General features: G+C 55.6%; 223 protein-coding genes, 1 tRNA gene, 1 pseudogene and 1 other annotated feature (2 of these 226 only partly in view). Of the genes and pseudogenes, 101 read left to right on the plus strand and 124 right to left on the minus strand.

The genetic code is table 11. From position 1 onward, the window contains the following. The 8 genes in view from yiaK to araD are tightly spaced (at most 50 nt apart) and all read left to right on the plus strand, a layout consistent with a single transcriptional unit that may run on beyond the window. Positions 1–98, plus strand: partial view of a 3-dehydro-L-gulonate 2-dehydrogenase gene (gene yiaK, locus PGR23_RS12505; protein ID WP_047078827.1) — the 3' portion only. It extends 901 nt beyond the left edge of the window; 98 of the gene's 999 nt are visible here — the last part of the coding sequence; its start codon lies beyond the left edge, outside the window; it ends in the stop codon at positions 96–98. Between the two features lie 11 nt (positions 99–109). Then, positions 110–574, plus strand: coding sequence for a YhcH/YjgK/YiaL family protein (locus tag PGR23_RS12510; protein ID WP_047047716.1), 465 nt, complete (start codon positions 110–112; stop codon positions 572–574). A 38-nt stretch (positions 575–612) separates the two neighbouring features. Then, a complete protein-coding gene (locus PGR23_RS12515; RefSeq protein ID WP_396279317.1) occupies positions 613–1536 on the plus strand; it encodes a DUF4862 family protein in 924 nt (307 codons plus the stop codon). 50 nt (positions 1537–1586) lie between these two features. Then, positions 1587–2906 carry an MFS transporter gene (locus PGR23_RS12520; protein WP_047047711.1) on the plus strand — a complete coding sequence of 440 codons (1320 nt, stop codon included), beginning with the start codon at positions 1587–1589 and terminating at the stop codon, positions 2904–2906. A 48-nt stretch (positions 2907–2954) separates the two neighbouring features. Next, positions 2955–4460 carry an FGGY-family carbohydrate kinase gene (locus PGR23_RS12525; RefSeq protein WP_045390687.1) on the plus strand — a complete coding sequence of 502 codons (1506 nt, stop codon included), beginning with the start codon at positions 2955–2957 and terminating at the stop codon, positions 4458–4460. Continuing rightward, positions 4457–5119: a 3-keto-L-gulonate-6-phosphate decarboxylase UlaD gene (gene ulaD / locus PGR23_RS12530; RefSeq protein ID WP_047078826.1), complete on the plus strand. Its 663-nt coding sequence runs from the start codon at positions 4457–4459 to the stop codon at positions 5117–5119. Before PGR23_RS12525 ends, ulaD begins: the two co-directional genes overlap by 4 nt. After that, positions 5112–5972, plus strand: a complete 861-nt coding sequence (locus PGR23_RS12535; RefSeq protein ID WP_380377762.1) for an L-ribulose-5-phosphate 3-epimerase — start codon at positions 5112–5114, stop codon at positions 5970–5972. Before ulaD ends, PGR23_RS12535 begins: the two co-directional genes overlap by 8 nt. Next, positions 5966–6682, plus strand: a complete 717-nt coding sequence (gene araD, locus PGR23_RS12540; protein WP_047047702.1) for an L-ribulose-5-phosphate 4-epimerase — start codon at positions 5966–5968, stop codon at positions 6680–6682. The genes PGR23_RS12535 and araD overlap by 7 nt, the downstream gene beginning before the upstream one ends. On the opposite strand, the gene PGR23_RS12545 is transcribed toward araD, so the two are convergent. Further along, a complete protein-coding gene (locus PGR23_RS12545; protein ID WP_396279316.1) occupies positions 6669–7484 on the minus strand; it encodes an AraC family transcriptional regulator in 816 nt (271 codons plus the stop codon). The two genes, araD and PGR23_RS12545, sit on opposite strands and share 14 nt — an antisense overlap. A 252-nt stretch (positions 7485–7736) precedes the next feature. Between PGR23_RS12545 and PGR23_RS12550 the strand changes: the two genes are divergently transcribed. After that, complete coding sequence (locus PGR23_RS12550; protein ID WP_047047697.1) at positions 7737–9137, plus strand: MFS transporter; 1401 nt, start codon at positions 7737–7739, stop codon at positions 9135–9137. 12 nt (positions 9138–9149) lie between these two features. Next, on the plus strand, positions 9150–11108 hold the full coding sequence (locus PGR23_RS12555; RefSeq protein ID WP_396279315.1) for a glycoside hydrolase family 127 protein: 1959 nt from the start codon (positions 9150–9152) through the stop codon (positions 11106–11108). A gap of 49 nt (positions 11109–11157) precedes the next feature. Here the strand turns inward: PGR23_RS12555 and yiaY are convergent, their stop codons facing one another. The 6 genes from yiaY to PGR23_RS12585 all read right to left on the minus strand — a co-directional run bounded on the left by yiaY (position 11158) and on the right by PGR23_RS12585 (position 18030). Then, positions 11158–12309, minus strand: a complete 1152-nt coding sequence (gene yiaY, locus PGR23_RS12560; RefSeq protein WP_316422792.1) for an L-threonine dehydrogenase — start codon at positions 12307–12309, stop codon at positions 11158–11160. A gap of 169 nt (positions 12310–12478) precedes the next feature. Beyond that, positions 12479–14335 (minus strand): selenocysteine-specific translation elongation factor, encoded by a 1857-nt coding sequence (gene selB / locus PGR23_RS12565; RefSeq protein WP_045390675.1) that lies wholly within the window; start codon positions 14333–14335, stop codon positions 12479–12481. Continuing rightward, positions 14332–15720 carry an L-seryl-tRNA(Sec) selenium transferase gene (selA, locus tag PGR23_RS12570; protein WP_396279314.1) on the minus strand — a complete coding sequence of 463 codons (1389 nt, stop codon included), beginning with the start codon at positions 15718–15720 and terminating at the stop codon, positions 14332–14334. The genes selB and selA overlap by 4 nt, the downstream gene beginning before the upstream one ends. Before the next feature lie 105 nt (positions 15721–15825). Next, on the minus strand, positions 15826–16434 hold the full coding sequence (locus PGR23_RS12575) for a glutathione S-transferase (protein WP_047078823.1): 609 nt from the start codon (positions 16432–16434) through the stop codon (positions 15826–15828). Between the two features lie 91 nt (positions 16435–16525). Then, on the minus strand, positions 16526–17662 hold the full coding sequence (locus PGR23_RS12580; protein WP_042893612.1) for an HlyD family secretion protein: 1137 nt from the start codon (positions 17660–17662) through the stop codon (positions 16526–16528). A gap of 2 nt (positions 17663–17664) precedes the next feature. After that, a complete protein-coding gene (locus PGR23_RS12585; RefSeq protein WP_045390667.1) occupies positions 17665–18030 on the minus strand; it encodes a DUF3302 domain-containing protein in 366 nt (121 codons plus the stop codon). Positions 18031–18568: 538 nt separating this feature from the next. Here PGR23_RS12585 and mtlA point away from each other — a divergent pair. From mtlA to mtlR, 3 genes are all read left to right on the plus strand, one after another. Further along, entirely contained in the window at positions 18569–20479 is a 1911-nt protein-coding gene (gene mtlA / locus PGR23_RS12590) for a PTS mannitol transporter subunit IICBA (protein WP_047047680.1), read from the plus strand. Between the two features lie 101 nt (positions 20480–20580). Next, on the plus strand, positions 20581–21729 hold the full coding sequence (gene mtlD, locus PGR23_RS12595; protein WP_047047677.1) for a mannitol-1-phosphate 5-dehydrogenase: 1149 nt from the start codon (positions 20581–20583) through the stop codon (positions 21727–21729). Next, complete coding sequence (gene mtlR / locus PGR23_RS12600; protein ID WP_045390658.1) at positions 21729–22325, plus strand: mannitol operon repressor MtlR; 597 nt, start codon at positions 21729–21731, stop codon at positions 22323–22325. Before mtlD ends, mtlR begins: the two co-directional genes overlap by 1 nt. Here the strand turns inward: mtlR and PGR23_RS12605 are convergent. Continuing rightward, on the minus strand, positions 22314–22538 hold the full coding sequence (locus tag PGR23_RS12605) for a hypothetical protein (RefSeq protein ID WP_045390655.1): 225 nt from the start codon (positions 22536–22538) through the stop codon (positions 22314–22316). The genes mtlR and PGR23_RS12605 overlap by 12 nt on opposite strands. A 275-nt stretch (positions 22539–22813) precedes the next feature. Here PGR23_RS12605 and PGR23_RS12610 point away from each other — a divergent pair, with 275 nt between their 5' ends. The 5 genes from PGR23_RS12610 to trmL all read left to right on the plus strand — a co-directional run bounded on the left by PGR23_RS12610 (position 22814) and on the right by trmL (position 27699). After that, positions 22814–23176 (plus strand): YibL family ribosome-associated protein, encoded by a 363-nt coding sequence (locus PGR23_RS12610; RefSeq protein ID WP_015369186.1) that lies wholly within the window; start codon positions 22814–22816, stop codon positions 23174–23176. A gap of 300 nt (positions 23177–23476) precedes the next feature. Next, complete coding sequence (gene lldP / locus PGR23_RS12615; protein WP_042893619.1) at positions 23477–25132, plus strand: L-lactate permease; 1656 nt, start codon at positions 23477–23479, stop codon at positions 25130–25132. Continuing rightward, a complete protein-coding gene (lldR, locus tag PGR23_RS12620; RefSeq protein ID WP_015369184.1) occupies positions 25129–25902 on the plus strand; it encodes a transcriptional regulator LldR in 774 nt (257 codons plus the stop codon). Before lldP ends, lldR begins: the two co-directional genes overlap by 4 nt. After that, positions 25902–27086: an FMN-dependent L-lactate dehydrogenase LldD gene (lldD, locus tag PGR23_RS12625; RefSeq protein WP_015369183.1), complete on the plus strand. Its 1185-nt coding sequence runs from the start codon at positions 25902–25904 to the stop codon at positions 27084–27086. Before lldR ends, lldD begins: the two co-directional genes overlap by 1 nt. Positions 27087–27225: 139 nt before the next feature. Further along, positions 27226–27699: a tRNA (uridine(34)/cytosine(34)/5-carboxymethylaminomethyluridine(34)-2'-O)-methyltransferase TrmL gene (gene trmL / locus PGR23_RS12630; protein WP_045359275.1), complete on the plus strand. Its 474-nt coding sequence runs from the start codon at positions 27226–27228 to the stop codon at positions 27697–27699. A gap of 81 nt (positions 27700–27780) precedes the next feature. Here trmL and cysE read toward each other — a convergent pair whose 3' ends face one another. From cysE to PGR23_RS12655, 5 genes are all read right to left on the minus strand, one after another. Continuing rightward, positions 27781–28602 carry a serine O-acetyltransferase gene (gene cysE, locus PGR23_RS12635; protein WP_004106845.1) on the minus strand — a complete coding sequence of 274 codons (822 nt, stop codon included), beginning with the start codon at positions 28600–28602 and terminating at the stop codon, positions 27781–27783. An 80-nt stretch (positions 28603–28682) separates the two neighbouring features. Continuing rightward, a complete protein-coding gene (gpsA, locus tag PGR23_RS12640) occupies positions 28683–29702 on the minus strand; it encodes an NAD(P)H-dependent glycerol-3-phosphate dehydrogenase (RefSeq protein ID WP_015369181.1) in 1020 nt (339 codons plus the stop codon). Next, entirely contained in the window at positions 29702–30169 is a 468-nt protein-coding gene (gene secB / locus PGR23_RS12645) for a protein-export chaperone SecB (RefSeq protein WP_015369180.1), read from the minus strand. Before secB ends, gpsA begins: the two co-directional genes overlap by 1 nt. Positions 30170–30229: 60 nt before the next feature. Further along, positions 30230–30481, minus strand: a complete 252-nt coding sequence (grxC, locus tag PGR23_RS12650) for a glutaredoxin 3 (protein WP_015369179.1) — start codon at positions 30479–30481, stop codon at positions 30230–30232. Between the two features lie 104 nt (positions 30482–30585). Further along, positions 30586–31017 carry a rhodanese-like domain-containing protein gene (locus tag PGR23_RS12655; RefSeq protein ID WP_015369178.1) on the minus strand — a complete coding sequence of 144 codons (432 nt, stop codon included), beginning with the start codon at positions 31015–31017 and terminating at the stop codon, positions 30586–30588. A 246-nt stretch (positions 31018–31263) separates the two neighbouring features. On the opposite strand from PGR23_RS12655, the gene gpmM reads away from it, so the two are divergent. From gpmM to PGR23_RS12670, 3 genes are read left to right on the plus strand one after another with little or no spacing between them, the layout of a single operon-like run. After that, complete coding sequence (gpmM, locus tag PGR23_RS12660; protein ID WP_396279313.1) at positions 31264–32808, plus strand: 2,3-bisphosphoglycerate-independent phosphoglycerate mutase; 1545 nt, start codon at positions 31264–31266, stop codon at positions 32806–32808. Between the two features lie 9 nt (positions 32809–32817). Beyond that, positions 32818–34089 (plus strand): murein hydrolase activator EnvC, encoded by a 1272-nt coding sequence (envC, locus tag PGR23_RS12665; RefSeq protein WP_045390637.1) that lies wholly within the window; start codon positions 32818–32820, stop codon positions 34087–34089. Positions 34090–34092: 3 nt separating this feature from the next. Further along, a complete protein-coding gene (locus PGR23_RS12670) occupies positions 34093–35040 on the plus strand; it encodes a divergent polysaccharide deacetylase family protein (protein ID WP_348876604.1) in 948 nt (315 codons plus the stop codon). A 6-nt stretch (positions 35041–35046) separates the two neighbouring features. On the opposite strand, the gene PGR23_RS12675 is transcribed toward PGR23_RS12670, so the two are convergent. From PGR23_RS12675 to kbl, 4 genes are all read right to left on the minus strand, one after another. Next, positions 35047–35838: a glycosyltransferase family 2 protein gene (locus PGR23_RS12675; protein WP_063447245.1), complete on the minus strand. Its 792-nt coding sequence runs from the start codon at positions 35836–35838 to the stop codon at positions 35047–35049. A 166-nt stretch (positions 35839–36004) separates the two neighbouring features. After that, positions 36005–36733, minus strand: coding sequence for a hypothetical protein (locus PGR23_RS12680; protein ID WP_213797566.1), 729 nt, complete (start codon positions 36731–36733; stop codon positions 36005–36007). 175 nt (positions 36734–36908) lie between these two features. After that, positions 36909–37934 (minus strand): L-threonine 3-dehydrogenase, encoded by a 1026-nt coding sequence (gene tdh / locus PGR23_RS12685; protein WP_015369171.1) that lies wholly within the window; start codon positions 37932–37934, stop codon positions 36909–36911. A 12-nt stretch (positions 37935–37946) separates the two neighbouring features. Next, positions 37947–39140, minus strand: coding sequence for a glycine C-acetyltransferase (gene kbl / locus PGR23_RS12690; RefSeq protein WP_015703795.1), 1194 nt, complete (start codon positions 39138–39140; stop codon positions 37947–37949). 212 nt (positions 39141–39352) lie between these two features. Here kbl and rfaD point away from each other — a divergent pair, with 212 nt between their 5' ends. From rfaD to PGR23_RS12710, 4 genes are read left to right on the plus strand one after another with little or no spacing between them, the layout of a single operon-like run. Next, positions 39353–40285, plus strand: a complete 933-nt coding sequence (gene rfaD / locus PGR23_RS12695) for an ADP-glyceromanno-heptose 6-epimerase (RefSeq protein WP_045390625.1) — start codon at positions 39353–39355, stop codon at positions 40283–40285. Positions 40286–40294: 9 nt separating this feature from the next. Further along, positions 40295–41353: an ADP-heptose--LPS heptosyltransferase RfaF gene (rfaF, locus tag PGR23_RS12700; protein ID WP_047078185.1), complete on the plus strand. Its 1059-nt coding sequence runs from the start codon at positions 40295–40297 to the stop codon at positions 41351–41353. A gap of 3 nt (positions 41354–41356) precedes the next feature. Further along, the gene (gene rfaC / locus PGR23_RS12705) at positions 41357–42328 is read left to right on the plus strand and encodes a lipopolysaccharide heptosyltransferase RfaC (RefSeq protein ID WP_396279312.1); all 972 of its coding nucleotides are present in this window, start codon (positions 41357–41359) and stop codon (positions 42326–42328) included. After that, complete coding sequence (locus PGR23_RS12710; protein WP_396279311.1) at positions 42328–43242, plus strand: sugar glycosyltransferase; 915 nt, start codon at positions 42328–42330, stop codon at positions 43240–43242. Before rfaC ends, PGR23_RS12710 begins: the two co-directional genes overlap by 1 nt. Positions 43243–43262: 20 nt before the next feature. Here PGR23_RS12710 and PGR23_RS12715 read toward each other — a convergent pair whose 3' ends face one another. The 3 genes from PGR23_RS12715 to PGR23_RS12725 all read right to left on the minus strand — a co-directional run bounded on the left by PGR23_RS12715 (position 43263) and on the right by PGR23_RS12725 (position 46199). Further along, positions 43263–44492 carry an O-antigen ligase family protein gene (locus PGR23_RS12715; protein ID WP_396279310.1) on the minus strand — a complete coding sequence of 410 codons (1230 nt, stop codon included), beginning with the start codon at positions 44490–44492 and terminating at the stop codon, positions 43263–43265. A gap of 6 nt (positions 44493–44498) precedes the next feature. After that, positions 44499–45140, minus strand: coding sequence for a hypothetical protein (locus PGR23_RS12720; protein WP_045386549.1), 642 nt, complete (start codon positions 45138–45140; stop codon positions 44499–44501). 96 nt (positions 45141–45236) lie between these two features. Further along, the gene (locus PGR23_RS12725) at positions 45237–46199 is read right to left on the minus strand and encodes a polysaccharide deacetylase family protein (protein WP_045390617.1); all 963 of its coding nucleotides are present in this window, start codon (positions 46197–46199) and stop codon (positions 45237–45239) included. A 111-nt stretch (positions 46200–46310) separates the two neighbouring features. Between PGR23_RS12725 and rfaQ the strand changes: the two genes are divergently transcribed. From rfaQ to coaD, 7 genes are all read left to right on the plus strand, one after another. Then, positions 46311–47387, plus strand: a complete 1077-nt coding sequence (gene rfaQ / locus PGR23_RS12730) for a putative lipopolysaccharide heptosyltransferase III (RefSeq protein WP_396279309.1) — start codon at positions 46311–46313, stop codon at positions 47385–47387. Beyond that, positions 47384–48511, plus strand: a complete 1128-nt coding sequence (locus PGR23_RS12735; protein WP_047066654.1) for a glycosyltransferase family 4 protein — start codon at positions 47384–47386, stop codon at positions 48509–48511. Before rfaQ ends, PGR23_RS12735 begins: the two co-directional genes overlap by 4 nt. A gap of 2 nt (positions 48512–48513) precedes the next feature. Beyond that, positions 48514–49608: a glycosyltransferase gene (locus PGR23_RS12740; RefSeq protein ID WP_396279308.1), complete on the plus strand. Its 1095-nt coding sequence runs from the start codon at positions 48514–48516 to the stop codon at positions 49606–49608. Positions 49609–49638: 30 nt separating this feature from the next. Further along, positions 49639–50628: a glycosyltransferase gene (locus PGR23_RS12745; RefSeq protein WP_047047651.1), complete on the plus strand. Its 990-nt coding sequence runs from the start codon at positions 49639–49641 to the stop codon at positions 50626–50628. A 92-nt stretch (positions 50629–50720) separates the two neighbouring features. Beyond that, positions 50721–51995 (plus strand): lipid IV(A) 3-deoxy-D-manno-octulosonic acid transferase, encoded by a 1275-nt coding sequence (gene waaA / locus PGR23_RS12750; protein WP_015369159.1) that lies wholly within the window; start codon positions 50721–50723, stop codon positions 51993–51995. Then, entirely contained in the window at positions 51995–52765 is a 771-nt protein-coding gene (locus PGR23_RS12755) for a glycosyltransferase family 2 protein (protein ID WP_396279307.1), read from the plus strand. The genes waaA and PGR23_RS12755 overlap by 1 nt, the downstream gene beginning before the upstream one ends. A gap of 2 nt (positions 52766–52767) precedes the next feature. Next, positions 52768–53247 carry a pantetheine-phosphate adenylyltransferase gene (gene coaD, locus PGR23_RS12760; protein WP_015703808.1) on the plus strand — a complete coding sequence of 160 codons (480 nt, stop codon included), beginning with the start codon at positions 52768–52770 and terminating at the stop codon, positions 53245–53247. A 78-nt stretch (positions 53248–53325) separates the two neighbouring features. Here the strand turns inward: coaD and mutM are convergent, their stop codons facing one another. The 4 genes from mutM to radC form a co-directional block, all read right to left on the minus strand. Next, positions 53326–54135 carry a bifunctional DNA-formamidopyrimidine glycosylase/DNA-(apurinic or apyrimidinic site) lyase gene (gene mutM / locus PGR23_RS12765; RefSeq protein ID WP_015369156.1) on the minus strand — a complete coding sequence of 270 codons (810 nt, stop codon included), beginning with the start codon at positions 54133–54135 and terminating at the stop codon, positions 53326–53328. Between the two features lie 179 nt (positions 54136–54314). Further along, on the minus strand, positions 54315–54482 hold the full coding sequence (gene rpmG, locus PGR23_RS12770) for a 50S ribosomal protein L33 (protein WP_002922510.1): 168 nt from the start codon (positions 54480–54482) through the stop codon (positions 54315–54317). Positions 54483–54502: 20 nt separating this feature from the next. Further along, on the minus strand, positions 54503–54739 hold the full coding sequence (gene rpmB / locus PGR23_RS12775) for a 50S ribosomal protein L28 (protein ID WP_002436699.1): 237 nt from the start codon (positions 54737–54739) through the stop codon (positions 54503–54505). 217 nt (positions 54740–54956) lie between these two features. Further along, positions 54957–55622: a RadC family protein gene (gene radC / locus PGR23_RS12780; RefSeq protein WP_045390599.1), complete on the minus strand. Its 666-nt coding sequence runs from the start codon at positions 55620–55622 to the stop codon at positions 54957–54959. Positions 55623–55799: 177 nt separating this feature from the next. Here radC and coaBC point away from each other — a divergent pair, with 177 nt between their 5' ends. The 4 genes from coaBC to PGR23_RS12800 all read left to right on the plus strand — a co-directional run bounded on the left by coaBC (position 55800) and on the right by PGR23_RS12800 (position 59361). Then, entirely contained in the window at positions 55800–57011 is a 1212-nt protein-coding gene (gene coaBC, locus PGR23_RS12785; RefSeq protein ID WP_047048048.1) for a bifunctional phosphopantothenoylcysteine decarboxylase/phosphopantothenate--cysteine ligase CoaBC, read from the plus strand. Beyond that, a complete protein-coding gene (gene dut, locus PGR23_RS12790; protein WP_020077682.1) occupies positions 56989–57447 on the plus strand; it encodes a dUTP diphosphatase in 459 nt (152 codons plus the stop codon). Before coaBC ends, dut begins: the two co-directional genes overlap by 23 nt. 124 nt (positions 57448–57571) lie before the next feature. Then, positions 57572–58168: a nucleoid occlusion factor SlmA gene (gene slmA / locus PGR23_RS12795; RefSeq protein ID WP_015369151.1), complete on the plus strand. Its 597-nt coding sequence runs from the start codon at positions 57572–57574 to the stop codon at positions 58166–58168. A 176-nt stretch (positions 58169–58344) separates the two neighbouring features. Then, the gene (locus PGR23_RS12800; protein WP_221695099.1) at positions 58345–59361 is read left to right on the plus strand and encodes an SMP-30/gluconolactonase/LRE family protein; all 1017 of its coding nucleotides are present in this window, start codon (positions 58345–58347) and stop codon (positions 59359–59361) included. A gap of 34 nt (positions 59362–59395) precedes the next feature. Here PGR23_RS12800 and pyrE read toward each other — a convergent pair whose 3' ends face one another. Then, positions 59396–60037: an orotate phosphoribosyltransferase gene (gene pyrE, locus PGR23_RS12805; protein ID WP_015703811.1), complete on the minus strand. Its 642-nt coding sequence runs from the start codon at positions 60035–60037 to the stop codon at positions 59396–59398. 112 nt (positions 60038–60149) lie between these two features. Continuing rightward, positions 60150–60866, minus strand: coding sequence for a ribonuclease PH (gene rph / locus PGR23_RS12810; RefSeq protein ID WP_045390593.1), 717 nt, complete (start codon positions 60864–60866; stop codon positions 60150–60152). A 170-nt stretch (positions 60867–61036) separates the two neighbouring features. On the opposite strand from rph, the gene PGR23_RS12815 reads away from it, so the two are divergent. Beyond that, a complete protein-coding gene (locus tag PGR23_RS12815) occupies positions 61037–61900 on the plus strand; it encodes a YicC/YloC family endoribonuclease (protein WP_045390591.1) in 864 nt (287 codons plus the stop codon). Positions 61901–62106: 206 nt separating this feature from the next. Next, entirely contained in the window at positions 62107–62724 is a 618-nt protein-coding gene (locus PGR23_RS12820) for a trimeric intracellular cation channel family protein (RefSeq protein WP_015703812.1), read from the plus strand. A gap of 4 nt (positions 62725–62728) precedes the next feature. Here PGR23_RS12820 and ligB read toward each other — a convergent pair whose 3' ends face one another. After that, on the minus strand, positions 62729–64402 hold the full coding sequence (gene ligB / locus PGR23_RS12825) for an NAD-dependent DNA ligase LigB (RefSeq protein WP_396279306.1): 1674 nt from the start codon (positions 64400–64402) through the stop codon (positions 62729–62731). Between the two features lie 258 nt (positions 64403–64660). Here ligB and gmk point away from each other — a divergent pair, with 258 nt between their 5' ends. From gmk to fpr, 7 genes are all read left to right on the plus strand, one after another. Next, entirely contained in the window at positions 64661–65284 is a 624-nt protein-coding gene (gene gmk, locus PGR23_RS12830) for a guanylate kinase (RefSeq protein WP_015369144.1), read from the plus strand. 54 nt (positions 65285–65338) lie between these two features. Next, complete coding sequence (gene rpoZ, locus PGR23_RS12835) at positions 65339–65614, plus strand: DNA-directed RNA polymerase subunit omega (RefSeq protein WP_000135058.1); 276 nt, start codon at positions 65339–65341, stop codon at positions 65612–65614. An 18-nt stretch (positions 65615–65632) separates the two neighbouring features. Next, on the plus strand, positions 65633–67753 hold the full coding sequence (spoT, locus tag PGR23_RS12840) for a bifunctional GTP diphosphokinase/guanosine-3',5'-bis pyrophosphate 3'-pyrophosphohydrolase (protein WP_015369143.1): 2121 nt from the start codon (positions 65633–65635) through the stop codon (positions 67751–67753). Between the two features lie 96 nt (positions 67754–67849). After that, positions 67850–68539 (plus strand): tRNA (guanosine(18)-2'-O)-methyltransferase TrmH, encoded by a 690-nt coding sequence (gene trmH / locus PGR23_RS12845; protein ID WP_047047644.1) that lies wholly within the window; start codon positions 67850–67852, stop codon positions 68537–68539. Positions 68540–68544: 5 nt separating this feature from the next. Next, positions 68545–70626, plus strand: coding sequence for an ATP-dependent DNA helicase RecG (recG, locus tag PGR23_RS12850; RefSeq protein WP_015703814.1), 2082 nt, complete (start codon positions 68545–68547; stop codon positions 70624–70626). Positions 70627–70677: 51 nt separating this feature from the next. Beyond that, positions 70678–71688: a class II fructose-bisphosphatase gene (glpX, locus tag PGR23_RS12855; RefSeq protein ID WP_015703815.1), complete on the plus strand. Its 1011-nt coding sequence runs from the start codon at positions 70678–70680 to the stop codon at positions 71686–71688. 95 nt (positions 71689–71783) lie between these two features. Beyond that, entirely contained in the window at positions 71784–72530 is a 747-nt protein-coding gene (gene fpr / locus PGR23_RS12860) for a ferredoxin--NADP(+) reductase (RefSeq protein ID WP_032709404.1), read from the plus strand. Here fpr and PGR23_RS12865 read toward each other — a convergent pair whose 3' ends face one another. Further along, the gene (locus tag PGR23_RS12865) at positions 72531–72959 is read right to left on the minus strand and encodes a DUF805 domain-containing protein (protein WP_045390577.1); all 429 of its coding nucleotides are present in this window, start codon (positions 72957–72959) and stop codon (positions 72531–72533) included. Positions 72960–73071: 112 nt separating this feature from the next. On the opposite strand from PGR23_RS12865, the gene PGR23_RS12870 reads away from it, so the two are divergent. Beyond that, positions 73072–73671, plus strand: coding sequence for a DUF1454 family protein (locus PGR23_RS12870; RefSeq protein WP_015369137.1), 600 nt, complete (start codon positions 73072–73074; stop codon positions 73669–73671). A gap of 108 nt (positions 73672–73779) precedes the next feature. Beyond that, a complete protein-coding gene (tpiA, locus tag PGR23_RS12875; RefSeq protein ID WP_002922909.1) occupies positions 73780–74547 on the plus strand; it encodes a triose-phosphate isomerase in 768 nt (255 codons plus the stop codon). Between the two features lie 97 nt (positions 74548–74644). Here the strand turns inward: tpiA and PGR23_RS12880 are convergent, their stop codons facing one another. From PGR23_RS12880 to zapB, 4 genes are all read right to left on the minus strand, one after another. Beyond that, positions 74645–75949: an SLC13 family permease gene (locus PGR23_RS12880; protein WP_047078197.1), complete on the minus strand. Its 1305-nt coding sequence runs from the start codon at positions 75947–75949 to the stop codon at positions 74645–74647. Positions 75950–76013: 64 nt separating this feature from the next. Continuing rightward, a complete protein-coding gene (locus tag PGR23_RS12885; RefSeq protein WP_045390571.1) occupies positions 76014–76778 on the minus strand; it encodes a CDP-diacylglycerol diphosphatase in 765 nt (254 codons plus the stop codon). A 496-nt stretch (positions 76779–77274) separates the two neighbouring features. After that, positions 77275–78264 (minus strand): sulfate ABC transporter substrate-binding protein, encoded by a 990-nt coding sequence (locus tag PGR23_RS12890; protein ID WP_015369134.1) that lies wholly within the window; start codon positions 78262–78264, stop codon positions 77275–77277. Between the two features lie 151 nt (positions 78265–78415). Next, the gene (zapB, locus tag PGR23_RS12895) at positions 78416–78661 is read right to left on the minus strand and encodes a septal ring assembly protein ZapB (RefSeq protein WP_020077673.1); all 246 of its coding nucleotides are present in this window, start codon (positions 78659–78661) and stop codon (positions 78416–78418) included. Positions 78662–79099: 438 nt separating this feature from the next. Here zapB and PGR23_RS12900 point away from each other — a divergent pair, with 438 nt between their 5' ends. After that, positions 79100–79948, plus strand: a complete 849-nt coding sequence (locus PGR23_RS12900) for an MIP/aquaporin family protein (RefSeq protein ID WP_015369132.1) — start codon at positions 79100–79102, stop codon at positions 79946–79948. A 21-nt stretch (positions 79949–79969) separates the two neighbouring features. Beyond that, positions 79970–81481, plus strand: coding sequence for a glycerol kinase GlpK (gene glpK, locus PGR23_RS12905; RefSeq protein ID WP_047047635.1), 1512 nt, complete (start codon positions 79970–79972; stop codon positions 81479–81481). Between the two features lie 114 nt (positions 81482–81595). Here the strand turns inward: glpK and gltS are convergent, their stop codons facing one another. Next, positions 81596–82798, minus strand: coding sequence for a sodium/glutamate symporter (gene gltS, locus PGR23_RS12910; RefSeq protein WP_015703819.1), 1203 nt, complete (start codon positions 82796–82798; stop codon positions 81596–81598). Positions 82799–83085: 287 nt separating this feature from the next. Here gltS and PGR23_RS12915 point away from each other — a divergent pair, with 287 nt between their 5' ends. The 4 genes from PGR23_RS12915 to PGR23_RS12930 all read left to right on the plus strand — a co-directional run bounded on the left by PGR23_RS12915 (position 83086) and on the right by PGR23_RS12930 (position 89505). Next, positions 83086–84477, plus strand: coding sequence for a nucleobase:cation symporter-2 family protein (locus PGR23_RS12915; protein WP_015369129.1), 1392 nt, complete (start codon positions 83086–83088; stop codon positions 84475–84477). A gap of 161 nt (positions 84478–84638) precedes the next feature. After that, on the plus strand, positions 84639–86336 hold the full coding sequence (locus tag PGR23_RS12920; protein WP_396279305.1) for an AsmA family protein: 1698 nt from the start codon (positions 84639–84641) through the stop codon (positions 86334–86336). A 216-nt stretch (positions 86337–86552) separates the two neighbouring features. Then, a complete protein-coding gene (locus PGR23_RS12925; RefSeq protein ID WP_015369127.1) occupies positions 86553–88112 on the plus strand; it encodes a PTS transporter subunit EIIC in 1560 nt (519 codons plus the stop codon). 13 nt (positions 88113–88125) lie between these two features. Then, positions 88126–89505, plus strand: a complete 1380-nt coding sequence (locus PGR23_RS12930; RefSeq protein ID WP_045390560.1) for a glycoside hydrolase — start codon at positions 88126–88128, stop codon at positions 89503–89505. A 484-nt stretch (positions 89506–89989) separates the two neighbouring features. Here the strand turns inward: PGR23_RS12930 and PGR23_RS12935 are convergent, their stop codons facing one another. The 11 genes from PGR23_RS12935 to PGR23_RS12985 all read right to left on the minus strand — a co-directional run bounded on the left by PGR23_RS12935 (position 89990) and on the right by PGR23_RS12985 (position 101722). Continuing rightward, entirely contained in the window at positions 89990–90712 is a 723-nt protein-coding gene (locus PGR23_RS12935) for a MurR/RpiR family transcriptional regulator (protein ID WP_015369125.1), read from the minus strand. 71 nt (positions 90713–90783) lie between these two features. Then, on the minus strand, positions 90784–91458 hold the full coding sequence (locus PGR23_RS12940; protein ID WP_047078202.1) for a D-lyxose/D-mannose family sugar isomerase: 675 nt from the start codon (positions 91456–91458) through the stop codon (positions 90784–90786). Then, positions 91455–92372, minus strand: coding sequence for an ROK family protein (locus tag PGR23_RS12945; protein ID WP_396279304.1), 918 nt, complete (start codon positions 92370–92372; stop codon positions 91455–91457). Before PGR23_RS12945 ends, PGR23_RS12940 begins: the two co-directional genes overlap by 4 nt. Positions 92373–92421: 49 nt before the next feature. Beyond that, the gene (locus PGR23_RS12950; RefSeq protein WP_045386571.1) at positions 92422–93282 is read right to left on the minus strand and encodes a ketose-bisphosphate aldolase; all 861 of its coding nucleotides are present in this window, start codon (positions 93280–93282) and stop codon (positions 92422–92424) included. A gap of 80 nt (positions 93283–93362) precedes the next feature. Beyond that, on the minus strand, positions 93363–94214 hold the full coding sequence (locus PGR23_RS12955; RefSeq protein WP_047078204.1) for a class II fructose-bisphosphate aldolase: 852 nt from the start codon (positions 94212–94214) through the stop codon (positions 93363–93365). A gap of 11 nt (positions 94215–94225) precedes the next feature. Continuing rightward, the gene (locus PGR23_RS12960; protein WP_015369120.1) at positions 94226–95317 is read right to left on the minus strand and encodes a PTS fructose transporter subunit IIC; all 1092 of its coding nucleotides are present in this window, start codon (positions 95315–95317) and stop codon (positions 94226–94228) included. Positions 95318–95340: 23 nt separating this feature from the next. Continuing rightward, positions 95341–95655: a PTS fructose transporter subunit IIB gene (locus PGR23_RS12965; protein ID WP_015369119.1), complete on the minus strand. Its 315-nt coding sequence runs from the start codon at positions 95653–95655 to the stop codon at positions 95341–95343. 21 nt (positions 95656–95676) lie between these two features. Beyond that, positions 95677–96147 (minus strand): PTS sugar transporter subunit IIA, encoded by a 471-nt coding sequence (locus PGR23_RS12970; RefSeq protein WP_213293131.1) that lies wholly within the window; start codon positions 96145–96147, stop codon positions 95677–95679. A 10-nt stretch (positions 96148–96157) separates the two neighbouring features. Beyond that, positions 96158–97729, minus strand: coding sequence for a BglG family transcription antiterminator (locus PGR23_RS12975; RefSeq protein ID WP_047078207.1), 1572 nt, complete (start codon positions 97727–97729; stop codon positions 96158–96160). A gap of 267 nt (positions 97730–97996) precedes the next feature. Next, positions 97997–100315, minus strand: a complete 2319-nt coding sequence (yicI, locus tag PGR23_RS12980) for an alpha-xylosidase (protein WP_396279303.1) — start codon at positions 100313–100315, stop codon at positions 97997–97999. A 12-nt stretch (positions 100316–100327) separates the two neighbouring features. After that, positions 100328–101722 (minus strand): glycoside-pentoside-hexuronide family transporter, encoded by a 1395-nt coding sequence (locus tag PGR23_RS12985; protein WP_047066665.1) that lies wholly within the window; start codon positions 101720–101722, stop codon positions 100328–100330. Between the two features lie 292 nt (positions 101723–102014). On the opposite strand from PGR23_RS12985, the gene PGR23_RS12990 reads away from it, so the two are divergent. Beyond that, positions 102015–102109 (plus strand) — tRNA-Sec (locus tag PGR23_RS12990). Positions 102110–102222: 113 nt separating this feature from the next. After that, on the plus strand, positions 102223–102789 hold the full coding sequence (locus tag PGR23_RS12995) for a DUF6680 family protein (protein WP_289577798.1): 567 nt from the start codon (positions 102223–102225) through the stop codon (positions 102787–102789). A gap of 15 nt (positions 102790–102804) precedes the next feature. Here PGR23_RS12995 and PGR23_RS13000 read toward each other — a convergent pair whose 3' ends face one another. Next, positions 102805–102999: a toxin-antitoxin system HicB family antitoxin gene (locus tag PGR23_RS13000; protein WP_015703844.1), complete on the minus strand. Its 195-nt coding sequence runs from the start codon at positions 102997–102999 to the stop codon at positions 102805–102807. 136 nt (positions 103000–103135) lie between these two features. Between PGR23_RS13000 and PGR23_RS13005 the strand changes: the two genes are divergently transcribed. Then, positions 103136–103423 carry a SymE family type I addiction module toxin gene (locus PGR23_RS13005; protein ID WP_396279302.1) on the plus strand — a complete coding sequence of 96 codons (288 nt, stop codon included), beginning with the start codon at positions 103136–103138 and terminating at the stop codon, positions 103421–103423. A gap of 104 nt (positions 103424–103527) precedes the next feature. Here the strand turns inward: PGR23_RS13005 and PGR23_RS13010 are convergent, their stop codons facing one another. Then, positions 103528–104724, minus strand: coding sequence for a hypothetical protein (locus PGR23_RS13010; protein WP_015703847.1), 1197 nt, complete (start codon positions 104722–104724; stop codon positions 103528–103530). A 498-nt stretch (positions 104725–105222) separates the two neighbouring features. On the opposite strand from PGR23_RS13010, the gene PGR23_RS13015 reads away from it, so the two are divergent. The 3 genes from PGR23_RS13015 (at position 105223) to PGR23_RS13025 (ending at position 107739) form a co-directional block, all read left to right on the plus strand. After that, positions 105223–106230, plus strand: coding sequence for a zinc-binding alcohol dehydrogenase family protein (locus tag PGR23_RS13015; RefSeq protein ID WP_047078221.1), 1008 nt, complete (start codon positions 105223–105225; stop codon positions 106228–106230). Next, the gene (locus tag PGR23_RS13020; protein ID WP_047047615.1) at positions 106231–106533 is read left to right on the plus strand and encodes a putative quinol monooxygenase; all 303 of its coding nucleotides are present in this window, start codon (positions 106231–106233) and stop codon (positions 106531–106533) included. A 156-nt stretch (positions 106534–106689) separates the two neighbouring features. Next, positions 106690–107739 (plus strand): NAD(P)-dependent alcohol dehydrogenase, encoded by a 1050-nt coding sequence (locus tag PGR23_RS13025; RefSeq protein ID WP_396279301.1) that lies wholly within the window; start codon positions 106690–106692, stop codon positions 107737–107739. Here the strand turns inward: PGR23_RS13025 and PGR23_RS13030 are convergent. Then, positions 107736–108689, minus strand: a complete 954-nt coding sequence (locus tag PGR23_RS13030; protein WP_396280081.1) for a GlxA family transcriptional regulator — start codon at positions 108687–108689, stop codon at positions 107736–107738. The two genes, PGR23_RS13025 and PGR23_RS13030, sit on opposite strands and share 4 nt — an antisense overlap. A gap of 21 nt (positions 108690–108710) precedes the next feature. Next, positions 108711–109490, minus strand: coding sequence for an MBL fold metallo-hydrolase (locus PGR23_RS13035; protein WP_316422763.1), 780 nt, complete (start codon positions 109488–109490; stop codon positions 108711–108713). Between the two features lie 167 nt (positions 109491–109657). On the opposite strand from PGR23_RS13035, the gene PGR23_RS13040 reads away from it, so the two are divergent. Beyond that, a complete protein-coding gene (locus PGR23_RS13040; RefSeq protein ID WP_047047607.1) occupies positions 109658–110200 on the plus strand; it encodes an NUDIX domain-containing protein in 543 nt (180 codons plus the stop codon). Here the strand turns inward: PGR23_RS13040 and nlpA are convergent, their stop codons facing one another. From nlpA to eefA, 6 genes are all read right to left on the minus strand, one after another. After that, complete coding sequence (gene nlpA, locus PGR23_RS13045) at positions 110201–111010, minus strand: lipoprotein NlpA (RefSeq protein WP_047047605.1); 810 nt, start codon at positions 111008–111010, stop codon at positions 110201–110203. Positions 111011–111550: 540 nt separating this feature from the next. Next, positions 111551–112984, minus strand: a complete 1434-nt coding sequence (gene murP / locus PGR23_RS13050) for a PTS N-acetylmuramic acid transporter subunit IIBC (protein ID WP_063416180.1) — start codon at positions 112982–112984, stop codon at positions 111551–111553. 24 nt (positions 112985–113008) lie between these two features. After that, entirely contained in the window at positions 113009–113911 is a 903-nt protein-coding gene (gene murQ, locus PGR23_RS13055; RefSeq protein WP_320483227.1) for an N-acetylmuramic acid 6-phosphate etherase, read from the minus strand. Between the two features lie 216 nt (positions 113912–114127). Further along, positions 114128–115492: a multidrug efflux RND transporter outer membrane subunit EefC gene (gene eefC, locus PGR23_RS13060; RefSeq protein ID WP_396279300.1), complete on the minus strand. Its 1365-nt coding sequence runs from the start codon at positions 115490–115492 to the stop codon at positions 114128–114130. A 3-nt stretch (positions 115493–115495) separates the two neighbouring features. Next, a complete protein-coding gene (gene eefB / locus PGR23_RS13065) occupies positions 115496–118603 on the minus strand; it encodes a multidrug efflux RND transporter permease subunit EefB (protein ID WP_396279299.1) in 3108 nt (1035 codons plus the stop codon). Then, entirely contained in the window at positions 118603–119727 is a 1125-nt protein-coding gene (gene eefA / locus PGR23_RS13070; RefSeq protein ID WP_396279298.1) for a multidrug efflux RND transporter periplasmic adaptor subunit EefA, read from the minus strand. The genes eefB and eefA overlap by 1 nt, the downstream gene beginning before the upstream one ends. 288 nt (positions 119728–120015) lie before the next feature. On the opposite strand from eefA, the gene PGR23_RS13075 reads away from it, so the two are divergent. Then, positions 120016–120432, plus strand: a complete 417-nt coding sequence (locus tag PGR23_RS13075; RefSeq protein WP_396279297.1) for a GNAT family N-acetyltransferase — start codon at positions 120016–120018, stop codon at positions 120430–120432. Positions 120433–120598: 166 nt separating this feature from the next. On the opposite strand, the gene PGR23_RS13080 is transcribed toward PGR23_RS13075, so the two are convergent. After that, complete coding sequence (locus tag PGR23_RS13080; RefSeq protein WP_032709455.1) at positions 120599–121246, minus strand: TetR/AcrR family transcriptional regulator; 648 nt, start codon at positions 121244–121246, stop codon at positions 120599–120601. Between the two features lie 80 nt (positions 121247–121326). On the opposite strand from PGR23_RS13080, the gene PGR23_RS13085 reads away from it, so the two are divergent. Beyond that, positions 121327–122820 carry an MDR family MFS transporter gene (locus PGR23_RS13085; RefSeq protein WP_396279296.1) on the plus strand — a complete coding sequence of 498 codons (1494 nt, stop codon included), beginning with the start codon at positions 121327–121329 and terminating at the stop codon, positions 122818–122820. Here the strand turns inward: PGR23_RS13085 and PGR23_RS13090 are convergent. Continuing rightward, positions 122817–123788, minus strand: a complete 972-nt coding sequence (locus PGR23_RS13090) for a LysR substrate-binding domain-containing protein (protein ID WP_162183996.1) — start codon at positions 123786–123788, stop codon at positions 122817–122819. The genes PGR23_RS13085 and PGR23_RS13090 overlap by 4 nt on opposite strands. Positions 123789–123827: 39 nt before the next feature. Between PGR23_RS13090 and PGR23_RS13095 the strand changes: the two genes are divergently transcribed. Both PGR23_RS13095 and PGR23_RS13100 read left to right on the plus strand, forming a co-directional pair. Further along, a complete protein-coding gene (locus tag PGR23_RS13095) occupies positions 123828–124457 on the plus strand; it encodes a pyridoxamine 5'-phosphate oxidase family protein (protein WP_045390516.1) in 630 nt (209 codons plus the stop codon). Continuing rightward, positions 124457–124927, plus strand: a complete 471-nt coding sequence (locus PGR23_RS13100) for a DUF1348 family protein (RefSeq protein WP_063416190.1) — start codon at positions 124457–124459, stop codon at positions 124925–124927. Before PGR23_RS13095 ends, PGR23_RS13100 begins: the two co-directional genes overlap by 1 nt. 19 nt (positions 124928–124946) lie before the next feature. Here PGR23_RS13100 and PGR23_RS13105 read toward each other — a convergent pair whose 3' ends face one another. After that, positions 124947–125483, minus strand: coding sequence for a carboxymuconolactone decarboxylase family protein (locus PGR23_RS13105; RefSeq protein WP_396279295.1), 537 nt, complete (start codon positions 125481–125483; stop codon positions 124947–124949). Between the two features lie 115 nt (positions 125484–125598). On the opposite strand from PGR23_RS13105, the gene PGR23_RS13110 reads away from it, so the two are divergent. After that, entirely contained in the window at positions 125599–126504 is a 906-nt protein-coding gene (locus PGR23_RS13110; protein ID WP_396279294.1) for an AraC family transcriptional regulator, read from the plus strand. A 13-nt stretch (positions 126505–126517) separates the two neighbouring features. Here PGR23_RS13110 and PGR23_RS13115 read toward each other — a convergent pair whose 3' ends face one another. Next, positions 126518–127609, minus strand: coding sequence for an RNA-guided endonuclease InsQ/TnpB family protein (locus tag PGR23_RS13115; protein WP_063416196.1), 1092 nt, complete (start codon positions 127607–127609; stop codon positions 126518–126520). 46 nt (positions 127610–127655) lie between these two features. Between PGR23_RS13115 and tnpA the strand changes: the two genes are divergently transcribed. The 6 genes from tnpA to PGR23_RS13145 all read left to right on the plus strand — a co-directional run bounded on the left by tnpA (position 127656) and on the right by PGR23_RS13145 (position 131499). After that, on the plus strand, positions 127656–128066 hold the full coding sequence (tnpA, locus tag PGR23_RS13120; RefSeq protein WP_063416198.1) for an IS200/IS605 family transposase: 411 nt from the start codon (positions 127656–127658) through the stop codon (positions 128064–128066). Positions 128067–128199: 133 nt separating this feature from the next. Continuing rightward, positions 128200–129102: an EamA family transporter gene (locus PGR23_RS13125; protein ID WP_015369087.1), complete on the plus strand. Its 903-nt coding sequence runs from the start codon at positions 128200–128202 to the stop codon at positions 129100–129102. A 101-nt stretch (positions 129103–129203) separates the two neighbouring features. Beyond that, positions 129204–129494 (plus strand): YicS family protein, encoded by a 291-nt coding sequence (locus PGR23_RS13130; RefSeq protein WP_045390509.1) that lies wholly within the window; start codon positions 129204–129206, stop codon positions 129492–129494. A 167-nt stretch (positions 129495–129661) separates the two neighbouring features. Continuing rightward, positions 129662–129847 carry a type II toxin-antitoxin system CcdA family antitoxin gene (locus PGR23_RS13135; RefSeq protein ID WP_213797545.1) on the plus strand — a complete coding sequence of 62 codons (186 nt, stop codon included), beginning with the start codon at positions 129662–129664 and terminating at the stop codon, positions 129845–129847. A 101-nt stretch (positions 129848–129948) separates the two neighbouring features. Next, positions 129949–130914 carry a hypothetical protein gene (locus PGR23_RS13140; RefSeq protein WP_213797544.1) on the plus strand — a complete coding sequence of 322 codons (966 nt, stop codon included), beginning with the start codon at positions 129949–129951 and terminating at the stop codon, positions 130912–130914. A 15-nt stretch (positions 130915–130929) separates the two neighbouring features. Next, on the plus strand, positions 130930–131499 hold the full coding sequence (locus tag PGR23_RS13145; RefSeq protein WP_015369083.1) for a hypothetical protein: 570 nt from the start codon (positions 130930–130932) through the stop codon (positions 131497–131499). 27 nt (positions 131500–131526) lie between these two features. Here PGR23_RS13145 and PGR23_RS13150 read toward each other — a convergent pair whose 3' ends face one another. Continuing rightward, positions 131527–132462: a LacI family DNA-binding transcriptional regulator gene (locus PGR23_RS13150; protein ID WP_047047582.1), complete on the minus strand. Its 936-nt coding sequence runs from the start codon at positions 132460–132462 to the stop codon at positions 131527–131529. A gap of 293 nt (positions 132463–132755) precedes the next feature. Here PGR23_RS13150 and PGR23_RS13155 point away from each other — a divergent pair, with 293 nt between their 5' ends. From PGR23_RS13155 to PGR23_RS13165, 3 genes are all read left to right on the plus strand, one after another. Beyond that, complete coding sequence (locus PGR23_RS13155) at positions 132756–133070, plus strand: PTS sugar transporter subunit IIB (RefSeq protein ID WP_015369080.1); 315 nt, start codon at positions 132756–132758, stop codon at positions 133068–133070. A gap of 11 nt (positions 133071–133081) precedes the next feature. Next, positions 133082–134407, plus strand: a complete 1326-nt coding sequence (locus PGR23_RS13160) for a PTS sugar transporter subunit IIC (RefSeq protein ID WP_045390501.1) — start codon at positions 133082–133084, stop codon at positions 134405–134407. Positions 134408–134685: 278 nt separating this feature from the next. Then, entirely contained in the window at positions 134686–136065 is a 1380-nt protein-coding gene (locus PGR23_RS13165; protein WP_165430615.1) for a carbohydrate porin, read from the plus strand. A 226-nt stretch (positions 136066–136291) separates the two neighbouring features. Here PGR23_RS13165 and phnV read toward each other — a convergent pair whose 3' ends face one another. The 5 genes from phnV to phnR form a co-directional block, all read right to left on the minus strand. Beyond that, positions 136292–137089, minus strand: coding sequence for a 2-aminoethylphosphonate ABC transport system, membrane component PhnV (gene phnV, locus PGR23_RS13170; RefSeq protein WP_047044682.1), 798 nt, complete (start codon positions 137087–137089; stop codon positions 136292–136294). A 2-nt stretch (positions 137090–137091) separates the two neighbouring features. Then, on the minus strand, positions 137092–137952 hold the full coding sequence (gene phnU, locus PGR23_RS13175; protein WP_430915627.1) for a 2-aminoethylphosphonate ABC transporter permease subunit: 861 nt from the start codon (positions 137950–137952) through the stop codon (positions 137092–137094). Next, positions 137952–139064, minus strand: coding sequence for a 2-aminoethylphosphonate ABC transport system ATP-binding subunit PhnT (gene phnT / locus PGR23_RS13180; RefSeq protein ID WP_396279291.1), 1113 nt, complete (start codon positions 139062–139064; stop codon positions 137952–137954). Before phnT ends, phnU begins: the two co-directional genes overlap by 1 nt. 5 nt (positions 139065–139069) lie before the next feature. Beyond that, positions 139070–140083, minus strand: coding sequence for a 2-aminoethylphosphonate ABC transporter substrate-binding protein (phnS, locus tag PGR23_RS13185; RefSeq protein WP_050886032.1), 1014 nt, complete (start codon positions 140081–140083; stop codon positions 139070–139072). A 178-nt stretch (positions 140084–140261) separates the two neighbouring features. Continuing rightward, the gene (gene phnR, locus PGR23_RS13190; RefSeq protein WP_015369072.1) at positions 140262–140981 is read right to left on the minus strand and encodes a phosphonate utilization transcriptional regulator PhnR; all 720 of its coding nucleotides are present in this window, start codon (positions 140979–140981) and stop codon (positions 140262–140264) included. Between the two features lie 141 nt (positions 140982–141122). On the opposite strand from phnR, the gene phnW reads away from it, so the two are divergent. Both phnW and phnX read left to right on the plus strand, forming a co-directional pair. Beyond that, on the plus strand, positions 141123–142226 hold the full coding sequence (gene phnW / locus PGR23_RS13195) for a 2-aminoethylphosphonate--pyruvate transaminase (RefSeq protein WP_396279290.1): 1104 nt from the start codon (positions 141123–141125) through the stop codon (positions 142224–142226). Between the two features lie 9 nt (positions 142227–142235). Next, complete coding sequence (gene phnX, locus PGR23_RS13200) at positions 142236–143045, plus strand: phosphonoacetaldehyde hydrolase (RefSeq protein WP_348877046.1); 810 nt, start codon at positions 142236–142238, stop codon at positions 143043–143045. A gap of 5 nt (positions 143046–143050) precedes the next feature. On the opposite strand, the gene nepI is transcribed toward phnX, so the two are convergent. Beyond that, positions 143051–144235, minus strand: coding sequence for a purine ribonucleoside efflux pump NepI (gene nepI, locus PGR23_RS13205; protein ID WP_320482996.1), 1185 nt, complete (start codon positions 144233–144235; stop codon positions 143051–143053). A 261-nt stretch (positions 144236–144496) separates the two neighbouring features. Then, a complete protein-coding gene (locus tag PGR23_RS13210; RefSeq protein ID WP_047078176.1) occupies positions 144497–144949 on the minus strand; it encodes a DUF1198 domain-containing protein in 453 nt (150 codons plus the stop codon). A 270-nt stretch (positions 144950–145219) separates the two neighbouring features. Between PGR23_RS13210 and PGR23_RS13215 the strand changes: the two genes are divergently transcribed. Both PGR23_RS13215 and PGR23_RS13220 read left to right on the plus strand, forming a co-directional pair. Further along, positions 145220–146080 carry a DUF6708 domain-containing protein gene (locus tag PGR23_RS13215; RefSeq protein WP_396279289.1) on the plus strand — a complete coding sequence of 287 codons (861 nt, stop codon included), beginning with the start codon at positions 145220–145222 and terminating at the stop codon, positions 146078–146080. 21 nt (positions 146081–146101) lie between these two features. Beyond that, complete coding sequence (locus PGR23_RS13220) at positions 146102–146968, plus strand: DUF6708 domain-containing protein (RefSeq protein ID WP_396279288.1); 867 nt, start codon at positions 146102–146104, stop codon at positions 146966–146968. A gap of 80 nt (positions 146969–147048) precedes the next feature. Here PGR23_RS13220 and uhpT read toward each other — a convergent pair whose 3' ends face one another. From uhpT to ivbL, 7 genes are all read right to left on the minus strand, one after another. Beyond that, positions 147049–148440, minus strand: coding sequence for a hexose-6-phosphate:phosphate antiporter (gene uhpT, locus PGR23_RS13225; protein ID WP_015369067.1), 1392 nt, complete (start codon positions 148438–148440; stop codon positions 147049–147051). Between the two features lie 145 nt (positions 148441–148585). Further along, positions 148586–149914 (minus strand): MFS transporter, encoded by a 1329-nt coding sequence (locus PGR23_RS13230; RefSeq protein WP_045397811.1) that lies wholly within the window; start codon positions 149912–149914, stop codon positions 148586–148588. Positions 149915–149925: 11 nt separating this feature from the next. Further along, the gene (gene uhpB / locus PGR23_RS13235; protein WP_161801903.1) at positions 149926–151407 is read right to left on the minus strand and encodes a signal transduction histidine-protein kinase/phosphatase UhpB; all 1482 of its coding nucleotides are present in this window, start codon (positions 151405–151407) and stop codon (positions 149926–149928) included. Between the two features lie 17 nt (positions 151408–151424). Next, on the minus strand, positions 151425–152018 hold the full coding sequence (gene uhpA, locus PGR23_RS13240) for a transcriptional regulator UhpA (protein WP_430915628.1): 594 nt from the start codon (positions 152016–152018) through the stop codon (positions 151425–151427). Between the two features lie 150 nt (positions 152019–152168). Further along, on the minus strand, positions 152169–152456 hold the full coding sequence (gene ilvN, locus PGR23_RS13245; protein WP_016162014.1) for an acetolactate synthase small subunit: 288 nt from the start codon (positions 152454–152456) through the stop codon (positions 152169–152171). A gap of 3 nt (positions 152457–152459) precedes the next feature. Further along, entirely contained in the window at positions 152460–154148 is a 1689-nt protein-coding gene (ilvB, locus tag PGR23_RS13250; protein WP_101827597.1) for an acetolactate synthase large subunit, read from the minus strand. A gap of 104 nt (positions 154149–154252) precedes the next feature. Then, positions 154253–154348, minus strand: coding sequence for an ilvB operon leader peptide IvbL (gene ivbL / locus PGR23_RS13255; protein ID WP_016162016.1), 96 nt, complete (start codon positions 154346–154348; stop codon positions 154253–154255). Between the two features lie 12 nt (positions 154349–154360). Between ivbL and PGR23_RS13260 the strand changes: the two are divergent. The 5 genes and pseudogenes from PGR23_RS13260 (at position 154361) to emrD (ending at position 157816) form a co-directional block, all read left to right on the plus strand. Beyond that, positions 154361–154529 (plus strand): annotated as a pseudogene (locus PGR23_RS13260) (hypothetical protein). 370 nt (positions 154530–154899) lie between these two features. Beyond that, a complete protein-coding gene (gene tisB / locus PGR23_RS13265) occupies positions 154900–155019 on the plus strand; it encodes a type I toxin-antitoxin system toxin TisB (RefSeq protein ID WP_004145059.1) in 120 nt (39 codons plus the stop codon). A gap of 89 nt (positions 155020–155108) precedes the next feature. Continuing rightward, positions 155109–155555 (plus strand): GNAT family N-acetyltransferase, encoded by a 447-nt coding sequence (locus tag PGR23_RS13270; protein WP_045397801.1) that lies wholly within the window; start codon positions 155109–155111, stop codon positions 155553–155555. Positions 155556–155622: 67 nt separating this feature from the next. Continuing rightward, positions 155623–156456 carry a DMT family transporter gene (locus tag PGR23_RS13275; RefSeq protein WP_063416238.1) on the plus strand — a complete coding sequence of 278 codons (834 nt, stop codon included), beginning with the start codon at positions 155623–155625 and terminating at the stop codon, positions 156454–156456. A 175-nt stretch (positions 156457–156631) separates the two neighbouring features. Next, positions 156632–157816 carry a multidrug efflux MFS transporter EmrD gene (gene emrD, locus PGR23_RS13280; RefSeq protein ID WP_047044642.1) on the plus strand — a complete coding sequence of 395 codons (1185 nt, stop codon included), beginning with the start codon at positions 156632–156634 and terminating at the stop codon, positions 157814–157816. Positions 157817–157960: 144 nt separating this feature from the next. On the opposite strand, the gene dsdC is transcribed toward emrD, so the two are convergent. Then, on the minus strand, positions 157961–158884 hold the full coding sequence (gene dsdC / locus PGR23_RS13285) for a DNA-binding transcriptional regulator DsdC (protein ID WP_045395944.1): 924 nt from the start codon (positions 158882–158884) through the stop codon (positions 157961–157963). A 223-nt stretch (positions 158885–159107) separates the two neighbouring features. On the opposite strand from dsdC, the gene dsdX reads away from it, so the two are divergent. Continuing rightward, complete coding sequence (gene dsdX, locus PGR23_RS13290) at positions 159108–160445, plus strand: D-serine transporter DsdX (RefSeq protein ID WP_315711955.1); 1338 nt, start codon at positions 159108–159110, stop codon at positions 160443–160445. 16 nt (positions 160446–160461) lie between these two features. Continuing rightward, positions 160462–161790 carry a D-serine ammonia-lyase gene (gene dsdA / locus PGR23_RS13295; protein WP_396279286.1) on the plus strand — a complete coding sequence of 443 codons (1329 nt, stop codon included), beginning with the start codon at positions 160462–160464 and terminating at the stop codon, positions 161788–161790. Here dsdA and PGR23_RS13300 read toward each other — a convergent pair. The 5 genes from PGR23_RS13300 to PGR23_RS13320 all read right to left on the minus strand — a co-directional run bounded on the left by PGR23_RS13300 (position 161787) and on the right by PGR23_RS13320 (position 166011). After that, on the minus strand, positions 161787–162275 hold the full coding sequence (locus PGR23_RS13300; protein WP_063414951.1) for a hypothetical protein: 489 nt from the start codon (positions 162273–162275) through the stop codon (positions 161787–161789). The genes dsdA and PGR23_RS13300 overlap by 4 nt on opposite strands. Next, a complete protein-coding gene (locus tag PGR23_RS13305) occupies positions 162272–162634 on the minus strand; it encodes a DUF202 domain-containing protein (protein ID WP_015369054.1) in 363 nt (120 codons plus the stop codon). Before PGR23_RS13305 ends, PGR23_RS13300 begins: the two co-directional genes overlap by 4 nt. Continuing rightward, on the minus strand, positions 162624–162971 hold the full coding sequence (locus PGR23_RS13310; protein WP_015369053.1) for a YidH family protein: 348 nt from the start codon (positions 162969–162971) through the stop codon (positions 162624–162626). The genes PGR23_RS13305 and PGR23_RS13310 overlap by 11 nt, the downstream gene beginning before the upstream one ends. Positions 162972–163069: 98 nt before the next feature. Next, the gene (locus PGR23_RS13315) at positions 163070–164392 is read right to left on the minus strand and encodes a 6-phospho-alpha-glucosidase (protein ID WP_020077628.1); all 1323 of its coding nucleotides are present in this window, start codon (positions 164390–164392) and stop codon (positions 163070–163072) included. After that, the gene (locus tag PGR23_RS13320; RefSeq protein WP_047044625.1) at positions 164389–166011 is read right to left on the minus strand and encodes an alpha-glucoside-specific PTS transporter subunit IIBC; all 1623 of its coding nucleotides are present in this window, start codon (positions 166009–166011) and stop codon (positions 164389–164391) included. Before PGR23_RS13320 ends, PGR23_RS13315 begins: the two co-directional genes overlap by 4 nt. 297 nt (positions 166012–166308) lie before the next feature. On the opposite strand from PGR23_RS13320, the gene PGR23_RS13325 reads away from it, so the two are divergent. Then, a complete protein-coding gene (locus PGR23_RS13325) occupies positions 166309–167055 on the plus strand; it encodes a GntR family transcriptional regulator (RefSeq protein ID WP_015369049.1) in 747 nt (248 codons plus the stop codon). Here the strand turns inward: PGR23_RS13325 and PGR23_RS13330 are convergent. The 3 genes from PGR23_RS13330 to ibpA all read right to left on the minus strand — a co-directional run bounded on the left by PGR23_RS13330 (position 167023) and on the right by ibpA (position 169766). Next, positions 167023–168684: a putative transporter gene (locus PGR23_RS13330; protein ID WP_047078169.1), complete on the minus strand. Its 1662-nt coding sequence runs from the start codon at positions 168682–168684 to the stop codon at positions 167023–167025. The genes PGR23_RS13325 and PGR23_RS13330 overlap by 33 nt on opposite strands. A gap of 123 nt (positions 168685–168807) precedes the next feature. Then, the gene (ibpB, locus tag PGR23_RS13335; RefSeq protein ID WP_015369047.1) at positions 168808–169236 is read right to left on the minus strand and encodes a small heat shock chaperone IbpB; all 429 of its coding nucleotides are present in this window, start codon (positions 169234–169236) and stop codon (positions 168808–168810) included. A 116-nt stretch (positions 169237–169352) separates the two neighbouring features. Further along, positions 169353–169766, minus strand: a complete 414-nt coding sequence (ibpA, locus tag PGR23_RS13340) for a small heat shock chaperone IbpA (RefSeq protein WP_015703892.1) — start codon at positions 169764–169766, stop codon at positions 169353–169355. Continuing rightward, positions 169760–169834 (minus strand) — a sequence feature (ROSE (Repression Of Heat Shock gene Expression) occurs in the 5'-region of heat shock genes and acts as an RNA thermometer to modulate expression.). Its footprint overlaps the gene before it by 7 nt. Positions 169835–170067: 233 nt before the next feature. On the opposite strand from ibpA, the gene PGR23_RS13345 reads away from it, so the two are divergent. After that, positions 170068–170397, plus strand: coding sequence for a YceK/YidQ family lipoprotein (locus PGR23_RS13345; protein WP_020077625.1), 330 nt, complete (start codon positions 170068–170070; stop codon positions 170395–170397). Between the two features lies 1 nt (position 170398). Here the strand turns inward: PGR23_RS13345 and PGR23_RS13350 are convergent, their stop codons facing one another. The 13 genes from PGR23_RS13350 to dnaA all read right to left on the minus strand — a co-directional run bounded on the left by PGR23_RS13350 (position 170399) and on the right by dnaA (position 186444). Beyond that, positions 170399–171625 (minus strand): DUF3748 domain-containing protein, encoded by a 1227-nt coding sequence (locus PGR23_RS13350; protein ID WP_396279285.1) that lies wholly within the window; start codon positions 171623–171625, stop codon positions 170399–170401. 51 nt (positions 171626–171676) lie between these two features. Next, positions 171677–173014 carry an MFS transporter gene (locus tag PGR23_RS13355; protein WP_032706561.1) on the minus strand — a complete coding sequence of 446 codons (1338 nt, stop codon included), beginning with the start codon at positions 173012–173014 and terminating at the stop codon, positions 171677–171679. Positions 173015–173190: 176 nt separating this feature from the next. Further along, complete coding sequence (gene dgoD / locus PGR23_RS13360) at positions 173191–174339, minus strand: galactonate dehydratase (RefSeq protein WP_016946147.1); 1149 nt, start codon at positions 174337–174339, stop codon at positions 173191–173193. Next, on the minus strand, positions 174336–174953 hold the full coding sequence (locus PGR23_RS13365) for a 2-dehydro-3-deoxy-6-phosphogalactonate aldolase (RefSeq protein WP_004181595.1): 618 nt from the start codon (positions 174951–174953) through the stop codon (positions 174336–174338). Before PGR23_RS13365 ends, dgoD begins: the two co-directional genes overlap by 4 nt. After that, positions 174937–175815, minus strand: a complete 879-nt coding sequence (locus tag PGR23_RS13370) for a 2-dehydro-3-deoxygalactonokinase (RefSeq protein WP_045395962.1) — start codon at positions 175813–175815, stop codon at positions 174937–174939. The genes PGR23_RS13365 and PGR23_RS13370 overlap by 17 nt, the downstream gene beginning before the upstream one ends. Beyond that, the gene (gene dgoR / locus PGR23_RS13375; protein ID WP_015369039.1) at positions 175812–176501 is read right to left on the minus strand and encodes a D-galactonate utilization transcriptional regulator DgoR; all 690 of its coding nucleotides are present in this window, start codon (positions 176499–176501) and stop codon (positions 175812–175814) included. Before dgoR ends, PGR23_RS13370 begins: the two co-directional genes overlap by 4 nt. 233 nt (positions 176502–176734) lie before the next feature. Further along, positions 176735–177874, minus strand: a complete 1140-nt coding sequence (locus PGR23_RS13380; RefSeq protein WP_047044608.1) for a BamA/TamA family outer membrane protein — start codon at positions 177872–177874, stop codon at positions 176735–176737. Further along, complete coding sequence (locus PGR23_RS13385; protein ID WP_072251479.1) at positions 177871–178884, minus strand: hypothetical protein; 1014 nt, start codon at positions 178882–178884, stop codon at positions 177871–177873. The genes PGR23_RS13380 and PGR23_RS13385 overlap by 4 nt, the downstream gene beginning before the upstream one ends. Before the next feature lie 315 nt (positions 178885–179199). Then, positions 179200–180012 (minus strand): sugar-phosphatase, encoded by an 813-nt coding sequence (gene yidA, locus PGR23_RS13390; protein ID WP_396279284.1) that lies wholly within the window; start codon positions 180010–180012, stop codon positions 179200–179202. Positions 180013–180214: 202 nt separating this feature from the next. Next, positions 180215–182629: a DNA topoisomerase (ATP-hydrolyzing) subunit B gene (gyrB, locus tag PGR23_RS13395; RefSeq protein ID WP_032706564.1), complete on the minus strand. Its 2415-nt coding sequence runs from the start codon at positions 182627–182629 to the stop codon at positions 180215–180217. Positions 182630–182657: 28 nt separating this feature from the next. After that, positions 182658–183731, minus strand: coding sequence for a DNA replication/repair protein RecF (recF, locus tag PGR23_RS13400; protein ID WP_045378107.1), 1074 nt, complete (start codon positions 183729–183731; stop codon positions 182658–182660). A gap of 207 nt (positions 183732–183938) precedes the next feature. Further along, entirely contained in the window at positions 183939–185039 is a 1101-nt protein-coding gene (dnaN, locus tag PGR23_RS13405; RefSeq protein WP_045378110.1) for a DNA polymerase III subunit beta, read from the minus strand. A gap of 4 nt (positions 185040–185043) precedes the next feature. Continuing rightward, entirely contained in the window at positions 185044–186444 is a 1401-nt protein-coding gene (gene dnaA / locus PGR23_RS13410) for a chromosomal replication initiator protein DnaA (RefSeq protein WP_015703901.1), read from the minus strand. Between the two features lie 321 nt (positions 186445–186765). Between dnaA and PGR23_RS13415 the strand changes: the two genes are divergently transcribed. The 10 genes from PGR23_RS13415 to PGR23_RS13460 all read left to right on the plus strand — a co-directional run bounded on the left by PGR23_RS13415 (position 186766) and on the right by PGR23_RS13460 (position 194761). After that, positions 186766–186846 (plus strand): hypothetical protein, encoded by an 81-nt coding sequence (locus PGR23_RS13415; RefSeq protein WP_419773121.1) that lies wholly within the window; start codon positions 186766–186768, stop codon positions 186844–186846. A gap of 217 nt (positions 186847–187063) precedes the next feature. Next, the gene (gene rpmH / locus PGR23_RS13420) at positions 187064–187204 is read left to right on the plus strand and encodes a 50S ribosomal protein L34 (RefSeq protein ID WP_015369029.1); all 141 of its coding nucleotides are present in this window, start codon (positions 187064–187066) and stop codon (positions 187202–187204) included. Between the two features lie 15 nt (positions 187205–187219). Then, complete coding sequence (gene rnpA, locus PGR23_RS13425) at positions 187220–187579, plus strand: ribonuclease P protein component (RefSeq protein ID WP_015703902.1); 360 nt, start codon at positions 187220–187222, stop codon at positions 187577–187579. After that, positions 187543–187800 (plus strand): membrane protein insertion efficiency factor YidD, encoded by a 258-nt coding sequence (yidD, locus tag PGR23_RS13430; RefSeq protein ID WP_015703903.1) that lies wholly within the window; start codon positions 187543–187545, stop codon positions 187798–187800. Before rnpA ends, yidD begins: the two co-directional genes overlap by 37 nt. A 2-nt stretch (positions 187801–187802) precedes the next feature. Then, entirely contained in the window at positions 187803–189449 is a 1647-nt protein-coding gene (gene yidC / locus PGR23_RS13435; protein ID WP_047064050.1) for a membrane protein insertase YidC, read from the plus strand. A 140-nt stretch (positions 189450–189589) separates the two neighbouring features. Continuing rightward, positions 189590–190954 (plus strand): tRNA uridine-5-carboxymethylaminomethyl(34) synthesis GTPase MnmE, encoded by a 1365-nt coding sequence (gene mnmE / locus PGR23_RS13440; RefSeq protein WP_047078181.1) that lies wholly within the window; start codon positions 189590–189592, stop codon positions 190952–190954. Positions 190955–191150: 196 nt separating this feature from the next. Continuing rightward, positions 191151–192335 (plus strand): MFS transporter, encoded by a 1185-nt coding sequence (locus PGR23_RS13445; protein WP_047078163.1) that lies wholly within the window; start codon positions 191151–191153, stop codon positions 192333–192335. Continuing rightward, on the plus strand, positions 192304–193263 hold the full coding sequence (gene yidZ, locus PGR23_RS13450) for an HTH-type transcriptional regulator YidZ (protein WP_271032425.1): 960 nt from the start codon (positions 192304–192306) through the stop codon (positions 193261–193263). The genes PGR23_RS13445 and yidZ overlap by 32 nt, the downstream gene beginning before the upstream one ends. Before the next feature lie 309 nt (positions 193264–193572). Beyond that, positions 193573–194157 (plus strand): 4'-phosphopantetheinyl transferase family protein, encoded by a 585-nt coding sequence (locus tag PGR23_RS13455; RefSeq protein WP_161798780.1) that lies wholly within the window; start codon positions 193573–193575, stop codon positions 194155–194157. Between the two features lie 37 nt (positions 194158–194194). Next, entirely contained in the window at positions 194195–194761 is a 567-nt protein-coding gene (locus PGR23_RS13460) for an NADPH-dependent FMN reductase (RefSeq protein ID WP_045378124.1), read from the plus strand. Positions 194762–194806: 45 nt separating this feature from the next. On the opposite strand, the gene PGR23_RS13465 is transcribed toward PGR23_RS13460, so the two are convergent. Then, positions 194807–196144, minus strand: a complete 1338-nt coding sequence (locus PGR23_RS13465) for an NCS2 family permease (protein ID WP_072206473.1) — start codon at positions 196142–196144, stop codon at positions 194807–194809. Between the two features lie 171 nt (positions 196145–196315). Between PGR23_RS13465 and yieH the strand changes: the two genes are divergently transcribed. After that, on the plus strand, positions 196316–196981 hold the full coding sequence (gene yieH / locus PGR23_RS13470; RefSeq protein WP_047078162.1) for a 6-phosphogluconate phosphatase: 666 nt from the start codon (positions 196316–196318) through the stop codon (positions 196979–196981). Positions 196982–197050: 69 nt separating this feature from the next. Here the strand turns inward: yieH and PGR23_RS13475 are convergent, their stop codons facing one another. The 13 genes from PGR23_RS13475 to glmU all read right to left on the minus strand — a co-directional run bounded on the left by PGR23_RS13475 (position 197051) and on the right by glmU (position 211134). Then, complete coding sequence (locus tag PGR23_RS13475) at positions 197051–197770, minus strand: glucosamine-6-phosphate deaminase (protein ID WP_315711979.1); 720 nt, start codon at positions 197768–197770, stop codon at positions 197051–197053. A gap of 49 nt (positions 197771–197819) precedes the next feature. Then, a complete protein-coding gene (locus PGR23_RS13480) occupies positions 197820–198986 on the minus strand; it encodes an alpha/beta hydrolase-fold protein (RefSeq protein WP_315711981.1) in 1167 nt (388 codons plus the stop codon). Positions 198987–199028: 42 nt separating this feature from the next. Further along, entirely contained in the window at positions 199029–200663 is a 1635-nt protein-coding gene (locus PGR23_RS13485) for a carbohydrate porin (RefSeq protein ID WP_320483003.1), read from the minus strand. A gap of 104 nt (positions 200664–200767) precedes the next feature. Beyond that, on the minus strand, positions 200768–200965 hold the full coding sequence (locus PGR23_RS13490; protein ID WP_047044587.1) for a hypothetical protein: 198 nt from the start codon (positions 200963–200965) through the stop codon (positions 200768–200770). A 174-nt stretch (positions 200966–201139) separates the two neighbouring features. Then, positions 201140–201865, minus strand: coding sequence for a phosphate signaling complex protein PhoU (gene phoU / locus PGR23_RS13495; RefSeq protein WP_004145007.1), 726 nt, complete (start codon positions 201863–201865; stop codon positions 201140–201142). Positions 201866–201914: 49 nt separating this feature from the next. Next, positions 201915–202688: a phosphate ABC transporter ATP-binding protein PstB gene (gene pstB / locus PGR23_RS13500; protein ID WP_015369015.1), complete on the minus strand. Its 774-nt coding sequence runs from the start codon at positions 202686–202688 to the stop codon at positions 201915–201917. A gap of 46 nt (positions 202689–202734) precedes the next feature. Continuing rightward, the gene (pstA, locus tag PGR23_RS13505) at positions 202735–203625 is read right to left on the minus strand and encodes a phosphate ABC transporter permease PstA (protein WP_045395998.1); all 891 of its coding nucleotides are present in this window, start codon (positions 203623–203625) and stop codon (positions 202735–202737) included. Continuing rightward, on the minus strand, positions 203625–204584 hold the full coding sequence (gene pstC / locus PGR23_RS13510) for a phosphate ABC transporter permease PstC (protein ID WP_045396000.1): 960 nt from the start codon (positions 204582–204584) through the stop codon (positions 203625–203627). The genes pstA and pstC overlap by 1 nt, the downstream gene beginning before the upstream one ends. A 125-nt stretch (positions 204585–204709) precedes the next feature. Then, the gene (pstS, locus tag PGR23_RS13515) at positions 204710–205750 is read right to left on the minus strand and encodes a phosphate ABC transporter substrate-binding protein PstS (RefSeq protein ID WP_015369012.1); all 1041 of its coding nucleotides are present in this window, start codon (positions 205748–205750) and stop codon (positions 204710–204712) included. 226 nt (positions 205751–205976) lie between these two features. Next, entirely contained in the window at positions 205977–206555 is a 579-nt protein-coding gene (locus tag PGR23_RS13520; RefSeq protein ID WP_045396002.1) for a hypothetical protein, read from the minus strand. Beyond that, complete coding sequence (locus PGR23_RS13525) at positions 206552–207517, minus strand: hypothetical protein (protein ID WP_047044582.1); 966 nt, start codon at positions 207515–207517, stop codon at positions 206552–206554. The genes PGR23_RS13520 and PGR23_RS13525 overlap by 4 nt, the downstream gene beginning before the upstream one ends. A gap of 231 nt (positions 207518–207748) precedes the next feature. Beyond that, positions 207749–209578, minus strand: a complete 1830-nt coding sequence (gene glmS / locus PGR23_RS13530; protein ID WP_015703916.1) for a glutamine--fructose-6-phosphate transaminase (isomerizing) — start codon at positions 209576–209578, stop codon at positions 207749–207751. A 185-nt stretch (positions 209579–209763) separates the two neighbouring features. Beyond that, complete coding sequence (glmU, locus tag PGR23_RS13535) at positions 209764–211134, minus strand: bifunctional UDP-N-acetylglucosamine diphosphorylase/glucosamine-1-phosphate N-acetyltransferase GlmU (protein WP_045396006.1); 1371 nt, start codon at positions 211132–211134, stop codon at positions 209764–209766. 444 nt (positions 211135–211578) lie between these two features. Between glmU and PGR23_RS13540 the strand changes: the two genes are divergently transcribed. Further along, positions 211579–212946, plus strand: a complete 1368-nt coding sequence (locus PGR23_RS13540) for a DKNYY domain-containing protein (protein ID WP_080961786.1) — start codon at positions 211579–211581, stop codon at positions 212944–212946. Positions 212947–213528: 582 nt separating this feature from the next. Then, entirely contained in the window at positions 213529–214776 is a 1248-nt protein-coding gene (locus PGR23_RS13545; RefSeq protein WP_396280078.1) for a TerD family protein, read from the plus strand. Positions 214777–214854: 78 nt separating this feature from the next. Here PGR23_RS13545 and PGR23_RS13550 read toward each other — a convergent pair whose 3' ends face one another. From PGR23_RS13550 to asnC, 13 genes are all read right to left on the minus strand, one after another. Next, positions 214855–215274 (minus strand): F0F1 ATP synthase subunit epsilon, encoded by a 420-nt coding sequence (locus tag PGR23_RS13550; protein ID WP_015703917.1) that lies wholly within the window; start codon positions 215272–215274, stop codon positions 214855–214857. Between the two features lie 20 nt (positions 215275–215294). Then, the gene (atpD, locus tag PGR23_RS13555; protein ID WP_015369008.1) at positions 215295–216677 is read right to left on the minus strand and encodes a F0F1 ATP synthase subunit beta; all 1383 of its coding nucleotides are present in this window, start codon (positions 216675–216677) and stop codon (positions 215295–215297) included. A gap of 26 nt (positions 216678–216703) precedes the next feature. After that, a complete protein-coding gene (gene atpG, locus PGR23_RS13560) occupies positions 216704–217567 on the minus strand; it encodes a F0F1 ATP synthase subunit gamma (protein WP_015369007.1) in 864 nt (287 codons plus the stop codon). A 50-nt stretch (positions 217568–217617) separates the two neighbouring features. Further along, entirely contained in the window at positions 217618–219159 is a 1542-nt protein-coding gene (atpA, locus tag PGR23_RS13565; RefSeq protein ID WP_015369006.1) for a F0F1 ATP synthase subunit alpha, read from the minus strand. 12 nt (positions 219160–219171) lie between these two features. Next, the gene (atpH, locus tag PGR23_RS13570; protein ID WP_015369005.1) at positions 219172–219705 is read right to left on the minus strand and encodes a F0F1 ATP synthase subunit delta; all 534 of its coding nucleotides are present in this window, start codon (positions 219703–219705) and stop codon (positions 219172–219174) included. Positions 219706–219719: 14 nt separating this feature from the next. After that, on the minus strand, positions 219720–220190 hold the full coding sequence (gene atpF, locus PGR23_RS13575) for a F0F1 ATP synthase subunit B (protein WP_004107293.1): 471 nt from the start codon (positions 220188–220190) through the stop codon (positions 219720–219722). A gap of 54 nt (positions 220191–220244) precedes the next feature. Beyond that, positions 220245–220484 (minus strand): F0F1 ATP synthase subunit C, encoded by a 240-nt coding sequence (gene atpE, locus PGR23_RS13580; RefSeq protein ID WP_000429386.1) that lies wholly within the window; start codon positions 220482–220484, stop codon positions 220245–220247. Between the two features lie 48 nt (positions 220485–220532). Beyond that, complete coding sequence (atpB, locus tag PGR23_RS13585) at positions 220533–221348, minus strand: F0F1 ATP synthase subunit A (RefSeq protein WP_015369004.1); 816 nt, start codon at positions 221346–221348, stop codon at positions 220533–220535. Positions 221349–221356: 8 nt separating this feature from the next. After that, the gene (gene atpI, locus PGR23_RS13590; RefSeq protein WP_015703918.1) at positions 221357–221737 is read right to left on the minus strand and encodes a F0F1 ATP synthase subunit I; all 381 of its coding nucleotides are present in this window, start codon (positions 221735–221737) and stop codon (positions 221357–221359) included. A gap of 616 nt (positions 221738–222353) precedes the next feature. Continuing rightward, positions 222354–222977 carry a 16S rRNA (guanine(527)-N(7))-methyltransferase RsmG gene (gene rsmG, locus PGR23_RS13595; RefSeq protein ID WP_047044571.1) on the minus strand — a complete coding sequence of 208 codons (624 nt, stop codon included), beginning with the start codon at positions 222975–222977 and terminating at the stop codon, positions 222354–222356. A gap of 113 nt (positions 222978–223090) precedes the next feature. Next, positions 223091–224980 (minus strand): tRNA uridine-5-carboxymethylaminomethyl(34) synthesis enzyme MnmG, encoded by a 1890-nt coding sequence (mnmG, locus tag PGR23_RS13600; protein ID WP_015369000.1) that lies wholly within the window; start codon positions 224978–224980, stop codon positions 223091–223093. A 383-nt stretch (positions 224981–225363) separates the two neighbouring features. Next, entirely contained in the window at positions 225364–225804 is a 441-nt protein-coding gene (gene mioC / locus PGR23_RS13605) for an FMN-binding protein MioC (RefSeq protein ID WP_047044568.1), read from the minus strand. A 98-nt stretch (positions 225805–225902) separates the two neighbouring features. Further along, complete coding sequence (asnC, locus tag PGR23_RS13610) at positions 225903–226361, minus strand: transcriptional regulator AsnC (protein ID WP_015368998.1); 459 nt, start codon at positions 226359–226361, stop codon at positions 225903–225905. 152 nt (positions 226362–226513) lie between these two features. On the opposite strand from asnC, the gene asnA reads away from it, so the two are divergent. Then, entirely contained in the window at positions 226514–227506 is a 993-nt protein-coding gene (gene asnA, locus PGR23_RS13615) for an aspartate--ammonia ligase (protein ID WP_047044566.1), read from the plus strand. A gap of 3 nt (positions 227507–227509) precedes the next feature. On the opposite strand, the gene viaA is transcribed toward asnA, so the two are convergent. Together viaA and ravA are read right to left on the minus strand one after the other, a co-directional pair. Next, complete coding sequence (gene viaA / locus PGR23_RS13620; protein WP_015368996.1) at positions 227510–228958, minus strand: ATPase RavA stimulator ViaA; 1449 nt, start codon at positions 228956–228958, stop codon at positions 227510–227512. Then, positions 228955–229605: the 3' end of an ATPase RavA gene (ravA, locus tag PGR23_RS13625; protein ID WP_063447802.1), read on the minus strand. 849 nt of this gene lie beyond the right edge of the window; 651 of the gene's 1500 nt are visible here — the last part of the coding sequence; its start codon lies off the right edge, out of view; its stop codon occupies positions 228955–228957. The genes viaA and ravA overlap by 4 nt, the downstream gene beginning before the upstream one ends.

Below are 229605 nucleotides of genomic sequence, written 5' to 3' on the forward strand. Positions count from 1 at the left end.
GCCTACCGGGCCACGAGTTTACGCGATTGCTGGAAGAAAACCGCCGTAATGGGATCACCGTCGACGACAGCGTATGGGCCAAAATTCAGGCTCTATAGGGGAAACCACTATGATCTTCGGCCATATTTCACAACCGAATCCGTGCCGTCTACCGGCAGCGATTGAAAAGGCGCTCGATTTTCTTCGGACTACCGATTTTCGCCACCAGCCGCCCGGCGTCGTCGAAATTGATGGTAAGAATATTTTTGCGCAGATCATCGATCTGACCACCCGCGCGGCGACAGAAAACCGTCCGGAGGTACATCGGCGTTATTTAGATATTCAGTTTCTCGCTTCCGGTGAAGAAAAAATAGGTATCGCCATCGATAGCGGAAATAACCAGATCAGCGAATCGTTATTAGAACAGCGCGATATTATTTTTTATCACGATAGTCAACATGAATCGTTTATTGAAATGATACCCGGTAGCTATGCCATATTCTTTCCACAAGATGTGCATCGCCCTGGATGCATTAAAATGACTGCCACCCCTATTAGAAAAATAGTCGTCAAGGTAGCTATCGATATTCTGTAAAAGAACTAATTATCTCATTAAATTTACAGGAGCACATAATGAACATTACTACCGGTTATATTATCGGTGCGTATCCCTGTGCCCCCTCATTTCACCAAAAGAGTGAAGAGGAAGAGAAGGAATTCTGGCGACAACTTGCCGATACTCCAGATATTCGTGGCATAGAACAGCCTTGTCTTGAGCATATCCATCCTTTAGGCGATGAGTGGCTGCTGCGCCATACGCCGGATAACTGGCAAATTGTGATTACCGCCATTATGGAAACCATGCGCCGCCGCGGAGAAAACGCGGGCTTCGGTCTGGCCTCCAGCGATGAACAACAGCGTGTAGCCTGCGTTGAATACTACCGCCACCTTCATCGCAAAATTAATAAAATCAACGGTATTCAACCCGGTAAAGTCACCGCGCTTGAGTTACAGGCCGCGCCGCTGGCGGGAGATCAAAACATCGCCCAGGCAACGGACGCCTTTTCCCGCTCGCTCAAAGAAATCGCCAGTTGGGACTGGCGCTGCGACCTGGTGCTGGAACACTGTGACGCGATGAATGGCCCGGTGCCGCGTAAAGGCTTCCTGCCGCTGGATAATGTACTGGAAGTTATTGCCGACTATGAGATAAGCGTGTGCATTAACTGGGCGCGCTCGGCCATTGAAGGCCGCGATACCGCGCTGCCGTTGGCCCATACCCGGCAGGTTAAACAGGCCGGTAAACTGGGCGCGCTGATGTTTTCCGGCACCACCCAAACAGGCGAATATGGCGAATGGCAGGATTTACACGCGCCGTTTGCCCCCTTCTGCCCGCAAAGCCTGATGACCGCGCAGCATGCCCGCGATATTTTCGCCTGCGCCGCCGGCGCATCGTTGCAGTTCGCCGGTATTAAATTACTGGAAATAGACGCGAATGCCGATGTTAACCACCGCATAGCCATTTTGCGTGACGGTATCACCCTATTAAAAAACGCATAAGAACAACTACGTTTTCATTGTCATAATATTTACTCTACGAGAATATTAATATGAACATGACCTCTCGCCCTACAGCAAAAGATATTCCACGCCAGCGTTGGCTGAGAATTATCCCACCGATTCTTATTGCCTGTATTATTTCCTATATGGACCGCGTTAATATCGCATTTGCGATGCCGGGCGGTATGGATGCCGAACTGGGTATTTCCGCCACCATGGCGGGGCTCGCTGGCGGTATTTTCTTTATTGGTTATTTATTCTTACAAGTCCCTGGCGGAAAAATTGCCGTACACGGCAGCGGCAAGAAATTTATCGGCTGGTCGCTGGTCGCCTGGGCCATTATTTCCGTACTGACCGGTTTAATCACCAATCAATATCAACTGCTGATCCTGCGCTTCTTATTAGGGGTAGCGGAAGGCGGCATGCTGCCGGTGGTGCTAACGATGATCAGCAACTGGTTCCCGGACGCTGAACGCGGCCGCGCCAACGCCATTGTGATTATGTTTGTGCCGATTGCCGGGATTATTACCGCCCCGCTGTCAGGCTGGATCATCACCGTTCTCGACTGGCGCTGGCTATTTATTATCGAAGGCTTGCTCTCGGTGGTCGTGCTGGCGCTGTGGGCATACACCGTTTATGACCGTCCGCAGGAAGCGCGCTGGATATCCGCAGCGGAAAAAACCTACCTGGTCGAAACGCTGGCGGCGGAACAAAAGGCGATTGCCGGAACTGAAGTCAAAAATGCCTCGCTCGGCGCGGTGCTCTCTGACAAAACCATGTGGCAGCTCATCGCCCTTAACTTCTTCTACCAAACCGGGATTTACGGTTACACCCTGTGGCTGCCGACCATTCTGAAAGAGCTGACCCATAGCAGCATGGGACAAGTCGGCGTGCTCGCCATCCTGCCCTACGTTGGCGCGATTGCCGGTATGTTCCTTTTCTCTTCGCTCTCCGATCGTACCGGCAAACGCAAGCTATTTGTCTGCCTGCCGCTGATCGGCTTCGCACTGTGCATGTTCCTCTCCGTGGCGTTGAAAAATCACATCTGGCTGGCCTATGCCGCGCTGGTTGGCTGCGGATTCTTCCTGCAATCCGCCGCAGGCGTGTTCTGGACCATACCGGCACGCCTGTTCAGCGCCGAAATGGCCGGCGGCGCCCGCGGGGTGATCAACGCTCTCGGTAACCTCGGCGGCTTCTGCGGCCCTTACGCCGTGGGCGTACTGATCACCCTCTACAGCAAAGATGCCGGCGTCTATTGCCTGGCTATCTCACTGGCGCTGGCGGCCCTGATGGCGCTGCTGCTGCCGGCAAAATGCGATGCCGGCGCAGCACCCGCAAAGACGATGACTCCGCGTAACCACGCAGCTTAAAACTGTCCCGGACGGCCAGGCGTCGTCCGGAAAAACTGGAAGACTAAGATGAGTGAAAAAGAGACCTTCTGGCTGGGTATCGATTGTGGCGGTACTTATCTAAAAGCCGGTTTATATAACAGCCAGGGCGTAGAGCGGCGTATCGAGCGCTGCCCTTTACGCACCCTCAGCGCGCAGCCGGGATACGCCGAGCGGGAAATGGATCTGCTCTGGCAACGCTGCCATGAAACCATCGCCAGGCTGCTCAGCGCCGCTAACGTCAATGGTAAGCAAATCAAGGGCATCGCTATCTCCGCGCAGGGCAAAGGGCTATTTCTACTTGATAAACAGGATCGCCCGTTAGGTAACGCGATGCTCTCCTCCGATCGTCGGGCGTTGGAAATCGTTCAACGCTGGCAGCAGGATGGCATCCCTGAGCGACTGTATCCCCTTACCCGCCAGACGCTGTGGACCGGCCATCCCGCTTCATTGCTGCGGTGGCTGAAAGAAAATGAACCGCAGCGCTATGGGCAAATCGGCTGCGTCATGATGGCCCATGATTATCTTCGCTGGCGTTTAACCGGGATGAAGGGCTGCGAAGAGAGCAACATTTCTGAGTCCAATCTCTACAACATGAACAGCGGGCAATACGACCCACGCCTGACCCAGTGGTTAGGCATAAGTGAAATTGACGAGGCGCTACCGCCGATCGTCGGCTCTGCGGAAATATGCGGGGAAATCACCGCTCAGGCGGCCGCCGTTACCGGTCTGGCGGCGGGAACGCCCGTCGTCGGCGGTCTGTTTGATGTGGTTTCTACCGCGCTCTGCGCGGGCCTCAATGATGAATCAGTGCTCAATGCGGTGATGGGGACCTGGGCGGTTACCAGCGGGATCACCCACGGGCTGCGTGAGCATGAAGCTCATCCTTACGTCTATGGCCGTTTCGTCAATGACGGTGAATACATCGTCCACGAAGCGAGCCCCACCTCTTCCGGCAATCTTGAATGGTTTACCGCGCAGTGGGGCGGGCTCTCATTTACCGAGATTAATGAGGCCGTCGCCAGCCTGCCAAAAGCGGGAAGCGAGCTCTTCTTTCTGCCGTTCCTTTACGGTAGTAACGCCGGCCTGGAGATGACCGGCGGTTTTTACGGCATGCAGGCCATGCACACCCGCGCGCATTTACTACAGGCGGTGTATGAAGGGGTGGTCTTCAGCCATATGACGCATCTCAACCGCATGCGCGAGCGCTTTACCCAAGTCCAGGCTCTGCGCGTCACCGGCGGTCCGGCGCATTCCGAGGTATGGATGCAAATGCTGGCGGACGTCAGCGGTCTGCGCATCGAACTGCCGCAGGTTGAAGAGACCGGTTGTTTTGGCGCCGCGCTTGCCGCCCGCGTCGGTACCGGCGTCTATCGCCACTTCCGCGAGGCCCTGAGCAGCCTGCAGCATCCGGTACGAACCCTGCTGCCTGACATGACCGCACACCGTCTTTATCAGCGTAAATACCGCCAATACCAGCAATTGATTAGCGCACTACAGGGCTATCACGCCCGCATTAAGGAGCACACATTATGAGCCGACCATTACTACAACTGGCGCTCGACCATACCAGCCTGGAAGCCGCCCAGCGCGATGTCGCCGTACTGCGCCATCACGTTGATATCGTGGAAGCGGGCACAATTCTGTGTCTGACGGAAGGACTCAACGCGGTAAAAGCCCTGCGCGCCCAGTGTCCGGATAAAATTATCGTCGCCGACTGGAAAGTCGCCGACGCTGGCGAAACGCTGGCCCAACAGGCCTTTGCCGCAGGCGCCAACTGGATGACCATTATCTGCGCCGCGCCGCTGGCGACCGTTGAGAAAGGCCATGCCGTCGCCCAGTCCTGCGGCGGCGATATTCAGATTGAACTCTTCGGTAACTGGACGCTGGATGACGCGCGCGACTGGTACCGCATCGGCGTCCGCCAGGCGATTTATCACCGCGGCCGCGATGCACAGGCCAGCGGCCAGCAGTGGGGCGACGCCGATCTGGCGCGTATGAAAGCGCTGTCGGATATCGGCCTGCAACTGTCTATTACCGGCGGCATCACGCCGGCCGACTTACCCCTGTTTAGCGATATTGACGTCAAAGCGTTTATTGCCGGACGCGCGCTGGCGGGCGCGGCGCAGCCCGCGCAGGTGGCAGATGATTTCCACGCCCAAATCAACGCCATCTGGGGAGAACAGCATGCGTAATCATCCCTTAGGCATCTATGAGAAAGCGCTGGCGAAAAATCTTAGCTGGCCAGAACGGCTGGTGCTGGCGAAAAGCTGCGGTTTTGATTTTGTCGAAATGTCGGTCGATGAAACCGACGAACGTCTGGCGCGCCTGGAGTGGAGCGCCACCCAGCGCGCCTCTCTGGTCGCGGCGATGCTGGAGACCGGGGTAGCCATTCCGTCAATGTGCCTGTCTGCCCATCGCCGCTTCCCGTTTGGCAGCCGCGATGAGCCAACCCGCCTGCGGGCGCGCGAGATCATGACCAAAGCCATTCAGCTGGCTCGCGATTTAGGGATTCGCACCATCCAACTGGCAGGCTATGACGTCTACTACGAAGAACACGATGACGGCACGCAGCAACGCTTTGCCGAAGGGCTGGCGTGGGCGGTCGAACAGGCGGCCGCGGCGCAGGTCATGCTGGCGGTCGAAATCATGGACACCGCGTTTATGAACTCCATCAGCAAATGGAAAAAGTGGGACGAGATGCTCGCCTCGCCGTGGTTCAGCGTCTATCCGGACGTCGGCAATCTGAGCGCCTGGGGCAACGACGTCAGCGCCGAGCTTAAACTGGGCATCGACCGCATCGCCGCTATCCATCTTAAAGACACGCTACCCGTAACCGCACAATCGCCGGGGCAGTTTCGCGACGTCCCCTTCGGCGAGGGTTGTGTCGATTTTGTCGGCCTCTTCAAAACGCTGCATGAGCTGAACTATCGCGGTTCATTCTTAATTGAGATGTGGACGGAAAAAGCTAAAGAGCCGGTACTGGAAATTATACAGGCGCGCCGCTGGATAGAAGCGCGGATGCAAGAAGGAGGTTTCACATGTTAGAACAATTGAAGTCTGAAGTATTAGCCGCCAACCTGGCGCTACCTGCGCATCAGCTGGTGACGTTCACCTGGGGCAACGTGAGCGCCGTCGATGAAACGGGCAAGCTGATGGTTATCAAGCCATCCGGGGTGGAGTACGACGTCATGCGCGCTGACGACATGGTGGTCGTCGATATCGCCAGCGGCCATGTGGTTGAAGGCGCTAAAAAGCCCTCCTCCGATACGCCAACCCACCTTGCCTTGTACCGCCGCTACCCGCAAATCGGCGGTATCGTTCACACCCACTCGCGCCACGCGACGATCTGGTCGCAGGCAGGGTTGGATTTACCGGCCTGGGGCACCACGCACGCGGATTATTTTTATGGCGCGATCCCCTGTACCCGCCTGATGACTGCCGATGAAATTAATGGTGAATATGAGTATCAGACCGGCGAGGTGATCGTTAAAACCTTTGAAGCGCGCGATCTCGATCCCATGCAGGTCCCGGCAGTGCTAGTGCATTCACACGGTCCGTTTGCGTGGGGTAAAAACGCCGCCGACGCCGTGCATAATGCCGTCGTCCTCGAAGAGTGCGCTTATATGGGGCTTTTTTCCCGTCAGCTCACGCCACAGCTGGCCGATATGCAGCAAGAACTGCTCGACAAACATTATCTGCGTAAGCACGGCGCGAATGCCTATTACGGACAGGACACGCCTTCTATGCCGAATTAATGTGCTCTTTGCAGTAGCATCGCTTCCAGGCCGCGGGAGTCAGGCTGGTATGTTTGCGAAAGATTTTGCGGAAATAGCCCACATCGTTAAAGCCGCACTGCCGCGCCACCTCGCTAAGCGATAATGAATCGCTGATTAACAGCTTCTCCGCCGCCCTTACCCGTTGGCGGTGTAATGCGTCGGTCAGCGTTAAATGAAACGCATGGCGATAAACCCGCCCGAGATAGTCCGCGTTGCAGTGCAGTTCTTTGGCGAGGGTCGCCGCGGAAAGCGGCAGATGATACTGGGTAAGGATTATCTGCTGTGCTTTCCACGCCAACGCATTACCAGGAGTATCGACCGGCAACTCTTCTGCAGCGGCGGAAAGTTGCTGCAAAATCAGCAGCAATATTAATTCCAGCGCGACGCTGCGATGAATATTTTCCTGCTCACGCAAGAATTGGCGGAATAGCGAAATAATATATTGAGGTTCAGCTACGCGGGTATGCTGCGGCAGCGCAATTTTTGGCTGACATGATGAAACCAACGCCTCCGGGATCATTTCAAAATGGAGCCAGTAGAATTTAAGGTCTGCCGGAAATTGTTCCACACCTACATGTAACCGCTCCGGCCAAAGCAGCAAACTTTCTCCGGCACGAACGCAGAATGTCTCCTCATCTTCGCGAATCGTTAATGTCCCCTTTTCAACAAAAATGATCTCCCAGGACTGTAACTTCCTCGCCGGGTGGCTGCCGACGCCGCGAGAAATAAACAGGCCACCATTTTGGACTTTAATTGGCAGCGGCATGGATAAATTAAGCATATATATTCAATATTCTATTATCACGGCAATAATTAAGTGGATTACGCTTTGATTATTCATCATAAAATAGCGCTCTGCCGGATCGAAATCACATTTTCGCGATGAAGTCGGAATCGTCATCTTTTTATACTTTTTCCTTCCCTTGTTGCCGTTAATATTCCGTGCAAAATAATTAACGTACTTTGCTAATGACAAAACCAAAGCCCGCCATACAGCGGAATATTTTCCGAATATCCTTCCCGGGAGTTATTTATGACTTCGGCTCCGATTACCACAAGTGAAATAGCGCAACGCGCGCAGGACGACACGTTATCCCTCCGTGAAAAAATAGGTTACGGCCTGGGAGATGCCGGCGGGACCGTGATTACCTGCCTGATCATGAATTTTCTGACCTTTTTTTATACCGATGTCTTTGGTCTCACCCCAGCGCTGGTCGGCACGATGTTTCTTGCGCTGCGCGTTTTCGATGCCATTTCCGACCCGGTCATGGGCGTGCTGGCCGACCGCACGCAGAGCCGCTGGGGGCGCTTTCGCCCGTGGCAGCTATGGATTGCGGTGCCCATCGGCATTATCGGCGTCCTGACCTTCACGGTGCCGGATGCCGGCATGGGGGTAAAAATCGCCTGGGCGTTTGGCACTTATCTGCTGCTTTCCGTCAGCTACACCGCCATCAACGTTCCCTACTGCGCGTTAATCAACACCATGACCAGCCGCCACAACGAGGTGATCTCCTGCCAGGCGTGGAGATTCGTCCTGTGCGGTGTGGCCGGTTTTCTGGTCTCCGTCGGTCTGCCGTGGCTGGTGAAAGCGCTCGGCCAGGGCAATATCGCACAGGGCTATCAGTACGGCGTCGGCGTACTGTGCGCCATTGCCGTGGTGATGTTCCTGTGCTGCTTTTTCTGGGTGCGCGAGCGCGTGTCGCTGGATGTGATGGGCAAATTTACCCTCCGCGAACATGTTGCCGGGCTGCGTAAAAACGATCAGCTGCTGCTGATGCTGGTGATGTCTTTCCTGCTGATCAACGTGTTTAACATCCGTGGCGGCGGCTACATGTATTTCATCACCTACGTGCTGGGCGGCTCGACCGGCTACACCTCACTCTTTTTCACCATGGTGACTTTCGCTTCGATTTTCGGCTCCGTCATTATTAACCTGCTGTCACGCCGCTTCGATACGGTTAAGCTTTACTATTACACCAACCTGCTGCTTGCCGCGCTGGCGGTAGCGATGTGGTTCCTGCCGACCGGGCCCGCCTGGCAAACCTTGTGGCTGGCGGTCATCCTCGGCAACGGCATTATTCTCGGCTTCACCCTGCCGCTGCATTTCTCGCTGATGGCCTTCTCCGATGACTATGGCGAATGGAAAACCGGCGTGCGCTCCTCGGGGATGAACTTCGCCTTCAACCTGTTCTTTATCAAGCTCGCCTGGGCCTCAAGCGCCGGCATTATCAGCCTGGTCTTTATTTTCGTCGCCTATCAGCCAGGCGCCGATAACCAAACGGCCTCTTCACTGGCCGGGATCGCCGCGATGGAAACCCTACTGCCCGCGCTCTTTCACCTGTTGCTGGCGTTCGCCATCCGCGCCTGCAAGCTCAATAACCCTATGATGTCGCGCATCGCCACCGACCTGCGCGCGCGTCACGTTCAGTCTTAAGGAGTCTCCGTCATGTCCGTAATGGAAGTCGATCTGCACAAGCTTAAAATTAATGATCCGTTCCTCGGTCAGTATCAGCAACTGGTGCGCGATGTCGTGATCCCCTACCAGTGGGACGCGCTCAATGACCGGATCGCCGAGGCCGATCCAAGCCACGCGATAGAAAACTTCCGCATCGCCGCCGGGCTACAGGAAGGGGAATTTTATGGCATGGTTTTTCAGGATAGCGATGTGGCGAAATGGCTGGAGGCCGTCGCCTGGTCGCTATGCCAACAGCCGGATGCCGAGCTGGAAAAAACCGCCGATGAGGTGATCGAACTGGTGGCTGCCGCACAGTGCGCCGATGGCTATCTCAACACCTATTTCACGGTAAAGGAGCCGAACGCCCGCTGGACCAACCTTGCCGAATGCCACGAGCTATACTGCGCCGGGCATATGATTGAAGCGGGCGTCGCTTTCTTTCAGGCCACCGGCAAACGCCGCCTGCTGGAGGTGGTTTGCCGCCTGGCGGACCACATTGATAGCGTCTTCGGCCCCGCCGACCACCAGCTGCACGGCTATCCGGGCCACCCGGAGATTGAACTGGCGCTGATGCGCCTGTATGACGTCACTCAGCAGCCGCGCTATCTGGCGCTGGTCAATTACTTCGTCGAACAGCGTGGAACACAGCCACACTTTTACGATATCGAATACGAGAAACGCGGCAAGACGTCCTACTGGAACACCTACGGCCCGGCATGGATGGTAATGGACAAACCCTACAGCCAGGCGCATCTGCCGATTGCCGAACAGCCCACTGCCATTGGTCACGCGGTACGTTTTGTCTACCTGATGACCGGCGTCGCGCATCTGGCGCGGCTGAGCAAGGACGAAGGCAAGCGCCAGGATTGCCTGCGGCTGTGGAACAATATGGTCCAGCGCCAGTTGTATATTACCGGCGGCATCGGCTCACAAAGCAGCGGTGAGGCGTTTAGTAGCGATTACGATCTGCCAAATGATACGGTATACGCGGAAAGCTGCGCCTCTATTGGGCTGATGATGTTTGCCCGCCGGATGCTCGAGCTAGAAGCGGACAGCCAGTATGCCGACGTCATGGAGCGCGCGCTTTACAACACCGTGCTGGGCGGCATGGCGCTCGACGGTAAGCACTTCTTCTACGTCAACCCGCTGGAAGTACAACCAAAAGCGCTGAAATTCAACCATATCTACGACCATGTGAAGCCCGTCCGCCAGCGCTGGTTTGGCTGCGCCTGCTGCCCGCCGAATATCGCCCGCGTGCTGACCTCGCTCGGCCACTATATCTACACGCCGCGCGATGAGGCGCTGTATATCAACTTGTATGTCGGCAATCAGGTAGAAGTTGCGGTCGGCGAGGAGACATTGCGCCTGCGCATCAGCGGCAACTATCCGTGGCAGGAACAGGTCAAAATCGCCATCGATTCGCCTGTCGCGATCGCTCATACTCTGGCGTTACGCCTGCCGGACTGGTGCGACCATCCGCAGGTGACGCTGAACGGCCTTCCGGTCGCCGAGGATATCCGCAAAGGCTACCTGCACATCAATCGCCGCTGGCAGGAAGGCGATACCCTGGTACTGACGCTGCCGATGCCGGTGCGTCGTCTGTATGGCAATCCGCTGGTGCGCCATCAGGCAGGCCAGGTCGCCCTGCAGCGCGGCCCGCTGGTCTACTGCCTGGAACAGGCGGATAACGGCGAGGCGCTGCATAATCTGCAGCTGCCACGCGATGCGCAGTTCACCACCTTTGAAGGAAAAGGGATTTTCGCTCATAAAATGCTGATTCAGGCGCCGGGCTACAAGCTGACGGCAGAACAGGCGGAGCAGCAGACGCTCTGGCGATACGACAGCCCCGCCGCTACCCGCGAGGCGCAGACGCTCACGTTCATTCCGTGGTTTAGCTGGGCTAACCGCGGCGAAGGTGAAATGCGGGTGTGGGTACAGGAAAGCGCATAAGCAAAAGGCAAGAAAAACGCCCGGCAGCAAAGGCCGGGCGCTTTTTGTTTTACATCGCGGCGCGGAAAATCGCCATGATTTCTTCGTGGGTCGCCTGAATCGGATTGGTTAAACCGCAGGCATCTTTCAGCGCGTTGCTGGCCAGCAGCGGAATATCCTCTTCTTTAACGTTCAGATCGCGCAGACCGGCCGGAATGCCGACTTTACGCGCCAGCTCGCGGATAGCCGCGATGCAGGCTTCCGCCCCCTGTTTATCGTTTAGCCCGGCAACGTTCACGCCCATCGCCTGCGCGCAGTCACGCAGACGCACGGCGGCGACGCTGCAGTTATACTCCTGCACGAATGGCAGCAGGACGGCGTTGCAGACGCCGTGCGGCAGATCGTAGAAGCCGCCCAGCTGGTGCGCCATCGCGTGGACATAGCCCAGCGACGCGTTGTTGAAGGCCATCCCGGCGAGGAACTGCGCATAGGCCATTGCTTCACGCGCCTGTTCATTACCGCCATCTTCCACTGCGTGAGTTAAATTCTGTGAAATCATGGTCATCGCTTTCAACGCGCAGGCATCGGTGATCGGCGTCGCCGCGATAGAAACATAGGCTTCGATAGCGTGAGTCAGCGCGTCCATACCGGTAGCGGCGGTCAGTGATTTCGGCATCCCCATCATCAGCGAAGAGTCGTTAACCGACAGAACCGGCGTCACGTGCTTATCGACAATCGCCATTTTGATGTGGCGATCGACATCGGTGATGATGCAGAAGCGGGTCATTTCAGAAGCCGTACCGGCGGTGGTATTGATAGCGATCATCGGCAGTTGCGGTTTTGCCGAACGGTCCACCCCTTCATAGTCACGGATGTTGCCGCCGTTTGCCGCGACCAGCGCGATCCCTTTCGCGCAATCGTGCGGCGAACCGCCGCCCAGAGAAATCACGCAGTCGCAGTTATTCTCTTTCAGCAGCGCCAGGCCGTTTTCGACGTTCAGAGTCGTCGGGTTCGGGTGCACGCCGTCATACACCACGCTGAAGATATCCCGTTCCTGCAACGCCTTTTGTACTTCACCCGCCATACCTAATTTATTCAGCATCGCGTCGGTGACGATTAATGCCCGACGATATCCGTATTGCTGGATAGTATTCATCGCTTCAGTAACAGAACCAGCGCCAATAACGTTTACTGGCGGAATATAAAAAGTCGATGCAGCCATGATGATTCCTTCATTTAGGTGAATATCATGGAAGGGTACGAGGATGTCGCAATAAAAAACATGACCTGAACGCCATTTTTGGCAAGAAATTGGATGAAAAACAGTACGTTAATATTTTCATTTTTAACGTACTGTTAAACATTACCGGCTTAATTTTTCATTTGCGTTATTATTCGCCGTTTTTATTTTCAGGGAATAACAGCGCGTCGCGGAGAAGATGATCGTTACCACGACGGCGGGTAAAGCCAATGCGGTCGAAATATTCAAGAATTTGAATCGCCAGTTTACGGCCAATATTTAGCGTATCGCGAAAATCCGCTGCGCAGGTGGAACCGCGCTGCAGATCCAGGCGGCGGATCAACTGCGCAAATTCAACGATGCGATCGTTGCGATAATAACGATCTTTTACGATCGCCGTAATCATCCCCTGCTGCGCCGCCTGCCGCAGCACCGCGCGCATCAACGACTCTTCGACGTTCAGATCGCGCGCCAGGTCGCGTACCCACCATGGCTCATCGGCGAAGAGCGGTTCCACGCGCTGCCAGATGGCCTGCTGCTCATCGGTAAATCCGGCTTTATGCTCCGGCAGGTGCAGCCAGCCGTGATGGCTTTGAATGACGCCGCTGCTGCGCATCTGTTCAATCAACAGCAGCACCAGCGCTTCATCTTCCATCGGCAGCGCAATTCGCCGCAGGCGTTCACGACCGGGCCCCGGCTCATCGCGATGCTGGTCGTGATAACGGGCCAGCGCGTCGAGCAGCTTTTTCTGCCAGCGGGCGGCCAGCGGCGCGCTAAGCAAACTGTTACCGGCCTGCAGATAATCCGGACGGTTAATTAATGCCGTCAGGCCGTCGGCGCTCAGCTGCCGCGCCCAGGCAAACTCGTCAAGACGCACCGCATCACGCTGCAGATGAATATCCAACGCCTGCGCGTCGTCTCGCGCGGCGGCGAGCAAAGAGAGCCACTGCAGATATTCCGGTTTGCGTTTACCGCGGCGCGGCGGATTCAGCGTCACCACCCGCGCGCCAGCCAGCGTCAAACGGGCGGAGATATCGCGCAACACCAGGCGATCGTTATCCGCCAGCCACAGCGGAGTATCCAGCACCAGCTCGGCCAAATTGCCTTCCAGTAGCGAAACGCGGCCGGTGATATGGCTGGCGGCATGGTGGATATGCAGCGACTGCCACTGGCTGAGGGGCGCGTGGCAGGTGAGCTCGACAATCGCCCGCTCGCAAGGTTCTGCAGGTTGCGCCGAGAGCAGCCAGTCGCCGCGGCTGAGATCCTCTTTTTGCGCGTCGCCGACGATGTTCAGCGCGATACGCTGCCCGGCCCGCGCCTGTTCAACCGGCTGATTCTGCGCATGCAGCCCGCGGACGCGCATGGGTTTATTGGCGCCGGTCAGCCAGAGGGTATCGCCGATTTTTACCTCGCCGGATAACGCCGTCCCGGTAACCACCAGCCCCGCGCCCTTGACGGTAAAGGCGCGATCCAGCGCCAGACGAAAACGCTGCTGTCGCGGATGCTCGCGCTCAGCCAGCTGAAGCAAATGGCTGCGCAGTTCGGCAATGCCGAGATTTTCCGTCGCCGCGGTGGCGAAAAAAGCAGCGGCATCGAACCCCAGCTCGCTCAGCGTGGATTCTACCTGCGCCCGAACTTCGGCAACGCGGGCCGCTTCCACGCGGTCCGTTTTGGTCAACGCGACGGTTAACGTCGGTTTTCCCGTTAACTGCAGAATCGCCAGATGCTCGCGGGTTTGCGCCATCACGCCGTCATCACAGGCCACCACCAACAGCGCGTGATCGATCCCGCCCACGCCGGCCAGCATGTTGGACAAAAACTTTTCATGCCCCGGAACATCGATAAAACCCAACACCCGGCCATCGGGCTGCGGCCAATAGGCGTAGCCGAGATCGATAGTCATCCCGCGTGATTTCTCTTCCGGCAGGCGATCGGCGTTGACGCCGGTAATCGCCTGCAGCAGCGTGGTTTTGCCGTGGTCCACATGACCGGCGGTGGCAATAATCATCTCAATAACATCTCCATAAACCGGGGTTCATCTTCAAGACAGCGCAGATCCAGCCACAGACGGCCATCATAGATTCTGCCGATCGTCGGTATCGGTAAGGCGCGCCAGCGGGCGGCCAGCGCTTCCAGCTGGCTGCCGCGACCATCGCGCGGCGTAAAGGTTAACGCGGCGCTGGGCAGTCGGTCGACCGGCAACGACCCGCTGCCAATCTGCGACAAACACGCTTCAACGCGCACCTCAAAATCGCTATAGTGCGCCGCCAGCCCAGGCTGTATGCGCTCGCCCTGCTGGCGAATATCCTCGGCGCGGCGAGTTAGCAAGCGTAGCGTCGGCAGCTCGTCGGCCAGCGCTTCCGGATGCAAATACAGGCGCAGAGTCGCCTCCAGCGCCGCCAGGGTCATTTTATCCGCCCGCAGCGCGCGCTTAAGCGGATGACTCTGTAACTTCGCGATCAGCGACCTGTCGCCGACGATAATCCCCGCCTGCGGCCCGCCGAGCAGCTTATCGCCGGAAAAGCTCACCAGGTTCACGCCCGCGGCAATCAATTCCTGCGGCATCGGCTCTTTCGGTAAACCGTACTGGCTCAAATCCACCAGCGAGCCGCTGCCGAGATCGGCCACCACCGGTACGCCATATTCGCGGCCAATTTCCGCCAGTTCCGCTTCATCAATCGCTTTGGTAAAACCTTCAATGCTGTAGTTGCTGGTATGCACTTTCATCAGCAGGGCGGTCTGCTCATTGATAGCCTGACGATAATCTTTGCCGTGGGTGCGGTTAGTGGTGCCCACTTCATGCAGCAGACAGCCGGCCTGGCGCATGACGTCGGGGATGCGAAATGCGCCGCCGATCTCGACCAGTTCGCCGCGCGAGACCACCACTTCTTTCCCGCTGGCCGTCGCCGCCAGCATCAGCAGCACCGCCGCCGCGTTGTTATTGACGATACAGGCATCTTCCGCGCCGGTAATGCGGCACAGCAGATCGGCCAATGCCCGGTCGCGATGACCGCGTCCGGCATCGTCGAGATCGTATTCCAGCGTGACCGGCGCGCGCATCGCCTGCGCTACCGCCTGTACCGCGGCTTCCGCCTGGATTGCGCGCCCCAGATTGGTGTGCAGCACGGTGCCCGTGAGGTTGAATACCGGACGCAGCGCGCTCTGCTGGTTAAGATTCAGCCGGCTGGCGGTCTCTTGCGGCCAGTCGTCGCACCACTCTGGCAATGCCTGCGCCTGGCGGATATGCTCCCGCGCCTCATCCAACATCTGGCGCAGCAGCGCCACGATTTGCGAATGGCCATGACGATCGAGCAGTAAAGCAAAAGCGGGATCGCGAAGTAAACGATCAATGGCCGGAAGCCGGGTATAAAGCGCGCGAGTATCGGTAGACATGAGTGAACCTGACGATAAGTTATTTTCCCCCCTCCCGACGGGAGAGGGAGTCAACAATGAGTGGCGATTGTAACGCCTGCGCGAGGAAACTGTTACCTGCCTGGGTCAACTCCCTGGCGGTTCGGTACGCGCAAAACTGGTGCGCTGAAATAAGGTCTCGACCAGTTTGACCAGTTTTGGCCGCGTCGCGCACCATCCGGGAGCCACGCGACGGAAATTCAGATAAGCAATGGCGCAGGCGGCAGTAATGGTCGCCAGATTCAGTTCACCATTACGCAAGGTACCGTCGGCGGCATACCCTTCCAACATATCAAGACCGCGGGCGATTTTTTCCCGCTGGCGGAGCAGCTCGGTTTCTGACTGCTGGGCCGCCGGACGCGCTTTTTCCCGCACCAGCGCGATCGCCGCCTCCATGATGCCGTCAGATAAGGCTTCCAGCTGGCGTATCTTCAGCGCCGCCAGAGGTTCCGCGGGCAGCATCGCCGGCGCGACGTTAAGCAGTTCCAGATATTGCGCAATAATGGGCGAATCAAACCAGCACGCGCCGTCATCGGTCAGCAGCGCCGGGACTTTACCCAGCGGGTTGTACTGCGCCACGCCGTTGACGTCGTTATAGGGGAGTTCGTTCACAAACTCGAAGGGAATCGCCTTTTCCAGCAAGATGACGGAAATTTTACGTACAAAAGGACTGGTATAGCTGCCGATAAGTTTCATTGCCTGCTCCTTTCGCCAACGAAAAGATCAGTATGGTTCAGGCGCAGGCAAATGGCAGGCGCGACGTTGTCTCAACCTGCCGCCGATCGCATTAATGATCGAGATAGAGGTAGTGCATCCAGCTGGTCATGCGCAGCAGCACTTTTCTCATCACCGACACGTGGGTGAAATGGTCGGAATAGACCGCTACCTGGGCGTAGATGCCGTCGGGCAGCGCATCGACTTGCGCATCGGGATCCAGTTCAATCGTCGCCAGCACGCCATCGGTACCCGGCGTGACGCTCAGCGACTGCAGCGATCCCTGCGCCTGATAAGTCCCCCCCGGCACCACCGGCAATACGTTTACCAGTTTACCGTGGAATACCTGCCCTGGCAGTGCGTTAAACACCGCTTCGGCATCATCGCCGGCTTCCAGCCTGAGCAACGAATTCTGGCGGAACTGGGCGACAATCAGCCGTTTTTGTTGCGGAATAAAGACCATCACCGGGCGCAGCGGCAGCGACGCGGCGTAGGTTCCCGGGCGAATCAGTACCTGGGTAATGTAGCCATCGCTCGGCGCCCGGACGGTGGTCTGATCGAGATTATATTTCGCTTCCGCCAACTGCGCGCGCAGGCTCACCACCTGCGACTGTTCACCATTCAGCGTGCTATCCAGTTGGCTCTGAATCTGCGCCTGCTCGGCGACGGAGGCTTTCACCAATGCATCCTGGGCAAGGTAGTTTTGCCGGGCATTATCGATATCGCTTTCCGAAAACGGGTTGACCCGCGCCTGGCTGCCTTTCAAATAGCGCTGATAATCTTTATACAGCCGGTCGCGCTCGGCGGAAACGCGCACGGTGTTCGCCTGCGCTTCCTGCAGTTGGGCTTTCAGGGTGTTGATACTGTGCAATGCGGTGACCAGATCGGCCTGCAGTCGGTCGACACGCGCCTGGTAGCGCGCCGGGTCGATAGTAAATAATACCTCGCCCTTTTTCACCCGCTGGTTGGCTTTATCGGTCACGCTGCTGACAATGCCGGTAACCTGCGGCGTAATAGGAATGGAAATAACCGCTTTCTGCGCCGTAAAAGTATAAGGGTGGTTATAGTTCATCAATAAAATAAGCGCGCTAACAATAAATACGCCGCCCAGGGCCGCGGTCGGGACCGTCCATTTATTTACCGGAATACGGAATATTTTAAATACCGACCACGCAATGGCCACGTACGTCAAAATGATCAACAGGTCCATGATTATTTCTCCGTCGAGGATGGCGGCGCTGTCGGCTGCAGATGCGCGATTTTATGTTCGAGTTCAGCGATACGCTGATTGAGCTGCGCCAGCTCGCTGTCGGCATCATCAGACCCTGCTTCATTCGGCTTATGCTGCATTCCCCAGCCGCGCTCCGGCTGATAGAGGGTGGCCCAGATCCATAAAAATGGCCATATTACGTGCAGCGTAAACAGGCTGACCCACCCCGCGACGTGAATTGCGTCAGAGTGCGGATGATTACGCTTCTTCGCAATCAGGTACGGAATATCGTGCAAAATAATAATCCCGTAAAAAATAACCAGAAAAACGAAGATCAGAACGCCCAGCGCAAAATAATTGAGAAACATAATTTCCTCGATTCACGCTAATAGATTATTGGAATTGTGAGCGACCGCGAAGCGGCGCCTGGCTGACAATTTGAGCATAATTCACCGTATTCATTTCCGCCATCAGCGGCAAAAAATGTTCTTCATGCAGGCGAGTTGCAAAGTTACATCGTTGGCCGTTGGGGAAGACAGAACCTGCCGCAGATCACACATGACGGAATTGAGCGCAAAATATTTTGTGACGCATATCACAAACAAATAACAAAACAGCAAAGTTATAATGTGACAAACATCACATAAATATGCGATTTATGGCCTCCCATTACGTGTTGTTGTTTTTTTACACATCATTTTTGTGATTACGATCACTACATATAAGTACCAGCCCCCTATATTCATGTGATGCACATCACATAAAAAGTCACTTGCTGGACAGCTTAACGATTCAGTGCCAGATTTCGCACTATCAATCAGGGTCCGGCTACCTCTGCCGCCACATTAACAACAAACCTCGGGCGTTCAGCCTGCGCGATAAGCAAAACAGAAGAAGGGGTGTTTTATGTCATCCGATATCAAGATCAAAGTGCAAAGCTTTGGTCGTTTCCTCAGCAATATGGTGATGCCGAATATCGGCGCGTTTATCGCGTGGGGGATTATCACCGCGTTATTTATTCCAACAGGGTGGTTGCCGAACGAGACGCTGGCGAAGCTGGTCGGCCCGATGATCACCTATCTGCTGCCGCTGCTGATCGGTTATACCGGCGGTAAGCTGGTGGGCGGCGAACGCGGCGGCGTCGTCGGCGCTATCACCACCATGGGCGTTATCGTCGGCGCGGATATGCCGATGTTCCTCGGTTCGATGATCGCCGGTCCGCTCGGCGGCTACTGCATCAAGAAATTTGACGCCTGGGTAGACGGTAAGATCAAATCCGGTTTCGAAATGCTGGTGAATAACTTCTCCGCCGGTATCATCGGGATGATCCTTGCCATTCTGGCGTTCCTCGGCATTGGCCCGGCGGTTGAAGTGCTGTCAAAACTGCTGGCGGCCGGCGTTAACTTCATGGTGGCGCACGACATGCTGCCGCTGGCGTCTATCTTTGTTGAACCGGCGAAAATCCTGTTCCTCAATAACGCGATTAACCACGGTATCTTCTCGCCGCTGGGTATTCAGCAGTCCCATGAGCTTGGCAAATCCATCTTCTTCCTGATTGAAGCTAACCCGGGTCCGGGGATGGGCGTCCTGCTGGCGTATATGTTCTTTGGCCGCGGCAGCGCGAAGCAGTCTGCGGGCGGTGCGGCAATCATTCACTTCCTGGGCGGTATTCACGAAATTTACTTCCCGTACGTGCTGATGAACCCGCGTCTGATTCTGGCCGTTATCCTCGGCGGTATGACCGGCGTCTTCACCCTGACTATCCTCAACGGCGGCCTGGTTTCTCCGGCTTCCCCAGGTTCCATTCTGGCGGTACTGGCGATGACGCCAAAAGGCGCCTACTTCGCTAACATCGCGGCCATTATTGCGGCGATGGCGGTCTCCTTTATTGTCTCTGCTATCCTGCTGAAAACCAGCAAAGTGAAAGAAGAAGACGATATCGAAGCCGCAACCCGTCGCATGCACGACATGAAAGCCGAGTCCAAAGGCGCGGCGACGCCGCTGGCCGCGGGCGACGTGGCTAACGACCTGAGCCACGTGCGTAAAATCATCGTTGCCTGCGACGCCGGTATGGGTTCCAGCGCCATGGGCGCCGGGGTACTGCGTAAGAAGGTGCAGGATGCCGGACTGAGCAACATTTCGGTCACCAACAGCGCGATTAACAATCTGCCGCCGGATGTCGATCTGGTGATCACCCACCGCGACCTGACCGAGCGCGCCATGCGCCAGGTACCGCAGGCGCAGCATATTTCGCTGACCAACTTCCTCGACAGCGGCCTGTACACCAGCCTGACCGAGCGTCTGGTTGCGGCGCAGCGCCACATCGACAACGAAGTAAAGGTCACCGATAGCCTGAAAGATAGCTTTGATAATGACGACAAAAACCTGTTCCAGCTGGGCGCGGATAACATCTTCCTGGGGCGTAAAGCGGCCACCAAAGAAGAGGCGATTCGCTTCGCCGGTGAACAACTGGTGAAAGGCGGATACGTTGAGCCGGAATACGTGCAGGCGATGCTTGACCGCGAGAAGCTGACCTCGACCTATCTTGGCGAATCCATCGCCGTACCGCACGGTACCATCGAAGCGAAAGACCGGGTGCTGAAAACCGGCGTCGTCTTCTGCCAGTATCCGGAAGGCGTGCGCTTCGGCGAAGAAGAAGATGAAGTCGCGCGTCTGGTCATCGGTATCGCCGCTCGCAACAACGAACACATTCACGTTATCACTAGCCTTACCAACGCGCTGGATGATGAAACCGTGATTGAGCGGCTGGCGAAAACCACCAGCGTCGAAGAAGTCCTGTCGTTGCTGAATAAATAACCACAACGCTCCACGCCCTCTCCCTTTGGGAGAGGGTTGGGGTGAGGGAAAAGCCTCACCCCAGCCCTCTCAGGTAAAAACATTAATTGAAGGTTAATACTATGAAAGCATTACATTTTGGCGCAGGTAATATCGGACGTGGCTTCATTGGCAAACTGCTGGCTGACGCCGGTATCACCCTCACGTTCGCCGATGTCAATCAGGTGGTCCTTGACGCCCTGAATGCCCGTCATAGCTATCAGGTTCACGTAGTGGGCGAAAACGAACAGGTTGACACCGTCTCCGGCGTGAATGCCGTCAGCAGCATTGGCGATGAAGTGGTGGATCTGATCGCCGATGTCGACCTGGTGACCACCGCCGTCGGTCCCGTCGTTCTGGAGCGTATCGCTCCGGCCATCGCCAAAGGCCTGTTGAAACGCAAAGCGCAGGGTATTGAACGCCCGCTGAATATCATCGCCTGCGAAAACATGGTACGCGGCACCACCCAGCTGAAAGGCCATGTGTTTAACGCGCTGGCGGAAGAAGATAAATCGTGGGTTGAAACGCATATCGGCTTCGTCGATTCCGCCGTAGACCGTATCGTGCCGCCGTCGGCTTCCGCCACCAACGATCCGCTGGAAGTCACCGTTGAAACCTTCAGCGAATGGATTGTGGATAAAACCCAGTTTAAGGGCGAGTTGCCGAACATCCCAGGAATGGAATTAACCGATAACCTGATGGCATTTGTCGAACGTAAGCTATTCACCTTAAACACCGGGCATGCTATAACCGCCTACCTCGGGAAACTGGCGGGCCATCAAACGATTCGCGACGCGATTCTTGATGAGAACATTCGCGCCGTCGTAAAAGGCGCAATGGAAGAGAGCGGCGCGGTGCTGATCAAACGCTACAGCTTTGATGCGCAGAAACACGCGGCTTATATCCAGAAGATCCTTGGTCGCTTTGAGAACCCGTATCTGAAAGATGATGTGGAGCGCGTCGGCCGCCAGCCGCTGCGTAAACTGAGCGCGGGCGATCGTTTGATCAAGCCGCTGCTTGGCACGCTGGAATACGGACTGCCGCACCGGAACCTGGTAAAAGGGATTGCCGCGGCGATGCATTTCCGCAGCGAAGACGATCCGCAGGCGCAGGAGCTGGCGGCGCTGATTAGCGAAAAAGGCCCACAGGCCGCGCTGGCGCAGATTTCCGGCCTGGATGCGGCAAGCGCGGTAGTGGCGGAAGCCGTTAACGACTACAACGCGGTAAAATGATGTACAACCTGGCGCGGCCGATGCCGCGCCCAATACCACTCCTGTCCGATATGCAGGCAATAATGGAAGAAACACAGGCATTTGAAAACCGCGTACTTGAGCGTTTAAATGCTGGTAAGACCGTAAGAAGTTTCCTGATAGCCGCCGTCGAACTCCTGACGGAGGCGGTCAATATTCTGGTACTTCAGGTATTCCGCAAAGACGATTACGCGGTGAAATACGCAGTGGAGCCATTGCTGGATGGCAGTGGGCCGCTGGGCGACCTTTCCGTACGCCTGAAGCTTATCTACGGCCTTGGGGTGATAAGCCGCGCCGAATACGAAGATGCCGAGCTATTGATGGCGCTGCGTGAAGAGCTCAATCATGACGGTAATGAGTACACTTTCACCGATGATGAAATTCTCGGGCCGTTAGGCGAACTGCACTGCGTCGCCGCGCTTCCGCCGACGCCGCTGTTTGATGAGAGCGATAGGGAACTGCTGGCAATGCAGAAACTGCGCTACCAGCAGATGGTACGTTCAACGATGGTGTTGTCTCTGACTGAGCTGATTTCTCGAATCAGCTTAAAAAAAGCCTTCCAGAAATCAACGCTCTGACTCCGTTTCTTGCTGGTCGCACGTCGGCCGGTACAGCTGCCGGTAATACTCCAGACGACTCAGGAATAGCTCCTTTTTATCCTCAGGAATATCGCGCGGTATCCGCTGTAAACGCGGGCATTTTTTCAGATATTCCATAAACGCCTGGCTCGAGGCCATGAAATCTACCGTTTTATCGATGATACGTGGTACGCCGTCGCCGATTTTCGCCATCACGCTCTCCTCTGTTCAGGGGGATCTTATTAAGGATTGGCGAAAAAAAGGGAGCAAGTTGAGGAAAACGTGCGGAATGGCCGTCAGGCTTCACAAAAATGACAAACAGCTTAATTAAAACGACAATATCATTATTTTTCAAATAATTATAATCTATCTGGTCTCATGCTTATGGCCGTATAGCCGCGAGTATTTCGATAAAAAACTATCAACAAAGGCCCGCCCGGCCCATACTATGTAACGTCGAAGCCCTTTTATTCACAGATAAAATTACCATGAAAGAAGTCGAAAAGAATGAAATCAAGCGTTTGAGCGACCGTCTCGACGCCATCCGCCACCAGCAGGCCGACCTGTCGCTGGTCGAAGCCGCCGATAAATACGCGGAGCTGGAAAAAGAAAAAGCGACCCTGGAAACGGAAATCGAACGTCTGCGTTCCGTCCAGTCGCAGAAGCTGAGCAAAGAAGCGCAGAAGCTGATGAGCATGCCGCACCGTCGCGCTATTACCAAGAAAGAGCAGGCCGATATGGGCAAGCTGAAGAAAAGCGTGCGCGGACTGGTTGTCGTCCACCCGATGACCGCGCTGGGCCGCGAAATGGGCCTCAAAGAGATGACCGGCTTCGCGAAGAGCGAGTTTTAATCTTTTGCCCGCTGTGAGTTCGTCGTCTATTACCCGGTAGCCCTACCGGGCCGTGAACTCACAGCCAATTTCTCCTTCCCCACCAAATTGGCCCAACCAATTATTTCTTAAACCGTCAATCGGTTCACATATCCATCACTTTGCATCACAAACGCGTTGCCACATCATAACATTTGGTTAACCATCAATTGTCGTTAACCCTACAATCGCAATTTGGCTGGGCCAATTTTACAAACAGTGTGATCGGCAATGGGCGCAGACCCAACCTGACGCACTGGATGTGGCCCGATGGAGACCTGCATGAACCTCTGGCAACAAAATTACGATCCGGCTGGTAATATCTGGCTATCGAGCCTTATCGCCTCACTGCCGATTCTGTTTTTCTTTTTCGCCCTGATTAAGCTCAAGCTTAAAGGCTATATCGCCGCCACCTGGACCGTAGCCATCGCGCTGCTTGTCGCCCTGCTGTTCTACAAAATGCCGGTCGATCGCGCCTTATCGTCGGTGGTATACGGCTTCTTCTACGGCCTGTGGCCTATCGCGTGGATTATTATCGCCGCGGTCTTCGTCTATAAAATCTCGGTGAAGACCGGGCAGTTCGACATTATCCGCTCGTCGATTCTTTCGATTACGCCGGATCAGCGCCTGCAGATGCTGATTGTCGGCTTCTCCTTTGGCGCCTTCCTCGAAGGGGCCGCTGGTTTCGGCGCGCCGGTGGCGATTACCGCCGCGCTGCTGGTCGGGCTCGGCTTCAATCCGCTGTACGCCGCCGGGCTGTGCCTGATTGTTAACACCGCGCCGGTGGCTTTCGGCGCCATGGGGATCCCGATTCTGGTCGCCGGCCAGGTCACCGGCATCGATAGCTTCGCCATCGGCCAGATGGTTGGCCGTCAGCTGCCGTTCCTGACCATTATCGTGCTGTTCTGGATCATGGCGATTATGGACGGCTGGCGCGGGGTGAAAGAGACGTGGCCGGCGGTGATGGTCGCGGGTGGTTCGTTCGCCATCGCGCAGTACCTCAGCTCCAACTTCCTCGGCCCGGAACTGCCGGACATCATCTCTTCGTTGGTGTCGCTGGTATGCCTGACGCTGTTCCTCAAACGCTGGCAGCCGGTACGTATCTTCCGCTTTGGCGATATGGGCGCCGCGCAGGTTGATCAAACCCTGGCGCGCACGCATTACACCGCCGGTCAGGTCATTCGCGCCTGGTCACCGTTCCTGTTCCTCACCGCTACCGTCACCCTGTGGAGCGTGCCGCCGTTTAAAGCGCTGTTTGCGCCGGGCGGGGCGATGTATGACTTCGTGGTTAATATTTCGGTACCGTTCCTCGACAAAATGGTCGCCCGTATGCCGCCGGTGGTGAGCGCCGCGACGCCATACGCCGCGGTGTATAAATTCGACTGGCTGTCGGCGACCGGCACCGCCATTCTGTTCGCCGCTATACTGTCTATCGTCTGGCTGCGTATGAAGCCGAAGGATGCGCTGACCACCTTCGCCGGGACGCTGAAAGAGCTGGCGCTGCCGATTTACTCCATCGGCATGGTGCTGGCGTTCGCCTTTATCTCGAACTACTCCGGGCTGTCATCGACGCTGGCGTTGGCGCTGGCGCATACCGGCCACGCGTTTACCTTCTTCTCGCCGTTCCTCGGCTGGCTGGGGGTTTTCCTGACCGGTTCGGATACCTCGTCTAACGCGCTATTCGCCGCGCTGCAGGCGACGGCAGCCCAGCAAATCGGCGTCTCCGATATTCTGCTGGTCGCCGCGAATACCACCGGTGGGGTGACGGGCAAGATGATTTCGCCACAGTCGATCGCCATTGCCTGCGCCGCGGTAGGCCTGGTGGGTAAAGAGTCGGACCTGTTCCGCTTTACCGTCAAGCACAGTCTGATATTCACCTGCATGGTGGGCCTGATTACCACGCTACAGGCGTATGTCTTAACCTGGATGATTCCGTGAAAGTGATGCCAAAACGCCTGGCTGACGACGTCGCAAATCGCGTCCGGGCGCTGATAGAAGAACAACAGCTGGAGGCGGGCATGCGTTTGCCCGCCGAGCGCCAGCTTGCCGTCCAGCTCGGTGTTTCACGCAATTCGCTGCGTGAAGCGCTGGCGATGCTGGTCAACGAAGGGGTGCTGCTTAGCCGTCGCGGCGGCGGCACCTTCGTGCGCTGGCAGCATGAGCCCTGGTCGGAGCAAAACATCGTCCAGCCGCTGAAAACGCTGCTCGCCGACGACCCCGACTACAGTTTTGATATTCTCGAAGCCCGCCACGCTATTGAAGCCAGCACCGCCTGGCATGCGGCGATGCGAGCCACCGACGCCGAAAAAGAAAAAATCCGCCTCTGTTTTGAAGCCACCCTCAGCGATGACCCGGATCTCGCCTCACAGGCGGATGTTCGCTTCCACCTGGCGATCGCTGAAGCCTCGCATAACGTGGTGCTGCTGCAAACCATGCGCGGTTTCTTCGAGCTTCTGCAATCCTCGGTGAAGCAGAGCCGCCAGCGCATGTATCTGGTGCCGCCGGTGTTCGCGCGTCTGACCGAACAACATCAGGCGGTGATGGAAGCGATCTTCGCCGGCGACGCGGAAGGCGCGCGCCAGGCGATGATGGCCCACCTCGGTTTTGTCCACGCCACCATTAAACGTTTTGATGAAGACCAGGCCCGCCAGGCGCGCATTACCCGCCTGCCCGGTGACCACAATGAAAATTCCAGGGAGAACTCGTGATGATTATTTCCGCCGCCAGCGACTATCGCGCCGCCGCACAGCGTATCCTGCCGCCGTTTCTGTTCCACTATATCGACGGCGGCGCCTACGCCGAACACACCCTGCGCCGTAACGTTGAAGACCTCTCCGACGTGGCGCTCCGCCAGCGCATTCTGCGCAATATGTCGGATTTGAGCCTGGAGACCACGTTATTCAACGAGAAGCTGGCAATGCCGACGGCGCTGGCGCCGGTCGGGCTATGTGGCATGTACGCGCGCCGCGGCGAAGTGCAGGCGGCGGGCGCGGCGGACGACAAAGGCATCCCGTTTACCCTCTCTACCGTTTCCGTTTGCCCGATTGAAGAGGTCGCCCCGACCATCAAACGCCCGATGTGGTTCCAGCTGTACGTCCTGCGCGATCGCGGATTTATGCGCAATGCGCTGGAGCGCGCTAAAGCCGCAGGCTGCTCCACGCTGGTCTTTACCGTGGATATGCCGACCCCCGGCGCACGCTATCGCGACGCCCATTCTGGCATGAGCGGCCCGAATGCCGCCATGCGCCGCTACTGGCAGGCCGTCACTCATCCACAGTGGGCATGGGACGTCGGCCTCAACGGACGCCCGCACGATCTGGGTAATATCTCCGCCTATCTCGGCAAACCGACCGGGCTTGAGGATTACATCGGCTGGCTGGCGAATAATTTCGATCCGTCAATTTCATGGAAAGACCTGGAGTGGATCCGCGATTTCTGGGACGGCCCGATGGTGATCAAAGGGATCCTCGACCCGGAGGACGCCCGCGACGCGGTGCGCTTCGGCGCTGACGGCATTGTCGTCTCCAACCACGGCGGCCGCCAGCTTGACGGCGTGCTCTCTTCCGCCCGCGCCCTGCCCGCCATTGCCGATGCGGTTAAAGGCGACATCACTATTCTCGCCGACAGCGGCATCCGCAACGGTCTCGACGTGGTGCGGATGATCGCCCTTGGCGCCGACAGCGTGCTGCTGGGCCGCGCGTATCTGTACGCGCTGGCGACCCACGGCAAGCAGGGGGTGGCGAATCTGCTCAATCTTATCGAGAAAGAGATGAAAGTGGCGATGACGCTGACCGGGGCGAAATCCATCAGTGAAATCAGCCGCGATTCGCTGGTGCAGAATGCCGAAGCGCTGCAGACCTTTGATGCGCTCAAGCAGGGCAACGCCGCGTAAGTCCCTCACTCTCCCCCTCTCCCAAAGGGAGAGTGGATCATCCGGCTGGCATCGGTTTCTCCCTCTCCCTCTGGGAGAGGGTCGGGGTGAGGGTTCGGCAAATATCTGCTATTCTGCCCCCCGCAATTAAGGGGGCAGTATGCTGAACATCGTGTTATTCGAACCAGAAATCCCGCCGAACACCGGCAATATCATCCGCCTGTGCGCCAACACCGGCTTCAATTTACATATCATTGAGCCAATGGGCTTTACCTGGGACGATAAACGCCTGAGACGCGCCGGGTTGGATTATCACGAGTTCACCGCCGTACAGCGCCACGCGGATTATGCGGCGTTTATCGCCAGCGCGAAGCCGCAGCGCCTGTTCGCCCTCACCACCAAAGGCACGCCCGCCCACAGCGCGGTAAGCTATCAGGATGGTGATTTCTTGATGTTTGGTCCGGAAACGCGCGGCCTGCCGGCCAGCATCCTCGATGCCCTACCGGCGGAGCAAAAAATCCGTATTCCGATGATGCCGGACAGCCGCAGCATGAACCTGTCAAACGCGGTGTCGGTGGTGGTGTATGAAGCCTGGCGCCAGTTGGGATACCCGGGCGCCGTGTTACGCAGCTAACCTGAGCGGTTCCCGGATTGCGGCGCTTTGCGCCTTATCCGGGCTACCTCTCTGAGCTTAACGGCGGCAAATGGCAATAAATCAAATCCCGTCGCCGTACTCGAAGGTATGGTGGATGCCATTAAAATGCTGATCCATATCCATCGCCGGTTTGTCGCTCTCCGGCTTACCGACGATGCGCGCCGGTACGCCTGCGGCGGTGGTATGCGGCGGCACAGGTTGCAGCACCACGGAACCGGCGCCAATCTTCGCCCCGCGCCCGACTTCGATATTGCCGAGGATCTTCGCCCCGGCGCCAATCATCACGCCTTCGCGAATTTTCGGGTGACGGTCGCCGCTGGTTTTGCCGGTACCGCCGAGGGTCACGGACTGCAGAATGGATACGTCGTCTTCAATCACCGCCGTTTCACCGACCACGATACCGGTGGCGTGGTCGAGCATGATCCCACGGCCAATCTTCGCCGCCGGATGGATATCGACCTGGAACGAGACGGAGACCTGGTTCTGCAGGAAAATAGCCAGCGCGCGGCGCCCCTGATTCCACAGCCAGTGGCCGATGCGGTAGGCCTGCAGCGCATGGAAGCCTTTCAGGTACAACAGCGGCGTTGAGTATTTATCGACCGCAGGGTCGCGGGTACGTACCGCCTGGATATCACAGGCGGCGGAAGCGATCATCTCAGGGTCAGCGGCATAAGCCTCTTCCACTACTTCGCGAATGGCGATAGCGGGCATAATCGGCGAGGCCAGCTTATTCGCCAGCATATAGCTCAGGGCGCTGCCCAGATTTTCGTGCTTGAGTAGCGTTGCGTGGTAAAAACTGGCGAGCATCGGCTCACAGTCGGCCAAAGCCCGGGCTTCGGCTTTAATATTGTTCCAGACGATATCCAGTTCTTCACACGGCATTGCATACTCCAGACGGTAAGAATTATGACCGGTCAGTTCTTCGCTGACCGGGTCATACAGGTAACAGACTTTCCCTGCGGCTAGTTGGCGCTGCGTTCGTCCTTGCGTGCGCGACCCAATAAGGTCAATGCTGCCTCGCGCGCAATTTTTCCGCAATACAATACCTGATAAATTTCCTCGGTTATTGGCATTTCGACGCCTAAACGCTGCGCCAGAACGCGAACCTCTTTGGTATTGCGATAGCCTTCAACCACCTGGCCAATCTTGTCCTGCGCGCTTTGCACGTCCATGCCCTGTCCGAGCATCATGCCAAAACGGCGGTTTCGCGATTGGTTATCGGTACAAGTCAGTACCAGGTCGCCCAACCCGGCCATGCCCATGAAGGTTTCCGGATCGGCGCCCAGCGCCGCCCCGAGACGGGACATTTCCACCAGACCACGGGTGATCAACGCCGTACGGGCATTCGCGCCAAAGCCGATACCGTCAGACATCCCGGCGCCGATGGCGATAACGTTTTTCACCGCGCCGCCCAGCTGCACGCCGATAAAGTCCGGGTTGATGTAGACGCGGAAGCTTTTACCGCAGTGCAGCAGGCGCTGAAGGTCTTCCGCAAACTGCGGATCCGTCGCCGCCAGAGAAATCGCCGTCGGCAGGCCGGCGGCCAGCTCTTTGGCGAAAGTCGGACCGGAGATGACCGCTAATGGGATGTCATCGCCCAGCGCTTCACGCGCCACGTCCTGCAGCAGACGGCCGGTTTCGGCCTCCAGGCCTTTCGTCGCCCACACCAGACGCGCATCTGAACGCATCAGCGGTTTAATCTGGCGCAAAACCTGACCGAAGACGTGGCTCGGCACCACCACGAGGATATCGCGGCTGGCGGCCAGCGCCGTCGCTAAATCGCTCTCAAGGCGCAGCGTGTCCGGGAAGGGCACATCGGGAAGGAACGCGGCGTTGCAGCGATCGTGTTGCAGCGTCGCGATATGTTTCGGGTCATGGCCCCAGAGGACAACCTCGTGGCCATTTCTTGCCAGGGTGATGGCAAGAGCGGTGCCGTAAGAGCCGGCACCGATCACAGTCATTGCAGCATTAAGCGCGTTCATCAGGCATCCTGATGTTGTTCAGCACCTTCGCCAGCCTGCTGTTGCAGATAGTTCATAAACAGCGCGTCAAAGTTCACCGGCGCAAGGTTGAGTTGCGGGAAGGTGCCGCGGGAAACCAGGCTGGTAACAGTCTCGCGAGCGTACGGGAACAGAATGTTCGGGCAGTACGCGCCGAGGCAGTGCGCCATCTGGTTGCCATCGATGCCGTCGATGGAGAAGATGCCGCCCTGCTGTACTTCGCACAGGAATGCGGTTTCTTCGCCCAGCGATGCCGTTACGGTGACACGCAGCACCACTTCATAAACGCCTTCAGCCAGCTGGCTGGAAGCGGTATCCAGATCAAGTTTAACTTCCGGCTGCCAATCTTTCTGGAAAACTTGCGGCGCATTTGGCGCTTCGAAGGAAACGTCTTTGGTGTAGATGCGCTGAATCTGGAAAGTCATTTCGGTGCTGTTTTGTTCTGACATAGTAAAACCCTTTCGTGTTGTCCTTAAATACGCGGCCCCTGAATGGGGAAAACGTAAAAATTAGCGCAAGAGGGGATCAAGTCCACCACGTGAATCAAGCGCATACAAGTCGTCACAGCCGCCAATGTGCTGCGCATCAATAAAAATCTGCGGAACCGTCGTCCGGCCGCTGCGCTGGATCATCTCTTCACGCTTTGCGGCATCGCCATCGATAGGCAGTTCGTTGAACGTCACGCCCTTGCTGTTCAGCAGCGCTTTGGCGCGGATGCAGAACGGGCAGGTCGCTTTGGTATAGATCTCAATATTGGCCATGACTCACTCCTGTTTTTACCCCGAGGGATTTTACGCCGCAGAGGCTCCCCGCCGCCTGAGAGGTTATCGGGGGAACCGCTGCGCCATAACGACGCGGGGGTAAATTATTTGCCGCGTACCAGCGGAAGGTTCTCGCCGCTCCAGCCTGCGATGCCTTCTTTCAGTACAAAGACTTTTTCGAATCCGGCTTTATTCAGCAGGCTGGCAGGTTCTTGCGCCTGCATGCCGGACCCATCCACAACAATAATGGGTTGTGCTTTGTGTTTTTCCAACTCGCCGACGTTATTTGCTTTGATATCGGCAGGCAGCAGGTTGATAGCGCCGGCGATATGGCCTTTACGGAAGTCGTCACGCTGACGCAGGTCGACAACAACGGCTTCTTCTTTGTTGATAAGACGCGTCGCTTCACCACGGGTGATGACTTTAACTTTCGACATCAAGCCCTTAAAGGTGGTGAACAGTACCGCACCCAGCAGCGCGATCCACGCGATGCTCAGGACCGGGTGACGGCCGATGAATTGCATAATTTCTTGCATGGGGGGTTACAACTCCCGACTAAGTGATAAAAAAACCAGGGAAGGAGTATACCTGTGCATTGCGGCAAATACAGCCAGTGAGCGCGATGTAATGTATTTTCTGCGGCCCGTCACGAAAAAAAAGCCGACTTCGCCATCGGCTCTGGCGTCGTCCCTTCCCTTTCTTTGATCTTTTACGGTGATTTGATCGATTCAGCTGTAGTAAAATTACGCAAATTTTCTGTCTTTGAGCATGAGGTTGTCGCAATGTCGGTTACTAAAAAACCTATGGTACTGGTGATTCTGGATGGCTACGGCTACCGTGAAGACCAGCAGGATAACGCCATTTATAGCGCGAAAACGCCGGTAATGGACGCACTGTGGGCAAAACGTCCGCACACCCTGATTGACGCATCCGGTCTGGAAGTCGGCCTGCCTGACCGCCAGATGGGTAACTCCGAAGTGGGTCACGTAAACCTCGGCGCGGGTCGTATCGTGTATCAGGATCTGACCCGTCTGGACGTTGAAATCAAAGAACGCATCTTCTTCGCCAATCCGGTGCTGACCGGCGCGGTCGACAAAGCCGTCGCCGCAGGTAAAGCGGTACATATCATGGGCCTGATGTCGCCTGGCGGCGTTCACAGCCACGAAGACCATATCATGGCGATGGTAGAACTGGCCGCCGAGCGCGGCGCAGAGAAAATCTATCTGCACGCTTTCCTCGATGGCCGCGACACGCCGCCGCGCAGCGCTGAAGCGACGCTGGCTAAATTCGAAGCTAAATTCACCGCGCTGGGCAAAGGCCGTATCGCCTCTATCATTGGCCGCTACTACGCCATGGACCGCGACAACCGCTGGGATCGCGTTGAACAAGCCTATGACCTGATGACGCTGGCCAAAGGCGAATTCCAGGCCGACACCGCCGTAGCGGGCCTGCAGGCAGCCTATGCCCGTGACGAAAACGACGAGTTCGTCAAAGCGACCGTTATCCGCGCCGCCGGCCAGGCCGATGCCGCGATGGAAGACGGCGACGCGCTGATCTTCATGAACTTCCGCGCTGACCGCGCGCGCGAAATCACCCGCGCCTTCGTTAACGCCGACTTCGACGGCTTCGCGCGTAAGAAAGTCGTTAACCTCGACTTCGTGATGCTGACCGAATACGCCGCCGACATCAAAGTCGCTTGCGCCTATCCACCAGCTTCACTGGTTAACACTTTCGGCGAGTGGATGGCGAAGCACGACAAAACCCAGCTGCGCATCTCCGAAACCGAGAAATATGCGCACGTGACCTTCTTCTTTAACGGCGGCGTAGAAGATCCGTTCAAAGGCGAAGACCGTATTCTGATTAACTCGCCGAAGGTCGCCACTTACGACCTGCAGCCGGAAATGAGTTCCGCCGAGCTGACCGAGAAACTGGTTGCGGCCATCAAAGGCGGCCAGTATGACACCATCATCTGTAACTACCCGAACGGCGATATGGTTGGCCATACCGGGGTGATGGAAGCGGCGGTAAAAGCGGTTGAAGCGCTGGATCACTGCATCGAACAAGTGGCTGCGGCCGTTGAATCCGTCGGCGGTCAGCTGCTGATCACCGCCGACCACGGCAACGCCGAGCAAATGCGCGATCCAGCGACCGGACAGGCGCACACCGCGCATACTAACCTGCCGGTTCCGCTGATCTACGTTGGCGACAAAACCGTGAAAGTGGCCGAAGGCGGCAAGCTTTCCGACATCGCGCCAACCATGCTGTCGCTAATGGGAATGGAAATCCCGCAAGAGATGACTGGCAAGCCGCTGTTCATCGTGGAATAATCCTTCCCCATGAGGGGAAAGGCGACTTATTCAAATACATGGATCGCAACGGCTGTTCGATCCGTTCTTTACGCCAGCGCGCTTAGCGCTGGCGTATTGCTGTGCGCCGCATCCGCTCACGCCGATGACCGCGACCAGCTGAAATCCATTCAGGCCGATATCGCCGCCAAACAGCGCGCGATTCAGCAACAGCAGCAGCAACGCTCCTCTCTGCTGGCCCAGCTAAAAGCGCAGGAAGAAGCGATCTCCGCCGCCGCGCGTAAGCTGCGTGAAACTCAGGATACCCTCAACCAGCTCAATAAGCAGATCGACGAGATGAACGCGTCTATCGCTAAGCTGGAGCGCCAGCGCGCCTCCCAGGAACGTAACCTCGCCGCGCAGCTTGATGCCGCCTTCCGCCAGGGGCCGCATACCGGCATGCAGATGATCCTCAGCGGTGAAGAGGGGCAGCGCAACCAGCGCCTGCAGGCCTATTTTGGTTACTTTAACCAGGCCCGTCAGGAGACTATCGCCCAGCTCAAGCAGACGCGCGAAGAAGTCGCGGTGCAGAAATCGATGCTGGAAGAAAAACAAAGCCAGCAGCAAACGCTGGTTTACGAGCAAAAAGCGCAGCAGGCCAAGCTTGAGCAGGCGCGCAACGAGCGTAAAAAGACGCTCTCCAGCCTCGAATCCTCCATTCAGAAAGGCCAACAGCAGCTCAGCGAACTGCGCGCTAACGAATCGCGCCTGCGCGGTCGCATCGCCCAGGCGGAAGCGGCAGCCAAAGCCCGCGCCGACCGCGAGGCTCGCGATGCCCAGGCGGTACGCGACCGTCAGCAGGAAGCCTCGCGCAAAGGCACCACCTATAAACCAACCGAAAGCGAACGTTCGCTGATGTCGCGAACCGGCGGCCTCGGCGCGCCGCGCGGGCAGGCCTTCTGGCCGGTTCGCGGAACAATTCTTCATCGTTATGGCGAACAGCTGCAAGGTGAACTACGTTGGAAAGGGATGGTTATCGCTGCGTCTGAAGGCACCGAAGTCAAAGCCATTGCCGATGGTCGGGTGATCCTCGCCGACTGGCTGCAGGGCTACGGGCTGGTGGTCGTCGTTGAACACGGCAAAGGCGACATGAGTCTTTACGGCTATAACCAAAGCGCGCTGGTCAGCGTCGGTACCCAGGTCCGCGCGGGCCAGGCTATCGCGCTGGTAGGCAGTAGCGGTGGTCAGGGTCGTCCGTCGCTCTATTTCGAAATTCGCCGCCAGGGTCAGGCGGTCAATCCACAGCCGTGGTTGGGAAGATAAGTTTTGCTCCAATTTCGCATGATTGCACTTGCTGTAGCCGGTTCACTGACTATAGCTGCGCCGGTTTTCGCCGGTAAACTCTCTATCGTTATCGATGATTTCGGCTATCGTCCACAGACGGAAAATAAGGTGCTGGCGCTGCCGCCCACCATCTCCGTTGCCGTGCTGCCGAACGCCCCCCACGCCCGGGAAATGGCCACTAAAGCGCATAATCTGGGCCACGAAGTGCTGATCCACCTGCCGATGGCGCCGCTCAGCAAGCAACCGCTGGAAAAAGACACCCTGCGCCCGGATATGAGCAGCGATGAGATCGAACGTATTATTCGTGAGGCTTACGGGAAAGTGCCTTACGCCGTCGGGCTGAACAACCACATGGGTAGCGCCATGACCTCTAACCTGTTCGGCATGCAGAAGGTGATGCAGGCGCTGGAACGCTACAATCTCTATTTTCTCGATAGCGTGACCATCGGCAACACCCAGGCCATGCGCGCCGCCCAGGGGACCGGCGTGAAGGTGATTAAACGCAAAGTGTTTCTCGACGATACCCAGAACGAGGCGGACATCCGCACCCAGTTCAACCGCGCCATCGCGCTGGCGCGGCGTAACGGTTCGGCGATCGCCATTGGTCACCCACACCCTTCAACGGTGCGGGTACTACAGCAAATGGTTTATAACCTGCCGCCAGATATCACGTTGGTGCGCCCGAGCAATCTGCTGAACGAACCGCAGGTCGATAACTCGACGCCGAACACGCCTGCGCAACCAAACGTGCCGCAGCAGCAGAAGCCGCGTAACCCGTTCCACGGCGTGAAATACTGCAAACCGAAGCGTCCGCTGGAGCCGGTGAACGCCAGCCGCTTCTTTAGCATTCTCAGCGAAAGCATCAGCCAGAGCGCGCTGGTCCAGTATTACCAGCTTAAATGGCAGGGCTGGGATAGCCCCACCAACTAATCTTCATCAGGGATCCGTGCGCTTCTCCGTCACGGTTCCCTGCCGCTTCCCGTCGTGAGCATACCAGGCTTTAAAATACTTCATGAAGCTGTACAAGGTGGCATACAGTCCGGTGACAGCCCCCACCTTACCGCTACGCCACGCGCCGCTGAACAGATACCACTTAAAAAACGCGCCGATGGCGCTGATAATCCCGCGACTGAGCGACGGCCTGACCTTTTGCGCCTTCACCAGCCGGGTGGTATAGCTGTTGAGCTTGTTAAACACCTCATGCAGTGAATAGAAGGTATCGTGGCGGACAAAGCCCGGTAGCCTGGTCGAGGTCAGATGGCCGACCACCTGATCGTCCACCGGCCGCTGGTTAAAGCTGGCACGCTGACGGTTAAACAGGCGTACCGGGTAATCCGGCGATGAGATGGGATAAATAGTCCGCACCTGCTCGCCAAGCACGAACCAGTAGCGCGGCAGACGCCACGCGCAGCTCGGATCCGGTTCCTCTCCCGCCTTAAGCGCCAGAATCGCCGCAACCACTTCTTCATCCAGAATTTCATCGCTATCCATACATAGCACCCAGTCATGGGTCGCCAGCGAGGTTGCATAGTTCATCTGCATGCCATGGGCGGCATAGGGGTGATGGTGAACCGTTATGCCAAACTGCTGACATATCTGCAGCGTTTCATCCGTACTGCCTGAATCAACGACAATAAACTCATCCGCCACCCGCAACAGCGGCGGCAAGACTTCCCGTAATAAGCGGGCCGAATTACAGGTAAGCAAGCATACTGAGAGCTTAAACATAGGGTTTATGCGATTAAACGAAGAGTAAACCAACTGTATAAACGAATAGGCAAAAGATCGATGCGGAAATAGTGCGGTAGATGCGTATTATTTTAGAAATGTTATCCAAATCTAAATAAATCTACCTTGAGATAAATTTCATCACCTTGCCCGATACCATCGGGTGTCAGTTATCGGGTTTGAGATGCCCTCTCCTTATGTACCCCCGTTTGTCACTCATACGGTCCGCTTTGCTATCATCGTAAAGAGCGGCATAGATCCAGTATTTGTTAATAGTGCGTATTTTAACCACCACGTCATCAGCCATAACGGAATATGTATTATTCGCATTATCATCTGGCCATTCTTTGAATGAAAGCTGATTCCATTCACGCTGTAAATGATATGTCGTTAACCAGGGATAGCGTCCGTCCCCGCCGCAAGAGACCTGAACATTCATGTCGTCTATATTAGGTAAGGATTTATTTTGCGTGGGAATAAACGAGAGTAATAAGGCGCTATAGTTCTCACTGTTGCATTCGGCATACTGCGCGACATTATTAACCAACAGACTGCCCGACTGGTTAACATGCCACTCGCGAAACCTGATAAAATTCTCCGGGATATCACTAAAGTTCTGCCTAATAAACAGCAACTGTTCTTTCAGCGTTCCCTTAACATATATATTGATGACTTTTTTAAATTTCCCCTGGTCATCCAGCCAATAATAGCGAAATCCGAGTGCCGGAACATTAATGGTAGCATTATCGCTCCATTGCGCCTTCCAGTAGGCTTGCAGCACGCCATGTTCAAGCCTTTGCTCAGCCAGAATGCTAAAACTCATTAAAAGCAGCAACGCCGGTAAGATGATATTCTTCAATTGCCAAACACGATTGATGAAAATAGGGTATGCCATATATATCATCCTTGTTATATGAAGATATGGCAGAATATAAATAAAACCGGAGCCAGTTCAATAGCGATCGTAGTAATAACAAAAAATTTATTATTAATATATATGTTGGGAATATGCTGCCCATAAACCATGGGCAGCAAGAATGCTTATTATCGTCATCCTGACGATAATTCGCTTAATCCCAGCTCAGTACCACTTTACCAGACTGACCGGAACGCATCGCGTCAAAGCCTTTCTGGAAGTCATCAATACCGAAACGATGGGTGATAATCGGCGAAAGATCGAGGCCCGACTGGATCAGCGCCGCCATCTTATACCAGGTTTCAAACATTTCGCGGCCGTAAATCCCTTTAATAAACAGCCCCTTGAAGATGACCTTGGTCCAGTCGATAGACATATCCGACGGAGGAATACCCAGCATCGCAATACGTCCGCCATGGTTCATGGTATCGAGCATGGTACGAAACGCCGGCGGCGCGCCGGACATCTCCAGGCCCACGTCGAAGCCTTCAGTCATCCCCAGCTCCGCCATCACATCGTTAAGATTCTCTTTCGCCACGTTGACCGCGCGGGTGACGCCCATTTTACGCGCCAGTTCCAGGCGATATTCGTTAACATCGGTAATCACCACGTTACGCGCGCCGACATGTTTCGCCACCGCCGCGGCCATCACCCCGATCGGACCGGCGCCGGAAACCAGAACATCTTCACCGACCAGGTCGAAGGAGAGCGCGGTATGCACCGCATTACCGAACGGGTCGAAGATTGATGCCAGGTCGTCAGAGATATTGTCCGGGATTTTGAAAGCGTTGAAGGCCGGGATCACCAGATATTCAGCGAAACAGCCCGGGCGGTTTACCCCCACGCCGATGGTATTGCGGCACAGATGCGTGCGGCCGCCGCGACAGTTACGGCAGTGTCCGCAGGTGATGTGCCCTTCGCCGGAAACGCGATCGCCGAGCTTAAAGCCGCGCACTTCCTGACCGATACCCACGACTTCACCGACATACTCGTGACCCACCACCATCGGTACCGGGATGGTTTTCTGCGACCATTCATCCCAGTTATAGATGTGCACATCGGTACCGCAAATCGCGGTCTTACGGATTTTAATCAGCAGATCGTTATGGCCGACTTCCGGTTCCGGTACGTCGGTCATCCAGATGCCTTCTTCCGCTTTCAGTTTGGATAACGCTTTCATCTCACACCCTTATTAGGCGATGACGCCCAGTTGTTTGCCGATGCGGGTAAAGGCTTCTACCGCACGTTCAATTTGTTCAGGGGTATGCGCCGCCGACATCTGGGTGCGAATACGCGCCTGGCCTTTTGGAACCACCGGATAGAAGAAACCGGTGACGTAAATACCTTCTTTTTGCAATTCGCGCGCGAACTCCTGGGCGATGGTGGCTTCACCGAGCATCACCGGGATAATCGCGTGGTCGGCGCCTGCCAGGGTAAAGCCTGCGGCGGTCATTTTTTCGCGGAACAGGCGCGCGTTAGCCCACAGGCGATCGCGCAGTTCGCTGCCCGCTTCCACCATCTCCAGCACCTTGATGGAGGCGGCGACAATGGCCGGCGCCAGGGAGTTGGAGAACAGATACGGACGAGAACGCTGGCGCAGCCACTCAACGACTTCTTTGCGTGCGGCGGTGTAACCGCCTGACGCGCCGCCCAGCGCTTTACCCAACGTGCCGGTGATGATGTCGACGCGGCCCATCACGTCGCAATATTCATGGGAACCGCGGCCGTTTTCGCCGACAAAGCCCACGGCGTGAGAATCATCGACCATCACCAGCGCATCATATTTATCCGCCAGGTCGCAGACGCCTTTCAGGTTGGCGATCACGCCGTCCATCGAGAAAACGCCATCGGTGGCGATCAGCACGTGGCGAGCGCCGGCTTCGCGCGCTTCTTTCAGACGCGCTTCCAGCTCCTGCATGTCGTTGTTGGCATAGCGGAAACGCTTAGCTTTGCACAGACGCACGCCGTCGATGATCGACGCGTGATTCAGGGCATCAGAGATAATGGCATCTTCCGGCCCCAGCAGCGTTTCAAACAGGCCGCCGTTGGCATCGAAGCAGGAGGAGTAGAGAATCGCGTCTTCCATACCGAGGAAATCCGCCAGCTTCTTCTCGAGCTGCTTATGCGTGTCCTGGGTACCGCAGATGAAGCGCACCGAGGCCATCCCGAAGCCGTGGCTGTCCATGCCGGATTTCGCCGCGGCAATCAGTTCCGGGTGGTTCGCCAGACCCAGATAGTTATTGGCGCAGAAGTTAATGACGTGGCTGTCGCCGACGGTGATGTCCGCCTGCTGAGCCGAAGTAATGATACGCTCTTCTTTAAACAACCCTTCCGCGCGCGCGGTATCCAGGTCATTGGTTAACTGTTTGTAGAAATCACCACGCATTGCAACTCTCCAGATTCGGCAAAATTTGGCACATATTACCCAAAGCTATACGTTGATACGAGATGATGCATGCCTGAATGAATAATTTGCAGCATAAATCACGCACGGCCAGCACCTTTTCGGCGAATGGCTGAAGCCTTTCGGATGTAGTGATATGATATGAGTATTCATGTCCGGATTGTTTCCGGGCTTTCTACTTCAAAGGTACAGTTATGATCATCGTAACCGGCGGCGCAGGCTTTATCGGCAGCAACATCGTTAAGGCCCTGAATGACAAAGGCATCACCGATATTCTGGTTGTAGACAATCTGAAAGACGGCACCAAATTCGTAAACCTGGTGGATCTGGACATCGCTGACTACATGGATAAAGAAGATTTTCTGATCCAGATTATGGCCGGCGAAGAGTTCGGCGAGATCGAAGCGGTATTCCATGAAGGCGCCTGCTCTTCCACGACCGAGTGGGACGGCAAGTATGTGATGGATAACAACTATCAGTACTCCAAAGAGGTGCTGCACTACTGTCTGGAGCGCGAAATCCCGTTCCTGTACGCCTCTTCCGCCGCCACCTACGGCGGGCGCACCAGCGACTTTATCGAATCACGCGAATTTGAAAAACCGCTGAACGTCTACGGCTACTCTAAATTCCTGTTCGACGAATACGTCCGTCAGATCCTGCCGGAAGCGGATTCGCAGATCGTCGGGTTCCGTTATTTCAACGTCTACGGACCGCGCGAAGGGCACAAAGGCAGCATGGCGAGCGTGGCCTTCCACCTCAATACCCAACTGAATAATGGCGAAAGTCCGAAACTGTTCGAAGGCAGCGACGGCTTTAAACGCGACTTCGTCTATGTCGGCGATGTCGCCGCGGTAAACCTGTGGTTCTGGGAAAATGGCGTTTCCGGTATCTTCAACCTCGGTACCGGCCGCGCGGAATCCTTCCAGGCCGTCGCCGATGCGACCCTGGCGTACCATAAGAAAGGCAGCATTGAATACATCCCGTTCCCGGACAAACTGAAAGGCCGCTATCAGGCATTCACGCAGGCCGACCTGACTAACCTGCGTAAAGCGGGCTATGACAAACCGTTCAAAACCGTTGCTGAAGGCGTAACGGAATATATGGCCTGGCTAAACCGCGACGCGTAAGAAACAAGCATGAAAATATTGGTGATAGGCCCGTCTTGGGTGGGCGACATGATGATGTCGCAAAGTCTTTATCGTACGCTCAGGGCGCGCTATCCCCAGGCGATTATCGACGTGATGGCGCCGGCATGGTGCCGTCCGTTGTTATCGCGCATGCCGGAAGTCAACGAAGCGATCGCCATGCCGCTCGGCCACGGCGCGCTGGCTATCGGCGAGCGTCGTAAACTCGGCCACAGCCTGCGCGATCGTCGCTACGATCGCGCTTACGTGCTGCCGAACTCATTTAAATCGGCATTGGTGCCTTTCTTTGCCAGCATCCCGCTGCGCACCGGCTGGCGCGGCGAGATGCGCTACGGCCTGCTTAACGACGCTCGCGTGCTGGACAAAGACGCCTGGCCGCTGATGGTGGAGCGCTACGTGGCGCTGGCCTACGATAACGGCGTCATGCGCTGCGCTAAAGACCTTCCACAACCGCTGCTGTGGCCGCAGCTGCAGGTCAACGATGGCGAAAAATCACAGGCCTGCAACGCTTTTAATCTTTCGAACGATCGGCCGATTATCGGCTTCTGCCCCGGCGCGGAATTCGGCCCGGCCAAACGCTGGCCGCATTATCACTATGCCGCGCTGGCGAAAAAGCTCATTGACGATGGTTATCAGATAGCGCTCTTCGGCTCGGCGAAAGATAACGATGCCGGCAAAGAGATCATCGCCGCACTCAGCAGCGAGCAGCAGGCCTGGTGCCGTAACCTGGCCGGCGAAACCCAGCTGGAACAGGCCGTGATTCTGATTGCCGCCTGTCAGGCTGTGGTCAGCAACGATTCGGGGCTGATGCACGTCGCCGCCGCGCTGGATCGCCCGTTGGTGGCGCTGTACGGCCCGAGCAGCCCGGACTTTACCCCGCCGCTGTCGCATAAAGCGCGGGTTATTCGCCTGATTAGCGGCTACCACAAGGTGCGCAAAGGCGATGCCGCTGAGGGCTATCATCAAAGCCTGATCGACATCACTCCAGAACGCGTCCTGCAAGAGCTGAACGAACTGTTAGCGGAAAAAACCGAGCACGAGGAAGCGTAACGGATGCGGGTATTGATCGTAAAAACCTCGTCCATGGGCGACGTGCTACACACGCTGCCCGCGCTAACCGACGCCGCGCAGGCCATCCCCGGTATCCGCTTTGACTGGGTGGTTGAAGAAGGCTTCGCGCAGATCCCTTCATGGCATGCCGCCGTCGAGCGGGTGATTCCGGTGGCGATTCGCCGCTGGCGCAAAGCCTGGTTTTCCGCGCCTATCAAAGCGGAAAGAAAGGCCTTTCGCGATGCCGTAAAAGCCGTCAACTACGATGCCATTATTGATGCGCAGGGGCTGGTGAAAAGCGCCGCGCTGGTAACGCGTCTGGCGCACGGCGTCAAACATGGCATGGACTGGCAGTCCGCCCGCGAGCCGCTGGCAAGCCTGTTTTATAACCGTCGCCACCATATTGCTGTCGAGCAGCACGCAGTAGAGCGCACGCGCGAACTGTTCGCCAAAAGCCTGGGCTATGCCAGGCCGCAAACGCAGGGTGATTACGCCATCGCGCGCCACTTTATTCGCCCTGACGCGCCTGTAACAGAGCCGTATCTGGTCTTCCTGCACGCCACCACCCGCGATGATAAACACTGGCCGGAAGCGCGCTGGCAAGCGCTTCTCGATCTACTGGCAGGTAGCGGCGTACGTATTAAGCTGCCGTGGGGCGCGCCGCACGAAGAGGCGCGGGCAAAACGGCTGGCGGAAGGGCGCGATAACGTCGATGTACTCCCGCGCATGAGCCTTGAGCAGGTTGCGCAGATTCTGGCTGGCGCACGCGGCGTAGTTTCCGTCGACACCGGGCTGAGCCATCTTACCGCGGCTCTTGATAAACCCAATTTCACGCTCTACGGCCCAACCGATCCGGGACTGATTGGCGGATATGGCAAAAACCAGCATATCGTCCGCCCGCCGCACGGTAGCAGCACCGGCGATATTACCGCTGAGCATGTTCAGCAACTGTTGCAAGCACAGGGATTGGTTTAATGGGATCGCTATTCAAGCAAATTTATCGCTATACCCGCCCGCGCGCCTACCGCCACAATGAAAACCTGTGGCCGTGGGTAAAGATCCGCCGGGCGGAAAGCGGTGAAATTTGTGCCTTACAATACAAGGGCGAATCGGTACCGCTGTGTAGCCTAAGTGAATTAAAAGACGCTTTCTCCGGGCCAATGCTGCTCACCGCGACCGGTCCATCGATCAACGATGTCGATTTTTCGATTATCCCGTCATCGTTGCCGGTAATGGGCGTCAACGGCGCTTACTTTCTCGAAGGAAAGGTAGGGTTTTCTCTGTATCTGATCGTTGATATGGAGTTTTTTGACCGTAAACCCGAGGTTATCGCCGGTATTGTCAGCAATCCACGGATCCTCTTTTTTACCACTACCCACGGTATTGCCAAAATCATTGAGCGCATCGGGCTCAACAATATTCAGTGTCGACTCGCCCTGATTGAAGATGCCTGTTATAAGATTTACCAGCCGAAGATCCCCGGTAACGATATCGCGACGGTCTTTAGCCGCTCCCCAAGTGCGCTCCTGCACCAGCACTTAAGCCATATTGGTTTCTCAACCGATATTCGCAAAGGGATATTTGATGCGGGAACGGTGGCTTACTGGGCGCTGCAGATTATCGCCTGGCTGGGATTCAACAGAATTATTATTGCCGGTCTGGATATGAATAATTTTGAGCAACCGCGATTTTATGAAAACGGTGAGAATAAGCTTCCCTCATATCTCGCCGATAAAGTAGATGGTATGGTTTTCCCCGCCTTTGAACTCGCCAGCCGTCATTTACAGGCAAAGGGTATTACGGTAATTAATCTTTCCCTTAATAGCGCAATTCCTGAACAGGTATTTCCTAAAATGCCGTTATCTCAAGCGCTACATGAAGTGGCCTGAACGGCCACTTCATCACTCCATCACGATTCTTCCGCAGATTTTTCCGGCGATAACGCCGTGAAAACGGCTAACGCCACAATAAACATAATGATAAATCTGTCGTGGATAAACAGAGTATCGACGCAGCCAAAAAGAATCACCGGCGCGCCAATAAACGCCAATGCACATTTCAGCGTCGCCTTTCTGTAAACATAGAGCAGCAACGCGCCATACAATGCCAGCAGGAAGAGGCCGCCAATAACGCCCTGTAGCGACATGGTTTCGATCAAATCATTATGAAGATGATAAACAATGTTGCGTAACCCCTCGGGATTCCCCTGCTCTTTCTCATACATCAATTGCGAGAGGATCTGGAAACGCTGCTGCGAGCTTACGCCACCGGGATGAGCAATAATTTCATAGATCCCGGTATGCCACATACTGAGCCGGGAACCCATCGAGGTATTGTTATCGCTTTGATAGTCCGAGATCTCAGTGACCGCTTCACTCGCCCGATCTTTCAGCGAGGGAAACGCCAACTCAATCACTGCCAGGCCAGCAACTAACAGCATCAGGCACGCCAGCGCTGATTTTTTCTTCGACATCACGTTACCGGTCAGTAGGGCATAGAGCAGTACCGCCGGATAAATAAGCAGCGCCGAGCGAGTTTCGGTCAGAAAAATAATCCACAGCGAGAAAAATATCACACCGCTGGCAATATAGTTACGATAGCGGATATTGACGCAAGCTAAAGCATATAGCGTCAATAACGAGTATATCGTATAAAGATAGGCGCTTAAGGTTGCGGAGTTATCGATTCTCAGGCGTTCGCCGGAAACAAAAAAATGATAATGTAAAGCGTATAGCGTCAATACTGAAAAGCCCGCGACTAATGCATAACTCAAGCTTTTGCCATATTGTATTGCTGTTGTCCTTAATACCGCAGGCAAGAGTAACATCATCACAGCGCCGATCATCAAATAAGCGCCTGAGCGAGGATAGCTAACATCAGCCATATAAATTTCAGCCGGATTACCCGGAAAGCGATATGACCAAATAAGCTGTGAAGCTCCTAACATCAATAGCGTCAGAGACAGAAATATTTCCTCTTTTTTAAAAGTAAGACGTTTTCTGTTAATTACCGCATAAATTAAGGTAATAACCGAAGATAGGTAAAAGAGATTTCTACCCATAATTTTCTCCGGCATCACAAAAACACATGACAATATTGCCAGAAGCAATATTGTCACTGGCGACATCACTTTACTCATAAATAATTAAGCTTTCTCAAATGGTGGCACCCAGGCTTCACCGCAGTCCCAAGGGCGTGGTTTTCCATGGAAACAGACAATTCGCGTCCCCGCAGGCACGGTGCCATCACCGGTGGCATGTTCATTCTTCTTCTTATGAATGACATGCTTTTTATAGCTAACGATCTGTCCGGGTAAAATGTCCTGCCAGATAGCGGCGTGTGGATAGATTTTGCTGATAAACTCCTGGTCGCCACCGCTCTGATAGCGCGTCATGAATAGTTCCGGATAGCGCTTAAAAGCTTCCCAGACCTTGTACTTTTCCTCATGCGGAACGCGCATGATAGCGGAGTTTTTGGTTTTCTGCGGAAAGAAAAAATCACTCAGCATGGTCAGCTGTTTATTTGCCAGAATATCACTAATATCACCGACAACGACGACATCTAAATCGAGATAAAAAATATCTTCGGCAACCGAATCCGGATTAAACATCTCGATTTTTGACCACCAGCCTGGCAAATCTTCAGTTAGTTTAATGGTGTTAACGCCAGGAATAGTTAAATCGGTAAAGCACACTTTCTCGATGTCTGCTGGCAATTGTTTGTATAACCACTGCACATGGCTTTGGTTATAATCACCGCCAGAGCGTAGTACGGTTGCTATCTTCATAAAACCTCAGTATCTTAATAATTCAGGCGTTAATTATTCATTCGACTGATGATATTACACCAGATTAACGCCGCACCTCTATCAGTAATGATTGTTTTATGTAAGATTTCTCTTGAAATTATAATATTCTGCTAAAGACATTCCGCGGACCTGCGGCGCAAGCCAGCTAAAGAACGCTTCCAGATCGGCATATAAACGTTCAATATCTTGTTCATTCTTAAAGGTCGGACTACCGCCTGGCATATACTCCGATGAATGCAGCATATACTCAACATAATCATTACCCTGCGCCAGCGTCTGCTGAACTACTTTTTTCATGGTCTCGACGTTACCGCCCATCGGACGCAGCCAGTGTACGGACGGCGAACGGACTTTGCCGCGTAGCCTATCGTAGCCTTGCTTAACGCTATTCATCCATGCTGAGTGTTTGTATTGAATGCTCATAGGCACTTCCAGCAGCGGGGAATGACCTTCGCGACTGATATCATTTTCATCAAGAAAATAAGCATGTTGCGGGAAGCGACGATAATCCGTACCGCCATCGCCCTGCGGCGCACCTTTAGCGGTTTTCCAGTTCACCCGCGGCGTCACCGAGCAATCCACCTGATAACCGTACTCCACCAGCAGGCGCGCGTAGCGCTCGTCAAACGCCCAGCGTCCGGCGCGATGGCTCACCATTTTGGTCTGGAAGGTATCTTCCAGCAGATGGGTCATATAGTCGACCTTCTCACGCATGGCGGCATCGCTGTACTCGATGAGATAAGGCTTATGACGCCAGTCATCCGCGGTCAGCGGCTCGGTCGGCGGACTGTTCCAGGCATGCAGATGCATACCGATTTCCGCCGTGCCGCGCGCGATGACATCTTTAGCAAACTCGATATAAAAAGGGTCGATGGCCATTTCATAATTGGTCAAATAGACCGGTTTGAAGCCATACTTTTCGCAAAGCTGCTGAAAACGCGGAAGATAGCGCGCATTCTCCGTGGTGATGCTGTCATGTTTTTGCCAGAGGTTGTCACCCTCTGTATCAATCGTGATGAGAAATGCGGGATTATGCACGAAAACGTCCTCAGGCCATACGTATCGGTCCATGGTAGAGCAATACAACGCTTCTCTCAATCTGCACGATCCCCTAGAATCGGAACCCTTATCCTGGATGAAGAACAGAGTATGACGCCTGAAACCCTCTCCCCCGGCCAGCAGAACCCGGCGCGGATCCTGGTCATTAAGCTGCGCCATCATGGCGACATGTTGCTGATCACCCCGCTGATAAACGCGCTCAAACAGCAATATCCCGCCGCTCGCGTCGATGTACTGCTGTATGCTGAAACCCGCGACATGTTGGCGGCGAATCCGGCGATTAACCAGATTTACGCGATCGATCGCAGCTGGAAAAAGCAGGGCAAGCGCCATCAGCTTAAGATGGAATGGCAGCTCATCCGCAATCTGCGCCAGCAGCGCTACGACATGGTGCTCAACCTTGCCGATCAATGGCCCAGCGCGATCATCAGCAAATTAACCGGCGCGCCGACGCGCATCGGTTTCGATTTCCCTAAGCGCCGTCATCCGTTCTGGCGCTACTGCCACACCGCGCTTGCTTCTACCCAGCAGCACAATCAGCTGCACACGGTGCAGCAAAACCTCTCTATTCTGGCGCCGCTGGGGCTTGAGATAAACGATGCGCCGGCGCGGATGGGCTACAGCGAATCTGACTGGACGACCAGCCGTTCGCTGCTGCCGGACGGCTTCCAGGAGAACTACATCGTTATTCAACCGACTTCGCGCTGGTTCTTTAAATGCTGGCGCGAAGAGCGCATGAGCGCGCTGATTAATGCGCTGTCAGCAGAAGGCTACGCGGTGGTGCTTACCTCTGGCCCTGACGCCAAAGAAAAGCAGATGGTAGAGAACATCATCAGCGGCTGCCCGCAGGCGCGACTGCACTCATTAGCCGGTCAGTTGACGCTCCGCCAACTGGCGGCGGTTATCGATCACGCCCGCCTGTTTATCGGCGTAGATTCGGTGCCGATGCATATGGCGGCAGCGCTGGGTACGCCGCTCGTCGCGCTATTTGGCCCGTCGAAACTGACCTTCTGGCGGCCGTGGCAGGCGAAAGGCGAGGTTATCTGGGCCGGCGACTTCGGCCCGCTGCCCGACCCTGACGACATCAACACCAACACCGAAGAACGTTATCTTGATTTAATCCCTACCGACGCGGTTATCGCGGCGGCGAAAAAGGTACTGGCATGAGTAAATTCCGGCTGGCTCTGGTACGGCAAAAGTATCGCCCCGACGGCGGCGCGGAGCGCTTTGTCTCCCGCGCGCTGGAAGCCCTCGACAGCAGTAATCTGGAACTGAACGTCATCACCCGCGAGTGGCAAGGGCCTGTCAAACCGGACTGGCATATTCACATCTGCAACCCGCGCAAATGGGGGCGCATCAGCCGTGAACGCGGTTTCGCCAACGCCGCGCGCGCGCTCTGGCAGAGTGAATCATTCGACCTGGTGCAAAGCCATGAGCGTATTCCGGGTTGCGATCTATACCGCGCAGGCGACGGCGTTCATCGCCGCTGGCTGCAACAGCGCTCGCGCATTTTACCGGCCTGGAAAAGCCGCCTGCTGTTCGCCGACCGCTATCACCGTTATGTGATGCAGGCGGAACGCGAGATGTATCAGGACGCGCACCTGCGTGGGGTGATTTGCAACGCGGAGATGATCAAGCAGGAAATTATCGAAGACTTCGGCCTGCCGGCGGATAAAATCCACGTCATCTATAACGCTATTGATAACCAACGTTTTCTGCCGCCAGGCGAAGAGACCTTTGCCGCATTACGCGCTAAATGGCAGTTGCCGCTACAGGCAAGCTGCCTGATTTATGTTGGTTCCGGCTTTGAACGAAAAGGGCTGGATGCGGCAATCCGCGCCATCGCCCCCACCGACCGTTATCTGTTGGTGGTCGGCAAAGACAAAGAACAGAACCGCTATCAACAGCTGGCAAAATCGCTGAACTGCGAAGATCGCGTGCGTTTCTTCGGCATGCAGTCCGAAACGCTGCCGTTCTATCAGATGGCTGACGGACTGCTGCTGCCGACGCTGTATGATCCATTCCCGAATGTAATTCTGGAAGCGATGGCCTGCGGCCTGCCGGTTATCACCACCACCGGCTGCGGCGGCGCGGAGTTCATCGTCGAAGGCAGCAATGGCTACGTCTGCGACGCGCTGGATATCGCCGCGTTACAGCAGGCGGTCATGGCGCTGCCCGCGCGCGCGCTGGGTTCGGCTGAAAGCGCACGCGCCCGCGAACGAATTATGGACTGCACCAGCGAGCGACTGTCGACGCAGCTGCTTTCTCTCTATCAGGATCTGGTGAAATAACGATGCGCATATTGTTTGTTATCGATGGCCTGCCGGGCGGCGGCGCGGAGAAAGTCGTGCTCACGCTGGCGGAACATTTTCTCAGCCAGGGCGAACAGGTATCGCTGTTTTCGCTGCGCGACATCTGCGATTATCCGCTGCCGGAAGGGCTCGATTATCAGGTGATTGCCGACCGCTGCCGCAAACCGTGGCGCAAGCTAACGGAACTCTCCCGCCGCGCGCGCCAGCTTGATCGCGCGATTGAACAAGCAGAACAGCATGGTCGCTTCGATCTGGTACTGTCGAATCTGCACAAAACCGATCGCATCGTCGCCCGCAGCCGGGCATTGCAGGATCGCAACGTCTGGTTCTGTCTGCACGGCGTTTTCTCTACCTCTTATCTTGGCCATCGCAGCGGTTTTGACCGCTGGATGAAGCAGCAAAAAATCAAGCGCGTATACCACGGGCGCAACGTGGTGACCGTTTCCGATGCGGTTGGAAAGGATTTGGTCGAGCAGTTCGCGCTTCGCCCGGCACAGCTTAAAACCATCTATAACCCGTTCGATATCGCCGCCATTCACGCGGCGGCTGAGGAGCCGGCCGATATTCCTCAAGGGGACTATATTATCCACGTCGGCCGCTTCCATCCCGGTAAGCGCCATGACCGGCTGATTGAAGCCTACGCGCAAAGCGGTATCGAGGCGCCGCTGGTGCTGCTCGGGCAGGGCAAACCGGAGCAGGAACAGCGGCTTCGTCAACTGGCGCAGCAGCTGCAGGTCGGCGATCGGGTGCTGTTTAAAGGCTTTCAGCCCAACCCGCTGCCGTGGATTAAACATGCGCGAATGCTAACGCTCAGCTCCGACAGCGAAGGGTTTGGCAACGTCATTGTTGAAGCGCTACTGCTGAATACGCCGGTTGCCAGCACCCGCTGTCCTGGCGGGGTAAGCGAGATCCTCAGCGGCGAACTGTCCCGCGGTCTGGCCGATCTCAACAGTTCTGCGCTAGCCCAGACGATGCAAAGCATTTACCATAGCCCGCCGGCCATTGATTCCGCCGCGCTGGAAAAATTCAGCGTAGAGTCGATTTGCCAACAGTACCGTCAGCTGCGCAGCGCCTGACGTCGTTTTTTAACCAGGATCGAATGAGTTATGAGTCAAACGCCTTTATTGAGCATCGTGGCCGCCGTGTATAACGGTGAAAAATTCCTTGCGCAATTCTTTGAATGCCTCGAACAACAGCAGTTGGCAAGCTATGAGCTGATCCTGGTGAACGACGGTTCTACCGACGGTAGCCTGGCGGTTATCGACCAATGGAAAGACAGGCTGCAGAACGTCACCGTGCTGGAGCAGGAGAATCAGGGCGTCTCGGTGGCGCGTAATACCGGTATGGCGGCGGCAAGCGGTAAATACCTCGCCTTCCCGGACATTGACGATAAGTTCTATCCCGGCATGTACCGCACGCTGTTGGAAATGGCCGAGAAGGGCAATCTCGATGTCGCGACCTGTAATGGCCGCTATGTGTACGAAAGCCGCGACGATATTCACCCGATTTTCCCGCCGGAGCGCCTGCAGTCTACTGGCGTCCTGCCGGGTTACGTCTGGCTAAAGCAGGCGCTCGACTCGCGTAAGTTTCTGCACGTCACCTGGCTGAACATCTATCGCCGCGATTTTATCAACCAGCACCATTTCCACTTTGAGCCGGGCCTGCGCCATCAGGATATTCCCTGGACGACGGAAGCATTGCTGGCCGCCGAACGCGTGCAGTACACCAGCGAGCAATTTTACGACTATTACATTCACTCGGAATCGGTCTCGCATAAGCCAGACAACGACGATACGCTGATGCGCTCAGCGCGCCATTATATGAAGATCCTCGAGATGCTCAGCGCCATCAACCAGCGCTATCCGGACAAGGTACGGCACATTGCCGCCTGCCGCTGGCAGATAGCCAAAGAAGGACTGGGAATTATTCATACCTTCGACTGCATGAAAGATGAATCGAAAAAGCATATTATCATCAAAGAATTCTTCGAACGCGGCATCTGGCGCCTGATCTGGAGTAACGCCTGCACGTTCCGTTTACGCTGGCGTCTGGGACGCCGCTATTTGCGCATCAAGCGCTATCTCAACGCCGCATAGGTCGAAATCCCTCGGTTTCCGCCAAAGAGATAGCTTTACGCGGGTTAAATGCTTAGAATTTGCCCGCAAAAAACCTAAAACGGATAAATAGTTTGGAATTGCTTTATACCACCCTACTCTACCTCATTCAGCCGCTGGTGTGGCTGCGACTGCTGCTGCGCAGCCGTAAGGCCCCGGCATACCGTAAACGCTGGGCTGAACGTTATGGCTTCTGTCAAAACAAGGTAGTGCCGGATGGCATTCTGCTGCACTCCGTCTCCGTCGGTGAAACGCTGGCGGCGATCCCGCTGGTGCGCGCGCTGCGCCATCGTTATCCATCACTGCCGATCACCGTCACGACCATGACGCCGACCGGTTCTGAACGCGCCATGTCCGCTTTCGGCAAAGATGTTCACCACGTCTATCTGCCGTATGACCTCCCCTGCGCCATGAACCGTTTCCTCAACAGCGTGCAGCCGAAACTGGTCATTGTAATGGAAACCGAGCTGTGGCCGAACATGGTCGCCGCGCTGCACAAACGTAAAATTCCGCTGGTTATTGCTAACGCACGGCTGTCAGAACGTTCCGCGAAAGGCTATGCCAAACTCGGCGGTTTTATGCGCCGCCTGCTCAGCCGTATCACGCTTATCGCCGCGCAAAATGAAGAAGACGGCAACCGCTTCCTCGCGCTCGGTCTCAAACGTAACCAACTGGCGGTCACCGGCAGCCTGAAATTCGATATCTCCGTCACCCCGGAACTGGCGGCACGCGCCGTTACCCTGCGTCGCCAGTGGGCGCCGCACCGTAAAGTGTGGATAGCCACCAGTACTCACGACGGCGAAGAACAGATCATCCTGCAGGCGCATAAAAAACTGCTGGAAACCTTCCCCGACCTGCTGCTTATCCTCGTGCCGCGCCATCCGGAACGCTTCGGCGACGCCCGCGACATGGTGCAAAAAGCCGGGATGAGCTTCACCATGCGCAGCACCGGTGAAATTCCGTCTAACAGCACCCAGGTGGTGATTGGCGATACTATGGGCGAACTGATGCTGCTCTACGGCATTGCCGACCTGGCGTTCGTCGGCGGCAGCCTGGTTGAACGCGGCGGACACAATCCGCTCGAACCCGCCGCCCATGCTATTCCGGTGCTGATGGGTCCGCACACCTTTAACTTTAAAGATATCTGCGCCAAGCTGCAGCAGGACGATGGTCTGATCACCGTCACGGACGCCGACTCGCTGGTCAGAGAAGTTTCTACCCTGCTGACCGATGAAGATTATCGACTGTGGTACGGCCGCCACGCGGTGGAAGTGCTGCATCAAAACCAGGGCGCGCTGTCGCGTCTGCTACAGTTACTGCAACCCTACCTGCCGCAGCGGAGCCACTAATGTCGACCCGACTCTCCGTCGTGATGCTCGCCAAAAACGCCGCCGACCTGCTCGCCGATTGCCTGGCGTCGGTAAGCTGGGCGGATGAAGTGGTGGTGCTGGACTCCGGCAGTACCGACAATACCGTCGAACTGGCCCGTAGCCTGGGCGCCCAGGTCTATAGCAACACCGACTGGCAAGGCTACGGCATTCAGCGCCAGCGCGCGCAAGATTACGCCACTCACGACTGGGTGCTGATGATTGATACCGACGAGCGCGTTACGCCTGAGTTGAAAGAGTCTATCCTCAAGGTACTGGATGCGCCGCAGCGCGGCGTTATCTACAGCATCGCCCGGCGTAACTACTTCCTCGGGCGCTTTATGCGCCACAGCGGCTGGTATCCCGATCGGGTGATGCGCCTGTACGAACGCGCGCGTTACCGCTATAACGATAATCTGGTGCATGAATCTCTGGATAGCCTTGGGGCCGAAGTGGTGCCGCTCAGCGGCGATCTGCTGCACCTGACCTGCCGCGACTTCTCCGGCTTCCAGCAGAAACAGCTGGCGTATGCCGCAGCCTGGGCGCTTGAGCGTCATCAGAAGGGCAAGAAGACCTCGATGGCGGGGATTTTCAGCCATACGCTGGGCGCCTTCGTGAAAACGCTGCTGCTGCGCGGCGGCGTACTGGATGGAAAACAGGGTTGGCTGCTGGCGGTAGTCAATGCGCAATACACGTTTAATAAATACACCGAGCTGTGGGCACTCAGCCGCGGCTACTCGGAGAAAGTGTAATTATGGGCACAAAAGCGATCTATCCGGGCACCTTTGACCCTATCACCAACGGCCATATCGATATCGTCACCCGCGCCGCAGGCATGTTTGATAAGGTTTTGCTGGCCATCGCTGCCAGCCCGAGCAAAAAACCGATGTTCAGCCTCGATGAACGAATTGCGCTGGCGGAGCAGGCAACGGCGCATCTGGTCAACGTTGAGGTGATTGGCTTTAGCGATTTGATGGCCAATTTCGCCCGCGCGCAGCAGGCCAATATTCTCATTCGCGGCCTGCGGGCAGTGGCGGATTTCGAATATGAAATGCAGCTGGCGCACATGAACCGCCATCTGATGCCCACCCTGGAAAGCGTGTTCCTGATGCCGTGCAAAGAGTGGTCGTTTATCTCTTCATCGCTGGTTAAGGAAGTGGCTCGCCACCAGGGCGATGTCTCCCACTTCCTGCCGCCTAACGTGCATCAGGCGTTGTTAAATAAGCTGAAGTAGTATGTCCTTCCCCCGCTCGCGCTACGCTTAGCGGGGCTACCAGCTTACCCGGACTGGCATAATCCCCAACCCTCTCCACTACTTCTGACACTGGCGGCAATAAAAGGTCGCTCGCTGCGCGTGTTTGCTGGCGATAATCGGCGTACCGCAGATCCGGCACGGCTCGCCTTTGCGGCCATAAACCTGCAGCTCCTGGGCGAAATATCCCGGTTTGCCGTCGCTTTGCAGGAAATCCTTCAGCGTCGTTCCACCTTGCTCAATTGAGCGTAGCAGCACCAGCTTAATCATCTTCACTAACCACTCGCATTCTTGATGCGAGAGCGACGAGGCCAGCCGATCGGGATGGATCCCGGCGGAAAACAGCGATTCGCTGGCGTAGATATTCCCCACGCCCACCACCAACTTGTTATCCATCAGCCAGGGTTTGATGGCGGTTTTCTTCTTCGCGCAACGCTGCTGGAGATAGTCGGCGTTGAATTCATCGCTTAGCGGCTCCGGGCCGAGATGCGCCAGCACCGGATGACCATCCAGCTCTTTAGTCCATAACCAGGCGCCAAAGCGGCGAGGATCGGTATAGCGCAGTACTTTACCGTTGCTCAGCACCAGGTCGACGTGGTCGTGTTTTTCAGCCGGCTGCTCCTCACTGAGGATGCGCAGGCTGCCAGACATACCAAGATGAATAATGATCCAGCCGTGACGCAGCTCCAGCAGCAGGTATTTGGCGCGTCGGCGCACGCTCAGCACCGGTTCGTCGCTGAGGCGGTAAATCTCTTCGGATACTGGCCAACGCAGGCGCCCGTTGCGCACTACGGCGTGCAGGATGTTAGCGCCTACCAGATGCGGCTCAATGCCGCGACGGCTGGTTTCGACTTCAGGTAATTCAGGCATTTTTTTCCTCTTAACCACACAGTTTCGGGTGACAGGGAGGCAGCGGGAAGAGAGGCCGGAAGGCTTAATAAAGCAAGCGGCCAGGCTGTACGCGTGCAGCCAACGCACCTGTGCTCGAAGGGTGAAGCATAAAACAAAAAACCCCGCCGGAGCGGGGTTTTAGTACAAGGAGACTAAAATTATTTGATTTTAGCTTCTTTGTAGATAACGTGCTGACGTACAACCGGATCGTACTTTTTCAGTTCCATTTTTTCCGGTTTGGTACGCTTGTTCTTCGTGGTGGTATAGAAGTGACCAGTACCAGCGGAAGAAACCAGCTTGATTTTCTCACGAATACCTTTAGCCATGATTTATTTCCTCTAAGTACTTAGTACTTTTCGCCACGGGCACGCAGTTCAGACAGAACTGTATCGATGCCTTTCTTATCGATTACACGCATACCTTTAGCAGATACGCGCAGGGTGACAAAACGCTTCTCGCTCTCAACCCAGAAACGGTGAGAGTGCAGGTTCGGCAGGAAACGGCGTTTAGTCGCGTTCAGTGCGTGGGAACGGTTGTTACCGGTCACCGGACGCTTGCCAGTAACTTGGCAGACTCGGGACATGTCTATTCTCCAAAAATCAAATTAGCTCGAGCTTCGTATGGGGTATTGGCGCCTCGTCAGGCTTTACAGCCCGGTCATCGCATAGTTCTATTGAACTCTCGATTGCCAGGCCCAAATGCCAAACCCGAGATTCTCAAAGGTGGCGTAGTATACGCTGACTCGGCGGTGTGCTCAAGTCCCGAACAGACAAAGATCCCGATAGATCGCATGATCGGGGCTAAATCCAGCCACGTTCGGCAAAAGAGACGTACGCGCCGCGGCCAATAATCAGATGATCAAGCACGCGTATCTCCATGAATCTACAACACTTAACCACCCTGTCGGTCATCAACTTATCCGACTTACTCGGTTCAGGGCTACCTGAAGGATGATTATGGGCAAGGATCACCGCGGCGGCGTTCACTTTGATTGCTTCGCGTACAATTTCTCGCGGATGCACCTCTACGTGGCTAAGAGTACCAGAAAAAAGGCGGCTATGTTTCAATACCCGATTCTGATTATCTAAAAAGATCGCCATAAAGATCTCCCGCTCTTCATCGGCGAGCTGGCTTTGTAAAAATTCTCGCGTCATGAGCGGCGTCACCAGCGACGGTTCCTCTCTCATCCGCAAGCTAAAATAGCGCCGCGCCAGTTCGGCAATGCCTTTGAGTTGCGCATATTTCGCAATGCCGATACCGTCGATATCGGCAAATTGTTCTATCTCAGCCGACAACAGCCCGTACAGCGAACCGAAGCGCTGTAGCAAGCTATGTGAAAAAGCCAGCACATCCTGGGTACGCGTGCCGGTACGCAAAAACAACGCCAGCAGCTCAACGTCGCTCAATGTTTCAATGCCGTCGCGCAGCATTTTTTCCCGCGGCATCAATGATTCCTGTATATCCATTACCCTGTCTCCTTACCCGTCCATCCCCCATCCTGGCATAGCCTTTCCGCGCTGCCGACCGGTGATTTCAAGGTCTGCGTAGACCCTCGCAAAGTGAATACCCGGCATACGCACGATGCCACAGGGATTGTGATAAGATGCGCGGATTCTGGTGTATTTCAACAGGACAAAATCATGATGAGTCTGGCTGGTAAAAAGATCGTTCTTGGCGTGAGCGGCGGCATCGCCGCCTATAAAACGCCAGAACTGGTGCGCCGACTGCGAGAACGCGGCGCCGATGTACGCGTCGCCATGACGGAAGCCGCCAAGGCCTTTATTACCCCGTTGAGCCTGCAGGCGGTTTCCGGTTATCCGGTCTCCGATAGCCTGCTGGATCCGGCTGCCGAAGCGGCAATGGGCCATATTGAACTGGGCAAGTGGGCCGATCTGGTTATCCTTGCCCCGGCAACCGCCGATTTAATCGCCCGCGTCGCCGCCGGTATGGCGAACGATCTGGTCTCCACGATTTGCCTGGCTACGCCCTCGCCGGTGGCCGTCGTCCCGGCGATGAACCAACAGATGTATCGCGCCGCCGCCACCCAGCACAACCTTGCCACTATTGCCTCACGCGGCCTATTGGTATGGGGCCCGGATAGCGGCAGCCAGGCCTGCGGCGACGTTGGCCCGGGCCGCATGCTCGATCCGCTCACTATCGTGGAGATGGCGGCGCAGCATTTCTCGCCTGTCAAAGATTTGCAACATCTCAACATCATGATTACCGCGGGCCCAACCCGCGAGCCGCTGGATCCGGTGCGCTACATCACCAACCATAGCTCCGGCAAAATGGGCTTCGCGATTGCCGCCGCCGCCGCACAACGCGGTGCGAACGTCACGCTGGTTAGCGGCCCGGTGTCGCTGCCGACGCCGCCGTTTGTGCAGCGCATCGATGTTGGCACCGCGCTGGAAATGGAAGCGGCGGTGCAGAATGGCGTGCAACAGCAGCATATTTTCATCGGCTGCGCCGCCGTTGCCGACTACCGCGCAGCGATTGTCGCCGACGAGAAAATCAAAAAACAAGGTGATGAATTAACAATAAAAATGGTCAAAAATCCGGACATCGTCGCCGGGGTGGCCGCACTAAAAAATCACCGCCCGTACGTTGTTGGATTTGCCGCCGAAACAAATAATGTGGAAGAATACGCCCGGCAAAAACGTGCCCGCAAAAATCTCGACCTGATTTGCGCCAATGATGTTTCTCAGCCAAATCAAGGTTTTAATAGCGATAACAACGCATTACACCTTTTCTGGCAGGATGGGGATAAGCGCTTACCACTTGAGCGCAAGGAATTCCTGGGCCAATTATTACTCGACGAGATCGTTACCCGTTATGATGAAAAAAATCGACGTTAAGATTCTGGACCCGCGTGTTGGCAAGCAGTTCCCATTGCCGACTTATGCCACCTCCGGCTCGGCCGGACTTGACCTGCGCGCCTGTCTTGACGACGCCGTAGAGCTGGCGCCGGGCGCAACCACCCTGTTGCCGACTGGCCTTGCGATTCATATCGCCGATCCGTCTCTGGCGGCGGTGATTCTGCCGCGTTCTGGTCTGGGCCATAAACATGGCGTCGTGCTGGGCAACCTGGTTGGCCTTATCGACTCCGACTACCAGGGGCAGCTGATGGTGTCCGTCTGGAACCGCGGCCAGCAGAGCTTTACTATCGAGCCGGGCGAGCGCATCGCGCAGATGGTCTTTGTGCCGGTGGTACAGGCGGAATTTAATCTGGTGGAAGAGTTTGACGCCACCGACCGCGGCGAAGGCGGCTTCGGCCACTCAGGGCGCAAATAAGCCCGGCTATACGGAACCCGCATCCCAAAGCGCATAATGCAATAACATCACCGCAAACTAAGGTTTGCGGTCGCTTTGTGGATGCCTGCCTGACAAGTGCTTATTTTCAGGGGTATTTTAAAACATGGCAGAAAAACAAACTGCGAAAAGGAATCGTCGCGAAGAAATACTTCAATCTCTGGCGCTGATGCTTGAATCCAGCGATGGTAGTCAACGTATTACCACGGCGAAGCTGGCGGCCTCCGTCGGTGTTTCCGAAGCGGCGTTATACCGTCATTTTCCCAGTAAAACCCGCATGTTTGACAGCCTGATCGAGTTCATTGAAGACAGTCTGATTACGCGCATCAATTTGATTTTGAAAGATGAAAAGGACACCACGGCTCGTCTGCGCCTGATTGTTCTGCTGATTCTTGGGTTTGGCGAGCGTAATCCTGGGCTGACGCGTATCCTCACCGGCCACGCCTTAATGTTCGAACAGGACCGTCTGCAGGGTCGTATCAACCAGCTATTTGAACGTATCGAAGTTCAATTGCGTCAGGTGATGCGTGAAAAGAAAATGCGTGAGGGAGAGGGCTACACCCTCGACGAGACGCTACTGGCAAGCCAGCTGCTGGCATTTTGCGAAGGCATGCTGTCGCGTTTTGTGCGTAGCGAGTTCAAGTACCGCCCAACGGATGATTTCGATGCCCGCTGGCCGCTGGTCGCGGCGCAACTGCAGTAAAGCTCTATATGCAGCCGCAAGGCTGCATGGCTCTCCTCGCAATCTACGCAAATTTGTCGCAAAGCCCAGGGCCATTGGTTGAATTGCCCAATGCGCTTTTCCGCTTACTTTTCCTACTATCCAGCTTGCTGAGCGTTTCACCCTACCTACAAAACCACCCGGCAAGGAGAGATTTGATGGCGACGTCACGGCGAGAATTACTCAAGATAGGCGGACTGGCAACCGCATCACTACTCATTAGTCAAAAAAGCTTCGCAGCATGGGCCCCCTCTGAACGCTATCCTGACCCAAGCATTATCGCCGTCGATGACAGCTTTCGCCGCTACATGCTCGCCAGCGCGAAGGTCGAACGTATCGCCAGCGGCCTGCGTTGGGCGGAAGGGCCGGTCTGGTTTGGCGACATGCGGATGCTGCTGTGGAGCGATATTCCAAATAACGCCGTCATGCGTTGGGATGAAGCCAGCGGGGAAACCAGCGTCTTCCGCTATCCGGCCAACTATAGCAACGGCCACGCGCGCGACAGGCAGGGGCGTTTAATTAGCTGCGAGCACGATACCCGCCGTATTACGCGTACCGAGTACGATGGCTCCATCACCGTGCTGGCCGACAACTATCAGGGCAAGCCCCTTAATTCGCCAAACGATATCATCGTGAAGTCAGACGGCACGATCTGGTTCACCGACCCGCCGTTTGGCATCAGCGGCTTTTATGAAGGTCATAAGGCGACCCCGGAGCTGCCGCAAAACGTCTACTGTCTGGAGCCGGAAAGCCGCAAGCTGAGCGTGGTGCTGGGCGATGTGAAAGGGCCAAACGGTCTGTGCTTCTCCGCGGATGAAAAAATCCTCTACGTGGTGGAAAGCCGGGCGACGCCGAACCGCTTAATTCTGGCGTGGGACGTAGAAGGTAATACGCTGAAAAATAAACGCGTGTATCTCGACTGCGGCAACGGTACCGCCGATGGGATCGCCTGCGATGCAGACGGCAACCTGTGGTGCGGGTGGGGAACGGGCAATGAAGAGCTCGACGGCGTGCGGGTCTTTAACCCCCAGGGTAAGCATATCGGCACCATCAAGCTGCCGGAACGCTGCGCGAACTTATGCTTTGGCGGTGAACAGCGCAATCGGCTGTTTATGGCCTCAAGCACCTCAATCTACTCGCTGTACGTCAATGCCCAGGGCGCTAAACTGGTATAGTTGAAAACCGGCAGCCTGGCTGCCGGTTTCAGCATCAGACGCCGTAGGCTTCGCGGTAAGCGCGTACCGATGCCAAATGCTCAGCCATCTCAGGCTTTTCTTCCAGATAGGCGATAAGATCTTTCAGGGTGACGATAGAAATCACTTTGCAGCCATAATCACGTTCCACTTCCTGAATCGCGGAGATCTCGCCGCGACCGCGCTCCTGGCGGTCAAGCGAGATGAGCACGCCAGCCAGTTCAGCGCCGTTAGCCTGAATAATTTCCATTGATTCACGAATTGCGGTACCGGCGGTAATCACGTCGTCCACCAGCATCACGCGGCCCTGGAGCGGGCTACCGACCAGGTTGCCGCCTTCACCGTGGGTCTTCGCTTCTTTACGGTTGAAGCAGTACGGCAGGTCGCGGTCATGATGCTCAGCCAGCGCGACGGCGGTGGTGGTGGCGATAGGGATACCTTTATAGGCCGGGCCGAACAGCAGGTCGAACTCGATCCCGGAATCCACCAGCGCCTCGGCGTAGAAACGGCCCAGCAGAGCCAGATCGCGCCCGGTATTAAACAGGCCGGCGTTGAAGAAATAGGGGCTTTTACGCCCGGATTTCAGCGTAAATTCGCCAAACTTAAGAACCTGCTTGCTAAGCGCAAACTCAATAAACTGGCGCTGATACGGCTTCATGGATTCGCTCCTTTTAGTACTGTCATCAATGTCGGACTACACGCTTTGTCCTTCGCAGGTGTCATGAAGGATAAAGCGCAAAAAAAAGGCGACTTCTCAGTCGCCTTAATCATTAATTTTCTAACGCCGCTTTCTGCGTCGTAATAATGGATTCGATTCCCCCTCGCGCTAACGCCAGGAGAGTGAGGAGCTCTTCATGGGTGAACGGCTCGCCTTCCGCCGTGCCCTGCACCTCAATAATGCGGCCGTCTTCGGTCATTACCACATTCATATCGGTTTCCGCGGCGGAATCTTCCACGTACTCCAGATCGCAGATGGCTTCACCATTAACGATACCAACGGAAACGGCGGCTACCATCCCCTTCATCGGGTTGGTTTTCAGTTTACCGGCAGCAACCAGCTTGTTCAGCGCATCGGCCAGCGCAACGCAGGCACCGGTAATGGACGCGGTACGGGTACCGCCATCGGCCTGCAGCACGTCGCAATCGAGCGTAATGGTGAACTCGCCCAGCGCTTTCAGATCCACCGCGGCGCGCAGCGCGCGAGCGATCAGACGCTGAATTTCCATAGTGCGGCCGCCCTGCTTGCCTTTTGCGGCTTCGCGAGCGTTACGGGTATGGGTGGAGCGCGGCAGCATGCCATATTCGGCGGTGATCCAGCCCTGGCCCTGACCTTTCAGGAAGCGCGGCACGCCTTCGTCGATGGAGGCAGTGCACAGCACTTTGGTGTCGCCAAATTCGACCAGCACGGAGCCTTCAGCGTGTTTTGTATAGTTACGGGTCAGGGTTACTGGACGCACCTGATTAGCGCTACGGCCTGCTGGACGCATGATTACTCTCCGGCTTGAAACGAATGTGGCTGCGCATTATACACAAATTCGGCCAAGTTGCATCGCGACGACGCGCGCCTGCCAATGTGGATAATGCGCGCTTATTCCTATCCTGAAAGGGCCTCGAAAGCTATAATCCTCCCCACTCTCCTTAAAAAACAGGAACGTCTATGATCCGCAGTATGACCGCCTATGCCCGGCGTGAAATCAAGGGTGACTGGGGTAGCGCCGCGTGGGAACTGCGCTCGGTAAACCAACGCTATCTGGAAACCTACTTCCGCCTGCCGGAACAGTTCCGGAGCCTGGAGCCCGTGGTTCGCGAGCGCATCCGCTCTCGCCTGACTCGCGGCAAAATCGAATGTACCCTGCGTTTTGAGCAGGATCCCAGCGCCCAAGGTGAGCTGATTCTTAACGAAAACCTGGCCAAGCAGCTGGTTAACGCCGCTAACTGGGTAAAAATGCAGAGCGATGAAGGCGAAATCAATCCGGTTGATATCCTGCGCTGGCCTGGCGTGATGGCCGCTCAGGAGCAAGACCTTGATGCCATCGCCGCTGAAATCCTCAACGCCCTGAATGGCGCGCTGGACGATTTTATCGTCGCTCGCGAGACCGAAGGCCAGGCATTGAAAACTCTGATCGAACAGCGTCTGGAAGGCGTCAGCGCCGAAGTCAGCAAAGTCCGCGCCCATATGCCGGAAATCCTGCAGTGGCAGCGCGAGCGCCTGGTCGCCAAGCTTGAAGACGCCGAAGTGCAGCTGGAAAACAACCGCCTCGAGCAAGAGCTGGTGTTGATGGCGCAGCGTATCGACGTCGCCGAAGAGCTCGATCGCCTGGAAGCGCACGTTAAAGAGACCTACAACATTCTGAAGAAGAAAGAAGCTGTGGGTCGCCGCCTCGACTTCATGATGCAGGAATTCAACCGCGAGTCGAACACTCTGGCCTCCAAATCCATTAATGCCGAAGTGACCAATTCAGCGATTGAGCTGAAGGTGCTGATCGAGCAGATGCGCGAGCAGATCCAGAATATCGAGTAATCTCTTCCCCGGCTGGCCTGCCCCCGCGGGCCAGCATTACTTTTTCTTATTCATTTTTGAAAAGCAAAAGCCAAATCCCCCACAGTGATTGACCATATCAATCATTCAGCATTAGCTTTTTTCATGAAAATCAGCTCACTTTAGAAAAACTCAATCGTGATCTGCCGCACAAATCGCTACCCTTTGCCCATCATTGTGGGGGATTTATGCTGCTTCATGTTCTTTATCTGATTGGTATTACGGCGGAAGCGATGACCGGCGCCTTAGCGGCCGGGCGACGCCGGATGGACACTTTTGGGGTGATTATTATCGCTACCGCCACCGCGCTCGGCGGGGGATCCGTGCGTGATATCCTGCTCGGCCATTATCCGCTCGGTTGGGTGAAGCACCCGGAATACGTCATCATTGTGGCGGTTGCCGCCGTTCTCACCACCATCGCCGCGCCGGTAATGCCGCACCTGCGTCGCCTGTTTCTGGTGCTGGATGCCCTGGGCCTGATTGTGTTCTCGATTATTGGCGCGCAAATCGCGCTGGACATGGGCGAAGGACCGATAATCGCGTCTATTGCCGCCGTGATCACCGGCGTCTTTGGCGGCGTGCTGCGGGATATGTTCTGTAAACGTATCCCGCTGGTGTTTCAGAAAGAACTGTACGCTGGCATCTCTTTTGCCGCCGCGGTGCTCTATATCGCGTTACAGCACTACGTCAGCAGCCACGACGTCGTGGTCATCGCCACGCTGCTCTTCGGCTTTACCGCGCGTATGCTCGCCCTGCGCTGGAAGCTCGGCCTGCCGGTCTTCTACTACAAACACGACGCACATTGATTCCTCAAAAACCCGGGATATGTTGCCCGCGGAGCCACTGCGCCAGCGCGGCAATATCCGGGTTTTGCAAAAAGACGACCAGCTGGCGCGCCCTTTCCTGCCCCACCCCCGGTAATTGCCGCCACTGGGACTCATTGCGCTCCCGCAATAGCTGCCAGTTTTCTGCCGCAACGCTCGCCTGCGCGGACTGAGGTATCGGTACCCCCAGCGCCAGCACCCAACGAATAAACGGCTGCTCGCGGGTCAAATTGAACTGATGCCACAACCGCAGGCCACGCTTGCTGGTCATCCCTGGCACGCTCTGTAGTTGTTCAGGCGTCAAAGCCAGCCATGAAAAAAGATGAGCCATGCGGCGATCGTCTATTAGCGTGCGCCATAGCGCCTCTCCTGCTCCCCCAATATCCAGAACTGCCTTAGACGATAGCCAAACAAGCCGGGAGAGAAACTGCCCGGCGCACTCGGACGACGCAAAATAACAGGTTAAGGAATGAAAACGGGGCGAAGGCGGCAGTGGCGCATCGCGCTGGCTGGCCCGCCAGACCACGCTATCCAGACGCGGGATGCCCTGTCCAGCCAGGCTTATTAGCACCTGGTCTCCGGCGACGATGTCTAACTGCCGCCAGCGGGCCACCGAGCCAATACTGACCCGACGCACCAGTTTATCGTCCAGTTTTACCGGTTCGAGATGCGCCACAACGGCTATCTTGCCGCTGCGCCCGACAGTGAACTGGATTGTGGTCACTTCCGCCACCTGCGAAAACGGCTGATATTTCCAGGCCGCCACCCAGTGCCCCTGTCCTGGAAGCCAACTGCCCCCGGCAGGTTCTTTTTCCGCGCGGATCACAATGCCATCGGTGACAAAGGGCAGCGGCGAGGCGAACCAGCGCTCGCGCCAGACGGCGGTCTCCTGCCAGTCTTTCACCGGATGGGAATAGCGCTGCGCCAGAGGAAACCCGCCGTCGGCAAGCAGCGCCAGGCGGGTGGACATCCGGGCCGGACCGTCGGGCCAGGCCCAGATAAACACCCCCAGCGTGTTCAGCGTTGCCGATGGCGCTTTGCGCATCAGTATCCCGGCGACTTTCGCCCGTGAATTCATACCGCCCGCCTGTTTTTGTATATGCCCCTCTTGCAGCTGAAAAATCTCGCCCTGTAGCACGCTATTTGCCAGCGCTCCTGCGGTAGTTTGCGGTAGGCCGGGGATCCGGCGCACTTTTACAGTCCAGTCTTCCCCCGCCAGACCGTCGCCGCGGCTAATCGCCTGTATTAACCTCCCCCCGCGATAAACCAGCGTTACCGCCACCCCGTCAACTTTCGGCTGTACCCACACATTGGGTTTCTCGCGCATCCAGCGACCGACGCTTGCGGCATCAGGCAGTTTACGCACGCCGGTATGCGCGATGGGATGTTTGACTTCGCCGCGCGGCGGCGGCAGCTCGTCTTCAGGCGTCTCCTGACCGAAGCAGCGCCGCCACTGCGCCAACCGGACAGATAGCATGTCGTAGACCTCGTCGCTGACCTCGCTGCGGCCCTGCTGCCAGTAAGCTGCTTTCCAGTCGGCAATCTGCTGGCTTAGGCGATCTATCTCCTGCCCGGCTTGTTGCAAAGACCACGCCGGGCAGGCCGCCGTTGCCATTGCCGCCGCCATCCATAACGCTGTCGCTATCAGCCATCTGCACATGCCTTTACCTCCTTGTTCTACCTTGCGGCATCGTGCGCTAAAGACCGAAGCCGCGGCGACAGGCAAATCATTACGCTGCGAGCGGCTTTCCAGGATTTACACCTTGTTGCTGCAACTGCTTAAGAAATCAGGAAAGCGGCAGGCAAAATGAAAGAAACAGCGGCAAAAAGTGTGACAATGACTGCGTCACGCGGCGGCGGCGTGTATAATAGGCTCGTATGTAGGATCTCTTTCGACAATCACATACAAAAGACACTCATGGCTCAAGGCACGCTTTATATTGTTTCCGCCCCTAGCGGCGCGGGTAAATCCAGCCTGATTCAGGCTTTATTGAAAACCCAACCGTTGTACGATTCCCAGGTTTCTGTTTCGCATACCACGCGCAATCCGCGCCCGGGTGAAGTTCACGGTGAACACTATTTCTTTGTCGATCACGATAAATTCAGGTCGATGATTAGCGAAGACGCTTTCCTTGAGCACGCTGAGGTTTTTGGCAATTATTACGGGACCTCTCGTGAAGCTATCGAGCAGGTTCTGGCGACCGGCGTTGATGTTTTTCTTGATATCGACTGGCAGGGCGCCCAGCAAATCCGTAATAAAATGCCCGGCGCGCGCAGCATCTTTATTCTGCCGCCGTCAAAAGACGAACTTGACCGCCGCCTGCGCGGCCGCGGCCAGGACAGCGAAGAAGTCATCGCAAAACGTATGGCGCAGGCAGTTGCAGAAATGAGCCATTACGCGGAATATGATTACCTTATTGTGAATGATGATTTTGATACCGCTTTAGGCGATCTGAAAAACATTATCCGCGCTGAACGTCTGCGCATGAGCCGCCAAAAGCAGCGACATGGCGCTTTAATCACCAAACTATTGGCAGACTGAACCCACATTCAGTATCATGCCCAGTCATTTCTTCACCTGTGGAGCATTTTAAGTATGGCACGCGTAACTGTTCAGGACGCTGTAGAGAAAATTGGTAACCGTTTTGACCTGGTACTGGTCGCCGCGCGTCGCGCTCGTCAGATGCAGGTAGGCGGAAAGGATCCGCTGGTACCGGAAGAAAACGATAAAACCACCGTTATCGCACTGCGCGAAATCGAAGAAGGTCTGATCAACAACCAGATCCTCGACGTACGTGAGCGCCAGGAACAGCAAGAGCAGGAAGCCGCTGAATTACAAGCCGTTACCGCGATTGCTGAAGGTCGTCGTTAATCACACAGCGGGTCGCCCTTGTATCTGTTTGAAAGCCTGAATCAGCTGATTCAAAACTACCTGCCGGAAGAGCAAATCAAGCGCCTTCGGCAGGCGTATCTCGTTGCACGTGACGCTCACGAGGGTCAGACACGTTCAAGCGGTGAACCCTATATCACGCACCCGGTAGCGGTGGCCTGCATTCTGGCCGAGATGAAACTCGACTACGAAACGCTGATGGCCGCGCTGCTGCATGATGTGATTGAAGATACCCCTGCCACCTACCAGGACATGGAACAGCTTTTTGGTAAAAGCGTCGCCGAACTGGTAGAGGGGGTGTCGAAACTTGATAAGCTCAAGTTCCGCGATAAGAAAGAGGCGCAAGCCGAAAACTTCCGCAAAATGATCATGGCGATGGTGCAGGATATCCGCGTCATCCTCATCAAGCTTGCCGACCGCACCCACAACATGCGCACCCTGGGCTCGCTACGCCCGGATAAACGCCGTCGCATCGCCCGCGAAACGCTGGAAATTTATAGCCCTCTGGCGCACCGTTTAGGTATCCATCACATTAAAACCGAGCTCGAAGAGCTGGGCTTTGAAGCGCTGTACCCTAACCGCTACCGCGTCATTAAAGAAGTGGTCAAAGCGGCGCGCGGCAACCGAAAAGAGATGATTCAGAAAATCCTCTCTGAGATCGAAGGGCGTTTACAGGAAGCGGGGATCCCCTGCCGCGTTAGCGGTCGCGAAAAGCATCTGTACTCTATTTACTGCAAAATGGTGCTCAAAGAGCAGCGTTTTCACTCGATTATGGACATCTACGCCTTCCGCGTTATCGTTCACGATCCCGATATCTGCTATCGCGTGCTGGGCCAAATGCACAGCCTCTACAAGCCGCGTCCAGGCCGTTTCAAAGATTACATCGCCATTCCGAAAGCGAACGGCTATCAATCTTTGCACACCTCGATGATTGGCCCCCACGGCGTCCCGGTCGAGGTACAAATCCGTACCGAAGATATGGACCAGATGGCGGAGATGGGGGTTGCGGCGCACTGGGCTTATAAAGAGCACGGGGGCGAAAGCAGCACGACCGCGCAAATCCGCGCTCAGCGCTGGATGCAAAGCCTGCTGGAACTGCAGCAGAGCGCCGGTAGCTCGTTTGAATTTATCGAGAGCGTTAAATCCGATCTGTTCCCGGATGAGATTTACGTTTTCACCCCGGAAGGGCGCATTGTCGAACTGCCTGCCGGCGCCACGCCGGTGGACTTCGCCTACGCGGTGCATACCGATATCGGCCATGCCTGCGTTGGCGCGCGCGTCGACCGTCAGCCCTATCCGCTGTCGCAGCCGCTCTCCAGCGGCCAGACTGTCGAAATCATTACCGCGCCGGGCGCGCGTCCGAATGCCGCATGGCTGAACTTTGTCGTCAGCTCGAAAGCGCGCGCCAAGATCCGCCAACTGCTGAAGAACCTTAAGCGCGACGATTCCGTCAGCCTTGGCCGCCGATTGCTCAACCACGCGTTAGGCGGCAGCCGCAAGCTGGCAGAAATCCCGCCGGAGAACATCCAGCGCGAACTTGACCGCATGAAGCTTGCCACGCTTGACGATCTGCTGGCGGAAATCGGTCTCGGTAACGCAATGAGCGTGGTGGTGGCGAAAAACCTGCAGCAGGGCGAAGCCTCTGCCGCACCGGTGCCGGCCAACGCGTCGAATCACGGCCATCTGCCGATCAAGGGCGCCGATGGCGTGCTGATTACTTTCGCCAAGTGCTGTCGTCCGATTCCGGGGGACCCGATCATCGCCCACGTCAGCCCAGGCAAAGGGTTGGTTATCCACCATGAATCCTGTCGTAACATCCGCGGCTACCAGAAAGAGCCTGAGAAGTTTATGGCGGTCGAATGGGATAAAGAAACTGCGCAGGAATTTATCGCCGAAATTAAGGTGGATATGTTCAACCACCAGGGCGCGCTGGCTAACCTGACGGCCGCAATCAACACCGCGTCTTCCAATATTCAGAGCCTGAATACGGAAGAAAAAGATGGCCGCGTATACAGCGCCTTTATCCGCCTGACCGCGCGCGACCGCGTGCATCTGGCGAATATCATGCGCAAAATTCGCGTCATGCCGGACGTGATTAAAGTCACTCGTAACCGAAATTAGCTTTTACAAAAATCGAATCCCCAGGAAGGTACTGAAGTACGTGACTGGGGTGAGTGAGTGCAGCTAACGCCGAGGCAGTTCGAAGGATTAAGTAGAATGAATTCACAGCGTTATGCGCGTATCTGCGAGATGCTCGCCAGGCGTCAGCCTGATCTGACGGTCTGCATGGAGCAGGTCCATAAACCCCATAACGTCTCTGCGGTCATCCGCACCGCAGACGCCATCGGCGTACACGAAGTACACGCCATCTGGCCTGGCAGCCGCATGCGTACCATGGCCTCTGCCGCCGCCGGCAGCAATAGTTGGGTGCAGGTGAAAACACACCGCACGATCGGCGATGCCGTCAGCCACTTAAAAGGCCGGGGCATGCAAATCCTCGCGACGCACCTTTCCGACAAAGCCATCGATTTTCGCGAAATCGACTATACGCGCCCGACCTGCATCCTGATGGGCCAGGAGAAAACCGGCATCACCCAGGAAGCGCTGGCGCTGGCAGACCAGGACATCATTATTCCAATGGTCGGTATGGTGCAGTCGCTGAACGTCTCCGTCGCCTCCGCGCTGATCCTTTACGAAGCGCAGCGTCAGCGGCAGAACGCCGGAATGTACCAACGCGCCAATAGCATGCTGCCGCCTGAAGAGCAGCAGCGGCTGCTATTTGAAGGCGGTTACCCGGTGCTGGCACGCGTCGCCAGGCAAAAAGGTCTGCCTTATCCCCACGTCAACGAGCAGGGCGAAGTCGAAGCCGATGCCGAGTGGTGGGCAACGATGCAGGCGGCGAGGTAAATCCGATGTCAGGCCGCCTGTTAGATGCCGTACCGCTCAACTCGCTGACCGGCGTTGGCGCCGCACAGAGCAGCAAACTGGCGAAAATCGGTCTGCATACGGTTCAGGACCTGCTACTACACCTGCCGCTACGCTATGAAGACCGGACTCACCTGTACCAAATCGGCGAACTGCTGCCGGGCGTCTACGCAACCGTAGAGGGTGAGGTGCTCAACAGCAATATCACCTTCGGCGGCCGCCGGATGATGACCTGTCAGATAAGTGACGGTTCCGGCATCCTGACCATGCGTTTTTTCAACTTCAATGCGGCGATGAAAAACAGCCTGGCGACCGGTCGTCGCGTGCTGGCCTACGGCGAAGCTAAACGCGGCAAGTTCGGCGCCGAGATGATCCACCCGGAATATCGCGTGCAGGGCGATATGAGCACCCCGGAGCTGCAGGAAACCCTGACTCCAGTCTACCCGACCACTGAAGGCATTAAGCAGGCGACGCTGCGCAAACTCACCGATCAGGCGCTTGAGCTGCTGGAAACCTGCGCGATTAGCGAACTGCTGCCGCCGGAGCTGGCGCAGGGGATGATGAGTCTGCCGGAGGCGCTGCGTACGCTGCACCGCCCGCCGCCGTCGCTACAGCTCAGCGAGCTGGAGAGCGGTAAACATCCGGCACAGCAGCGTCTTATCCTGGAAGAGTTGCTGGCGCATAATCTCAGCATGCTGGCGCTCCGCGCCGGTGCCCAGCGCTACCATGCGCTGCCGCTCAGCGCCAACGACACGCTGAAAACCCAGCTTCTGGCTTCTCTACCCTTTAAACCAACGGGCGCGCAGGCGCGCGTCACCGCGGAGATCGAGCGCGATATGGCGCTGGACGTGCCGATGATGCGCCTGGTGCAGGGCGACGTCGGATCCGGTAAAACGCTGGTCGCCGCGCTGGCCGCCCTGCGCGCTATCGCCCATGGTAAGCAGGTGGCGCTGATGGCGCCGACCGAACTGCTGGCCGAGCAGCACGCCAATAATTTCCGCAGCTGGTTCGCGCCGCTGGGCATTGAAGTCGGCTGGCTGGCTGGCAAACAAAAAGGCAAAGCGCGCCAGGCGCAGCAGGAAGCCATTGCCAACGGCGAAGTGCAGATGATTGTCGGCACCCACGCCATTTTCCAGGAGCAGGTGCAGTTTAACGGCCTGGCGCTGGTGATTATCGACGAACAACATCGCTTTGGCGTTCATCAACGCCTGGCGCTGTGGGAAAAGGGCCAGCAGCAGGGCTTCCACCCGCATCAACTGATCATGACCGCTACACCGATTCCACGCACCCTGGCGATGACCGCCTATGCCGATCTCGATACCTCGGTTATCGACGAGCTGCCGCCGGGCCGTACCCCGGTCACTACCGTCGCTATCCCGGACACCCGCCGCAGCGACATTATCGACCGCGTGCGCAACGCCTGCACCCAGGAAGGTCGCCAGGCCTATTGGGTCTGTACACTGATTGAAGAGTCCGATCTGCTGGAAGCCCAGGCGGCGGAAGCCACCTGGGAAGAGCTCAAGCTGGCGCTGCCGGAACTTAACATCGGTCTCGTTCACGGGCGAATGAAACCAGCGGAGAAACAGGCCGTGATGCAGGCCTTCAAGCAGGGCGAGATGCACCTACTGGTCGCCACCACGGTGATTGAAGTCGGCGTTGACGTCCCTAACTCAAGCCTGATGATTATCGAAAACCCGGAGCGTCTGGGTCTGGCGCAGCTGCACCAGCTACGCGGGCGCGTCGGGCGCGGCGCCGTCGCCTCCCACTGCGTGCTACTTTATAAATCGCCGCTCTCCAAAACGGCGCAGAAGCGCCTGCAGGTGCTGCGCGACAGCAACGACGGTTTCGTCATCGCCCAGAAAGATCTTGAAATCCGCGGCCCCGGCGAGCTTCTCGGCACCCGCCAGACCGGCAACGCCGAATTTAAAGTAGCGGACTTGCTGCGCGATCAGGCCATGATCCCCGATGTTCAGCGCATTGCTCGTCATATTCACGAACGCTATCCGCTGCAGGCGCAGGCGCTGATTGAGCGCTGGATGCCGGAAACCGAACGCTATTCCAACGCGTAGCGCGTCCTTTTTGCCGCGCTACGGGCAACTTTTCTACACAATGAGTGGATTATGAAACGAGAACTGGCCATCGAATTTTCGCGTGTCACCGAAGCCGCCGCGCTGGCGGGCTATAAATGGCTGGGCCGCGGCGATAAAAATACCGCCGACGGCGCAGCGGTTAACGCCATGCGCATTATGCTTAACCTCGTCAATATCGACGGCACCATCGTCATCGGCGAGGGCGAAATCGATGAAGCGCCGATGCTCTATATCGGCGAAAAAGTGGGTACCGGCAAAGGCGACGCGGTAGATATCGCCGTCGACCCAATTGAAGGCACCCGCATGACGGCCATGGGCCAGGCCAACGCGCTGGCAGTGATGGCGGTCGGCGATAAAGGCTGCTTCCTCAACGCGCCGGATATGTATATGGAAAAGCTGATTGTCGGCCCCGGCGCTAAAGGCGCTATCGATCTCAATCTGCCGCTGGAAGAGAATTTGCGCAACATCGCCCGCGCGTTGAATAAACCGCTCGCTGAACTGACCGTCACCGTGCTGGCGAAACCCCGCCACGACGCGGTCATTGCGCAACTGCAGCAGTTGGGCGTGCGCGTGTTCGCGATCCCCGATGGCGACGTGGCGGCCTCTATCCTTACCTGCATGCCGGATAGCGAAGTCGACGTGCTGTACGGCATCGGCGGCGCGCCGGAAGGCGTGGTTTCGGCGGCGGTGATCCGCGCGCTGGACGGCGATATGCAGGGCCGCCTGCTGGCTCGTCACCACGTGAAGGGCGACAGCGAAGAGAACCGCCGTATCGGTGAAAACGAACTGGCGCGCTGCAAAACCATGGGCATCGAAGCGGGCAAAGTGCTGCGTCTTGATGAAATGGCGCGCAGCGATAACGTCATCTTCTCCGCCACCGGGATTACCAAAGGCGATCTACTGGACGGCATTACCCGCAAGGGCAATATGGCGACCACTGAAACGCTGCTGATCCGCGGTAAATCGCGGACTATCCGCCGTATTCAGTCGATTCATTACCTCGACCGAAAAGACCCGGACGTCCAGCAACACATCCTGTAAAACATTTGATCAATCGAGCTTTCCAGCCTTTTCGGGCTGGAAATCTTCTCCCGTCGCGGTGAAGATAGACTGACGAGATTGAAAGGAGAGACGCAATGGCAAACTGGGTTACAGGTAAAGTTGTAAAAGTGCAAAACTGGACCGATGCACTGTTTAGCCTCACCATTCACGCGCCCGTTGAGCCGTTCACCGCAGGGCAGTTTGCTAAACTGGGCCTGGATGTTGACGGCGAGCGCGTGCAGCGCGCCTACTCCTACGTCAACGCCCCCAGCAATCCCGATCTTGAGTTCTACCTGGTCACCGTTCCGGAGGGTAAACTCAGCCCGCGACTGGCCGCGCTGAAACCCGGCGACGACGTGCAGATTGTCAGCGAAGCCGCCGGTTTCTTCGTGCTGGAAGAGGTGCCGGACTGCGACACGCTGTGGATGCTCGCCACCGGTACGGCGATCGGCCCCTATCTGTCGATTCTGGAAGAAGGGAAAGACCTGGATCGCTTCAAGAACCTGGTGCTGGTGCATGCGGCGCGCTATGCCGCCGACCTCAGCTATTTACCGCAAATGCGCGAGCTGGAGCAGCGCTATGCCGGCAAATTACGTATCCAGACCGTGGTCAGCCGCGAGACAGCGGAAGGTTCGCTGACGGGCCGGGTGCCGTTCCTGATTGAAACCGGCGCGCTGGAAGAGGCGGTCGGCCTGCCGATGACCGCCGATACCAGCCACGTGATGCTGTGCGGCAACCCGCAGATGGTGCGTGATACCCAGCAGTTGCTGAAAGAGACCCGGCAGATGACCAAACATCTGCGTCGCCGACCGGGCCATATGACGGCAGAGCACTACTGGTAATCAGACGTCCGCTTTCCAGCGGACATCCTGCGTCTCTTTGCCAAACTTATTTTCGCCCTGGGTGCCGACGAACGCGCCCAGGTCGATCAACATCATGACGATAATCAGCGTCGGTACAAAGCGCCCGACGCCCCACTGCCAAACCTGCGGCAACATCGCCCAGTTGCCCGCCAGCAGCATCCACGCCAGAATCATCAGCAGCGCCCAGAGGCCGGATCTCCCGCGATCGTGCAGACGCTTCACCACGACCGCCGCCGTCGGCCAGAGCAGGCAGACGAGAATAAACGCCGCGGTCTGTAAACTCAGCAAATTGCTGCCCGCGAGAGTAAACAGCGCGCTCATGGTCAACACCCAGATAACGATCCAAATCCAGAAATCCCGGCGGCCAATACGGCCTTTAATTGAGAATAACCACTGCTGTAGGGTCATGTTTTATTCCTTATCATCATCATTCGCGTAGTTTACCCTGAAGGCGTCACTTTTTGACAAGCGTGACGGTTCCCGTTTTAATCGTCGGCAGGCAAAAAAAGGAAAGATGGGCATGAAGAAGTGGGCAATCTTAAGTTTGATTGGGCTGACAGCGTTATCTGTCGGCCCGATGGCGTTGTCCGCAGAAACGGAATCCGCCGCCACCGCCCCCTATCTTTTACCCAGCGCGCCGATTTTTGATGTCAGCATCAGCGAGTTCCGCGAGAAATTTAATGCCGATAATCCGAAACTGCCGCTTAACGAGTTTCGTTCTATCGCCTCCAGCCGCGATAAAGCCAACCTGACCCGCGCCGCCACCAAGATTAACGAGAATCTGTATGCCTCTACCGCGCTGGAGCGCGGCACGCTGAAGATTAAATCAATGCAGATAACCTGGCTGCCGATTCAGGGGCCGGAGCAAAAAGCGGCGAAAGCGAAAGCGCAGGAATATATGAGCGCCATTCTTCGCGCCTTTGTGCCGACCCTAAGCCCACTGCAGAGCCAGCAAAAGCTGCAAAAACTGCTGACCGCCGGCAAAGGCAAACGCTACTACACCGAAACCGAAGGCGCGGTGCGCTATGTAGTGGCAGATCACGGGGAAAAAGGGCTAACTTTCGCCATTGAACCGATTAAGCTGGCGCTATCTGAAACGCTGGAAGACAACAATAAATGACAAAAAGCAAAGCCTTTCCAGTGACGAGTCTCTATACTGTTTCACAGACCATGCTGCCCTCTGGGGCGGCTATATTCCTTAATTCGCTTAGTAGCGTGGAGAATTAAAATGCGACATCCTTTAGTGATGGGTAACTGGAAACTGAACGGCAGCCGCCACATGGTAAACGAACTGGTTGCTAACCTGCGTACTGAACTGGCCGGCGTAAGCGGCTGTGCAGTGGCAATCGCGCCGCCGGAAATGTATCTCGACCTGGCTAAGCGTGCGGCAGAAGGCAGCCACATTCACCTGGGCGCGCAGAACGTTGACGTGAACCTGTCCGGCGCATTCACCGGTGAAACCTCCGCCGAAATGCTGAAAGATATCGGCGCGCAGTACATCATCATCGGCCACTCCGAACGCCGTACCTACCACAAAGAATCTGACGAACTGATCGCGAAGAAATTCGCTGTACTGAAAGAGCAGGGTCTGACGCCGGTTCTGTGCATCGGTGAAACCGAAGCGGAAAACGAAGCGGGCAAAACTGAAGAAGTTTGCGCGCGTCAGATCGACGCGGTTCTGAAAACTCAGGGCGCAGCCGCTTTTGAAGGCGTGGTTATCGCGTACGAACCAGTATGGGCTATCGGTACCGGTAAATCCGCTACCCCAGCGCAGGCTCAGGCGGTACACAAATTCATCCGTGACCACATTGCTAAAGCTGACGCTAAAATCGCTGAGCAGGTCATCATCCAGTACGGCGGTTCCGTTAACGCCGGCAACGCCGCAGAGCTGTTCACCCAGCCGGACATCGACGGCGCGCTGGTTGGCGGCGCATCCCTGAAAGCAGACGCTTTCGCGGTGATCGTTAAAGCTGCAGAAGCGGCGAAAAAAGCGTAATTCGCTTTCCCGGTGGTGAAACGCCGCCGGGGTTGCTGAAAAATTCGCCAAATGAAAACCCGGCTTAGCGCAGCGCGAGCCGGGTTTTATATTATCGCTACAATTTCCCCAATAGCTGATACCACGCGTAATCCAGCGGCAGCAAAATCACATAGCTCACAGCCGCCAGCGCCAGACATAGCAACATCCCCGCTCTCGCCGGGACTTTACCTAATCCCATCGCCACCACGATCGGCGAAGCCTGGTACGGCAGCAGCGGCGTGGAATAACCTAGCACCTGAATCATAATCACGCTCAGCAGCGGAAAGCCGGTCGCGTCGGCAAAGCTCTGCGCAAAAGTCGTATACAGCGCCGGGACGCCGTTGGCGGTCATAATAAAATTCAGCGCGCTGGTAATTCCGGTCAGCGCCAGGAAGCTGGTGAACGGATTATCTTTATCCAGCGGCATCACCTGCAGCAGCGCGTTACCCACCGCGCCGCCAATCCCGGTTTGGGTCACGGTAATCGCCAGTCCCAAAATGCCGGCAACATAAATGCAGGTGCGCATATTCACCCCGCTGGCGAACTCCTCGCCGCTGATAAATCCCACTCGCGGCAGCAGCGTGACCACCGCCGCCGCCAGGCCGGTCCACGCCGGGCCGACGCCGTGCCAGCTCTCTGTCACCCATAACGTCAACACCACCGCCAGCAGCCACGCCAGACGCTTTTCGTCGCGGCTCATAGGCGCCAGCGGCGCCAGCTCGCGCGGCGAATGCGGTTTGCCGGGAAACAGCCAGCAGATCAGCGCCACCAGCACCGCCCCTTTCAGCCAGCCAAGTACCGGCGTATGCAGCAGTAAATAGGGAACGTAATTCAGATGGATCCCGTAAGAGCCTTCCGCCGCGCCGCTCATCACCAGATTCGGCACGTTAGCGGGCAAAATGGTCGCAGATAGCTGGAAGGTGCCAAAGCCCACCGCCAGCGCCAGGCCGTACCAGCCGCGCGTGCCGTCGGCTATCCCCGCGCGCCGGGCCATCGCCGCCACGATCGGCATTAACAGCGCGATGCGCCCCATATTTGATGGCATCACGAACGCCAACGCATAACTCAGTAATACCACGCTGCCGACCATCCGCGGCCAGGAGTCGGTGAGCCGCGCCGATAGCGCCTGCGCCGCTCTATCCGCCAGTCCGGTTTTTCGAATGGCGATCCCCAACACAAAGCCGCTGAACACCAGCCAGAACGCCGAGGAAGCAAAACCGCCGAAGATCACCTCCGGCGGAGCGATTTTGGTCATCATCGCCGCCGCGAAGAACAGCAGCGCGGTGATAAATTCCGGTAACAGCGAAGTCGCCCAGAGCACAATGGTGATGCCGACGATCAGCGAAGGGAGGAACAGCGGGTGGGTTAGCCAGAGCGACATGCCTGTCTCCTGTCGTTTTTTTCAGCAAGAATACGACGACAGAAAAGACAGGTAAACGCCAGAACTAGTGGTTTGCGTTAAGAATTGCGCAGCTATGATCCTGAATTTCTTCCGCCGAAGCACGGTTGAGAGTCAGCAGGTTACGCTCTGTCGCCAACAGCACCAGCGAGCCGTCGCTTTGCCGCGCCATCGCTAACGCATAACGCCCCATATGTTCGCGCGCTTCCGGTACCTCTTCCGCCAGCATCAGGAACGGGCTGCGCTGAGCCAGCTCGGTTTCCGTTACCCGACGCGCCAGATATTCATGGCCCTGCAGACCGCCCGGCAAGGGTAGCCAGCGGCTGCTAATCGTCGCCGCATCATTATCTAACTGCGCGCGGACATCGGGACGCAGGCAGGAGATATGAATATGGAAGTGGTTTTGCGTGCGCCCGCTGCGCGAGTTAATCGCCAGCGATACCGCGTTATCATCAATTGGCGCGCCGCGGCGCTGGCTCATAATTTCGCGCCCCTGCCAGGCCTGCCAGAAGAAATTCGGCGTTAGCGGATCCAACAACAGCGGACTTTCGGTACCGTTAATACGGTAGGTCGGCATTAGCAGATATTGCAGCGGGCCGTTGCGATCTTTAAACAACACGTAGCCGCCTTTCAGATTCACTTCCGCGCACGGCGACGGGTTCTGATGTTGCTGCTGATTGGGTACGCACTGCTGCAGGACAATATGACGTAACGCGTTCGGGTTGCCGGAATGCAGCCAATAGTAGCCGCCGGCCAAAGCCGCCAGAATAACCACCAGCAGCGCCCACAAAAAGTATCTTACTCTTCTCATTATCGTTCCCTGTTAAGCCTGAACCGGAAGAGTAACGTAATTTGATGACTAAATGAAAACAGATGGTCGGCGAGGAGTTATCCCGGGTAACGGCTGTCGCCTTACCCGGGCTACCGGACGGCGCAGAACTGTAGCCCTGCTTAACGTAGCGCAAGCAGGGACTCCCGGGTAGCGGCTGGCGCCTTACCCGGACTACCGGACGGCGCAGAACTGTAGCCCTGCTAAGCGTAGCGCCAGCAGGGACTCCCGGGTAGCGGCTGACGCCTTACCCGGACTACCGGACGGCGCAGAACTGTAGCCCTGCTAAGGGTAGCGCAAGCAGGGACTCCCGGGTAACGGCTGGCGCCTGACCGGGCTACCAGACGGCGCAGAATTGTAGCCCTGCTAAGCGTAGCGCAAGCAGGGACTCCCGGGTAGCGGCTGGCGCCTTATCCGGGCTACCGGACGGCGCAGAACTGTAGCCCTGCTAAGCGTAGCGCCAGCAGGGACAAGAGGATTAACGCTGGCTAATCTGGTCGAAGGTACCGCCGTTGGAGAAGTGCTCCTTCTGCGCTTTCGTCCAGCCGCCGAACTCCTGATCGATGGTAAACAGCTTCAGTTTCGGGAACTCGTTGGCATATTTCTTCGCCACATCAGGATCGCGCGGACGATAGAAATTCTTCGCCGCAATCTCCTGGCCTTCCGGCGAGTAGAGATACTTCAGGTACGCTTCCGCCACCTGGCGAGTGCCTTTCTTATCCACCACTTTATCGACGACGGAAACCGTCGGCTCGGCCAGAATGGACTCGCTCGGCGTCACGATTTCAAACTTGTCCTTGCCCAGCTCTTTCGTCGCCAGCAGCGCTTCGTTCTCCCAGGCAATCAGCACGTCGCCGATCCCGCGTTCCACGAAGGTGTTGGTGGAACCACGCGCGCCGGAATCCAGCACTTCCACGTTTTTATACAGCGCCTTCACGAACTCCTGCGCTTTAGCCTGATCGCCGTGATTCTGATGCAGGGCATAGCCCCAGGCCGCCAGATAGTTCCAGCGGGCGCCGCCGGAGCTTTTCGGGTTCGGGGTGATGACCGATACGCCTGGTTTAATCAGGTCGTTCCAGTCATGGATCTGTTTTGGGTTGCCCTTACGGACGAGGAACACGATGGTTGAGGTATACGGCGCGGAGTTATCCGGCAGGCGTTTCAGCCAGTTTTTATCGATACGACCGCGTTCGGCAATGGCGTCTACGTCGTAGGCCAGCGCCAGGGTGACGACATCCGCTTCAATCCCGTTGATAACCGACGTCGCCTGTTTGCCGGAGCCGCCGTGCGACTGACGGATCACCACGTTATCGCCGGTTTCCTGCTTCCAGTGCGCGCTAAACGCTTTATTGTACTGTTCGTACAGCTCGCGCGTCGGATCGTACGAGACGTTCAACAGCTGATAATCTTTTGCCAGCACGCTGGCGGATGCCAGCAACAGAGTTAACCCTACGCCCCACTTATTCATCGCACCGCTCTCTTTATGTGTGTTGTGATGAACTTAGCCTGCCAGAAAGCGAATCAATGATTAAAGAATAAAAAAAGATTGGCTATAACCTGGAGATATAAAGCGGGGGATAGAGAAAACCCCCTCCCGGGCGGGAAGGGGCGGGAAGCGATTAGACTTCTTCCATGCGGCCCAACAGCGCCTGCAGACGATCCTGCCAGCCCTGCTGTTGTTCTCTCAGCTGGCTATTTTCACGCTCCAGCTCTTCACGGCCGTGCTGCGCGCTCTGCACTTCCTGCGCCAGCGTGGTGTTCTTTTCTTTCAGCTCTTCGATTTCCATCTGCAACAGAGTGATGGTATCAATCGCCTGCTGAACTTTTGATTCTAATTTCTCAAACACTTCTAATGACATCGTCATACCTCTCCTGATCTTGCAAGGCGTTGATAGAAACTCGTGTTTCGTATACGCGGTCCCGCCTTAACGAATTAGCGCACAATAGCGGTGTTGTCGTCGATTGTATGAATCCCCGCCTCACCTGTCCAGCGACAACCCGCGCAGATTGCGGTTTGCAACACTTTTCAGTCTTTACCTGGTGCGTTCGCGGCAATTGCCCCGAACTTCTCTGGCGATTGTTAATCAATGAGATAACAAAATACGCAGAAAAAGGTGGGTAAATGTGCCGCAACACGCGTTTATGGCGCGAAAACGCTCATTTTCTTGACGAGGGACACAAATTTAAATTTCGATATTTCTCGTTTATGCTCGTTAACGATAAATTAACACTATGCCTACAAGGCACCGTGGTCGTCCGCGACCAACATACTTACAATAATCACTTCGCTTCAGGATCCGATTATGAGCCAGACATCAACATTAAAAGGCCAGTGCATCGCAGAGTTTCTCGGTACCGGGTTGTTGATCTTTTTCGGCGTTGGGTGCGTAGCTGCGCTCAAAGTCGCAGGAGCCAGCTTCGGTCAGTGGGAAATCAGCATCATCTGGGGTCTGGGGGTGGCTATGGCTATCTACCTGACCGCGGGCGTATCCGGTGCACACCTTAATCCGGCGGTCACCATCGCCTTATGGTTATTCGCCTGCTTTGATGGGCGCAAAGTTGTTCCTTTTATTATTTCGCAATTCGCCGGCGCCTTTTGCGCTGCGGCATTAGTTTACGGGCTTTATTACAATCTTTTCTTCGATTTCGAACACACCCACAACATGGTACGCGGCAGCGTGGAAAGCCTTGAGCTCGCCGGTATCTTCTCGACCTACCCTAACCCGCATATCAATTTTGTGCAGGCCTTCGCGGTAGAAATGGTGATTACCGCTATTCTGATGGGCGTGATTTTAGCACTGACCGACGACGGCAACGGCGTGCCGCGCGGCCCGCTGGCGCCGCTGCTGATTGGCCTGCTGATTGCTGTTATCGGCGCCTCCATGGGCCCGCTGACCGGCTTCGCGATGAACCCGGCGCGTGATATCGGACCGAAAGCCTTCGCCTGGCTGGCAGGCTGGGGCAACGTCGCCTTCACCGGCGGCAAAGATATTCCTTATTTCCTGGTGCCGCTGTGCGCACCGGTGGTCGGCGCGGCGCTGGGCGCATTCAGCTACCGCAAATTCATTGGCCGCCATCTGCCTTGCGACACCTGCGTCGAGGAAGAAAAAGAATCCGCTTCTTCCGCGTCGCAACAAAAAGCTTCGCTGTAATCTGACTACGGGACACCAATTATGACCGAGAAAAAATATATCGTTGCGCTCGACCAGGGCACTACCAGCTCCCGCGCCGTCGTGATGGATCACGACGCCAATATCGTCAGCGTATCACAGCGTGAATTCGAACAAATTTATCCGAAGCCAGGCTGGGTTGAGCACGACCCGATGGAGATTTGGGCCTCGCAGAGCTCTACGCTGGTCGAAGTGTTGGCGAAAGCCGACATCAACTCCGACGAAATTGCCGCCATCGGCATCACCAACCAGCGTGAAACCGCCATCGTATGGGAGCGTGAGACCGGCAAGCCTATTTACAACGCTATCGTCTGGCAGTGTCGCCGTACCGCGGATATCTGCGAACAGCTCAAGCGCGACGGCATGGAAGAGTACATCCGTAAAGCCACCGGCCTGGTGGTGGACCCGTACTTCTCCGGCACCAAAGTGAAGTGGATCCTTGACCACGTCGAAGGCGCCCGCGAGCGCGCCCAGCGCGGCGAGCTGCTGTTCGGTACCGTTGATACCTGGCTTATCTGGAAAATGACCCAGGGGCGCGTGCACGTCACCGACTACACCAACGCCTCGCGTACCATGTTGTTCAACATCCATGAACTGGACTGGGACGACAAAATGCTCGACGCGCTGGATATCCCGCGCGCCATGCTGCCGGAAGTACGTAAGTCTTCCGAAGTGTACGGCCAGACCAACATCGGCGGCAAAGGCGGCACCCGTATTCCTATCTCCGGCATCGCCGGCGACCAGCAGGCGGCGCTGTTTGGCCAGCTGTGCGTGAAAGAAGGGATGGCGAAAAATACCTACGGTACCGGCTGCTTCATGTTGATGAACACCGGTGAAAAGGCGGTGACCTCAACCCACGGCCTGCTGACCACCATCGCCTGCGGCCCGACCGGCGAAGTGAACTACGCGCTGGAAGGCGCGGTGTTTATGGCCGGGGCGTCGATTCAGTGGCTGCGTGATGAAATGAAACTCATCAACGATGCTTTCGATTCTGAATACTTCGCCACTAAGGTGAAGGACACCAACGGCGTGTATGTGGTGCCGGCCTTTACCGGTCTTGGCGCGCCGTACTGGGATCCGTATGCCCGCGGCGCGATTTTCGGCCTGACCCGCGGGGTGAACGCCAACCATATTATCCGCGCCACGCTGGAATCGATCGCCTATCAGACGCGTGACGTTCTGGAAGCGATGCAGGCCGACTCCGGTATTCGTCTGCACGCCCTGCGCGTGGACGGCGGCGCTGTCGCCAACAACTTCCTGATGCAGTTCCAGTCCGACATTCTCGGCACCCGCGTGGAACGCCCGGAAGTGCGTGAAGTCACGGCGCTGGGCGCCGCCTATCTGGCAGGTCTGGCGGTCGGCTTCTGGCAAAACCTCGACGAGCTGCAGGAGAAAGCGGTGATTGAACGTGAATTCCGCCCGGGTATTGAAACCACCGAGCGCAACTATCGTTACAGCGGCTGGAAGAAAGCGGTGAAACGCGCGTTAGCGTGGGAAGAGCACGACGAAGCGTAAGATTGCGGAGGTATTCCCGGCTTACGGCGTAAACGCCTTAGCCGGGCTACAAAATCCCAAACAGCACGATCTTGTAGCCCGGACAGGTGCGCAGCACCGCCTCCGGGTTTTTTATCAGCCAAATATCGGCAGCAACAGATACAGCTTAATCACCAGCGCGTTGACGATGTCGATAAAGAACGCCCCCACCATCGGTACCACCAGGAAAGCCATATGCGACGGGCCAAAACGGTCGGTAATCGCCTGCATATTGGCAATCGCCGTCGGCGTCGCGCCAAGCCCGAACCCGCAATGACCGGCTGCCAGCACGGCGGCATCATAGTTCTTGCCCATCATCCGGTAAGTCACAAACACCGCATACAGCGCCATCGCCACCGCCTGCACCGCCAGAATAATAATCATCGGCAGCGCCAGCGACGCCAGTTCCCACAGCTTGAGGCTCATCAGCGCCATCGCGAGGAACAGCGACAGGCTGACGTTGCCCAGTACCGATACCGCGCGGTCAAACACGCGATACAGCCCAGCCAGCGCCAGGCCGTTGCTGAGGATCACGCCGATAAACAGCACGCAGACGAAGGTCGGCAATTCAAACACGGTGCCTGCCAGCAGTTGCGCAACCACCTTCCCTACCGTCAGGCAGATAGCGATTAACGCAATACTTTCAATCAGCACCAGCGAGGTGATCATGCGGCCCATGTCCGGCTTCTCAAACGCCGTCGGCGCCAGCTGGTCGTCCGGCGTACCGTCCGGCGAGGAAGAGTGCTTCACCAGATAACGCGCCACCGGCCCGCCGATCAGGCCGCCGAGCACCAGGCCGAAGGTTGCGCAAGCCATGGCGACCTCGGTGGCGTTGGCAAATCCGTAACGCTCAACGAACAATTTACTCCACGCCGCCCCGGTGCCGTGGCCGCCGGAAAGCGTAATAGAACCGGCCAGCAGACCCATCAGCGGATCCAGCCCCAGCAGCTTCGCCATGCCGATACCGAGCGCGTTCTGCAGCAGCAGCAGGCCTACCACCACAATCAGGAAAGTGCCAAGCACTTTGCCGCCCGCCCGCAGGCTGGCAAGGTTAGCGTTAAGGCCGATAGTGGCGAAGAATGCCAGCATCAGCGGGTCCTTCAGGCTCATATCGAAATCAATTTCGATATCCATGCTTTTTTTCAAAACCAGCAGCGCCAGCGCCACCAGCAGGCCGCCGGCGACGGGTTCAGGAATGGTATATTTTTTGAGGAATGGGACGTTCTGAACGAGCTTTCGCCCTAAAAGCAACACCATGGTTGCGGCAACGAGCGTCGATAAGGTATCGAGATGCAACATAAAAAAGAGCTCCTTATGGGCGCATGATTCATTCACACGCGACGGTATTCCCGGTGTCGATTACTTCTCATCTTGAGGAGTCGGAGAGCGATTTTAAGCAGAAGTGCGCAAAAAATGACAGAAAAAGATATTTTGTATTAGCGTTGATGCGATCAAGCATACAAAATGTTAATTAATTTGTTACATCTATTCAGTGAGGATATTTTTCGCGCCAAATCGTGGCAAACGTTTGCTTTTGGTCTACAGTCCGATAAAATTCCCGCTTTGCCACCTTGGGATTGTTTGTGATGTCCGTTACGACCGCAGAGTCAGAAAATGCGCAACCGGTTGCGCATAAACCAGCCAGCGAATTAATCTATCGCCTCGAAGACCGTCCGCCGCTTCCGCAAACGCTGTTTGCCGCATTCCAGCACCTGCTGGCGATGTTTGTCGCGGTCATCACCCCGGCGCTGCTTATCTGTCAGGCGCTCGGCCTTCCGGCCGAAGATACGCAACACATCATCAGCATGTCGCTGTTCGCCTCCGGCGTGGCATCCATTATCCAGATTAAAGCCTGGGGACCAGTAGGCTCCGGCCTGCTCTCCATCCAGGGCACCAGCTTCAACTTCGTCGCCCCGCTGATTATGGGCGGCACCGCGCTGAAAACCGGCGGCGCCGACGTGCCGACGATGATGGCCGCGCTGTTCGGCACCCTGATGCTGGCGAGCTGCACCGAAATGGTCCTCTCGCGGGTTCTGCATCTGGCGCGCCGCATTATTACGCCGCTGGTCTCCGGCGTGGTGGTGATGATTATCGGCCTGTCGCTGATTCAGGTTGGCCTGACTTCTATCGGCGGCGGCTATGCGGCGATGGCCGACCACACCTTCGGCGCGCCGAAAAACCTGCTGCTGGCGGGCATCGTGCTGGCGCTGATCATTATCCTCAACCGCCAGCGCAACCCGTACCTGCGCATCGCCTCGCTGGTCATCGCGATGGCTGCCGGTTATCTGGCGGCGTGGTTCCTCGATATGCTGCCGGCTAACACCGCGCCTACCAACAGCAGCCTGATCACTATCCCTACGCCGCTCTATTACGGCCTGGGCATCGACTGGAGCCTGCTGCTGCCGCTGATGCTGGTCTTTATGATCACCTCGCTGGAAACGATCGGCGATATCACCGCCACCTCCGACGTTTCTGAACAACCGGTCTCCGGCCCGCTGTATATGAAACGCCTGAAAGGCGGCGTACTGGCGAACGGCCTGAACTCATTTGTTTCCGCCGTTTTCAATACCTTCCCGAACTCCTGCTTCGGCCAGAACAACGGCGTGATCCAGCTGACCGGCGTCGCCAGCCGCTATGTGGGCTTTGTGGTGGCGCTGATGCTGATTGTGCTCGGCCTGTTCCCGGCGGTAAGCGGCTTTGTACAGCATATTCCTGAGCCGGTACTTGGCGGCGCGACGCTGGTGATGTTCGGTACCATTGCCGCATCCGGCGTGCGCATCGTCTCCCGCGAGCCGCTGAATCGCCGCGCCATTCTGATTATCGCCCTCTCTCTGGCAGTGGGTCTCGGCGTATCGCAGCAGCCGCTGATCCTGCAGTTCGCGCCGGACTGGCTGAAAAACCTGCTCTCCTCCGGTATTGCCGCTGGCGGTATCACGGCGATTGTTCTGAATTTAATCTTCCCACCTGAGAAGAACTAACGCATTGAAGTTGCGCTCCCCGGTATCGCCACAGCGACCAGGGAGCGCGGCGGCTGTAACATCTCTTCACCTCACTTCATCTCATTTCACTATTCCTGCCTTGAGGATTGCGCATAAATCGTGCATAACACGGTGATGTGTACTTATCAGGATGGAAGATCATGAAATTTCTTGGAAAGCTGATTCTCTGGCTGCTGATCGCCCTGCTGGTCGTTATCGTCGCCGCTTACTTTGCGCTGCAAACCCGCTGGGGGGCGCGCCAGGCGAGCAGTTGGTTAAGCGAAAGCACCGGCTGGAAAATCGCCTTCGATAAGATGGCGCATGACTTCTCTTCCCCACTGCATCTGCAGTTGCAAAATGTCACCTTTGGCCGCGACGGCAAGCCGCCGACGCTGGTCGCCAGAACGGTGGATATCGGTTTTAGCACCCGCCAGTTCAGCGACCCGCTGCACGCCGATGAAATCGTCCTCAGCGACGGCACGCTGAATCTCTCTCCGGCTTCCGCCTCGATGCCGTTTGCCGCCGACCGCCTGCAGCTACGCGATATGGCCTTTAACAGCCCGGACAGCGAGTGGAACCTGAGCGCGCAGCGGGTGACCGGCGGCGTGATGCCGTGGCAGCCGGAAGCGGGCGACGTGCTGGGCAGAAAAGCGCAAATTCAGATGAGCGCGGGCTCGATGAATATTAACGGCGTCGAAGCCAGCAACGTCCTGATCCAGGGGGCAATTGATAACGGCGAGGTGACCCTTAGCACCCTTGGCGCCGATATCGCGCGCGGCACGCTGACCGGCAACGCCAAACGCCGCGCCGACGGTAGCTGGCTGGTTGATAACCTGCGCCTGAATGAAATTCGGCTACAGAGCACCAAACCGCTGAATGAGTTCCTTGCGCCGCTCACCTCGGTGCCGTCGCTGCAGATTGGCCGGCTGGATGTGACCGATGCTCGTTTGCAGGGGCCAGGCTGGGCGGTGACCGACCTCGACCTCAACTTGCGCAATCTGACTTTGAGCCATAACGGCTGGCAGAGCGACGACGGGACGCTATCGATGAACGCCAGCGAGTTTATCTACGGTTCGTTGAATTTCCTCGATCCCATCGTCAATGCCGAATTCTCGCCGCAGGGCATTGCGCTGCGCCAGTTCAGCTCCCGCTGGGAGGGCGGCATGGTGCGTACCTCCGGCAACTGGCTGCGCGCCGGTAATGCGCTGGTGCTCGACGATGCCGTCTTCGCCGGGCTGGAATATACGCTGCCGTCCAACTGGAAACAGCTGTGGATGGAGCCGATGCCGGGCTGGCTGCAAAGCCTGACGTTGAAGAAATTCAGCGCCAGCCGAAATCTGATTATCGATATCGACCCGGCCTTCCCGTGGCAGATCACCGCGCTGGACGGTTACGGCGGTGAACTACAGCTGGTGAAAGATGGCCAGTGGGGCGTGTGGAACGGTAGCGCCAACCTCAATGCCGCCGCCGCGACCTTCAACCGCATCGACGTACGCCGCCCGTCGCTGAAGCTGAGCGCGAACGCTTCGACGGTCAACATTAGCGAGCTGAGCGCTTTTACCGAGCGCGGCATTCTGCAGGCGACCGCCGCGGTGTCACAATTGCCGCAACGCCAGGTTAATCTGAGCTTGAACGGCCGCGGCGTGCCGCTGAATATTCTGCAGGCCTGGGGCTGGCCTGCGCTGCCGATTAGCGGCGACGGCAACTTCCAGCTAACCGCGAACGGTAGCGTGCAGGCCAATGCGCCGCTGAAACCGAGCGTCAACGGCCAGCTCAGCGCCGCCAATATGGATAAGCAGCAGGCGGCGCAGGTGATGCGCAACGGCGAGGTTAGCAACGCGCCCGCCGCGCCGCAGTAAAGTCATCCTCACCCTGCCCTCTCCCCGCAAAACTCAGCTCTGACCGCTCCCTCTCCCTTTCAGGGAGAGGGTTCTGAAACCTGTGCGCAATGAGCGGCTATTTGTACCTATTTCCCGCAACAGGTTCCTTTCAAATATCAGAATTGCTATAACCAAAATACTGGAAGTTGATAAAAATAATGATCCCCTGTACCTACAAAAATAAAAGGAACAACCATGTCTGTAATACGTCAACGTATTCTGGAGAATATGCAAAAATTCTCCAGGGCCATGATCGGCGCAGTATTGTTCTTGCCGGTCATTGGATTAATTCTGGCTCTCAGTTCCGTCTTAACTAACCCAACTCTTATTGCTGAAACCAGTTTCCTTCATCAATTAGGGCAACTGCTTGGCGATACCTTCTGGCCATTATTCGGTAACCTCGGATTATTGTTTTGCGTGGGAATAAGTTACGGCCTGGCAAAAGATAAAAAAACGGAAGTCGCGCTTGTCTCGGTGATGTGTTTTATCATGTTTCTCGGCGCCAACCATTCATGGCTGGAACATACGCATGCGGTGGCGGAAAAAATTAACGGCGAATATTACGGCACCGGGCAAACGCAGCTATTAGGCTTTGTGGTCGTCGATATGGGGGTATTCCTCGGAATCATCCTTGGCTGCACCATTGCCTGGGTACATAATAAAGTCTCCAATATTGAGCTGCCCGGCGCGCTATCGATGTATGGCGGGGCGAAGCTGACGCTGGTCGCGATGACGCCAGTCATTATCTGCTACGCCATTGCTTTTACCTGGATTTGGCCGTTTATGACCCACGGTATTAGCGCGCTGACCGGGTTTATGAAGAACGCCGGCGTCGCGGGAGTGTTTGTCTACGGCTTCTTTGAAAAATTCCTTATTCCCACCGGCTTGCACCATTTCGTGTGGTCGCCTTTCCAGCTCACGCAAATCGGCGGCACGCTGAATGTCGATGGCCAGGTGGTCTCCGGCACCCAGGCGATTTTCCTCGCCTATATGCGCCATCCAGACCTGACCCCGGTGATGAACGACGCGTTGCGTTTCTCGCAACAGGGGATGACCACCATCTTTGGCCTGGCGGGCGCATCGCTGGCGTTTTATCACACCGCGAAGCCGGAGAAGAAAGCGATGGCGAAGGCGATTCTGCTGCCGGCGATTATCACCTCGATGCTAACCGGCATCACCGAACCCATTGAGTTCACCTTCTTATTTGTCTCGCCGCTGCTGTGGGTGATCCATGCGACCTTAACCGCCGCTTCACAGGCAATTTGCGACATCTTCACCGTGCGACCGTGGGGCGCCTCCGGCCTGATTGAATTTCTGATCTACAACCTGCCGCTGCCGGTGTCGTTAACCCGCTGGCCTGGGTACGTGCTGATCGGTATTGGCCAATTTATCGTTTATTACGCGATATTCCGCACGCTGGTCGTGAAGTTAAATCTGAAAACGCCGGGCCGCGAGGATGACGATAACGTCAAGTTATACAGTAAGGCGGACTACCGTAAAAAAGTCAGCGGCCCGCAGTCGATGACGGATGAAATTATTAATGGTTTAGGCGGTAAAGCCAATATTATCTCCGTTGATAACTGTTTCACGCGCCTGCGGGTGGTTGTCCATAATATGGCATTAGTTGATGATGAAATATTAAAAAGCACCGGCGCAAATGGCGTAGTACGCAATCGTAATGAAGTTCAGGTTATTTATGGCGTCAAAGTCGGGCAAGTCCGTTCCCGGGTTGATAGCTGGCTAGCAGAAAATTAATTGGGAGTAATGTATGAAATTAACCGTATTAGGCGGGGGCGGCGTACGCTCTGCATTTCTGGCGAAGTCGCTGGCTTATAACGCGCACCGCATTGGTTTAACGGAAGTGGTATTTCAGGATAGCTCAGCGGAGAATTTATCGCTATTTGGTGAAATCGCCCGCTATGTATTTAATACCATTCGCCCGGATATTCATTTTACTACCACCAGCGATCCGATTGCCGCGCTGCAGGGTACCCATTACGTGATTACCACGCTGCGCGTCGGCGGCGATGAGAGCCGCATCCGCGACGAGCGGATTGCGCTGGAGCATAACACGCTGGGCCAGGAGACCACCGGCGCAGGCGGTTTTGCCATGGCGATGCGCTCGATCCCGGCGATCCTGCGCTACTGTCAGTTGATCGAGGAACACGCCGACAAAGACGCGATCCTGTTTAACTTTACCAATCCGTCCGGGCTGGTTACCGAGGCGATTATCAAATCCGGTTTCAAACGCCGGGTGTACGGGATTTGCGATGCGCCGTCGGAGCTCATCCGCGAGCTGCCGGAGATCCTCAGCTGCGACCCGCACGACCTGAGCGTGGAATGCTACGGCTTAAACCACTTTTCCTGGTTTACGCATTTCACCGTGCGCGGGGAAGATGTTACCGCCCAGTTGGTCGCCAACCCGGATTTGTATCGCAAAACGGCGATGCAGTACTTCTCGCCGGAGCTGGTCAAACTGTGCGATAACCAGTTGCTCAACGAGTATCTCTATTACTACTACTATCGCGAAGTGGCGCTACGAGCGATTCAACAGGCGCCGGAGACCCGCGGCGAGCAGATTGCCCGTATCAACCACGATATGCGTCAGGAGCTAAGCGGCGTGGATGTTAAAGCGGATCCGCAGGCGGCCTTTACCATCTGGATGAAGCACTACCTGCGCCGCGAAAACAGCTATATGCAGAACGAGTCGCAGCAGGAAAAATTCCATACTCGCGAGCCGTTAACGTTGCGGCAGTTTATCGAAGAGCCGGATACCGGCGGCTACGCCGGGGTGGCGCTGGATATTCTGGAGGCGGTCAACAGCACCACCACCAAACGCATTGTGGTGTCGATACAGAATAACGACACGCTCGATTTTTTACGCCCCGACGATGTAATTGAAATCAGCTGCGATCTGAGCAAAGAGGGTCTTAAGCCAGTGACGCCGGTTAAGGTACCGACGGCGCAGAAAAATATGATTGCCAGCGTGAAGGAGTATGAACGGCTGGCGGTGGCGGCGATTCTGCAGCAGGACAAATCGCTGGCGGTAAGGGCGTTAATGGCTCATCCGCTGGTCGGTTCATATTCGCTGGCGAAGAGGCTGGTTGCGGCCTATCTCGACGATGAACAGTTCGCCGGGTGGCGGTAACGAGTTCACGCTCGATTGAGTAGATACTGTTATCGATTTGCAACTTTTTCGCTTGAGAAAACGTTTATCGCATGTCGCTTCAGAGGACATTGCGCTCCCGGTTGATTTTTATGCAATATGTTTTCCGTGGCGCAGTGAGCGCACAGGGGGCGGCCAGTCGCCGCCGCCCCCTGTACCCCCGGGCTTTGGCCGCCAAAATCGCCGCTACGCGGTCCCCTCGACTTATCCCTGCAGGCTTCGGGTCGGGCCGAGGCTGCGTCCCTGCAAATCACGGCCCTCAGCCCGCATCCATGCGGGCTGCCCCGGCCTTCCGGGAACGTCTCAGCGATTTTGAGGCCATCAGCACTGGCAGTTTCAGCCAGCGTGGTGAAGACATTAAAGGCAGGTCGCACGGACTGTAGGCCGGGTAAGGCGTAGCCGCCACCCGGCGCAAAAGCGGCTCCTTATCCGCGGATATTGCCCGGCGGCGCTACGCTTAGCGGGGCTACCTATTGCTACGTACGCTGGTAAACCACATTTTTAACAACCGCTCAAAGCCCAATATGCAGTAGCCAAAAAACGGGTTGCTCCAGTAAATATCATCGTCAAACTTCTGCGGGTCGTGAATAATAAACGCCGTATTCGCGGCCTGCGCCAGCGGGCTTTGATAATCGCCGGTAAAGCAAACCAGGTTTATCTCCTTACCTTCCAGCGCCTTAACCCAATTTAACGCCGAACTGCTGCGTCCGGATTTCGAAATGATCCAGATAGAATCAAAGCGGGCAGCGTTTTTTTGCTCAAGGATTTCGTAATCGGGCCACAGCGCCAGGCTGGCGTTCACGCCGGTAACGAGAAACTTATTATAAATATACTGGGCGATCAGCTGCGAAAAGCCGCTGCCGTGGATCAAAATACGCTGCTGCTCAAGGCCTGCCAGCAGCGGCGTCAGCGCCTCCGCTGGCTGAATGCTCATATAATCAATATCGTTGGTGACATCGAGTTTTGGCATGGTGATATTGAACTTGATGAAATAGACCAGCTCCAGCCAGCCGCTGAACTTAAGCTTCTTCGCCAGCCGCACCAGCGAAGAAGGATTACTGTAGCAGCGCTCCGCGACTGTGCGGATCCCTTCACGGATACACAGCTGCGGGTCATTCTGAATAAAACGCAGCACGGTCATTTCGGTTTTACTCAACTTCACGTCACGAAAGATATTTTCTAAGTCCATTACGGGCTCCTCTCAGCGGCAGATTACGCTACCACCGGAGGGCAAATCGGTCTGTGGGATGGCTCTCAACGTCACTGCCGGTATTCACTGCACAGCAGCCATCTTGCAGGTTCATCTTCCTCAATGGAGGGAAAGCGCCCGCCCGCTTCGAGAAAACGATTATCCGTATGGTCGTCATTAACCATTGAAATCTCCCAACCCATCACTATCCCTTTTTCGGCCCAGAAGCGATGATAGAGGCCCACCGGTAGACAGACGCTCTGCCCCGGATGCAGCACCAGCGTCTCAGCGGGTTTCAGCGTACGCTGGCAGCCATCGATCATCACGCTAACATGGCGCTGTTGGTCTAACTGTTCGTCCTGCGTCGCCCAGGCCAGTTGCATGCAGAGGTCGCCGCCGCCGCGGTTAATGATGTCCTCCATTTTGTGGTAATGGAAATGCCAGGGGGTTTGCTGATCTTGCTGAATCTGCAACATTTTTTCCGCATAGGGTTTGGTATAACGCGGGTCGGATAAGGAACCGTTGCGTAACGTCAACAGCGTAAGGCCCGTTTCGCGAAAGCAACCGCTGGCGAAATCCGTCACATCCCATCCAAGCTGTAGATCCTGGACTTCATGCCAACCTTCATGCCGCTTCTGCGGCCAGATTGATGCCGTAAAGTGGGCAAATTCCGGCAGGCTGATGCGAAAAGTTTCGGCCATCGCCAGCGCTTTATCTATCGCATAGTTAATCTGGGAACGTTTCATGGTTTAACTCCGCTTCGCACGGCAAGCCAGGCAGCGCCGCGCATACCGCTACTGTCGCCATGCCGCGCAGAAATGATAGGGGTAGAAAAATGGTCGGTGAAGACCAACGGGGCGACCGCCGATGGTAAATCCGCTACCAGCTGCGGCGCGTTGGATAAACCGCCGCCCAACACAATCACGCCGGGATCGATGATATTGACAATAGTCGCCAGCGTCCGCGCCAACTGTTGACGAAAGCGATGGATCTGATGGCAAGCGGCGGATTCTCCCGCCTGCGCGCGGGCGAGAATCTGCTCGCTCGACAAACGCTCTCCGCTGAGCTGTCGATAGCGTTCACGTAGCCCCGTTGCGGAAATAAAAGACTCCACACAGTTAAATCTGCCGCAATAACAACGTGTCGGCGGCCCATCCTCCTCAGGAGAATAGCCAGGCAAGGCGATATGCCCGCACTCTGCGGCAATACCTGAGGCGCCGACGAAAGGCTGCCGCTCCAGGGTAATACCACCTCCGCAGCCGGTCCCTAACGTCATGCCGAAAACCGATGAAAACCCTTCTCCGGCGCCATCGCATGCTTCTGATAAGGCGAAACAATTGCCATCGTTGGCTAACACCACCGGCTGACCGAGCGCCTGTTCAAGCGCATCCTGTAAACGATAGCCGTTAATTACCTGAATGTTGGCGTTACGAATGGCGCCATGCTGTGGCGAAACGCTACCCGGCAACGCGATGCCAATAGCCATCGGCGTTCCCGTCCGCGCGCGAATATCGGCAACGAAATCCACGATGCACGATATAAATGCCTGACGGTTTTCTTTCCGTGTTGCGCGGCGGTAACGCCCCCGCTCCCGTCCCTGCTCATCCATCACGACGGCGGCGATTTTCGTCCCACCGACATCCAGTCCGAGGTAATTCATCTTTGCCTCCTGCCGATTGGAAGGCGGGCGTACCCGCCTTCCGACTGGGTCAATACAAGCTTGCTTTGCCGGTGGAACCAAACAACTTCATTTTGTGGCGAATAACTTCACGTGCGGCATTAATCGGTTCCGGATAAATCACATTCGGATCCCACCAGCTCTCTTTACTTAAAATTTCACGTACTTTCAGGAAGTAGGCGTGTTTCATATCGCTGGAGATATTGATTTTCCCGACTCCGAGCGTGACCGCCTCGGCAATTTCCGCATCCGGATTGGCGGAGCCGCCGTGCAACACCAGCGGAATCGACACTCGTCCGGCAATATCGCGCAGGATGTGCATCTGCAGTTCAGGCTGCATCCCTTTTGGATAGATGCCGTGCGCGGTACCAATCGCCACCGCCAGCGTGTCGACGCCGGTACGCGTGACAAAATCCTGCGCCTGCGCCGGGTCGGTATAAGTCACTTTCGACACTCCGCCCTCTACAGACGTTCCCGTTTGGCCGATGGTCCCCAGTTCACCTTCGACAGAGACGCCAACCGCATGCGCCAGCCTGACCACTTCCCGAGTTAGAGCGACGTTTTCTTCATAGGGCAGCAGCGACCCATCGATCATCACCGAGGTAAAACCGCACTGGATCGCACGCAGCACATGCTCCACCGAGGCGCCATGATCGAGATGTAATGTAAACGGCACCCGGCTACGCTGGGTGATATCCCGCACGTAGCTAAAAAAGGAATCGCCGACAAAGTCGTGCTCGCTGGGGTGAATTGAAATGATGGCGGGAGTATTTGTCGCTTCCGCCTCTTCCACGACGGCGCGAATAAAGCAGCTGTCCGCAACGTTAAATGCGCCGATAGCAAAGCCGTGTTCACGAGTCGGTTTAAGTATTTCTTGCATGGAAACTAACATGGTCTTCTCCAGTTTCAGGGTGTAGTTCGCCCTGCCAGGGCGAATATGCGCTGGCATAAAGGGCGTGACTGATAAGTGAATCAGGCGCGGTTTATCGCGCCGGATGCTTGTAAGTAAGGGACGATAGCTTCAGCGCTGGCGTGTTCCATCACCGCCATGGCATCGGCCAGTTCAATAGAGCTGTCATGGCAAAGGGTATGGAGTAGTGCGGCTTTACCTGCCTCAAACACCGCCGCGCCGACATTAATCTTCGCCACGCCAAATGCCGGGCAGCAGGCAAGCTGATCAAATGGCGTGCCGCTGCCGCCGTGCAGGGCCAAGGGCACCGAAGAGGCTCGCTGCACCTGCGCCAGACGGTCAAAGTCCAGCGCGGGCGTGACCCCAGGCGCATACATGCCGTGGGCCGTGCCGACGGAGACCGCCAGTAAGTCGATACCGGTTTGCTCGATAAACGGAGCGACGTCCTCAGGTTGCGTCATCAGGTCGGCGTTCGTCGCAGAGTCATAGCGCGGAGCATCCGCCAGATGCCCCAATTCCCCTTCAACACACAGCCCGATGCTGGCAGCCAGAGTGGTGACTTCGCGGGTCTGGCGGATATTTTCCGCAAGTGGAAATGCAGAAGCATCAATCATCAACCCGCTGAATCCAGCGCGAAAAGCCTGACGGATCTTCACCGGTTCTTTCCCATGATCGAGACTCAAGGTCACGGGAACGCTGGCCTCTTCGGCAAGGGTCCTGACCACCGCCATCGCCGTCGCTGGAGGGAAATGCGCCAGATGGCCCTGATAGAGATTGAGAATAATCGGCGCGCGGTATTTTTCCGCCACGCGTACCGCGGCGCGGGCACTCTCCAGATTCATACAGTTAATCGCCAGCAGGGCATACTGTTCACGCCAGGCTTTCTCAACCATCTGCTTCATATCGGCAAACATAGGGCCTCCGTTTACTCAAGGGTAAAGGTGATTTCATCATCGGCGACTTTTTGGTCGCTCAGTTCATCAAACTCTTCATCACGCTCCGTGACCGGTTTTTTCCATAGCGACAACATCACGCCGCAGATAACCGTCCCAATCGCCAGCGCCAGACAAAACAGCAGTGGATGGGTGAATAGCGGCACCACAAACATACCGCCATGTGGCACCGGGCTTTCCACGCCCCAGGTCATAATCAAGCCGCCTGCCACCGCTGAAGCCACGACGCAGGATCCCACCACCCGCAGCAGATCGCGGGCCGCGATAGGGATCACCCCTTCGGTGATCATGCAAATACCCATCGGGAAGGCGGCCTTTAACGCTTCACTTTCGGCACGGGTATATTTATGGCGGGTCAGAAGGAAGGACAACGTAATACCGAACGGCGGGATCATGGAGCCGACAAACTTGACCGCCTCCGGCCCATAGACCCCGCTCACCAGCAAGCCATCGGCGAATAACGACATGGTTTTATTCACCGGCCCGCCAAAATCAAAGGTGGCCATCGCGCCAAGAATGGCCCCCAACAGGAATCGTGAACCGCCCTGCATCGACTCCAACAGATGAATCAAGGCCTCCTGCAGCCAGGCAATCGGCTTGCCTATCAGGGTCATCATCAACAGACCGCTGATAATGGTGCTTAATACCGGCAACACCATAATGGGCATCAGCCCTTGCATCGATTTTGGCAATCGAACGTAATGCTTTAACAGCAGCACCGTATAACCCACCAGGAAACCGCCCAGCATCCCGCCGATGAAACCGGTGTGGATTTGCCCGCAGACAAACCCAACTATCAGACCTGGGGCAAAACCGGGTCTGTCGGCGATTGAATATGCAATCGCCGCGCAGATGAGCGGGACGATGAGCCCCATCCCCCAACCGCCGATTTGATTCAACATCCACGGAATGGTGCCGACTTTCTCGGCGACATTGGTACCGCCCAGGACCTGACCGAGGGCAATGCAGATCCCGGCGGCAACAATCAGCGGTATCATCCATGAAATACCCGTTAACAAATGCTTTTTAATTTCCTGCGAAACAGGTGGTTTATTCTCACTCATGGTAGATCCCTCCAGAATAAGGATCAGGCATTAGCTAAGGATTTCTCGACCTTTTCGATAAACTGAATCGGTGACTTAATAACGACCTCCGTTTTCACGCGGACAATTCGTTTGTTTTTAAAACGCTCTTCGCCTTTAATTTTCACATCAACGGCAAGAATAACGACATCGGCGGCAGCGATATCTTCAGTTGTCAGTTCATTCTCAGTACCTATTGTTCCCTGAGTTTCAACTTTGACATTGTGGCCCAGCGCTTTCGCGCCTTTCATTAACTTCTCACGTGCGATATAAGTATGAGCAATACCCGCCGTACAGGCGGCAACACAGACAATATTCATCTCAGACTCCAATAGTTATTGTTAGTAAACATCCGATTCAGCATATTGACTAAAGAGATCAATAATCTTCTGCGGACTGGTTTCTTCGAGCAATTGCGCAATAATGTCATCATCGGCCAACGCTCCAGCGACCTGGGAGAGTAAGCGGATATGGGTGGTATTTTGGTCTTCCAGACGGACGGCAAATAAAATAATGCAACGAACCTGGCTTCCATCGAGCGTTTCCCAGGCAATATCCTGGCGAGTACGACCAATGGCGAGCGTAGTATTCAGCACCGCGGATGATTTCCCATGAGGAATAGCGATGTGATTCTCAAATCCGGTCGAACCTTCCGATTCACGCTGCCAAACGTCCTTAATAAACGTTTCGCGACAGCTTATGGCCCCATCTTTCTGCAGCAGATCGGTTAATTCTTCAATAACTTCACTTTTAGTCGTGGCCTTCATATCCAGCAATACACGCTTAGTATTTAAAATTCGGCTGATGTCCATATTATTTACCTCATGGATATAAAATTTCATTGCTGGCAGTTGATGTTGCAGCATGGTGTAATTTCTCGGTGATAACTTTTTCTGTCACCCGCTTAATATCGGCATCGTTAAAAAAAGCCGTGACATAGACTACCGGTAACGCAATCTCCGGTAGATGAATAGTCGAAATGACCAGTTCAATATCATCCTGTCGCTGTAGCGTATGTAGGCTACCCGCTGGCAGTACGCCGACGATGGTCCAGTCAGGAAAGGCCCTGAGGACCCGGCTTTTCAACAGATGCGAAGTACCAATCCCGGTCGAACACACCAACAGAACTCGCTTTCTGGCCACCTGCCTCTCCATCGCGGCCTGGAAATGCACGGTTAAATAACCCACTTCATCTTCCGAAACCGCGTTCTCGCCCCAGGCGGCAAATACCTGATTCACCACCCGCAGAGTTAATGGCCACACCTCTGTTAATTCACCCTTGATATCTTCCAGCAGCGGATTACGGATATAGATACGATAATTCAGCCGGTTAAGCAGCGGCTTAATATGAATGAGCAGCCCTTCATATAACGCGGTGTCATGCGTAAGATCGATATCAACCACCGAGGAAAACAGGGCGATCAGCCGGGAGGTGATTTGCCGGGCCTCATCGCTGGAATGTATATTGCGCAGCATGCTGACATCATCACGTTCTTCCACCAGCATGCCGGACGAAATAATGTATTGATAAATAAACCAGCTTTCGTCCTCTGGTAAAGGATGGGCAATGCGGGCCTCAATTTTTTGCAGCATATTCTGCGCGATACGAAAGATGGACTCATCAAATAACGGATGTCCCTGTTCCCGGCGCGGTAAGGCATTGCCGCGGGTTATGCGATACATCATAATCAGGATATGGGTGAAGATATTGACGTAATATGGCTCGCCTAGCGACCAACTTAATTTTCGTTCCATATCCTGAAGAAGCGACTGCACAAAGATGACATCTTCTTCACCAAAATAATGCACCAGGGCCTTATAGCTACCACTATCCAGACGGGAGTGAATAATATTTCCTGGTTCATTATGGTTAATAACACCATTAATTAATAAGGCCATAGCCTGGCGAACATGTGATTCACTCCCCTCAATATGAGTGCCGCTCTGGCTACGAATAAGCATCAGACCCAGTGGCCTAATCCATGATTCGATCACTTTTAAATCATTTACAATCGAGGCGCTGCTAATAAAATAACGTTCAGACAATTTACTGATCGATGTTTCGCGCGGCGTTTCACTTAATAACTGAGAAGCAATTTTCACACGCCGGGAATTATTCATCATGGCATCTGTATCATCACTTTCGCTACTGAGTAACTGGTCTAATTGCAACAGATCGGCGACGTTATCAGCCAATAGCATGACGCCCGCGCCGGCACGTTTATCAATACTGATTTTCCAGTCAGAGAGCCATTGTTCAAGAAAACGTAAGTCACGCTGAACTGTTTTTTCTGAAACATTTAAGTATTCAGCCATTTTTAATAACGTAACGTATTCTCGTTTAGGCAGGAGAAATTTTAATAATCTGTTCTGTCGCGAGGTAACCATTTGCATTATTTACCCTTATTGCATAGCAGATTAATGCCAATAAGATATCGCTATACGACGCGATCTCTATGAAAATCATTGAGGATAAATATAGGGAGACGGGGGGTAAACAACAATACTAAATCGTGTCCGGATATCCGGACAGAAATAAGACAAGACAGAGAAATGACCGATATTTATAAGTCAGATCACATTTCAGTCATTAATATACGTGATAACGATCTCAAATTCGCAGAAAGAATAACTCCCGCGATATGCTGCGGGAGTTGTTATTTATAGCGTAATCGTCAGCGCATTGCCCTGGGCGCTCACCACCACGCCCAGTTCGCTGCCCGCCTGCGTCCCACCCTGCACGCCCGCTATCTGCGGGATATTGCGCAGACACAGCGTCCAGCCGCGGGCTTCGCCTTCGCCGCTCACGGTAATGGTGTTGCCCTGGCGCTTCGCCTTCAGAGTGAAGATCGCGGAACCGTCGGCCGCCGGAACCTGACAGACCGTTTCATTGCCATCGCCAAGCTGGAACAGCTGGAAGGCGGTGCCTTCATGCCAGGCATAATCGGGTTTCTGGTCGTTGTTGCCCAGCGCCAGCAGGGTGTTGTCACGAACGTAGACCGGCAGACTCAGCACATCGTGACGCTGCTTATGCCAGCGGCTACCCGGCAATTCATCGTTATGCCACAGATGCGTCCAGCGCCCTTCCGGCAGATAAAACTGCACCTCGCCCGCTTCGGAGAACACCGGCGCCACCAGGACCGAATCGCCCAGCATATACTGGCGGTCGAGATAGTCGCAGGCGGGATCGTCGGGGAACTCGAGCATCATCGAGCGCAACATCGGAGTGCCGAACTCGTTGGCCAGCGCCGCCTGGCGATAGAGATACGGCATCATGCGGCATTTCAACTGCGTGAAGTGGCGCACCACGTCACAGGACTCTTCGTCGTAGGCCCACGGCACACGATAGGATTTGCTGCCGTGCAGGCGGCTGTGGCTGGAGAGCAGGCCAAAGGCGCACCAGCGCTTATAAACGTGGGCTGGCGCGGTGTTTTCGAAACCGCCGATATCGTGACTCCAGAAGCCGAAGCCGGACATGCCGATCGACAGCCCGCCGCGCAGGCTTTCCGCCATCGATTCGTAGTTGGCGTAGCAGTCGCCGCCCCAGTGCACCGGGAACTGCTGCGCCCCCACCGAGGCGGAGCGGGCGAACAGCACCGCCTCCTGCTCGCCGACGGTCTCTTTCAGCACCTTCCACACCAGCTCGTTATAGATGAATGCGTAGTGGTTGTGCATTTTCTGTGGGTCGGAACCGTCAAACCACTGCACGTCGGTCGGGATACGCTCGCCGAAGTCGGTCTTGAAGCAGTCGACCCCCATCGCCACCAGGCCTTTTAACTTGTCGGCGTACCACTGGCAGGCTTCCGGGTTGGTGAAGTCATAAATCGCCAGCCCCGGCTGCCACTTATCCCACTGCCACAGCGAACCGTCCGGGCGCTTCAGCAGGTAGCCTTTCTCTTTGAGCTCCTTGAACACCGGCGAGCGCTGGCCGATGTAAGGGTTGATCCACACGCAGACCTTCAGCCCTTTCGCCTTCAGACGCTTGATCATCCCCTCCGGGTCCGGGAAAGTTAGCGGATCCCATTCAAAATCGCACCACTGGAAGGCCTTCATCCAGAAGCAGTCGAAGTGGAAGACGTGCAGCGGCAGATGGCGCTCGGCCATACCGTCGATAAAGCTATTTACAGTCGCTTCGTCATAGTTGGTGGTGAACGAGGTCGTCAGCCACAGACCGAACGACCATGCCGGCGGCAGCGCCGGGCGGCCGGTGAACTGGGTATAGCGGTTAAGCACCGCTTTCGGCGTCGGGCCGTCGATCACGAAGTACTCGAGGTGTTCGCCTTCAACGCTGAACTGGACTTTAGAGACTTTCTCCGAGCCCACCTCGAAAGAGACGCGCTGCGGGTGATTCACCAGCACGCCATAGCCACGGTTGGTCAGGTAGAACGGGATGTTCTTGTAGGATTGCTCGGTGCTGGTGCCGCCGTCTTCGTTCCAGGTTTCTACCGTCTGGCCGTTGCGCACCAGCGCGGTAAAGCGCTCGCCGAGGCCGTAGACGGTTTCGCCGACGCCGAGGTCGAGGCGCTCAAACATGTAGTTGCGCTGGGTCTTACTATCCTGCACGTAGCCATTGTTTTTCAGTTGGCTACCGGTGATACGCACGCCGTCGCGCAGAAAATCCAGCGCCCAGAATTCACCTTTAGTCACCCGCACGCTGAGGCTGCCGCTTTTCAGCTCGGCGAACTCTGCCGTATTTTCTATTTCGACATGGACGTCTTTCTGCACGCTCAGCGGATAGTGCGGACCGTTATCCAGCGCGCCCTGAAAGTGCTCCATGCGCACGCCGATTATCCCTTCCTGAGGCGAGAAAAAGCGCAGGGTGAACAATGGCGTATCCAGCTGCCAGGCGCGTTCGCGGACATCGCGCGGCGCGGCATAAACCACCATTTCATTCCCCTGCTGCTCCACCTCGTAAACCTGTACGGGTTGGATCAGGTTGAGCCCTGGTTGAATGAGCCAGTTTCCATCACTGATTTTCATTAAAACGTCCTCTTAGTTTTGCCATTCTTTGTCGATCGGGGCTGCCGTGAATTCTTGTTCGTTGCGACGCGCGCCCTGGGCCAGCTCGGCCATCATTTTTTTCAGGAACGGCGTTTTTAACGTGTAGTAGCGTTTGGCGATTACCGCGCTCAGCAGGTAGCACACCGCCGGAACGAGGGTGAACAAGGCGATAATGATGGTGAGGGTGGCACTGTTCTGGGTTTTAGCGGCGGCGTCATAGCCGCCGCCGGCCAGCATCCAGCCGATCAGCGCGCCGCCCAGCGCCAGCCCCAACTTGAGCACAAACAGGGTGCCGGCGAAGCTGATGCCGGTCAGGCGTTTGCCGTTGCACCATTCGCCGTAGTCGACGGTGTCGGACATCATCACCCACTGGATTGGCGTCACCAGCTGGTGCAGTACGCCAATGACGAAGATAAAGGCAAACATGGTGATTTCGGCGTCCATCGGTACGAAGAACATCGCCACGCTGAGCACCGCCAGGAGGGCGTTAGTCCACCAGAAGACGCTGACTTTGCATTTCCAATCGGTCAGCGGCTTCGCCAGCGCCGAGCCAATCAGGTTGCCGACGCAGTAGGTGGTGAGGAAGACGGTGAACAGCGCCGCCGAGCCCATGATCCAGGTGGTGTAGTACATCATCGCGCCACCGCGAACGCAGACCGCGAGGATATTGAGGATGGTGAGCACGCCGACCACCCGCCACTGGTCATTGCGCCAGATATCGCGCAGGTCTTCACGCATCGAGGTACTGCTCGGCGGCGCTTCGACACGCTCTTTGGTGGTGAAAAAACAGAAGGCCAGCATCAGGAAGGCGACCACCGAGAGCACCGCAATGCCACCCTGGAAGCCCAGCGCTTTATTTTCGCCGCCGATAAAGTTGACCAGCGGCATCATCAGCACGGTGGAGAGCATGCCCCCCGCCGTCGCCAGCACGAAGCGCCAGGACTGCAGCGAGATGCGCTGCGTCGGGTTATCGGTGATCACGCCGCCGAGCGCGCAGTAGGGGATATTCACCACGGTGTAGAGCAGGGTCAGCAGCGTGTAGGTCACGGCGGCGTAGATCAGCTTGCCGTTGTGGCTTAAATCCGGCGAACTGTAGGCCAGCACGCAGACGAGACCGAACGGGATAGCGCCGAAGAGGATCCACGGGCGGAACTTACCCCAACGGCTGCGGGTACGGTCGGCAAGCAGGCCCATGCACGGGTCGGAAATCGCATCCAGCGCCCGCGCCAGCAGGAACATGGTACCGACAAATCCGGCGGGGATACCGAAAATATCGGTGTAGAAAAACATCATGTATAACATGACGTTATCAAAAATGATGTGGCTGGCGGCGTCACCCATACCGTAGCCGATTTTCTCTTTGACGGACAGAATATGATCTTTCATTTGCGCACTATTCCCTTAGCGGCACCGCGGATTGGTACCGGTTACGGTTTTTTTAAACCTTTGGCGCAGTAAGATGAATTGCGATATCTCGTTATCAAATTACGTTTCTTGTTTTCTGTGATCGCGGTAGCCCGAAAGAGTGTGAAAAAGTGTAACCCATGGATTTTGAACGGATTTGTCTCAGACTGTTCTGCAAAGTCCAGTTTTAACAGTAAAAAAGTGCGTTTAGGTATGTGGTAAATGCCTGAAAGTAGCTATAATGCGCCCCGCCTCCATGTAGCAATCGAGGCGCGGAAGATCGTCATCTCCGGTGAGGTGGCTGGACTTCAAATCCAGTTGGGGCCGCCAGCGGTCCCGGGCAGGTTCAACTCCTGTGATCTTCCGCCAAGTTTTCCTTCTCTATCGGCCATTCGGCATATATTAAATATTCTATTGATAACTTACCCTATTGAATCCTTCGTTATTCTAACTTTATATCTCATAAAAATATGGATTCTAAAATGAGTTTAGTGCTATCCATCACAACGGTGATAGTGACTTTAATCAGCCCTGTAATTGCCATTCAAGTTCAGAAATTTATCGAAAGATATACTGATAAAAAGACACTTAAAATAGATATTTTTAAACAATTGATGGCCACTAGGTCGCAGAACGCAAGGCTATCAAATGAACATGTCAGAGCGCTCAATATGATCGATATTGCTTTTTACGGTCGGGTAAGGAAAGGACAAGCTAAAAGAAGCAAAGCAGAAAGTCAGGTAATATCAGCATGGAAGCTGTATTTCTCACATCTAAATACAACATATCCAAACAACGATAACGCCAGCGGCCTTATCTGGAATCAAAACAGCAATAATTTATTTGTAGATCTTCTTTCAGCCATTGCCAAAGATATTGGTTATGATTTTGAGCGCGTTCAGTTGCAAACCGCTATCTACTCGCCGATTGCACACGGTGAAATTGAAAATGATCAATTAAAAATAAGAAAGGGCCTGGCATCAATATTCTCTGATGATGGCGCTATAAAAATGGAGATCGTTGGTATTCCTAGTCGAACAGAAAGTTAAATCGATCGTTAAAGCTTACTTATCAGCAGTCTCAATGCCCAGCCTCTCCAGCTCCTTTCTTCCCAGGGTCTTGAGCCAGTTTCCCAAACTCATCCCTGCGTCTGCTGCTGCAGCCTCAAACTGCGCTTTTAGCTCCGGCGTTATCCGTATCTGGAAAGTGGGAGCTTTGCCGCATTTTGACTGATTGGTATCACGTTTGGCTGTTGACATGTACGTACCTAAAAGAGCAATGTATAACCATACAGGTACGTACCTAACCAGATTCCGTCCTGATCTTAAATCGCCCTCATCAGATACTCGCAATACCTGATGAGAGCTAACCTCACCAACTATCAAGGAGTTGATTATGGCTGATTTGCATTCTACCCCAGATATCACCGTTAGCGGAACCGAGCGTCAGCTGTTGGTTGGCTATCGGCCCAATGGCCGGGATACCAGTACACCAAGTCTTACCCTTTCCGGCAAGTGGCTGCGTGAAGCGGGATTCGATACCGGGAAGCCGGTCACGGTTAAGGTGATGGATGGCGGCATTGTATTGCTGCCTCTCAGCGATAAAGAAGAGAAGCTAACAGCCGAATTACGGCATATTCAACAATCGCTGAAAAGCGTCAACAGCACGTTGCAACATGCCTGATAGCGAGCAAGCCCCCGAGCGGCGGCTAGCGCCTTACCCGGGCTACCAGACGGCGCAGAACCGTAGCCCTGCTGAGCGCAGCGCGAGCAGGGAAAATTCCCGCCTCAGAAGTAATAACCAATATTAACGTTGGTGCGGAAGTACCATTTGCCGCTGCCCTCGGACTGGGTGCTGGTCCAGCCGGTGGCGTTCAGCGCGCCGCCCCACGGATTAACGTTCTTCGCCCAGCTGAGATCGACCCAGAACATCACCGGCAGAGCGAAGACCTGTACGCCAAGGGTGTTCATCTGCGAATCGCTCCAGCCGCTTTTATCTTTCCACAGCACGCTGTAGTCATTGTAAAAACGCAGCTTCGACACGCCGCCCCACTTCACATCAACATCGCGGGCGACGTTCAGCGACGCGGTCGTCGCTTTCGCCGGGATCAGGTAGGCCGGCGTCAGGCCGTTGCCGCCCATCAGAATCGTATCGTCGCTGACGCCCGCTGGGTTCTTCGGATCGTATTGGTAGCGAATCAGCTGCGAGGTCAGTTGCCACGGCCCGTTATGTAACATGCCGTGCACGCCTGCCGCCCAGAAGGTACCATCGTCGTCGGTCTCGCGGTTGTGCAACCGCGCCAGCGCCAGCGAGCCGCCCAGCTCGTTATTCCAGCCGCCGCCGTGAAAATCCCGCGCAATACGCACATTCACCTGGTCGCGCTTTTCATTATGCTGCTGATGCTGAGTCGGATAGATAGTGTTTTTTAGCCGATCGTAATCGCCAACGTCCGGCGCATAGCGCAAATTCTCCGGTTCCATCCACGGGAAATAGGCCACATCCAGCGACCAGTTATTATCGTGATATTGATAGTTCACGCCGCTACCGGCGCTCACGCCAAAGCCTAAATAAAACGGAATACCGTAGGACCAGCCAAATTGCGGATAAGGTTCAAGGCCAAATGGTTTGCCGGGGATCCCCAGTTGAATATTATTATTGTTGTCGAAGCGATACCCTACGTAAGCGCGGTCGATGGCGTATTTACGGTGATCCTGAAACCAGAACCCGGCATCAAAGAAATAATTATCATAGAAGCCGCTGCTGTCGATACGGAAGGTATCAAAACGCAGATGCGGCGGGTTGCGGTAATTACTGCCTTTCCAGTCCTCGTAGCGATAGTTCGCCCGCAGCGCGCCGCCGAAATCCAGCCCGGCGAGATTATCCGCGCTGCGCCAGCCGATATGCGGGAACGGCTTGCCGTCGTCCGCCAGCGCCAGCCCGCTGGTCGCGGCTGCCAGCAGCAGAGAAAGGAGTATTTTACGCATAGCACATCCCTCACTTTATTTTTATAAGCGATAAAAAACCGTCGATTAATATCGACTTATTATTTTGTCTCAGCGGTGAAACTCTTAATTAAATAGCATGATGATTTTATTTTTGTTCCAAATATGAAACTCTGTTTATTATTTGATAGCAGAAAAATCGCACGCAGGATGTCGGACGTCAAGGTATAAACCTTGAGCCATAACGCAATATTATTATTCTTCCGGAGTGATATTAATATTTGCGACATGGAGGAGGTAACTTTCTCAAATATGAAACACTATGTTTATGGTAATTTATATTGTTGAACCATCATGGTCCTGGTACCTGACCATCGTACTGTTTATCTGTAGTGGCAGGCGGGCGCAGGATAGGTGGTGTCGCCGATTTTCACTTTTTTTATATAACTGTTATCGCCGCCGGGCCGTTTTTCCCGACGGTAGAGCGGTCTATCCTCGACGTATTCACACCATGAATCCTCTTTGTAGATCGGAGAACCTATGAAAGCCATTGCCATTACCCAGGCCGCCGCCGACGGCAACAACATCCCCTTTTTACGCGATATCGATCTGCCGGATCCGCAGGCGCAGGGGCACGATCTGCTGGTCGAGGTCAAAGCCATTTCGGTGAACCCGGTCGACACCAAAGTGCGCGCCGGATTTAATGCCGATACCCCGCGGGTGCTGGGCTGGGATGCGGTTGGCGTGGTGAAAGCCGTTGGCGATGCGGTGACGCTGTTCACGCCGGGCGATGAAGTGTGGTACGCCGGCGCGCTGGGCCGCCCCGGCAGCAACAGCGAACTGCAGCTGGTTGATGAACGCATCGTGGCGTTGAAGCCGCGCTCGCTGGAGAATGCCGCCGCCGCCGCGCTGCCTCTGACCGCTATCACCGCCTGGGAATTGCTGTTCCACCGCCTTGGCGTGCAGGAAGGCGGTAACGCCGGCGATACGCTGCTGATTGTCGGCGCGGCGGGCGGCGTTGGCTCTATCCTTACCCAGTTGGCCAGCAAACTCACCAACATGACAGTAATTGGCACCGCATCGCGCCCGGAAAGCCAGAAGTGGGTACGCGAGGCCGGGGCGCATCACGTCATCGACCACAGCAAACCGCTCGCTGAAGAACTGGCGAAAATCGGCATTCATGCCGTGACCCACGTCGCCAGCCTGACCAATACCGATCAGCACTTTAACGAACTGATCGCCGCGCTCGCCCCGCAGGGTAAGCTGGCGCTGATTGATGACCCGGAGAGCCTGGACGTGGTGCCGCTGAAAGCGAAAAGCATTTCGCTGCACTGGGAATTTATGTTCACCCGCTCAATGTTTGAGACGGATGATATGATCGCCCAACATCAGCTACTGACCCGCGTCGCCGCGTTGATTGACGATAACACGCTGCGCACTACCCTTGGCGAACACTACGGCACTATCAACGCCGCCAATCTGCAAAAAGCCCACGCTAAGCTGGAAACCGGGCGCTCGGTCGGCAAAATCGTGCTGGAGGGTTTCTAAATGCGCGACGACACCATTGCGCTTATCGCGGTTCTGAAGGCGAAAGCCGGGCAAACCGAGGCCCTGCGCGACGCGCTGCAGGCGCTGCTGCTGCCAACCCGCGAGGAGCCGGGCAATCTCGACTACGCGCTGTTTCAGCTGCGCGACGCGCCGGGTACCTTCTACATGCGTGAGTCCTGGCGCGACCAACAGGCGCTGGATGAGCATATCGCTCAGCCCTACTTCCAGGCCTTTATCGGCCAGATGGAGAGCCTGCTCGCCGAGCCGCTGCGGCTGGATTATCTGACACCCATCGCGCCTTGATATCACGAACGCCTCACCTCGGTGAGGCGCCTTTTTTAACCCTTCGAGCTGCGCTTTTCTCATCCTGCCTTAGCCAGGCTACGCTTACCCTTGCCGCGCAAAAAACGCTCACCCCTTCCGCTTGATTTATCACGCTATTGCACAAGAGGTAATGCTATGCAGATCAACGCTATAGGTACGTACTCCGCCAGCCAGCCGCTCGAATCGATGTCTATCACCCGCCGCGAACCCGGCCCACAAGATGTGCAGATCGCCATTGCATACTGCGGCGTCTGCCATTCCGATCTCCATCAGGCGCGAGCGGAATGGGTCGGGACGTTGTATCCCTGCGTGCCGGGCCATGAAATCGTTGGCCGGGTGACGGCGGTCGGCGATGCCGTCTCAGGTTACGCCGTAGGCGATCTGGTGGGCGTCGGCTGTATGGTGGATAGCTGTAAGCAGTGCGAGGAGTGCGCTGAAGGGTTAGAGAACTACTGCGACCATATGGTGCTGACCTATAACGGGCCGACCCAGGACGCGCCAGGGCACACGCTCGGCGGTTATTCACAGCAGATCGTGGTCAATGAACGCTACGTATTGCGGATAAATCATCCCGAAGCGCAGCTCGCCGCCGTCGCGCCGCTGTTGTGCGCCGGGATCACTACCTATTCGCCGCTGCGCCACTGGCACGCCGGGCCGGGCAAAAAAGTCGGCGTCGTCGGCATCGGCGGGTTGGGGCATATGGGGATCAAGTTGGCCCACGCCATGGGGGCCCACGTGGTGGCCTTTACCACCTCCGAATCCAAGCGCGACGCGGCCAGAGCGTTGGGCGCGGATGAGGTCGTAGTGTCGCGTAACGAAGACGAAATGGCGGCCCACGCCAAAAGCTTCGATTTCATCCTCAACACCGTGGCGGCGCCGCACAATCTCGATGCCTTCACCACGCTGCTAAAACGCGATGGCACCATGACGCTGGTTGGCGCCCCGGCCACGCCGCATCCGTCGCCTGAAGTGTTCAATCTGATCTTCCGCCGCCGCTCGATTGCCGGCTCGATGATCGGCGGTATCCCGGAAACCCAGGAGATGCTCGACTTCTGCGCCGAACACGGCATCGTCGCCGATATCGAGCTGATTCGCGGCGATCAGATCAACGAAGCCTGGGAAAGAATGGTCAAGGGCGACGTGAAATATCGCTTCGTGATCGACAGTTCGACCCTCGCCGGCTAAACGCCGCGGCGGAAAGTCCGCCGCCACTCCGTCGGGCTGACGCCAAAACGCGCTTTAAACTGCTGGCGCCAGGTGACGGCGGAAAGATAGCCCACCGCTTCCGCCACCTGCTCGACCGGCAAATCCCCCGCTTCGAGCAGGCTCTGGCTACGGCGCAGGCGCTCGGCGGTCAACCAGTCGGCGATGCTCATCCCGGTCGCCCGGGCGAAGTGGCGGGTCAGCGTACGGCGGCTCATCGCCACCGCCTCGGCCAGCGAATCAAGATTATGCGGTTCGGCAATGTGCTGCTGCAGATAATCCAGCAGACAGTTCATCCGCGCATCGCGGGTGTTGCGCGGCACCGGCTGGGCGATAAACTGCGCCTGGCCGCCCTCGCGGTGCGGCGGCACGATCATCCGCCGGGCGATCTGGTTGGCGGCGAGGCTGCCAAAACGCTGGCGAATGATATACAGGCAGCAATCGAGCGCCGCCGCGGTCCCCGCCGAGGTAATCACCTTCTGGTCATCGACGTACAGGGCGTTGATATCGAGCCGCACCTGCGGAAACAGGCGCTGGAAATCCTGCTCGAACTCCCAGTGGGTCGCCGCCCGCTTACCGTCGAGTAGCCCGGCGTAGCCAAGGACAAACGCGCCGAGGCACAGGCCGACGATTTCCGCGCCGTTATCGCGCGCCCGAACCAGACTCGCGATCAGCGCCTGCGGCGGGCGCTGGTTGACCTCGCCCCAGTAGGGCACCACCACGATATCGGCCTGTTCCATCGCGGTAAAATCGCCGCTGGCGTACAGCGCAAAGCCGTCGCGGGCGCTGAGTAATCCCGGCTGTTCGGCGCAAATCTGCAGATTAAAACGTTTGGTTTCCGAGACCGTATCGCCAAACAGCATACAGGGGACGGCATAATGAAACGGGCTAAAGCCCTCTACGGCGACAATCGCCACGTCGGTTAATGTCATCATCCCTTCCCCTTGAGCAGATTAATAAACAACGGTTTCCCCATCCTGCGGAATACTCACTACCCCGGCAATCTGATTATCCGCGACGTACTGGCGCATCTCTTCGCGGCTCACCAGACAATGGTTAACCGCCTCCAGGTGGATGGCCATGATTTTCGCTTCCGGCAGGGCGAAATGCGCCTTCAGCAGATCCTCTTTACCCATGATGATCGGGCCAAAGCCGATAACGTGAGCGTAACCGGCGTTAAGCACCACCACATCCGGGCGCAGCTTCAGCATGTCGGCTTCGATCTCATCACGCCAGATGGTATCGCCGACCAGCCACAGCGTCTTCTCCTGCGGATGACGGAACACCACGCCGCAGGCCTCGCCCAGACGTTCAGCCATCGCCGGTACCGCGTAGGTACGGTCGCTGCCATGTTGCCCGGAAGTGGTTTTCTGCAGACTAACGCCGGCAAATTCACTGTCTACCGACAGCAGGCGGATATCCTGAAATCCCTGGCTGCGCAGCAGCGCGGCGTCGGCCTCATGCTGGACGAAAACCGGCAGGGCTTTCGGGATCGCCGCGATCGCCGCCTCGTCCCAATGATCGTCATGGGTATGGGTGACGATAACCGCGTCAACGTCGATAATCTTTTCGCGGGAAAACGGCAGCGCCACCAGCGGATTACGTAGCTCGCTGCGCGCGGTTCCGGGAAAGCCCGGCCAGGCGCCTTTGTCAGCCAGCATAGGGTCGATCAGGAACTTTTTACCAGCGTATTCAATAATCTGTGTAGCATTGCGGATATGGGTGATGTTCATGTTAGCGTTCCTCTGTGGGGTAATCTGACGAACATCGTACTGAGTACCAGCCTGGCGCAATATGGGCGTTTGGGCAATGATCGATGGAATCGGGCCAACCTGCGACGGTTGCCAATCACAGCCGGCTATGTTGTTCTGAAGGTTAAACTTTCTACAGGAATGGCAGGATGAAGAAGAAACTAACCGCCGCCGATATGCACAACCCGCAGGTCATCGCCGAGACGCCGTGGTTCAGCATGCGCAAGGTAGGTATTGATGTCGCCCCCGGCGAGCGGCGCGACTTTTATTCCATTCACTACCCGCGCCCGGCGGTCGGAATTGTGGCGCTCCAGGATGACAAAGTGCTGCTGATTCGTCATTACCGCTATCTGATCGATAAGGTGGTGTGGGCCATTCCCTCTGGCGGTGTCGATGAAGGCGAAGAGCCCGCCGTCGCCGCGCTGCGCGAACTGCGCGAAGAGACCGGCTGGCAGGCGCAACGCGCCGAGGAAATCATCCGCTACAACCCGTCATACGGCAGCAGCGACCAGCTGTTTATCACCTGGCTCGCCACCGATTTAAGCTGGGTTGGCATGGACGCAGATCAGGATGAAGTGATGGAAACCGGCTGGTTTACCTTCGAGGAGATAAACCAGCTGATCGCCCGCGGCGAAATGCCGGACGGGCTGTCTCTGGTGCCGCTACTGCACCTGATGGCGCAGCGTAGATGATTACCAGCCCGGTACCGCGCCGCCGTTGAAGATGGTTTCTGCCGCCTTCGCCACTTCCGGCGACTGGTACGACTGCATAAACTCTTTCACGTTTTCGGCGTCTTTATTGTCTTCACGCGCCACAATGATGTTCACGTATGGCGAGTTTTTGTCTTCAATAAAGATGCCATCGCGCACCGGCGATAACCCGGTTTGCTGCAGGTAGGTGGTGCTGATAATGGCGACATCGACCTTCGGATCGTCCAGCACCCGCGGCAGCTGCGCGCCCTCCAGCTCCATAATTTTCAGGTTGCGCGGGTTGCTGGTGATATCCACCGCCGTCGGCAGCAGGCCGGTGCCCGCTTTGAGGGTAATCAGTTGCTCTTTTTGCAATAACAATAGCGCGCGGCCGAGGTTGGTCGGGTCGTTGGGAATGGCGATGGTCGCGCCATCTTTAATATCGGCAACGGATTTAATCTTGCGCGAATAGCCGGCCATGGGAAAGACGAAAGTATTGCCGATGGCCACCAGGTGGTAGCCGTGCGCTTTGTTGTCTTGTTCCAGATAGGGACGATGCTGGAAGACGTTGGCATCCAGCTCCCCGGCGTTGGTGGCATCGTTCGGCAGCAGCGAGCCGCTAAAGCCCACCAGCTCGACGTCGAGGCCATATTTTTCTTTCGCCACCTTCTTCGCCACTTCCGCCACATCCTGTTCCGCGCCGTTAATCACGCCGACTTTTATGTGTTTGGCATTGTCATTCTTCTGGTCACAGCCCGCTAACAGCAGGCCAGCCAGCATCACTGCCGCCGCCGTGCGTAAACGCCATTTCATTGTTAGTACCCCGTCAGTCCATGGAAAATCATTATTATATTTCGAGCAAAACTATAACGATTTTGTGCTCGATTTTTAAACACGAAAAGGTATCAATAAGATGAAAATCGTCTAAGCGCGGGATGAAGCGATGGCCAGCAGCTCCCCGGTAGCGCTTACGCTTACCGGGGCTACCGACCGAATGCCCAACCGTAGCCCGGATGAGGCATTAGCCGACATCCGGGACTCTTCCCCGGTAGCGCTTACGCTTACCGGGGCTACCGGCCGAATGCCTAACCGTAGCCCGGATGAGGCGTTAGCCGACATCCGGGACTCTTCCCCGGTAGCGCTTAGCTTACCGGGGCTACCGACTGAATGCCCAACCGTAGCCCGGATGAGGCGTTAGCCGACATCCGGGACTCTTCCCCGGTAGCGCTTACGCTTACCGGGGCTACCAACCGGATACCCAACCGTAGCCCGGATGAGGCGTTAGCCGATATCCGGGACTCTTCCCCGGTAGCGCTTACGCTTACCGGGGCAACCATATCCGGGGAAATACGCTTAACTCAGGTCGACGTTTTTGCTGGCGAACAGCCAGGTGAGGACAAAACCGCATAGATACGAAACCACCAGACCGCCGGCGTACACCGCCATCCCGGCATAAATTCCGCTTCCGGAGGTCATCAGCGGCAGCGCCACCAGCCCCGAGGGGCCGAACACTGTGTTCAGGCCGACCGGCAACCCCAGCCAGGCAATCAGGCCCACGAAGAAACCGCCGCAGGCGCCGCCGATACAGGCGGTAATAAACGGTTTCATACGCGGCAGGGTTACGCCGTAAATCAGCGGTTCGCCAATACCGAGGAAGCCCGGAATAATCGCCCCTTTGATTTGGGTTCGCAGCAGCGAATCGCGCTTCGCGCGCCAGAACAGCGCCAGCGCCGCACCCACCTGCCCGGCCCCGGCCATCGCCAGGATCGGGAACAGCGAGTTAAAGCCCTGCGCATCCACCAGCGCAAAATAGACCGGCACAAACCCCTGATGCACGCCGAACATCACCGCCAGCAGGAACAGCCCGGCCAGCACCGCCGAGCCAAACGGATTGCCGTTAAGATGCAGGAACAGCCACGACATACCGGTAAACAGCCAGCCGCCAATCGGCATAATCACCGTAAAGGTCACCGCGCCCATAATCAGCAGCGTCACCGCCGAGGTGAGGATCATATCGAGGTTAGCGGGCATTATCCGCCGCACCTGACGCTCCACCCACGCGCCAAGAATCGAGGCGATTAGCACGCCGATAATATTGCCGCGCGGGTCGATACCGTGGCCGAAGAAGGTCGAAATTCCGGCGTAGAATCCGCTGGTTGCTTCCGGGTTGTAGCCCAGCACGAACAGCGAGGCGATAATCGCGCCGTTCACGCCCGAACCGCCGAAGGCTTTCTGAGCGTTATAGCCAATCAAGATACTCAGGAAGGTAAACATCCCTTTGCTGAATACCTTCATGTAGCCAATCAGCGCCACCAGGCTGGCGTTAGGGTGCGCGTTCTCCAGCACGAAGATTTGTTCCGCCAGCGTAGCAAAGCCCAGCAGCAGCCCGACGGCGATGAATCCGGGGATCAACGGCGTAAAGATAGTGGCGAACTTCGCAAGAAATTTCTGTACCCCGCTGGTCTGCTTACTCTTCAGCGCCTGCTTTTTTTCCGCCGCCACATCCGCCAGCGAGGCGGCTGCCTGCGGCGCCGCATCCATCAGGCCGTTCATCATTTCCGCGGCGGTCTGAGCCTTGCCGGGGCCTAATACCACCTGGAACTGTTCATCGCTGACGATAACCCCCATCACGCCGTCAATCTGGCGAATGGCGGCGCTATCGGCCAGGCTTTCATCGCGCAGGGTCAAGCGCAGGCGCGTCATGCAGTTACCCGCCTGCGCCACGTTTGCGGCCCCGCCGACGTGGGCCAGGATCCGCGCTATCATCTCTTTCGTTATTTTTGCCATTGCCTGTTACCTGTCTGTCGGCGCTCAGGTGTTGCCTAGCGCCTTGCGGATATAACCGTTGTTTTTCGCCAGCAGCGACTGCGCTTCTGCGGCGCTTAAGTCAGCCAACACCATCACAATCGCCGTCTTACAGTGGCGGCCGCAGGCATCCAGCGTATTCTGCGCGGTGGCGCGATCGCAATCGGTCGCTTCCATCACGATAGACACCTGGCGCTCAATCAGCTTGGCGTTGGTCGCTTCCACATCAACCATCAGGTTGCTGTAGACCTTGCCGATGCGGATCATCGCCCCGGTGGAGATCATGTTCAGCACCAGTTTCTGCGCGGTGCCGGCTTTCAGGCGGGTCGATCCGGTAACCACTTCCGGGCCGACCACCGGGGTAATTGCGACATCCGCCAGCTGCGCCATTTCACCGTGCGGGTTACAGCTGACGATAGCGACAAACGCATTTTGGCTATGGGCGTATTCCATCGCGCCAATGACGTACGGCGTACGCCCGCTGGCCGCCAGCCCCACCAGCACATCACGGTTGCTGAAGTTAAGGTTCTGCAGGTCCATCGCCCCTTGCGCTTTATTGTCTTCCACGTTTTCCACGGCGCTCAGAATCGCTTTATGTCCGCCGGCGATAATCCCCACCACCTGTTCCGGACGGGTGCCAAAGGTCGGCGGGCATTCGCTGGCGTCCAGAATACCCAAACGCCCCGACGTGCCGGCGCCGATGTAAATCAGCCGTCCCCCGGCCCGCAGCGCCGCCGCCACTTTATCCACGACTTCCGCTATCTGCGGCAAGTAAGGCGTTATCGCCTGCGCCACTTGCTGATCTTCCTGGTTTATCACCGTCAGCATGTCGACAGTGGAGAGGGTGTCAATGTTGGCGCTGTTGGCGTTGCGTCGCTCGGTCAGCAGTTTGCTCAGGTCGATACTCATAAAAACCTCGTTATTCTCAGTTGCGCGCAGTATAAGGAATTTTTTATTCCATTCATGTGAAGAGTATCACGATTAATACGCTTGGGATAATAGGAGAATTGTAGGTATAGCCAGAGATATTGCGGTAATAAAGGTGGAATATTTTATTACCGCAACCTGGAGTTAACGCATGTGCCAGGAGTGATTAAGGTGCTATAACGCGTCCGAAGAGGAACATTAACTGGCGCCGCCGCCCAGCGATTGCCAGAGCGTAATGCGGTTATTGAGGTCGGTCTGCTGCAGCGACAGCAGCGTCGCCTTCGCCGACCACAGCGTCCGCTGGGCGGTCAGCACCGACAGATAGTCGCCGACCCCGGCCTGATAACTCTTCATCGCGATATCCAGCGACTTCTGCTCGGCGGCAACATACTGCTGCTGGGCATCGAGCTGTTCACTCAGCGTTACCCGGCGCGCCAGCGCATCGGCAACGTCCTTAAAGGCGCTCTGAATGGATTTCTCGTAGGTGGCAATCAGCCCCTTTTTCTCAGCCTGCGCATAGCGTAGCTGCGCCAGATTACTGCCGCCGGTGAACAGCGGCAGGCTGATGGACGGGGCGAACGACCACACCTGCATGCCATGGCTAAACAGCGACGATAGCGAATCGCTGCCGACCCCGGCGCTGGCGGTCAGCGAAATGGAGGGGAAAAAGTTCGCTCGCGCCGCGCCGATATCGGCATTAGCGCTCTTGAGATTATGTTCCGCCTCCTGAATATCCGGCCGGCGCAACAGTACCGATGATGATACCCCCGCCGGCACCAGTGCGATGCTGTTATCCCCCAGGCTCTCCAGCGTACCGGGCAGCAGGCTCTCCGGCACGGTTTCCCCCGCCAGCAGGTTAATGGCGTTTTTATCCTGCGCCACCAGCGTACGGTAGCTGGCGACGCTGGCTCGCGCCTGCTGATAGACGCTTTCCGCCGAACTTAAATCACCGGCGGAGGCGGTGCCCACCGCCATCTGGCGAGCGACGATTTTGCGCGAGTTCTCCGCGCTATCCATCGTCTGCTGCGCCAGCGCCAGATTGCTATTATCCGTCGCCAGCGTCACCCAGGCGGTGGTCAAATCGGCAATCATCGTCAGTCGGGTATTTTGCGCGGTGAATTCGCTGGCAAGCCAGCTTTCTCGCGCCGCACGAGACAGGCTCTGGTTCTTGCCGAACAAGTCCAGTTCGAAGCTCGAGACCGCGCCGTCAGCCTGCGAGGTAGAACTTAAGCCGCTGGCGATCGTTTTACTGCGGGTATGGCTCAGCTCGGCATCGACGGTGGGAAACAACGATGCGCGCGTTTCGCCATACTGGGCGCGAGCGGCTTCAATATCGGCCAATGCTTTTTGCACATCGCGGTTGCTATTAAGCGCTATGCTGACCACTTTTTTTAACCGCGCATCATTGACCACTTTTTGCCAGTCGCCGACCACCGCCGTTGATTCGCCGTGTGCACCGGGAAGGGTCGCCGGCACCGGCGCGGCCGGGCGCTCGTAGTGCGGGTCAAGAGAGACACAGCCCGCGGTCAGGAGCGCGATAAACATTAAACTCAAACGAAACATAACTTACTCCTGAGAAGGACGTGGGCGGGTAAAGAGACGCTTCACCAACACAAAGAACAGCGGGACGAAGAACACCGCTAGCAGCGTCGCCGTCAGGGTGCCGCCGATAATCCCGGTACCAATCGCCACGCGGCTGTTGGCCCCGGCGCCGGTAGCAATGGCCAGCGGCAGTACCCCGGCGATAAATGCCAGCGAGGTCATGACAATCGGGCGCAGACGGGTCTGCGCGGCGCGGATCGCCGCCCGCGAGAGCGAATAGCCCTCATCCACCGCGGATTCAGCGAACTCAACGATCAGAATGGCGTTCTTCGACGACAGGCCAATGGTCGTCAACAGCGCCACCTGGAAATAGACGTCATTACTTAAGCCGCGCAGCGTGGCCGCCAGCGCCGCGCCAAGCAGGCCTAACGGGATGACCATGATCACCGAGAACGGCACTGACCAGCTTTCATACAGCGCCGCCAGGCACAGGAACACCACCAGAATCGAAATGGCGTACAGGCTCATCGCCTGGCCGCTGGCCAGTTTTTCCTGCAGCGAAATACCGCTCCATGCCCAGGTGGAGCCCGCCGGCAGGCTATCGGCCAGTTTTTCCATTTTGTCCATTGCCGCCCCTGAGCTGAAGCCCGCGGCGTTTTCCCCCTGGATCTCAAAGGCGGCCGAGCCGTTGTAGCGTACCAGGCTTTCCGGGCCGTATTCCCAATGGGTGGTGGCGAACGCGGTGAACGGCGTCATGCTGTTATCGCTGCCGCGGACAAACCATTTACCAAGATCGGACGGCACGGCGCGCGCGTCGCTCTCGCCCTGGATATAGACCTTTTTCACCCGGCCGCGATCGATAAAGTCGTTGACGTACGTGCCGCCCCAGGCGCTGGAGAGCGTATCGGTCACGTCGCTGAGCGACAGCCCCAGCGAGACGGCTTTATTGTTATCGATATCCACCTGCAGCTGTGGCATTTGTGGCAGATCGTTGGCGCGAACCGACTGCAGTTCGCCGCTCTGATTGGCTGCGGCCAGCAGTTGGCTGCGCAGCTTCATCAGGCTATCGCGATCGGTACCCCCGCTGGCCATCAGCTCGAAAGTGAAGCCATTACTTTGCCCAAGGCCGTCCACCGATGGCGGCGTCATAGCGAACAGGGTGGCGTCGCGGATCGCGCCCAGCTCTTTGTTGGCGCGCAGCGCAATGGCCTGCGCGGTATTTTCGTCGCCTTTGCGCTGCGACCAGTTTTTCAATGAGACGAAGGCCATACCGGCATTCTGACCGCTGCCGCTGAAACTGAAGCCGTCGACGGTGAAGATAACCTCGGTATTGGCTTTCTCTTTGGTGAGGAACCAGTTGGTCACCTGACGGCGCACCTCGGCGGTACGCACCGCGGTCGCCCCGGCAGGCAAGGTGTACTGGACCATGATTTCGCCCTGATCCTCCACCGGCAGGAAGCTGCCCGGCAGTTTCCACATCGCCAACGCCATCGCCCCGCAAATCAAGGCGTAAGCGCCCATCATCACCGCGCCGCGGCGTAGGCCGCCGAGTACGCGACGCTGGTAGCCCTCTTCCGTACGCCCCCACAGGCGATTAAAGGCGCCGAAGAATCCTTTGTCATGAGGTTTGGAATGGCTTAGCAGCGCGCCGCACAGCGCCGGAGTGAGGGTTAACGCTACCACCACCGACAGCATCATCGCCGAGATAATCGTCACCGAGAACTGGCGATAGATTACCCCGGTCGAGCCGCCGAAAAAGGCCATTGGCAGGAATACCGCCGACAGCACCAGGGCGATCGCCACCAGCGCGCCGGAGATTTCGCCCATTGATTTTTCGGTGGCTTCGCGAGCGGACAGCCCTTCGTCGCGCATAATACGTTCGACGTTTTCCACCACCACAATGGCATCATCCACCAGCAGGCCGATCGCCAGCACCATGGCGAACAGCGTCAGGGTATTAATGGAGTAGCCGAACAGCGCCAGCACCCCAAAGGTGCCAAGTAACACGACCGGTACCGCTACCGCCGGAATGAGCGTCGCGCGGAAGTTCTGCAGGAACAGATACATTACGCAGACCACGAGAATAATCGCTTCAAACAGCGTCTGGATAACATCCTCGACCGAGATTTTGATGAACTCGGTGCTGTCTTTCGGGTAGGCGATATCGTAGCCCTGCGGCATTTGACGCTGGAATTCAGCGATTTTGCTTTTCACCAGCGTTGCGGTATCCAGCGCGTTGGCGCCGGGTGCCATCATCACCGCAATCCCGGCTGCGGGGTGGCCGTTCAGATTAGCGGTAGCGGTGTAATCCTCGCTGCCCATCTCCACCCGCGCGACATCGCTCAGGCGCACCACCGAACCGTCGGACTGGCTCTTTACAATGATCGCTTTGAACTGGTCAGGAGTTTGCAGCCGCGACTGCGCGCGCACGGTGGCGGTCAATTGCTGGGCATTGGACGACGGTAGCGCGCCGATTTTACCCGCGGAAACCTGCACGTTCTGCGCCTCAATAGCCGACTGTACGTCGGAAGGCATCAACGAGTAAGAGGCGAGTTTGGTCGGGTCCATCCAGACGCGCATCGCGTATTCGGCGCCGAATACCTGCAGGCTGCCGACGCCCTCCACGCGCGCCAGCGGGTCCTGCATATTGCTGACCAGCCAGTCGGAGATATCAGAACTGGTGGCGCGGTTGGTTTTGTCATACACCGCGAGGATTAACAGGAAACTGCTTTGCGATTTTTCTACCGTTACGCCAGATTGCTGTACTTCACTCGGCAGACGCGATTCCGCCTGCTGCACTTTGTTTTGTACCTGTACCTGAGCAGTGTCCGGATCGGTTCCCTGCTCAAAGGTGACGGTAATACTCACCGTACCATCCGAACTGCTGGTGGAGGTGAAATAAAGTAAGTTATCCAGCCCGGTGAGCTGCTGCTCGATAACCTGGGTGACGCTGTTTTCCAGGGTTTCTGCGGAAGCTCCGGTATAGGTAGCGGATATTTTTACCGCCGGCGGGGCGACGTCCGGATATTGTCCCACCGGCAGCGTGCGGATCGCCAGCGCCCCGGCAAGCATGATAAGGATAGCGATCACCCAGGCAAAGACCGGGCGACGCACGAAGAAACGGGAGAACATCAGGCATTGCCTCCGTTATTTTTGACGGCAACGGCCTTCACCGCTTGTCCGGGGGACACTTTACCGGTGCCTTCGACAATCAGCTTGTCGCCCGCTTTTAGACCGCTCAGCACCAGCCATTTATCGCCGTAGGTATCGCCGGTTTGCACGGTACGCTGCTCAACGTTGTTGTCGGCATTGACAACCAGCGCCGTGGCGTCGCCTTTGGCATCGCGGGTGATACCCTGCTGCGGCGCGAGGATCGCGTCGTTCATGATGCCTTCATCGATACGCGCGCGGACAAACATTCCCGGCAGCAGGACGTGCTGCGGGTTGGGGAAGATGGCGCGCAGGGTCACCGAGCCAGTGGATTCATCGACGGCGACTTCGGTGAGCGCCAGGCGCCCTTTTTCGGGATAGGTACTGCCATCTTCAAGGGTTAACGTCACGCTAAGGGTATCGCTGTTGCTGGCCAGGCTCTGCCTGCGTAAACGCAGGAGATCGACACCGGATCGCGTCAGATCGACATACATGGTGTCGAGGCCGCGGATCGTCGCCAGCGCGGTATCCTGGTCGGCAGAGACCAGCGCTCCCGGCGTGACCGAGGATATGCCGATGCGCCCGGCAATCGGCGCGGTGACGGTGGTCCAGTTCAGGTTGATGCGCGCGCTCTCGAGTGCCGCTTTTTTCGACTCCACGCTGGCCTTGTCCTGGGCGCAGGCGGAGGCAACGTCATCGGCATCCTGGCGAGAGACGCCGTTATCTCTGACCAACGACGCGTAGCGTTGGGCTTTCTGGCAATCAGAGACCACCAGCGCCTGGGCCTGCTTCAACGCGGCCGCCGCTTCGTTCCAGGCGGCGCGATAACTGGAGGGATCGATCTGGTAAAGGGCCTGCCCGGCCTTCACCATATCGCCTTCGGTAAACAGGCGCTTCTGAATGATGCCACCGACCTGCGGGCGCACTTCGGCGCTGAGCGAGGCGGTAGTGCGGCCAGTCAGTTGGCTGACCACCGGCACCGGCTGGGCTTGCAGCGTAACAATTCCCACCTCCGGCGTGGGTTGTTGCGGCGCAGTTGTCTGCGCATTATCGCATCCGCTCAGGAGAAATAATGCTGTCGCGATGGGGGCTATGATGTGTTTCATTTTATTTTCTCAAGATGTAAGACGTCCCCCCGTGAATTAAATCGCGAGGAAAAGAGGGGCGCTGCGGCATTTTCGTCTCAATGGAAATATCGCAATGGAGCTTAGATGTTCCTTAACACTATTATTATTGCGGGGATTCTCAGCCCGCCCTTTCGAAAGTCATGGAAAGGTTATTTCGCTTACTTTGAAGGACAAAATTAAGACAAAAAATAATGGAGAAAATAAGAATATTTTGTGAAAGTCAGTAGAGGAAAATATAACGATAGCCTGTGCAACTGGAGAAACTTAATGGCTCTAATAATTACAAAAAGCATTAATCCCGACGATCAACAAGAATTGTTTGCCGGCCTCCGGCAGTATAATCAGCAGTATCTCGACGCAGCTCAGTTTGGCGATCTGGGCATTTACTCCCGCGATGAGCAAGCGGTAATGCGCGGCGGGCTTATCGCCAAACGCAAAGGCAACTGGCTATGTATCGAATACCTGTGGGTGAGCGAAACAACGCGCGGCAACGGTCTGGGCCGCGAGCTTATGCAGGAAGCGGAACAGCAGGCGCAGGCGTTGGGCTGCAGTCATTTGTTGGTCGATACCTTTAGCTTCCAGGCGCTGCCGTTTTATCAGAAATTAGGCTATCAGTTGCAGATGTCGCTGCCCGATTTCCCGCACGCGGGTATGCAGCGGCACTACTTGTCGAAAGCGCTGTAACGATAACCGCGGATAAGGCGCGACTTTTGCGCCGGATGGCGGCTACGCCTTATCCGGCCTACAGTTCTTAGGTAGCCCGGACAAGGCGCAACGCGCCGCCTCCGGGAAAATCCCTGCGCCAGGAGAGTCATAACGCAGAAGCAGTGTCGGCATCTGAATTAACACCTTAACCACCGACCCCGTGGCCCATTAACGCCAGCGCGTGGCTCACAATGGTCTGCCGGGTTACCGCCTGTAAACGCGGATCGCTATGGATGCGCGAGAACGGCACCAGCACCAGGCTAATCACCGTGGTAAACAGCAGCTCCGGCGCCAGCGCCGGGTTAATTTTCCCCTCCTGCTGCCAGCGGCGAACCGTCTCCAGCATCACCTGAAAACGCTCCTCGCCGAAGCGCGCATCCATGTGCTGGCGCAGCATCGGCATCTCGCCGATGATCTCCTGCATCCACAGCGGCGCGAACCAGGCATTTTGCTCCGCCATGTCCGCCAGCGTCTCAACCATCATCGTCAACGCCGTCACCGGATCCTGCGGATGGTCGACAAATATGCGGCTGATATCGTTGCGCAACGGCATAAAGCGCTCTTCCAGCAAATTCTCAATCAGCGCTTCCCGCGACGTAAAATAGTAATTCAGCATCGCCGGCGTCACCCCGGCCTCTTTGGCAATGGCATTTAGCGACACGCGGGCCGCGCCGTGACGAGCAAACAGCGCCAGGGCGATATCGATCAACTGCTCGCGGTTAGCGGTTCCCGGCTTTTTACCGCGTGGCCGACCAGGGCGGCGCGGCGCTTCATTAGCTTTTTGTGCTGGCATATGTTGGCGATCTCTTGACCCGATTCATCATTTCCCTAAATATTAATTATGCATTTAATTAATTTCAAGCGAGTGATGCAATGACATCTGAAGTCGCAAGCCAACCGGCGCCGTCAATCCGCCTGCTGTTCAGCGCCCTGCTGCTGGTGATGCTGCTGTCGGCGCTGGACCAGACCATCGTCTCCACCGCCTTGCCTACTATCGTTGGCGAGCTCGGCGGGCTGGATAAACTCTCGTGGGTGGTCACCGCCTATATCCTCAGCTCGACCATCGTAGTGCCGCTGTACGGTAAATTCGGCGATCTGTTCGGGCGTAAAATCGTGCTGCAGGTGGCGATCGTGCTGTTTCTTGCCGGTTCCGCGCTCTGCGGGCTGGCGCAAGACATGACGCAATTGGTACTAATGCGCGCGCTACAGGGGCTCGGCGGCGGCGGCCTGATGGTGATCAGCATGGCGGCGGTCGCCGACGTTATCCCTCCTGCCAACCGCGGACGCTATCAGGGGCTGTTCGGCGGCGTCTTCGGCCTGGCGACGGTTATCGGCCCGCTGATCGGCGGTTTCCTGGTACAGCACGCCTCGTGGCGCTGGATTTTCTATATCAACCTGCCGCTGGGCCTGTTCGCACTACTGGTCATCGGCGCGGTATTCCACAGCAGCAACAAACGTAGCCAGCATCAGATTGACTGGCTGGGGGCGATTTACCTCAGCATGGCGCTGTTGTGCATCATCCTGTTTACCTCGGAAGGCGGCAGCGTCCATGCGTGGAATGATCCGCAGCTGTGGTGCATTCTGGCCTTCGGCATCGTGGGGATCATCGGCTTTATCTATGAAGAACGGATCGCCGTCGAGCCGATTATTCCGCTGTCGCTATTCCGCAACCGCAGCTTCCTGCTGTGCAGCCTGATTGGCTTTGTTATCGGCATGTCGCTGTTCGGTTCGGTCACTTTCCTGCCGCTCTATTTGCAGGTGGTGAAAGAGGCGACGCCAACCGAGGCCGGGTTACAATTAATCCCGCTGATGGGCGGCCTGTTGCTGACCTCGATCATCAGCGGCCGGATGATTAGCCACACCGGGAAATACCGGATTTTCCCGATTATCGGTACCCTGCTCGGTGTGACCGGCATGGTGCTGCTGACCCGTATCACCATTCATTCGCCGATGTGGCAGTTATACCTGTTTACCGGCGTGCTCGGCGCGGGCCTGGGGCTGGTGATGCAGGTACTGGTGCTGGCGGTACAGAACGCAATGCCGGCGCAGATGTACGGCGTCGCAACCTCCGGTGTGACCCTGTTCCGCTCAATTGGCGGCTCCATCGGCGTGGCATTGTTCGGCGCGGTCTTTACCCATGTGCTGCAAAATAACCTGCAGAAACTGTTGCCGGAGGGCGCGGTGCTGCCGCCAGCCATGAACCCGGTGGCGGTACAGCATCTGCCAACGGCGATCCGCCTCGATTATCTCGATGCCTTCGGCGCGGCGATCCATGCGGCATTCCTGATGGCGGCCTGCATTATGGCCGTCGCGTTTGTCCTTTCCTGGCTATTGAAGGAGGCGCCGCTGAAAAGCGCGGCGCATTAAGCGGCCCCGGCAATACGCAGCAAGGACTGGCGCAGCGCCGGCGCGGCAAAGTCGATAAATTTCCGCAGCTTAAGCGGCGCCAGCTCCCGCGCGGTATATAACAAATGAACCGGCGCGGGCTCCGGCTCGACGCTTTCCAGCAGCAGACGCAGTTCCCCGCAGCGCAGGCCATCCAGCGCCTGATAGTGCAGCAAGCGGGCCACCCCAACGCCCAGCCGGGCGGCATCGGCGGCACTCTCCGGCGTGGTGACGGCCAACACCGGCGGCAGATTAATCAGCTGATCTTCCCGTTCAACGGCGCGAAAGCGCCAGCCGCGATAGGGCATCGGCGATTCAATACGGATGATCGGCAGCGCCGCCAGATCGCGCGGACGCTGCGGTTCGCCGTATTTCGCCAACAGCGCGGGATGGGCGCAGGCTACAATGCGCATCGCGCCCAGCCGGGTGGCCACCATGCTGCTATCAGCCAGTTCACCAATCCGTACCGCCAGATCGATATGGTCGCCGACCAGATCGGCATTACTGTCGCTGAGTAACAAACGTACGCGAATTTGCGGATAACGGGCGATAAATTCACTAATGACTGGCAGAACGTGCTGGCGACCAAACATCGTCGGCGCGGAGATCACTAGCTCGCCCTTCGGCTCCTGGTATTCACCCGTTGCCCGGCGTTCGGCGTTTTCCACCTCTTCGAGGATCCGCCGCGCGGCGGCGACATAATCGACGCCGGCATCGGTGAGGGTGAGTTTACGGGTAGTGCGCGTCAATAAACGGACTCCCAGCGCGCTCTCCAGCTCGCCGATATTACGGCTCACGGTCGTCAACGGCGTATTCAGCGCCCGCGCCGCCGCCGACATACTGCCCAGTTCAGTGACTTTCACCAGCAGCGCCATAGCGCTTAATCGGTCCATTATTCTCCCGTTATCCGGAAAGATGATTACCAGATAAGCAGTATTATCATTTTTCACAGCACAGTCCATGATAGCCCCCTACCTTCAGGAGGCGTTATGGCAGCAACCTTTCTCGATATCGCTATCACCCCGGATGTCATGGATGTGCAACATGAAATGGGCAGCGACCAGCTGTGGCAAACGCCACACAGCCGCCGTCAGGCGGATCGCTTCGGCGCCAGCGAAGAGGGGATGATCGCCACCCGCGACAGTTTTTATCTGGCGACGGTGTCGCAAAGCGGCTGGCCCTACATTCAGCATCGCGGCGGCCCGCCGGGTTTTCTGCGCCTGCTGGATGACACCACGCTGGCCATGGCCGATTTCGGCGGTAATCGCCAGTACATCACCACCGGCAACCTGCGCGGCAGCGACCGGGCCTGCCTGTTTTTGATGGATTACCCGCGCCGTGCCAGGCTGAAAATCTACGCCACCGTCGAGGTGCTGGCGGCGGAAGAGCAGCCTGAGCTGCTGGCGTTAGTGACGCCGGCTAACTACCGCGCCCGCATCGAACGCCTGTTTCGTTTTCATCTGCAGGCTTTTGACTGGAACTGCCCGCAGCACATTACGCCGCGCTACAGCGCACAGCAGGTCGCGGAATACAGCCAGAGCCTGCAAGAGCGTATTCATGAACTGGAGCAGGAGAATCAGCGCCTGCAGCAACAATTATCCCCAAAAGGAGAGTCCTGATGAGCGAACAACGTCCCCCGTTACCGCCGTTTACCCGCGACAGCGCCGCGCAGAAGGTGCGCGCCGCCGAAGATGGCTGGAACAGCCGCGATGCGCAAAAAGTCGCGCTGGCATACACCGTGGATAGCGAATGGCGCAACCGCAGCGAATTTGTCCACGGACGGGGGCAAATCGTGGAGTTTCTGCAGCGAAAATGGCGTAAAGAGCTGCAATACCGGCTGATTAAGGAGCTATGGGCATGGCAGGATAATCGCATCGCCGTACGCTTCGCCTATGAGTGGTGCGACGACAGCGGCAACTGGTTTCGTTCGTACGGCAATGAAAACTGGCAGTTCGATGAGCACGGGCTAATGTCCATGCGCTACGCCTGCATTAATGATTTGCCGATCGCGGAAAGCGAGCGCCTGTTCCACTGGCCTCAGGGTCGCCGCCCTGACGATCATCCGGGGCTAAGCGAACTGGGACTGTAAACAGGCGCGCGACGACGGGTTAATCGGCTTTCGGGAAGTCCACTACCGTGTCGTTAACCCGGTTCACCATGTTGGTGAACAGGATGGCGCTGACGGCGCTGACGATCTCAATCACCTGCTGGTCGCTAAAACCGGCGTGACGCAGCGCGGTGACGTCCGTTTCCGGCAGCGTACCGGTGGTGGTCACCAGGGTTTGGGCGAATTCCACCAGCGCGCCCAGGCGCGCATCTTCCGTATACTCGCCGCGGCGCAGGGCGTGGATTTGCTCGCCGCTGAAGCCCGCTTTTTTGGCCATCAGGGTATGGGCGGCCAGGCAGTAATCACAACCGGTCGCTTCGCTGACCGATAAATTAATCGCTTCCAGCTCCTGCGCGCTGAGGCTGCTTTTATGCAGCATCGCGTTGTGCGCCAGCGCCTGCTGCAGCGCCGCCGGCGAGTGGCCGCCGATGGTCAGATAGGCATTCGGCACTTTACCCATCGCTTTTTTAATTCCGGCGAAAATATCGGCGGCTTTCCCGGTGGCATCTTGTTCACGGATATCGGCTAAACGGCTCATGGTGTTCTCCTGTTATTGGCGGGTAGTTGTGGCAATGGAGACATCTTAGTGGTCGGCGACGTGCTAGACTGGCGCTCTTCGTCTCATTTTTTTGTCTTATCGTCTCAGGAGTCGCATGGATAGTTTGAGCCATCTGTTGACGCTGCTGGCCCCGCGTTGCGAAGTGAATCTGCATTGCCGTTTCGGCGGCCGCTGGCAGGCCGGACACGATCAAATGCGAGCGGGCGTGGTGCCGTGGCACTTTGTGTTGCGCGGCGAAGGGCGGTTAACCGTCGGTCATCAAACCCGCCACATGCGCGCCGGCGACGTGATCCTGCTGCCGCACGGTTCGCCGCATCTGATGGAGAGCCTGGTGGAGTGGGGCCAGGTACTGCCCGTCGCCCATCGCTTTAACGGCACGCTAACGGAAGTGCGTACCGCCGTGGAAAGCGACGCGCTGGAGATGCTGTGCGGCGAGTTTTACTTCGGCCCGCACGTCGACTGGCTGTTCGCCGAAGAGTCGGCGCTGATCCATTTACATACCGATGAGCGCGAAGATTGCCCGGAGCTGGATATATTGCTTAACGTACTGGTACGCGAAAGCCTGGCGGAACATCCCGGCGGCAGCGCTATCGTGCGCAGCCTTGGCGATACGCTGCTGGTGCTACTGTTACGTACCCTGCTCGGCGCGCAGGAGCCGCCGGGCGGCCTGCTGCGCCTGATGAGCGATGCGCGGCTGATGCCGGCCGTTCTCGCGGTGCTGGCCGCGCCGGAACAGCCGTGGACTATCGAGAGCATGGCGGCGCGGGCGTTTTTATCGCGCGCCACCTTCGCCCGCCATTTTGCCCGCGTCTATCATCTGACGCCGCAGGCGTGGCTGTCGCAGCTGCGGATGGCGATGGCCGCTCGCCTGCTGCATCTCGATCGCCAGGTGCGGCTGGAAGTGATTGCCGAACGCTGCGGTTTTCAATCACAGGCTTCATTTGCGAAAACCTTTAAAAAACACTACGGCATGACGCCGGGCGAGTGGCGTCGGCATTGACATCCTCCCCGTCCTAAAGGACGGGGATTCCTACAGCTAGACGGCAATGTCCTGCCGCGAGAATGTTCTTTGCGGCGTTAACGTCGCGATCATGAGCGGTTCCGCACTCACAACAAGTCCATTCTCTTATTCGCAAACCTGCTCTACCTTTCGGACTGTTGTTGGAGATAGCCCCGCAACACGAACAAGCCTGGGTGGAATACCTTTCGTTGACCACTTCGAACACCACTGAGCGCGCAATCGCTTTATATTCCAGTTGTGTTTTGAGCATCGCCCAGCCAGCGTCCAGGACGCTTTTAGCCATTTTGGTTTTGGCTAACTTGCTGCTGCTCACATCGCCTACGAATATCGCCGCATGGCTGTTTACCAGCGCCGTGCTGAACTTGTGCAGGGCATCTTTGCGGCGATTCTTAATTTTGGCGTGGATGGCGCGTACACGGGCTTTTTTGCCTGCCTGTTGCGCCTTGCCTAATGCTGGTTGCAGGTCGCGATAAAAACGACCGGCGATCAGTTTGCTGCCATCGGATACCGTGGCGGTATCCTTTAACCCGAGGTCTATGCCGACAGCGGTCGCGCCCGTGGTATGGACGGTCGCAACCTCTACGCAGATATTGAAGTACCATCGCCCTCGGCTATCTTCGGAAAAACTGCCTGCGCGGAATTTGTAGCCCGCAAGACCGTAGCTATCCCAAACTTTAAAGTAGTGCCCGGCGAACTTAACGCAGCCGTTTTGCCACTTCGCCTGCTTTGATTTGAACGGCACCCAGCCCAGCGAACGGCGAGCGCCGCCACTGACGCGCCAGCGCAGGCGGGAACGCTTGAACTGTTTCCGCGCCTTGCCGTGGTGAGCGATCACTTCCTGCACTGTAGCGCTGCCGATGGAATAGCCGCGCTCACGCTGTATGCCGGTTGTCATCTTCTGAACATCAAACGCGGTTAACCACTTTGGAACCTGCGCACCAAAAACGCCAGCGTTGCTGTATGCCTCGCTGGTTATCTCGTTTGCCAGATTAAAGACCTGATTGACCTCAAAGGCCATCTGCCGCAAAACGGCGGCGTGGCGGTCTTTAACTCTGACTGATAAAGTTTTGGTCTGAATGCTCATAACGAGCTACGCTACTCGCATAAAATCACTTTTGCAAGGTTGGTCTATGGACTTAATATATCGAACGGGGCGACATTGCGTTTTCATGCTGCACTGTCATTTAATCTTCATAACGAAGTATCGCGGGCGTGTCTTTAATGAAGCGCACCTGGAAACGCTTGAGGGGATTTGTCGCAACGTTTGCGAGCTGTTTGAATGCGAACTGGTGGAGTTTAACGGTGAGTCGGATCACGTTCACATGCTGCTTAACTTCCCGCCGAAGGTATCAATCAGCAAGCTAGTTAACAGCCTAAAAGGGGTTAGCAGCCGCAAGATGAAATTGCATCATCCAGACCTGCATAAACCCGCCTGGAAGTCAGACGCTCTATGGTCGCCGTCTTATTTCGCTGGCAGCGTGGGCGGTGCGCCCCTTGAAGTGATTAAGAAATACATTGAGGATCAGAACCGGCCTCATTAGCGCCCTGGCGGGCGCTTCGCTCTACATCCCCGACCTCAAAGGAAGGGGCTTTCCGCGAACCCCCTGGTAAAACACGCGCCGCGTCGCCGCCGTGCTATGATTCCTGCTTTGCGCTATTTCACGCGAGGGAAAAATGGGTTCCAGCAAAAGAGGGATGTTGAACGTATTGATCGCCGCCGTCCTGTGGGGCAGTTCCGGGGTCTGCGCGCAGTACATTATGCAGCAAAGTCAGATGTCATCGCCCTATCTGACCATGATCCGCCTGCTGTTCGCCGGGCTGATTTTGCTGATGCTCGCTTTCGTTCACGGCGACAAAATTTTCCGCGTCATGCAAAACCGCAAAGATGCCCTTAGCCTGCTGTTTTTCTCGCTGGTCGGCGCGTTAACCGTGCAGTACACCTTCCTGATGACTATCGAGAAGTCGAACGCCGCCACCGCCACGGTGCTACAGTTTTTGTCGCCGACGATTATCGTCGCCTGGTTCGCGCTGGCGCGTAAGGCGCGGCCTAGTCCCTTTGTGCTGCTGGCGATTGGCACCTCGCTTGCCGGCACCTTCCTGCTGGTCACCCACGGCAACCCGACCTCGCTCTCCATCTCGCCGGCGGCGCTGTTCTGGGGGATCGCTTCTGCCTTCGCGGCGGCGTTTTATACCACCTATCCCTCAACGCTTATCGCCCGCTACGGCACACTGCCGATCGTCGGCTGGAGCATGCTGATTGGCGGGGCGATGCTGTTGCCGTTTTATGGCAGCCAGAGCGCGAACTTTGTGGTGAACGGCCGTCTGCTGCTGGCGTTTTTCTATCTCGTGGTGATCGGCACCTCGCTGACTTTCAGCCTGTATCTCAACGGCGCTCAGAAAATTGGCGGCGCAAAAGCCGGGATCCTCAGCTGCGCCGAGCCGCTGAGCAGCGCCCTGCTCTCTCTCTTGCTGTTGGGCATTACCTTTACTCTGCCGGACTGGCTGGGGACGCTGTTGATTCTCTCTTCGGTCATTCTTATCGCGGTGGATTCCCGGCGGCGGGTACGCGCGGCGTAATAGCAATCGTCTGATTTTAAACAACAAAAAATGTCTAACATTTGCGCAATTCACCTGCTGCGCATATAGTTGACTGAAGCGAAAAGTGAAGGAGAAGCGCCATGAAAGCGTGTTGGATGTTGTGTCTGGTTACTGCCCTTAGCGCCAGCGCGGCGTGGGCCGAATCGCCGCTGCAAAGCCTGCAGTTTGAGCAGCAAAAACAGCAGGTGTTGAAAGCGGTGAAGGAAAAATGCGCCCCGGCGAGCACCCTCAGCGATAACGATTTCGCCAATAAAATCCTCGCCTCGAAAGACAACCAGAGTTACGTTCGCGAAGCGACGCTGGCGAAAGAGCGCAATAATCAAAAAGGCTATCTGGCCGCCATTGATAAAATTCGCTGCCCGGGTAAATAACGGGCTGAATTATCAGGAAAACCGTTGCCACTCCAAATTATCCTCACCTGAGTTCGGTACTTCGCCGGACTCAGGCTTTACGTCCCTCGAGGGTGTTACCCTCACCGTATTCCTTATGAATCAGTATAGGCGTATGCTCCACATATCGGTTCATTGGAGATTTAACCATGACTGTAAAACGTAAAACTCAAAAAGTGACCGTCACCCTCGAACGGGATTTACTCGATCGTGCGCGTGAAGCCGGTATAAATATGAGCGCTACATTAGCCGCAGCGCTTGAAGCTGAGCTGAAAAAACATGCCACCCTGCGTTGGCGCGAAGCAAATAAAGACGCTGTAGCAAATCACAATTAGATGAATATTTTTATTTCCCAATAAGCCGCTCTACTATTTTTTATTACTATGGCATTAGGTGACAAGTACCATTTATCCTCAAGGAATGAAGGAGCCTACTAATGAACTTCCCCGGTCTGCTGTCACCTGACAGCACTCTGCCAAATTATTCTTTCTCTCGCAGCCTTGGCCTACAGACCGGAGCTGATATCGATTTTAAAAAACTGGCAGAGAAACTCGACTGTACCCGTAATTTTTACCACGTCGGTATTATTTTCGATGATGGTAAGCAGCGCTGGCTAGTGCGCCCTTCGCGCCGTATTGCCAACGCTAATCAAAGTACCGTTAGTCATGTCGTAATAAGCAAAGTACCCGAATTAAAACAACCCGTAGCAGAAAAAGCCATAGTATCTACGCTAGCAACCCCATCACTGGCAACTGAAATTACCTCTACCGGCTTCGCCTGTGGTGCTATGCTCGTTACGCTGATTATGGCGTTTGGAGCTGGTGCAGCAGTACCTTTTACTGCAGGAGGTTCTGGGGTGATCGCCGCGATAAGCTTGTCCGGCACGTTGGCTACTGGCGCACAATGTATGATTGGTGCCGGAAGACTACTAGCTCTACACAACGAGCACGGCTCAGATGTTGCCTGGCTGGACAGCCAGGAATGGTACGTAGCCACCACAACAGCACTAGATGTCATTTCGCTGGCTGCAGCTGGAACTGCACTCAGAAGCACTGTAGAAACTTACAAGCTGATGAAGGCGGCATCCTCAAGAAAAGTTATTGAGTGGTTCCATAGTCTGAATCGCGCTGAGCGGAAACGCATTACTGAAGCAATAATCAGAGCACAGAACCCTGGCATTTCCAATTCTGGCGTGAAGGCCGCGATCCGCGCCGGGGTTTACCCGAAACGCTTCCCGAGCGAAGCTCTACAAAAATCACTGCAACGTGAATTAATGGGTGCATTTACCAATGCGTCGGCCTTTGTGGGCAGTTCGCTGACAGGGACCATTCGTAACCCACAGAACACAATCCAGTCTGGACGCTATGTGGTGGGGCTGTTGCAATCGTTCTCCCCCAGCTAAATGCAGGATACTCATATGTTTAAAAAATTTTCCCACCGCCTGCAGCACTGTCACGACGTGGCGCTCAGCATGAGCAAAGCCAGCACTATGCAGTTGCAACAGTTGAAGGCACAGCTTGCCGCAGAAATGGGGGCGCCTGTAGGAATCCATACCATGGGGATCCCGGCAGCATTTAGCACGCTCGGAATAACTATCAGTCTTGCTATTCCGCAGTTGTGGTTAGGCTACTGCATCCTGAGCGTACTCCATCAGCCTGCCGAAAGCGTGTTTGCGTGGGTAGTGCTGATTTCGTTGCTGATCGCTGGTATCAACGGCATCACGATGTTTATGATCGGCAAAGGCAGCATGCGCGCCGTGCGAGTGCATATTATGTTAGCGGTGATGAGTCTGGTATTAACGGTGGTCTACCTGCTTTACGCACTGAGTGACGCCTCTTACCCAGGAGTTAATCTAACAGCGGCACTGGTGGGCGTCATTATGTTGCTGCTCAGCGGCGTCTGTATCCATTCCACCGCCTTTTATAAGATGCTGTTGTTCACGCTGCATAACCGCGCGTGGCGCCAGTTAATCAAACTCACGCGCTAAATGCGCGACCCGTAACCTGGCCCGATATTAGGGAATAATTAAGTCGCCGCGCAGCAGGCTGCCGCCGGGCTGCGGGCTTTTGCCGATCAGCCAGTTGACGATCCGCGAAGCCATCGCATCCATCGAATACTCAATCGCCGGGATGGTTGGAATACCCGGCATCTGCAGCGAACCCGCGAGACTGAAGACCATTACTTTTTCCGGCACCGCGCGGTTAAACGCCTGCAGCTGCGGCACTACCCGCTGCGCCTGCAGTTCATCGCTCACCAACAGCGCATTAAAGTTCAGGGTAGTGGCGTTATTCATCAGCTCCTGCACCGCCACCGACGACGAGGGGCAGTCCAGGAAGACCAGGTTGCGATTAAACGGCAGGAAGTTCTTCTCCAGCGCATGCTTATAGCCCAGCAGCACCTGGTCGGCAAAGCCGCTCCCCTGCGGATGGATCAGCGCAATCTGCCGCCGCCCCTGATTAATCAGATAATGACAGGCGGTTTCCGCGGCGAAGGCGTGATCAAACTGAATACTGTTCTCGCCATCGCTTTCCAGACAATCAATCAGCACCACATCGGGGCGCTCGATCTGCAGCGGAAAGCGCGCGCCGATGATCAGCACGTCATCACACAGGCCACAGGTGAGTTCATCCAGCGCGCTTAATACGTCGCCGCGGTTATTGGCGAAGCGCAGCAGTAGATGCTTCTGATGCTGGCTGAGCTGTTTTTCCAGGGCGTAGAGATAGCTGGTGGTCTGATTGATGTTGTCCTGCGCGCAAATCACGCCGATACAGCCCGTCGACTGGCTCAGTAAGGATTGGGCAATCATATTGGGCCGGTAGTTAAGCGTTTCCGCCGCCTGGAGCACCGCCTGGCGGCTGGCCTCTTTTACCCCGCGCGAACCGCTGAGCACGCGCGAAACCGTGGCTTTCGATACCCCGGCTAACCGTGATACATCATTGATTGTCGACATCTTTTTTCCCCTGGCAGGCGCGGTTAGGCCCCTGTAACGCTGTGTCCTGAATCGCTTCAATTATAACCAGCGGCAGTATAGCCGTTTCCTTTTTTATTTGGAAACCGATTTTCCATTTTGGCAAAAAACCACGCCAAATCGACATTATTTTGTGAGCAAAATCTAATTAGTAAGGCCGCTAACGATGAGTTATTGACCGCGCTCACAGTTCTGTTTTTTATAAATGGAAACCGGTTTCCGTCTGATATCAAATCATCCTCGCAATAACTTTTTACATATGAGGAAAACCGTCGATGTACAAGATTATGCTGTGCTGCTCCGCCGGAATGTCCACCAGCCTGCTGGTGAGGAAAATGGTGGATGCCGCAAAGGAACGCGACCTGCCGGTGCAGATTGACGCCTATGGCGTTGCCGAATTTGATATGCAGTTTCCGCAATACCAGGTGGTGCTGCTTGGCCCGCAGGTCAAATACATGCTGAAAATGCTTAGCGAGAAAGCCGCTCCCCTGAATATTCCCGTCCAGCCTATCGATACGATGGATTACGGAATGCAGCGGGGAGATAACGTTCTGAATTATGCCCTGTCGCTGATCGCCGCGGCGCACTAAGAGGTGTTCAAATGAGTTCTCTGTATCAGTCGATGATTGCCGTGATCGAGCAGTCTATTACTCCGCTGGCAGGACGCCTTGGGCAACAGAAATATGTTATCGCCATCCGCGATGGCTTTACCGCCGCATTGCCGTTCATGATCATCGGCTCTTTCATGCTGGTATTTATCTTTCCGCCTTTCTCGCCGGAGACCACTAACGGCTTTGCCCGCGGCTGGCTGGATTTTTCCCAGCAGTACCGTGAACAGCTGATGCTGCCGTTTAATCTCAGCATGGGCGTCATGACCTTCTTTATCTCGGTCGGCATCGGCGCCAGCCTCGGACGCCAGTTCCAGCTCGATCCGGTCATGTCAGGCCTGCTGGCGTTTATGGCCTTCCTGCTGGTCGCCGCGCCCTATGCCGATGGCAAAATTTCTACTCAGTATTTATCCGGCCAGGGCATTTTCACCGCGCTGATCACCGCCATCTACTCCACCCGCGTTTACGCCTGGCTTAAGCAAAACAACGTGACCATTCGCCTGCCGAAAGAGGTGCCGACCGGCGTCGCCCGTTCATTTGAGATCCTCATTCCGGTACTGGTGGTCATCGGTACTCTGCATCCGCTCAACCTGTTCATTGAAGCGCAAACCGGCATGATCCTGCCGCAGGCGATTATGCATCTGCTGGAACCGCTGGTCTCCGCTTCCGATTCGCTGCCGGCGATTCTGCTGTCGGTGCTGATGTGCCAGATTTTCTGGTTCGCCGGTATTCACGGCTCGCTTATCGTCACCGGCATTATGAACCCGTTCTGGATGGCCAATCTGTCGGCAAACCAGGCGGCGCTGGCGGCCGGCGCGGCGCTGCCGCACGTTTACCTGCAGGGCTTCTGGGATCACTATTTGCTGATTGGCGGCGTCGGTTCGACCCTGCCGCTGGCCTTCCTGCTGCTGCGTAGCCGGGTCACGCATCTGCGGACTATCGGCAAAATGGGCATCGTGCCGAGCTTCTTTAATATCAACGAACCGATTCTGTTCGGCGCGCCGATCATCATGAACCCAATGATGTTTATCCCCTTCGTCTGCGTGCCGATGGTTAACGCGGTGCTGGCTTACGGCGCAACCCGTCTTGGCTGGCTGAGCCAGGTGGTGTCGCTGACGCCGTGGACGACGCCCGCGCCGATTGGCGCCTCGTGGGCGGCTAACTGGACCTTAAGCCCGGTGGTGATGTGCGTTATCTGCATGGTGATGTCGGCGGTGATTTATCTGCCATTCCTGCGTGCCTATGAGCGTTCATTAATAAAGAATGAAGTGGAAAAGGCGAAAAGCGTTGCAGCTGTCGCCGGAGCCGTTAGCCAGTAATTATTGTCTTACCTGAAAATATGAATTTATGCGGAAAAGGGATTTTCGCCAAATGACCTGATTATAAACTCAATAACCTCAGGAAATATTATGATCTATTTTCTAATAAATTAATCACTCTGTATTAGTCGTTAAATTTCGCCACTGAGAATAAGATATTTATTCTCCGGCGTAGCTGTACCCTGAAAAAAACAAATCAGCTTATTTTGGTTATTTTTATTTTAACCAGAATGGGGCGGTTATTGTCTGCATATATTAATTATTAAAGTGAGATAACCATGAATACAGTTAAAAAGCTGCCATTAGCCATGGCAGTTATCGCCGCGCTGTGCCCAATTTCCGTACTGGCGCAGGAGTTTACCCAGGAGCAGATCGACGCCATCGTCGCGAAAGCCGTCGATAAAGCGCTGGCCGACCGCCAGGCCAAAATCGACGCCGCCGCCAATAAAAAAGTCGACGTGATGACCAACCCGCAAACCACCGCGGCTTCGCCGGATCTGGCGATCCCCTTCGGCCTGAAATTTAGCGGTTACGCCCGCTATGGCGCCCACTTCCAGACCGGCGACCAGAAATATGTCGGCGTCGACGGCTCCTATAACGGCGCCTCGGCGATCGGCCGTCTCGGCAACGAAAGCAACGGCGGCGAATTCCAGATCAGCAAAGCGTTCAAAAGCGCGCAGGGGGCCATCTGGGATCTCAACGTCATGTTTGACCACTGGAGCGACGAGGTTAACCTGAAAAAAGCCTACGTCGGCGTCACCAACGTCCTCGAATCTAACCCCAATGCCTATATCTGGGCCGGTCGCGACTTCCACCAGCGCCCGCAACAGGGGATCAACGACTACTTCTGGATGAACCACGACGGCCAGGGCGCCGGGGTGAAGAACTTCGATATCGGCGGCGTGCAGTTCGACGTGGCGACGGTGTCGCAGGTGAAATCCTGTAGCCCGGAAGTGATGGCCGACGAGACCAACCCGTCGCGCATCACCTGTACCGGCAGCTCCGATACCGGCGACAACGGCCACTACGCGTTGACCACCAAAACCCACAACATCAAGGCCGGGCCGATCGACGTCGAGGTATATGCCAACTACGGCTTTGACTCAAAAGCGGTGGACAGCGACGCGCGCCTCGATGCCTGGCAGGGCGGGCTGGTACTGAGCCATAGCAACGACAGCGGGGTGAACAAAGTTATTCTGCGCTACTCCGACAACTCGGATAACAGCGTCTACAACAAGACCGATGACCTGACCACGGTCTACGCCAGCTTCGAGGGCAGCCATAAGTTCACCCAGCAGGCGCAGATCGAGTATCTGCTGGCCTTCCACGATTACGACAACGGCAAGGACAATACCGATAACCGTAAAAACTACGGCGCGATCGTCCGGCCAATGTACTTCTGGAACGACGTTCACTCGACGTGGCTGGAAGCGGGCTACCAGCGCGTTGACTACGACCAGGGCGGGGATAACCACGGCTGGAAGCTGACGCTGTCGCAGAACATCGCCATCGGCATGGGGCCCGAGTTCCGCCCGATGCTGCGCTTCTATGTTACCGGCGGCCAGGTGGATAACGAGCACACCGCGAAGGTCAACGACACCAGCGACGAGCGGCTGGATTCGTTAAACATCGGCGGCATGTTTGAGGCATGGTTCTGAGGCAATAACCTGTGTCCGCATTTATGCCGGATGGCGGCATAAATGCCTTATCCGGCCTACGGTCCGTGCGGCCTGCCTTTAATTTATTCACCATGCTGGCTGAAACTGCCGGTGTTGGCGGCCTCAAAATCCCCGGTGGCGCTGCCGCTTACCGGGGCTACAGCGCTGAGGCAATCCGATTCCCGGCTGGCGCTACGCTGAGCCGGGCTACAGCTCCGGGTACAAATTATCTCTGGCTTAATCGGCGGGCGATGCGCTCAAGCTTCATCATCAACAGCAGCGTGACGCCCACCAGCACAATGGTCAGCGCCGAGCCATCGGCGATATTACCGCGATCGGTGAGGCTGAAAATGGCCACCGGCAGCGTCGTCCAGCCCGGCGGATAGATCATCACCGTCGCCCCCAACTCCCCCATCGACAGCGATAGGCTCAGCGCCAGCGCTGAAATCATCCACGGCGTCATCAGCGGCAGCGTCACATGGCGCAGGCGATACCACGGCGAAGCGCCCAGGCTTGAGGCGACGTTTTCAATATCGGCGGAAATCCGCGCCAGCCCGGTCGTTACGTTGCTGAAGGTAAAGGCGGAAATCAGTACAAAGTGCGCCGCCAGAACGATAAAGAAGGTACCGTTCATCTGCAGCGGCCCCTGACTAAATGCCACCAGAATGCCCAGTCCGACGGAAACCGAGGGGATAGCGCTGGGCAGATAAAACGCCAGACCAAGATATTTCTGTAACTTCGCGCCATACTGGCGCAGCGCCAGCGCCGCCCACATCCCGCACAGCAGCGCCAGAAGGCTGGCGCAGAAACCCACCATCAGGCTCGAAAACAGCGAATCCCACGCCGCGCCGCGAAAGGCGTTAACAAAGTGGGCAAAGGTAAAGCCGGTGGGCAGCAGGCCGTTCCATTGTTTACTCAGGCTGGAGAGCAAAATCACCGCCAGCGGCAGCAGGAAAACGCCGGCAAATAGCGTCACCGCCAGCGCGCCCGCCGCCGCGCGGCCTTTACGCGACCAAATCAACATCGTTAACTCCTTACGCCAGTGCGCGCCGCCGCCAGCCGATAGAGCATAAACAGCCCCAGCGACAGCAGAATATTAATCAGCGCAATCATGCAGGCCACGCTGTAATCCGACTCCAGAATCGCCTTGCTGTAGACCATCATCGGCAGGGTATTAACTCCTTTGGCGCCAATAAACAGCACGATACCGAACTCGTTAGTGGTCAACAGCAGGCACAGGCTGCCGCCCGCCATCAGCGCCGGTAGCGCCGCCGGGAAGATAACCTGGGTAATCACCCGTAACGGGTGAGCGCCGAGAATGCTCGCCGCTTCCAGCTGGCTCTTATCTATCTGCCGCAGTCCGGCCATCAACGGGCGCATCACCAGCGGCGTAAAGACGGTGATCTCCGCCAGAATCACGCCGTTGATCGAATAGAGAAAGTCCACCGGCGGCAGCTCAAAAGCAAACAACGACATCAGGGTGCCGTTGAGCAGCCCCGCCGAGCCGTAAATAAAGGTGAATGCGAGGGTAATCAGGAAGGTCGGCAGCGCGATAAACGTATCAATGACCCGGCTCACCAGTTGGCTGCCGGGGAACGGAATAAACACCAGAATCAGCGCCAGCACGCTGCCGAGTACCAGGCAGCCAAGGGTAGCGAACACCGCAATCTGTAAGGTATTGAGCAGCGCGCCAATAAAGCGTTTTGAGTCAATCACCTGCCAGAAAGTCCCGAGGCTCAGGTTGCCGCTGGCGTCGCGTAACGCCTGTTCGGCGATCAGCAGTAGCGGATAGAAAAATAGCGTCGCCAGCACCAGCAGCGGCAACGCCAGCCACAGGTAAGGGCGTAAGTTTCGCGCCGGACGCGCAAGCGTGAGGGTTTGCGCCATTATTGCACCTCGATCAGAACCGCATCGCCAGGTTCGAAGTAGAGCGCCAGCTTGTCCCCCGCGCGCGGCAGTGGGTTTACGTGGGTCATGACGATCCGCACCGCTTCGCCCGCGACGTCGCACAGCAGATGCGTCAGATCGCCCTGCCAGTGTATCGAGGTCAGGGTGGCGTTGAGACGATTACTCATCGCTGAACGCGGCGCCAGGCTCATGTGCTGCGGGCGAATGCATAACAGCTTGTTGTTGCCATGCAGGCCGCCCCGGCTGAAGGCGTTAATCAGGCCGCCGCCACAGCTCACGCTAACCAGCCCCGGCTCGGTGCTGTCTTTCAGCGCCGTCGCCTGCAGGATATTGGCGCGGCCGAGGAATTCGGCGCTAAAGCGGTTCGGCGGATAGTGGTACAGCTCGTGCGTTTCGCCGTGGGCGATCAGCGAACCGTCTTTCATGATGCCGATTTTATCCGCCAGGGTCAGCGCTTCGGTCTGATCGTGGGTGACGTAGAGAATGGTCAGTTCCGGCAGTTCGCGATGCAGACGGGCAATCTCTTCCACCATGTTATGACGAATTTGCGCATCCAGCGCCGACAGCGGTTCATCAAGCAACAGTACCCGAGGACGCACGGCAATCGCGCGGGCTATCGCGACGCGCTGCTGCTGGCCGCCTGAAAGCTGATGCGGGTAGCGGGTGGCATAATCCGCCATACCGACAATTTTTAAGGCTTCAGTCACCCGCTCGGTGATAAGCCCCCTGGGCTGCTTTTGCGCCCGCAGGCCGAAAGCAACGTTATCTTCCACCTTCATATGCGGGAACAGCGCGTAGTTCTGCACCACCATCGCCAGCCCGCGTTTGTACGGCGGCAGCTGGGTGACGTCAGTATCGCCGATCAGGATCCGACCGCCAGCCGGTTGCACAAAACCGGCGATCGCCCGCAGCACCGTGGTTTTCCCGGAACCGGAAGGGCCTATCAGCGCCAGTACCTCACCGGGTTCAATGGTCAATGACAGCGGTTTTAAGACCACGTTGCCGTGGTATGAAACGCGCAGCGAGTCCAGGGTGATCCCGGAAGTCCCCGCCAGCGACGGGGAAGAAGTGACGGTGGTTTTCATCAACATCAGGCTTACTCGCTATCAGTCACTTTATGCCAGCGGGCAATGTCAGCCGACAGCGATACCGCGACATCATCCCAGTTCGGCTCCCAGCTCTTCACGCCGTCGAGCGCCGCTTTCGCCGCCTTAAAGTTAGCGTCATCCGGCGCCACATCGCTGCGTACCGGCAAGCCCCAGGAGCGCGCGCTGACGCTGGATTGCGCCGGTTTATCCAGCAGGAAATTGATCAGCTTCTTGCCGTTTTCGCTGTTCGGCCCGTTCTGCACCAGCCCGATGGTGTAGGGCAGCGCCAGCGCGCTGCGCTCGCCTTTGTCATCCGCCGGCCAGAAAATTTTAACGTTCGGGTTACGCGCCATCTGCGACAGGTTCATCTGCAGATCGCCATTGGCGACGTACAGCTCGCCTTTGTTGACCAGCGCCGTCAGCTTGCCGGTCGAGGCCGATGGGCCAACATTATTGGCCTGTAGCTTACCCAGATACGCAAAACCGGCGTCTTTACCGCCGAGGCTGTGGAACGCCTGCAGCATCACCGCGGTACCGTCGCCCGCCTGCCCCGGCGTGGAGTACTGCAACTTGTTCTTGTAGCGGCTATCCAGCAGATCCTGCCAGCTGGCCGGCGCGCTTTTCAGCAACTGGCCGTTATAGATAAAGGTCAGATAGTTGTTCACCAGCGGCGCGTAGCGGTCGTTAGCGCCGGGGATCTGCGCGCTACCTTGCGGGGTAAAGGTTGCCAGCAATTGCTCTTTCGCGGCGCGCTGGATAAACGGCGGCACCGTGACCAGCACATCAGCCTGTGGATTGGTACGCTCCTTCGCCAGACGTTCAACGATCGCGCCGGAGCCGCCTTCCACATACTGCACTTTGATGCCCGTCGCTTTGGTGAAGGCGGCGAACTGGCTCTGATACCAGCTGTTATCGCCGTCATGCAGGCCGTCGGCGGAGTAAACCGTGACGACGCCGTCTGCCCAAACCGGAGAGCTGGTCAGCGCGAACAGGGACAGCAGAGCAAGTCGGGAGAGTTTCATCGTATAAGCCTCATCGGATAGTCAGTTATTCTGGTGTAGACCAGATTTGCCTTCACGCTACCGGGGGTTTATGACAAAACGATGAAAGAAGTGTGTCGAAAGAGTTAAAACGAGGGGAAGTGCATAGCCCCGGCACGCGCTAGCGCCCCGGGGAGATCAAAAAATTTAAACAATAAAATCAATGGGTATCGACTTCGATCCGCAGGCTGTCATGCCGCCAGTATTCAATATCGTAATCGAGAATACGCCCGTGCTGATCGTAATTCAGCCGGCGCAACAGCAGCGCCGGGCGCCCTTCCATCACCCCCAACGCCTCTGCGGCCTGCGGCGGCATTGAGGTGGGATAAAACGACAAATGCATACTGGTATAGATCAGGTCGTACTGAGTTTGATAAATCTCGGTCAGACTGCCGTTGAGATCGTGGCGCAGCAGCTCAGGCACCCGCGCGGGCAGGCAGTGGTTTTCGCAGTAGCACACCGGCCGGCCGTCGGCATAGCGCAGACGCGTCAGCAGGTAAACCTGATCGAAGGGCTGCAGCGCCAGCGGGGCCATCACGTCCAGCGGCACGGCGGTTAAGCGCCCTTCAAGCAGCACCGTTTTCGGTTCGCGCCCCTGCTCGAGACATAGCTTGTGGAAATTGGTGTTCTGCGTCGGATCCAACCACAGACGCTCCGGCGTCACGAACCAGCCGCGGCGGTCGGCGCGGTAAATCACGCCGCTGGCCTCCAGCTGCGCCAGGCTCTCGCGTACCGTAATCCGGGTCGTGTTGAACAGCGCGCACAGTTCGCGCTCTGAAGGCAGCTTATCGCCGCTTTTCAACGCGCCGTTTTGAATACGCGCCTGCAGCTGCGCCTTAATCATCAGGTATTGCGGCATCTCGCCAGAGGGTGATTTCATGTTTACTCACTGCCACTTTTCGTGCGCTCATTATACATAGCCAGATGAATTTTTTGTTGCAGCGCCACATTTCCTTTGACCCTGCCCCGGCTTTGTCTCCATGATAAATATAAATCTGGTATAGACCAAATGGTGAGACAAATGACTTCACGGAACTACCTGCTGCTGACCCCCGGCCCGTTAACCACCTCCCGTACGGTGAAAGAGGCGATGTTGTTCGATAGCTGTACCTGGGATGATGATTACAATCTCGGCGTGGTACAGACCATTCGCCAGCAGCTGGTGCAGTTGGCTACCCCGGCCGACGGTTATACAGCGGTGCTGCTGCAGGGTAGCGGCAGCTACGCGGTCGAAGCGGTACTCGGCAGCGTCATAGGCGAACAGGGCAAAGTGCTGATCGTCAGCAATGGCGCCTATGGCGCGCGTATGATTGAGATGGCACAACTGATGGGTATCGCCTGCCACCCTTACGACTGCGGCGAAGTCGCACGCCCTGATGCGGCGGCGATCGAACAGATCCTGCAGAACGACCCGGCGATCACCCATATCGCGATGGTACATAGCGAAACCACCACCGGCATGCTGAATCCGATCGAAGAGGTAGCCGAAGTGGCAAAACGGTACGATAAACGCTATATCGTCGATGCGATGAGCAGCTTTGGCGGCATTCCGTTGGATATCGCCGCGCTGAATATTGATTACCTGATAAGCTCCGCCAACAAATGCATTCAGGGCGTGCCGGGCTTTGCCTTCGTGATTGCCCGCGAATCGGAACTGGCCGCCTGCAAAGGCCGGTCGCGCTCGCTATCACTGGATCTGTACGCCCAGTGGCGCTGCATGGAAGATAACCACGGTAAGTGGCGCTTCACCTCGCCGACCCATACCGTGCTGGCCTTTGCCCAGGCGCTCAAAGAGCTGGCGCAGGAAGGCGGCGTCAGCGCCCGCCATCGGCGTTACCGCAACAACCAGCGCCGGCTGGTCGCCGGAATGCGCGCGCTCGGCTTCCGGCCGCTGCTCGACGATAGCCTGCATTCGCCGATTATTACCGCCTTTTATTCTCCGGATGCGCCGCAGTACCGCTTTCACACTTTCTACCAGAAGCTGAAAGATCAGGGCTTCGTTATCTATCCGGGCAAAGTATCGCAAAGCGATTGCTTCCGCATCGGCAACATTGGCGAAGTCTACGACGCCGATATCACCGCCCTGCTGGCGGCTATCGACAACGCCATGTACTGGAAACAATAAGGAACCGCCATGAACCGTATTAGCGCACTGATCCTTGACTGGGCAGGCACCACCGTAGACTTCGGCTCTTTCGCCCCGACGCAAATTTTCGTCGAGGCCTTCCGCCAGGCCTTCGATATTGAGATCACCCTTGAAGAGGCCCGCGTGCCAATGGGGCTTGGCAAGTGGCAGCACATTGAGGCGCTGGGCAAACTCCCTGCTGTCGATAGCCGCTGGCAGGCCAAATTTGGCCGCGCGATGACTGCCGCCGATATCGATGCGATCTATGCCGCGTTTATGCCGCTGCAAATCGCTAAGGTTGTCGATTTTTCCGCACCGATTGCCGGCGTTGTCGACACCATCGCCGCGCTACGCGCCGAGGGTCTGAAGATTGGCTCCTGCTCGGGTTATCCGCGCCCGGTGATGGAAAAGCTGGTACCGGCCGCCGCCGCCCAGGGCTACGCCCCGGACCACTGGGTCGCCACCGATGATCTTGCCGTCGGCGGTCGTCCGGGCCCGTGGATGGCGCTGCAGAACGTGATTACCCTGAGCATAGACGATGTGGCCCACTGCGTGAAGGTCGACGACGCCGCACCGGGCATCAGCGAAGGGTTACATGCCGGAATGTGGAGCGTCGGCCTGGCGGTGTCCGGTAACGAATTCGGCGCTACCTGGGAGGAGTACCAGGCGATGTCGAAAGAGGAAATCGCCACCCGTCGCGAGCGGGCGGCAGGCAAACTGTATGCCGCCGGGGCTCACTATGTGGTTGATACCCTGGCGGATCTGCCGGAAGTGATTGCCGACATCAACGCCCGGCTGGCAAAAGGCGAACGGCCGTAAGCGGGTTAATTCACCTTCACTTTGGTCGTCACCAGCAGGCCGGTAAACAGCATTAATATTCCTGACAACACCAGCGGCGACAGCAGCCCTAAGTGGTCGAGCGCAACGCCGCCGACCGCGGCGCCGCAGGTGTTGGCAAGCTGGATCACCGCCACCTGAATCGACCCGGCTTTTTCCGCCTGATCGGAGAGCGAACGGGTGATCCACGTTGACCATCCCACCGGGATCAGCGCAAACGCGAAGCCCCAGATAATCGCCACCGTTGAGGCGATGATTTTGCTTTCTCCCCACAGTACCAGCGCCGCCGCGCAGGCGGTCAGCACCAGCGGCGAAATAGCCAGCGCCGCTTTGACCGAGCGCTTCAGCACCACCGAGGAGAGCGAGGTGCCGATAAAGCTGGCGATACCAAAGCTCAGCAGCACCAGCGTCAGGCCGTCGACGTCAAAACCGGCGAGGGTCATGTAAACCGGGCGAATATAGGTAAAGAAGGCGAACTGTCCGGCAAAGGCCATGAAAATGGCGCACATCCCGGCCATCACCCCCGGACGCTTCAGCAGACCAAACATATTTTGCTGCTGAGCCGCCGATTCACCCGGCAGCGACGGCAGCGCTTTCAGCACCCAGAGCGTACACAGCACGCCCATCACCGCCGCGCCGTTAAAGACGTTACGCCAGCCGATAAGCCCGCCAAGGAAACTGCCCAACGGGGCGGCGATCACCAGCGCGATTGATACCGCGCCGAAGATAATCGATAGCGCTTTCGGCACCACGCGCATCGGCACCAGACGCATGGTCAGCGATGCCGACATCGCCCAGAAACCGCCGAGCGCCAGGCCCAGACAGGCGCGTCCCAGCAGCAGCAGGGTGAAGCTATCGGCAAACGATACCAGCAGGCAGGATAGCGTCAGCAGCAGCGAAAACAGGATAACCACGTAGCGGCGATCGGTTTTGCCGATAACCGCGGTGATAAACAGACTGGAAAACATCGCGACGAATGCCGTCGTCGTTACCGACTGCCCGGCCATCCCTTCGGAGATGCCTAAATCCAGCGCCATCGGCGTTAACAGGCTGACCGGCAAAAACTCGACGGTAATCAGGCAGGCGACGCAGAAAGCAACCGCGAAGACCGCCGACCAGTTTGGCCGCGCGAGATCGCGTGCATGGGGTTTGGTTTCATTTGAATGACTCATGAGTGACCTGCGAAGAAAGTGGCGGAAAGCTGCGCAGTGTAACATTTTGTATGTGACGTACTTAACGTTTTCGCAACTCTTCTCGCTTTTCATAACGTACTACAAAAGCGTAGCCTGAGAATACAGGCCTCGTCATTCTGCCGGATGGCGCTTACGCTTATCCGGCCTACAAGTGACGAGTGCGTAAACCGTAGGCCGGATAAGGCGCAGCCGCCATCCGGCACACAAAAGCGATGAACCACAGGCCGGATAACAATGAGATCAGTGCAGCCAGTGCACGCCGTCTTCCGGGAGAAACAGGTCGTTATAGCGCTGCTGTAGGTTATGTAAATCGCTCACATCCGGGTCCAGCTCGCGCAGAAAACCTTGCGCCAGGCGGATCTGCGCGTCGGTAATCGGCGCCGCTAAACGCGCTTTTTGCATCAGGCGATACCAGTAATGCAGGTTTTTTTCGCTGGCGTCGACAATCGCAACCTGCCAGATGAGCAGCACCTGCGCGGCATTCTGCAGATGTGCTTCATTCGGCCGCTCCAGGTAACGCAAATACTCATTACCGGCGGTTTTTCCCAGCTGATCGATCATCGATTCCAACGGAACAGGCGTAATGCCAAGGCGTTCGCTCAGGCGACGAATCGCGCGGCGTGAATCAGAGGTAAGCACCCGAAATCCCACAACAAATACCACTATCAGGGTGGCCAGTCCTATCCAGATCATGCATCCTCTCATCCAATCGCAGCCTCACTATCATAATGGGAATTTGCCTGCTGTCGACTGTCGGACGAACCATAATGTGACTTATCGCGTTACTTTATAGTTTTAACGAATTAATCAATCATACTGACATAAAGAAACAATATATTAAAAACAAATATTCGCATTAATGTAATTAGCTTAATCTATGAATTGCTATTTTTGCACTGTAATAATTAAGCATGTTATCCTTTTATGGATTCACTACCCTTATCAAGCAACGGAATGCATATTATGCAACACACCTATTTAGCAAAACATATAGATGACGATGGCCTTGCCAGACTCAATGCCGAGACGAGAAGTAATACAGATAAACTCACGCACGCGGGTAAACTCTCCTGTGTAAATGATGATTATTGCGAAATAACTCGTAACTACACATCATTTTATGGCATGAATATTCTGTGCATTGCATTGTTCTTACCAATGGTTATATTGATATTTCTTGGGGTCATTGCGTTTTTATATGAAGCAGCTTTTGATTTTGAATGGTATATTGACTCATTCTGGGCCGACCCAAACAAACAACAAGTGACACTGATTTTACATTTTACAATATTAGTATTATTCACACTGGCCTTTCCTTTAGCAGCACTGGTAAATTACTCAGTTTTCGCTCCCAGGCATTATCCAATCCGTTTTAATCGCAAAACTGGGAAAGTTTATGTTTATGAGTATATTCTCCATGATTTATTTCATACTCAGCCCTATACATTTTTCTTCCACCATCCTTTCTATAAAAAGACAAAACCTGAATACAAAGAATTTGCCTGGAGCGATATTAAAGGAATTTGTCAGTTTTCGAATAATAACGCGCGACTTAACTGTCATGTATATGAAAACAACAGCATCGTTGACTCCTTTACACTCACTACGGGTGATATGGGAACAGAAACAATGCTGTTGAATAACTATAAACTATGGCTGTGGATCAGTAGCTATATGGATTTCAAAGACGAGATATTAGATATGACCGTCAATCCTAACGTGGGTATTTACGGGCGCAAAGTCGAATGGCCTGAGGTGATGCTTAAGAAATCTACGGTGTCATCATTAGATGAATATGAAAAAATCACCGAAACGGTATCATAGTCAATAGGCAAAGGAATGCATATGCTCCCGATCCAGAACCATTATTTAGCAAAGCAAATTACCGATACGGAACTTAAAAACCTTATCGCAGAGACTCCAGGCGATACAAATAAGTTAACGCATGCGGGGAAATTATCCTATGTTAATGATGACTATTGTGAAATCACTCGCAATCACTCTTCATTTTATGGGATGAACATTCTCTATATCATTATGCTATTACCTTTGGTTATTTTATCATGTTTGGGAATCATTATGTTTTTATACTATATGATTTTCGATTTCAAAAGTTACGCGGCTTTTTTTTGGCAAGAGAAAAGTGAACTCCTGCTAACACTCACTATCCATTTTGGCGTCATTATTATATTGACCATAGCTTATTTCTCCTCATTTGCAGTAAATTACTGCTTCTTTTCGCCACGACATTACCCAATTCGTTTTAATCGAAAAACAGGAAAAATTTATATTTGCGAATACGTTTTTTTTGTACTGCTCCAAAGACCGAACCGCAACTATAAAGCCAGAACCCGCTTTCCATTCTATAAACGGACCCGGCCAGAATACAAAGAATTCTCCTGGGATTCTATAAAAGGCTATTATGATTTTTATCAGCAAAGGTCGTGTATTTGCTGCCATGTTTATCAAAATGAAAACATTGCCGACACATTTACGCTTATTTCAGAAAAAACTATTATTGAGTCTGAATATTTTAATAACTATAAACTCTGGGCTTGGGTTAACCACTATATGGATTTCAAAGACGAGATGTTAGATATGACCGTCAATCCTAACGTGGGTATTTACGGGCGCAAAGTCGAATGGCCGGAGGCGATGCTTAAAAAACCTACCGCGTCATCGTTAGAAGAATATGAAAAAATCGCCGACTAATTTAATCCGTTTGCCGCCCAGAAAACCCTATAAAAAAGCCCGGCGCAATGGCCGGGCAAGGTTACCAAATACCTGGTGAATCAGGCAGTCTGCAAAACTCGATTCTTTTTCTCGCGGCGAATTTTACGCTCTTCGAAGATAGCCACGATGGCCATCAGGCAGATACAGCCGATGGCGGCGGCGTCCAGCGCCGCAAAGGTGCCGGCCCAGCCGGTCAGGCCGAAGACCGGCGTGCCGTCGGCGATCATCCCGAGCCCCAGTTTGGCGAAGCTATCGCCGATCAGATAGGCGAAGGTGCCCTTGATTCCATCGGCGGCGCCGATCGCTTTTTTCGGCACAAAGCCGACGGCGGCGACGCCAATTAACAGCTGCGGACCAAACACCAGGAAGCCCAGCGCAAACAACGAGGCCAGATAGACGTACTGGTTGCTGGCATGTTGGTAAACCCCGAGGGTGGCGATAATCAGCGCCAGCGCGACGCAGGCTACCAGCGCGCGGCGGCCGTTGGCCAGGTCCGACAACCAGCCCCACAGTAGCGTGCCAACCAGCGCGCCGACTTCAAACAGGGTAAAGCCCTGAATCGCCACCTCTTTAGACAGCTTCAGCTCCTGGAAGGCATACACGGTGGACCACTGATCGATACCGATACGCACCACGTAGAGGAAGATGTTGGAGAAACACAGCAGCCAGATCACTTTGTTTTTCAGCACGTACTCAACAAAGATCTGCCACTTGGTCATCGCATTTTCTTCAGTCTCTTTGTCCTCTTCGCTGATCGCTTCGCCAAACAGCTCTTCCGCCGTGCCGAGGCCGTAGGATTCCGGAGAGTCGCTACCGTAGCGCAGGCCAATAAAGCCAACGATCAGCGCAATAATCGACGGGAAGATAAACATGCCTATCACATGGCCGTCGAACAGATAGTTGGCGCCAAACAGCGCCACGCCCGCCGCGCCCGCGCCGCCGAGGTTGTGGGAGATATTCCAGAAGCCGAGGAAGGTGCCGCGTTTGCGTCTGGGCGTCCACTTGGTGATGGTGGAATAGCTGCACGAGCCGCCGGTGCTCTGGAAGAAACCGCTCAGCGCATAGAAGGCGATCATCAGGAACAGGCTGGTTGAACCCGCCCCCATGCTGGCGCTAAAGCCCAGCATACAGATAGCGGAGAGGATCAGCATAAACGGCAGGAACTGCTTGGTGTTTTTACCGTCGGCATAATAAGAGACCAGCGTCTTGCCCACGCCGTAGGTAATGGAAAAGCCCAGGCCAATCATCCCCAGTTGCGTCATGCTCAACCCGTAGGTGGAGATCATGTCGTTCTGAGCGATGTTAAAGTTCTTGCGGATCAGATACATGGTCAGGTAGCCGATGAAGACCACCAGGTAGGACTGCATGAAAGGTTTGAACCACATTTTGCGCCGCACGTCGAGCGGCAGATCCAGGGTCGGCTTGCGCACCTGATTCAGAAAGGCCAGCATGGGTATCTCCTGAGCTGATTTTTTATGCCTGCGTAATAACCAGGCATTGTAAAAACCAGCGCGCCGTCTGGCCTGAGACGGCGTCCAGGTGAAACCAGGAAAATTTCTTAGTTTTGCCCCGTTCGCGGCGAAAGGGTGAGCTACATCACGCTTCGCTGGCGGTACGCGGCGCCTGCGCGTTTAAAAACGGCAGCAGCAGCAGCGCGGAAATGCCGGCGGCAATCGCAATCACCACGAAGAATCCGGTCCAGTGCCAGATATCCATCACCTGCGCCAGCGGCCAGCCGGAAAGCGAGGCGCCAAGATAAGCGAACAGGCCGACAAACCCGGTCGCCGCCCCGGCGGCTTCTTTATGCGAACATTCCGCCGCCGCCATGCCGATCAGCATCTGCGGGCCGAAGACGAAGAATCCGGTGGTGAAGAAGCAGGCCGCCTGCATGACATAGCTGGCGAACGGCATCAGCCACAACCCGCCAACCGACAGCAAAATTCCGGCGGCGAAAATCAGATTCATCGGCCCGCGATTGCCGTTAAACAGCTTATCCGAGCCCCACCCCGCCACCAGCGCGCCGATAAAACCGCCCAGCTCAAACATGGTCACCGCCGAGTTAGCGGTCACCAGATCGACGCCTAGCGTCTCCGACATATACAGATTGCCCCAGTCGTTAATCGCCGCCCGCACCACGTACACCAGCACATAGCACAGCGATAACAGCCAGATATAGGGATTGGCCAGCACGTAGCGGGTCAGGATCTCTTTGCGCGTCAGCCCTGCGCCTTCCTGCTGCTGGGCGATTTCCAGCGCATCGTGACGCCAGTCGCCTACGGCGGGTAACCCCACCGCCTGCGGGCGATCGCGCAGCCGCCAGCACAGATACAGTCCGGCGAGAATCGCCAGACAGCCGGCAATCGTCATACCCGCACGCCAGCCGTAGTGCAGCGCCGCCGCCCCCACCACCATCGGGATCAACGCGCCGCCGACGTTATGCGCGGTATTCCACAGCGCCCACCAGCCGCCGCGTTCGGTCCGCGAATACCAGGCCGTCAGCAACCGGGCGCACACCGGCGAGCCCCAGCCCTGGAAGAAGGCATTCAGCGCCCACAGCAGCGCGAAAGCCCACAGCGAGGTGGAAAAACCGAACAGAATATTCACCACCCCGGTGGCGATGAGTCCCAGCCCCATAAAATAGCGGGCGTCGGAGCGGTCGCTGACGATACCGGAGAAAAATTTCGACAGTCCGTAAGTGATGTAAAACAGCGTGGCCAGCAGGCCGATATCGCTGCGGGTCAGCACATTGCTGGCCAGAATTTCAGGTACCGCGGCATTAAAGCTTTTGCGGGTGAAATAAAATAGCGCGTAACCAAGCCAGATAGTGAGCAGAATATGTCGACGCCAGTAACGATAACGCTCGTCCAGCTCGCGTTTATCGCTAATTGGCGCGGCGTCCGGCGGCGCTTTTAAAAAGGCAAACATCGGCGCTCCTCTCAGGCGTAACGCAGCGGTAGATTGACGCACACGCGGGTACCGTGTGTGCAGGAGATAGTTAACGTACCGCCCAGCGCGGTCACGCGTTCACGCATGCCGGTCAGGCCGAACCCCTGCAGATTCGAACCCGGCGGCAGGCCGCAGCCGTCATCCTCCAGCACCAGCATCAATCGCCCATCCTGCTGCCAGCCCTGGAGGGTGACGGCGCTGGCGCTGGCGTGCTTGACGATATTATTCAGTCCCTCCTGGCAAACGCGAAACAGCGTTACGCGCTGGTTTTCGCTCAGCCCCGCCTCGTTAATCCGCCATTCAAGGTGGCTGACGATGCCGCGGTCTTCCAGTTCCATTTCGCGCATCAACGAACGTATCGCCTGTTCAAGCGGCAGATCGTCAAGCTGGCGCGGACGCAGACGACCAAGCAGTCTTCGCACGGAGTCGTAAACCCCCAGCGATAGCTGTTCTATCAACTGACCGCTCTGCCGTACGCTACCGTTGTGTGGCGCCAGACGCTGCACGATCCCCGCCTGGGTGCGAATTGCCGTGATAGTCTGGCCAATATCATCGTGGAGCTCGCGCGCCACGTCGCGCCGCACGCTCTCTTCCGTTTCCAGCAGGCGTTCCGCCAGCCGCCGATTACGCGCCAGCTCGTTCTGTAGCGACAGGTTAAGCTCGCGCAATCGCTGGATCCCCGCCCCCAGCAGCAGTCCGGTCAGGCTCTGGGCCAGCAGGGAAAGCAATAAATCAACCGGGTGATCGTGCCAGGTCTGGCTGGCGATCAGCGCGATGGCGTTCATCAGGGTGGCGATCAGCGCCCCCTGCCAGCCGTAGTGCCAGGCGAGAGCGATAATCGGCAGCGCCAGACAAAAAGGGGTAAAGCGGGAGAGTTCGGCGGGCAACCCGAGCTGTAGCCACAGGCTGACGGTAAAGAGCAGCAGGTACCAGATCAGATGCCGGCCACGCCAGTTAACCGGCTGCGACACCAGCGACGGTCCCAGCGGCCGCCAGACGGTGCTGGTAAGATAGTGCCAGATAACCAGGCAGGTCGGCGCCAGCGTCAGGCCGCCGGTCAGCGTCAACAACAGCGCGGTCAATCCTTCGCTCCCTTGCGCCAACCACGGCAGCGATTGCAGCAGCGAGGCGGCGATCAGCGCCCCGCCCTGGCGCAATAATGTCAGCCAGTCGCGCTGATGGCGATAGCGTGAAATCAACGCTACCGGCAGCAGGGTCAGCAGACTTCCGGTCATCAATATTATAGGGTGCGCCAGCGCCACTTCCTGCGCCAGCCAGAAGATAAGCAGCCACTCGGCTCCCAGCAGCACCGGCCAGTAGCCACGCGGGCACTGCAGCATCAGCCCTAAACGCAGGCCAAAGGGAAACAGCAGCACCGCCAGGTCCGCGCGTTCCACCAGATGCAGACTGATGCTCCACAGGCAGAACCAGGCGGCTGAGAAGATAAAGGCGCAGCCGATCACCGACAGCAACCGTGAGACGATGGCCTTCATTGCCAGCTATCGAACATACGGCGCGCCAGCTCAACGTCGTTACTGACGCCCAGTTTTTCCAGCAGGTTGGCGCGGTGAACGTGAACGGTTTTCGGCGACAAGCCGAGCTCGGCGGCGATCTCTTTCACCGCCATGCCCTGCGCCAGCTTTTCCGCCACCTGGCGTTCACGTTTGGTGAGCGGATCCTGGCGCCCTGCAGCCAGCTTCATGGCGATATCCGGCGTGAGATAGCAACCGCCCGCCGCCACCGTGCGGACCGCGGCGATAAGTTCATCCGGGCTGCAGCGTTTCGACAGGAAGCCGCGCGCGCCGGCGTTCAGCGCCTGCTCGATCAGCGCCGGGCTATCGTGCACCGACAACATGATGGTCGCCATCCCCTTAGGCAGCTGGCTTAGCAACTCCAGCCCGGAAATATCCGACATTGAGATATCGCAGATACAGACCTGTACACCGCGCCCCGGTAGCCCCGCCAGCGCCTCCCGTCCACAGCCGAATTCAGCGACAACCTGAAAATCAGCTTCCAGCCCCAGCAGCTGAGCAAAACCGGAGCGGACAATCAAATGATCGTCAATAAGGGCGATGGTAGTCATGGTGTTTCCTGGTGCCTGAAAGCGCCGGATGGCGGCGTAAACGCCTTATCCGGCCTACGGATTCACTCCCTGTAGGCCGGATAAGCGCAGCGCTATCCGGCAAAGGCGCTTACCTTAGCGGTAAGCGCGTAGCTGTTCAAGCCTTGAGCGTTATTCGAAGAACACCGCAATTTTGTTAAACATGGTGGGATCGGACTGGTTACGCGCCACGTTGGTGACATCTTCCAGCTTTTCAATCTGGCTAATCATCTGCCCCAGCCGCTGGTCATCATTTACCAGCAGCCAGATGCGGCTGTGCTCGCTGCCCTGGATCGGCAAGCAGAGAATGCCTTCAACGTTAAACGCGCGGCGGGCAAATAGCCCGCAGACGTGGGTCATGACGCCAGGGTGGTTGCGGACGGTGAGTTCCAGAATGACGTTATCGTGTTGCTTTTGCATGGCTTATTCCCCCACCATCTCAGTATTGGCCGCACCCGGCGGTACCATCGGATACACTTTCTGCTGCGCGTCGATACGCACGTGGATCAACGCCGGACCTGGGCGGTCGATAATCGCCTGCAGCGCCGCCTGCGGATCTGCTTCGTTATTTAAATCACAGGTTTGCAGACCAAAACCGGCGGCGATCTGCATAAAGTTAATCATCCCCGGATAGGTCGCGGCGAAGACGCCCTGTTGATAGAACAGGCTCTGCTGCTGATGCACCAGCCCCAGCGCTTCGTTGTTCATCAGGATGATTTTTACATCCAGCTGATTTTCGGCAGCGGTGGCCATCTCCTGAATATTCATCATCAGGCTGCCGTCGCCAGAAAAGCAAATAACCTTACGCTGTGGATTGGCCAGCGCCGCGCCGATGGCCGCCGGCAGGCCGAAGCCCATGGTACCGAGACCGCCGGAAGTCAGCCACTGGCGCGGACGGTTGAGCGGATAGGCCTGCGCCGTCCACATCTGATGCTGGCCAACGTCGGTGGTGATGATCGCCTCATCATCAACGCAGGCGGCCACGGCGTTAATCAGGCCGTAATGGGAGAGCGGGTCGCTTTCCTGCGGGATGGCGCAGGGGAATTCTCTTTGTAAATCAGCCACCAGCTGGCGCCACTCATCACGCGGCTGCACTTCAATCTGCGGAATAAGCTGGGCTAAGACCTCCGCCACATCGCCCTGAATCGCTACGTGCGGTTGCTTAATTTTGCCCAGCTCCGAGCGGTCGATATCGACGTGAATAATCTTCGCGTTCGGGCAGAACTGCTCGGTCTTGCCAATCGCCCGGTCATCAAAACGCGCACCTAAAACAATCAGTAAATCAGCCTCTTGCAGAATAAAGTTAGTGCTGCGCGCGCCGTGCATCCCCAGCATGCCCAGCGACAACGGATGTGCCTTCGGCAGCATACCCAGCGCCATTAAGGTCATGGTGGTCGGCAGGTTGGCTTTTTCCGCCAGGTCCCGAATCGGCTGCGGCGCGTTAATCACGCCGCCGCCCAGATACAGTACCGGGCGTTTCGCCGCGTTGATCATTGCCGCCGCTTCACGCACGCTTTCAGGCGCGAATGCCGGGGCCGGGGCGCGCTCGCCTGGCTCCGGCAGCGTTTCCAGTTCAATCGTCGCCGACTGCACATCCTTAGGAATATCTATCCACACCGGGCCCGGTCGCCCGGACTGGGCAATACGGAAGGCGTCGCTCATCACCTGCGGCAGCTCGGCGATGTCGCGCACCAGGTAGTTATGCTTGGTGATGGGGATAGAAATGCCGTAGGTATCGACTTCCTGGAAGGCATCGGTGCCGATCATTGAGGCCGGAACCTGGCCGGTGATGCAGACCAGCGGAATAGAATCGAGGCGGGCATCGGCGATGGCGGTAATCAGGTTGGTGGCGCCAGGGCCGCTACAGGCCATGCAGACCGCGGGTTTACCTTCGGTACGCGCCATCCCCTGAGCGATAAAACCCGCCCCCTGCTCGTGGCGCGCCAGGATGTGGCGGATCTGCGTGCTTTGGCTCAAGGCATCGTAGATGGGCAGGATGGAGCCGCCCGGAATGCCGCTGACCATAGTGATACCCTGGCGTTCCAGTAAATGAACAACCAGCTGCGCGCCGGTAAAGCGCATTGTGTTTGATGTGGTGCCCGAACTTGCCATGCTCCAGTCCTTTTATTCTGGGCCGACTTTACCGGGGGGCTCGCCAACAAAAAACCCCGCTCGGTTTGCGCCGGCGGGGTTTGGAATTCGTGTTGTTCCGGACCCTACGGCGCATTGCCGACGACGACCACCACAGACACGACGACCACCGCGGCAGGCGCGGTTTTTAGTAGGGTCGAAGTCATCATGGCAGCGTTCATTAGGGACCTGTTGTGTCAAAAAATAAGCTGAATTTATACAAACACAGGTTTTGCGTTTTCACAATGGATTTATTTTCATCCACGAGAATTTGCGCGAAAGATCACAATTCGCGACATCAGCGGCAGAAAACAAAAAACCCCGCCGGAGCGAGGTTTTTATCAGCATTTTTACGGGTGGTAGCCGCAAGCACACTGTATTACGTCAACGACAAAAGTATACGCGATCGCTGCAATTCGCGCAATTTAAGGTCGAAATTTCTCTGTCATAGAGTATGGATGGCGGATGCGAATTTGTCCAAAAAATACTGTTCATACATACAGTATTTATCTATACTGGATGTGTTCACTTTGTGCCATTCGGGGGCCGCAAGTTTGACCGGCGCAACGAAGTCCTGGCTGAAACGGGTGGTGCCGTCAGTGCCTTAACCCCGAGAGAGCACACTGTGTTACGTCAACAATGCGTCGTGTCCGGCCCGTGCGGCCATCACTGCGCAACCCCTGTGAGAACAGGGATAAGCTGGCAACAGGCAGCGGAAAGGTACGTCAGCTTATTGTGCTCCTTAACCACAGGAGACGCGCGTATGGGCGGAATGGATATTATTATTTTAATCCTGAAACTCATGGTTGCTGTGTTGCAACTACTTGATGCAGTCCTGAAACAGTTCCGCTGATTCAGGTTCAAGTCGCACCTGAGGGGGGTGGGCAACCGCCCCCCTGCAGGCGCCCTGCGGGCGTTCCGGGATGACTTGATGGAGGAACCATGCCACCGCTATTAATTGCCGCAACGACGCCGGATGATCCGGGGTTCGTCGCGCTGCGCGCCGAAAGCCTTGAACAGCACTTCAATATGCTGCGTCGGCTGGCGGAAAACTGGCAAAGCGGCAAAAACCGCTTTAACGCCCCTGGTGAAAAGCTGCTGGGCGCGTTCGTCCGTGGCCAGTTAGTTGGGGTCTGCGGTCTGAACGTCGACCCCTTCAGCCAGCAGCCGCGGGCCGGGCGCATTCGCCATCTCTATATTCGCGATAGCCATCGCCGCCAGGGAATTGGCCAGCAGCTGCTGGTCTCGGTCATCACGCATTCCGGCGCCTGGTTCGATTTCCTTAATACCCATGCCCCGGCGCAGGCCTGGCCCTTTTATGAACGCTTTGGTTTCCGCCCGGTATACGATGAGCCTCGGGTTACGCATCGCCTGTTCTGCTCGCTGTAAGCGTGGCTGGCTGGCGGAACGGGGTCATGTTACAGTCCGCTGACCTTAACTGCTGAATCTGCCTGCGATGACCATCACCGTATTCTGCATTTTGCTGTTCGCCGCACTGCTGCACGCCAGCTGGAACGCTATCGTCAAAGCCAGCGGCGATAAAATGTACGCGGCGATAAGCGTCAGCGGGTCGGCCTCGCTGATCGCCCTGGTGATGCTCCCCTTCGCGCCACAGCCGACGCTGGCCAGCGCCCCCTATCTGGTGGCGTCATGTGTATTACAGGTGGTGTATACGGTACTGGTGGCGAAGACCTATCAGGTGTCGGATATGAGCCAGACCTATCCGCTAATGCGCGGCACCGCGCCGCTGCTGGTCGCGGCTATCAGCGTGATATTTCTCGGCGATCGCTTATCGCCGCTGGCCTGGTTGGGTATTGGCGTCATCTGTCTGGCGATTCTGGCAATGGCCTTCAACGGCCGCGTCAGTTCCCGCAAAGGCATCATGCTGGCGCTGATCAACGCCTGTTTTATCGCGGGCTATACGCTGGTGGATGGCACCGGGGTTCGGCTGGCGGGATCGGCGCTCGGCTATACCCTGTGGACCTTTTTTATGAACGGTTGCTGCCTGCTGTGCTGGGCGATGGCGGCACGGCGGCGCGAAGCCAGCCGTTATTTACGCCAGCACTGGAAAAAGGGCATCCTCGGCGGCGTCGGCACCATGGGATCCTACGGCCTGGCGCTATGGGCGATGACTCAGGCGCCGCTGGCGGTGGTCGCCGCGCTGCGTGAAACCTCCATTCTGTTCGGCGCGCTGATCGCATTTATCGTCCTGAAGGAACAAGTGGTAGCGCTGCGCATCGTTGCCGCCTGTGGTATTGCCGCTGGAGCAATCCTGCTGCGTCTCTCATAGATTAAAATGGCAACATTAGTTGCCGATCCTGTTTACAAAACCTGCCTGAATTTTCCCCAACAATCGGTGCTATGTAGTTGTTCTGTCATTTTATTGTGGTAGATTCCTCCATCGTTTAAGGGGTGTGCCAGTCACATATTCTTCATTTCTCATTGCTCACGAAGTATTCATCGACATGAAACGGCATAAGAACTTCAATTTGTTGTTGATGCTGGTACTGCTGGTGGCCGTTGGCCAGATGGCGCAGACCATTTATATTCCGGCTATCGCCGACATGGCGGTATCGCTTAACGTCCGTGAAGGGGCGGTACAAAGCGTAATGGCGGCCTACCTCCTGACGTACGGCATTTCGCAGCTGTTCTACGGCCCGCTCTCTGACCGCGTAGGCCGCCGCCCGGTGATCCTCGTCGGGATGTCTATTTTTATGCTGGCGACGCTGGTTGCCATCACCACCCATAGCCTGCCGGTGTTGATCGCCGCCAGCGCCATGCAGGGGATGGGCACCGGCGTCGGCGGCGTCATGGCGCGCACCCTGCCGCGAGACCTATATGAAGGCGCGCAGCTACGTCACGCCAACAGTTTGTTAAATATGGGGATACTGGTCAGCCCGCTGATTGCGCCGCTGCTCGGCGGCATCCTCGATACCCTGTGGAACTGGCGCGCCTGCTACGCCTTCTTACTGGTGCTGTGCGCGGGCGTGACCTTCAGCATGGCGAAATGGATGCCGGAAACGCGCCCGCAAGGCGCGCCGCGGACGAAACTACTGGCCAGTTACAAAACGCTGTTCGGTACCGGCGCCTTTAACTGTTACCTGCTGATGCTGGTGGGCGGGCTGGCCGGAATTGCGGTGTTCGAAGCCTGTTCCGGCGTGCTGATGGGCGCGGTGCTCGGCCTGAGCAGTATGGCGGTCAGTATTCTGTTTATTCTGCCGATCCCGGCGGCGTTCTTCGGCGCGTGGTTCGCTGGCCGTCCGAATAAACGCTTCTCAACGCTGATGTGGCAGTCTGTTATCTGCTGCCTGCTGGCGGGAGTTATGATGTGGTTGCCGGGGCTGTTCGGCGTTATGACCGTCTGGACACTGCTGGTGCCTGCGGCGCTGTTCTTCTTCGGCGCGGGTATGTTGTTCCCGCTGGCTACCAGCGGCGCGATGGAGCCATTTCCGTTCCTCGCCGGTACCGCTGGCGCGCTGGTTGGCGGCTTGCAGAATATCGGCTCCGGCGTGCTGGCCTGGCTGTCGGCGATGATGCCGCAAACGGGGCAAAGCAGCCTCGGCCTGCTAATGATGTTAATGGGGCTGTTGATTCTGCTGTGCTGGCTGCCGCTGGCCTCGCGCTTTACCAGCCACCAGCAGCCGGTATAAGCGCCGCTGGCGCTCCCCGGATAGCGGCTTACGCCTTATCCGGGCTACCGTTCTGATGAAGGCCCCCGGCAGTGGGTTGCGCAGAACCGTAGCCCTGCTAAGCGTAGCGCAAGCAGGGAAATCCCCCGGATAGCGGCTTTTGCCCTATGTCAGACTGTGCAGCCATTCGATAAAGGCGTCGATTTTCGGCCACTGACGGCCCGGCAGGGTCGTCACATAGTAGTGCTGGTGACACTTCAGCGTCATGTCGCCGAACGGCGCGATAAGCTCCCCGCTCTCTAACCGCTTCTGCACCAACCGCTTACGCCCCATCGCTACCCCGACGTCATTCATCGCCGCAATCACCGCTAAATCAGAACGATCGAAGCCGATACCCGACGATTGCGGCAATTCAATTGCAAATTGCTGCGCCCAGCTGAACCACTCATCGGTGCCGGAATCATTGCTCCATGCCTGGCGGTCATGGAGTAACGTGCAGTAGCGCAGATTGCCTGGATTGTGGATTAACTGCTGCTGTTGCGCGTATTTCGGCGTACATACCGGCACGATCGCTTCATCCATCAGAAAATGATGGCTGAGCTGTGTTGACGGCGCGTCATCAAAATAGATTGCCAGATCGATACCCGCGCGCTGTAGATTGACGTTATCGTTGCCGGTGAGCACAGTCAGCGAGATAGACGGATAGCGGCGAGTGAAATCGCCCAACGCCGGTACCAGCCAGCACTGCGCGATCGACGGGCGCGAGTACACCGTCAGCGTGCCGGAGAGCTCCTGATTTTTAATATCCAGAATCTCCTGGTTAAGGCTATCCAGCGAGGATTTCAACGCCCAGAATACCCGCCGCCCCTCGCGGGTCAGCTCCACCCTGCGGTGCGAACGTATAAATAGCTGAATACCCAGCTCTTCTTCCAGCTGGTTGATGCGATGGCTAACGGCGCTCGGCGTCAGCGACAGCTCTTCCGCCGCCAGTGCAAAGGACTCATGGCGAGCCGCGACTTCAAAGGTGTACAGCTTTGACAACTGCCAGCCGTTCAGCAGCCGATTGCCTATCTCTTTCATCACATCCATCACAATTCCTCGCCTTTTCTTTGCCGGTAAGTGTAAAAAAAACGCAGCCGGAGCGCGCCTGAAAGATGAATAAAAGTGACCCAATACACATTTAACGGGCTATTTAAGAACCAAATCACGCTTTTGCATCAATTTGGATCACCTGAAAGGCGATTTTTATCGTTTGTCAGCCTATGTCGCTTTTCTGTTCAATAACCACACGTTATTTACGGCGAGGTGGGGTATGGAATCTCAAATCTGGGTGGTAGGCACGCTATTTATCAGTATCGTGTTAATCGTTTTAACGATCGTCAAACTGAAGTTTCATCCGTTTCTGGCGCTCCTGCTGGCGAGCTTTTTCGTCGGCGCGATGATGGGCATGGGGCCGCTGGATATGGTCAACGCCATTGAGAGCGGTATTGGCGGTACGCTTGGCTTCCTGGCGGCGGTGATCGGTCTCGGTACCATCCTCGGGAAGATGATGGAAGTCTCCGGCGCGGCGGAACGCATCGGCCTGGCGCTACAGCGCTGTCGCTGGTTGTCGTCGGACGTAATTATGGTGCTGGTTGGCCTAATCTGCGGTATTACGCTATTTGTTGAAGTCGGCGTGGTGCTGCTAATCCCGCTGGCGTTCTCCATTGCCAAAAAAACCAATACCTCGCTGCTGAAGCTGGCCATCCCCCTGTGTACCGCGCTGATGGCGGTGCATTGCGTGGTGCCGCCGCATCCGGCCGCGCTGTTCGTGGCGAATAAACTCGGCGCAGATATCGGTACGGTCATCGTCTATGGCCTGCTGGTGGGCCTGATTGCCTCGCTGGTTGGCGGCCCATTGTTCCTCAAGCTGCTCGGCAACCGCCTGCCGTTTAAACCGGTGCCGACCGAGTTTTCTAACCTTGAAGTACGCGAAGAATCGACGCTGCCCTCGCTCGGCGCTACGCTATTTACCGTGCTGCTACCGATTGGGCTGATGCTGGTGAAAACCGTCGCTGAATTGAACATGGCTAAAGGCGGCACGCTGTACATGTTGCTGGAATTTATCGGCAACCCGATCACCGCGATGTTTATTGCCGTTTTTGTCGCTTATTACATTCTCGGTATTCGTCGCCAGATGGGGATGGGCGTCCTGCTGACTCATACTGAAAACGGCTTCGGATCGATTGCTAATATTCTGCTGATTATTGGCGCGGGCGGCGCGTTCAACGCGATTTTGAAATCCAGCGGCCTGGCCGATAGCCTGGCGGTGATCCTCTCGAATCTGCATATGCATCCGATTCTGCTGGCCTGGCTGGTGGCGCTGATCCTTCACGCCGCCGTCGGTTCCGCTACCGTAGCCATGATGGGCGCCACCGCTATCGTCGCCCCGATGCTGCCGCTGTATCCCGGCGTAAGCCCGGAGATCATCGCTATTGCCATCGGTTCCGGCGCCATTGGCTGCACGATCGTAACGGATTCCCTGTTCTGGCTGGTGAAACAATACTGTGGCGCAAGCCTCAGCGAAACGTTCAAGTATTATACGACGGCGACATTTATCGCTTCTTTACTTGCACTCGCCGCCACCTTCCTGCTTTCTTTCATCATCTAAGCGAACGAGACGTAATATGAAAAACGCTGACCTGACCCAATTAACCGCGACCTTCCCGCTTGTGCAGGAGCTGATCGCGCTGAAAGAAACCACCTGGTTTAACCCGGCGACGACGACGCTGGCGCAAGGTTTGCCCTATGTCGGCTTGACCGCCGCAGATGTAAAAGACGCTCACGAACGCCTGCAGCGCTTCGCGCCGTATCTGGCGGAAGCCTTTCCGGCAACGGCCGCCACCGGCGGGATTATCGAATCAGAAGTGGTTGCCATTCCGGCAATGAAACGCCGCCTCGAGCAAAAATTCAATCAGCCGATTAATGGCGATCTGTTACTGAAAAAAGATAGCCATCTGCCGATTTCGGGTTCCATTAAGGCGCGCGGCGGCATTTATGAAGTGCTGACCCATGCGGAAAAGCTGGCGCTGGAAGCCGGGCTGCTCACCATCGCAGATGATTATCGCAAATTGCTGACGCCGGAATTCAAACAGTTCTTCAGCCAGTACAGCATCGCCGTCGGTTCTACCGGCAACCTCGGTATGTCGATCGGCATCATGAGCGCGCGCATCGGTTTTAAGGTCACGGTGCATATGTCGGCGGATGCCCGCGCATGGAAAAAGGCCAAACTGCGCAGCCACGGCGTAACGGTCGTTGAGTATGAAGAAGATTACGGCGTGGCGGTCGAACAGGGGCGCAAGGCGGCGGAATCCGACCCGAACTGTTTCTTCATCGACGATGAAAACTCGCGCACGCTGTTCCTCGGCTATGCCGTGGCCGGCGAACGCCTGAAAGCGCAGTTTGCCCAAGCAGGACGCGTGGTCGATGCCGATCACCCGCTGTTCGTCTATCTGCCATGCGGCGTTGGCGGCGGCCCCGGTGGCGTCGCATTTGGCCTGAAACTGGCGTTTGGTGACCACGTTCACTGTCTGTTCGCCGAACCGACCCATTCGCCCTGTATGCTGCTCGGCATTTACACCGGGCTCCATGACCAGATTGCGGTGCAGGATTTAGGGATTGATAACCTGACCGCCGCCGATGGTCTGGCGGTCGGCCGCGCTTCCGGCTTCGTTGGCCGGGCGATGGAGCGCCTGCTCGACGGCCTGTATACCCTTGACGATCAAACGATGTACGACATGCTGGGCTGGCTGGCAACGGCGGAAAACATTCGCCTTGAGCCGTCCGCGCTGGCCGGGATGGCAGGGCCGCAGCGCGTCTGCGCCAGTAAAGCGTACCATCAGCTACAAGGACTGAGCGACGAACAGCTACGTCAGGCCACCCACCTGGTATGGGCGACCGGCGGCGGTATGGTGCCGGAAGAAGAGATGGCGCAGTATCTGGCGAAGGGACGTTAAATCGCTCGCAGCAGCGGCATCAGTTCGCCCGGTGACCGCTGCTGTTTACGCAGATCGCGCATAACCCGCATACAGGGGGCGCTGGCGACATAGAACTGGCGGTAGCCTTCACAGAGCGGGTCGTCGTCGCCCGCGCACAGCCGCCGCCATGCACAGACAAAACAGGCGCTATTGGCGGCCACCTGCCGCTGTTCGCGCAGCGGTTCGCCGCACCAGATACGCAGGGTTTCCTCAAACAACGTAATCGTTATGCGGCCAATATCTTCCCGCGCCCAGGTATGGAAAATGGCGCAAAGGAAGTTTCCCCATGCATTGGCATCTTCCGCTCTGAGCTGCGGAATAAAACGAACGGCGCGCACGCCCTGCGAGCGTAGTTCCCGATATAGCTGCTGCGGTTGCTGGCAGTGGTGACGATAAACTTTCACCTCCCGCACTGCCGGTTCGTTGTGAGCGAGGGAGTGGCATTCTGTCCGACATCCTGTCATGTCACATCCTTAAGAAATAAAATGATCTGCCGTAGATGCGTTACAGCAAACAATAATGACAGCGAAAGCACTGCGAGGGAGATCAAAAATTTGTCACGAACTGCTCCCGGCTGCAAAAAATCGCTCTCGGCAACATCCATTAAATGGCGGCTGCGGGTGTAGCGCCAGAGAACGATCGCCACCACAGCCAGTACGCCAATCGATATCCAGAACGCCAGCCCGGCGCTATGCCAGTTGTGCTTAATCGCCAGCGCCATCAGCGCCCCGTAGCCAAGCAGAGTACGGAACCACGCCAGCGAGGTGCGCTCCGGCTGTAAACCGGGATCGTTCTCCCGCCGCGCCCGGCGTTTATCCGCCATACAGCACCAGCAGCATCACCGCCGCCACGACCGCCAGCAGCAGGACGCTAATCACCAGCAGCGTACGGGTATAGGGGAGATCCTGCTTCAGGCGCATCGCCTTTTCGTTACTCAACCAGCGCAGATAGCCATACACCGCCAGCCCGCCGGCAAACAGGCACAGCAGCAGCGCCAGCACTTCGCGAATAAGCGGAGTGGCAAAATCCGGCGCCAGCTGATCGAGCCCGACGCCCGCGGCGAGAAAGCCGAGCGCCGTACGGATCCACGCCAGAAAGGTGCGTTCATTGGCCAGCGAAAAGCGGTAATCCGGCGCTTCGCCAATGCGGGAAATTTTCATCAGCAGTCCTTGTTCGTCACGCAAACAGGCCACAGCATAGCCTAAATCACGAACAGGAGAGAAGAACCGGCACCCGATGGATGCCGGTAAAGCGAGGGTTAATGCAGCTCAGGCCAGTACGCTTTATTGGCGGCAATCAGGTCATCGAGGATCGCTTTCGCCACCGAGGCGCTCGGTACGGTTTTCGATAGCGTAATCGCCTGCCACAGCTTGTGATATGAACGCTGCTCCCACGCATCCACCACCAGTTTTTCCACCGCCACCTGCTGGCTCATCATCCCTTTCTGGAAATGCGGAATATCGCCCACCGTCAACGGCTCCGGTCCGTTATGACCGACCAGACAAGGGATCTCTACCATCGCGTCGGCATCAAAGTTATGGATTGCGCCATTGTTCGGCACAATCAACAACATTCGTTCCTGAGTGTTAAAGGCGATAGCCGTCGCTAAATCGACGATATACGACGCGTGTTCGTCGATCTCCAGATCGCCCGCGGAAGATTTACCGGCGGCAATAATCGCCCGGCAGGCGCTAAAGACGTTTTTCTCCCGATGATCCATTACCTCATTCGCGCGGGTACGCTCCGGGTTGGAGTGCGCGACCACGTAATCCGGGAACAGATAATATTTCAGGTAAGTGTTTGGCATCGTTTGCGGATCCAGCGCCTGTACATCTTTCGCTTTGGCAAACGTATCGTTCCAGCTGGCTTCGGTGTGCGGGTCGTTCGATGGCGGTACATAGCCGTATTTCGCCACATACTCGCGCAGTTTCGGCATCAAATCGTTGCCATCGAGATCTTCAATCGAGGTCCACCAGCCGAAGTGATTCAGGCCGTAGTAACGCACGCGCATCTGTTTGCGGTCTTTCAGCCCGACGATTTGCGCCATCCGCCCTTCAATGCCGATCGGCATATCGCAAATATTGAGAATTTTAGCATTAGGCCGCAGGCGACGGGTGGCTTCAGCCACTATCGCCGCCGGGTTGGAGTAGTTGAGCATCCAGGCGTTTGGCGAATATTTCTCCATATAATCCACCAACTCCAGCACGCCGCCGATAGAGCGCATACCATAGGCAATCCCGCCCGGTCCGCAGGTTTCCTGACCCAACACGCCGTGGCGCAGCGGTATTTTTTCATCTTGCTCGCGCATCGGGTATTTGCCGACGCGGATGTGCGCCATCACGAAGTCGACATCGCTAAAGGCGGCCTGCGGGTCGGTGGTGTAGCTGAACTCAATCTCTGGCGCCTGTTCTTTGAGGATAATTTTACAGGCTTCGGCGATAGTCTCCTGACGCGCGCCGTCGTTGTCATAAAATTTTAGCGCCCGCAGCGGGAAACGATCGCGGTTTGCCAACAGCATTAAAACGATGCCAGGGGTAAAGGTGCTGCCGCCGCCTGCGATAACAACTGAGAATTTTTTCATGATACTGCCTCCGTCATGGTGGTGTGTTCGGTCGATAAAGAATCTTTCATTAAGGTTTCCAGCTGGTCGCGAACCTGCGGGACATGCAGACCAACAATGACCTGAATGCCGTTGCCGCGGCGGACCACGCCGTGAGCGCCGAGCGCTTTAAACACCTCGTCGCTTTGCGTTTTCGCCATATCCACCAGCGCGATACGCAGTCGGGTGGCGCAGTTATTGATGCTTTCAATATTGCCGGCCCCGCCCAGCGCCTGCAGGAAGCCGGCGGCCTGGCCCAGCTTGTTTTCCGCAGCTGCCGCCACGCTGGTTTTACCGCGCGCCTCCTGATAATCCGCTTTGCTGTAAAGCTTGATTTCACTGTCTTCGCGACCCGGCGTTTTCAGGTTCAGGCGTAGGATCAGGGTGCGGAAGATGACGAAGTAGATGCCGGTAAAGCAGAGGCCGATGCCTATCTGGATAAACATCATCGACGCGTGGTGATGGAACATCGGGATCCAGTTTTGCGGCAGGAACTGATCGAGCAGGCCGCCGCCGAAGTTCCCCACGACGCCGCAGATATACATCACCGTCGCCATGGTGGCCGCCAGCAGCGCATGCACGGCAAATAGCAGCGGCGAGATAAACAAGAAGGTAAACTCGAGTGGCTCGGTAATGCCCACCAGCACCGCGGTCAGGGTGGCGGGGATCAGCAAACCGGCGACCTTCACCCGGTTTTGCGGCGCGGCGGTGAAGTAAAGCGCCAGCGCAATACCCACCGAACCAAAGACTTTCGAATTGCCATGCAGCGCAAAACCGCCCTCAGGGAACAGCGCTTTCAACGGTTCAACGCTCTGGCTAAATTCCTGCAGATGCTGCGCCCAGTAGACCTGGATGCCGCCTTCCACTACCGCCGGACCAAAGATAAATGGCCCATAGACAAAGTGATGAAGGCCGGTCGGGATCAAAATGCGCTCAAGAAAGATGTAAACCCACACCCCGAGCGCGCCGGCTGAGCGCAGGAAAGCCTGTAGCGACTCAATCCCCATCTGTACCTTCGGCCAGCCGAGCAGCGTAAGCCAGGCACAAGGGATCATCGCGAGAAAAGCAACTATCACCACGAACGACGATCCCTGAAAAATACCGAGGAACACCGGCAGCGGTTTATCGAAGTAACGATTGTGCAGCGCGGTGACGATGCCGGAGATCACAATGGCCCCGATAATGCTGGTATCCAGGGTTTTAATCCCGGCAATCATCGTCAGGCCGCTTCCCGCCGTGGGATCCAGGGTGAAATCAACGCCGAAGAAGTGGCCCCAGGTCATCCCCATGGCGTTGATGAAGTAGTTCCAGGTAAGAAAACTGACCAGTACCGCCAGGCAGGCCCGGCCCTGGGCCTGCTTCGCCAGGCCAATCGGCAGGCCGACGGCGAAAATCAGCGGCATATTACGAAAGACGGTCCAGCCGCCCTCTTCAATGATGTGAACAATTTGCGCGAACAGGCTATCGGGTGCGGTGAGCGCTTCGCCGACAAACATCGGATTACGCAGCATAATGGCGATACCCACCACAATCCCGGCGAATGGGAACAGCAAAACCGGGGTAAACATGGCGCCGCCAAAGCGTTGTATTTGACTGAGCATTTGAAAATCCTCATGTAACAACTCGTAGGGTAAGTGGCCTTTTTTTGTTCTTTACCGGCCTGCTTCGAGCATAGGAATTCGCCCCGTCGGCAACATGCTGCGCCGCTGCGATTCGTGATCGCATTCATGGTTTTAATTCGGTCAATGTTGTCTACTTTTTGCGTAAAACATAGACACGATGAATTGAGGTGACGAAATCAATGTCACTTATAGTTTTTAATTTATTGTTTTTTATAATTTTATAATTCACGTCAGCTGGCTATCGCTGATTCATCAATGACGAATAGAGGTCTACTGGTGATCTACAAATCTATTGCTGACAAACTGCGTTTACGGCTCAACTCTTCCGATTTCAACATTGGCAGCCCGTTACCGGGCGAGAAAAAACTGGCGCAGGAGTTCGGCGTGGCGCGCATGACGATTCGCAAAGCCATTGACCTGCTGGTGGAAAGTGGATTAGTGGTGCGCCGCCACGGCTCCGGCACCTATGTTGCGCGCAAAGATGTACACCATGAGACCAGCAACCTGACCGGGCTGGCGGAAGTTCTGCGCCAGCAGGGTAAAGAAGTGGTAAGTCAGGTATTGATATTCGAAGTGATGCCCGCGCCGCCGGCTATCGCCAGTCAGCTGCGAATTAAAATTGATGAACGGATCTATTTCTCACGCCGGGTGCGCTACGTCGATGGTAAACCGCTAATGCTGGAGGACAGTTATATGCCGGTTAAACTGTTCCGCCATCTGTCGTTGGGTCATCTGGAAGGGTCGAAGTTCGACTATATCGAGAAAGAGTGCGGTATCACCATCAGCGGCAACTATGAAACCCTCACCCCGGTACTGGCGGATAAACAGCTGGCACGCTCAATGAACGTGCCGGAGCAGACGCCGCTGCTGCGCATTACCTCGCTTTCCTACAGCGATAGCGGCGAGTTTCTTAACTATTCCGTGATGTTCCGCAACGCTAGCGAGTATCAGGTGGATTATCACCTGCGCCGGGTCCAGGCACAGAGCCCGCTAACTCAGCCCCCAGAACAGCACGGCCAGTAGTTGAGGGGTGATTATCCGCAGGAACATCACCAGCGGATAAACCGTGGCGTAGGAGAGCGCCGCCGCGCCGCTGGTGGCGTGCAGGTTGTTGGCGAAGGCCAGCGCCGGCGGGTCGGTCATTGAGCCAGCCAGCATGCCGCAGAGGGTCAGATAGTTCATCTTCGCCAGCATCCGCGCCAGTATGCCCACCGTCAGCAGCGGGATAGCGGTGATGAAAATACCGTAGGCTATCCAGCTGAGCCCCTCGCCGTGGAGCAGGGTGTCGACAAAATCGCCGCCGGATTTCAGCCCCACCACCGCCAGAAACAGCACAATACCGAGTTCGCGCAGCGCCAGGTTGGCGCTCGGCGGCATAAACCAGTACAGCTTACCGATGCTGCCGATACGCCCGAGGATGAGCGCCATAATCAGCGGCCCGCCGGCTAGCCCCAGTTTCAACGCCGCCGGGAAACCGGGAATAAACAGCGGAATAGACCCCAGCAGCACCCCGAGACCAATGCCGATAAACACCGGTAGCATCTGCACCTGCTGCAGCTTTTGCTGCGCGTTGCCGAGTTCATTGGCCACCGCGTCAATGGCCTGAGGCCGCCCAACCAGGTTAAGAATGTCGCCAAACTGCAGGCTGGCATGGCTGCTGGCCACCAGCTCCACCCCGGCGCGATTAAGCCGCGAGATCACGACGTCATAGCGTTGTTTAAAGTGCAGATCGCGGATTTTCCTCCCTAATACCTTCTCGTTAGTGACCACCACGCGTTCCACTTTGAGATCGGTACCGCGCGTTGAGAGCGAAGTCGCCACTTCTTTACCAATCACCAACTGCGCGTTATGTAAATCTTCCGGCCGCCCGACCAGGTGCAGCAGGTCGCCATGCTGGATAAGCGTAGCCGGCGCCGGCACCATCAATAGCTCATCGCGCTTTAACCGCGAGCAGATTATTTTGTCGCTGTTGAGCATTGGCACGTCCTGAATCGCCATATTATTCAGGTTCGGGTTCTCCACCCGCACGTTAATGGTATGCAGATGAGCATGGCCGTTACCGCTGCTCTCATCAAACTGCTGCGCCTCTTTTTCCACATTGATGCGAAAGAACAGCCGCACCAGCCACATGGTCAGCAAAATGCCGCAGATACCAAACGGGTAGGCCATCGCGTAACTCATCCCCATCTGATCGACGACATCAAACGGCAGGCCAAGATCGCGCAGGATTTGCTGCCCGGCGCCAAGCGCGGGGGTGTTAGTGACCGCCCCAGAGAAGATGCCGAGAACGACCGGAAGCGGAATATTGAACAGTTTATGCAGGATCGCCGTCACCAGCCCGCCAAGTACGACGATAAGAATAGCGAACAGATTGAGCTTAAGGCCGGAGACGCGTAACGAGGCAAAAAAGCCCGGACCGACCTGAATACCGATGGTATAAACGAAGAGAATAAGGCCAAATTCCTGGATGAAATGCAGCATCGGGCTGCTCAGCGTAATCCCTGCCTGATCCACGAAGTGGCCCACGATAATGCCGCCAAACAGCACGCCGCCGATACCAAAGCCAACGCCGCGGATTTTGACATTGCCGATCCACAATCCCACCACCGCAACCAGCGCCAACACGCTGACGGTCAATGCTATATCACTCATACTATTTTCCCTGTGAATAACATTATTATTAACAGGGATTATGACTGAAGGCGGGAATACTGTATGTAGTCCCGCGCACAAAAAAGCCCCGAGTTATCGGGGCTTGAAAGCGATGTGGCTTAATTAACTATTCAGCGCCGGGCGCTCGCTAATGGCGATACGCTGCGGGGCGGCGACTTCCGGCTCGTGGCGGGTTAAGTCGATATGTAACAAGCCGTTGGTGAAGGTGGCGCCAGAGACTTCCATATTATCCGCGAGGGTGAAACTCAGGCTGAAGGCCTGATTCACCAGCCCCTGATGCAGCCATTTGGTCTCTTTTTCAGCCGCCTGCGGCGTGCCTTTAACGGTCAGACGCGTACCTTCCAGCTGAATATCCAAATCTTCCTGACGGAACCCGGCTACCGCGAGGGTAATGCGGTAATGGTTATCGTCGCTTTTTTCGATGTTATAGGGCGGGAAGGTTTGGCTTTCACCGGCGGTTTGCAGGGCGTTAGCCAGTTTGTCAAAACCGATCCATTGACGCAGCAGTGGGGATAAATCGTAGTTACGCATAGTGTTTTCTCCTTCTGAGAAGCGAGTAGGTACCTGCGAATTCAGCGAATTCGCATCTGCTCCCTGACGGCGAGCAAGTTGTTTATTCAGGCCGCCGCGCGGCCTGAAGCGGGCAATTAGTTAATTTCGATACGGCGCGGTTTGTTCGCTTCCGGAATCACGCGTTCCAGATCGATATACAACAGGCCGTTGACCAGGTTAGCGCCGCGAATATGAATGTTATCGGCGAGCTGGAATTTACGCTCGAAGTTGCGCTCAGCGATCCCCTGGTACAGGTAGGTGCGCTCTTTCTGCTCGGCGGCATGGGAGCCTTTCACCACCAGAAGATTGTCTTGCGCGGTTATCTCTAATTCGCTTTCCGCAAAACCGGCGACGGCAATCGCGATGCGGTAATTGTTTTCGTCCACTAATTCAACGTTATACGGAGGGTAGCCGCCGTTGCCCTGGCTTTGATTATTTTCTAACAGGTTGAACAGACGGTCGAAACCAATAGCAGAACGATAAAGCGGGGAGAGATCGAAATTACGCATAGTAAATAGCTCCTGAAATCAGCGAGAATTCAATGGCTTTCCATCATGGACAAGCCGTTATGACCCGGAATACCCCTCAGGCGTATCCTCATTGGGTGACACTACTAAAATGGGTGTGCCCCGACGCTTTTCAAGCCCTTTTCGGCCAAATTTTTTTGCAGTTTGCTGGCGAATGCTTAGACTGGTTGCAAAGCACAAAAGGCAAAGTGCGATACTCGCCACAGTGCAGTGCAATAACGCTAGGCATTCACGGGACGGCTCGTTATAACCGAAGTAACCCCGATAAAATGACGGAAGAGTGATGAAAAGCGGATTGTTAAAGCTGGTCCTGTTCAGCGGGATGATTAGTGTGGGCGGTTGCTCCAGCGTAATGTCGCATACCGGCGGCAAGGAAGGAACCTACCCAGGCACGCGCTCCAGCGCCCATACGCTGGGCGACGACGACACCAACTGGGGCGTGAAATCGCTGGTGGCCCTCGATATGCCGTTCACCGCGGTCATGGACACGCTGCTGCTGCCGTGGGATATGTTCCGCACCGACAGCTCGGTAAAATCGCGCGTCGAGAAAAGCGAGCAGGAGACGCTGGCGACCAACTCCGTTATCCCGCCAGCGCCAATGCCTTCGCGCTAAGCTAGCGCTGCGTTTCGGTTATCCACAACTGGCGATAACCGTCGACGTCTTCCATCCACGCCAGGTATTTTCCATCCGGCGAAAATACGACGGCATCCGCGGACGGCGGATTTTCGCGATCGGTCGTCAAATAACTTACCGCGCCGCTGCGGGCATCGCAGAGCGCGATTTTGTTTTCCACCACGCATCCCAGCCACGCGCCCGATGGATGCCAGTTAAACGCCGACTGAATCCCCGTAGCAGTATGTGTTAACTGACGCGGCTCGCCGCCCGCAGGCGGGATAAGCCACAGCTGTACAACGCCTGCATCATCACGCATCAGAAAGGCAATCTCGGTGGCCTGCGGATTGGCGCGTACCCAATGGCGCGGCACATTCACCAGCCCCGGATAGCGGCGCTGGTGGGTAAAGGTCAAACGACGCTGGCTGACGCCTGCCGGCGGCGCGGGCATCGTCGTTGCACTTCCGGCCAGCGGCGCATCGCCCTGCCGCTTCCACCCTGCCTCATCCCGGGGCAGCGTCACAATAAACAGTTCAGGCACTTTGTCGCCGTTTTCCGCCAGCGTATCGCCGATGAACGCTAGTGCATGATTGCCGACCCACCCCTCTTCATAAGCGCGATTGATCTCATCGCTGCCGGGTCCTGGGTTCGCCGTGGTACGGCTTACCAGCACGCACCAGTGGCTGCCGACATATTCGCGGGGATGGGCGCCCTGCGGGCTCACCGGGCCATAGGGCGCGGCTACGCCAACGTTGCGCAGATCCAGCGCCGGATCGTATTCGTGAAGTACGTGGTCGTTATAGGTGAAGCTAACGAACTGGCCGTCAGGGCTGAAGACATGAACATGGCTGCCGCCGCGCAGCGCGCCGGGAGTATAAGGCGCGGTAATATCCAGCGCATCCAGATTGCGGGTTTCACCCTGCCAGTTAACCACCCCGCGACGGTGATGAAAATCGTAATGCCAGTTGGCGTCCGGATGTTCCGGGCCGTGAATAAAAACGTATTTATCTTGCGTCGGGTGTACGGTGACCACGCCAACGCAGGCGCCGTCAGCGGCGCGATACAGCGTTTCAACGGCGCCGCTATGGATATTCACCCGTTCAATGGTCTCGCCGGTGAAAGAGGCTCCCGACGGGCGGACGTCGAAAACCAGCCACTGGCTGTCCGGGGTCCAGGTATTGATATTGGTAAGCTGATGATGACGGGGAGCAAAAGTGACTTGTTTCATGACGATACCCTGATGCGAGACTTACGCATCAGGGTAGCGTATCGCCAAAATTTAGCCTACACGTTTCACATCGCCGACCAGCAGGATATAAGACAGCGCGCCTATCAGCGCCACCACGGAGATATAAACCAACGCCGGGCCAAAGCCGTAATCCTGCGCCAGATAGCCAATCACCAGCGGGACGGTGATGCCGCCCAGCCCGCCAACAAAGTTAAAGACCCCACCGGTCAGGCCGATCAGGCGCATCGGCGCAAGGGAGGAGACCAGCGACCAAGTGATAGATGCAAAACCGTTGCCGAAGAATGCCAGCGCCATCAACGCCATGATCCAAACGGGGTCGTTGGTATAGTTCGCCCCCATGATGCAGGTGGAGATCAGCAGCCCGCAGATAATCGGCGTTTTGCGCGCCACGCCCAGCGAGTAGCCTTTTTTCACCAGCTTATCCGCCAACCAGCCGGAGAGCAGGACGCCAAAAAACGCGGCGAGGAAGGGCACCGTGGTCATAAAGCCGGCCTTCAGCGCGGTAATGCCTTTTTCCTGGGTTAAGTAGTTCGGGAACCAGGTCAGGAAGAACCACAGCGTCGAGGTAACCGCAAACTGCCCAAGGTAAACGCCAACCAGCTTACGGTGAAAGACCAGCTTCCAGTCCGCTTTCGATAACGGTTGCCGCGCCTCTTTCTTCAGCGGCGCATCGCCATCCACCAGGCCGCCGCCGTCGCGGATATAGTCGAGTTCGGCTTTGCTGATGCTTTTAGTCAGACGCGGCGGTTGATAAACCTTAAACCAGATTAACGACCAGATAATGCCGATACCGCCGGTAACGATAAATACCCAATGCCAGCTTAATAGCTCCTGGATCCAGATCAGTAGCGGCGTGAGGAAGGCCAGGCCCACAAATTGCCCCGAGGTATAAAACCCGACGGCGGAGGCGCGTTCGTGCTCCGGGAACCAACTGGTCACCATGCGGTTATTGGTCGGGAAGGCTGGCGCTTCGAAGATGCCGGTAATGGCGCGTAAACCAATCAGCGACATTAAGCCGGTGGCGAAACCTTGTAGCAACGTCGCCACCGACCAGCCAAATATAGCGATAAAGTAGGTGAGTCTGGATCCCACGCGGTCAAGGAACCAACCGCCAGGGATCTGACAGAGGGTATACAGCCAGGCAAAGGCGGAAAATACGTAGCCCATTTCCGCTTTGCTAATACCAAACTCCTCCTGAATATGCGCCGAGGCGACGGCGAGGTTGGCGCGGTCAACATAACAAATAACCACGGTAATAAAGATCATGATGAGCGTCAGATAACGGCGACGCCCGGTTTTTACAGCGGTAACTGAAATATCCATCGCAATCTGTCTCCAGATTTTGGGCATAGCGAAGCCGCTCACCATGCCCGGTAATTTACAGAGGGTGTTTTTGTTTTTATTAATAACTATGTTGCGATGCGCTAAATAATTCGTGCTGGGGAAAGGCGGCAAATTTTCGCATCCCTGGGAGCATACAATAGTATGTGACCAGGGTAAGAAAATGCAGCCAACGCATCACCAGTGCGAAGTATGACGCGCATTTACCATTCGGCGACAGAGCCATCCTCATACCGCCACAACGGATTTCGCCAGTCCGGCGCATTTTTACTCAACTCAATCACGCGGGCCTCATCAATTTCTACGCCCAGCCCCGGCTTCATCAGAGGTTTAAAGAAGCCGCCTTCCATATTGAAATCTTCTTTATTTTTCACAAAATCAAGCAGTTCTGCACCTTTGTTGTAGTGGATCCCCATGCTCTGCTCCTGGAAGACCGCGTTATGTGAAACGAAATCGACGTGCAGACAAGCGGCCAGCGCGATCGGCCCCAGCGGGCAGTGCGGCGCCAGCCCAACGTCATAGGCTTCCGCCATTCCGGCAATTTTATAGCATTCGGTAATACCGCCTGCGTGCGACAAATCGGGCTGTAAAATAGCCACCCCGCCCGCTTCCAGTACTCGTTTAAATTCAAAGCGCGAGAACATACGTTCGCCGGCGGCAATTGGAATATGCGTTTGCGCCGCCAGCCGTGGATAATATTCCGCCTGCTCGGCTAATACCGGCTCCTCAATAAATAACGGGCGATATGGCTCCAGCTCTTTAATTAATACCTTAGCCATCGGCGCGCTAACGCGGCCATGAAAATCGAGACCAAACTCAATTTCATTGCCAAACGCTTCGCGGATTTGCGCCACGGTATTCACCGCCGCATCAACCGCGCGGGAATTATCGATGAGCCCCATCTCTTCGCAGCCGTTTAATTTAAAGGTGTCGAAACCAATGCCGCGCAGTTTCTTAATCCCGTCAATCACTTCGGCGGGGCGGTCGCCGCCCACCCAGCTGTAGGCTTTAATTTTGTCGCGCACCAGCCCGCCCATCAGTTGCCAGACCGGGGCATTCAGGACCTTACCTTTAATATCCCATAATGCCTGGTCAATACCGGCGATGGCGCTCATCATAATCGGGCCGCCGCGGTAAAAGCCGCCGCGGTACATCACCTGCCACAGGTCATTAATCCGCGCCGGATCCTGGCCAATCAGATAGTCGCCAAATTCATGAACGGCCGCCTCTACCGTGCGGGCGCGCCCTTCAATCACCGGTTCGCCCCAGCCGACGATGCCTTCATCGGTTTCAATTTTCAGGAACATCCAGCGTGGGGGTAAACGGTACGTGGTGATGTTGGTTATTTTCATTTCACTGCCTCTCGATACGCTTTTACGAATGCGGCTGCCTGCTGCGCGGTACGTTCAACCGGCTGGCCGGCGCGATAGAGATCGCTACCCAGCCCTGCCCCCACACAGCCGGCATTAATCCACTGCGCCAGGTTTTCCGGCGTCACGCCGCCGACGGCAAAGACCGGAACCTCCGGCGGTAGCACGGCTTTCAACGCTTTGATGTAATCCGGGCCAAAAGCCGATGACGGGAAAATTTTCAGCGCCTGCGCGCCAGCATCCAAGGCACTGAAGGCTTCGCTGGCGGTGGCGCAGCCTGGGCACACGGTCATGCCGTAACCCACCGCACGCCGGATCACTTCCGGTTGAATGTTTGGCGTAACAATCAGCCGACAGCCCATGGCCGCCAGCCTGTCGACCTGTTCCGGTTGCAGCACGGTGCCCGCACCGATAAGCGCCTGCTCGCCGTAAGCGTCGACGACCTGCGGAATACTCTTCTCCCACTGCGGCGAGTTCAGCGGGATTTCGACCGCGTCGAAACCGGCGTCGATAACGGCGCCAACGTGAGCCAGCGCCTCGTCTGGCGTAATACCGCGCAGGATAGCGATAAGCGGAAGGTTAGTTTGCCACTGCATAAGCGATGCTCCTTATTCCTGTCTGAAATGCCGTATCGCCCGCAACCGCGGTGACTTCGCGGCCAATGGCGGCAAATGCCTGCTGATAGCGGGACGTTAACGATGACCCGGCGACAAGGCTAATAGCCTGCTGCCCGGCGAACGTGTCGCTGAGGGTGGCAACTTCAGCGCCAATCAGCAGGCCGGAAAGAAATTCGCTAACCTGCTCGCGAGGCAGCGCGCCCAGCACATGCGAAGCGCGAACTTCAAACAGCTGCGGCAGGACGGCGGGGTTGTTGATACCGCGCTGCAGACCGGCCGCGAATGCGTCGGTGGACGTCTCCTGCGGCGGTAAGCCGGCGCCCACCAGCGAGTGCTGAAGCAACAGATGATGCAACTCACCGGTCAAAACGGTACGAAAATCGTGAATTTGCAGGCGATCGGCCAGTACCCACTTGCAGTGGGTTCCCGGCATCACGTAGACAGATGAAGGCGCTAAGGCGCGTGCGCCCAGCAGTTGCGTTTCTTCTCCACGCATGACGTTATGGTTATCGTCACGGGAAACGCAAAGACCGGGAATTATCCAGATATTGTCGCCAACGGCAGTTAACTGCTGGCCAATGTCCGAGAAAGCGGCAGGAAGCGGCAAATAGGGGGCGATTTTCCAGCCCACGTTGCTGCCAACCATACCTGCCATCACCACCGGTGTGGCGCCATCGCGCCAGTGTTGGGTAATTTCCGCTAACACCGCAGCGGGAGAGCGACCGTTCAGGCGCGTTACGCCTGCTTCAGATTGCCTGCTTTCCAGGCATTCTTCGCCCTGATAAAGCCAGGCGCGTAAATTCGTCGATCCCCAATCTATTGCGATGTAGCGAGCCGTCATGTGATTTCCTTGAGCCTTCGTGTCGAGCTGGCGATCATCGTCAACGCCGCCTGCTCCGCCGCGTCGCTATCCTGATGCCGAATGGCGTCAAATAGCGCTTTATGTTCCTGGAGGGTTTTTGGCATGTTGCCTTCATCGCCCATCCAGGTCCGTTCAAATACCGCCCGCTGCAGCGAACTGATCGCCACGCTAAGCTGCTGCAAAACCGGGTTATGTACTGACTGCAGCACCGCTTCGTGGTAACGAATATCGGCCTCGTTAAAGGCATCCCGGTTTTGGTTGTTGGCGATCATGTCATTGAGCGCCGACTCGATTTCCGCTAGATCGCTTGAGGTGGCGCGTTCCGCCGCCCAGCGTGCAATGGCGGGCTCTACCAGATTACGCACTTCACTCATCGCGCTGATAAGACGCGGGTCATAATCATTTTCCAGTACCCACTGCAGAACCTCAGTATCGAGGTAGTTCCACTGGTTTCTGGGAGCGACAAACGCGCCGCGATAACGCTTCATTTCGATCAGCCGCTTCGCCATTAGCGAGCGAAACACTTCGCGGATGATGTTGCGCGAAGTTTCAAACTCTTCACACAGTTCCGCTTCGGCCGGTAGCGCCGAACCCGGTACGTACTTACCGCTGACAATCTGTTTGCCCAGCGTGATCACGATGCGATCGGTTTTATTGAGAGTCATGGAGAGTCCTTATGCTCTATGTGTACTGCTCTACTTTACCGTCGCTGTCGAATTTCGCCTCACTTTTGTACTACTAGCGTGATGTCAGGCGTCGTCGTCATGAGCTCAATGTAGTACAACATGATTGTGTTGTACTACAATTTAGATCACAAAAAGAACAACCCATAAAAATAAAAATGCCTGTGACCACGACAGATGGCGCCGTCAAAGCAGGAAAGGAGGGTAAATAAGAGTTAGAACGCTTCGCCGACCTGGAAGTAAAAGCCGCTGCTGCCCTTACCGATACCGTAGTCGAGGCGAATATTAACGCGAGGTTTGAATTCAAAGCGGTAGCCGACGCCCGCCGAAGGTAGCCAGCGTCCATCATTCAGTGAATCAATGGATGGCCCCATGGTGCCCGCGCCGACCCAGGCAACAACGCCGTGTCGCCACGTCAACTGACGACGGTATTCAAGCTGAGAGCTGACCACGTTTTTATCGCGGTAGCGCCCCTGGTAATAGCCGCGCATACGTTCATCGCTGCCGAGTAGCGGCATCATGCTCCACGGCACATCGCCCTGGGTGAAGGTGCCATCCGCTTCCCAGGCCAGCACGCTTTTATCGCTCAGGGCCTGATAGCGGCTGTAGTGCAGGCGAAACTCATCAAATCGCGTGTCGCTGCCGAGTCCCGGCGCATAGTGGGTATAGCGAAAATCGGCATACTGGCCCTTGCGTGGGTTGGGGACAAAATCGCGATCGTCCCAGTTGATATCAATACTGGCGCCGGAGCTGAATACCGACGGCCCCTGTGGGGTGTTTTCTATTTTCGGCAGATCGTCATGGTCCATCTCATCGGCATTTTGCGCCGCCAGCGACCACCCCGCTCCCAGATAAACATTATCGATGAGCTGCCGGTAGACCATCGGGCGCAGGGTCAGCACCTGGGCGGTATATTTTTCTTTCTCATTGTCTTTGTCGCCGGCGTGAAAACCTTGTCCCCAGTAGTATGTCGGCGTGTTGGCCATCGAGCCTTCAACAAATACCCGCCACAAATCGTTGTCGAAAAAAGCATAGTTTTTAACGCTGAGGCCAAATGCGCCGGTGGAGCTAACGTAGCCGCTAAGCGTCAGCGTGGAGTTCTGGCTGATGGTGTCACTTGGGTCCGGGCGATACATGCCAACGACCGCCGTACCCAGCCCAAGCCCCAGCTCCGGCGTATAAAATGGCCCCGGCATGACGCCCCAGTCGATGCCTTTGCTGGCGTCAAACTTGTCGCTGGCGCCAAGGCTCTGCAACCAGCCGTCGATTTTTTCGCGGCTGAGCGCCTGCGCCTGCGCCTGCCCAATAACAAGGCATGTTAGCAACAGCAGGATAGGGTTAAACGGTCGGCTCAAAAGCGATACTCGCCGGCGATAAAGAAGCTGTTACGTTCGGCAAAACCAAACTCCGTAGTGATATTAAAGTTCCGGGTCATCTCATACTGCGCGCCCACCAGCACGTTCCACGGCGACTGCAGATGCTGTTTCACATCAAAACGACCGTTGCCGTTCTTGTTGGCAAGATTGACCATGTTTTGCAGCATCGTCGACGGCATCGACAGATCGTTCAGGCTGCCCTTAAATTCCTGCTGCACATCCTGATACATACTGCCTACCCAGACATTCAGCTTCCCGTTCGGCAGATGCAGCGCATCTACCGACGGCGTATTGAAACGATAGCCCAAACGCGGCGAAAAGGTAAAAGCATCAATGCTGCCGTCGAGAATATCAAAACGCGTCTGCGTATAGTTGGCATCTAATACCGTGAACCAGTTGCCGACGCCGCCCACCAGCGTGGTACCGACGCCGTAGGTAGTGCCTTTAAAATCAAGACGAAAATCAAGATCCTGCATACCTGGCATAGGTACTACTTTACCATTCGGCCCTTTCAGACCGACGGCGATTTGCGAGATAGAATGGCCTTTAGTATGTCCAACCAGGCCATAGACGTTCATAAACGGCAGCAGCCAGGCATCCAGCTTAAGGGTCTCGGTTTTACTGCTTTCCCGCGTATTACCGACGCCAATCTGGAAGGCGTTATCCAGTGAAAAATTACCTAACGATAAGCCGGTAAAATTAATGCTATCGACATTAATATTTTGCCGCATATCCATATAGTTAACGCCGACGCCAAACGGCAGCGGCAGGACGTAGCCGTGTTTTCTGGCTTCATCACCTAAAAAGGGCAATACCGATGTCGATTCCGGCGCCGCGGCCTGACTATTGTCAGGCGCGGGCAGATCCGCCGGTTCGCTATCGTGCCAGGCGTATACGGGTTCAAGTTGGGTTGTTGGTTCTGCGGCCGCGCAGACCTGAAGAGAGGAGAAAGGCAGCGCAACCAACATCAAAAAGTGATTTTTATTCATAGGAAATATGATGTTAGTTATTAACGTATTGTTAAAAGGGGGCGGGTAGCTTATAGAATCCCGGATACTGATTAAGGGATTTAAATGCGGATTAACATCTATTCATGAAAAAAGAGAAGACAGGCCCGGAGAATTCCGGGCCTGAGATTGATGACAAACCTCATGCAACCGTTGCACTTACAGATTGCACCAGACAAAAAACATGGAAAATCAATTTATTGATTTTCGGTTGATAACCACAAAGAAGGAAAAACCACGCTTTTTCCTTCTTTATCAGCAGTCTGAGGCCCGGAGAATTCCGGGCCCGAAATGCGCTTAGGCTAAAACGTATTTTTCAATGGCGAAGGCAACGCCATCTTCAAGGTTCGATTTGGTGACGAAATTAGCTGCTTCTTTAACGGTCGGGATAGCGTTATCCATCGCCACGCCGACGCCGGCGAATTCAATCATCGCGATATCATTTTCCTGATCGCCAATCGCCATAATTTCTTCCGGCTTGATGCCCAGCGTATCGGCCAGCGACTTCACGCCGGTGCCTTTATTGACGCGTTTATCGAGGATTTCGAGGAAGTACGGCGCACTTTTCAGCACGGTATACTTCTCTTTCACTTCCGCCGGAATACGGGCGATGGCCCGATCGAGAACGGCAGGCTCATCGATCATCATCACTTTCAGCAGCTGAATATTACGGTCCATCTTTTCTGCTTCGCAGAATACCAGCGGAATGGTCGCCACGTAGGATTCATGCACCGTGTAGTAGCTGATATCGCGGTTCGCGGTATAGAGCGTATTACGATCGAGCGCGTGGAAGTGCGAGCCAACTTCGCGAGAGAGTTGCTCAAGGAAGCGATAATCATCGTAGCTTAACGCCGTTTGCGCCACGGTGCTGCCGTCGCTGGCTTTCTGAACCAGCGCGCCGTTATTGGTGATGCAGTAGTCGCCCGGCTGTTCCATGTGCAGCTCTTTCAGGTAGCTATGGACACCAGCGTACGGGCGGCCGGTCGTCAGCACCACGTTAACGCCGCGGGCGCGTGCTGCCGCGATGGCGGTTTTCACCGCCGGAGAAATGGTATGGTCCGGCAGCAACAGCGTGCCGTCCATATCAATTGCAATCAGTTTAATAGCCATGGGATCCCCGGGTAAGATGAGTCTTCACTCATGCTAACGCGATTCCGCTCAAAAAACAGCTCTCGCAGCGGGAGAAAACGAGGATGGATTGCGCAGGCGGATTCCTCTTTTGCCGCAAAAGAAAAACCCGGCAGCGCAACGCGTACCGGGTTTAGCAAAACCGTAGCCCCGGTAGACATCATGTCACCGGGGAAATACAGGCTTAGATATCGATGTTCGCCGCTTTCAGGGCGTTCTCTTCGATAAAAGCGCGACGCGGTTCAACGGCATCGCCCATCAGGGTGGTGAACAGCTGGTCGGCGGCAATCGCATCCTTCACGGTGACGCGCAGCATGCGGCGGCTGTCCGGATCCATGGTGGTTTCCCACAGCTGATCCGGGTTCATCTCGCCCAGACCTTTATAACGCTGGATAGAGAGGCCGCGACGCGACTCTTTCACCAGCCAGTCGAGCGCCTGTTCGAAGCTGGCTACCGGCTGGCGGCGCTCGCCGCGTTCGATAAACGCGTCGTCTTCGATAAGCCCGCGCAGCTTCTCGCCGAGGGTGCAGATGCGGCGATATTCCGCGCCGGTGATGAACTCGTTATCCAGCGGGTAGTCGGTATCGACGCCGTGGGTACGCACGCGCACGATCGGCTCGAACTGCTGCAGCTCGCTGTTTTCACGAATATCAAACTTCCACTGGCTGCCGTGCTGCTCTTTTTCGTTCAGCTCGCTAATCAGCTGGTTAATCCAGCGGGTGACGGTCTGCTCGTTGCTCAGATCGGCTTCGGCCAGCGTCGGCTGATAGATAAGCTCTTTGAGCATCGCTTTCGGGAAACGGCGCTCCATGCGGCCAATCATTTTCTGCGTCGCGTTGTACTCGGCCACCAGTTTTTCCAGTGACTCGCCGGCTAAGGCCGGCGCGCTGGCATTGGTGTGCAGCGTCGCGCCGTCGAGCGCGATGGAGATCTGGTACTGATCCATCGCTTCGTCGTCTTTAATGTACTGTTCCTGCTTGCCTTTCTTCACTTTGTACAGCGGCGGCTGAGCAATGTAAACGTGACCGCGCTCCACGATTTCCGGCATCTGACGATAGAAGAAGGTCAACAGCAGGGTACGAATGTGCGAGCCGTCGACGTCCGCATCGGTCATGATGATGATGCTGTGATAACGCAGCTTATCCGGGTTGTACTCATCGCGGCCGATACCGCAGCCCAGCGCGGTAATCAGCGTCGCCACTTCCTGAGAAGAGAGCATTTTATCGAAGCGGGCTTTCTCAACGTTGAGGATTTTACCCTTCAGCGGCAGGATAGCCTGGTTCTTACGGTTACGGCCCTGTTTCGCAGAGCCGCCCGCGGAGTCCCCTTCCACGAGGTACAGTTCAGACAGCGCCGGGTCGCGTTCCTGACAATCCGCCAGTTTGCCCGGCAGACCTGCCAGGTCAAGCGCGCCTTTACGACGGGTCATTTCACGGGCGCGACGCGCGGCTTCACGCGCACGCGCGGCGTCGATAATTTTGCCGACCACGATTTTCGCATCGGACGGGTTTTCCAGCAGGTATTCGCTCAGCAGTTCGTTCATCTGCTGTTCAACTGCCGATTTCACCTCGGAGGAGACCAGCTTGTCTTTGGTCTGTGAGGAAAACTTCGGATCCGGCACCTTCACGGAAACCACGGCAATCAGGCCTTCACGCGCATCGTCGCCGGTGGCGCTGACTTTCGCTTTTTTGCTGTAGCCTTCTTTATCCATGTAGGCGTTCAGGGTACGGGTCATCGCCGCGCGGAAGCCCGCCAGGTGAGTACCGCCGTCGCGCTGCGGAATGTTGTTGGTAAAGCAGTAGATATTTTCCTGGAAACCGTCGTTCCACTGCAGCGCCACTTCAACGCCGATACCGTCTTTTTCGGTGGAGAAATAGAAGATATTCGGGTGGATCGGCGTTTTGTTCTTGTTGAGATACTCAACAAACGCCTTGATGCCGCCTTCGTAGTGGAAATGGTCTTCTTTACCGTCGCGCTTATCACGCAGGCGGATAGAGACCCCGGAGTTCAGGAACGACAGCTCGCGCAGACGTTTCGCCAGGATTTCGTATTCGAATTCAGTGACGTTGGTGAAGGTTTCCAGGCTTGGCCAGAAACGCACCATGGTACCGGTGCTTTCGGTTTCGCCGGTTACCGCCAGCGGCGCCTGCGGCACGCCGTGCTCATAAATTTGTTTGTGGACTTTGTTATCGCGTTGGATAACCAGCTCCAGCTTCTGCGACAGGGCGTTAACCACCGAGACGCCTACGCCGTGCAGACCGCCGGACACTTTATAGGAGTTATCATCGAATTTACCGCCGGCGTGCAGGACGGTCATGATAACTTCCGCCGCGGAGACGCCCTCTTCCGGGTGAATGCCGGTTGGGATGCCGCGACCGTCATCCTGTACGGAGACGGAGTTATCGCTGTGGATAGTAACAACGATGTCTTTACAGTAACCTGCGAGCGCTTCGTCGATAGCGTTATCCACAACCTCGAATACCATGTGGTGCAGACCGGTGCCGTCATCCGTGTCGCCGATATACATACCCGGGCGCTTACGCACCGCATCCAGCCCTTTCAGGACTTTGATACTGGAGGAGTCATAAGAATTCGACATCAACGTTTCTCGCTCATTTAATCTTGGGTTAATCCGTTATTTTACCCTTTTCCACGGTGAACATCTTCGAATTTTTGTCCGACATGTCCATTACGTGTTCAGCGCTGATTGCGCTGACGAAAACCTGCGATTGCGTGGCTTTTAAGCGGCTGGCAAGCAGCCCGCGCCGGGCATCGTCAAGCTCCGAGGCAAAATCATCTATCAGGTACAGGCAGCGCCGCCCGCTTTCGCGGGTCAGGAACTCGCCCTGCGCCAGTCGTAGGGCGCACATCAGCAGCTTAAGCTGCCCGCGCGACAAGGTATCTTCCACCGGCGCCCCATCGGCGCGAATGCGAAAATCCGCTTTATGCGGACCGTGGGCGGTGTAGGTTAACATTCTGTCGCGTTCGAAATTCCGCTCCAGCACCTCGGCGTAGTCCGTTTCTTTTTCCCAGCCGCGCTGGAAAGAGAAGGTGAGGGTGAATTCCGGTAAAAATTGCTGACAGGTATCCGCCATGTCTTCGACAATAGCGGCGCTGTATTCGGCACGCCAGCGGCTGATTTGTTCCGCCAACGGGATTAATTCCAGGTCCCACGGCCGCAGTTGCGCATATCGGCTCACCTGGCGCAGCGCGGCGTTGCGCTGTTTCAGCAGGCGCTTCAGGTTGCTCCAGGCGGTGAAGAATCCGGCTTCGTTATGAAAGCATCCCCAATCAATGAACGCTCTTCTGTATTTGGGGCCGCCGTTGAGTAAAGTAAACCCCTCCGGCGTGATCAGCTGCATCGGCATCAGGTGCGCCAGTTCCGCCACCTTGTGGCCATCGGTGCCGTCGATACGCACCTTGCTGTCGCCCTGCTTGTCTTTGGTCAGGCCAATGGCGGTTTCCCGCTCTTCGCCCTGTAAACGCCCGTGCAGGACAAACGAATCCTGCTCGTGGCGAATCACCCGGCCAATTTGCAAACTACGAAACGCCCGACCGTGGCCGAGCGTATAGATAGCTTCCAGTACGCTGGTTTTGCCGCTGCCGTTTGCGCCAACCAGGAAGTTAAAGCTGGGGGATAAAGCGAGATCCGCATTTTCAATATTGCGGAAATCTTTGATCAGGAGTCGGGATAGCGACATATCAACTCGTCATCATTCAAGGGGCGTGGGTGTCGCAGCCAGTTCGTCTACCGCCAGCGCGCAGAAAGCGGAGCGTACACGAAGTACGTGAGCATTTGCTCGCTCCGCTCGTCCTTCGGACCGTCTTACAGACGTCCAAAACGCATAGCGTTTTGTCGAGCACTGCCGGAAGGCGAAATGGCAAGTAAACCAGCCCCTTTGCAGATTCTACAATCTCATAGGCATAACAACATAGGCGGCGGATTGCGAAGCCGCATCCTCAATCTGCACGCTCGATACGGAATCCGTCAGCAGAATGCGCACATTCTCGCATTTCAGCGCATTGAGCACATCCAGCACATAGCTAACGTTGAAGCCAATCTCCATCTCCGTTCCGGCGTAGGTCACGTCAAGGATCTCTTCCGCCTCTTCCTGTTCCGGGTTGTTAGCGGTGATTTTCAGCTGGTTCTCGCTGACGTACAGCCGCACGCCGCGGAATTTCTCGTTCGAGAGGATTGCCGCGCGGGCGAAAGCCTGCTTGAGAATGTCGCAGCCGGCATCAAGGTGTTTATCCGGGTTTTTCGGCAATACGCGGCGATAGTCCGGGAAACGGCCATCAACCAGCTTCGAGGTGAAGATAAAATCGCCGACGTGAGCGCGGATATTGTTGCTGCCGATCTGCACGCGCAGCGGCGTATCGCCGCCGTCAAGCATACGCATCAGCTCAATCACCCCTTTACGCGGCACGATCACCGAATGGTTCGGCAGCGACTCTTCCAGCGGCATTGAACAAACCGCCAGACGGTGGCCGTCGGTGGCGACGGTGCGCAGTTCGCTACCTTCGGTTTCAAACAGCATGCCGTTTAAGTAGTAACGAACGTCCTGGTGCGCCATCGAAAACTGGGTGGCTTCAATCAGGCGCTTCATCGTCGCCTGCGGCAGGGTAAATTCCACTTCGCTCTGCCAGTCGTCGAGATTCGGGAAATCGGCGGCAGGTAGGGTCGACAGCGAGAAGCGGCTGCGGCCGGAGCGCACCAGCATACGGTCGCCTTCAAGCTGCACGGCGATCTCCGCGCCTTCTGGCAGGCCGCGGCAGATATCAAAGAATTTACGCGCCGGAACGGTGGTGGCGCCCGCTTCGTGCGGCTGAATCAGCGACACGCGCGCGACCATTTCCATTTCCAGATCGGTACCGGTTAGCGACAGCGTGCCGTCCGCGACCTGAAGCAGCAGGTTACCGAGAATCGGCAGCGTCGGACGACCACCTAACGGACCGCTCACCTGTTGCAGCGGTTTTAATAAATGTTCACGTTCTACGGTAAATTTCATAGCGTCACGAGGATAATGTTCTGATTAAATTGGAAAAATCTTCTTTAATGTCGTGGCTTTCTTCACGCAACTGCTCAATCTTACGGCAGGCGTGCAGCACGGTGGTATGGTCGCGGCCGCCAAACGCATCGCCGATTTCCGGCAGGCTGTGGTTGGTCAGCTCTTTGGCCAGCGCCATCGCCATCTGGCGTGGGCGCGCCACCGAACGGGAGCGGCGTTTGGACAGCAGGTCCGCTACCTTAATCTTGTAATACTCCGCCACCGTCTTTTGAATATTGTCGATGGTGACTAATTTTTCCTGCAGCGCCAGTAAATCGCGCAGCGCTTCGCGCACGAAATCAATGGTGATAGCCCGGCCGGTAAAGTTGGCGTTAGCAATGACGCGGTTCAGCGCCCCTTCCAGCTCACGCACATTCGAACGCAGACGCTTGGCGATAAAGAATGCGACTTCGCCCGGCAGGCGGATGTCGTTCTCATCGGCTTTTTTCATCAGGATCGCAACGCGGGTTTCCAGCTCAGGCGGCTCGATCGCCACCGTCAGGCCCCAGCCAAAGCGCGATTTCAGACGATCCTCAACGCCGTTGATCTCTTTTGGATAACGATCCGAAGTGAGGATGATCTGCTGATTACCTTCCAGCAGGGCATTAAAGGTGTGGAAGAACTCTTCCTGCGAACGCTCTTTATTGGCGAAGAACTGAATATCATCGATCAGCAGGGCGTCAACGGAGCGGTAATAGCGTTTAAATTCTTCGATGGCGTTGTTCTGCAGGGCTTTTACCATGTCCTGCACGAAACGCTCGGAGTGCATATAGACCACTTTAGCATTTGGCTTACGCGCCACAATGCCGTTGCCGACGGCGTGCAACAGGTGGGTTTTACCCAGACCGGTGCCGCCATATAGGAACAGCGGGTTATACGCGCCGCCAGGGTTATCGGCCACCTGACGCGCCGCCGCGCGTGCCAGCTGGTTAGATTTACCTTCGACGAAGTTATCAAACGTATGCTTGACGTTGACGTTGGAACGGTAGGTGGGCTCTGCCGGAGCCGGAACGTTATCCCAGCCCTGACGGGCGACAGCCGGCGCGACGCGCGCGGTTTGCACCTGAGCGGCCGGGATCGCCGTGGCGACGTTGGCCGTACCCTGGTGGGACGGCGCCGCAGGCTTCGCGCCCACTTCAAAGCGCAGCTGTGGGGCGTCCGCACCACAAAAGTCATTGAGGAGCCCATTGATATTATTAAGGTATTTGTCCCTTACCCAATCGAGCACAAAACGGTTTGGCGCATACAGTGCCAGCGTGTTATCGCTCAGTTCCGCCTGCAATGGGCGGATCCACATGCTGAATTCTGTGGCTGGTAACTCATCCTGCAATCGGGCAAGACACTGCTGCCAAAGCGAAAGTGACACGGCGGACTCCACTCGAACATAAAATCGATATAAAAGAAAAACTGAAACAATCGTGATTGTTGGCACACGTCGCAAGACCCTGCATTAGCCGAAAAAGCCCCTGCGCAAAAGGGGTGACGTGCGAACCGCTATTTGCGGTTTTACCCGGGACGGATCCGTGGATCGCGATCGGGACCGGGGATCATAGCCTAAACTGAGAAAGAGATCTTGTGTTTCTCAACAGATTCTTCCCGATTTATCCACAGGAGGATCGAAACCGGGTAAGTGTAATCGATCCTGGCGAGAGTGCGGCACGATTTCGCCCGCATATTGGAAAAATTAATGAGCTATGCCGGTTTTGAACAGAATCGATCTAACAAAGATCCTTTACGATCCTTGCGCTTTACCCGCCAGGCCGTATAATCCCCCACCCGGCGCGTAACGCCCGTTTTCGCAACTCGTCTCAGCTTATTTTTTGTGCGGCAAGGTGCGAGAAATAAGGAAAGAGAATTGACTCCGGAGTGTACAATTATTACAATCCGGCCTCTTTAATCACCCACGCTGAGGCGTAAGTCGTTCGAAGTTCGTTCGGGTCTACGCAAAAGTCAGTGAATTTATTCAAGTTTAGGTAGAAATCGCCATGAAACGCACTTTTCAACCGTCTGTACTGAAGCGCAACCGTTCTCACGGCTTCCGTGCTCGTATGGCTAATAAAAATGGTCGTCAGGTTCTGGCACGTCGTCGTGCTAAAGGCCGCGCTCGTCTGACCGTTTCCAAGTAATAAAGCTAACCCTGCGTGGTTAAGCTAGCATTTCCCAGGGAGTTACGTTTGTTAACTCCCAGTCATTTCACTTTCGTCTTCCAGCAGCCACAACGGGCTGGCACGCCGCAAATCACCATCCTCGGCCGCCTGAATTCGCTGGGGCATCCCCGCATCGGTCTTACCGTCGCCAAGAAAAACGTTAAGCGCGCGCATGAACGCAATCGGATTAAACGTCTGACGCGTGAAAGCTTCCGTTTACGTCAACATGAACTCCCGCCAATGGATTTCGTGGTGGTGGCAAAGAAAGGGGTTGCCGACCTCGATAACCGTGCTCTCTCGGAAGCGTTGGAAAAATTATGGCGCCGCCATTGTCGCCTGGCTCGCGGGTCCTGATAGGCCTTATCAGGGTCTATCAGCGCCTGATTAGTCCGCTACTCGGGCCGCACTGTCGTTTCACGCCAACCTGTTCTCAATACGGAATTGAGGCATTGCGCAGGTTTGGAGTGATAAAAGGCAGTTGGTTGACGGTGAAACGCGTATTAAAATGCCACCCTTTACACCCTGGTGGTGACGACCCCGTCCCGCCTGGACCATTTGATACCAGAGAACACTAACGATGGATTCGCAACGCAATCTTCTTATCATCGCTTTGTTGTTCGTGTCTTTCATGATCTGGCAAGCCTGGGAGCAGGACAAAAATCCGCAAACCCAGCAGCAGACCACGCAGACTACGACCACAGCAGCGGGTAGCGCCGCAGACCAGGGCGTACCGGCCAGTGGCCAGGGGAAACTGATTACGGTTAAAACTGATGTGCTTGATCTGACCATCAACACCAGCGGTGGTGATGTTGAGCAAGCGCTGCTTCCGGCTTACCCGAAAGCGCTGAAATCTACTGAACCGTTCCAGTTACTGGAAACCACGCCACAGTTTATCTATCAGGCACAGAGCGGCTTAACCGGTCGTGACGGCCCGGATAACCCGGCTAACGGCCCGCGTCCGCTGTATAACGCTGATAAAGATGCGTATGTACTGGCTGACGGCCAGAACGAAATCGTTATTCCGCTGACCTACACCGACAAAGCGGGCAACGTCTTCACCAAAACTTTCACCCTGAAACGCGGTGATTATGCGGTGAACGTTGGCTACAACGTGAAAAACGTCGGCGAAAAACCGCTGGAGATCTCCTCCTTCGGTCAGCTGAAGCAAACGGCAGCGCTGCCATCAAGCCGCGATACGCAAACCGGCGGTCTGTCTACCATGCACACCTTCCGTGGCGCGGCGTACTCCACTGCTGATTCGAAATACGAAAAATATAAATTCGATACTATCGTCGACAACGAAAACCTGAACGTCAGCACCAAAGACGGTTGGGTGGCGATGTTGCAGCAGTACTTCACCACCGCGTGGGTTCCGCATAACAGCGGCACCAACAACTTCTATACCGCTAACCTCGGTAATGGCGTTGTCGCTATCGGCTATAAATCACAGCCGGTACTGGTGCAGCCTGGTCAAACCGACAAGCTGGAAAGCGTGCTGTGGGTCGGCCCGGCTCTGCAGGATAAAATGGCTGCCGTCGCGCCGCACCTGGACCTGACCGTCGACTACGGCTGGCTGTGGTTCATCTCCCAACCGCTGTTTAAGCTGCTGAAATTCATCCACGGCTTCCTCGGCAACTGGGGCTTCTCGATTATCGTCATCACCTTTATCGTTCGTGGCATCATGTACCCGCTGACTAAAGCGCAGTACACCTCCATGGCGAAGATGCGTATGCTGCAGCCGAAGATTCAGGCAATGCGCGAGCGTCTGGGCGACGATAAACAACGTCAAAGCCAGGAAATGATGGCGCTGTATAAAGCTGAAAAAGTTAACCCGCTGGGTGGCTGCTTCCCGCTGATTATTCAGATGCCTATCTTCCTTGCGCTGTACTACATGCTGAGCGCCTCGGTTGAACTGCGTCATGCGCCGTTTATCCTGTGGATCCATGACCTGTCCGCGCAAGACCCGTACTACATCCTGCCGATCATCATGGGCGCGACCATGTTCTTCATCCAGAAGATGTCGCCGACCACCGTGACCGACCCGATGCAGCAGAAGATCATGACCTTTATGCCGGTCATCTTCACGGTGTTCTTCCTGTGGTTCCCGTCTGGTCTGGTGGTGTACTACATCGTCAGCAACCTGGTAACTATTATTCAGCAGCAGCTGATTTACCGTGGTCTGGAGAAGCGTGGCCTGCATAGCCGCGAGAAGAAAAAATCCTGATTCGGTGTAGGCCGGATAAGGCGAAGCCGCCATCCGGCAATGCGCGCCGGGTTGCCTGATGGCGCTAACGCTTATCAGGCCTACAATCAAAAGGCGGTCGAATGACCGCCTTTTTTTATTGCGATTTGAAGAGACATATCATGAGCCATAACGACACTATCGTCGCCCAGGCAACCCCACCGGGACGCGGGGGTGTGGGCATCCTGCGTATCTCCGGCCTTAAGGCGCGCGACGTCGCGCAGGCGGTACTCGGCAAGCTGCCGAAGCCGCGCTATGCCGACTATCTGCCGTTCAAAGACGCCGACGGTACGCCGCTGGATCAGGGGATTGCGCTGTGGTTCCCGGGACCCAATTCCTTTACCGGCGAAGATGTCCTCGAACTGCAGGGCCACGGCGGTCCGGTCATTCTGGATCTGCTGCTCAAACGTATTCTGACGTTGCCCGACGTTCGCATCGCCAATCCGGGCGAGTTTTCCGAGCGCGCGTTCCTCAACGACAAGCTCGACCTGGCGCAGGCAGAGGCCATCGCCGACCTTATCGACGCCAGCTCAGAGCAGGCGGCCCGTTCGGCGTTGAACTCCTTGCAAGGGGCCTTCTCCGCGCGTGTGAACCATCTTGTGGAAGCGCTCACTCACCTGCGCATCTACGTGGAAGCGGCGATTGATTTCCCGGATGAAGAAATTGATTTCCTCTCCGACGGTAAAATTGAAGCCCAACTGAACGACGTGATCGCCGATCTCGATGCAGTCCGCGCCGAAGCCCGTCAGGGCAGCCTGTTGCGTGAAGGGATGAAAGTGGTGATCGCCGGACGGCCAAACGCCGGTAAATCCAGCCTGCTAAACGCCCTGGCCGGACGAGAAGCGGCGATCGTCACCGATATCGCCGGCACCACCCGCGACGTACTGCGCGAACATATTCACATCGACGGTATGCCGCTGCATATCATCGATACCGCAGGCCTGCGTGACGCCAGTGATGAAGTGGAGCGCATCGGCATTGAACGCGCCTGGCAGGAAATTGAACAGGCGGATCGGGTGTTGTTTATGGTCGACGGCACCACCACCAGCGCCGTTGACCCGGCGGAGATCTGGCCGGACTTTATCGAGCGCCTGCCCGCTAAACTGCCGATTACCGTGGTGCGTAATAAAGCCGACGTCACCGGCGAAGCGCTGGGGCTCAGCGAAGTAAATGGCCACTCACTAATCCGCCTGTCGGCGCGTACCGGTGAAGGGGTCGAGGTGCTGCGCAACCACCTTAAGCAGAGCATGGGCTTCGATACCAACATGGAAGGCGGCTTCCTCGCCCGTCGTCGCCACCTGCAGTCGCTGGAAACGGCAGCGAACCATCTGCAGCAGGGCAAAGCCCAACTGCTGGGCGCCTGGGCCGGGGAACTGCTGGCGGAAGAGCTGCGTCTGTCGCAACAGGCATTAAGCGAAATCACCGGCGAATTTACCTCTGACGACCTGCTGGGCCGCATCTTCTCCAGTTTCTGCATCGGTAAGTAAGCGTTACTGGTAAGCATCTACTAACCCGCCATAACATTCTGTTATGGCGGGTTTTTTATTTAATGTCCCTAATCACATCAACTCTGTGAAGCAATCACCTGTTTTTCCTTTCAGGAAAAGAGTGTTGTCCAAATGGCAACTCGTACTCCCTGGCGCTAGCCACTATGCTGTACGCCAATCTTATCGCGAGGGTCCTATGGCACGCTTTCTTATCTGCAGTTTCGCTTTGGTGCTGCTCTATCCATCCGGCATTGATATGTATCTGGTCGGCCTACCGCGCATCGCCCAGGATCTTGGCGCCAGCGAGGCGCAGCTGCATATCGCCTTCTCGGTCTATTTAGCCGGTATGGCTACCGCGATGCTTTTTGCCGGGCGCGCGGCGGATAAATCCGGGCGTAAACCGGTCGCGATTTTCGGCGCCATCACCTTCATACTGGCCTCGCTACTGTGCTCGCAGGCGCATAACAGCACGCATTTCCTGATCGGCCGCTTTATCCAGGGGATCGGCGCGGGAAGCTGCTACGTCGTCGCATTTGCCGTTCTGCGCGATACGCTGGACGAGCGCCGCCGCGCCAAGGTACTGTCGCTGCTTAATGGCATTACCTGCATCATTCCCGTTCTCGCGCCGGTACTTGGTCATCTGATCATGTTGAAATATCCGTGGCAGAGCCTGTTCTACACCATGACAGGCATGGGGGTGATGGTAGGGTTATTGTCGGTGTTTATCCTGCGCGAGACGCGCCCGACAACGCATCCGCAGGCAGGCGCACAGCATAATGCCACTGCTGAATCGCTGCTAAACCGGTTTTTCCTCAGCCGCATAGTCATTACGACTCTCAGCGTCACCGCAATTCTGACCTACGTGAACGTCTCTCCGGTACTGATGATGGAAGAGATGGGTTTCGACCGCGGAACTTATTCAATGGCGATGGCGCTGATGGCGATGGTCAGCATGGCCGTGTCGTTCTCCACGCCGTTCGCCCTGACGCTGTTTAAACCACGCACCCTGATGCTGACCTCGCAGACGTTGTTCCTTGTCGCTGGCGTGGTATTGAGCCTCGCCGCCAGCCAGCCCCTCACCATGCTGGGATTAGGCATGATCTGCGCGGGTTTCTCGGTCGGCTTTGGCGTCGCGATGAGCCAGGCGCTAGGTCCTTTCACGCTGCGCGCGGGCGTCGCCAGTTCCGCTCTCGGTATCGCTCAGGTCTGTGGCTCTTCGCTGTGGATTTGGCTGGCGGCTATCATCGGGCTGAGCGCCATGAATATGCTGATCGGGATACTCATTGCCTGTAGCATAGTCAGTATTGTTCTGATACTGGTCGTCTCGCCGGCGCGCGCGACGCAAGATAATGAAGAAATCCCTGTCGAGTCTCGATCTTAATCTCCTGCTGTGCCTGCAGCTTCTGACCCAGGAGCGCAGCGTCACCCGCACGGCGAAACGGATGAACGTTTCGCCGTCGGCGGTGAGTAAATCATTGGCCAAGCTACGCGCCTGGTTTGACGATCCGCTATTTGTTAAAACCCCACTAGGGCTGGCGCCAACGCCGTTAATGAGCAGCATGGAGCAGGATCTCGCCGACTGGATGCAGATGGGCAATCAGATCCTCGATAAACCGCATCACACCATGCCAAGCGGCCTGAAGTTTGAGCTGGCGGCAGAATCGCCGCTGCTGATGATCCTGTTCAACACCCTCTCCCAGCAAATTTATCAACGTTATCCACAGGCGCTGATCCGCTTACGCAACTGGGATTACGACTCGCTGGATGCGATCATTCGCGGCGAGGTCGATATCGGTTTTTGCGGCCGGGAAACCCATCCCCGTTCGCGCGAACAGCTGAGCCTGCTGCCGTGGTATATCGATTTTGATATCCTGTTTAGCGACCTGCCGCAGGTGTGGCTGCGCGCCGATCATCCGGCGCTTAATGAAGAGTGGAATCTGGAAACATTCCTGCGCTATCCGCACATCAACATCTGCTGGGAACAGAGCGATACCTGGGCGCTGGATGATGTGTTACATGATCTGGGCTACAAGCGCACCGTCGCGCTAACCTTACCCGGCTTTGAACAGTCATTGTTTATGGCGGCGCAGCCGAATCACACCATGATAGCCACCGCGCCGCGCTATTGTCAGCACTATAATCAGCAACACCATCTGCCGCTGGTATCGCGCCCGCTGCCGCTGGAGCCGCAGCTACTGGAAAAAATGCGCGTGCCGTTCACCCTGCTGTGGCATAAGCGTAATAGCTATAATCCAAAGATCGTATGGCTCAGAGAGACCCTTAAACAGCTCTATTCCAATACGCTGTAGGGAATTTGCCCATCATCCTCACGTTGTTGCGCAAGAAATTGTAAAAGTCAGACATTATCCCTTCTCAAGGAAGAATTTCCGCATTAAAACCTGCTCATTGTGAGCGATAATATCATTCACAATTTTTATCTCTGACCATTAATCACGGAGCGACGAATGGCAACGCATTTTGCAAGAGGGATACTCAACACCAGGGAGCCGCTATCGACGCGTTTGTCGGCGGCATGTCATCAATCCGCACGTAACCTACCCGAATACCGACAGAGCCGCTATCGCGCCTCGCGTTCGCTGCTCGCTGAACTGCTTTTCATGCTTTATGGTATCGGCGAGCTGCCGGAAATCATCAGCGAACCCAATGGACGGCCCGTATTTCGCGATCCCCACCTTCCCCGCTTTTCCATCTCTTATGCCGGGAATATCGTCGGCGTAGCGCTAACGACCGAAGGTGACTGCGGTCTCGATATGGAACTGCAGCACGCCTCGCGTGGCGTCCATCCGCTACATGCCGCCGATCGCTATGTCTTCAATAGCAATGAGAATTTATGGATTAACATCCAGCACGATCCGGATGAAGCCCGCGCCCAACTGGTCGCGCTGCGCCGCAGCGTGCTGAAGCTCACCGGTGAAGCCCCGGTACGAGTACAACTGCTGCCGGGGTCTGGTCGCCTGCGTACCGCTGGCACCCAATCGATTGAAGCCATCTGTGATGCCGAAACGCTGCTGGTGTGGTCAATTGCCGTCACCCCGAATATCGGGCCGCTGAAGGTCTGGGAATTCGATAGTAAAGAGGGCTGGCGCTGCCTGCCTGATGCGCAAACGCGCGCCAAAGAGACTGACGCGCGCCTGATGCGCTTTACCAGCTTACCGGTAGAAAAAGTATTCTCCCTCAACTGACCGGTTTAGCCGGCCATCATGATGCAAAGGAGCACTCATGTCTGATACGTTGAAAGTTGTTACGTTACTCGGAAGTCTGCGCAAAGGTTCTTTTAATGCCATGGTTGCGCGTACGCTGCCAGGCATTGCGCCTGCGGGCATGGAAATCTCCGCGCTGCCGTCGATCGGCGATATCCCGCTGTACGATGCCGATATCCAACAGGAAGAGGGGTTCCCGCAGAGCGTGCAGGAGATCGCGAAACAAATCCGCGAAGCGGACGGCGTGGTGATCGTTACCCCGGAATATAACTACTCGGTACCCGGCGGCCTGAAGAACGCCATCGACTGGCTCTCACGTCTACCGGAGCAGCCGCTGGCCGGTAAGCCGGTGCTGATCCAGACCAGCTCAATGGGCGCTATCGGCGGGGCTCGCTGCCAGTATCATCTGCGCCAGATTCTGGTCTTCCTCGATGCGATGGTCATGAACAAGCCGGAATTTATGGGCGGCGTGATTCAGAACAAAGTCGATCCGCAGGCGGGTGAAGTGGTCGATCAGAGCACGCTGGACCATCTGCGCGGCCAGCTGACCGCCTTTGGCGATTATATTCAGCGGGTAAAAGCATAAAAAAAGCCCGGCAGCGATGCCGGGCCATTTCATCATGCGTGCGGATCAATGCGCATCGATAAAGACAATTTTCAGCACGAACAGCAGCGAAACGATAATCACGCACGGGCTGAGTTCACGCAGACGGCCAGTGCCAATCTTCATCACGCAGTAGGAAATAAAGCCCAGGGCGATACCTTCGGTGATCGAGAAGCTGAACGGCATCATCACCGCGGTGATAAACGCCGGTACCGCTTCCGTCAGGTCATCCCACTTCACGCGCGCCAGGCTTGAGGTCATCAGCACGCCAACGTAAATCAGCGCCCCGGCGGCGGCATAGGCCGGAACCATCCCCGCCAGCGGCGACAGGAAGATGACCAGCAGGAACAGAATACCCACGACAACGGCGGTCAGGCCGGTACGCCCGCCAACGGAAACGCCGGAGGAGGATTCGATATAGGCCGTAACCGAAGAGGTGCCAATAAAGGAGCCGGCGACGGACGACACGCTATCGACGAACAGCGCCTGCTTCATGCGCGGGAATTTACCCTGCGCATCCGCCAGCCCGGCTTTATCGGTAACGCCAATCAGGGTGCCGGAGGAGTCGAACAGGTTAACCAGCATGAACGAGAAGATCACGCCCGCCAGGCCAAGGTTCAACGAACCGGCCAGATCGACCTGCCCCACAACCGAGGTTACGCTCGGCGGCGCGGAGACGATGCCGGTATAGTGCACATCGCCGAGCATCCAGCCCAACAGGGTGGTGACCACGATGGAGACCAGCACGGCAGCATGAATATTACGCGACGCCAGGATAGCGATAATAAAGAATCCGAGCACGCCCAGCAGCACGCTGTGGGAGGTCAGGTTACCGATGCTGACCAGCGTGTCCTGGTTCGCCACGATAACGCCAGCGTTCTTCAGGCCCATCATGCCGATAAACAACCCGATACCGCTGGTAATGCCCACGCGCAGGCTCACCGGGATATTGGCAATCATCCAGTAGCGTACGCGGAAGAGGGTCAGCAGCAGCAGGCCAACGGCGCCCCAGAAAATCGCGCCCATCCCCACCTGCCACGGCAGGCCCATCGCCTGAACCACCACGAAGGCAAAGAAGGCATTCAGACCCATCGCTGGCGCCAGCGCCACCGGCAGATTCGCGAACAGACCCATCAGGATGCTGCCGAAGGCCGCGATCAGACAGGTGGTCACAAAGACAGCGCTGGTATCCATACCCGCCACGCCAAGAATTTGTGGGTTCACGAAGACGATGTAGACCATCGTCAGGAACGTGGTGAAACCGGCGATCGCTTCAGTGCGCACCGTGGTGCCGTGCTCGCGCAGTTTAAATACGCGCTCCAGCAGACCCTGGCCAGAAGACTGGCTGGTTTGTTGTTGACTCATTATCGGTTTCCGAACGTAAAAGGAGGGAAAATTCGAGGCTATCCTATACCAAATTACGGCACCAGGCGCGGTTGTATGGTAATTTTTTTCATTTATTTTGCTTATACGGCAACGATTGCGTCGCGGCATTGAGCATTACGAAAACGTTAAACTTGTTAAACTGGAAAGAGTATGACCCAACCACAAGCAGTATTTTTCGATTGTGACGGCACGCTGGTCGACAGCGAGGTGATTTGCTCACGCGCCTATGTTCACATGTTTCAAGAATTCGGTATTACGCTGGATTTAGCCGATATTTTTAAGCGCTTCAAGGGCGTTAAGCTGTACGAGATTATCGACACCATCAACGCTGAATATGGCGTTAACCTGCAGAAAGAGACTCTGGAGCCGGTGTATCGCGCCGAAGTCGCCCGTCTGTTCGATAGCGAGCTGGAGGTCATCCCCGGCGCCGCTGCACTGCTGGACGCGGTGAAGATCCCGATGTGCGTGGTGTCGAATGGCCCGGTCAGTAAAATGCAGCATTCGCTCGGTAGAACGCAGATGCTGCACCACTTCCCCGACCGGCTGTACAGCGGTTACGACATTCAGCGCTGGAAACCCGACCCGGCGCTGATGTTCCATGCGGCAGAGGCCATGCAGGTACAAGTCGAAAACTGTATTCTGGTTGATGATTCCAGCGCAGGAGCCCAATCGGGGATCGCCGCGGGTATGGAAGTCTTTTACTTCTGCGCCGACCCGCACAACCAACCGATCGATCATCCAAAGGTAACGACCTTCACCGATTTAGCTGAGCTGCCGGCATTGTGGAGAGCGCGTGGCTGGGATATTACTCGTTAAGACCCGGCGTCGCTACGCTCGGCCGGGCTACGGTTGATCACAACGGTAGCCCCGCTGGCCAGCGGCTTTTTAGTGCTGCAATTCCGCCGCTGCTGCTTTATCCGCAATAATCACCAACGAAGGGTGCAATTTGAGCACCGATGCCGGCACCTGTTCGCTGACCGGGCCTTCCACCACCTGCTTTAGCGCTTGCGCTTTCGCCGCGCCGCTGACAATCAGCAGCAGGTTTTTTGCCGCCATCACGCTTTTCGGCCCCATGGTGACATAGCTATCCGGCACCACGTTGAAATCGCCCCCCATTTCACCGTTCGCAACAATGCCAACCAGATCCCCATGAATCGGTACTTCAACCGTCTCATCATGAAAGCGCGTGGTGTTCGGCAGGTTGCCGCAAAAATGGCCGTCGGCGCCCAGCCCCAGCACAATCAGGTCAAGACCGCCGACCTCTTCCAGGCGGCGATCGTGTTGAGCCGCATTCTCCAGCGTCAATTTGTGAATGTTCTCTTCTTTGATTTGCGCTGGGGTAAAAAACAGCTGGCGCAGGTTGGAAATCGTCACCCCTTCACGCTGCTGGCCGCGAAAAGGAATCTCATCAAAGTTGTAATAGTGAACCCGATCATAGAATGATTTCCCTTTGATGGCTGCCACCAAATGCTCATACATACGCTTCGGCGTACTCCCCGCCGTCACCGCCAGATTCATTCGTCGCGGCATCGTGATATAGCCTAAAAGATGATGGCAGGCGACCAGGCTCATCTCTTCATAATCTTCCGTCACAATCAATTTCATCTCATCTTCCTTTACTGGTTGAGACAGGGGGCGCCATGCCCCCTGACGGTTATTTAAAGAGCTTTTGCACAAACTCGGCATAGGCCGGACGCCAGACGTCCATTTCATGATTCAGGCCGGGATAAGAGTGGTAATCAAATTTGATCTTCTGCTTTTCCAGTTCGCTTTTCAGGCCTGCAATATCTTTGCCAGTGACGGAGTCTTTTTCGCCAACCACCAGCGTAAAGTTACGCAGTTGCTTATTGATGGCGTCAGGGTTATTCAACTGCGCCTCCACGCCAGCGTCGGGAACCGTAGTTGTCGTAACCCCGCTTAAGGTGGCAAGCCACCCGAAGCTCTCAAGATGGTTCATCCCGGACACCAGCGCCTGGTAACCGCCCTGCGACAGCCCCGCCAGCGCCCGGCCGTCGGCATCTTTACGCACGTTAAATCGGGAATCGATCAGCGGAATGATGTCGTGCATCAGTTCGTTGTCTGCGGCTTTCGCATTGAGTGGATAGAAGTTTTTACGCCGCTCCTGCGGCGGGAAGTTTTCCGCGATCGCTTGAGGAATATCGGTTTCGGTATCCGGCACCACCACCAGCATCGGCTTGATTTTGCCCTCCGCCAGCAGATTATCCATCATTTGCGGGATGCGTCCCTGGTCGATGGCCGACAGACCGCTATCGCCAAAACCGTGGTAGAAATAGAGCACCGGCAAAGGCTCGCCGCTGCCGTTATAGCCCGGTGGCGTCCAGACGTAGACGCGACGCTCTGACTTAAGCGCCGTCGAATGGTAGGTGACGGTACGCAGATCGCCGTGCGGGACCGCCCGATCGTCAAGAATGCTGCCGGGCACCAGGATCAGGCTGGTATTCACCTGGCGTTGCGGTTTCTGGTAGCGGCTGCCGGTATCGACGGAACGAAAACCGTCCACATCAAAGTAGTACTCATAAAGATTGGCGGCCAGGCGATCGCTTTTCCACGTCCATACGCCCTGGGTGTCTTTGGTCATGTCATGAGAGACAAAGGTATCCGGCGTCGACCCCGTGACGACGGAAACGCGCCTGGCATCGGGGGCAAATAATCGGAAAGTCACGCTGTTATCCGTATTCACCTGAGTAATATATTGGCTGACAGGAATAGCGGCATCAGGCATCGTCGGCAGCGGTGCGGCGTGCGCAGTAAATGTGGCGCCAGCCAGCGCCAGGGCGAAGTAAATTGCATGTCGTTTCATTTTGATTCCTTTTTACGTTTTTATTAGCAGGCGCTTGCGGCCTTACCACCAAATTTCAGCCTGCGCGCCGACCGCGAACTGGTCGTTCTTGCCATCTTCAAAAACCGCGGTGGTATTGTTAGCAGCCTTATCCAGATCGATATCTTCGGCTTTAATATAAGTCGCATAAAAACGGATTTCCGGGCGCGAGGTCAGCATACTGGTATTAACTTTGAAGGTATGGAATAAGGTGGTCTTATAACCGGATTCGTTATATTTCTTGCCCGTCACATCTTTGTTCTGCTGTTTGAAGTAGCCCAATTCAACGCCGGTCTGATTATATTTATTCCAGATATATGCCGGACGGACCACGGCGCGAATAGATTCAAAGTCTGAATGGGCGCCGGTTTCATAGCTATAGATGTCATTACCAAATGAGTAGACGATTGCATTCGCCATAATGACATCATCACGCAGATAGGTTTCCCCCTGCGAGGTTAAGCGCACGGCGGTGCCGTTGGTATGATCGCCATAATAACGCCCATTATTGGTGGTATATGGGCTCGAACCGGCATAGCGCGAGAAGCTGCTGGCGATGGAGTTGTTCGCCAGTAATAATGAGAACTCGTTAAAGCCGCCGTTATCAAATTTCTGCGTTAATGAGGTGCCCACCATCCAGGTATCTTTCCATTGGTAGTAACCTTCATTCCCCTCTTTATATTTCTCTGATGAGCTTTGATTGGCGGCGACATAGCGCCCGCTCACCATCAGCGAGGCTTTATCCCACAGCGGAATATCTTTGTAACGCACATCCAGGGTATTGGTATTAATTTGCTGCTTATTAGTCAAAGAGCGGTCATAGTCATCGATGTCTTCGCGCACCAGCGCGATATCAAATTTACCGGCGCCCACCTTCCAGTTTTCAAGCCCCACGCCAGCCGCCGCATCGGTTCTTTGCGTTTTCCAGTCCAGCATCTGGATCTCGATTTTCGGCGCGCCGTGCTTACCGACCCAGAAATCCGCTTCCGGGGCAAACGGCAGAAAGCCTTTGGTGTTGACGTACATATCCGAGAACTGAAGGTAGTTTTCGCCGCCGGCATTGTCGCCAAACCAGCCGGTAGAATACTGCTGACCCACATTGCCATCGAGCATCACGATGGCATCCACACGTTTGTCACCCTCCTGAAAAACGCGCTGTTTAAGCTGTAAATCAAACCAGCCGGAATACTCGTTACCCAAACGGCCAAGCGAGCCGATGGCCCACGATTTTGGCGAACCGTGCGAGGCGGTCCCCCAGCCAGAACGGTAATAGCCGTTATAGCTAAAGCCGATTTCATCTTTTACAAACTTGCTAAAATCTTTCAGCGTCATGGCGCTATAGGTTGGCTCACCGCCCTGCGCCGGCTGTTCATTTTTGACCAGTACCGCATCCGGCTTAGCGGCCGCTTGGGTCGCCGTGGGCGCTTTCGCACTCTGGCTCTTCTGGCTATTTTCCGGTTGCGACCAGGCGGCCCAGACCTGGTTCCTTTTTTTCTCCTGATCCTGATATTTCTTGAGTTCTTTTTGCGTGTCCTGAAGCGCTTTTTCCAGAAGCTCCAGCCGTTGTTCAACCGTAAGTTGCCCGGCAATAAGATTTGTTGAATAAGAAAGCGGCGCCAGCAAAACCATCGCCGAAGCGATCATATTTCTTCTAATCATAATAATCCCTTATATAAGCATTGGCGTAAATGAAACACGTAACAAATAAATAGCGTTATGTTTTTAATAAACTGCATTAATACCATTCCACGTAACTGCAGCTTTTATTTTCCTGCCGAATAAGTGGCAAAAAAAAACCTGAAGGAGACCATCTGCATTAACAGATAATCCTCTTCAGGTTTTGCCCGCTCATTGCGGTAACAACCCTTATCACCAAACCATTCAGCGTCTAAAACAAAAAAACCTGACATCGCCGCCTGGGGCAATATCAGGTTTTGCCTGCTGTCGCAGTAACAATCCATTTGACCTTCTGAGCAGCAACGCCCGGTCAGTGGGAAAGATTGTTACGCGATAAAATTTAAAACTCAAATAGCCAGAGTATTAATTGTGACGATAATCGCAGCAATATGTCAGCGATGCAGACAATCATTGTTGATTCTGATTATTCCCTTTACCAGAATCAACCATCATGATCTTTACTCTTTCGGATCTTTACCCGCGAGCAGTTTATCCAGTTCGTCGCCGCCTACGTGACGGAAATCCTGGCCTTTAACGAAGTAGAAAATATATTCGCAGATATTCTGACAGCGATCGCCGATACGCTCGATGGAACGCGCGCAGAACAACGCGGTCAGGACGCTCGGAATGGTGCGTGAGTCTTCCATCATGTAGGTCATCAGCTGGCGCACGATGCCTTCATATTCCTGGTCGACTTTCTTATCTTCACGATAGATGCGTACCGCCTCATCAAGATCCATACGCGCAAAGGCATCCAGCACGTCATGCAGCATCTGCACGGTATGGCGGCCCAGCGACTCAAGGCTCACCAGCAGCGGCTGGTGCTGCTGAGAAAACTTCTCCAGCGCGGTACGGCAGATTTTATCCGCCACGTCGCCAATACGTTCCAGCTCGGCGATAGTCTTGATGATCGCCATCACCAGGCGCAGGTCGCTGGCGGTCGGCTGACGTTTAGCGATGATGCGCACGCAGGCCTCGTCGATCGCCACTTCCATCATATTGACCTGCTTGTCGCCGTCGATTACGCGCTTCGCCAGATCGCTGTCCTGATTGTGCATCGCGGTGATCGCATCAGAAAGCTGCTGCTCCACCAGCCCACCCATGGTCATCACCTGGGTGCGAATGTACTCCAGCTCTGCGTTGAACTGGCCGGAAATATGTTTATTAAGATTTAAGTTATCCATGATGTCTCCTGATTGCCCATCGGGTTAGCACCTGAAAGCAGAAGGGCAATCAACCGTAGCGGCCAGTAATATAATCTTCAGTTTGCTTCTTAGCGGGCTTGGTAAACAGATCGTCCGTGTTGCTGAATTCAATCAGCTCGCCAAGATACATAAATGCCGTATGGTCGGAACAACGCGCAGCCTGCTGCATGTTGTGGGTAACGATAACGACGGTGTAATCCTGCTTCAGCTCGGTGATAAGTTCCTCGATGCGCCCGGTGGAGATCGGGTCCAGCGCTGAGCAAGGTTCATCGAGCAACAGCACTTCCGGGCGAATCGCGATACCGCGGGCGATACACAGACGCTGCTGCTGACCACCGGAGAGAGAATACCCGCTCTGGTGCAGTTTATCTTTGGTTTCATTCCATAATGCGGCTTTGGTCAACGCCCACTGCACGCGCTCGTCCATATCGGCTCGCGACAGCTTCTCAAACAGGCGCACGCCGAAGGCGATGTTGTCGTAGATGGACATCGGAAACGGCGTCGGCTTCTGGAATACCATCCCCACTTTCGCGCGCAGCAGCGCGATATCCTGGGTATTGGTGAGAATATTGTCGCCATCCAGCAGAATTTCGCCTTCCGCACGCTGCTCCGGGTACAGCTCAAACATCTTGTTGAACGTACGCAGCAGAGTGGATTTACCGCATCCTGACGGGCCGATAAACGCCGTCACCTGGTTCTTAGCGATATCCAGGTTGATGTTCTTCAGGGCATGGAATTTGCCGTAGTAGAAGTTCAGGTCACGAACTGAAATTTTACCCGGATTCGCGTTCACCATACTCATCTCAATCTCTTCCTCATTCGGCGCCGCTTAGGCCGCGCCGCAAAAATTAACCGTGTTTCTTCTTCGCGAAGACAACGCGCGCCAGAATATTCAGCAGCAAGACGCACAGGGTGATAATCAATACCCCGGCCCATGCCAGTTGCTGCCATTCCGCGAACGGACTCATGGCAAATTTAAAAATGGTCACCGGCAGGTTGGCGATCGGCTGCATCATATCGGTGCTCCAGAACTGGTTGGAGAGCGCGGTGAACAGCAGCGGCGCCGTCTCCCCGGCGATACGGGCAATGGCCAGCAGGATACCGGTCATAATGCCGGATACCGACGCCTTAAGGGTGATCGCGGAAATCATCTTCCACTTCGGCGTCCCCAGCGCATAGGCTGCTTCACGCAGGCTATCCGGCACCAGCTTCAGCATGTTTTCAGTGGTACGAATCACGATTGGCACCTGCAGCAGCGCCAGCGCGATAACGCCCGCCCAGCCGGAGAAATGCTGCATCTGCGCCACCACGATGGTGTAGACAAACAGACCCACGACGATAGACGGCGCGGAAAGCAGAATATCGTTGATAAAGCGGATGATTTCCGCCAGTACCGACTTACGGCCATATTCCGCCAGATAGATACCGGCCATGATACCCAGCGGCGTACCAAAGACGGTCGCCCACAGGATCAGCAGGCCGCTGCCCGCCAGGGCGTTCGCCAGACCGCCGCCCGCGGTATTCGGCGGCGGCGTCATTTCGGTGAACAGCGCCAGGCTCATGCCGTCGATGCCACGCGTGATGGTCGACATCAGGATCCAGATAAGCCAGAAGAGGCCGAATGCCATGGTCGCCATCGACAGGGTCAGGGCGATGCGGTTCTTCAGGCGGCGCTTAGCCTGCATCTTGCGACGGGATTCCGCCAGTTCGGCGGTGGTTTGCAATTCGATCGTTGCCATTAGCGTGCCCCCTCGTTCTTAGCGAGACGCATAATCATGAACTTCGACGCGGCCAGAACGATAAAGGTGATAACGAACAGGATCAGGCCCAGTTCCATCAGCGCCGCTACGTGCAGGCCGCTTTCCGCTTCCGCGAATTCATTGGCCAGCGCCGAGGTAATACTGTTGCCCGGCATATACAGCGAAGCGCTGTCGAGCTGATAGGTGTTGCCGATGATAAAGGTGACCGCCATGGTTTCGCCCAGCGCGCGGCCCAGGCCGAGCATGACGCCGCCAATCACCCCGTTTTTGGTGAACGGCAGCACAATGCGCCAAATCACCTCCCACGTGGTGCAGCCGATCCCATATGCGGACTCTTTCATCATCACCGGCGTCTGCTCGAAGACGTCACGCATTACCGCGGCGATATAAGGAATGATCATGATGGCCAGAATGACGCCGGCCGCCAGGATGCCGATACCGAACGCCGGGCCGGCAAACAGCGCGCCGACAAAGGGGATCGTCGAAAGGACGTTGCCGACTGGTTCCTGGAAGTAAGTCGCAAACAGCGGGGCGAAAATAAACAGGCCCCACATGCCGTATACGATACTCGGGATCGCCGCCAGCAGCTCAATAGCGATACCCAGCGGGCGTTTTAGCCAGGCTGGGGAGAGTTCAGTCAGGAACAGCGCGATGCCGAAGCTCACCGGAACGGCGATCAACAACGCGATAATGGAGGTAACCAGAGTCCCGTAAATCGGTACCAGCGCACCGAAGATCTCATTCGGCGCATCCCACTCTTTGGTCCACAAAAAGGAAAAGCCAAATTTCTGAATACTTGGCCATGAAGAGATGATGAGGGAAACGATGATGCCACCCAGCATCAATAGCACAATCAGCGCAGCCAGTTTTACCAGCGCGCTGAAGATCATGTCACCCTTTTTCCCCGGAGGGTTGAATGCCGGCTTGCTTGCAGCCATAGGTTACTCTTTAAGTTCGGGCCCAAAAAGCCAGCATTTTACTGAGCTTACGGGCAAAGGTAATGCTATACCCGAAATAATTCGAGCTGCAGGAAGCTAGCCGGCAGCTCGACATTCCGCGGGTATTAGTACAGCGCTTTACCGCTGCTGTCTTTCACGTTGGTTTTCCATGCGGCGCGAACCTGCTCAACCACGCTGTCCGGCAGGCTGGCATAATCCAGCGCATTCGCTTCTTTGCCGCCGTTTTTATATGCCCAGTCGAAGAACTTCAGCACTTCCGCGGTATTCTCCGGCTTATTGGAGGCCTTGTGGACGAGGATGAAAGTGGTTGAGGTGATCGGCCATGCATTTTCACCTTTCTGGTTAGTCAGGTCCTGAGCGAAGGACTTGCTCCAGTCGATACCTTTCGCCGCATTAGCGAAGTTATCTTCCGTCGGGCTGACCGGCTTGCCGTCAGCGGACAGCAGTTTGGTGTAAGCCAGGTTATTCTGCTTAGCGTAAGCATACTCGACGTAGCCGATCGCGCCCGGCAGACGCTGAACGAAGGCCGCGATACCGTCGTTGCCTTTACCGCCCAGACCGGTCGGCCAGTTTACGGTAGAGCCTGCGCCAATTTTAGATTTCCACTCTTCGTTCACTTTCGCCAGATAGCTGGTGAAGACGAAGGAAGTACCGGAACCATCCGCGCGGCGAACCACAGCGATGTTCTGAGCCGGTAGCTTCAGGCCAGGGTTGAGTTTAGCGATCGCTTCGTCATCCCATTTTTTGATTTTGCCCAGGTAGATGTCGCCGAGGGTTTTACCATCCAGCACCAGCTCCCCGGATTTAACGCCCGGCAGGTTAACCGCCAGCACCACGCCGCCGATCACGGTCGGGAACTGGAACAGGCCTTCCTGCGCCAGTTTGTCATCAGCCAGAGGAGCATCAGAAGCACCGAAATCCACGGTGTTGGCAATAATCTGTTTAACGCCGCCAGAGGAACCAATACCCTGGTAGTTAACTTTATTGCCCGTTTCTTTCTGATAGGTATCAGCCCATTTGGCATACACCGGAGCAGGGAAAGTTGCACCTGCGCCAGTCAGGCTTGCTGCTGCGAAAGCAGAGAAAGCGCTCATCGATAAGGTCGCGGCGACAACTGTTGCGACGGTGGTACGCATAACGTTCATAATGTCTCCTGCTGGGATTCGTAAACCGTTGTTTCGAAGCTATGGTGAGCAAAATAGGACAAACAGGTGACAGTAAAATGTACGAATTATGACAGTTTTATGACACACCAGGGGAAAGTAAGAAAACCTAAAATAAAATTAATAATATCAATTAATTACATTTTTATCTTTTGGTCATATGACAGGAAGATTTTGCTTTTATTACATGATTATGGATAACGTAAAATCATCTGGCAACGTTGAGATGTTGGGCAACCATAGCAAGCCTGATCGTACGGCGATAAAGCGTAAACAGGGTAAAAGCCGTTCCATTCATCAATCTACGGCCTAACCAGAGTACGGCTATCTCACACATAAAAAGAATGACCTTATTGGCAGCAATAGCTTCATCTGCGATGACGGCAAGCGCCAGCACTATACAAAAAATAAACAAATTGGCGAGATATAGGTACATAAAAATACGTAATCCAACAGCATGACCTCGACCTACTAACCCTGCAGCTACGCTAGTTATAACAATAACCCCTAAGAGCAGCGGAAAGTAGAAAGCCAGAAAACGGGGCGGAGTAAGTTGGAGACTCTGCAATATAAAAGCCGCATTAACTGAAAAAATAACAATTAATATCAAATAAATACAAGCAGGAACTAGCGGAGAAGGTGATAAGCGTTGCCCATGAGACAAGCTCATCATATCTGTTGTTGTATGCTGCGCGATCTCATCTCTATCTCTTCGCTTGATAAGTTGATCGATTTCCACACCATGCTTGAGAAGCGCTAAGAAATTATTACCACATAAGTTTTTCATTTTAGAATCGCAAACGATTGAATTGTCCCTATTACGTAATCACCAGTTTTTTTAAGGCTCCCAGGTGAACCAATGACTCCACTCACCGCACTTCCCGAAAAAGCAGTCATACTCGATAATGCACTAATTAGTTGTTTTTTAAGCTCTTTCTGGATCGGCTCAATAGGGTAACGTTTAGGATAAACTCCAGCCCGAATCAATGCTTTTATTTCTTTATTAGAAATACCGGGATTTTGTGTTTTTATAATTAACTCGGTTAAACGAGCCCGATCCTGCCTCGGCCATGCTTTAAGCCACTTTTTTGCTTCTAAAGAAGAAATCGCTTTCATACTTTTATAAGTTTTTAAAACATCAAGCAATGCACCAGCAGCAGAAGCAAGAGAGATGACATCCAACGCCGTTGACGTTGATGTATACCAATCTTCCGAATCCAACCAACCTGTTAACGCAGAATTATTGAACTCAATATCCCATAGCCTTATCACACCATTGATACATTGCGCAGTTGTTGCCACCGCACCTGCATACCCTAATATCGCAAATGCGCTTGATGCTCCAGCAGTAACTGCAGTAGCACCAGTACCGATAATAAAAACACCCGCAGTTAACAGAGCACCGCCACAAGATAGTGCTGTTGACGATATTTCCGAACTTAATGACGGCTCAGATATAGCTTTCTTAATACTTTGCTCAGAAGAGTATGTATCTCTACGATTAAGTTTTGTGACTATTACATGGGTTATCTGATTTCGCGATGAGTTAGCATAACAACGGGAAGCCCGGACGAGATAACTCATTCTTCCATCATTAAATATGATACCTACTTGATTAAAATCACGGGTGCAATCTAATGCGGAACCTAGAGCGCGGAAATCAAAGTCAGAGCCAGATGTATTACCCATCCAGCGAGAAAAGTCATAATTTAATAACTTATTTTCTGAAATAGAGAAGAGAGAACTCATAGCATTCCTTGCATTGGCGTTTAGTATAAAAACTATACGACATACTCGTGTATGTAAACACTCCCTATAAGAAAACAGAGAAAAAACAAGAAAACAGGACAATTCCTATTTTGTGTATAGTATTAAAATAAAATCAAAAATAGACTGTGACAATATAAAAAATCCGGCATCCCTTTGCAGAAATACCGGATTATAGCGTCACTCAAAAGAGTGTCGGTCCGTACAGCCTGATTACTCTACGGTCACCGATTTCGCCAGGTTACGCGGCTGGTCAACGTCGGTGCCTTTGATCAGCGCAACGTGATAAGCCAGCAGCTGCAGCGGCACGGTGTAGAAGATCGGCGCAATCACCTCTTCGACATGCGGCATCTCGATGATGTGCATGTTGTCGCTGCCGCTGAAACCGGCGTCTCCATCGGCGAAGACGTACAGTTCACCGCCGCGGGCGCGAACTTCTTCAATATTGGATTTCAGTTTTTCCAACAGTTCGTTGTTCGGCGCCACCACGATAACCGGCATTTCGGCATCAATCAGCGCCAGCGGGCCGTGTTTCAGCTCGCCCGCCGCATAGGCTTCAGCATGAATGTAGGAGATCTCTTTCAGCTTCAGCGCCCCTTCCAGCGCGATCGGGTACTGATCGCCGCGGCCAAGGAACAGCGCGTGATGCTTATCGGAGAAACGTTCCGCCAGCTGTTCGATGCGCTTATCCTGCGATAGCATCTGCTCGATACGGTTCGGCAGCGCCTGCAGGCCATGCACGATATCCTGCTCGATAGCCGCATCCTGGCCCTTGAGACGCGCCAGTTTCGCCACCAGCATCAACAGCACGGTCAGCTGAGTGGTAAAGGCTTTGGTCGATGCCACGCCGATTTCGGTACCGGCTTTGGTCATCAACGCCAGGTCAGACTCGCGCACCAGCGAGGAGCCCGGAACGTTGCAGATAGCCAACGACCCCAGATAGCCAAGCTCTTTAGAGAGACGCAGCGCCGCCAGGGTATCCGCCGTCTCACCGGACTGGGAGAGGGTGATCATCAGGCTGTTGCGACGCACCGCGGATTTGCGGTAGCGGAATTCGGAAGCAATTTCGACATCGCACGGCACACCAGCTAACGCTTCGAACCAGTAACGGGAGACCATCCCGGAGTTATACGAGGTTCCGCAGGCAACAATCTGGATATGCTCAACCTGCGACAGCAGCGCGTTGGCATTCGGCCCCAGTTCGCTGAGATCGACCTCGCCATGGCTGATACGCCCGGTCAGGGTGTTCTTAATCGCGTTCGGCTGTTCGTAAATCTCTTTCTGCATATAGTGGCGATAAATCCCCTTATCACCGGCGTCATACTGCAGATTAGATTCGATCTCCTGGCGATTCACTTCCGCGCCGGATTTATCGAAAATAACCACCGTACGACGGGTAACTTCGGCAATATCGCCCTCTTCGAGGAAGATAAAGCGGCGGGTCACCGGCAGCAGCGCCAGCTGGTCAGAAGCGATAAAGTTTTCGCCCATGCCCAGGCCAATGACCAGCGGGCTACCGGAGCGTGCCGCCAGCAGCGTCCCCGGATCGCGGGTATCCATGATCACCGTACCATAGGCGCCGCGCAGCTGCGGGATTGCGCGCAGTACGGCTTCACGCAAGGTGCCGCCCTGTTCCAGCTCCCAGTGCACCAGATGCGCGATAACTTCGGTATCGGTTTCGGAGACGAAGACATAGCCACGAGACTGCAGCAGGGCGCGCAGCGGCTCATGGTTCTCGATGATCCCGTTATGGACCACCGCAATATGTTCAGAAACATGCGGATGCGCATTGCTCTCAGACGGCTCGCCGTGCGTCGCCCAGCGGGTATGGGCAATCCCGGTACCGCCGTGTAACGGTTGCTCTTCTACCGCCTGAGCCAGCATCTGAACTTTACCGAGACGACGAACGCGGGTCATATGACCTTCGTTATCGACCACTGCCAGACCGGCAGAGTCATAGCCCCGGTATTCCAGACGACGTAAACCTTCGAGAAGGATTTCAGCAATATCACGCTGCGCGACTGCGCCAACAATTCCACACATAGTTAAATTTCCTGATAATGGCGATATGCCATGCGTTGTCGCTGACCTGTATTTGCCCTTTACGGGCGCCCCGAGCCTTGTAGAGAGTGGGGTTATTTTTATGGTACTGCCTGCGGACGGGGACCTATATTGATCCTCTCATCCTGGTTTGCCGGGCGATCTCTCACCCGGCGACAATCTAAAAACTACTTTTTCTTTACCGGACGCTGCCAGCCCTGTTTGTGGACCTGCGGCACGCGACTTAACACTAGTTCGTTGTCAGCAATATTACGCGTGACGGTGGTGCCCGCGGCAATCGTCACGCCGTTACCGACGCTGACCGGCGCGACCAGTTGCGTATCAGAACCGACAAACACGTCATCGCCGATGATCGTTTTATGCTTATTTGCGCCATCATAGTTACAGGTGATGGTACCTGCGCCGATATTAACGTTGTCGCCAATTTCAGCGTCGCCGAGGTAGGAGAGGTGTCCTGCCTTCGAACCTTTGCCCAGACGGGCTTTCTTCATTTCGACAAAGTTGCCAACGTGAGCGCCTTCCAGCAGTTCAGCCCCCGGACGCAGACGCGCAAACGGGCCGATGGTGCAGGCAGCCTGCAGTTGCGCATCTTCAACCACGCTATACGGGCTGATTTCGCAGTCATCGCCGATGACGCTGTCTTTGATGACGCAGCCGGCGCCGATCTTCACGCGATCGCCCAGCACAACATGACCTTGCAGAATAACGTTAGTATCAATTTCGACATCGCGCCCGTGTTTCAGCACGCCGCGCAGATCGAAACGCGCCGGATCGCGCAGCATCACACCCGCCAGCAGCAGTTTTTCTGCCTGCTCTGACTGATATACTCGTTCCAGACGCGAAAGTTGCAGACGGTTGTTCACCCCTTCAACTTCGCTCAGACGCTGTGGATGCACCGCAACGATCTCATGACCTTCCTGATGAGCCATCGCGATAATATCAGTGATGTAGTATTCGCCCTGGGCGTTATTGTTAGTGAGCTTCGCCAACCAGCGTTTCAGGTCCGCGCCGTTAGCAACCAGAATCCCGGTATTGATCTCCTGAATCTGGCGCTGTGCTTCGCTGGCGTCTTTATGCTCAACGATGCCTGTTACCTGGCCATTTTCACGCGTGATGCGCCCATAACCGGTTGGATCATCCAGCTTCACCGTCAACAGGCCGATACCGCCCTGCGGTTTTGCGGCGCGCAGGCGCTGTAGCGTTTCAACCGAAATCAGCGGCACATCGCCATAGAGCATCAAGATATCTTCATCATCATTGAAGAACGGCGCCGCCTGCTGCATCGCATGGCCGGTACCGAGCTGCTCTGCTTGCAGCACCCAGTTGAGGTTATCTTCATGCAGCGTTTGACGCAGCAGATCGCCGCCGTGGCCGTACACCAGGTGTACCGCGGCAGCGCCTAAATCTTTAGCCGCATCAATGACGTGCTGAACCATTGGCTTCCCGGCCAGAGTATGCAGCACCTTAGGAAGATCGGAATACATGCGGGTCCCTTTGCCTGCGGCAAGGATAACCACGCTCATCGCACTGTTTGACATACGCATCCTGACAGCTGTTAGAACGAAAAGTAAAAGCCTTTCACGTTGAAATTGCTACATATTTTTCATCATGAAACGAGACGCGGAGAAAACGTCCAGGCTCAATGCTATACACCATTTTAGGGCGCTATTTTTCACCATCGCAAATCAGTTTAACGCTGAAAAACGATGATAGGGAGAGAAATAGTCGCCTATCTCACTGCTTTTGCTGTTTTTTTTATACATAAATAAAGCATGAGTAAATGGATACCATCTTATGATTAATATGCATTTTATCATTTATGTAAATGGATGGGCGAGTCTGTTTAGCCAGTGAAGCAGTGATGGTTTCATTTCAATAGTCTCTATGGGCATTTTGGTTTACGCTGAGCTAGCTCATTTTTATTTCACTATGCCGTTAGCCAGGAACAGGCTGCTGTTAATCCGCACAGGAAGCGTAATACAATGCATAAATTAAAATTCGGAATTATCCTTACTTTATTGTTATTTATTAATACTTCAGCATGCTATGCGAAATTTCATTCATGCACGGAATATTGGCACGACGATGGCAAAGTTGAAAAAATGTCATGCGGCAGCAATTACAAACCAATACCAGATAGCCCTTATGTATTAAAAAACAACAAAGCCTGGTATACTAATTACAATAGCAGGACATATAATCGGCACTCTGGTTGTGCTGGTGTCACCTGCATGGCACCTGACTTAAATATCCTTCCAGAAATTGAACGTGAAAAAAAACACTATTATTCACTCAATATTAATATCAATCGTATAAATGTAATAAAAGAAAGCGTTAATTATTGTGGACGTAGTAGAATTAATTACATCGCAGATGATAAAAATGTGTATTACAGAGGAACAAAAATAAAAAACGCCGACCCTCAATCATTCAAAGCATACGAAATGAAAGAGCATGACATATACTCTCTCGGATGTTATCTGGCATGGGATAAGAACAATATTTATTACTTAGAAAAACCTCTGGATGTGCCAGTTACCGGTGAAGTCAATCTGATCAATGAATCATTAATTAGCACCGGAAAGCAAATTTATAAAATAGAAAATCAACAAGGTAATTTAATTTTAACGCCTCGTAACGACATCTCTGCCAATCTCTATGCGCTGCCAAGTGGTCGGGGTTTATCCACAGATAACCAGCACCTTTTTTACTATGGAAAGGCTATTGAAACGCTAGCAGGTATCCCACCGACGCTCGTAACACCTGTGTGCCCGGTTCCTGGCTTTCCCCATCAGGAATGCTACCTTCCTGATAATAGTATTTATAATACGATGAAGAATGATGGTTACACTGTTATTCGTACAAAAAATAATATATGGGTGCAAATAAACAAACACTATCATAAAGACATATATAAAATAGGCATCACTCCACAGGACAAGATTTACTTTCTTGTTAAAGCAAAATATAGCGGAAGCGCGTACCTCATTATCAACAACACTTTATATAATCTTGAAAATCATAATAGAAGAGATAAATATGATAGACGTGGCCCCGTCGTTTTTTCGGATTTTCTGATGAGTTATGGTTATTCAAAATTTATTGATAGCCATGGGGTGATTTATGATGAAGCGAATCAAAGCATCGATAATCGTAAGACATTGTTTAAATGTGGTGAAAAAAACAAGAAAAGATTACATTGGGATAAAGATAAAAACACAACCCCAGGAACATTCGTTCTAAGCGATAAGGAATACCGTTACTTTATAGTTAAGGGTGAATTAGCCAAAGTTCAGGATAAAAAAACAAAGCAGTTCATCGACGATAACAAAGGTGATTGTTCAAAATGACCAGGCCTTTGTTCTACTGAAATGAAGAACGGAATTGAGGGGACAAATTCTCCCAGGGCACTCACCGCAGTGACGAACCATACCCTGACAAAAATGCCGATCGCCCTAAGTGACCAGCATCCCCCCTCATGCGACCTCTTGTCCGCGGATTCACATCACATATGTTGGCGTTTGAATGAGCGATAGTGTGTGAAAACAGGGTGGTAGCGCAGCGATTAGAAGCTCAGGGCGCTAAATTTGGCGATGATTTTGTGGAACAGTTTCATGATGATTTCCAGATTGCAGGTGCGGGTTATAGTTTTTTGTGATACACATCACAAAACAGAGTCTACGCCTCATCATTTAACTAATCAATAACAAAGAAGGAGGGCCTCGCACTTTTTATGCTACGAACAGGAACCTGAAGGTCTCTCTATATTTAATTCTGATATTTAATTAGCCGAACCCACTTATTAAAAATAATAGCTAATTAAATAAATCCAGAAAATATATAACCTAGCTCAATAATAAAATCAAAAGCCAAGAGAAAATAAAAAGTGTAGACTCAAAAAATCATGCCACAATAATTAAGGACAATTAACCATGCATAAATACCTCACACCTGGCGAAAACTCGTCTTTAAACGCGCCAACTGGATTGGTCACCGTTTCCCATCGGACTGGCAATGGGCTGGATATCAACCTTACCGCTTTTCTACTGACTGCATCAGGAAAGACGGAAGATGATAGCGGCATGGTGTTTTTTAACGCTCAAAAGCATAGCTCTGGTTGTGCTATGTTTATACCACCTGAACTACAAAATAATGTGATTTCCCATAGCATTCATTTTGATTTATCAAAGCTACCAGCTGGCATTACGAAAATAGCCATCACATTGACTCAAGACGGAAGCGCTGGGGGGTTTTCTACTGTTAACGATCTGCAGGCACAAATAAAAGCGGGCGAACAAATACTGGAACTAGCTCCCGGTTCATTTAATCAGGAGACCGGGATTATCGTGCTGGAATTATATGTGCATAACGGTCAATTTAAAGCCCGATCCGTATGGCAGGGATTTTCCTCAGGCCTGGTCGGGCTTTGTAATATGTATGGTGTCGAGGTAGAAAGTGAACCGGCGCCTGCAACTGCTGACTTACAAAAACCTAATATAAACAATGCGGTAGTTTCGCTCAAAAAACCAGAAGATAAACACCGCGTTTCGCTTATAAAGGGAAGCGATGCGCCCCCAAAAATTACGATTAGCGCCACATGGGTAGATAACGGCGATGGTCGCGATAATGATGACCTGGATTTACGAGTAGGAATTCTGTGGCCTGACGGTAATATGTCCCTCATTCAGGCGCCGGATAAATCAGGTGCGTTTAATAAAAAACCCTGGGTTTACCATACGGGCGACGTCGTTAGCGCAAGTCTTTCTGCGCCTGGCGTTGAAAAGGTAGAAATTAACCCTGAAATATCCCGACTGGCGGGTGGGAAAATTGCGCTGGTATGTAGTGTCTATTCCGCCGTCAGTAACGGTGTGGTAGCCGTAGCGTCATTAAAACCGAAAATGCGCATGGAGTATGGTGACAAGATTGTAGAATGCTCTTTTGATTTCACGAAAAAGAAAGGTTTCTTCAGTAGCTGTATTTATACCTACGTTATTGGCCTGATTGAAATAGATCAGGATACTATCGAATTATATCCATCAGGTGTGACATCTAAACCGATGAGTGAATCCACTCCTTGGTTAACCCGCCGACAAGACAACAGTCTGGAACTCACGATGAATGGCCCTGCCGTCTTTAAAGGCAGACCTAACAACCGTAGCGGAAGTAAACAATACATCTGATTCTAAACTCAGGGTGGGTCATTAAGCATAAAAAAAGCCAGTCTGTTGCCAGACTGGCTTTTAGCTTTCAAGCCGGTGTTACATCGCTTTTTTGGTCAATTCGATAACGCGCAGTTTAGCGATCGCTTTGGCCAGTTCCGCGGACGCCTGAGCGTAATCCACGTCGCCGTGAGAGCTCTTGATGTGCTCTTCCGCTTTACGTTTCGCTTCCAGGGCTCGTGCTTCGTCGAGGTCCTGACCGCGAATTGCCGTATCGGCCAGAACGATCACGTTGCCCGGTTGCACTTCAAGAATGCCGCCGGACAGATAGATAAACTCTTCGTGACCGAACTGTTTAACGATGCGAATCATACCAGGCTTAATGGCGGTGAGCAGCGGCGCATGACCCGGGAAAATACCCAGTTCACCTTCGCTACCCGTTACCTGGATTTTCTCGACCAGGCCAGAGAACATTTGTTTCTCTGCGCTGACGACATCCAGGTGGTAAGTCATTGCCATATCACCCTCCGATTAAGGCGTTAAAGTTTTTTGGCTTTTTCCACGGCTTCTTCGATGGAACCGACCATGTAGAACGCCTGCTCCGGCAGGTGATCGTATTCGCCTTCCATGATGCCTTTAAAGCCACGGATGGTGTCTTTCAGCGAAACGTATTTACCCGGAGAACCGGTAAATACTTCTGCTACGAAGAACGGCTGGGACAGGAAGCGCTGGATCTTACGAGCGCGAGCTACCACCAGTTTATCTTCTTCAGACAGTTCATCCATACCCAGGATGGCGATGATGTCTTTCAGTTCCTGATAACGCTGCAGCAGGGACTGTACGCCACGCGCGGTGTCGTAGTGTTCCTGACCAACAACCAGCGGATCCAGCTGACGGCTGGTGGAATCCAGCGGGTCAACGGCCGGGTAGATACCCAGAGACGCGATCTGACGGCTCAGTACCACGGTTGCGTCAAGGTGCGCAAAGGTGGTTGCTGGGGACGGGTCAGTCAAGTCATCCGCAGGTACGTATACCGCCTGAACGGAGGTGATAGAACCGGTTTTGGTGGAGGTGATACGTTCCTGCAGAACGCCCATCTCTTCCGCCAGAGTCGGCTGATAACCTACCGCTGAAGGCATACGACCCAGCAGTGCAGATACTTCAGTACCGGCCAGGGTGTAACGATAGATGTTATCGACGAACAGCAGAACGTCACGACCTTCGTCACGGAATTTCTCAGCCATGGTCAGGCCGGTCAGCGCAACGCGCAGACGGTTTCCCGGCGGCTCGTTCATCTGGCCGTAAACCAGGGATACTTTATCCAGAACGTTAGAGTCGGTCATTTCGTGGTAGAAGTCGTTACCCTCACGAGTACGCTCACCGACGCCCGCAAACACGGAGTAACCGGAGTGCTCGATCGCGATGTTACGGATCAGCTCCATCATGTTTACGGTTTTACCTACACCCGCACCACCGAACAGACCAACTTTACCGCCCTTAGCGAACGGACACATCAGGTCGATAACTTTGATGCCGGTTTCCAGCAGTTCCTGAGAGCTGGACAGCTCTTCATAGGAAGGCGCCGCGCGGTGGATAGCCCAACGCTCTTCTTCGCCGATGTCGCCTTTCATGTCGATCGGCTGACCCAGGACGTTCATGATACGGCCCAGAGTCGCTTTACCTACCGGGACTTCGATCGGATGCTCGAGGTCTTTAACTTCCAGACCACGACGCAGACCGTCGGAAGAACCCATGGCGATAGCACGAACTACGCCACCGCCGAGCTGCTGCTGAACTTCCAGCACCAGGCTCTCATTACCATTCTGTACCTCAAGGGCATCGTACACGCGTGGTACGGCATCCTGAGGGAACTCGACGTCGACCACGGCGCCGATTACCTGGACAATCTTTCCAGTAGCCATCTTAAATCCTCTACGAAATAACCTGGTTAAACCGCGGCGGCCCCCGAGACGATCTCGGTGAGTTCCTGAGTAATGCTGGCCTGACGAGCTTTGTTGTATACCAACTGCAGCTCTTTAATCAGGCTGCCGCCATTATCGGTCGCGGCTTTCATCGCCACCATACGGGCGGCCTGCTCGCTGGCCAGGTTTTCTACCACGCCCTGATAAACCTGAGATTCCACATAACGACGCAGGAGGGTATCCAGCAGCGCTTTCGGATCGGGCTCATACAGGTAATCCCAGGACTTACGTTTCAGATCATCATCTTCTGAAGCCGGTAATGGCAGCAGCTGAGTGATGGTCGGAGCCTGAGACATGGTGTTAATAAATTTGTTGCTGACAACGTAAAGCTTGTCCAGACGGCCTTCATCGTAGGCCTGCAACATCACTTTTACCGGGCCGATCAGTTCGGACAGGGACGGGTTATCACCCATACCGGTCACCTGGGCCACAATATTGCCGCCCACGGAGTTAAAGAAAGACACGCCTTTAGAGCCGATCATTGCGAGGTCGCACTGAACGCCTTTATCGGACCATGCTTTCATATCCGCCAGCAGTTTTTTGAACAGGTTAATGTTCAAGCCACCGCACAGACCACGGTCGGTCGACACCACCAGGTAGCCCACGCGTTTAACGTCGCGTTCTTCCAGGTACGGGTGCTTATATTCCAGATTACCGTTCGCAAGGTGACCAATCACTTTGCGCATAGTATCTGCATATGGACGGCTGGCCGCCATGCGATCCTGCGTTTTACGCATTTTGGAGGCGGCGACCATCTCCATCGCTTTGGTGATCTTTTGCGTGTTCTGGACGCTTGCGATCTTACTACGTATCTCTTTTGCGCCGGCCATGAGCTTCTCCTCAATGCCTTGCGGCCTGCCCTAAGGCAAGCCGCCAGACTTTACCAGGACTGGGTTGCTTTGAAGGAGTCGAGGATGCCTTTCAGCTTGCCTTCGATCTCGTCGTTATAGCCACCGGTCTGGTTAATCTCTTGCATCAGCGGAGCGTGGTCACGGTCAACGTAAGCCAGCAGAGCGGCTTCGAAGCTACCGATTTTCGCCAGTTCCACATCTTCGAGGTAACCGCGTTCAGCAGCGAACAGTACCAGGCCCTGCTGTGCTACAGACATAGGTGCATACTGTTTCTGTTTCAGCAGTTCGGTCACTTTCTGACCGTGGCTCAGCTGCTTACGAGTCGCTTCGTCCAGATCGGATGCGAACTGAGAGAACGCAGCCAGTTCACGATACTGCGCCAGCGCGGTACGGATACCACCGGACAGTTTCTTGATGATCTTGGTCTGAGCAGCACCACCAACACGGGATACGGAGATACCCGGGTTAACCGCCGGACGAATACCGGAGTTGAACAGGTTGGTTTCCAGGAAGATCTGACCATCGGTAATGGAAATTACGTTGGTCGGAACGAATGCGGAAACGTCACCCGCTTGCGTCTCGATAATCGGCAGCGCAGTCAGGGAGCCGGTTTTACCTTTAACTTCACCATTGGTGAATTTCTCAACGTATTCCGCGTTAACGCGGGATGCGCGCTCCAGCAGACGGGAGTGGAGGTAGAACACGTCGCCCGGGAATGCTTCACGTCCTGGCGGACGACGGAGCAGCAGGGAAACCTGACGGTAAGCAACAGCCTGTTTAGACAGGTCATCGTAAACGATCAGCGCATCTTCACCGCGGTCGCGGAAGTATTCGCCCATTGCGCAACCGGCATACGGCGCCAGGTATTGCAGCGCAGCAGATTCAGAAGCGGTCGCCACAACAACGATAGTGTTGGACAGCGCGCCGTGCTCTTCCAGTTTACGCACCACGTTAGAGATGGTGGACGCTTTCTGGCCGATAGCTACGTATACGCATTTGATGCCGGAATCACGCTGGTTGATGATCGCATCGATTGCCATCGCGGTTTTACCGGTCTGACGGTCACCGATGATCAGCTCACGCTGGCCACGGCCGATTGGAATCATGGCATCAACAGATTTGTAACCGGTCTGCACCGGCTGGTCTACGGATTGACGATCGATAACGCCCGGAGCGATAACTTCGATTGGCGAGAAGCCATCGTGCTCAACAGGACCTTTACCGTCAATCGGCGCACCCAGGGTGTTCACCACGCGGCCTAACAGACCACGACCGACCGGAACTTCCAGAATACGGCCTGTACACTTAACCTTCATGCCTTCGGCGAGGTCAGCATACGGACCCATCACAACCGCACCAACGGAGTCGCGCTCCAGGTTCAGTGCGATAGCGTAACGGTTACCCGGCAGGGAAATCATTTCACCCTGCATACAATCGGCCAGGCCGTGGATGCGGATAACACCGTCACTTACAGAAACAATAGTACCTTCGTTGTGAGCTTCACTCACAACATTGAACTGAGCAATGCGCTGCTTGATCAGTTCGCTGATTTCGGTGGAATTCAGTTGCATGCTCCAGTCCCCTTAAGACTGCAAGACGTCTGCCAGGCGATCAAGACGGCCGCGTACGCTACCATCAATGACCATATCACCCGAGCGGATGATAACTCCTGCCATAACAGACTTATCGATTTTGCAATTCAGCTTAACTTTGCGTGACAGACGCTTTTCCATCGCGCCGGAGATCTTCGCAAGCTGTTCTTCACTCAGTTGGTTGGCAGAAATAACATCTACCTCTGCGATGGCCTCGCTGGCCGCACGCAGGTGAATGAACTGCTCAAGAACATCCGGGAGCACCTTCAGACGACCATTTTCAGCCATCACCCGAATCAGGTTCTGACCATTTTCGTCGAGTTGCTCGCCGCAGATAGCGATAAACGCATCTGAGAGCGTTTCCGGCGCCAGGGCACCGGAGAGAAGCTCTGCCATTTGTTCGTTTTTAGTCACTTCAGCGGCAAACGCCAGCATATCCTGCCAGCGCTCAACACTTTTGTGTTCGACGGCAAAGTCAAAAGCTGCTTTGGCGTAGGGGCGAGCTACCGTTACAAATTCAGACATCAGCCCCTCCCTCCTTACAGTTCAGCGACAAGTTTATCCACGATGTCGCTGTTAGCAGCTTCATCCACGGAACGTTCGATGATCTTCTCGGCGCCAGCAACAGCCAGGATAGCAACCTGCTTACGCAGTTCTTCGCGAGCACGTTTACGTTCGGCATCGATTTCAGCCTGCGCCTGTGCGACGATTTTAGTGCGTTCCTGTTCTGCTTCAGCTTTAGCTTCGTCCAGAATCTGAGAGCGACGCTTGTTCGCTTGCTCGATGATTACCTGGGCTTCCGCTTTCGCTTTTTTCAGCTGGTCGGTCGCGTTGGCCTGTGCAAGGTCCAAATCTTTCTTAGCGCGTTCTGCAGAAGCTAAACCGTCAGAAATTTCTTTCTGGCGCTTTTCGATGGCAGCCATTAACGGCGGCCATACGTACTTCATGCAGAACCATACGAAGATAACAAACGCGATGGCCTGGCCGAGGATTGTTGCGTTCATGTTCACAGCACAATACCTCTTAAATTAACTCTGTGGCTTAGGTTTCTTTCGAACAACTTACTACGCGACAGCAAACATCACGTACAGACCCAGACCTACAGCGATCATCGGGATAGCATCCACCAGACCCATAACGATAAAGAACTGAGTACGCAGCAGAGGAATCAGATCCGGTTGACGCGCTGCGCCTTCCAGGAATTTACCCCCGAGGATGCCGATACCGATCGCAGCACCGATTGCCGCCAGACCCATCATCACAGCGGCAGCCATGTACAGCAGATCCATATTCAGGTTTTCCATGACAGTCTCCAGTTTGTTTCAGTTAAAACGTAGTAGTGTTGGTAAAAATCAATGCTCTTCGGATGCCATCGACAGATAGACAATCGTCAGAACCATGAAGATGAAGGCTTGCAGCGTAATAATCAGGATGTGGAAAATGGCCCAAGGCACATTCAGAATCCACTGTGACCACCACGGCAACAGACCAGCAATCAGAATGAAAATCAGCTCACCGGCATACATGTTGCCGAACAGTCGCAGACCGAGAGAAACCGGTTTGGACAGCAGGCTTACCCCTTCAAGGATTAAGTTGACAGGAATGAACGCCCAGTGATTGAACGGCTGCATGGTCAGTTCTTTAACGAACCCACCAACGCCTTTCATTTTGATGCTGTAGAAAATAATCAGGATGAACACGCCAAGCGCCATCGACAGGGTGATGTTCACGTCCGCAGACGGAACCACGCGCAGTGCAGGCAGGCCGAAAATGTGTTCGCCGATATAAGGAATCAGGTCGATTGGCAGCAGGTCCATCAGGTTCATCAGGAATACCCAGACGAACACGGTAAGCGCCAGCGGCGCGATGACCTTGCTCTTGCCATGGTACATGTCTTTGACGCTGCCATGGACGAAGCCGATGATCATTTCGATGAAGGTTTGGAATTTCCCTGGTACGCCGCTGGTCGCTCTCTTAGCAACGCTACGGAACATGGCAAGGAACAGCAGACCGAGAACCACCGAGAAAAACATGGAGTCAATATTGAGCGTCCAGAAGGTGGCTGGGGGGTTGTGCGGATCCACCAGCGAGAATGTACGTAGGTCCAACTGAAGGTTGTTCAGATGGTGTCCTATGTAATCCTGCGGCGTCATATTTTCTGAAGCCATGATGCCTTTTACCCTTTGTTGTTAATTACAGCTGGAGCCAGAATTTGTACCACCAGCACCAAAACCCACGTCACTATCAGCGGCAAAAATACCACTTCAAAAACCGCCAGCGCCATCGCCAGTAGGGCGAAGGTCAGCAACACCTTGAATGCTTCACCGAAAGCGAAGGTCCAGGCCACTCGGCCTTGTGCTGGTGTATGCGCCTGATGGCGCCAGGCAAAAATCATAAACAACGCGTTTGGCAAAACGACCGCCAAACCTCCGCATATGGCGGAGATGCCCCAGAAGGGGTCTTTGAGGCTGAACAGCAGTCCGCTTGCTATTACTGCCAGTAACTGAATAAACAGAAGCTTTCGAGCAACGTTTCGACTCACGAGCGACATAGACATCACGTTTTTACTCCTGCTCCCTTCGAGGTATGCCGCGTGTCGTATAAAACGTTCTTTAAGACCAAGAGTCAAGCGTCAAAAAGCGGACAAATTATACGGTGACAACACGTGATTTCAAACATTAAGTAGCAAAATAGTGAATAAATGTTTAATTATTTTCTGAGCGGCAATTTTTCATGCATTTCGTCAATCAGTGAGGGATCAACCAGAAGTGCAAATAATGAGAAAACGCGGCCATTAAAGCGTGCATTAGATCACATAATAAACATTTTCGGTGCAATCGAATTAAATCTGTACAGAATCAGTAAGTTTTCATCTTTTTGATATTCAAGATAAAAAGTGAGGTCTTTTTGCAAAACAACCCCACATACAATAAAAACCTTTTATTGACATTTATAATAAAAATTTAACATCAATATGAACTGACAGTTCATCGATTTTTAGCACCCTGATATTTTCAAAGTTGACTATTCTGCCAGTAAACCACCACGCTAAAGTTAAACGCTAGAAAAGCCATAGTAAAAACAAGGTTAAAAGTGGCCAGATAATACCCGCAGGTAACTTTGATTTTTGTAACATGCGCAGGCCACATTTTTTCCACATTTTTTGATAAAAATTATAAGGTGTTTGGCTTAATGACCACCAAATGTCTCTCCCCTTCCAGCTGGGGGACATGCAGTTCAATCACGTCACAAACCTGGTAACCTTCTGGCAGGTTTGCCATTTCACTTTCCTGCGCCTGTCCTTTCAACGCGTAGAAATGTCCGTGTGGCGCCGGCAGGTGGTGGCACCAGCTCACCATATCGTTCAGCGAGGCAAAAGCACGGCTAATGACGCCATCAAACGGCGGCTCTGCGGGAAATTCTTCCACACGGCTCTGCACTGGGGTGATGTTATCCAGTTTTAGCTCATGCTGGACCTGGCGCAGGAAGCGTACACGCTTGCCAAGGCTATCCAGTAATGTGAAATGAGATTCCGGGCGCACGATAGCCAGCGGAATCCCCGGCAGGCCTGGGCCTGTTCCCACATCGATAAAGCGGGAGCCCTGTAGATACGGCGCAACGATAATGCTATCGAGGATATGGCGAACCAGCATCTCGTTAGGATCGCGAACAGAGGTCAGGTTATAGGCTTTGTTCCACTTATCCAGCATCCCGACATACGCCACCAGCTGATTTTTCTGGTGATCGGTGAGCGAAATACCCGCTTCGTCCAGCAGACGAGAAAGTTTGTTGAGCACGGTGAGTACCTTCTAAAAATAATGAGCCCGGAGGCGCTAACGCTTACCGGGCTGTGAATTATAAAGGCGATCGCTGATTTTGCATCCGCCAAATTAACGCGCTCTGACGGCTATCAGGCGCTGCGGCGCAGCATCCCCTGCTTTTTCAGCCACACCAGCAAAATAGAAATTGCCGCCGGAGTAATCCCGGAAATACGCGATGCCTGACCGATAGATGATGGTTTATGGTCGTTTAGCTTGGCAATAACCTCGTTGGACAAGCCGGATACCTGACGGTAATCGAGCGTTGCCGGCAGCAAAGTATTCTCGTTGCGTTGCTGTTTTTCGATCTCGTCCTGCTGACGAGCGATATAGCCTTCGTACTTAACCTGAATCTCAACCTGCTCGGCCGCCTGTTGATCCTGCAGGCCCGGCGCGAACGGAGAAAGCTGAACCAGCTGTTCGTAGGTCATTTCCGGGCGACGCAGCAGATCTTCGCCGCTGGCTTCACGCGATAACGGCGCGGTCAGATGAGCGTTCACTTCGGCTGCGCTTTCCGCCAGCGGGTTAACCCAGCTGGTTTTCAGGCGTTGGCGTTCACGCTCAATGCTTTCCAGTTTCTCGTTGAAACGCGCCCAGCGCTCATCGTCCACCAGCCCCAGCTCTCGTCCCTGTTCGGTCAGGCGCAGATCGGCGTTGTCTTCACGCAGCATCAGGCGATATTCAGCACGGGAGGTAAACATACGGTACGGTTCTTTGGTGCCGAGGGTGCACAGATCGTCCACCAGAACGCCAAGATAGGCCTGATCGCGACGCGGCGCCCACCCCTCTTTTTCCGCTGAGAAGCGGGCGGCATTAAGACCGGCAAGCAGACCCTGCGCGGCGGCTTCTTCATAGCCGGTAGTACCGTTGATCTGGCCGGCGAAGAACAGACCCTGAATGTATTTGCTTTCCAGCGTCGGCTTCAGGTCACGCGGGTCAAAGAAATCGTACTCAATGGCGTAGCCAGGGCGAACGATCTTCGCGTTTTCCATCCCCTGCATTGAGCGGACGATTTGCATTTGCACATCAAACGGCAGGCTGGTGGAGATACCGTTTGGATAAATTTCGTTTGAAGTCAGCCCTTCCGGTTCAAGGAAGATCTGATGCTGGTTGCGATCGGCAAAGCGCATGACTTTGTCTTCGATCGACGGGCAGTAACGTGGGCCGATACCTTCAATCACCCCGGCGTACATTGGGCTGCGATCGAGGTTGCTGCGGATCACATCATGGGTTTTCTCGTTGGTGTGAGTGATATAGCACGGTACCTGGCGCGGATGTTGATCCGCGGATCCCATAAATGAGAAGACCGGCATCGGGTTATCGCCGTGCTGTTGCGCCAGCACGCTAAAATCGATGGTGCGCGCGTCAATTCGCGGCGGAGTACCGGTTTTCAGGCGGCTTACGCGCAGCGGCAGTTCACGCAGACGGCGAGACAGCGGGATTGACGGCGGATCGCCGGCACGGCCGCCGCTGTAGTTGTCCAGACCGATGTGGATTTTGCCATCCAGGAAGGTGCCGACGGTCAGCACCACCGACTTAGCCCGGAACTTGAGGCCCATTTGGGTCACGGCGCCGACGACGCGATCGTTTTCGACAATCAGATCTTCTACTGCCTGCTGGAAGATCATCAGGTTTGGCTGGTTCTCCAGCGCGGTGCGTACCGCCTGACGATACAACACCCGGTCGGCCTGGGCGCGAGTCGCACGGACAGCCGGGCCTTTGCTACCGTTTAGTATCCTAAACTGAATGCCTGCCTGATCGATCGCCTTCGCCATCAGACCACCGAGCGCATCCACTTCTTTTACCAGGTGTCCCTTCCCAATACCGCCAATCGCCGGGTTGCAGCTCATCTGCCCCAGCGTATCGATATTGTGTGTCAAAAGCAGGGTTTGTTGGCCCATTCGCGCTGCTGCCATCGCGGCCTCAGTGCCTGCATGACCCCCGCCAATGATGATGACGTCAAAAGGATCCTGATAAAACATGGTGATCTGCCTCGCATAACGCGGTTTGAAAATGGATTGAAGCCCGGGCCGTGGATTCTACTCAACTTTGCTCTTTCGAGAAAGGGGCCGGGATCCTGAGTATTAAAAAGAAGATCTTTTATTTAGAGATCTGTTCTATTGTGATCTCTTATTAGGATCGACTCTCTTTGTGGATAAGTCGGATCCACTATTTAAGATCAAACGCTTAAGAAGGATCACAATCTGTGAATGATCGGTGATCCTGTTCCGTATAAGCTGGGATTAGAATGAAGGGTTATGCACAGCTCAAAAAGCATACTCCGGTTATTCTTTGGATAACTACCGGTTGATCCAAGCTTTTGAGCAGGGTTATCCACAGAAGAAGCTGCGGATCTTTACAAAACTCAGAGTAAATTTTTCCAGGATCCCACCCAAACCTCGGCTGGATCTTCAGGAATCTCGTGTTCGAGGACATTAATTTTCAGCGTTTCGCCGATCTGTTTTGCCCCGTTGGCCTTTAATGCCGCTTCCAGTTTGTCGATTGCGCCGCAAAAAGTGTCATATTCGCGGCTACCGATACCCACCGCGCCAAAGCGAACGGCAGAAAGATCGGCCTGCTTCTCCAGCAACGCTTCATAGAAAGGGACCAGGTTGTCCGGAATATCGCCGGCGCCATGGGTAGAAGAGATAACTAACCAGATCCCTTCAGCCTGCAGATCGTCAACCAGCGGACCGTGCTGGATATCAGTGCTGTAGCCCGCTTCTTCCAGCTTTTCCGCCAGATGTTCTGCTACATATTCCGCACTGCCCAGGGTGCTGCCGCTGATAAGTGTAATGTCTGCCATGATCGCCGATCGCTCGCTCAACTATTCTGAGTGGCGTATTGTACGCTGTGAGCGAGCTGGGATCTACCTGTGGAAAAATGTGGGATTAAAAAAAACGATCAGGGCTTGATGGTGCGCATGATCGGGTTCTGCAGCACGATCAGGGTTTCAGTGGACTGAATTTCATCGATTGTTTGGATCTTGTTGATAAGTACCTGCTGCAGGGCATCGATAGATTTACACATTACCTTAATAAAGATGCTGTAGTGGCCGGTGGTGTAGTAAGCCTCGGTCACCTCTTCCAGGCTCTCCAGCCGGGCGAGAGCGGAAGGATAGTCTTTGGCGCTCTTAAGAATAATGCCGATGAAACAGCCGACGTCATAACCGAGCTGTTTCGGGCTGACGTCGATTCTTGCCCCCGTAATAATGCCCGCCTGTTTCATTTTCTCTACGCGTACGTGAATCGTACCTGGGCTAACGCCGAACTGTTTGGCCAGTTCGGCGTAGGCGGTGCGCGCATTCGCCATTAAGGCATCAAGAATGCCGCGGTCCAGATTGTCGATCTGATAATTTTCCATTGTTTTTTCTTATGATGTTTGATGATTCTTACTATTTTAGCTTGTTAATTTAATGAATAAAAACTCAGGACGTCTTTTTATTGATTGATTATTGAATTCAGTGCCATTTCTGTTGCTTAATCAATATCAACAGGACGCAGGAGTGATAAAAAATGAAAACCGCATACATCGCAAAACAACGCCAGATTAGTTTCGTTAAATCCCATTTTTCCCGTCAGCTGGAAGAGAAGCTTGGCCTGATTGAAGTGCAGGCGCCGATCTTAAGCCGCGTAGGAGATGGGACGCAGGACAACTTGTCCGGCTGCGAGAAAGCGGTTCAGGTAAAAGTGAAAACACTGCCAGACGCCCAATTCGAAGTGGTTCATTCACTGGCGAAGTGGAAGCGTCAAACCCTGGGACAACACGACTTCAGCGCGGGCGAAGGGCTATACACGCACATGAAGGCCCTTCGCCCCGATGAAGACCGCCTCACCCCAATTCATTCCGTTTATGTTGACCAGTGGGACTGGGAACGCGTCATGGGCGACGGCGAACGCCATACCGGCACGCTGAAAGCGACGGTTGAGGCGATTTACGCTGGGATCAAAGCCACCGAGCTGGCGGTAAGTCAGGAATTTGGTCTGACGCCATTCCTGCCGGAACAGATCCACTTTATTCACAGTCAGGAACTGTTGAGCCGTTATCCGGATCTGGATGCCAAAGGCCGCGAGCGGGCGATCGCTAAAGAGCTTGGCGCCGTCTTCTTAATCGGTATCGGCGGTAAACTGTCTGACGGTAAGCGCCACGATGTTCGCGCGCCGGATTATGATGACTGGAGCTCGCCATCGGCGGAAGGTTTTGCCGGCCTGAACGGCGATATCCTGGTGTGGAACCCGGTGCTGGAAGACGCTTTTGAGCTTTCCTCTATGGGGATCCGCGTTGACGCCGAGGCGCTGAAGCGCCAGTTGGCGGTGACCGGCGATGAAGACCGTCTGCAGCTTGAATGGCACCAGGCGCTGCTGCGCGGCGAGATGCCGCAGACCATTGGCGGCGGTATTGGCCAGTCGCGTTTAACCATGCTGTTGCTGCAGCTTGACCATATCGGCCAGGTACAGTGCGGCGTATGGCCCGCGCAGGTGCGGGAAAGCGTCGCCGCTCTGCTGTAAAGATTAACGCCGCCAGCGACGCAGCAGGCGGCTACGCAATCCGGTATCAAAGCGCCAGATATGATCGAAGATGCGCATGATGCCGGGTTTGCCGTGTACCGACATCGCCACCGCGTGAAAACGATGCTGATGTTTATGCTGCAGCTCCCCCACCTTGTTGACCACCTCATCCGGCAACCGCTGGGCGATAAAATCGGAAATCACCACCGCATCGGCATCGACCCACTGCGGGCTTTGCAAACGTTCAACGATCGCGCGAAAACAGCTGGCCAGATCGGTGCCGCCGCGAAAGCGCTGGCTTAAAAAACGGATCGCCTGCTCCAGCCCCTGCGGGCCGGTTAGCTCGTAGTGCACCACTTCGCTGGAGAACAGCATGATGTAGCAGCGGCGGTTATCCGCCAGCGCGACGCGCATCAGCGCCAGACAAAAGGCTTTGGCGCATTGTTCGTTAAAACCGCCCATCGAACCTGAGGTATCTACGCAGACAATAAATGGCCCGCGCGGCTGCTCATCAAAATCCTGCCGGGTTACCGGGCGTTCGGTGATTTTCTCCCGCCAGGCGTCGCCATGCAGGCGATAAGTTAATAGCTGTTTTTCCACCAGCTTACGGTAGAACTCGAACTCCAGTTCGGTGATGCCGAGCGTTGCCAGCTCTGGCGGCAACAGACGTAGAATATCGTCGCTTTGCTGCAGGCCATCGACCTGCTCTGGTACCGTTGCCGGTTCACGAACCATCGCGCGGAAGGCCTCCATCGGCGCATCCTTCTTCGGCACCAGTTTGGCTTCCCGCGATCTGCCCAACTGCTCAGCCAGCTGCATCAGTTCCGGCTGTTGGCTGAGAAAATCGCCATAGCGCACGATCAGCTGGTAATCGCCGCGTTTAAGCTCGCCGGCGCTCATATCCCACAGGCGGCCGGCGGCGTTGTCGTTTTCCACCAGCACCGGCTCTAGCTGCCCGCTCAGCGTCATTCGTTCCTGCACCTCGCTGAGCAGCTGATCGCGCTCATCGTCTAATAAGTGCTGGTTGAGGGTGGTGGTCTGTACCACCAGACTTAAGCGCCAGCGTTGTAAGAACAGAGTATGTAGCGCTGGGGTGAAGGTTGCGTTATCGTCCACCAGCTGCTGCGCCTGGGCGGCAAAGGGCGACTGGAGCTTATGCAGCTTGCCGAGGATCTGCGGCAGCTGCACGATAAATTGCGAAGTTGAAAGCAGCTGGGCCTGCTGATAGATCTGCACTTCGGCGTCCAGCTCGGGAGGGATCTGCGTCTCTTTGAGACGGGCGCGAACCGCTTCTCGCCAGCGCGGAATATCGGCGGCGATGATATTTTTCAGCCGCGGAAATTTTTCAAAGAACACCGCCAGTTGAGGCGAGGCCAGCAGCGCCAGCAGCATCTCCTCGATCATCCCTTCTTCGCTGACCGCCAGCATGACATTCAGCATGTCGAGCGTCATGGCTGGCGCGCCTGTTTAATTTGCGCGCCGACGTCCTGCAGGCTGGCTTCGATACGCCCCAGCCAGTCGCCGGGAATAAACAGGCATTTTTGCTGTTCGCTAAAGCGGTTATGTTGCTGGTGCCACTCGTCATCCAGCGCTTCCAGCTGCTGGCGGATCTCGGCAGGCATATTTTCCTGAGATTCGCTGCCGGGCAGCGACAGGCGCGAGCCTTGCAGGCTGACGTCGCGCACCACCAGGTGTTGGCTGGCATCGACATCCATCGTTAATGGCTGGGCAAAACCGATACCGTTGAGCTTGCCGCGGATCTCGCCGCCTTTCTCCAGCCAGTTGATCAGCGCCTGGCGTTCAAAGGCGATATGGATAACTTCGAGATCGTGCAGTTTCAGCGGTTGCTGGAGAAGCAGCGTCAACGTCTCGCCCTCAACACCGTCTGGCAGTTCGTAATGCGGCTTACGGCTGAACATACCGCCAACGCGCGTGACTTTAAGCGCGGTTTTATCGCTGTGCTGCTGCTGGATTTGAATACGGCGTTGGATGATGGCGCCCAGTTTAGTCAGCATCGCCTGCTGACCCCAGGCATGGCTGGTCATCAGTGACTCCAACTGCTGCGACATCAGATTCATGCTTTCGATGTTATGCCACAG

Source organism: Klebsiella sp. 141162, from assembly GCF_050600755.1.
GTDB classification, from domain to species: Bacteria; Pseudomonadota; Gammaproteobacteria; order Enterobacterales; family Enterobacteriaceae; genus Klebsiella; species Klebsiella aerogenes.

Bases quoted from the DNA above. Each gene is read 5' to 3' on its own strand.
- PGR23_RS12510 (WP_047047716.1), top strand. From the start codon at position 110: ATGATCTTCGGCCATATTTCACAACCGAATCCGTGCCGTCTACCGGCA.
- PGR23_RS12515 (WP_396279317.1), top strand. From the start codon at position 613: ATGAACATTACTACCGGTTATATTATCGGTGCGTATCCCTGTGCCCCC.
- PGR23_RS12520 (WP_047047711.1), top strand. From the start codon at position 1,587: ATGAACATGACCTCTCGCCCTACAGCAAAAGATATTCCACGCCAGCGT.
- PGR23_RS12525 (WP_045390687.1), top strand. From the start codon at position 2,955: ATGAGTGAAAAAGAGACCTTCTGGCTGGGTATCGATTGTGGCGGTACT.
- ulaD (WP_047078826.1), top strand. From the start codon at position 4,457: ATGAGCCGACCATTACTACAACTGGCGCTCGACCATACCAGCCTGGAA.
- PGR23_RS12535 (WP_380377762.1), top strand. From the start codon at position 5,112: ATGCGTAATCATCCCTTAGGCATCTATGAGAAAGCGCTGGCGAAAAAT.
- araD (WP_047047702.1), top strand. From the start codon at position 5,966: ATGTTAGAACAATTGAAGTCTGAAGTATTAGCCGCCAACCTGGCGCTA.
- PGR23_RS12545 (WP_396279316.1), bottom strand. From the start codon at position 7,484: ATGCTTAATTTATCCATGCCGCTGCCAATTAAAGTCCAAAATGGTGGC.
- PGR23_RS12550 (WP_047047697.1), top strand. From the start codon at position 7,737: ATGACTTCGGCTCCGATTACCACAAGTGAAATAGCGCAACGCGCGCAG.
- PGR23_RS12555 (WP_396279315.1), top strand. From the start codon at position 9,150: ATGTCCGTAATGGAAGTCGATCTGCACAAGCTTAAAATTAATGATCCG.
- yiaY (WP_316422792.1), bottom strand. From the start codon at position 12,309: ATGGCTGCATCGACTTTTTATATTCCGCCAGTAAACGTTATTGGCGCT.
- selB (WP_045390675.1), bottom strand. From the start codon at position 14,335: ATGATTATTGCCACCGCCGGTCATGTGGACCACGGCAAAACCACGCTG.
- selA (WP_396279314.1), bottom strand. From the start codon at position 15,720: ATGTCTACCGATACTCGCGCGCTTTATACCCGGCTTCCGGCCATTGAT.
- PGR23_RS12575 (WP_047078823.1), bottom strand. From the start codon at position 16,434: ATGAAACTTATCGGCAGCTATACCAGTCCTTTTGTACGTAAAATTTCC.
- PGR23_RS12580 (WP_042893612.1), bottom strand. From the start codon at position 17,662: ATGGACCTGTTGATCATTTTGACGTACGTGGCCATTGCGTGGTCGGTA.
- PGR23_RS12585 (WP_045390667.1), bottom strand. From the start codon at position 18,030: ATGTTTCTCAATTATTTTGCGCTGGGCGTTCTGATCTTCGTTTTTCTG.
- mtlA (WP_047047680.1), top strand. From the start codon at position 18,569: ATGTCATCCGATATCAAGATCAAAGTGCAAAGCTTTGGTCGTTTCCTC.
- mtlD (WP_047047677.1), top strand. From the start codon at position 20,581: ATGAAAGCATTACATTTTGGCGCAGGTAATATCGGACGTGGCTTCATT.
- mtlR (WP_045390658.1), top strand. From the start codon at position 21,729: ATGTACAACCTGGCGCGGCCGATGCCGCGCCCAATACCACTCCTGTCC.
- PGR23_RS12605 (WP_045390655.1), bottom strand. From the start codon at position 22,538: ATGGCGAAAATCGGCGACGGCGTACCACGTATCATCGATAAAACGGTA.
- PGR23_RS12610 (WP_015369186.1), top strand. From the start codon at position 22,814: ATGAAAGAAGTCGAAAAGAATGAAATCAAGCGTTTGAGCGACCGTCTC.
- lldP (WP_042893619.1), top strand. From the start codon at position 23,477: ATGAACCTCTGGCAACAAAATTACGATCCGGCTGGTAATATCTGGCTA.
- lldD (WP_015369183.1), top strand. From the start codon at position 25,902: ATGATTATTTCCGCCGCCAGCGACTATCGCGCCGCCGCACAGCGTATC.
- trmL (WP_045359275.1), top strand. From the start codon at position 27,226: ATGCTGAACATCGTGTTATTCGAACCAGAAATCCCGCCGAACACCGGC.
- cysE (WP_004106845.1), bottom strand. From the start codon at position 28,602: ATGCCGTGTGAAGAACTGGATATCGTCTGGAACAATATTAAAGCCGAA.
- gpsA (WP_015369181.1), bottom strand. From the start codon at position 29,702: ATGAACGCGCTTAATGCTGCAATGACTGTGATCGGTGCCGGCTCTTAC.
- secB (WP_015369180.1), bottom strand. From the start codon at position 30,169: ATGTCAGAACAAAACAGCACCGAAATGACTTTCCAGATTCAGCGCATC.
- grxC (WP_015369179.1), bottom strand. From the start codon at position 30,481: ATGGCCAATATTGAGATCTATACCAAAGCGACCTGCCCGTTCTGCATC.
- PGR23_RS12655 (WP_015369178.1), bottom strand. From the start codon at position 31,017: ATGCAAGAAATTATGCAATTCATCGGCCGTCACCCGGTCCTGAGCATC.
- gpmM (WP_396279313.1), top strand. From the start codon at position 31,264: ATGTCGGTTACTAAAAAACCTATGGTACTGGTGATTCTGGATGGCTAC.
- envC (WP_045390637.1), top strand. From the start codon at position 32,818: ATGAGGGGAAAGGCGACTTATTCAAATACATGGATCGCAACGGCTGTT.
- PGR23_RS12675 (WP_063447245.1), bottom strand. From the start codon at position 35,838: ATGTTTAAGCTCTCAGTATGCTTGCTTACCTGTAATTCGGCCCGCTTA.
- PGR23_RS12680 (WP_213797566.1), bottom strand. From the start codon at position 36,733: ATGGCATACCCTATTTTCATCAATCGTGTTTGGCAATTGAAGAATATC.
- tdh (WP_015369171.1), bottom strand. From the start codon at position 37,934: ATGAAAGCGTTATCCAAACTGAAAGCGGAAGAAGGCATCTGGATGACC.
- kbl (WP_015703795.1), bottom strand. From the start codon at position 39,140: ATGCGTGGTGATTTCTACAAACAGTTAACCAATGACCTGGATACCGCG.
- rfaD (WP_045390625.1), top strand. From the start codon at position 39,353: ATGATCATCGTAACCGGCGGCGCAGGCTTTATCGGCAGCAACATCGTT.
- rfaF (WP_047078185.1), top strand. From the start codon at position 40,295: ATGAAAATATTGGTGATAGGCCCGTCTTGGGTGGGCGACATGATGATG.
- rfaC (WP_396279312.1), top strand. From the start codon at position 41,357: ATGCGGGTATTGATCGTAAAAACCTCGTCCATGGGCGACGTGCTACAC.
- PGR23_RS12710 (WP_396279311.1), top strand. From the start codon at position 42,328: ATGGGATCGCTATTCAAGCAAATTTATCGCTATACCCGCCCGCGCGCC.
- PGR23_RS12715 (WP_396279310.1), bottom strand. From the start codon at position 44,492: ATGAGTAAAGTGATGTCGCCAGTGACAATATTGCTTCTGGCAATATTG.
- PGR23_RS12720 (WP_045386549.1), bottom strand. From the start codon at position 45,140: ATGAAGATAGCAACCGTACTACGCTCTGGCGGTGATTATAACCAAAGC.
- rfaQ (WP_396279309.1), top strand. From the start codon at position 46,311: ATGACGCCTGAAACCCTCTCCCCCGGCCAGCAGAACCCGGCGCGGATC.
- PGR23_RS12735 (WP_047066654.1), top strand. From the start codon at position 47,384: ATGAGTAAATTCCGGCTGGCTCTGGTACGGCAAAAGTATCGCCCCGAC.
- PGR23_RS12740 (WP_396279308.1), top strand. From the start codon at position 48,514: ATGCGCATATTGTTTGTTATCGATGGCCTGCCGGGCGGCGGCGCGGAG.
- PGR23_RS12745 (WP_047047651.1), top strand. From the start codon at position 49,639: ATGAGTCAAACGCCTTTATTGAGCATCGTGGCCGCCGTGTATAACGGT.
- PGR23_RS12755 (WP_396279307.1), top strand. From the start codon at position 51,995: ATGTCGACCCGACTCTCCGTCGTGATGCTCGCCAAAAACGCCGCCGAC.
- coaD (WP_015703808.1), top strand. From the start codon at position 52,768: ATGGGCACAAAAGCGATCTATCCGGGCACCTTTGACCCTATCACCAAC.
- mutM (WP_015369156.1), bottom strand. From the start codon at position 54,135: ATGCCTGAATTACCTGAAGTCGAAACCAGCCGTCGCGGCATTGAGCCG.
- rpmG (WP_002922510.1), bottom strand. From the start codon at position 54,482: ATGGCTAAAGGTATTCGTGAGAAAATCAAGCTGGTTTCTTCCGCTGGT.
- rpmB (WP_002436699.1), bottom strand. From the start codon at position 54,739: ATGTCCCGAGTCTGCCAAGTTACTGGCAAGCGTCCGGTGACCGGTAAC.
- radC (WP_045390599.1), bottom strand. From the start codon at position 55,622: ATGGATATACAGGAATCATTGATGCCGCGGGAAAAAATGCTGCGCGAC.
- coaBC (WP_047048048.1), top strand. From the start codon at position 55,800: ATGAGTCTGGCTGGTAAAAAGATCGTTCTTGGCGTGAGCGGCGGCATC.
- dut (WP_020077682.1), top strand. From the start codon at position 56,989: ATGATGAAAAAAATCGACGTTAAGATTCTGGACCCGCGTGTTGGCAAG.
- slmA (WP_015369151.1), top strand. From the start codon at position 57,572: ATGGCAGAAAAACAAACTGCGAAAAGGAATCGTCGCGAAGAAATACTT.
- PGR23_RS12800 (WP_221695099.1), top strand. From the start codon at position 58,345: ATGGCGACGTCACGGCGAGAATTACTCAAGATAGGCGGACTGGCAACC.
- pyrE (WP_015703811.1), bottom strand. From the start codon at position 60,037: ATGAAGCCGTATCAGCGCCAGTTTATTGAGTTTGCGCTTAGCAAGCAG.
- rph (WP_045390593.1), bottom strand. From the start codon at position 60,866: ATGCGTCCAGCAGGCCGTAGCGCTAATCAGGTGCGTCCAGTAACCCTG.
- PGR23_RS12815 (WP_045390591.1), top strand. From the start codon at position 61,037: ATGATCCGCAGTATGACCGCCTATGCCCGGCGTGAAATCAAGGGTGAC.
- PGR23_RS12820 (WP_015703812.1), top strand. From the start codon at position 62,107: ATGCTGCTTCATGTTCTTTATCTGATTGGTATTACGGCGGAAGCGATG.
- ligB (WP_396279306.1), bottom strand. From the start codon at position 64,402: ATGTGCAGATGGCTGATAGCGACAGCGTTATGGATGGCGGCGGCAATG.
- gmk (WP_015369144.1), top strand. From the start codon at position 64,661: ATGGCTCAAGGCACGCTTTATATTGTTTCCGCCCCTAGCGGCGCGGGT.
- rpoZ (WP_000135058.1), top strand. From the start codon at position 65,339: ATGGCACGCGTAACTGTTCAGGACGCTGTAGAGAAAATTGGTAACCGT.
- trmH (WP_047047644.1), top strand. From the start codon at position 67,850: ATGAATTCACAGCGTTATGCGCGTATCTGCGAGATGCTCGCCAGGCGT.
- recG (WP_015703814.1), top strand. From the start codon at position 68,545: ATGTCAGGCCGCCTGTTAGATGCCGTACCGCTCAACTCGCTGACCGGC.
- glpX (WP_015703815.1), top strand. From the start codon at position 70,678: ATGAAACGAGAACTGGCCATCGAATTTTCGCGTGTCACCGAAGCCGCC.
- fpr (WP_032709404.1), top strand. From the start codon at position 71,784: ATGGCAAACTGGGTTACAGGTAAAGTTGTAAAAGTGCAAAACTGGACC.
- PGR23_RS12865 (WP_045390577.1), bottom strand. From the start codon at position 72,959: ATGACCCTACAGCAGTGGTTATTCTCAATTAAAGGCCGTATTGGCCGC.
- PGR23_RS12870 (WP_015369137.1), top strand. From the start codon at position 73,072: ATGAAGAAGTGGGCAATCTTAAGTTTGATTGGGCTGACAGCGTTATCT.
- tpiA (WP_002922909.1), top strand. From the start codon at position 73,780: ATGCGACATCCTTTAGTGATGGGTAACTGGAAACTGAACGGCAGCCGC.
- PGR23_RS12880 (WP_047078197.1), bottom strand. From the start codon at position 75,949: ATGTCGCTCTGGCTAACCCACCCGCTGTTCCTCCCTTCGCTGATCGTC.
- PGR23_RS12885 (WP_045390571.1), bottom strand. From the start codon at position 76,778: ATGAGAAGAGTAAGATACTTTTTGTGGGCGCTGCTGGTGGTTATTCTG.
- PGR23_RS12890 (WP_015369134.1), bottom strand. From the start codon at position 78,264: ATGAATAAGTGGGGCGTAGGGTTAACTCTGTTGCTGGCATCCGCCAGC.
- zapB (WP_020077673.1), bottom strand. From the start codon at position 78,661: ATGACGATGTCATTAGAAGTGTTTGAGAAATTAGAATCAAAAGTTCAG.
- PGR23_RS12900 (WP_015369132.1), top strand. From the start codon at position 79,100: ATGAGCCAGACATCAACATTAAAAGGCCAGTGCATCGCAGAGTTTCTC.
- glpK (WP_047047635.1), top strand. From the start codon at position 79,970: ATGACCGAGAAAAAATATATCGTTGCGCTCGACCAGGGCACTACCAGC.
- gltS (WP_015703819.1), bottom strand. From the start codon at position 82,798: ATGTTGCATCTCGATACCTTATCGACGCTCGTTGCCGCAACCATGGTG.
- PGR23_RS12915 (WP_015369129.1), top strand. From the start codon at position 83,086: ATGTCCGTTACGACCGCAGAGTCAGAAAATGCGCAACCGGTTGCGCAT.
- PGR23_RS12920 (WP_396279305.1), top strand. From the start codon at position 84,639: ATGAAATTTCTTGGAAAGCTGATTCTCTGGCTGCTGATCGCCCTGCTG.
- PGR23_RS12925 (WP_015369127.1), top strand. From the start codon at position 86,553: ATGTCTGTAATACGTCAACGTATTCTGGAGAATATGCAAAAATTCTCC.
- PGR23_RS12930 (WP_045390560.1), top strand. From the start codon at position 88,126: ATGAAATTAACCGTATTAGGCGGGGGCGGCGTACGCTCTGCATTTCTG.
- PGR23_RS12935 (WP_015369125.1), bottom strand. From the start codon at position 90,712: ATGGACTTAGAAAATATCTTTCGTGACGTGAAGTTGAGTAAAACCGAA.
- PGR23_RS12940 (WP_047078202.1), bottom strand. From the start codon at position 91,458: ATGAAACGTTCCCAGATTAACTATGCGATAGATAAAGCGCTGGCGATG.
- PGR23_RS12945 (WP_396279304.1), bottom strand. From the start codon at position 92,372: ATGAATTACCTCGGACTGGATGTCGGTGGGACGAAAATCGCCGCCGTC.
- PGR23_RS12950 (WP_045386571.1), bottom strand. From the start codon at position 93,282: ATGTTAGTTTCCATGCAAGAAATACTTAAACCGACTCGTGAACACGGC.
- PGR23_RS12955 (WP_047078204.1), bottom strand. From the start codon at position 94,214: ATGTTTGCCGATATGAAGCAGATGGTTGAGAAAGCCTGGCGTGAACAG.
- PGR23_RS12960 (WP_015369120.1), bottom strand. From the start codon at position 95,317: ATGAGTGAGAATAAACCACCTGTTTCGCAGGAAATTAAAAAGCATTTG.
- PGR23_RS12965 (WP_015369119.1), bottom strand. From the start codon at position 95,655: ATGAATATTGTCTGTGTTGCCGCCTGTACGGCGGGTATTGCTCATACT.
- PGR23_RS12970 (WP_213293131.1), bottom strand. From the start codon at position 96,147: ATGGACATCAGCCGAATTTTAAATACTAAGCGTGTATTGCTGGATATG.
- PGR23_RS12975 (WP_047078207.1), bottom strand. From the start codon at position 97,729: ATGCAAATGGTTACCTCGCGACAGAACAGATTATTAAAATTTCTCCTG.
- yicI (WP_396279303.1), bottom strand. From the start codon at position 100,315: ATGAAAATCAGTGATGGAAACTGGCTCATTCAACCAGGGCTCAACCTG.
- PGR23_RS12985 (WP_047066665.1), bottom strand. From the start codon at position 101,722: ATGAAAGATCATATTCTGTCCGTCAAAGAGAAAATCGGCTACGGTATG.
- PGR23_RS12995 (WP_289577798.1), top strand. From the start codon at position 102,223: ATGAGTTTAGTGCTATCCATCACAACGGTGATAGTGACTTTAATCAGC.
- PGR23_RS13000 (WP_015703844.1), bottom strand. From the start codon at position 102,999: ATGTCAACAGCCAAACGTGATACCAATCAGTCAAAATGCGGCAAAGCT.
- PGR23_RS13005 (WP_396279302.1), top strand. From the start codon at position 103,136: ATGGCTGATTTGCATTCTACCCCAGATATCACCGTTAGCGGAACCGAG.
- PGR23_RS13010 (WP_015703847.1), bottom strand. From the start codon at position 104,724: ATGCGTAAAATACTCCTTTCTCTGCTGCTGGCAGCCGCGACCAGCGGG.
- PGR23_RS13015 (WP_047078221.1), top strand. From the start codon at position 105,223: ATGAAAGCCATTGCCATTACCCAGGCCGCCGCCGACGGCAACAACATC.
- PGR23_RS13020 (WP_047047615.1), top strand. From the start codon at position 106,231: ATGCGCGACGACACCATTGCGCTTATCGCGGTTCTGAAGGCGAAAGCC.
- PGR23_RS13025 (WP_396279301.1), top strand. From the start codon at position 106,690: ATGCAGATCAACGCTATAGGTACGTACTCCGCCAGCCAGCCGCTCGAA.
- PGR23_RS13030 (WP_396280081.1), bottom strand. From the start codon at position 108,689: ATGACATTAACCGACGTGGCGATTGTCGCCGTAGAGGGCTTTAGCCCG.
- PGR23_RS13035 (WP_316422763.1), bottom strand. From the start codon at position 109,490: ATGAACATCACCCATATCCGCAATGCTACACAGATTATTGAATACGCT.
- PGR23_RS13040 (WP_047047607.1), top strand. From the start codon at position 109,658: ATGAAGAAGAAACTAACCGCCGCCGATATGCACAACCCGCAGGTCATC.
- nlpA (WP_047047605.1), bottom strand. From the start codon at position 111,010: ATGAAATGGCGTTTACGCACGGCGGCGGCAGTGATGCTGGCTGGCCTG.
- murP (WP_063416180.1), bottom strand. From the start codon at position 112,984: ATGGCAAAAATAACGAAAGAGATGATAGCGCGGATCCTGGCCCACGTC.
- murQ (WP_320483227.1), bottom strand. From the start codon at position 113,911: ATGAGTATCGACCTGAGCAAACTGCTGACCGAGCGACGCAACGCCAAC.
- eefC (WP_396279300.1), bottom strand. From the start codon at position 115,492: ATGTTTCGTTTGAGTTTAATGTTTATCGCGCTCCTGACCGCGGGCTGT.
- eefB (WP_396279299.1), bottom strand. From the start codon at position 118,603: ATGTTCTCCCGTTTCTTCGTGCGTCGCCCGGTCTTTGCCTGGGTGATC.
- eefA (WP_396279298.1), bottom strand. From the start codon at position 119,727: ATGAAACACATCATAGCCCCCATCGCGACAGCATTATTTCTCCTGAGC.
- PGR23_RS13075 (WP_396279297.1), top strand. From the start codon at position 120,016: ATGGCTCTAATAATTACAAAAAGCATTAATCCCGACGATCAACAAGAA.
- PGR23_RS13080 (WP_032709455.1), bottom strand. From the start codon at position 121,246: ATGCCAGCACAAAAAGCTAATGAAGCGCCGCGCCGCCCTGGTCGGCCA.
- PGR23_RS13085 (WP_396279296.1), top strand. From the start codon at position 121,327: ATGACATCTGAAGTCGCAAGCCAACCGGCGCCGTCAATCCGCCTGCTG.
- PGR23_RS13095 (WP_045390516.1), top strand. From the start codon at position 123,828: ATGGCAGCAACCTTTCTCGATATCGCTATCACCCCGGATGTCATGGAT.
- PGR23_RS13100 (WP_063416190.1), top strand. From the start codon at position 124,457: ATGAGCGAACAACGTCCCCCGTTACCGCCGTTTACCCGCGACAGCGCC.
- PGR23_RS13105 (WP_396279295.1), bottom strand. From the start codon at position 125,483: ATGAGCCGTTTAGCCGATATCCGTGAACAAGATGCCACCGGGAAAGCC.
- PGR23_RS13110 (WP_396279294.1), top strand. From the start codon at position 125,599: ATGGATAGTTTGAGCCATCTGTTGACGCTGCTGGCCCCGCGTTGCGAA.
- PGR23_RS13115 (WP_063416196.1), bottom strand. From the start codon at position 127,609: ATGAGCATTCAGACCAAAACTTTATCAGTCAGAGTTAAAGACCGCCAC.
- tnpA (WP_063416198.1), top strand. From the start codon at position 127,656: ATGGACTTAATATATCGAACGGGGCGACATTGCGTTTTCATGCTGCAC.
- PGR23_RS13125 (WP_015369087.1), top strand. From the start codon at position 128,200: ATGGGTTCCAGCAAAAGAGGGATGTTGAACGTATTGATCGCCGCCGTC.
- PGR23_RS13130 (WP_045390509.1), top strand. From the start codon at position 129,204: ATGAAAGCGTGTTGGATGTTGTGTCTGGTTACTGCCCTTAGCGCCAGC.
- PGR23_RS13135 (WP_213797545.1), top strand. From the start codon at position 129,662: ATGACTGTAAAACGTAAAACTCAAAAAGTGACCGTCACCCTCGAACGG.
- PGR23_RS13140 (WP_213797544.1), top strand. From the start codon at position 129,949: ATGAACTTCCCCGGTCTGCTGTCACCTGACAGCACTCTGCCAAATTAT.
- PGR23_RS13145 (WP_015369083.1), top strand. From the start codon at position 130,930: ATGTTTAAAAAATTTTCCCACCGCCTGCAGCACTGTCACGACGTGGCG.
- PGR23_RS13150 (WP_047047582.1), bottom strand. From the start codon at position 132,462: ATGTCGACAATCAATGATGTATCACGGTTAGCCGGGGTATCGAAAGCC.
- PGR23_RS13155 (WP_015369080.1), top strand. From the start codon at position 132,756: ATGTACAAGATTATGCTGTGCTGCTCCGCCGGAATGTCCACCAGCCTG.
- PGR23_RS13160 (WP_045390501.1), top strand. From the start codon at position 133,082: ATGAGTTCTCTGTATCAGTCGATGATTGCCGTGATCGAGCAGTCTATT.
- PGR23_RS13165 (WP_165430615.1), top strand. From the start codon at position 134,686: ATGAATACAGTTAAAAAGCTGCCATTAGCCATGGCAGTTATCGCCGCG.
- phnV (WP_047044682.1), bottom strand. From the start codon at position 137,089: ATGTTGATTTGGTCGCGTAAAGGCCGCGCGGCGGCGGGCGCGCTGGCG.
- phnU (WP_430915627.1), bottom strand. From the start codon at position 137,952: ATGGCGCAAACCCTCACGCTTGCGCGTCCGGCGCGAAACTTACGCCCT.
- phnT (WP_396279291.1), bottom strand. From the start codon at position 139,064: ATGTTGATGAAAACCACCGTCACTTCTTCCCCGTCGCTGGCGGGGACT.
- phnS (WP_050886032.1), bottom strand. From the start codon at position 140,083: ATGAAACTCTCCCGACTTGCTCTGCTGTCCCTGTTCGCGCTGACCAGC.
- phnR (WP_015369072.1), bottom strand. From the start codon at position 140,981: ATGAAATCACCCTCTGGCGAGATGCCGCAATACCTGATGATTAAGGCG.
- phnW (WP_396279290.1), top strand. From the start codon at position 141,123: ATGACTTCACGGAACTACCTGCTGCTGACCCCCGGCCCGTTAACCACC.
- phnX (WP_348877046.1), top strand. From the start codon at position 142,236: ATGAACCGTATTAGCGCACTGATCCTTGACTGGGCAGGCACCACCGTA.
- nepI (WP_320482996.1), bottom strand. From the start codon at position 144,235: ATGAGTCATTCAAATGAAACCAAACCCCATGCACGCGATCTCGCGCGG.
- PGR23_RS13210 (WP_047078176.1), bottom strand. From the start codon at position 144,949: ATGATCTGGATAGGACTGGCCACCCTGATAGTGGTATTTGTTGTGGGA.
- PGR23_RS13215 (WP_396279289.1), top strand. From the start codon at position 145,220: ATGCAACACACCTATTTAGCAAAACATATAGATGACGATGGCCTTGCC.
- PGR23_RS13220 (WP_396279288.1), top strand. From the start codon at position 146,102: ATGCTCCCGATCCAGAACCATTATTTAGCAAAGCAAATTACCGATACG.
- uhpT (WP_015369067.1), bottom strand. From the start codon at position 148,440: ATGCTGGCCTTTCTGAATCAGGTGCGCAAGCCGACCCTGGATCTGCCG.
- PGR23_RS13230 (WP_045397811.1), bottom strand. From the start codon at position 149,914: ATGTTTGCCTTTTTAAAAGCGCCGCCGGACGCCGCGCCAATTAGCGAT.
- uhpA (WP_430915628.1), bottom strand. From the start codon at position 152,018: ATGACTACCATCGCCCTTATTGACGATCATTTGATTGTCCGCTCCGGT.
- ilvN (WP_016162014.1), bottom strand. From the start codon at position 152,456: ATGCAAAAGCAACACGATAACGTCATTCTGGAACTCACCGTCCGCAAC.
- ilvB (WP_101827597.1), bottom strand. From the start codon at position 154,148: ATGGCAAGTTCGGGCACCACATCAAACACAATGCGCTTTACCGGCGCG.
- ivbL (WP_016162016.1), bottom strand. From the start codon at position 154,348: ATGAACGCTGCCATGATGACTTCGACCCTACTAAAAACCGCGCCTGCC.
- PGR23_RS13270 (WP_045397801.1), top strand. From the start codon at position 155,109: ATGCCACCGCTATTAATTGCCGCAACGACGCCGGATGATCCGGGGTTC.
- PGR23_RS13275 (WP_063416238.1), top strand. From the start codon at position 155,623: ATGACCATCACCGTATTCTGCATTTTGCTGTTCGCCGCACTGCTGCAC.
- emrD (WP_047044642.1), top strand. From the start codon at position 156,632: ATGAAACGGCATAAGAACTTCAATTTGTTGTTGATGCTGGTACTGCTG.
- dsdC (WP_045395944.1), bottom strand. From the start codon at position 158,884: ATGGATGTGATGAAAGAGATAGGCAATCGGCTGCTGAACGGCTGGCAG.
- dsdX (WP_315711955.1), top strand. From the start codon at position 159,108: ATGGAATCTCAAATCTGGGTGGTAGGCACGCTATTTATCAGTATCGTG.
- dsdA (WP_396279286.1), top strand. From the start codon at position 160,462: ATGAAAAACGCTGACCTGACCCAATTAACCGCGACCTTCCCGCTTGTG.
- PGR23_RS13300 (WP_063414951.1), bottom strand. From the start codon at position 162,275: ATGACAGGATGTCGGACAGAATGCCACTCCCTCGCTCACAACGAACCG.
- PGR23_RS13305 (WP_015369054.1), bottom strand. From the start codon at position 162,634: ATGGCGGATAAACGCCGGGCGCGGCGGGAGAACGATCCCGGTTTACAG.
- PGR23_RS13310 (WP_015369053.1), bottom strand. From the start codon at position 162,971: ATGAAAATTTCCCGCATTGGCGAAGCGCCGGATTACCGCTTTTCGCTG.
- PGR23_RS13315 (WP_020077628.1), bottom strand. From the start codon at position 164,392: ATGAAAAAATTCTCAGTTGTTATCGCAGGCGGCGGCAGCACCTTTACC.
- PGR23_RS13320 (WP_047044625.1), bottom strand. From the start codon at position 166,011: ATGCTCAGTCAAATACAACGCTTTGGCGGCGCCATGTTTACCCCGGTT.
- PGR23_RS13330 (WP_047078169.1), bottom strand. From the start codon at position 168,684: ATGAGTGATATAGCATTGACCGTCAGCGTGTTGGCGCTGGTTGCGGTG.
- ibpB (WP_015369047.1), bottom strand. From the start codon at position 169,236: ATGCGTAACTACGATTTATCCCCACTGCTGCGTCAATGGATCGGTTTT.
- ibpA (WP_015703892.1), bottom strand. From the start codon at position 169,766: ATGCGTAATTTCGATCTCTCCCCGCTTTATCGTTCTGCTATTGGTTTC.
- PGR23_RS13345 (WP_020077625.1), top strand. From the start codon at position 170,068: ATGAAAAGCGGATTGTTAAAGCTGGTCCTGTTCAGCGGGATGATTAGT.
- PGR23_RS13350 (WP_396279285.1), bottom strand. From the start codon at position 171,625: ATGAAACAAGTCACTTTTGCTCCCCGTCATCATCAGCTTACCAATATC.
- PGR23_RS13355 (WP_032706561.1), bottom strand. From the start codon at position 173,014: ATGGTGAGCGGCTTCGCTATGCCCAAAATCTGGAGACAGATTGCGATG.
- dgoD (WP_016946147.1), bottom strand. From the start codon at position 174,339: ATGAAAATAACCAACATCACCACGTACCGTTTACCCCCACGCTGGATG.
- PGR23_RS13365 (WP_004181595.1), bottom strand. From the start codon at position 174,953: ATGCAGTGGCAAACTAACCTTCCGCTTATCGCTATCCTGCGCGGTATT.
- PGR23_RS13370 (WP_045395962.1), bottom strand. From the start codon at position 175,815: ATGACGGCTCGCTACATCGCAATAGATTGGGGATCGACGAATTTACGC.
- dgoR (WP_015369039.1), bottom strand. From the start codon at position 176,501: ATGACTCTCAATAAAACCGATCGCATCGTGATCACGCTGGGCAAACAG.
- PGR23_RS13385 (WP_072251479.1), bottom strand. From the start codon at position 178,884: ATGAATAAAAATCACTTTTTGATGTTGGTTGCGCTGCCTTTCTCCTCT.
- yidA (WP_396279284.1), bottom strand. From the start codon at position 180,012: ATGGCTATTAAACTGATTGCAATTGATATGGACGGCACGCTGTTGCTG.
- gyrB (WP_032706564.1), bottom strand. From the start codon at position 182,629: ATGTCGAATTCTTATGACTCCTCCAGTATCAAAGTCCTGAAAGGGCTG.
- recF (WP_045378107.1), bottom strand. From the start codon at position 183,731: ATGTCGCTATCCCGACTCCTGATCAAAGATTTCCGCAATATTGAAAAT.
- dnaN (WP_045378110.1), bottom strand. From the start codon at position 185,039: ATGAAATTTACCGTAGAACGTGAACATTTATTAAAACCGCTGCAACAG.
- PGR23_RS13415 (WP_419773121.1), top strand. From the start codon at position 186,766: ATGAGCTATGCCGGTTTTGAACAGAATCGATCTAACAAAGATCCTTTA.
- rpmH (WP_015369029.1), top strand. From the start codon at position 187,064: ATGAAACGCACTTTTCAACCGTCTGTACTGAAGCGCAACCGTTCTCAC.
- yidD (WP_015703903.1), top strand. From the start codon at position 187,543: ATGGCGCCGCCATTGTCGCCTGGCTCGCGGGTCCTGATAGGCCTTATC.
- yidC (WP_047064050.1), top strand. From the start codon at position 187,803: ATGGATTCGCAACGCAATCTTCTTATCATCGCTTTGTTGTTCGTGTCT.
- mnmE (WP_047078181.1), top strand. From the start codon at position 189,590: ATGAGCCATAACGACACTATCGTCGCCCAGGCAACCCCACCGGGACGC.
- PGR23_RS13445 (WP_047078163.1), top strand. From the start codon at position 191,151: ATGGCACGCTTTCTTATCTGCAGTTTCGCTTTGGTGCTGCTCTATCCA.
- yidZ (WP_271032425.1), top strand. From the start codon at position 192,304: ATGAAGAAATCCCTGTCGAGTCTCGATCTTAATCTCCTGCTGTGCCTG.
- PGR23_RS13455 (WP_161798780.1), top strand. From the start codon at position 193,573: ATGCTTTATGGTATCGGCGAGCTGCCGGAAATCATCAGCGAACCCAAT.
- PGR23_RS13460 (WP_045378124.1), top strand. From the start codon at position 194,195: ATGTCTGATACGTTGAAAGTTGTTACGTTACTCGGAAGTCTGCGCAAA.
- PGR23_RS13465 (WP_072206473.1), bottom strand. From the start codon at position 196,144: ATGAGTCAACAACAAACCAGCCAGTCTTCTGGCCAGGGTCTGCTGGAG.
- yieH (WP_047078162.1), top strand. From the start codon at position 196,316: ATGACCCAACCACAAGCAGTATTTTTCGATTGTGACGGCACGCTGGTC.
- PGR23_RS13475 (WP_315711979.1), bottom strand. From the start codon at position 197,770: ATGAAATTGATTGTGACGGAAGATTATGAAGAGATGAGCCTGGTCGCC.
- PGR23_RS13480 (WP_315711981.1), bottom strand. From the start codon at position 198,986: ATGAAACGACATGCAATTTACTTCGCCCTGGCGCTGGCTGGCGCCACA.
- PGR23_RS13485 (WP_320483003.1), bottom strand. From the start codon at position 200,663: ATGATTAGAAGAAATATGATCGCTTCGGCGATGGTTTTGCTGGCGCCG.
- PGR23_RS13490 (WP_047044587.1), bottom strand. From the start codon at position 200,965: ATGGATTGTTACTGCGACAGCAGGCAAAACCTGATATTGCCCCAGGCG.
- phoU (WP_004145007.1), bottom strand. From the start codon at position 201,865: ATGGATAACTTAAATCTTAATAAACATATTTCCGGCCAGTTCAACGCA.
- pstB (WP_015369015.1), bottom strand. From the start codon at position 202,688: ATGAGTATGGTGAACGCGAATCCGGGTAAAATTTCAGTTCGTGACCTG.
- pstA (WP_045395998.1), bottom strand. From the start codon at position 203,625: ATGGCAACGATCGAATTGCAAACCACCGCCGAACTGGCGGAATCCCGT.
- pstC (WP_045396000.1), bottom strand. From the start codon at position 204,584: ATGGCTGCAAGCAAGCCGGCATTCAACCCTCCGGGGAAAAAGGGTGAC.
- pstS (WP_015369012.1), bottom strand. From the start codon at position 205,750: ATGAACGTTATGCGTACCACCGTCGCAACAGTTGTCGCCGCGACCTTA.
- PGR23_RS13520 (WP_045396002.1), bottom strand. From the start codon at position 206,555: ATGAAAAACTTATGTGGTAATAATTTCTTAGCGCTTCTCAAGCATGGT.
- PGR23_RS13525 (WP_047044582.1), bottom strand. From the start codon at position 207,517: ATGAGTTCTCTCTTCTCTATTTCAGAAAATAAGTTATTAAATTATGAC.
- glmS (WP_015703916.1), bottom strand. From the start codon at position 209,578: ATGTGTGGAATTGTTGGCGCAGTCGCGCAGCGTGATATTGCTGAAATC.
- glmU (WP_045396006.1), bottom strand. From the start codon at position 211,134: ATGTCAAACAGTGCGATGAGCGTGGTTATCCTTGCCGCAGGCAAAGGG.
- PGR23_RS13540 (WP_080961786.1), top strand. From the start codon at position 211,579: ATGCATAAATTAAAATTCGGAATTATCCTTACTTTATTGTTATTTATT.
- PGR23_RS13545 (WP_396280078.1), top strand. From the start codon at position 213,529: ATGCATAAATACCTCACACCTGGCGAAAACTCGTCTTTAAACGCGCCA.
- PGR23_RS13550 (WP_015703917.1), bottom strand. From the start codon at position 215,274: ATGGCAATGACTTACCACCTGGATGTCGTCAGCGCAGAGAAACAAATG.
- atpD (WP_015369008.1), bottom strand. From the start codon at position 216,677: ATGGCTACTGGAAAGATTGTCCAGGTAATCGGCGCCGTGGTCGACGTC.
- atpG (WP_015369007.1), bottom strand. From the start codon at position 217,567: ATGGCCGGCGCAAAAGAGATACGTAGTAAGATCGCAAGCGTCCAGAAC.
- atpA (WP_015369006.1), bottom strand. From the start codon at position 219,159: ATGCAACTGAATTCCACCGAAATCAGCGAACTGATCAAGCAGCGCATT.
- atpH (WP_015369005.1), bottom strand. From the start codon at position 219,705: ATGTCTGAATTTGTAACGGTAGCTCGCCCCTACGCCAAAGCAGCTTTT.
- atpE (WP_000429386.1), bottom strand. From the start codon at position 220,484: ATGGAAAACCTGAATATGGATCTGCTGTACATGGCTGCCGCTGTGATG.
- atpB (WP_015369004.1), bottom strand. From the start codon at position 221,348: ATGGCTTCAGAAAATATGACGCCGCAGGATTACATAGGACACCATCTG.
- atpI (WP_015703918.1), bottom strand. From the start codon at position 221,737: ATGTCTATGTCGCTCGTGAGTCGAAACGTTGCTCGAAAGCTTCTGTTT.
- mnmG (WP_015369000.1), bottom strand. From the start codon at position 224,980: ATGTTTTATCAGGATCCTTTTGACGTCATCATCATTGGCGGGGGTCAT.
- mioC (WP_047044568.1), bottom strand. From the start codon at position 225,804: ATGGCAGACATTACACTTATCAGCGGCAGCACCCTGGGCAGTGCGGAA.
- asnC (WP_015368998.1), bottom strand. From the start codon at position 226,361: ATGGAAAATTATCAGATCGACAATCTGGACCGCGGCATTCTTGATGCC.
- asnA (WP_047044566.1), top strand. From the start codon at position 226,514: ATGAAAACCGCATACATCGCAAAACAACGCCAGATTAGTTTCGTTAAA.
- viaA (WP_015368996.1), bottom strand. From the start codon at position 228,958: ATGACGCTCGACATGCTGAATGTCATGCTGGCGGTCAGCGAAGAAGGG.